Here is a 230686-nt window from a genome sequence, read left to right as displayed (position 1 = left end):
ACGCTGAACCGTATGCCGAAGAACTTCTTCCAAGAAACAGAACAAGTTGCTTTAGCTCCAGGTAACCTCGTACCAGGTATCGAGCCATCTGAAGACCGTCTATTACAAGGTCGTATCTTCTCTTACTCAGATACTCAAATGTACCGTTTAGGTGCGAACCACCAGCAAATTCCTGTAAACCGTCCAGTTGTGAATGTAAACAACAACAACCAAGATGGCTACATGAATGTTGGCGGTACTTCATCTAACGTGAACTATGAACCAAGTCGTATTGAACCAAAACCAGCAACTGCGAAAGCACGTGCAGTTCAAACGCCTTTAACTGGTACTGTTCAACAAGTGGGTACCAAAGAGCAAAACTTCAAGCAAGCGGGTGAGCTTTACCGTTCATACACTGCGAAAGAAAAAGACGATTTAATCATGAACTTGGCTGCTGATCTTGGCAATGTTAAGGATTCAGAAACTAAGCACATCATGTTGTCTTACTTCTACAAAGCTGATGCTGACTACGGTACACGTATGACTAAAGCGGTTAACGGTAACCTTGCAACTGTTAAAGCAAAAGCAGCTCAGTTAAAAGACTAAGTTGTCAAAATTGAAAGATGCATTTCGATGCATCAATCAGATCGGTGACTAGGGTAAAGACGAAAGTCACCACCGAAAAGTCCTGTAAAACTCAAACCCTTTCCTGCAACCCTAGGGGAGTTTTACAGGCACTCTTTTTTGCTTCACATTTCATTTTTCTACGTTTTTAGAAACGTGAACACATTCGATTTTTGTTGGAGTTCATCATGGGCATTATGCAACGTACACTTTTAGCCAGTCTTCTCGCGTTTGGTTCCGCATTCGCAAACGTGGCAATCGCGGAAGAAATCTCCCCCGCTAAAACTGCTGCTAATGATCAGATGAACTCACAACAAGAATTGATTGATCTGTTTTTTGCCGCGGCCAAAACGGGCAACCAAGAGGTTATTAATGAGTTTTTAAAACATGGATTTCCAGTAGACGTGCGTAATGCCTCAGGCTTTACCCCGTTGATGATGGCGACTTATTATGGGCATCAAGACATTGTAACGACAATGCTAAAACATGGTGCCGACCGCTGTGCGCGTGACAATAAAGGCAATACAGCATTAATGGGTGCTTTGTTTAAAATGGAATTTTCCATTGCAAAACAATTACGTCAGGTCGATTGTGATGCAAATGCCAAGCAGACAGGTCAAAAAACCACAGCTGAATTTGCCAAAGTTATTGGGCAAGAAAAACAGTTGCAAAAAATCATTCAAGCACAAGAAAAATCAGCAGTCCTTGCTCAGAAATAAGCAGGTCTGTAACTGAGCTATTTCATTGGCTGTGTATAAAACTAGCAATATCGCATTTGAAAGTGTGCTTTAATGCAAGAAGTACAGCGAATTTAAATCCGATATGGCTCCAATCATACAATCCTTGCTTGATACAGATTTATATAAATTCACCATGTTACAGGTGGTGTTACATAAATTTCCTCAGACGCACAGCGTTTATCATTTCCGTTGCCGTAATTTGCAAGACACGGTTTATCCGCTCGTAGACATTTTAGATGACCTCAATGAACAGCTGGACCATCTGTGTACGCTTCAGTTTAAAGAAGATGAGTTGCTGTATTTACGCAGCCTACGTTTTCTAAAAAGTGACTTTGTAGATTATCTCGAGTTATTTCAGCTTAAACGCCGTTTTATTAAGGCTGGGATTGATAGCGAAGGCCGTTTGGACATTTGGGTAGAAGGCCCTATGGTTCAGGCTATGATGTTTGAGATTTTTGTACTCGCATTGGTCAATGAATTGTATTTCCGTCGCATTCGTTCTGACGAAGTATTACTCGAAGGGCAGCGCCGTTTAGACGCAAAAGTTGAGCTTCTGAAGCATTATACTGAAGTACAAGGTTCAGATGAGCCACCATTCTTGGTGTCTGATTTTGGTACGCGTCGCCGTTATAGCTTTGCATGGCAAAAGCATGTCATTCAAGCGTTTAATCAAGCGGCTCCTGAAATTTTCCGTGGTACAAGTAATGTGCTGATTGCCAAAGAATTGGGGCTCACTCCGATTGGCACCATGGCACATGAGTTTTTACAAGCTTTCCAAGCTTTAGATGTTCGTCTGCGTAATTTCCAAAAGTCTGCACTTGAAACTTGGGTACAAGAATACCGAGGTGATTTGGGCATTGCTTTGACCGATGTGGTGGGTATGGACGCATTTCTAAAAGACTTCGATCTATACTTTGCCAAATTGTTTGATGGTTTACGCCATGACAGTGGTGACCCCTATGAATGGGGTGATAAAGCCTATGCACACTATAAAAAGTTGAAAATTGACAGCAAAACTAAAATGCTGACATTTAGTGATGGCTTAGATTTAGAAAAAGCGTGGAGCTTACACAATTACTTTAAAGACCGCTTTCAAGTGAGCTTTGGGATTGGCACCAATTTAACCAATGATATGGGGCAAACGCCGTTAAATATTGTGTTGAAATTGGTGGAGTGTAATGGTCAATCAGTCGCAAAAATTTCAGACAGTCCGGGTAAAACCATGACGGATAACGACACCTTCTTGGCATATTTACGTCAGGTGTTTGAAATCCCTGAAAGTGCTTAAGCACAATGTAAAAACCGTCTTGCAACCCAAGACGGTTTTTTTTGGATGTGAATTTTTACCAAGGGTTTATCTAAAATTTTGCTAAGGGTCTTTTAAAAACAGCATATTTTTGAAAATAAGCTGTGCTAAGATCAGTTAAATTTGACCCATAATAGCTACGAAAAAATGAGCACTTTGGATTTTGGCCTGCTGATAGAAGCAGAAGATTTGGTCCCACATTTGGGCAATGACAAACTCAGAATTGTCGATTTGAGCCGAACATCGGTGTATGAGCAACTGCATATTCCTCATGCCATTCACCTGAAACCGAAACTTTTAGTGCGCCAAGAAGAACAAGCCATGGGGCTATTGCCTGAAGCAGAAGGTTTGCAAGCGCTGATTGAGTTCTTAAATATTTCCCCAGAGCATCATGTTGTGGCATACGATGATGAAGGTGGCGCATGGGCAGGACGGTTGATTTGGAACTTACACTGTATTGGGTTTGAAAATACCAGCCTTTTGAACGGTGGCATCCATGCATGGTTGGGTGCAGGCTTACCAACGAGCGCAGAAGTACCACAATTTGAGCCCGTTGAGCAATTTGTGACGATTCAGTCAAATGCCCAAAAAGATGTACAAATTGATTATGCAGAATTAAAACAAAGTGTTGAAAATCAATCAATTCAAGTTTGGGACTGCCGTACAGAAGATGAATATACCGGACTGCGCTTAGCGGCTAGACGTGGCGGGCATATTCCAAGCGCACGCCATTTCGAGTGGAGTACTGCCCTTAACCGTGAAAATCATTTAAAATTGCATCCTTTATCGCGCACCCAGCAGCGTTTAGAACAACTCGGTTTTCAATTAAATGAACCAGTGGTGGTGTATTGCCAGTCACATCATCGCTCAGGATTGGCCTATATTTTAGGGCGGTTATTGGGTTGGAATATTCGAGCGTATGACGGGGCGTGGAGTGAGTGGGGCAACCGCCTCGATAGTCCAATCGCTACAGGGGAGTTGCCATCTTGAGCATTACATCGCGTTTAAAACAACAAATTTTCATTCAAGCTCAGCGTGTGGTGCCACAACATCGTTTGTCACGTGTGGTGGGTAAAGTTGCAGCCAGCGAAAATCCAATCATTAAAAATGCGGTGATTACAGCGTTCAAGGCACAATATGGCATTGATATGTCGATTGCAGAGCAAAGCAATGCTTTGAAATTTAAATCATTTAATGAATTTTTTACCCGTTCTTTAAAAGATGGTGTACGTGCAATTGATCAGGATGCAAGCAGTATTGTTTCACCTGCGGATGGTGCGATTTCACAATTGGGTAAAATTGAAAATGGTGATATTTTTCAAGCCAAAGGCCAAAAATTTACCGTTGAAAATTTGATTGCCGATCCACAATTGGCAGAGCCATTTAAAAATGGTCAATTTGCTACAGTCTACCTGTCACCGAAAGATTATCACCGTGTGCACATGCCATTTGCCGGTACATTAACTGAAACATTGTATGTGCCAGGTGAATTATTTTCTGTGAACCAAACCACAGCAGAGAATATTCCTGGTTTGTTTGCACGTAATGAACGTATGGTGTGTTTGTTTGATACGGAATTAGGCCGTATGGCAGTGGTGCTGGTAGGTGCGATGATTGTGGCGGGGATCGAAACCGTTGCGACTGGTAAAGTAAAACCAACGGGCCGTATTGAATTAAACCAGCACGATTTAAAACTTGAAAAAGGAGCTGAGCTCGGGCGTTTCTATTTGGGCTCAACTGCGGTGGTTTTATTTGAACAAGATAAAATGGCATGGGATGCCGCATTTTCCGCAAATTCAGCAGTGGTCATGGGTGAAGCTTTAGGGCATACCATTTAAGGAATTCTCTCTCCTTTTAGGAAAAGCTTTTGAGCTAAGCTGATTTATTCAAAAAAGAATCTCTTCTAACTTCCCTTTATTAAAGGGAGGAATAAAAAAAGCACCTTAAGGTGCTTTTTTTATTGAATTCAAATTAGCGTTTTACCACAATTGAATCGATGCCACTGTGTTGTAAGGTTTGCTGTGCAATGACGGCTGCATCTTGTGAGTCATAAGGTCCAGAGACTACGCGGTACCAAACTTTCCCATTTTCTGTAGTCTGTACAACATCGGCAGATAAACCATTCAGAATAATTTCTGCACGACGTGCATCGGCTTGATCTGGGTCATCATAACTACGCACTTGTAGAATGTAATTTGGTGCCGCTGCTGCTGGACTTTCTACAAGGCCAGGTTCTGGGTTGGCTTGTTCCGCTTTTTGCTCAGGTGCTTCTACAATCACCACAGTGCCTTGATTCTTGCTTTCAGGAATCGCTTGCTCAGGAATAGGAGTAACTTGTTGCTGAGGTAATAGGTCGTAAAAACGATAGTCTTTGTTGGTTTCTTCTTGGGTTTGTTCTGCAGTGGTTTGCGCACGTGGTTTAACCGGTTGCCAAGGTTTCCAAAGCATCAATGCAACCACAAAGCTTAACACGATCAAAATCGCCACTAAGGTTCCCAGCCATGCTGGAATCAGTGGTTTTTTAGGTTTATTCGGTCGCTCTGATACACCACGTTGCGTTTTTCCAAACACGAGGAAACCTCATTCATTTTAATTGTGACGAAGCACTTTGGGAGAGTCCCAAAATATTGTTCTTGATTATTATATATTACATTACTGTCATCTGTATTTTGTTTAATTTTCACAAATTAAGCAAATGACAAATTTAAAAATATAAGGCTTATGGTAAAAAAGCCAGACGCATGATGCATCTGGCTTTTTAGGTTTGGTCAGCTCAGAAAATGTAAGACTGATCTGCCAATGGTAAATTAACCGAGTTTTGCTTACATGCTTTCTGGTGCAGATACACCTAGTAACTCAAGACCATTGCGAAGGACTTGACGTACATTCACAGACAGTAATAAACGTGCTTGGGTCAATTCAGCATCATCACCAAGGACTTTATTTTCGTTGTACCAACCGTGGAATAAAGCAGCCAATTCTTTTAAGTAGTTACCAATTTGATGTGGTTCGTATGCATTGGCAGCACGAACTAAAATCTCTGGATAAGCTGCAAGTTTTGCAAGAATTTCAGTTTCAGTTTCTAATTCAAGTTTGCTTGCTAAACCACGTGCAACGCTTGCATCGAAGTTCACTTGCATAGATTGAGCTTTTTCTAACATACGGCAGATACGTGCGTGTGCATATTGAATGTAATACACAGCATTGTCTTTGCTTTGCGAAACCGCTAAATCTAAGTCGAAGTCAATGTGTTGCTCAGACTTACGCATTACGTAGTAGAAACGTGCAGCGTCATTACCAACTTCCTTACGAAGGTCACGTAACGTCACGAATTGGCCTGAACGAGATGACATTTGTACCATCTCGCCACCACGCCATAAGCTGACGAACTGAACAAGAAGCACGGTTAACTTTTTAGAGTCATAGCCCATTGCATCAATGGCCGCTTTCACACGTGCGATATAACCGTGGTGATCTGAACCCCAAATATCGATGATGTCTGTATAGCCACGTTGTAATTTGTTTAAGTGATAGGCGATATCTGATGCGAAATAAGTCGTTTGACCATTGCGGCGTTTCACTACGCGGTCTTTTTCATCACCAAATGCGGTTGATTTGAACCAAATGTTACCTTCTTTTTCGTAAAGGAAACCACGTTGGTCCAGCACTTGAAGTGCTTCGGTAATTTTATCTGTCAGTGTTTCTTCGCTAAACCATTGGTTAAAGTGAACACCAAACTCGCCAAGGTCATCTTTAATATCGTCAAGAATCGCTTTTAAGGCCGCTTGAAGGAATACACGGTAACCTTCGCCAAGCAAAGTTTGCGAATTAAAAATTAAGCCATCAATGTGTTTTTCTTTGTCGCCTGAAAGTACAACTTTATTGCCATCAGCATCAAGTTCGGCAGCGAATTGAACATCTTCAGGCACGTCTTTGTAGACATCTGCGACTGGGCGTACATAAGCTTCGCCGTCTTGATCAATAATGCTTTGAGCGATTTCTTTAACGTAATCACCTTGATATGCATTTTTAGGGAATACCAAAGTTTGACCTGTAAGCTCTAAGTAGCGCAGGTAAGTAGAGGTTGCCAGGATGTCCATTTGACGGCCAGCATCATTCACATAGTATTCACGGTCAACGGTTGCGCCTGTTGCTTCAAGAAGATTTGCAACGGTCATACCATAAGCTGCACCACGACCATGACCCACGTGTAGGCTAGATGTTGGGTTAGCAGAAACAAATTCTACTTGAATTTTTTTTGCTACATTGGCTTGGGTACGGCCAAATTCATTTTGTTGTGCTTGAATTTGATCCAGTACGGCAAAACGCTGGTCTGCATTTAAGAAGAAGTTAATAAAACCAGGGCCTGCGATTTCTGCTTTGCTGATATCTGCAACTTCAGGCAGGGCGGCAAGAATTTTTTCGGCTAAATCACGTGGCTTCATACCAGCAGCTTTAGAAGCAATCATTGCGATGTTCGAAGCGAAGTCACCATGGCTTCGGTCTTTAGTACGCGTGAGATTGCCATTGTTATTAAAGTCAGTTGGGAGTACGCCTTCAGCTTGAAGGGCGTGTACTGCATGTTCGAGAGCTGCTTGGATTGCCGTATTCATATTCAGTCGAAAATTAAATGTCGCAGAAAAACAATAAATATAGCAAATTTCGCTGTCTTTAGGTGAACCCATTTGTAGTGAATAAATAATATTCGATGAAATAAGCTCAGGGTCATCGGCATGTGAAATGGTTGCACGTGCCTGAGGGCGCCGTGATATTTGCCAGTGATTAGCGTGTTTGAAAAGGCTGAGCTTGTGCTGTGCTCAGCCATGCTCGGGGCTTAAGATGTTTTACAATTCACTGGTTTTTCCAGTAATTCTGCATGTGTATTTTGGAAACTATATAGCTTTGAAGCATTAAAAATCTTAATCACTTTGGCCTGTTTGAGTGCTGTTTTAAAGCTCTCGAGCTGCTTGCTTTGATAGGTTTGGAAAGGGTTGCCGAAGTTTTTATTGTCGAGCAAAAATTGAATTTGCCCAGCACTGTCATCATAGGCTTTAAGAATGATTTGACCATTGGCATTGCTCAGGCTAAAGCTTGGGCGTTGAGTCTCAATTTTACAGTTGAGCGCCAAGGATAAGACGTGGTTATTTGTGGCTTTGTTTTGCAGTTCTGCCGTGCCCAATTGCGGGTTTTCTAAATATACCCATTCATTCTTAGGCATATTGGCCAGTAGGTGTTCGAGTTTTTCTTGCGATGCTTTGGCCAAGTCTAAAATGCTTTGTGCATCGAGTTCTGGACTTTTTTCTTGACCTAACATGCCCATGACGCTGTCGGTGACTTTAGTACTGGTTTTGGAAATCATTTGACAACCCGAAAGGGCAACAAGGCTCAAGCCAAAAATAAGGCAGATCGATTGTGTTTTTTTTATCATTTTTGATTATGGTGTTACGGTTTAAAATTGTTCGCTTAGCTTAGCGTGCTCCATTACTTTGTCAATCTATGCGCCGTCGGTTTTATGTGATGGATCGTACATTTGGCGTTGCATCTCTGATACATGGGGCCATCATGCGCAGGCATCATGATGGCCATTGTATGCTTAGAGCAGGTATTCCACCACTGCGCGGATAATCCCTAAAATCAAGCCAATAAATGCACCCACCACCACCCCATTGACACGAATCATGTGCAGGTCGCCACCGACTTCATTTTCAATTTTGTCGATCATTTCACGTGAATCCCACTCATGAATGCGGGCGCTAATAAACAGAATCACTTTTTCGCTGTATTGGTCGGAAAGGTCGACTGCAATGTCACTCATTTTGTCATTTAACAATTGGCGCACGGCAATATTAGAAATCATATTTTCTCCGACTTGCTGAATTGCCACACGTAAATTTTGTGCAATACCTGAATCTGTTTTTTGCAAATCAGCTTTAATTGCATCGCATAAAATCACCACAGCACCGCTCAAGAAGTTCAGCACTTGTGGACTGTCTAAAAGTGCATCTTTGGTTTGGTTGAGGCGTAGGCTCGCACTGCTCTGATTATTGGCTAAGGCCAGCATGAGGCTTTGGGCACTGTCTTCTATTTTTTGTCGCCATGGATGTTCTGGATCTGCCAGCATAGATTCGACTTTTTCGAGTAAGGAATCAATGGTACGTTGTTGCACATCAATACCAATCCAGCTGGCACCTTTGGCCAGTTTCCAAACGCCTAACTCTTTAAATAACTGACGACTTAAATCTCGTGCTTGTTCAGGGTGCTGTAGCATCCATTCATGGGCTAAATCTAAGCCTCGTTGTAATACATCTTGGTGAAAATCATTGTCTAAGACCGCGCGAAGCATTTCACTGGCTAAGTGGTTAATTTGGGTGTTTTTAACCCATTGCACACTGTTGTTTTGAATAAAACGGCCAATTTGATCTTGCCCAACAAAGTCAAAAAATTTAGGTACGGTTTGTTGAATGAGCTCGGTGACTTTTTGATTATTTTCAGGGTTGGCCAACCATTTGCCCATGGCTAAGGATAAATCTGTATTGGCGAGGCTACGTTGCACAATTTGCGGGGAGAGAAAATTTTCTTGTACAAAGCGTCCCATAGATTCTGCAATACGGGCTTTATTACGTGGAATAATTTCAGTGTGGTCGCGTAAAAATTTAGGAATGGGCATTTTGCCAAAAGGATTACGAAACAATACTGTAATGGCATACCAGTCTGCCAGACCACCCACCACGCCTGCTTCTGCCGAAAGCATTAAAATATGAATGAGCCAAACATATTCGGGCAGTAATTTGGCGCTAATCATTAAAGCCAACCAAATTAGCACGGCAACAACTAAGGCAATGCCCGCGAATCGTTTACTGCGTTGCAAATTGGGTGAGGCTTGAGTCGCTTCAGACATAGGGCGGTCTAGGCTCCGTAATTATTTTGGCTGGGGTGGTGTGGCTGCCGGTGGCACTAAAGGTTCACCTGTCGCACTTAAACCATATTTTGCACCCAACGATTGTAAGATTAAGCTGGCATCAAAGGCATCGTGTGGTGCCGCTTTATTATTTTTAAAGCATTCAATGGTGTAGCTCACTTGTACTGGGTCTAAGCTAACCACTTGAGGCATATCATAAAATGGGTCGGGCCAAAAAGCAGGATGGCGGCGGTAAAAACCCGATGGAGGGTACATTGGACTCGCGTACACCACTGCTTTTCGAGGAGGTTGTTGACTGCGGTTACTTGGGTCATCACTGACTTTAAATAATTGAAAGCCATTTTGTAAGGTGGCTTGAGCGGCTTTCACCAAGGTAATTTCTTCAGCTGTGCCATAGCTCATATTGGGTGTTGCTTGAAAGCTAATACGATAGGTCTGAGCATTCAGTGGCGTGGCACTAAACTGTCCCAATTCTGCAAAGCTTAAGGGTTTTGATGGGGTGGTTGCACAGCCTGATAGGCTCAAGGCTGTGGCCAGTGCAAGTGATAAATACCATGTTTTCATGTTGGGGAGCCTAAATGAAAAATAAAAAATGGCCTTCGAGGAGGACGGTTAAAAACTTGAATGAGGTTGGCTTAAAAACTCAATTTCGGTTGCCGTTGAAGGACGATTCAATACGCTATTCCGGTGTGGATAACGTCCAAAACGATCAATAATCACTTTATGCTGTTGGGCAAAATCTAAATTGATGGGATTGGCCAAGTGCTCAAATAACGCGAGGGACTGCACTTGAATCAATTTGGATTCGCTGTGCATATATGGCAAATACAAAAATGCGCGTTGTTCAGCGGGTAACTGTTGGTCTAAGCCCTGTTGCACGGCTTCTTGTGCCAAACTCAAGGCCATTGCATCGTGTGCAAAAGCTTGTGCAGACTGACGATATAAATTACGAGAAAATTGATCTAAGACGATAATCTCAGCCAAACGGCCAGAGGCATGCTGGCGCCATGTCCAAAGTTCGGACTGCGTGGCTTGAAGATGAACATTTTTAAAGTTTTTTTCAATAAGGGCATCAAACTCATCGCTTTTTGCAAACCAATGCGGTTGGGTCTCTGCACTAAACCAAAAATCTAAAATATCTTGATAATTCATCAGTTTTAATCAGCTTTCGTATTTGTTTGTTAATAAAATCACAAATCTCAAATGTCTTATAGTGCAACTTTGTGATAAAAAAACAATCAAAAATAAAGTCTAGCTTTGCCTCAAAAGCCAGCAGACTGTAACGTGCCACCTAAAAATCAAGTTATACTGCGCTAAATAAATGATTTTCTTTTAGTCGTTCTTCCCTTTAAGCGAGATTGCAATGAGTCAGCCCGAATCGACCTCTCAAAATATTTTACCAAATTGGGTGGATTCTACGCATATACACGGCATGTTACGTGGCATTGAACGTGAAAGTTTACGTATGCAGAGCAATGGTTTTTTATCTCAAGCAGATCATCCCAAAGCACTGGGTTCGGCATTAACACATCCGCATATTACGACCGATTACTCCGAAGCATTGATGGAGTTTATTACACCACCCTTAAGTAGCATTGGTGAAACACTCAATTATTTAAAAGATATTCATGCCGTTGTGCATCAACAATTAGAACATGATGAAAGACTATGGCCTTTATCGATGCCGTGTATGCTTGATGATGCGGAAGAAAGTATTCGTCTTGCACAGTATGGCACCTCAAATGTGGGCCGTTTTAAAACCTTATATCGTTATGGTTTAGGCGTGCGTTACGGTCGCCGTATGCAGACCATTTCAGGGGTTCATTATAATTTATCTTTCCCTGATCATTTGTTTGAAGCCTTACAGGCAAATGAAACAGACGACGCTCTAAAAGCATTGAGCTTGCAAGATTATCGTAGTCATCGTTACTTTGGTTTGATTCGTAACTTTATCCGTTTAACACCTTTGGTGATGTTTTTGGTCGGTGCCAGCCCATCTGTATGCCAATGCTTTATGACAGGGCGAGAGCATCACTTATTGCCATTGTTAAAAGGTACGCTATTTTTACCGTATGCCACGGCTTTACGTATGGGGCGTTTCGGCTATCAAAATTCAGCACAAAAACAATTGGGCATTCACTATAACAATTTGACTGGCTATTTGGATGGTCTGCAAAAAGCAGTCAAAACGCCGTATGCACCATTTACCCGTTTGGGCTTAGATGATGAAGCGGGCACGCCAATTCAAATTAATGACCACGTGCTACAAATTGAAAATGAATACTACAGCTTAGTGCGCCCAAAACAGGTGCCAAAAGCAGGTGAAACACCATCGGAAGCATTACTCAACCGTGGTGTAGGCTATGTGGAATTACGCGCAGTGGACGTTAACCCCTATAGCCCAATTGGCATTGATGAAAATACAGCGGGCTTCTTGGAAATCTTGGCATTACATTGCTTATTAAGCGATAGCCCAGATTTGCTTGATGCAGAGCAAGAAGTAATAGAACAAAACCAAGCAGAAGTGGTTAACCGCGGCCGTGCACCCAATGCAACGATTTTGGAGCAAGGGCAGGCTTATCCAATTGAAGATTGGTGTCGTCGTTATTTAAACGAAATGCAATCCATCGCTGCTTTAATGGACCAAAGTTACAGTACACCACTGTATAGCCAAGCTTTGAAGGTTATGCTGTCACGGGTAGACGAAGTCGATGAAACTTTGTCTGCAAAAATGATTGAAGATACAATTGAGCAAGGTGGTACATGGGGCTTTGGTAGCTTTATGGCACAACAGCATGCGAGTATGTATGAGCAACATCAGTTGAGTCCTGAGCGTAAGGCTTATTTTGCAGAAGTGGCAACACAGTCCTTACAAACACTCGCAGTATTAGAGCAAGAAACAGCACCTAATTTCGAACAGTATCTTGCGAATTTTAGATAAATAAAATAGAGGGAACCCCATGCAGTGGAGTTATCGCCTGATCAGTGGCTTATTATTTGTAGCCAGTGTGATTGGCATGAGTTTTGCGCTGTATCTGGAACATGTGCAAGGGCTTGAACCTTGTCCATTATGTGTATTTCAACGGATTGGCCTAATTGGTCTTGGGCTGATTTCGTTGTTGGCATGTTTACATAATCCTGCCTCAAATGTTATGAAACGCATCTATGCCTTCTTGGCTAGCGTATCTATTTTGTGGTCTGTGGGTGTGGCAGCACGGCATGTCTGGCTACAAAATTTACCGCCAGATAAGGTGCCAAGTTGTGGGCCTGGATTGGATTATTGGGTTGAAACCCTGCCTTTAAAATCTGTATTCCAGCAGGTATTAACGGGTTCTGGCGAATGTGCCAAAGTGGATTGGACCTTCTTAGGACAGTCTTTACCTGTTTGGTCTGGGGTGTTTTTTGCAGTGCTGGCCGTGGTGGGCCTTTGGCAATTATGTCGTAGGTATCCTGCTTAACATAACCAAATTTGCATGACGCTGAGCATGCACATCGACATGAAAAAGCCAGCATCAAGCTGGCTTTTTTGTGGCAAAAATATCTTATTTATTTAAGTGAGCGCGATGCCTTCCATGCTCGCCAAGTCCATCATATATTCATGAATTTGATCATAAGCTTGATCTTCTACACTTGGGTAGAACCAGCGAGCGACTTGTTCTGCAACATGCGAGTGATATTGAATTTCAAAGTGATTTAGACCATAGAAAATGGCTTTATGTGCATCTGGTACTTTTAGTTGATAGCGACTATTGGGGTGTTCGCCCAAGGCACTTTTTACACTGACCAAATAATCACCAATGACTTTTAAGGTCCGATTTTTACGGTGCTCAAACTCAATGGTTCCGGCCACAAGATAGGTATTAATATGTGAAGGAATCGGTGCAGGTTTACGATTGTCGTCCATCATCCCAATACGTACATCATTGTGTTCCCAATCATCATCACGGACGCTTCCATAGCGTAAATCTAGAATTCCATTACTCCGAATATTCACCACATGGCCGACAATTTTTCCAAGAGGTAAATGCCCAAGCTTATCTTGCATTGCAAAGCCAAAACGTTCTAATACTGCACCGTGGTGTGGAGAGCCCAGACAGACCAAGTTTTCAACGCGGTGAATCCAGTGGTGCATATTTTGTTTGCCATAAAAGAGGGCACTACGAGACACCAATCCGCCCATACTGTGGCCAATCAAATCAATGCTGGTAATATTTGGATTACGTTGTAACAGATCTTCTAAGGTATTGGATAGACTGCGCCCATTGGCAGAAATGCGACGGCCTGTATTGTAGTTCAGGTACAACATGGTGTTGTGATCACGTTGCGCCAAGAGTTTTTCGCCGATGCCACCAAATTTATGATTTGACCAAGACAAATGGTGCATACATAGGCCATGTACAAATAAGGTCACACGGCCACTGAGTTCGCCTTTTTGTAAGCTACCATAATGGTCATACACAGCCATAGGCAGTGCCATAGGGTTTTGATATTTGAGTAAATAATCACCCAGTACGCCATTTAACGCACCGACCAAAATATGCAGACTCGGGGTTAATGGTTTGTCGTGTAGCTTTGGAAATCGCTCGATGACACCACGTAAAATAGGTGCTAATAAATAGTTTCCGTAGTTAAAAAAGCTTTCATAAGTGAATTGATACAGCTTTTTGACATAGGGAATTTTATGGATGCTTTTTGACTTTTGCTCGCTCATCCCAAAAATACTGATTAAAAGCTCACGTTGAATATTTTGGATGAGGTCATGCACGACATCACTAAAACGCATCGTTACCAGCTGTGCCAAGCCTTCGAGGACATCGGCTTGGCTCGGTGGTGTGCGGTCCCATTTACAATAGGTTTCGTGTAGTGGTGTTAAACTCGGCATCTGCGTCATATCCTGTGTCGTTTTATGCGCCGTATATTCGGGCTTTCTTTTATCTAAGCTTCACGGTATAAGTCTTATTGTTTAAGGCTAGTGCCTTATTATGAATAATATTTAAAATACCGATGATCGTGTTTCGGCAGCGGATTTATTGTCTAACAAAATGCAGAAACTCACTTTTTGAAATGAGACCTACATCTCATTTATAAACTTTATTTTGATTAATTTGTATATAATTTTGTGAACAAGCGATGAACATCATTTATTTACACGGCTTTCAAAGCAGTTCAAATTCAATTAAAGGTCAACAATTAAAGCAGTACTGCGCACAATATCGCCCGAACGATGTAGTGCATTTGCCTGATTTAAATATGCATCCGCAGCATGCTTTAGATCTACTGTCTACACAGATTAGGAATTTGTCGGATGTAGTCTTGGTGGGAAGCAGTATGGGGGGCTTTTATGCGACGCAATTGGTCGCGAAGCATGGTATTCCTGCTGTACTGATTAATCCAGCAATGCGACCATGGCATTTGTTTAGAACTTTATTTGCAACAACCGCATTGCCTTATGCCGTTACGGCAGATTGGTCCTTGGATGAAGCACAGCTTGATCACTTAGAACACATTTCTGTACCATTTGTGCAAGATGCGAGCAAAATTTTAGTGCTATTACAGCAAGGCGATGAAGTTTTGGATTATCGTGAAGCACAGCGTTATTATAGTGAAGCCTCGCAAGGTGCAATGCTGATGATCGATTGTCATGGCAGTCATGCTATGGACGATTTCGCAGACAAAATACCGGCAGTGCTACAGTTTTTATCGGACAGCATAAAATAAGGAAACCTTACAACGTGTCTCAATATACGGCCCAATCTCTTGAAGTTTTATCTGGTTTAGATCCGGTGCGCCGTCGCCCGGGCATGTATACCGACACAAGTCGTCCAAACCATTTGGCGCAAGAAGTGATTGATAATGCTGTCGATGAAGCACTTGCAGGTCATGCCAATAAAATTACCGTGATTGTTTATAAAGATGGCTCTTTGTCTGTAGAGGACAATGGCCGCGGTATGCCAGTTGATATTCATCCAGAATATGGCCAATCTGGTATTGAGATTATTTTAACCAAACTCCATGCCGGCGGTAAGTTCAGCACAGACAACTATCAATTTTCTGGTGGTTTGCATGGTGTAGGTATTTCGGTGGTGAATGCGCTTTCAACCCGTGTTGAAGTGGAAGTACAGCGCCAAGGCAACCTCTATAAAATGGCCTTTGAGCAAGGCGAAGCGGTTGCACCTTTAGAAGTTTTGGAAGGTAAATGTGCCAAACGTGCAACAGGCACACGGGTACATTTCTGGCCTGAAGCTAAGTATTTTGATTCACCAAAATTTGCTTTAAAAGCCCTAAAACATAATTTAAAAGCCAAAGCGGTGTTAGCTGCGGGCTTAGAAATTAATTATGTTGACCAAATTAACGATGAAAAAATCACTTGGCAGTTTGAAAATGGTCTTGTTGACTATTTGATGGATGAACTGCAAGACCGTGAGATTATTCCAGCGCCAGCTTTTGTCGCAACAGGTGATGCCGAACGTGCCAGTGCCGAATTTGCCATTTGTTGGAATGTTGAAGGTGGCGAGTCGATTCAAGAATCGTATGTGAACTTGATTCCAACGGCGCAGGGCGGTACGCATGTGAACGGTTTGCGTTCAGGTGTAGCAGATGCAATGCGCGAGTTCTGTGAACTACGCAATTTATTGCCTCGTAATCTGAAATTATCTGCGGAAGATGTTTGGGACGGCGTGAACTATATTTTGTCGCTGAAATTCCAAGAACCGCAGTTTTCTGGGCAAACCAAAGAGCGTCTGTCGAGCCGTGAAGCATCTGGCATTGTGCAGAATATTGCCAAAGATGCATTTGCATTGTGGCTGAATCAAAATTCAGAGATTGCAATGCAGTTGGCTGAAATGGCGATTTCGAAAGCAGGCCGTCGTTTAAAAGCTGCCAAAAAAGTTGAGCGTAAAAAGATTGTGGCTGGCCCAACCTTGCCGGGTAAATTGTCTGACTGTGTCGGGCATACGCTCGAAGAATCTGAACTGTTTATTGTGGAAGGTGACTCTGCGGGCGGTTCTGCTAAGCAAGCGCGGGATAAAAACTTCCAAGCGATTATGCCGATTCGCGGGAAAATTTTAAATACGTGGGAAGTTTCTTCAGATGAAGTGCTGGCTTCTCAAGAAGTGCATAACATTGCGATTGCGATTGGTGTAGACCCGGGCTCAGATGATTTGTCTGAACTGCGCTATGGCAAAATTTGCATTTTGGCCGATGCCGATTCCGATGGCTTACACATTGCGACCCTACTGTGTGCTTTATTCGTGAAGCATTTTCCAACCTTGGTGGAAGAAGGGCATTTATTTGTTGCCATGCCTCCTTTGTATCGTATTGATGATAACAAAGACGTGCACTATGCCTTGGATGATGCAGAGTTAGATGGCATTTTGAAAAAATGCAAAACTAAAAATCCGCAAATCACTCGCTTTAAAGGCTTAGGTGAAATGAACGCGAGTCAATTACGTGAAACGACACTTGATCCAAATACCCGTCGTTTGGTGCAATTAGATTTAGATGATAGCCAGTTTACGGCAGGTCTTTTGGATAAGCTTCTTGCGAAAAAACGTGCGTCTGATCGTAAAGATTGGTTAGAGCAAAAAGGCAATTTAGCTGAGTTGACCGTATAATTTAATTTTGTATTTGGCGCAAGTACTGGCTGAGTGCGACTTGAGCCAACTATGTAAAAAAGCCCGCAGATGCGGGCTTTTTTATGTCTAAGCAGTACATAAAATGCGCTGTAGTTGTGCAGCTTTAAAAATGTGATTGTGCACTTTGAGCCATCTTGGAATTTTTTAGTTGTCATGTTGGATACAAGTTTGTATGCAAAAAAATGAGATATTGAGGAAGATGAAACTATCAAAACATAAATTGAATGAGTTTTAATAAATTGAAAAATAATAATAAATTGAATAGTGGCTTTAATGTTTTATACATGATTTTGCCGATTGGCATAGAACTTGAATAACAGCACTTAGCAATAACACATGCGCAGAGCGCGAAAATTATTTGGAGAGTGCGTAGATGTTGGAACAAAAATTATTTTCAAAATCATTATTGGCACTTGCCATGTTGGGCACATTAACTTTAACAGGTTGCTCAAAACCAGCAGAAGAAAAAACACAAGTTGCCAACTCAGAACCGAAAGCAGCAGCAAGTAGTGGCGATACCATTAAGGTCGGAATTTTACATTCACTGTCTGGCACGATGGCGATTTCAGAAACGTCGTTAAAAGACACTGCGCTGATGGCCATTAATGAAATTAATGCCAATGGCGGTGTGATGGGCAAAAAACTTGAGCCTGTGGTGGTTGACCCTGCCTCGAACTGGCCTTTATTTGCAGAAAAAGCTCGCCAGTTAATTACGCAAGATAAAGTTGCAGTAATTTTTGGCTGTTGGACGTCCGTTTCGCGTAAATCTGTATTGCCTGTGGTGGAAGAGCTTAATGGCTTATTGTTTTATCCGGTCCAATATGAAGGCCAAGAGCAATCAAAAAATATTTTCTATACAGGTGCTGCGCCAAATCAACAAGCCATTCCGGCTGTGGAATACTTGATGAGCGAAGAGGGCGGTAAAGCGGAACGTTTTGTTTTACTTGGAACAGACTATGTTTACCCGCGCACCACCAATAAAATTTTGCGTGCATTTTTAAAGTCTAAAGGTGTAGCCGATGCAGACATTATGGAAGAGTACACGCCATTTGGTCATAGCAACTACCAAACTATTGTAGGCAACGTGAAGAAGTTTGCAGCGGGCAAAAAAACGGCTGTGATTTCGACCATCAATGGCGACTCTAATGTGCCGTTTTACCGTGAGCTAGGTAACCAAGGTATTAAAGCTTCGGATATTCCAGTCATGGCGTTCTCTGTGGGAGAAGAAGAGTTACGTGGCATAGACACTAAGCCTTTGGTTGGGCATTTAGCCGCGTGGAACTATTTCATGTCGGTAAAAAATCCGAAGAACTCGGAATTCATTGGCAAGATGAAGCAGTATGCGGTGGAATATAAACTGCCAAATGCTGAAAAAATAGTCACCAACGATCCAATGGAAGCGACTTATGTTGGCATCAATATGTGGAAGCAAGCCGTAGAAAAAGCAGGCACGACCGATGTAGATAAAGTCCGTGAAGCAATGGCGGGTCAAAGCTTTGATGCACCATCGGGCTATAAGCTCGAAATGGATGCCAAAAATCATCACTTACATAAGCCTGTCATGATTGGCCAAATCCGTGCAGACGGACAATTTGATGTGGTCTACAAAACAGCAAAAACAATTCCTGCGGAGCCATGGAGCCCGTACATTCCAAAATAAAAGCACAACTTGCCTGCCATGCCAGTGGCGGGCTTTTCTAAAATTCTAAAGTTCACATCATGCATTTGACCTGCATGCGATCTATAAAAAAGGGGGGACGTTGATGTTCACTCGCCTACATTTTTTCGCTCTGTTTTTAATCATGAGCCAGTGCTTGTGGCTCAATCTAGCCTATGCCGAATCTTCCGCATCAACCACACGTGCATCGGCGCAGACCCTTGCTCAGGGTGATGCCATTCAACAATTTGTCAGTGCTGACTTTGCCACACGACGTGCATTGTTAAATCGCTGGCCTGCCAGTATTGAATTGCTAGATCAATTGGCAACCTATGTTGAAAATGATCAGCTATATCGAGATGGCGCAGGACAGACCTATATTTTAGAAGAGCAAGATCAACTGCGCCGTTATGCAGATCAAACGCTTGTGAGCACATGGCCCGCAGATATCTCACAAGTCACTTTGGTCAATACTTTAAGAAAAGCATTAAGTTTTGCGCAAGCACAAAAAAAATTAAGCTCTACCGATGCTACTCAGCGTTTAGAAGCGATTGATATTTTAGAAAATAACTTATCTGAATTAGATGTAAAGCAAATTAATCAGCTGTATTTGGCCGAAAAAAATAACAGTGTGAAAGCACGCCTTGCACAGTTAAAGGCGCGTTTGGATTACCAAAGTCCAGATGTGTTGACGAAAATCCAAGCCGCTAAAGTATTACAAGATTCAAATCGTCCAGATGTATTGGCAATGGTGACAACCGAGCTTGAACAACCCGATTTACATGCAGAATTAAAAGCAACGTTAACGAGCGCCCAAAGCAAGATTAAAACCCGAATTCAGGCCAGTGAATGGACGGGGCATGTGTTTTCAGGATTGAGTACTGCCAGCATTTTATTATTGGCAGCTTTAGGTCTCGCCATTACTTATGGTTTATTGGGTGTCATTAATATGGCCCATGGTGAGCTGATTATGATTGGCGCGTATACCACTTATGTGGTGCAAAGCCTGTTTAAAACCTATTTAGGAAGCTGGATTGATTGGTACTTAATTGCGGCCATTCCAGCGGCCTTTATGGTGAGTGCACTGATAGGCATGCTCATTGAGCGTACGGTGATTCGTCCGCTTTACGGTCGTCAGTTAGAAACCTTATTGGCGACTTTTGGGGTCAGTCTGATTTTAATGCAACTGGTGCGTATGATTTTTGGCGCACAAAACGTCGAAGTCTCCAATATTTCATGGCTGTCTGGTGGCATTGCGATGACGCCAAGCTTGATCTTACCCTATAACCGTATTGCCATTATTGCCTTCACGATCGTTATTCTTTTAGTGCTGGTTTATGTGCTGAATAAAACCCGTTTTGGTCTCTTTGTTCGTGCCGTGACGCAAAACCGTCAAATGGCACGTGCAGTGGGTATTCGTTCAAGCCGTATCGACATGATGGCCTTTGGCTTAGGTTCTGGTTTAGCAGGGCTTGCAGGCTGTGCCTTGGCCCAAGTCGGCAATGTCGGGCCTGACCTCGGGCAAAACTACATTATCGATGCCTTCTTGGTGGTGGTTGTTGGCGGGGTGGGTCAAGTGTGGGGTGCAGTATTGGCCGCGCTTGGTTTAGGAGTGAGTGGCACTGTGCTGGAAATTGGCATGGGTGCAGTACTCGCAAAAATTTTACTGTTGGTGCTTGTGATTTTGTTTATTCAAAAACGTCCACAAGGTTTATTTGCCATCAAAGGACGATTTGTGGAGTAAGCCGATGAAAATCACATCTTTAGTTTCAGATAAACCCACCAGTGCAATCGCGATTAGTGTGTGCTTTGCCATATTACTGATCTTGCCATGGTTACATCTGCTTCCTGCAGATTCAGCGCTGTATTTATCCTCTTATTGGGTCACGTTGATTGGCAAAATTATGTGCTTAGCACTGGTGGCTTTGGCATTGGATTTGGTCTGGGGCTATGCGGGTATTTTAAGTCTGGGTCATGGTCTGTACTTTGCGCTTGGTGGATATGCCTTTGGTATGTACCTCATGCGGGAATCCGCAGGCGATGGCTTACCCGACTTTATGCGCTTTTTAAGCTGGACCGAGTTGCCATGGTATTGGATAGGTACCCAGCATTTATGGTGGGCTTTACTTTTGGTGGTACTGGTTCCTGGACTGGTGGCTTTTATTTTTGGATTCTTTGCTTTCCGTTCAAAAATTAAAGGCGTGTACTTCTCAATTATTACTCAAGCCATGACCTTTGCGGCAGCGCTGTTGTTTTTCCGTAATGAAACAGGCTTTGGGGGCAATAATGGTTTTACAGGCTTTAAAACTCTTTTAGGGATGGACATTAGCTCGGCAGCTATGCGGGCCAGTCTCTGCTTTATCACAGCCTTGGTGTTGTTGCTGTGTTTTGTTGGTTTACGTCATTTAATGAATCAACCCTACGGACGTGTCTTGGGTGCAATCCGAGACAGCGAAAACCGCTTGCAATATTTAGGCTATCGCACCCTTTGGTACAAGCTTTCCGCATGGGTGCTTTCTGCAGTTATCGCTGGGATTGCGGGTGCTTTGTATGTGCCACAGGCTGGCATTATTAACCCCAGTGAAATGAACCCTGTGAACTCGATTGAAATGGCCGTATGGGTGGCAGCCGGTGGTCGGGGTACGCTGATTGGTCCGATTTTAGGCGCGGGCTTAATCAATGGTCTCAAGACCTATTTTACCGTAGCCTATCCAGAAGCATGGCTCTTGGTGCTCGGTGCATTATTTATTGTGGTCACGATATTTCTACCCAAAGGGGTCATTGGGCTGTTTGATCGTTTTAAAAAGGAGCGTGGTGAATGAGTGATGTAATGCAACCACATGGGGGGCACGCCTCGGAGGGTTATGGTCGCCCCAAAGCCGAAGGTGCAGATTTCAGTCATGGTATTGCGCTGTACTTAGAAAATGTCAGTGTTTGGTTTGATGCCTTCCGCGCTTTAAATGATTTGTCTTTGTATATTCAAGAAGGCGAACTCCGTTGCATTATTGGGCCAAATGGTGCAGGTAAAACGACACTGATGGATGTGATCACAGGCAAAACGCGTCCAACCGAAGGCACAGCGCACTTTGGGCAAACCTATGATTTAGCCAAAATGAGTACAGAAGAAATTGCAGAAGCAGGGATTGGGCGTAAGTTTCAAAAGCCAACCGTATTTGAAAATTTCACCGTCATGGAAAACTTACTGTTGGCTGCCCCCAAAGATAAACGTGTGAAAAAGAGTTTCTTTAGCAAACTTGCGCCTGATGCACAGCTGGCTTTGGAGGAATCTTTGGCACAAATTCGCTTACAAGAATTTGTAAACAAACCTGCAGGTTTGTTGTCACATGGTCAAAAGCAATGGCTGGAGATTGGCATGTTATTGATGCAACGCCCCAAACTGATTTTGCTGGATGAGCCTGTAGCAGGCATGACCGATGCGGAAACAGAGCGTACAGCTGAACTTTGCTTAGAGCTGAAGAAGAACCATACCTTGATCGTGGTTGAACATGACATGAGCTTTATTGACACCATCAGTGAAAAAGTCACCGTGTTGGCACAGGGCGCTATTTTGGCAGAAGGTACATTGGCAGAGGTTCAAGCCAATGAAGATGTAATAGAAAAATATTTAGGACGTTAAGGAGACCGAGATGCTAGAAGTCAAAGACGTCAATCAATTTTATGGTGGCAGTCATATATTACGTGATGTGTCCTTTACTGCGCCTATCGGTGAATGCTCTGTGGTGCTTGGGCGCAATGGTGTGGGTAAAACTACACTACTCAAATGTTTAATGGGGATTCTTCCAATTAAGTCAGGTCAGATCTTATTAGATGGCAAAGACATTTCCAAATTAAGCCCCGAACAGCGGGTGAGAGCAGGCTTGGCCTATGTCCCGCAAGGGCGAGACATTTTCTCGACGCTCACAGTCGAAGAAAACATCTTGATTGGCATGGCCAAGTTTAAGGGGGCAAAAACCCGTAAAGTTCCTGAGCATTTGTATGAAATATTTCCCATCTTAGACGAAATGAAGTACCGTCGAGGTGGTGATTTATCAGGTGGACAGCAACAACAATTGGCGATTGCGCGTGCTTTGGCATCTGAACCAAGAGTACTGATTTTAGATGAACCTACTGAAGGCATTCAGCCCTCGATTATTAAAGATATTGGCCGTGTGATTCGTAAACTGGCCGATGGCGGAGAGATGTCCATTGTTTTAGTTGAGCAATTTTATGACTTTGCTGAAGAGCTTGCCGATGGTTATACCGTTATGGCACGTGGGCAGGTGGTGGCACAAGGCGTGGGGAGTGAAATGTCTGAAAAAGGCATTCGTGATTTGGTGGCAATTTAATGTTTTAAAGAGCCTTCTCCTTTGGGGGGAGGCGATGAGTTTGAGCTCTATTTTATGGACTTGGTTGTTCGCTACTCAAAAGCTAAGCAAATCATTCTTGATATTTTAGAAACTCACTATTCACTAGAAAAATACTTTTAATCAATGATTTTAAAAAAATAAATTGGCTTAGATACAAAAATTGTGAACATTTTTTTTCCAGAAAAGTTAAGCTCAGAGAAATACATAACAAGAAGATAACGAGATGCAAGCAATTTTACTTTTGGTCCATCCGAATGATTTAGAGCGCTTAATACTACAAGCGACTACGCCCCAAGATGTTTTAGATTCTGATTTAATCAAGCAATATGTTTGGTTGGGGAGTGCGTGGGATAGCTTAAACAAAATCTTGAATGCTGAAAATGCACCAAATCAATCATTAGCGTATGTGATTGAGGCGGAGCATCCTTTGTCGGAACGTAATATTGGTCGAGCAGTCCATTACAACACGGTGGTACGCGTTGCAGAAATTCATCAGGTATTGCAAACGATTCATGTCGATGCTGTAAAAACACATTATCAGTATCTGGTGACGCAAACCACGCAACAAGCCATTGATCAAGAATTAAACTTAGCTGAATTAAAATTGATTTATTTACAACTGCAAGATTTTTACCGTGAAGCAACACGACAAAATTTGGCCATAATGAGTGTGATTGTTGATGCGATTCATCCACAAAAGCTCATTTAGTCGCGTTCAGCACGCAACTTTTGTTCAGTGGCATTCTAAACTTTGAGTCGTGGTGTTAAATGTTAAGTTGCATTAAAACTAAGTCGCGCCATTGGCCAAACTTTTGTCCGACCTGAGGCATGTAGCCAGTTTGTACAAAGCCCAGCTGTTGGTGTAAAGCAATGGACGCTAGATTGTCATGATCAATACCTGCAACCATGACATGGACTTGATGTGCTTTTGCATGTGCAATTAAGTGTTGCATGAGACGTTTACCCAAGCCTTGGCGGGCATACTGCGGATGAATATAAACGGAGTGTTCTACAGTGTGTCGGTAACCAGCAAAATTACGGAACATCGCATAATCAGCATAGCCTGCGATCTGTTGAGTTTCACTATGTTCAATCACAACAAAGGGATCTTGTTTTTCTTCAAAAGTGAGTAGCTTTTTTTTGAAATCTTCAACGCTATAGATTTGATCATTCCACGTGGCACAGCCAGTTGTCACTTCATGATTATAAATAGCCACGATTTCAGCTAAGTCAGTCTCTTGAACTGCACGTATAATAAAAGCCATAATCTATACAGATGATAAAGATAACGATATTGAATGCTTCAAACATAAAAAAAGCAAGGCATATTGCCTTGCTTTTCAATCGTGCATTTCAACTACATTAGAAGTGGTATTTTACCAAAGCACTCACGTTATTTTCGTTGTTGTCTTTCACAGCGTATTTGTTATTCCATACAGAGTGCTCGATACCAAGGTATAAGCGTGTATCTGGAGAAATGTGTTTACCAGCATTCCATTTCCACTGTGTAGTCCAGTTTAATTCGCTTGCATGGCCATTTTTCTCAGCAGTTGACCAATCTAGGAAACCATCAACAAGGAAATCTTCAGAGCCTAATTTGAACGGTACGCCGTAAACAAGCGTTAATTGGTAGTCATCAGGTGTGTTGCCATCGTTGTTTGCACGATACAAGTTCACTTGAGCATATTGGAAATAAGGAATCGCTAAATCGACACCTACACCATATAAGTAGTTGTTAAAATCGCTACCAGGGTAGTTTGCGCTGTTACCTTCCCAAGTACCTGCAAGTAAAACATCTTTAACTGGACCAAGTTCCAATTTTTGACCTGTAACAGCACCAAGGCTTAAACGTGGAGATGCTTCGAAGTAAGTTGCATTACCTGAGTCATTGTGTGTGCGATCAGCAAAAGCAAAAAAGTCACCGTACTTTAACTTTGCAGTATATTCAAAGGTAGCAGTAGATTGCTTGTTGTTGTCACCTGCACCTGGAAATGCATAGTCTTCACCGTATAAGCCAGTGATGCTGAAGTCTTGCCAGATTGGTGCAGCCTGCGCGAAAGCAGCAGCTGAAGCCAAAGTACATGCAGTAACGATTTGTGTAAGTTTCATTTAAAAGTCTCCCCCAAGAAGCAATGAAAGCATACAGATTCTTAAGCAAAAATAAAGCCAAAAATGATCAGACGATCGAATTTAAATTCTATTTGTGGTGTTATTTCACACAATGTTGATATTTATCAAATAATAAAAAACATCATAGTTCAGATAAAAAAATATGTCAGCTGAAGGCCGAGTTGGCGATTATGGCGTTCAATACAGTGCGGAATAGACAGGAATGAAGCAATTTGTAGTAAAAAGTCTTACATTATGTAAGGAATTTTAAAAAATATAAAAATAGCACTTGCAAAAAATCAATTTAGGCACGATATTCGAAGTATAAGAGCACAGTTCTGCAGACATTCAAAGTGTTCATTATTCAATGTGGAGGAATACGTTCCAAACGAAGTTGAAAAATGAATTTGCTGTTTTAAAACAGCATGTTAAAGCGTGCCGAAATAAATAAGTTTTGCACAATTTTAGAATACTGAAAGACCGAGAAAGTCGAGGATGATATTATGAATATTGAAATCCGTACTGATAAAAACATTCAAAATAGCGATCGTTTAATTACATATATACGTGCAGAACTCAATCAAGAATTTCAACGTCATAGTGAACGAATTACGCATTTTTCGGTGCATTTAAGTGATGAAAATGGGGATAAAGGTGGCGACGACGACATCAAGTGTATGATCGAAGCGCGCCCAGCAGGTTTGAAGCCTGTCGTCGTACATCATCGAGCGCATAATGTAGATACTGCAGTTCATGGCGCCATTGATCGACTAAAACGCAGTTTAGAACATCTGTTTGAGAAAAAAGAAAATCCGCGTAGTACACAGCCAGAATTGGCGGATGCAGATGAAGCTGGTGAAGAAGCATTTGATTAAAATGACTTTATGATTAAAAAAGCCCTTCGGGGCTTTTTTTGTGCATATCAAGTTATGCAAATTAACGACAGTGAATAATTTAAATTTGTTTTACATTTAGCTCAAACAAGAGAGCGTTTATTCGGCATAATAGACAAAAATGAATTGAAGTGAGCTTTCTAAATGTTAAATGCCCAACAGCAAGTTTTTGTACAAGCTTTAGAGGAATTAGATCTTGAGCAAGTAAAGCGACTTTTAGCGGAAGGTCTCAATCCAAACTTTATTGACCTTGAAAAAGGCCCTGCAATTTCAGTGTGGTCAGATGGCCTATTTAAATGGTGGGAAACTGTATCTGAAGCGTATGAAGCAGGTCAGCCTTTAGCAGAAGAAGAAAAACAGCAGTTGTTGGCAGTTCATCTTGATATTTTGGAAGCGTTGATTCAAGCGAAGGCAAATGTACACCTTTGGGATGCAGAAGAAATTTATGGCCCGTTATGGGATGCTGCAAGTGCAGCCTGCACACCTGCGGTGCAACGTTTATTGGATGAAAAAGTCGATCCAAATACTAAAGACAGTGACGATTTAACAATTCTGTCTTCAATTAGTGAATTATTTTTTGATTGTGATTTCGATGAAATCAATTGGGATGAAGCATTGGCAGAAGAAAAGCAAACTTTAGAATTATTGCGTAAGCATGGCGCAAAAATGACGAAGGAATTGGCTTAATCTATACCTAATCGGGATAAAGAGACTAGATATGAAAATAATCAAAACATTATCGTTTTTAGCCGTGGCTGTGGGCTGTACTAGCCATGCAATGGCTGCTGATTTTTCCTTTGACCGCCCTGGTGCGGGCTTTGGTACGGGGATTACACCGGTTGGAAAACTCGCGTGGGAGCAAGGTTTACCTTCGGCAAGCTATAGTGAAGCGCGTGTTGATGGCCAAAAAGTGAAAACCACAACTTTAAATGCCGACATGTTGTTCCGTACTGGTTTAGCTGAAGACTTAGAATTACAGTTAGGTTGGCAGGGGCCAGCTTGGTCTCAAACCAAAGCTGCTGGTCGTCGTATTGAAGAACATGGCTTAGGTGATGTCAGCATTGGCTTGAAAAAAGCCATTGATCTGAATGATGACAAACTCAGTATGGCAGTTTTGGCTGAAGCGATTTTAGCTACAGGCAATGATGAGTTTTCGAATGGTGATGATATTTATAGTCTGAGCTCAGCTGTAGCTTATGATTATAATGATCTGATCAGCACTTCTTTAACCATGCGCTATGAAGTTCAAAATAGCGATTGGGCTGTTTCTGCTGTGCCAACAATTGAATATAAAATTGCAGGCACTTTATCGGGCTTTTCTGAATTTGTCTTCCGTAAAGCAGAAAGTGAAGAGAAAGAATATGCCTTGGGTACAGGTTTAATTTATGCAGTCAATGATCGCCTTCAACTCGATGCCAGTGTTGGTGTGGATTTGAATGGTGCTTACAAAGGTTATCAGTCTGGCTTAGGCGTTTCGTACTTATTTTAAGAGCGTTAACCTAATATCAAAATCTTATAATCAGCAGAGTCCAGTTGCATGAAAATTTTGGCTTATGGGTGCGTAGCCATCGCATTAAGTTTAACTTCAGTGACAGGATCAGCAGCGCCAGCGTTGCTGTCTGCTGAACAAGCCTTTCCGATACAAATCAGTTCTACCCAAGACAACGAAGCCGAAATTCGTTGGACCATTCCAGAACATTATTATCTTTATCAGCACAAAATAGAGGTGAAACACGGCCAACAGGCTGTGCCTTTAACATTGCCTCCAGCTCAACAGTTGCATGATGACAACTATGGCAATGTGCAAGTCTATTTTGAGCAGTTACAACTGCATGTACCGACACAAGCTTCTACCGAATATCAAGTGACTTGGCAAGGCTGTGCCCAAGATCGAGTGTGCTATCCACCGCAAAGTATTGACTTTCGTACCGATGAATCAGGGTTGGTTAGTGTTCAAAATCAAAGTGTAGCGCCTAAGCGGATTTTAGATTTAGCTCCGAGTAATGCTTCTATAGCAGAACAGAATCTGGCCACAAACTCGACAGAAGGAGCGCTGGATTCATCATCTACATCCTCCGCTATGCAACTTTCAAACCGTGCTCAAGATCAGCAATGGTCTGATATCTTGGCACAAAGTTCGTGGGGCTATGGCTTAGTGCTGTTTTTTGGCCTCGGATGCCTGTTGGCTTTTACGCCTTGTTCATTGCCTATGCTCCCTATTTTGACCTCATTAATTGTTCGTGATAGCAAGGGTTTAAAGGCTTGGATGATTGCACTGACTTTTGTTTGCAGTATGGCGATGGTCTATGCGGGCTTAGGTTTGATCGCTTCATCAGCTGGATTAAGCTTTCAACGCTGGTTGCAACAGCCTTCGACCTTAATAGCCTTTAGTTTGTTGTTTGTACTGTTTGCGCTCAACCTTTTTGGTTTGTTTGAATTAAAGCTACCCCAAGGCTTAATGAACCGTTTGGATCGTGTGCAATCCATGCAACGTGGTGGTAGTTTGCTGGGCGCTGGTGTGATGGGAATGATTTCCGCGCTATTGGTTGGTCCATGTATGACTGCTCCATTGGCAGGGGCATTGCTGTTTATTTCTCAAACCCAAAGTCAGTGGCAGGGTGCATTGCTCCTGTTTGCGCTTGGTTTTGGGATGGGAACGCCTTTACTCCTTGCGAGTGTACTGGGTTCGCGTATTTTGCCTCAGGCGGGTTTATGGATGAACCAAGTCAAGGTGCTCTTTGCTTTTCTCATGTTGGGTCTGGCCTTGTATTTTGTGCGTCCATTAATGGGCGATGCATGGATGCAATGGCTTTCTTTGGCATTGGGGCTCAGCTTTGTGGCCTATGTGCTATGGCATATTTTTAAGCGCAACAGTCAATTGAAATGGCTCTATATTGTGGTGTTGTGTCTCGCAGTACCCTATTTATTGTATAGCCAATATCAACAAAGCCAGCGCTTTTTAGTGGCAAGCTCGAACCAAGACTTGCAATGGCATCGTGCTCAAACCAGTACTGAATTTGAGCAACTGTTAAAGCAGATTCCAGCAGGCCAAAAAGCAGTGATTGATGTTTATGCCGATTGGTGTGTGGCTTGTCAGCCAATTGAGCATCGGATTTTAAAATCAGAGACTGTTCAGCAGGCATTGGCGCCCTATTATCTGATTAAACTGGATTTGAGCCATTATGATGCAGGCCATCAGGCGCTGTTAAATGAATGGGATATTTTGGGCCCACCGACCTATTTATTTTTAGATCATACACATCAGGAACTACGAGGCCTACGTTTGACAGGCGCATTTACTGAGGCTGAATTATTGCGTCAGCTCAAGGATTTTGAGGGTGTAGGCAAAAAATAGGGAGAGTCAGCATGCACTTATATATCGGCAATAAAAACCTATCGAGCTGGTCAATGCGGGTATGGTTGGTCTGTACTGCTTTTGATTTGCCTTTTGAAGAAGTACTGGTACGCTTTTCGACGCCAGATCAAGCGGAAAACACATTTGCGCAGACCATGCAAAGCCTCCATTCGAATGGAAAGGTGCCTGCTTTGGTGCATGATGATCATGTCATTTGGGATTCGCTGGCCATTTGTGAATATTTGGCAGAACTATTTCCAGCTAAACATCTTTGGCCTGAAGATCGTATGTTGAGAGCACGTGCGCGTTGCATCAGTGCAGAAATGCACAGCGGTTTTACATCCTTACGCAACCATTGTCCCATGAATATCACTGCAAATTTGGCTCAACAAGGCCAAGTTTTATGGTCATCCTATTCTGATTTACGTCAAGATGTAGCGCGCATTGAGCAGATATGGGCTGAACGTCCACAGCCAGAGGGCTTTTTATGTGGTCATTTTTCAATTGCTGATGCCTTTTATGCACCTGTGGTGAGTCGTTTAATCAGCTATCAATTCGCTGTTCATCCGAGCTCACAGCAGTATATGCATACAATGCTGGCTCATCCTGCAGTGCGCTTATGGATACAGGGGGCTAGGGCGGAAATTGTCGCTTAAAGTGGTGCTGTGGCGGTGTCGGGTTGTGCTTTGAGCGTAAACGTTTTTACTCGGTTACGACCACTGGCTTTGGCTTCATACAGTGCCTTATCGGCTTGACTCAATAACTGTTGTGGGCGCAGTTCTGCATGTGAAATTGCAATGCCAAAGCTGGCGGTCACATGAATCTTTTCACCATCATCGCTGTAAATCTCAAGTGCTTGTATTGCGCTACGACAACGTTCGGCGGCTTGCGTGGCTTGTTCGAGATTAGATTTATGTAAAATTAAAATGAATTCTTCTCCACCAAAACGTCCGACCACATCACTATCACGTAAATGCATATTGAGCACTTCAGCGACACGAACTAAGGTTTCATCACCTTTGTGATGGCCATAATCATCATTAATAAACTTAAAGTGATCGAGGTCTAAAAGTACCAAAGCATAGTTTTGTTCATGCTCTTGCACAATTTGATCGAGACACTGATTGATTTGGCGTCGATTAAATAGATTGGTGAGTGGATCGATTTGGCTCAGCTTTTTAATCAGACGTTCGCGGTAGCGCCACTGACTCAATAAAATCTCAAATAAAACCAAGCATGTAATAAGAATGGGGGCAATGAAAAAGGCCATCGAAATGAGCCAAAAGTCATTGTTAAAATAATAACTTGTGATGTGAAAAACCGGCGAGTAGGGGATATAGCCCCATTGGCTTAAGAACATACATCCCGTTAAATACGCCGTTGCAGGAAGAAACGCACTATATACAATGGCGCGTGGAAACAGAACTAAACCAACAGTCACCAAGCTCACATAGGCTGTCATCGTTGCAGGGCTGAGTACACCTACTACATAGCCATCACGGCATAATGAAACCACAAACAGACCGACTGAAATATAAGGCAGAACGACTTGGGTCCATCGCCGATCTTTCCATGCATAACAGGGATAGATGAGTAACAACATTAGAACTAAAAAAACAACATTAAGGCCCAGTTGAAATTTTAATAAAGGTAAGTCGACCCATTGCCAAAGATTGGGCATGAGTAGGACAGAGACTTTCCAAATGATCCAAGTCACATGAACAGCAGCACCTAAAATCAGCATTAAAATACATTTTTTTAATATATTCCAATTCATGATTGCTTCATTTTCAATCAAGAATTTGGTGATTCTATGCTTGTCTAATACCTCTTGCGGAGGCGAATTTTTATTCATTATTTACAACAGGCCTGTATTCGGTCTATTAAAATTTTTCTTTGAGTTTATGTAGATAGATATACATATTATTAACATAACACATAACTCGTCGAACATCTAATAACCAATTTTTAACCTTTAGTCGAAAGTGAGTGTAAAATTTAGCCGAAATATTTGTTCTATTTTTAAGACATAGTGTCTTAAATTAAAGGATTATTCTATAAACGTTTATGAATTAAACTTGTTTTAATTTAGAACATAATCGTTATAGGTAGCCACGTGAAAGTTTTACATATCGATTCAAGTATTATGGGTGATGCTTCAGTTTCTCGTCAGTTAAGCCAAGCGATCGTAGCGCAGTTAACTCAGAAATATCCGACTGCTCAAGTACAACATTTAGATTTGGCTACGACACCAATTCCACATTTAAGTGCTGATATTTTAATGGGGCAAAATGAAGAACAAAGCGCATTAGGTGAACAACTCGTACAACAATATTTGGATGCAGATATCGTGGTGGTTGGTGCGGCAATGTATAACTTTGGCGTATCGTCGACGTTAAAAGCATGGATTGACCGTATTAGTGTTGCAGGCCGAACATTTAAATACACAGAAAATGGTCCTGTTGGTTTGGCAGGGGATAAAAAAGTGTATATCGCGAGTAGCCGTGGTGGCATCTATGGTGAAAACAGCCCAGTGGACTTCCAAGAAAGTTTGCTTAAAACGGTCTTCACTTTTACAGGTGTTTCTGATGTTGAAGTGATTCGTGCAGAAGGTGTTAATATGGGTGCAGAGCCGAAAGAACAGGCGATGACCAATGCTTTTGAAGCGATTCGTAGCATTTCATAATGTATTGAGGCTGTAAGCTGGACAGATTTCTCTCCCTCGTATTTTATTCTGTTCAGTCTTTGTATTTAAGGTCAGCTGGTGCTGACCTTTTTTATTTTTTAATGCTGTCTGAAGACTATATGTCGCATGTTTTGATGGGGATGCGATCAATCATGCATTGCCGAATTATAGCGATTTTAGTCTTGATCTAAGCGGTGTGCAAAGTCAGATAAATCGCTGATGGCACGGCGTGCTTCGTCAAACCAGGCACTAAACATTTGAAAGTTATGCCACATGCCCGTGTAAATTTTAAATTCAACATCCACTTTGGCTTGCTCGGCTTTTTCTTTAAAGCGCTGTGCATCATCCAGCAAAATTTCTTTCGAACCCACTTGTATATGCACAGGGGGCAGGCCTTTTAAGTCAGCAAAGAAAGGGGAAATGCTCGGATCAGAGCGGTCCATCCCTGTCGGAACGTAATATTCAATACCTGCTTCTAAGGCTTCAATAGACAACAGCGCATCATGCTTACGGTTATAACGTAAAGATTCACTGCTGAGCGTAAGATCTAAAAATGGTGACAGCAAAATGAGACCACTGGCTTGTGGTAGCTGCTCTTGGCGTATTCTCAGGGCCAATGCTAAGGCTAAATTGGCGCCACAAGAGTCACCAGACAAAATAATATCTTTGGCTAAAACGCCTTGATCAAGTAATTGACAATAAACATCAAATACGGCATCTAGCGCTTCTGGATGTGGGTGCTCAGGTGCCAGTGGGTAATCCACATGTAACACTTGCATTTGCGTACGTGCTGCAACCTGAGTTAAAAAGGCCCGATGCGTATTCATCGAGCCTAAAAAAAATGCACCACCGTGGATATGAAAAATTAATTGTGTGGAATGTGCTTGGGGTTTGAGTTCTTCAGCACGTAAGCCAGCCAAACGAATTGGACGAACCTTTACGCTTTTATTTTGTGGAATGAGTTTGGTTAATTGTTCTAATGAAAAACGTAAGCTTGAGGCAGGTAAATTGAAGCGACTCGGTGCGCGCAATACTGTTTTCAGAAAGCGCTCCGTGAAGATTTGTTTGGTGATGGGCGAGATTGTCATATTCTTCCTGTATTCTTATCATTTTCTTACTGATGAGGTTATTTACCTCTTTTATTTACAAGGTTACACTAAATAGCTGCAATCAATAGTTGAATATTTGTTGCGGCGCAAAATACTATGTGTAAGCGTCTAAAATCAAATCAGGGAAATCAAAAAAATGAAAAAAATTGCACTTGCATTAGGATTGCTAGGTTTAACCGCTTTGGCTAATGCGGCAGACCCTTTAAATGGTACAACTTGGAAAACCATTGATGACAAAACAAACCAACCTAAAGCGTTGGTGAAGTTTACAGAGCAAAAAAATGGAACATTAACTGCCAGTATCCAAGCGATTTTGACACCAGGTGAAGAAAACGCATGTACTAAATGCGAAGGTCCATATCATAACAAGTCACTTAAAGGCTTGCGTATTGTGAGTGGATTAAAAAATAATGGTGATAACAGCTATGAAAGTGGTTCAATTTTAGATCCGCAATCAGGCAAAACCTATAAATTAAAAGGCCAGTTAGCTGATGGTGGTAAAAAACTAGAGCTTCGTGGCTTTATTGGCGTAGCAGCCTTAGGTCGTAACCAAACGTGGATACGTGCACACTAAGTGTAATCACATATTTAAAGATAAAAAAGCCTGACAATTGTCGGGCTTTTTTAATCTCACAAACTATATACAACGTTGTTTATTTTAAAGCGCGATAGGTAGCTTCATCAAATCCCACAATTAAGCCTTGTTCTGTTTCGAGCACAGGGCGTTTAATCATACTGCTATGTGTGGTCAAAGTAGCAACTAAATTCTCTTGGCTAGCCAAAGCATGTTGCTGTTCTTCTTCAGTTAGCTTTTTCCAAGTTGTGCCTTTTTTATTTAAAATGATGTCGCTACCTTTGGCATCTAACCATGCACTTACATGTGTAGCATCAATGCCTTGCTTTTTATAATCATGAAACTCATAGGCAAGGCCTAATTCATTCAGTAGATCAAAGGCTTTTTTCATGGTGCTACAGTTTTTAATGCCGTAAATTTTAAGCATAGCAAAGGATCCTAAACGAGTTCAAAAATGAGATGGGTAGGGCTAGCTTAACCAATTCTATCTCAAAGAACTATGCTGTCATGAAACTGACTTGCAATCGTCACGTTGCTGACATCTCTAATGATTAAAGTAAGTAAAAAGACAGATAAAAAAAAGAGAGTACTAGAATAAAAAAGTAAAAATAATGTGTGAAATTACAGAATATAAATAGAGTGAAAATAAGAAGAAAAAACAAACGATTTAAAAAGAGAAAACCCGCATTTAATCATCCTGATCATGCGGGTCTCATTTCAACGTCCATTGTCACATCCTTGAAAATAAGTAAAATAAATTACTTATTTTATTTTCTTCCTACGGCGTCCTATCCTTTTGTGTCATCCTGACATGTCCCTGTGCCGTGCGGTAATAATGCGCTGATTCGAGATTGAGATAAATCTGAAAATACGACATGCATTGTGAGAAATTGACACTAATTGAGTGAACGGTTGTTCACTCAAACTTTGTTAATTTTAGCTTAAAGCTGGTAGTCAATAATGACTGGGGCATGGTCACTGAACCATGTTTCTTTATAGACCCATGCATTAATAGTGCGCTCTTTCCAGTCAGGAGAACATGCTTGGTAATCAATCCGCCAACCGACATTCTTGGCACGAGCTTGCCCTCGGTTTGACCACCATGAATACAGCTCGGCTTCTTTGCGGACTTCACGGAAGGTATCGACATAACCTAAGTCATCATAAATATGGTCTAGCCAAGCGCGTTCATGTGGCAAGCAACCAGAAGCTTTTTGGTTGCCCGACCAGTTTTTAATATCAATGCGCTTATGTACGATATTGTAGTCACCGCACACAATCACAGATTTATTTTCATCACGCCATTGTTTCAAGATTTGTTTATATTCATTTAAGAATAAATCTTTACGCGCTTGGGCTTCATCACCGGAAGAACCTGAAGGCAAGTATAAAGAACAGATGTGTGCCGATTGTGCTAAGCCTAAATCAAATTCAGCAGAAATAAAGCGACCTTGTGAATCTGCAAGTTCAAAGCCGAGTCCATTGGTCACGGATACAAATGGATAGCGACTATAAATCGCCGTACCTGCATAGCCTGGGCGCTCGGCTGGGAATAAGTGGGTAAACCAGCCTTCGGGTTTAAATTTATCTGTCCATTGTTCATGCGTAATTCGAGATTCTTGCATACAGATGACATCCGCATCGGATGTTGCCATCCAATCAAAAATCCCTTTTTTCTCTGCCGAACGTAAGCCGTTTACGTTAATTGAAACGACACGCAGAATTTTTTGATCACTTGGATAGCTACACTTTGGTATCATGCTCAGGTTTAACCTCAAACTTAAAAAAATGGAGCACCCTATGACAGCGCAAGCGGCATTTAATCCACAAGCTTTTATCGAACTCGCATTATCACGTGGTGTGCTTAAATTTGGTGAGTTTACTTTAAAATCGGGTCGTGTGAGTCCTTATTTTTTTAATGCAGGTTTGTTGAATGATGGTGAGGCTTTAACAGGCTTGGCTTCAGGCTATGCAGCTAAATTAACCGAATGCGAAAATGTTGAAGTGATTTTTGGCCCAGCATACAAAGGTATTCCATTTGTTGCAGCAACGGCTGTGGCATTGTCTCAAAACCATGGCGTGAGCGTACCTTGGGGTTTTAACCGTAAAGAAGCAAAAGACCATGGTGAAGGTGGTGTATTGGTAGGCGCTTCGGTTGCAGGTAAAAAAGTCTGGATCATTGATGATGTGATCACCGCAGGTACGGCCATTCGTGAAGTGGTAACCATCCTTAAAAATGCTGGCGCGCAAATTGCGGGCGTATTGGTTGCATTAGATCGTCAAGAAAAAGGCCAAGGTGAATTGTCTGCAATTCAAGAAGTCCAAAAAGAACTAGAAATCCCAGTGCATGCTTTAATTACCATGAAAGACTTAATGGATTATTTAGATGCGAAAGGTGAAACGGACGCTTTAGCGAAAATGGAAGATTACCGTGTGAAATACGGCATCTAATCCGACGGAATCAACACGATTAAAAGGAAGCTTTGGCTTCCTTTTTTTATGCTTGTGAAAAAGAGTCAGGGCTAAGATATGGTCTTTAATACGATTAAAAGTTGATCCATAAAAGATTTTAAAATTTATTAATTATAATTAAATATATGAAAATAAATTAAAAATATAAACTTTAGTATTAAATGGGTGATTGTTTTTAACGTTTGGCTTTAAGCTCGGGGCACTTTAAAAACATAAGGAAGTTTGGGGAAAATGAATGTGAAGAAGATGCTGGTCCTAACGTCAGCGATATGCACAATGACTTTAACAGGATGTCAGTCGATGCCTGAAAATGTACAAGCCTTTAACAACACCTTAAATCAAGGCATTAAAAGTTTAAATGAGGCTCTCGCAAGTACGCAACAAACGACGAGTACTACAGCAACGCAATCATCTAAACGTGCTAAATCAGGTTATTTAACTGGTGCGCAGTGCCAAAACTCTTTGGGGAAAACCAAGGCACAAATTGAAAGTATGAGTAATGAAACCTTAACCAACCAACGTGCTTATGCACTGAGTAGTATGGGGGCGACTTATAATTTTTATCTGAGTGATGTATCAAAGCGTAGCGTAGATTTGGCGGGTAAACCGAAGGACTATCCTTCAATTTGTTCTTTAACTTTGGAAAGTAACAAAGCGAGTGCGAAAGTTCTGCACTGGAATATTATTTAGCGTAAAACTGACGGTTGAGCGCGAGCTAGTGTGTAGCTAAGGGCAATTGAGCCTATGCGCAACGCAGGGTTTGACCAAGAGAGAAATAGATTGCCATAAAAAAAGCACCAATCGGTGCTTTTTTTAACGCAGTTCTAAATTAAAGAACAACGATGTTTGTAGCGTTTAAGCCTTTTTGGCCTTCAACAACAACAAAAGAAACTTTTTGACCTTCAGTCAAAGTTTTGAAGCCAGAACCTGTGATTTCACGGAAGTGAGCAAACACGTCAGGGCCACCGTCTTGTTGAATAAAACCAAAACCTTTAGTTTCATTGAACCATTTTACTGTGCCAGTCACTGCATTAGACATAAGAAAACCTATTACAAAATTTTTAATAATGTTAGCCATGAAGCATGGCTTGAAAAGGGGTAACTTGAATAATCACGCCTTTACATCATATTATACCCGATATTCTTTGTGTCTTGCATATAATTGGCAATACGCCAACGGCATACAAGTTAAAAAACCAGTTCAAATCAAAGGCGGTCATAAAAGGATTGGAAATAAAAATCTGAAAAATCGAAAGTTTATCAATTAAACTGGCGGCACTTTAAAGATGTTTACCTAAGCAACACTTTTTTCTCGTTACCAACATCCTACACTAATTCTATGACAGAGTTTGCTTGAGTTGACCAATTTGGCATAAATTTATTCGATTAGTTCAAAAAATAACTCAAATTTCCCAATTAAACTGCTCCCAAAAGATAAATTCAGATCTTTATCCGCGAATGTACTGTTTAAATATAAAGCCTGTAATGAAACTTTTTAAGTCTTAATGATTCGGCTGCGGTGTTTCACCAACGTCCACTGCATCATGAAAAATGATGAATACACAAAGTAAAAGAAAGCAAGAAGGTCTTGGGCTTTAGCGAAATTGAAACTAAAGAAACGATTATTCTCCGTTATACTCGTTGCCAGATTATTTTTAAAAGAGCAGACAGCATGCGCGTACTTGTGGTGATGGATCCCATCGAAAGTGTAAACCTGAAAAAAGATACTTCTATGGCCATGCTTTGGGCGGCGGCACGTCGTGGACATGAATTGGGTTATGCTTTACAGCAAGATTTATATATTGATCAAGGCAAAGCATTTGGTCTGATTGCCCCATTAAAAGTATTTGAAGATTATGAGCACTATTACGAATTAGGTGCACGACAAAAAGAATCTATTGCGGCTTATGACGTCGTTTTAATGCGTAAAGATCCGCCTTTTGATATGAACTTTGTTTATACCACGTATATTTTAGAACAGGCAGAACGTGAAGGTGCGTGGATTATTAACAAACCACAAAGCCTGCGTGACTGTAATGAAAAGTTATTTGCAACGCAGTTTCCTGAGTTACAAGTGCCAACGCTCGTGACATCGCAACAAAGTTTAATCCGTGAATTTATTGCACAGCATCAAGATGTGATTGTAAAACCACTAGATGGCATGGGTGGGATGGGGATTTTCCGTTTAACTGCTGATGGTGCAAATATTGGTTCAACTCTAGAAATGCTGACGCAAATGGGTCAACAACCGATTATGGCGCAGCGTTATATTCCAGAAATCGTGGATGGTGATAAACGTATTTTGATGGTCAATGGTGAGCCAGTACCGTATTGCTTAGCGCGTATTCCTCAAAATGGTGAAACCCGTGGTAATTTGGCCGCTGGTGGCCGTGGTGAAGCACGTCCATTAACTGAACATGACAAAGCGATTGCAGCTAAAGTTGGGCCTTTCTTACGTGAAAAAGGTTTGGTCTTTGTGGGGCTGGATGTGATTGGTGAATACGTGACGGAAATTAACGTGACAAGTCCAACATGCGTACGTGAAATTGATGCGCAGTTTGGTACGTCTATTGCGGATGATCTATTTGATGTGCTTGAAGCAGGTTTAAAACAAAAAGTTTAAGGCATGGGCTCAAAGAATGGCGCTGTAATGACAGCGCCTTTGGGGTTAGAGTGTGATTTAAAGTAGAACAAAGGTTAAAATTAGTGTGATGAATTTATTTAAATCGTTTAAGCAGGGGAGGGGTAGGTTGTAAATATGCGCTTCTATTTGCATAAAAAATGTAAAAGTTTGCCAAAAACGCATGATTAATAATAAAACTAGTTTAAACTCGAATTTCTGTAGAAAAAAACAATGAGTGGCGGCCGTGAAAAAAACTAAATCATCTTTCACCGCAATGCGTTTGTGATTACAATTGTCAACCTATAAACACCTTTTAATCTCTATTATTTAAATTGAAGAATTAACGTGACCGACGCACCGCAAAAACAGCTTAAACATGTCATGATGATGGCCGCAGGTACTGGTGGGCACGTTTTTCCTGCCTTGGCTGTTGCCAAAGAATTACAACAAAAAGGCATACAAGTGTCATGGTTAGCCACCCCGACAGGTATGGAAAACCGTCTGTTAAAAAATCATAATATTCCAATTTATCAAATTGACATTCAGGGTGTACGTGGTAATGGCCTCGTGCGTAAAGTTTTAGCACCGTTTAAAATTTTAAAAGCCACGTTGAGTGCCATGAAATACATGAAGCAATTAAAGGTCGATGCTGTTGCAGGCTTTGGTGGCTATGTTGCGGGGCCTGGTGGCTTAGCAGCACGTATTTTGGGTATTCCTGTCATTATTCATGAGCAAAATGCGATTGCGGGTTTTACCAATACGCAATTGTCGCGTGTGGCCGCAACTGTGTGTCAGGCATTTCCAAATACCTTTCCAGAAAGCACCAAAATTGTGACGACAGGTAATCCTGTACGTAAAGAAATTACCGAAATATTGAATCCATCGTGGCGCTACCAAGAGCGTGAAAAAGCGGGTCAAGCGTTACGGATCTTAATTGTGGGTGGTTCATTGGGTGCAAAAGCACTCAATGAATGTGTGCCTTTGGCTTTACAGAAGTTGAATGTGCCTTTACAGGTCTTTCATCAATGTGGGCAAAATCATGCGGAAGCAACACAAGCGTTGTATGCCAACGCACCTGAAACGCTTCAAGTGGAAGTGTCACCTTTTATTGAAGATATGGCTAAAGCCTATTCTGAAGCCGATTTAATTATTTGCCGTGCGGGTGCTTTAACAGTCACTGAAATTGCCACCGCCGGTTTAGCAGCGGTATTTGTTCCACTTCCTTCGGCCGTGGATGATCACCAGACTGCAAATGCCAAATTCCTAGCGAACATTAATGCTGCGAAAATATGCCCGCAAGCAGACATGACGCCAGAAAGTTTAGCGACACTGCTCCAACCGCTGATGAACCGCCAATTATTGAAAGAAATGGCAGTGAAAGCACGTCAGCAGGCACAGCCAGATGCAGCACAGCATGTGGTTCGTTTAATTCAAGAATTGTAATACGAGTAAAATATGTCTCCATCTACTCCTGCTGAGCAAGCGAAAAAGTTAATTAAAGTTCCTGAGATGCGCCGTATCAAACACATCCATTTTGTGGGTATTGGTGGTGCAGGGATGTGTGGTATTGCAGAAGTATTAAAGAACCAAGGTTACAAAGTATCTGGTTCTGATATTAAGGCATCAAAAACCACTGCGCAGTTAGAAGAAAATGGCATTCAAGTGTATATCGGCCATACTGCTGACAATATTCAAGGTGCCAACGTTATTGTGGTATCCACAGCGATTGATCAAGAAAATCCTGAAATTAAAGCTGCGATAGAAACCCGTACACCTGTTGTACGCCGTGCAGAAATGTTGGGTGAGTTGATGCGTTATCGTCATGGTATTGCGGTTGCGGGTACACATGGTAAAACCACAACAACAAGCCTTGTAACATGTATGTTGGCAGAAGAAAATCTTGATCCAACCTATGTGATTGGTGGTTTGCTCAACCGTACAGGTGTGAACGCAGCTTTAGGTGCAAGTCGTTATATCGTGGCAGAAGCTGATGAATCAGACGCATCATTTTTGCATTTACAACCAATGGCAACCATTGTTACGAATATTGATGCCGATCATATGGATACCTATGGCGGTAGCTTTGATGTACTGAAAGATACTTTCGTACAATTTTTACAAAAACTCCCGTTCTATGGTTTAGCCGTAGTGTGTGGTGATGATGCCAATATTCGTGAAATCATGCCACGTATTGGTCGCCCATTGGTGACTTATGGCTTTAATGAAGACAATGACATTCGCGCGGTAGATGTTGTGCAAGAAGGCATGCAATCTCACTTTACTGTATTACGTAAAGACCGTGAGCCACTACGTTTAACCATTAATTTACCTGGCTTACACAATATCTTAAATGCCTTGGCAGCCATTGGCATTGCAACAGACGAAGGTGTGTCTGATGCTGCAATTGCACGTGCTTTAGAAAGTTTTAGTGGTGTTGGTCGTCGTTTCCAAGTTCAAGGTCAATTTGAGCTAGAAAATGGTGATGTGAAATTGGTTGATGACTATGGTCACCATCCAAAAGAAGTAGAAGCAACCATTAAGGCGGCTCGTGCAAGTCATCCAGACCGTCGTTTGGTGATGATGTTCCAGCCACACCGTTTTAGTCGTACCCGTGATTGCTTTGATGATTTTGTTGATGTGTTGTCTCAAGTGGATCAACTCTTGCTACTAGAGGTTTATCCAGCGGGCGAAAAACCAATTGTGGGTGCAGACAGTCGCGCATTAGCACGCAGTATTCGTCTACGTGGTGAAGTCGAGCCAATTTTACTGGATCCAGTAGAAGGCAATATCCAAAGTGTGATGAAAAAAGTCCTACAAGCAAATGACTTGTTATTAACACAAGGTGCGGGTAATGTTGGAGCTATCTCAATCGATTTGGCTCAAAATAATTTGTATTTAAAATAATCACTTTGTAGTGATTAGATTTGATCGGCCAGTTATAAAAGTTTAAGGATATAAACGTGTCAAATGCTTCAAAGTTCGGCAAAGTTGCCGTGTTGCTTGGTGGAAAGTCTGCTGAGCGTGAGGTTTCTCTAGATAGCGGTACAGCGGTACTTGAGGCATTATGCCGTTCAGGCGTAAATGCTGAAGCATTTGACCCGCAACAACGTAGTATTACTGAGCTCAAAAGCTTTGATCGTGCATTTATTGTTTTGCATGGTCGTGGTGGTGAGGACGGTCAAATCCAAGGTGCGTTGGAGTGGTTGAATATCCCTTATACAGGTACAGGTGTTCAGGGTTCTGCAATTGGTATGGACAAAGTAAAAACCAAACAGGTTTGGCAAGGTTCAGAACTACCAACAGCGCCGTACCGTATTGTGAGCAAAGATTCGGATTTAAATGAGATTGTAGACAGCATTGGTCTGCCGTTTATTATTAAGCCAGTACATGAAGGCTCAAGTATTGGTATGAGCAAAGTCGAAAAAATCGAAGACTTTGCTGAAGCAATTGCAAAAGCAACCGTACATGATGCTGTGGTAATGGCTGAAAAATGGATTACAGGTCGTGAGTTTACCATTGTGATTTTAAATGGTCAGGCTTTACCAGTTATTCGTTTGCAGCCTCCTGAAGACGTTGCATTCTATGATTACGAAGCAAAATACAATCGTAATGATGTGCAATATGGTATTCCGTGTGGTTTGACTGCAGATGAAGAAAAAAGTTTACAGGCTTTATGCTTGCGTGCTTTCCAAGCGGTAGGTGCAAGTGGCTGGGGTCGCATTGATGCTATGCAAGATGAAGCAGGTAATTTCTGGTTGCTCGAAGTCAATACAGTACCAGGCATGACCAGTCATTCATTGGTTCCTAAAGCAGCACAAGCGATCGGCATTGATTTTGATGCACTGTGTGTGGCAATTTTAGAGCAAACCTTAACTGGTACGGCTCACTAAATTATGGCTCAACTTCCTGCATCCATGCGCCGTAAAAAAGCGGCGGTGACCTCGATTCATGACAAGCCACCGACGCGCAAGGAAAAACTTGCCAATGCGGGTGGTTGGTTGTTGCTATGCGTGGCAATCGTGGTCTTGGCACTTGGGATGTTGGGCTTATATCGTGTGATGACGGATGCAAAAGTAGCTGAACTGGATGTCGTTGGTGCCCGTTCAGATGCTGAGCGTCAGCAGGTGATGCAATACGTATCACCCACAGTCACCGAAAATTATTTTACGTCGGATTTGGAAACAATCAGAGATCGCGCCTTAGAAGTTTCTTGGGTCGATCGTGTTGTAGTGTCACGTGCTTGGCCGAATGCGATTCGAGTACGTGTCATGCCACGACATGCAATTGCACGTTGGGGTACAGGTCGCTTATTGAGTGATAGCGGAGATGTGTTTGTAGAAGTTGCGCCAATTAAAAATCAAAATTTGCCACTACTACACGGACCTGTCAGTCATTCAAAAATGATGATGCGTCGCTACAACGAAATTAACCAATTATTCCTGCCAGTCGGCATTCGTTTAAAAGAACTATATTTAACGGAGCGCATGACTTGGTTTATGCAGTTTGATTCAGGTTTACGAATTATCGTCGATCAGGATCAAACCATGAGTAAGCTGCAACGCTTGAGTCATTTGGCTCATACTGACTTAAAGCCAGTTTGGTCGAATATCTCAGCAATTGACTTGCGCTATCGTAATGGACTTGCAATTCAATGGAAGAATGCAACTGCGCCTAAGATAGTAAATGGTCACTTTCTTGTAACCAGTAGTGACTTAAGCATTGCAGATGGAAGAATAGCAACGCCATAATGAGGCGCTTTGCAAATAGAGGCTTCGTGCCATAAATTAAACCAATACGTGAATGGTAGTAGTAAATAATGAGTGAAGCTGTTCCCTCGGTTGTTGCGATTGACATTGGGACACACAAAGTTTCAGTTTTGATTGGTAAGGTACATGCGCCAGACAATATCCAAGTGATCGGGATGGCGACCGCACGTAACCGAGGCATGAATAAGGGAAAAATTGTCAGTCTCGATAAAGTCATCACCGCAATTAAAAATGCTGTGCAGGAAGCAGAGGATATGGCGGAGTGCCGTGTGCATTCAGCCTGGATTTCTATTCCTAGTGCAGAGATGAAAAGTTTTTATGCTTCAGGTCGTACGCCTGTAGAAAATAGTGAACATACGATTACAACAAGTGAAGTGGTGCGTGCGTTAGAACTCGCCAAAGCCAGCCACCAAACTTCAGATCACTATTTGGTGAGTGCTGTACCTTTAGGATTTGAGCTAGACGACGAGTCAGAATGGGTGCTCAATCCTATTCGTATGTCTGCGCACAGTATGACTGGCCATTATCATTTAATGATGCTGCCGATTAGCACCATGCAGAATTTAGACCGCGCATTAAAAGGTGCCAATATTGGCGTCGAGAAGATGGTGGTCTCTGCTTTAGCAACGGCAGAAGCAAGCTTACTGAAAGATGAGCGTGAATATGGTGTGTGCCTACTCGACATTGGGGCAGGTACAACCAATATTGCGGTTTATCTTGATGGTCGTTTGGCCATGACGCATACCTTGCAACGCGGTGGTGAGCATGTCACGCGTGATATTGCTGCAGTATTACAAACCACGACAGAAGAAGCAGAGCGCATTAAATTGCTCTATGGCTGTGTGGATCTGAAAGTGGTGAAGCCAGAACACATGATTCAGTTCCAAGGGATTGATGGTCCACAAACCATTAGTCGTATTGAGTTAACTGAAATTATTATTGCGCGTTATGACGAAATTTTGGGTCAAGTGCGTCAAGTATTAGAAGGAAATGGTGCCTTACAAGGGTTGTATCATGGTGTTGTATTAACGGGTGATGCAAGTCAAATTGAGGGTATGATTAGTTTCTCTCGTAAAACTTTAGGTGTTTCGGCTCATTTGGGTAATCCGCCTACGCAAGTCAACGCGGATGAACAAAATCAAGCGGCATTGCGTCGTTCACAATATGCCACAGCATCAGGTTTGTTGATGTTTAGCCAAAGTGAAACGCAGGACACGATTGTAGAGCCAGATGATTCAGAAAAACTCACTGTGATGAAGCGTTTCAAACGTGCATGGTCTGGTTTCAATGAAACACTGAAATCAATTTTTTAGTTGAAAAACTTGGGAATATTGTTAAGAAGTTGTACGGATGATCGCTTGTACTTGACAAGCCGAGACAGGGACAGCATTCTTAAAAACAATTTTTATTAAGATCAAGGCAGTATACGGGCTGAAGTGACTGCCATTATAGATTAGGAATTTTATAGGTCATGGCCTCATTTGAATTTTTTGAAGATGATCAAAGCGATAGCAATGGTCAAGCCCGTTTCACTGTATTTGGTGTAGGCGGTGCTGGTGGTAATGCAGTGCAGCACATGCTTGAATCTGATATTCAAGGTGTGAAATTTGTTTGTGCAAATACAGACAAACAAGCATTAGATCGTATGAACGCTCAGTTTAAAATCCAATTGGGTGAGCAAGGTACGCGTGGTTTAGGTGCAGGTGCAAATCCTCAAGTGGGTCAGGCTGCAGCAGAAGAAAGCCGTGAGTTGATTCGTCAGCATTTAGAAGGCACCGATATGGTGTTTGTCACTGCGGGTATGGGTGGCGGTACAGGTACAGGCGCTGCGCCAGTAGTTGCAGAAATTGCCAAAGAAATGGGTATTTTGACTGTAGGTGTAGTAACTACGCCATTTAATTTTGAAGGCAAGCGCCGTCAGCAGTCTGCAGAAAAAGGCATTGAAGCTTTAGAAGCACATGTAGATTCATTAATTATCATTCCGAACCAACGTTTGTTAAAAGTATTCCGTGATATCTCAATGAAAGATGCTTATAAAAAAGCAGATGATGTATTGTTAAACGCGGTGCGCAGTATCTTTGATTTAGTGGTACGTCCGGGCCATATTAACCTTGACTTCGCCGATTTGAAAACTGCGATGAGCACACGTGGTTATGCGATGATGGGTGCAGGTTCTGGTCGTGGCGAAAACCGTGCACGCCAAGCTGCTGAGCAAGCAATTCGTAGTCCATTACTGGATAACGTGACGATCATGAACGCCAAAGGTATCTTGATTAACGTCACTGGTGGTGATGACGTTACTTTCGGTGAAATTGAAGAAATTACCGATGTCGTAAACCAAATTGTTGACCTTGATGAAGGTCAAGTATTCTACGGTACAGTATTTGATCCTGATGCACGTGACGAAATCAGCGTAACAGTGATTGCGACTGGTTTAACACGTAATTCAGCAGATTCTGCCGAACCAACGAAACGTCCAACGACTGTGCAAGCAACACGTCCTGCAACTGCGACTCAAGCTGCTGTAGATGAAGACGATGTTCCTGCAATTCAGCGCCAGCAAGCCGAAGTGGCAAGCCCTGCGCCAGCAGTCTCTAGTCCGCGTCCAACGCCAATGAGCATCCAAGATTATTTGAAAAATCAGCAACGTAAATAATTTATAGTGTTTTGATTTTTAACAAATAAACAAGAAAGGGCAACAGTAATGTTGCCTTTTTTATTTTTTATCAATGGCTAAATATGCTAACGTATAGCGGTTTTGTGTACTGATGAATAAGAGCATGTTGAAACAGCGAACCCTGCAGCGTGTAGTAAAGGCAAGTGGAATCGGTCTGCATAGCGGGCAAAAAGTGATGATTAATTTCGTGCCTCATCATGCAGATGGTGGCATCGTATTTCGTCGTATTGATTTAAATCCACCTGTTGATATTCCTGCAGATGCGATGCTGATTCAAGAAGCATTTATGTGCTCAAACTTAGTTCAAGGTGAGGCCAAAGTCGGCACAGTTGAACATATCATGAGTGCGATTGCGGGTTTAGGGATTGATAACTTGCTCATTGAAGTCTCTGCTTCCGAAGTCCCAATTATGGATGGTAGTGCAGGTCCTTTTATTTATTTATTAATGCAAGGTGGCCTTGCAGAATTAGACGCACCTAAAAAGTTCATCAAAATTCTTAAACCTGTAGAAGCGTTTATTGATGATAAAAAAGCAGTCTTTAGTCCGCATGATGGCTTTCAGTTGAACTTTGAGATCGACTTTGATCACCCAGCCTTTAAAAAAGAGTTCCAAACAGCATCCATTGATTTTTCAACAGAAACATTTGTTTATGAGGTTAGTGAAGCCCGTACTTTTGGTTTTATGAAGGATTTGGATTATCTCAAAGCCAATAATTTGGCCTTGGGTGCAAGTTTAGAAAATGCAATTGGGGTGGACGAAACTGGCGTAGTTAACGAAGAAGGTTTACGTTTTTCGGATGAATTTGTACGTCATAAAATTTTAGATGCAGTCGGTGATTTATATTTATTAGGTCATCAAATTATTGGTAAATATGATGCATTTAAATCGGGTCATGCGTTGAATAATCAGTTGTTGCGCAATGTTCAAAATGATCCAAGCAGCTATGAAATTGTAACATTTAATGACATAGAAGATTGCCCAATTCAATATGTGACTGTGACTTAAGTCATTGTCTTTAGGTTATTACGTTATAATATAACAACCAATAGTGTGATGTGTATCGCATAATTAAAAATCTTTGAATGGTACGTGAGCATGGCGGTTACTTTTTATTGCTTGCCAAACGTATCATGGCTTGGCTAAGCTTAGGGTCGCTCACAAAGTCGGCAGCATGGCGAAGTAATTCCTGTGTTTCTGGGTTAAGGGATCTGGAAATTTTTTCAGGGACATGCGGTGTTTGAGAAGGAACTCTTAAACGAACTTGTATCTTGCTTAAATCTTTAAATTCCGCTATTTGTGAAAGCTGACTGATGTATTGGTGCTGAAGATAAGCCAATTTACTAATCAAGGCTTGGTTTTCACCAGTCACAGTAAGCACCCCATTTTGATAACAAACCACTTGCCATTGCTCTGGTTGGGGCAAGACAGGTTGGATGATTTTAGTAAGTTTCTGCCAAGCAGCAACTTGCGTTGAGAGAAACGATAAGTTTCCTGTTTTTATGTGTTTTCTTGTTTGTTGAAAGACGTTGACAGGTTCAGACATACATATTTCCTTCATGGTTATGTCTTAATCTTATGCGCTCCTTTCGGTAGATATCAAGGAAGAGATCACCAAGGAACTCAGTTAAGAACAGTTAAAGAGGTTTTTTATGCATTTTCGACGTATTTTATTGGCTTTTTCTCTGGCAACTTCTGCAGCTTCAGTAGCATTTGCAGATTTGGTTCAGTTAAACGATTCATCCACTGACAGTCTTGAGCAACTCACACGTACTTTGTCTCAAGGTGCATATTCTGATTCGAGCGATATTGACCTACCAGCAGAAACGAAATTAAACGTTCAATTGCGTGAAAAAAGCATCGAATTAAATAACGATACAATTGCAAAGAAATATGGCAATAGCAGTGTCAATAAATCTTCTTACAATTCTATGAGTGCCGGTGGTGCATATTCATGGTTAGTGTCGCATCCATTACCTGATATGAAGCGTGTAAGCTCAGATTTTGGCGGTCGTACTATGGGTGGTCGCGCTGAAAACCATTCTGGTTTAGATTTATCTGCACCAAGTGGTACGCCAATTTATGCTACAGGCCCAGGTATTGTGACCAAATCGGGCTGGGGCACAGGCTATGGTCAATATGTTGAAATTAACCACGGCAATGGCTATTTAACCCGTTATGCGCATGCATCTCGTTTAGTTGCGCGTGTAGGTGATCGTGTACAAGCGGGTGAATTAATCGCCAATGTGGGTTGTACAGGACGTTGTACTGGCCCTCACTTGCACTATGAAGTTGTTAAAGATGGTCAGCGTAAGAACCCATCTACATATTTAGCGATGTTGCCATAATTTAGGTCATACACCGTACCAAATAGAAAAACCTCTTTCATAGATACCACTGTTGTCATTTGAATAAGATATTCAAAGTGTCACGGTGGTATTTGTTTTTATAGCTGATTAAAGATCACACTATCACTAAAAACAAATAGAAACTGTATGTAAAATGCGCGCAATTGGCTTTTTATTGTGCTTTTATGTAATAAAACGTCAGTCATTATTTATTTTATAAATAGTGGTCGAAAAGCGTATTCAGCTGCGACCATAACTGCCACCGACCTAAATATGATACATATAAGAACATTACATTAGGCTTATAGAATAGGTGAATTATGGCGTTTTACGGCGATACTGATGCGCAAGAAACCCAGGAATGGCAAGAAGCATTTGACTCAGTTTTACAGCATATGGGCACAGAGCGCGCGGCATTTTTGCTCGAAAAACTGTATCAGCAAGCAATCGCTAAACACGTTCCTATTCAGCGCCTAAATACTCCTTATTTAAATACGATTTCTGTGAAAGAAGAGCCAGCGATGCCAGGCGATCAGGATATGGAGCGCCGTATCCGCGCTTTAATCCGCTGGAATGCATTGGCAATGGTACTTCGCGCGAATAAAACGGGCGATGATTTAGGTGGTCACTTGGCCAGCTTTGCATCTTCTGCAACCTTATATGATGTGGGTTTTAACCACTTCTTCCGTGCCAACAGCGATAGCTTTGGCGGCGACATGATTTATTACCAAGGTCACTGTGCACCAGGTATTTATGCGCGTTCTTTCCTTGAAGGTCGTTTGACTGAAGAACATTTGAATAATTTCCGTCGTGAAGTCGATGGCATTGGCTTACCGTCTTACCCGCATCCATACTTAATGCCTGACTATTGGCAGTTCCCTACCGTATCGATGGGCTTGGGCCCGATCATGTCGATTTATCAAGCGCACATTCAAAAGTACTTGATGAACCGTGGTTTGATTAAAGAAGAAAACCGTAAAGTTTGGGCTTACCTTGGTGATGGCGAGATGGATGAGCCTGAAAGCACGGGTGCTATTTCGCTTGCGGGTCGTGAAAAGCTAGACAACCTGATTTGGGTAGTGAACTGTAACTTACAGCGTCTAGATGGCCCTGTACGTGGTAACGGTAAAATCATTCAAGAGCTTGAGTCTCTATTCCGTGGTGCGGGCTGGCGTGTAATTAAAGTTGTATGGGGTCGTCATTGGGATCCACTGCTTGCAAAAGATGATAGCGGTGCTTTAAAAGCGGTAATGGAAGAAGCGGTTGATGGTGATTATCAACGCTACCAAGTGAAGGGTGGTGCTTATACTCGCGCACATTTCTTTGGTAAATATCCTGAAGCTGAAGAGCTGGTGAAGGGCTTGAGCGATGAAGACATCGATAACCTGAACCGTGGCGGTCATGATCCATACAAAGTATATGCAGCCTATGCAGAAGCAATGAAAGCCAATGGTCAGCCAACGGTTATTCTTGCGAAGACAGTAAAAGGCTACGGCTTGTCTGAAGAAATTGAGGCGGTGAATAAAACGCACCAAATCAAGAAAATGCAGTTGGAATCTTTAAAATACGTTCGTAACCGTTTTAACCTGCCATTTACCGATGAGCAGTTGGACGAAGTGCCGTTCTATCGCCCAAGTGAAAATTCACCTGAATTGAAATATATGAAAGCGCGCCGTGAAGCTTTAGGTGGTTACCTGCCAGCACGTCGTAAAGAAAGTGAACAGCTGGCGATTCCAGAGCTTTCTGTATTTGATGCAGTGTTAAAAGGCTCTGCAGGCAAAGAACAATCGACAACCATGTTAATGGTGCGTTTGATCTCATCGCTATTAAAAGAAAAAGCCATTAAAGACCGTGTCGTTCCGATTGTTCCAGACGAAGCACGTACTTTTGGTTTAGAAGGTATGTTCCGTCAGTTAGGTATTTATGCCGCGCACGGTCAAAAATATACCCCAGAAGACCAAGAACAGTTGATGCATTACCGTGAAGCAAAAGACGGTCACATGCTTCAGGAAGGGATTAACGAAGCAGGTGCAATGAGTGCATGGGCGGCCTTGGCAACCAGTTATTCAACCAATAACTTGCCAATGATTCCAATGTACATGTACTACTCGATGTTCGGCTTCCAGCGAATTGGCGATATTGCATGGGCTGCAGGCGATGCGCAGGCGCAAGGTTTCTTGTTGGGTGCAACAGCGGGCCGTACGACCTTGAATGGTGAAGGTTTACAGCACCAAGATGGTCACTCGCATATTTTAGCCAATACGATTCCAAACTGTATTTCATACGATCCATGTTTCGGTTATGAATTGGCTGTAATTGTGCATGACGGTTTAAAACGCATGTATGTGAATCAAGAGCGTGTGTTCTATTACTTAACGGTGATGAACGAAAACTACGAGCATCCTGCGATTCCTGCAAATGCGGAAGAAGGCATTAAACGCGGTTTGTATTTACTTGAAGATGATGAAAAAGCGACGGTTCAGTTGATGGGCTCTGGTGTGATTCTTCGTGAAGTGATTAAAGCTGCGCAAATTCTACGTGATGAATACCAAATTCATTCAAATGTATGGAGTGCAACGAGCTTTAACGAGCTTGCGCGTGACGGTATGGCGGTTGAAGAATACAACCGCTTGCACCCAATGGCAGAAGCGAAAGAATCTTGGGTGTCTCAACAATTGCGTGGCACCAAAGGTATTGTGGTGTCTGCAACAGATCACATGCGTGCTTACAGCGAACAGATTCGTGCTTACCTGCCGGACAACCGCCCATTTGTAGCGCTGGGTACAGACGGTTATGGCCGTTCGGACACACGTGCAAAATTACGTAGCTACTTTGGCGTAGATGCTGCCCACATTGTGGTTGCAACATTGAAGAAATTGGCTGATGAAGGCGAAGTGGATGCACGCTTGGTGAAAGATGCAATTTCGAGTTTTGAGTTGGATACAGACCGTCCAGTTGCATGGGCGCCGCAAGCGACTCCAGAACTTCATGCTGTTGCTGACTACAAAGAGGAGAACTAAGTATGAAAATTACCACTCCTGATATTGGTGTAGATAAAGCGACAGTTGCTGAAATCTTGGTAAAAGTTGGCGATACCATCAGTGTTGACGAAAGCATTGTGCTTTTGGAATCTGATAAAGCATCAGTTGAAGTGCCTAGCACTTCAGCGGGTGTTGTAAAAAGCATTTTAGTGAATCAAGGCGACCAAGTTGCTGAAGGTGCTGTGCTGATTGAATTAGAAGCTGAAGGTCAAACTGCAGCGCCAGCTGTAGAAGCGCCTCAGGCTGCAGCTGCACCCGCTGCTGAAGTAAAAGCTGAGTCTGTAGCTCCAGTTGCAGCGCCTGCTGCTGCATCACAAACTGTTGATGTACAGGTGCCAGACATTGGCGTTGAAAAAGCCATTGTGGGTGAAATATTGGTTGCTGTAGGCGACACGATTGAAGTTGATCAAAGCATTGTGGTGGTTGAATCAGACAAGGCGACGGTAGAAGTGCCAAGCACAGCTGCAGGCGTGGTTGAGTCAATCAGCATTCAAGTGGGCGACAGCGTGAAAGAAGGCGTGGTGATTCTGCAAGTGAAGTCTGCTTCATCTGTAGCGCCAGCGGCTCAAGCTGCACCGCAACCTGCTGCTACTCCTGCACCTGTTGCAGAGGTTTCAGAAGTTGTGTCTCAAACTGTATCAGCTCCAGCAGGTGACGTAGACGTTGCAGTGCCTGACTTGGGTGTAGATAAAGCGGCAGTTGCTGAAATCTTGGTTGCTGTTGGTGACAAAGTTGAAAAAGACCAAAGCATTATTGTGGTTGAATCGGATAAAGCGACTGTAGAAGTGCCAAGCACGACTGCAGGTGTGATTAAAGCAATTCATGTCGCGCTGGGCCAAAACGTTTCTGAAGGTGTTGCTTTAGTGACAATTGAGGCTGAAGGTCAGGCGGCGCCTGCACCTGTAGTCAAAGTATCTGCTGCTCCACCAGCGCCTGCTAAAACGGAAGCACCTAAAGCGGTTGCACCTGTGGCTCAAGCACCTGTCGCTCAAGGATCAGACAAGCTGACCAAAGAGCAAAATGCTGCCAATGCCAAAGTATATGCAGGCCCAGCTGTTCGTAAACTTGCGCGTGAATTGGGTGTGGTACTTGCAGAAGTCAAAGCATCGGGTCCACATGAACGTTTAATGAAAGAAGACTTGTTTGCTTATGTGAAAACACGTTTAACTGCGCCACAAGCTGCACCAGTGGCAGCAGTCGCTCAGGTATCGGGCTTGCCAAAACTGCCAAGTTTTGATGCCTTTGGTGGGGTGGAAGAGAAAGTATTGACACGGTTACAACAAGTGTCGATTCCACAGTTGTCGTTAAACAACTACATTCCACAAGTGACGCAGTTCGACTTGGCGGATATTACAGAGCTAGAAGCTTGGCGTAATGATCTTAAAGGCAACTTTAAGAAAGACGGCATCAGCCTGACCATTATGGCATTCATTATTAAAGCGGTTGCACACCTGCTCAAAGAAGAGCGTGAGTTTGCAGGCCACTTGGCGGATGACGGTAAATCAGTATTGTTGCGTAATGAAATTCACATGGGTATTGCAGTTGCAACACCGGATGGTTTAACTGTGCCAGTACTGCGTAACCCTGATCAAAAATCGATTAAGCAAATTGCGGTTGAATTGGGTGAGTTGGGTCAAAAAGCGCGTGATAAGAAACTTTCTCCGAAAGACCTTCAAGGTGCAAACTTCACAATTTCGAGCCTAGGCGCAATTGGTGGTACTGCGTTTACACCACTGGTGAACTGGCCTCAAGTGGCAATCTTGGGTATTTCACCTGCAACGATGCAGCCAGTTTGGAATGGTCAAGGTTTTGATCCGAAGTTAATGCTCCCGCTTTCATTGTCATACGACCACCGTGTGATTAATGGTGCAGATGCGGCACGCTTTACCAATAAACTCACCAAGTTGCTTAAAGACATTCGCACCTTGTTAATTTAAAGCATGAATTAAGTCCTTCTACATCGCACTTCTTCGTTGGAAGTAGGGACTGCGAGGGATTGAAAAAGATGAACACACCTTGCTACGGCAGGGTGTTTTTACATAGGTAAATTTAATCGGCAGAAGATTGAAAATTTTCTTTCTACAGCTTAAAATGGACACACTTCATTGGGGAGTAGCCGCTGTTCAGCTTGAACAGGTGATGGTCAACATATTTGCTCTAAAACGGGCATGGTCATCATAGCAAAGAACCAAATGAGCTCCTTGTGGCTTTTCTTTTGTTGGCAAGACCTTTGATTTATCACTCTGCACATTTGGCTAGCAGGAGGGATAGGTCATTGGTATATGTTATTGCTAGCCAGAGAAATGCATCATGTTATCAGCTTTCTTTATTTCCCTCGCTGTCGTTGCTCTGTCTGAGATGGGCGACAAAACACAGCTTCTTGCCTTATTGCTGGCTGCAAAATTCCGAAAACCTATTCCTATTCTGGCTGCCATTTTTTTAGCGACTGTGGTCAACCATGGTGTGTCTGCCATTTTAGGTCAATGGATTACCACCGTATTGAGCCCTACAGTCCTACTTTGGATTGTATCTTTAGGCTTTATTGCCATGGCTGCTTGGATGTTGATTCCAGATGAGTTGGATGATGAGTCTGAAAGCATTAACAAATGGCAAAAATATGGAGTCTTTGGTGCGACCTTTGTCTTGTTCTTCTTGGCAGAAATTGGCGACAAAACCCAAATTGCCACTGTAGCTTTAGCTGCACGTTTTGACAGTATTGGTTGGGTGACTTTGGGTACGACTCTGGGCATTATGTTGGTGAATGCACCTGCCGTATTTATAGGGAATAAACTGGCAGAAAAACTCCCAATCTCTTTAATTCATAAAATTGGTGCGTTGGTGTTCTTGGTGATTGGTGTGGCTGCTTTGGCACAACATTATTTATTTTAAACATAATATATAAAAATAATATTCAATTAAATCCTGAGTTAAAAGCTCAGGATTTTTTGCTTATAAATGTGAACCAATTCACTGATATTTCAGACAATATAGTCTATTTTGCTTGTTGTAACTTTAACTAAATCTCTATATCGTAGACACATATATAAATTCAATTTTTAAAAGAAAATTTTGGGGAATTGGTATGGCTTTTGAACGTACTACATCGCAGGTCTTATTTGATAATGGCATTCATAAATGCATCAGCTTTACCAGTTTGGTTAAAGGTGAAGGTGTACAGGCCAACCAATTCCTGATCATTGATAATGGCCGTGCTGCAGTACTTGATCCAGGGGGTGACTTGACCTATGTCCCCCTGACTATGGAATTAAATAAGTACACACGCTTGACCAATTTGGATTTGGTGATGGCATCGCATCAAGATCCAGACATTATTACCTCAATGCCACGTTGGTTGGTGTATACCGATGCCAAAATTGTGGCATCAAAGCTATGGGCACGTTTCTTACCACACTTAAACTCTTCTTTTATGAGCGATCGTATGAAGGGCAACTGGTTAGATCGTCTAATTGAATTACCAGACCATGGTCAGGTGATTAGCTTGGGCGAAAGTAAGATTATTGCGGTGCCTGCACATTTCCTACATTCGGTGGGTAATTTCCAGTTTTACGATCCAATTGCCAAAATTCTATTTTCTGGCGATATGGGTGCATCGATGGTGGATGATGCATCAAAACCATTAGAAAACTTTGCTGCGCATATTCCAAAAATGAAAGGCTTCCATCAACGCTATATGTGTTCAAACAAAGTGATTCGTTTGTGGGTGCAAATGGTGCGTACTATGGACGTAGAAATGATCGTGCCACAGCATGGCACTCCATTTGTAGGCAAAACACAAATCAATCAATTCTTGGATTGGATTGAAACGCTGGAATGCGGTATCGATTTAATGGATGAAACCGTCTTTACTTGCCCAGAATAATGAACGCGGTATTCAAAGAAAAATATTGAGTTGAAAATCAGCATTTTTTAAAATTTTTCGTCCAAAAATGAATGTTTTAGATGACGAGAATAGTAAAAAATGTTGTCTCAAGTTCCAACACAGGATGCGTGTTTAAGCTGTGGCGCTTGTTGCGCCTTTTTTAGGGTATCGTTTTATTGGGCAGAGGGTTTGAACTTACCTGAGCACTATACAGAGCCAGTGACGGCCGTATATTCATGTATGGTCGGAACCAATCAAAGTTCACCGCGTTGTATTGCCCTAGAAGGTGAAATTGGTCGGCAGGTCAGTTGTGGGGTGTATAACCAGCGTAGTGAATCTTGTAAGGATGTACAGGTTGCAGATGCGCAATGTAATAAAGCACGTCGGGCTTACAATTTAATTCCTTTGGTTGCCCTGGAACCAGCACTTACTGAGCATTTTGATCAAGTGAGTTAAATTAGTGACTACAAGAGTGAAGCAAGGGCTTCACTTTTGTAACATAAAAAATTGAGTGTTTAAAAAGCAAGTGCCTTGAAATAAAGCAAGATAAAATCAATGCTTGAGAGAATAATAAAAAAATTAATGGTCACTTTTGACAAAAAAAATCTGCATTGCTTGAAATAGGCATGAATAAAAAGCAAATTTTTGTTTATAATAGCGCACGGAAATTACCAGTGAGACTGTTATGTTGACCATCGTTCAAGACGCTTTGACTTTTGATGATGTCTTATTACTCCCTGCCTACTCGACTGTCCTCCCAAAAGATGTCTCATTAAAGACACGATTCACTCGCGGCATTAATTTAAACATTCCTCTTGTTTCAGCAGCTATGGATACTGTGACTGAGTCACGTATGGCAATTGCAATGGCGCAAAACGGTGGTATTGGTATTTTGCACAAAAACATGGATATTGCTGCCCAAGCTGCAGAAGTACGCCGTGTGAAAAAATTCGAAGCGGGTATGGTGAAGGATCCTATCACTGTAACGCCAGAAACATCTGTTCGTGACCTTATCTCAATTACACAAGCCAACAACATCAGCGGTGTACCTGTTGTAAAAGATGGCAAAGTTGTAGGTATTGTGACTGGTCGTGATACACGTTTTGTGACGAACTTAGAACAGCCTGTAAGCAACATCATGACCGGTCAAGACCGTTTAGTGACTGTGCGTGAAGGCGAATCTAAAGAAAATATTCAAGCATTGCTTCAAAAACACCGTATTGAAAAAGTATTGGTTGTTGGCGAATACAATGAGCTTAAAGGCCTAATTACGGTAACTGACTTCCGTAAAGCTGAAAGCTATCCAAATAGCTGTAAAGATGACCTCGGTCGTCTGCGTGTCGGCGCTGCAGTTGGTACTGGCGCTGAAACACCAAGCCGTGTTGAAGCATTGGTAGAAGCAGGTGTTGATGCCATTGTTGTTGATACAGCGCATGGTCATTCTGCAGGTGTAATCGAACGCGTACGTTGGGTGAAAACAAACTACCCACAAGTACAAGTCATTGGCGGTAACATTGCAACTGGCGATGCTGCATTGGCTTTACTTGATGCTGGTGCAGATGCGGTTAAAGTTGGTATTGGCCCTGGTTCAATTTGTACAACACGTATTGTGGCTGGTATTGGTATGCCACAAATTTCGGCAATCGACTCTGTTGCAAATGCACTAAAAGATCAAATTCCATTGATCGCGGATGGCGGTATTCGCTTCTCTGGCGACATGGCGAAAGCGATTGGCGCGGGCGCAAGCACGATTATGGTGGGTTCTTTACTTGCAGGTACTGAAGAAGCACCAGGTGAAGTTGAATTCTTCCAAGGTCGTTACTACAAAGCTTACCGTGGCATGGGTTCATTGGGCGCAATGGCAGGCTCTACAGGTTCTGCTGACCGTTACTTCCAAGACGCTAAAGCAGGCGCAGAGAAGTTAGTACCAGAAGGTATTGAAGGTCGCGTACCATACAAAGGCCCTATGGGTAATATTGTGCATCAAATGATGGGTGGTTTACGTTCATCTATGGGTTATACAGGCTCTGCGGTGATTGAAGATCTTCGTCAAAATGCGAAGTTTGTAAAAATTACTTCAGCAGGCATGTCTGAATCTCATGTGCATGATGTAACGATTACGAAAGAAGCGCCGAACTACCGTGTAGGCTAATATTTTAGTCTGAGCAGTAGCGTAAAAAAGCCGTCATTCAACTGACGGTTTTTTTTGTTTTGGTGTAAAGTATTTCGTAATGAAAAGGATGATGCAAATCACCCATTAAGAAGTGAGACATACATGAGCTATTTTGGTACCGATGGTATTCGTGGTAAATTTGGTGTGATGCCAATTACCCCTGAATTTGCATTAAAATTAGGTTTTGCCACTGGTAAAGTCATCAAACGCCATAGTAAAAAAGCCAAACCAGTTGTTGTAATGGGTAAAGACCCGCGACTTTCAGGCTATATTCTAGAGTCTGCTTTACAGTCAGGTTTAAATGCAGCAGGTGTATATGTCCATTTACTGGGTCCATTGCCTACACCTGCAATTGCACATTTGACTCGTGCATTGCATGCAAACTTAGGTATTGTGATTTCAGCTTCACATAACCCGTACTTTGATAATGGAATTAAATTTTTTTCTAGCGAAGGTAAAAAATTACCAGATGCATTACAGGAAGAAATTAATCAAGAATTAGAAAAAGAATTGATTATTGATGATATTGCAAACTTAGGTAAGAGTGTTCGTGTAGACGATGCTCAGGGTCGCTATATTGAATTTTGTAAGTCTTCCTTTCCTTACCATTATGATTTGAATGATCTTACAATCGTTGTGGACTGTGCCAATGGTGCGGCTTATAACGTTGGTCCTGCGGTGTATCGTGAATTGGGTGCCAAAGTCATTGCTATACATAATGAGCCGAATGGTTTAAATATTAATGAAGGCTGTGGCTCTACGCATCCTGAAAGCTTACAACAAGCAGTGGTTCAGTATAAAGCTGATGTAGGTATCGCTTTTGATGGCGATGCAGACCGTGTAATTATGGTAGATCAACATGGTCAGCAAATTACAGGCGATCATATTCTGTATATTCTTGCGACCAAAGCGAAGCATAAACCGGCAGGTATAGTCGGTACTTTAATGTCCAATATGGCGCTTGAACTGGCACTTGAAAAAGCGGGTGTAGAACTACTACGTGCTAAAGTAGGCGATCGCTATGTATTACAAGGTTTAGAAGAAAAAGGTTGGGCGATTGGTGGCGAGCCATCGGGCCATATTTTAACCTTAGACAAGAGCACCACAGGCGATGCCATTATTGCTTCACTGCAAGTTTTAACAGTCATGGTTGAGCAACAAAAAGCTTTAGATGAATTGGTTGCAGATTTTAAACTCCTGCCGAATGTGTTGGTCAATGTGCGTTTAGAGGCTATGTTTGATCCATACTCAGTCCCTGCTTTAGTCACTGAATTTGAAAAAGCAGAAGCGCAATTGAAAGGCCGTGGTCGTTTATTAATTCGTAAATCAGGTACAGAACCTGTGATCCGTGTGATGGTTGAAGGAGATGACTTGGCAGAAGTTACAGCTTTGGCCAATCATTTGGCGGATGCTGTTCGTGCCAATGCTGTCTAATTGGGAGTTGTACTGTGAGTGATGTGATTAAAGACTTAAGTGAGCTTCGTCTGAGTTATCAAAAGGCAGAGTTGCATGAGGATCAGGTAAATGCAGATCCACATGAGCAGTTTTTGGCTTGGTTTAATCACGCATTAGAGGCTCAATTACCTGAGCCTTATGCAATGTCTTTGGCAACCTCTAATGCGCAAGGTCGTCCACATGTACGTACGGTCTTGCTACGTGGCGCAACCTTGTTGGGTTATGATTTTTATACCAACTATGACAGCCAAAAAGGCAATGATCTTGCTGAGAACCCGTATGCGGAATTGCTGTTTTATTGGCAAGAGCAAGAGCGTCAAATTCGTGTGAGCGGACGCGTGATTAAAATTGATGAAGCTGAGTCCATAGACTATTACCATAAGCGTCCACGTGACAGTCAAATTGCTGCGCATATTAGTACACCACAAAGTGGTGTGATTGAAAGTCGTGAAGAACTGCAAGATCGCTTTCAGCGCTTACATGATCAGGTTGAAAGTCAAACGGTACTCAATAAGCCAGAATTTTGGGGAGGCTACCGTTTACAGCCAGACCATTATGAGTTTTGGCAAGGGCGACCAAACCGTTTGCATGATCGCTTGAGCTATGAAAAAGTAGATGGTGTTTGGACACTGCAAAGACTGATGCCTTAATGCCTAAGATGTTAATTAAACATAGACCCTTATTGTCACGCCCTGAATCTTTTCAGGGCGTTGCGCCCTTTATTGCCGAAATTTTGGCACGTCGTGGTGTTAGGTCGGAACAAGAATTAGATTTAAAGCTTAAATTTTTACTCGCCCCTGAAATGAAAGGGCTCGAGCAAGCTATTCAGCGCATTGATCAGGCCATAGACCAGCAGCAGAAGATTGTGATTGTTGGGGATTATGATGCGGATGGTGCGACAAGTACGGCACTGATGGTCTTAGTACTTCGTCAAATGGGTGCACAGGTTGAGTATTTAGTCCCAGACCGTTTTAAATATGGTTATGGCCTAACGCCTGCGATTGCTGATTTGGCATTTTGTACTTATACCCCAGATTTACTCATTACGGTCGACAATGGTATTTCCAGTCATACTGGTGTAGCGCAAGCACAGGCGCATGGCATGCAGGTGATTATCACAGATCACCATTTAACCACTAAGCCAACGCCTCATGCAGAAGCAGTAGTCAATCCGAATCAGCTAGGTTGCCCATTTCTAAGTAAAGCCTTAGCAGGTGTTGGGGTGGCTTTTTATGTATTGGCCAATTTGGCGACCCACCGTAAAAAGCTCGGAAAATCCACTGCAGCTGTGGTGCAGTATTTGGATTTGGTCGCTTTAGGCACTTATGCCGATGTCGCAAGCCTCGATTATAATAATCGAATTTTAATTGATGCGGGCTTAAAGCGCATCCAGCAAGGGCAGTGTCGCCCAGGTATTACTGCGTTATTAGATATTGCTGGGCGTGATCCAGCAAGCCTTAAAGCGCAGGATCTAGGTTTTGTGCTTGGGCCACGGATTAATGCGGCTGGCCGTATGGAAACGATGGACATCGGCATTGAATGTCTATTGGCGCAAGATTTGAATCAGGCCTATGCTTTGGCGCAGCAACTGAATCAATTGAATGTTGAGCGCCGTCAAGTTGAAGGTAAAATTAAGCAAGAAGCTCTGGCTGAGCTAGAGACGATTCAACTCGATATACAAGACTTGCCTTCAGCGCTTATTATGTATGAACCCCATTGGCACCAAGGTGTGATTGGGATTGTCGCAGGACGTTTAAAAGAGCAGTTCCATCGACCGAGTATTGTCTTTGCTTCGGATGAAGATGGCTTGCATATTAAGGGCTCAGCGCGTTCAATTGAGGGCATTCATATCCGAGATTGTATAGAGCAAATTGCCGAGCAATATCCGCATTTGATCAGTCATTTTGGTGGACATGCTGCTGCTGCAGGCTTAAGTATTTTAAAAGAGCATTTTGAAGAATTTAAGCAATTTTTTGAGGCCTTGATGGCCACACAAGATGAACAGCTATTTCAAGCAGTTTTGTGGACTGATGGTGAGCTTCCTGATTATGCTTTTCATCTTGAAACGGTCGATCTTTTACAAAACTTAAGCCCTTGGGGGCAAAAATTTCCTGCACCCATTTTTGATGGGATGTTTAAGGTGGTTGACTATCGCTGGCTGAAAGACACCCATTTAAAACTACGTTTGGCGCTGGCTTCAGGGCAAGTGGTTGATGCGATTGCTTTTAATGCTGCGGATAAATATCAGTTTGATCCTATGCAATCCGAGCTTCGTATAGTGTATGAGCTGGATAAAAACACTTTTAATGGCGTGACTAATTTACAGCTCAGAGTTCTGCATTTGGAGCAGTAATGGGGTAGGGCTAAATCACTGTACATTTAATTAAGTACAAAAAAACCGCTCTTAAGAGCGGTTTTTTTTGTGGAGAATCTAATTTGAATTAGAAGCGGTATTTTGCTGCTACGCCAAATGAGTTGTAATCATTTTTACCAGCTTCACCAAATCCAACACGGCCTTCTAGGCTGACTTGTTGATTGATGAATTTACGTGCATTAATGCCTACTTCGCTTTGATCAGTAAGATCATTGTTGTAGTAATCAGCACCTACACTGAATGTTTTGTCGATGAAGTAATCTGCTTTCACATTAAATTCATCTAGGTCACCAAATGACGCGCCAGCTTCTAAGTTGATGTCTTTACCATTGCTTAGTGTTGTTACGTATTTGGCACGAATTGTTGGATCTGCACCGCTGTCATTGTCGTTATCATAACCTTTCACACCCGCAGCAACTAAGAAACCAGGTGCTGGAAGGTAACCCACTTCAGCTGCATAATAAGTGGTGTCAAAGTCACGTTTGCCAAGTGGTGTTTTAACTTCTAAATTATTACGGCTGATGTCACCGCTTAAGTAAAAGTCAGAGTTTGGCACGAAGTATTCAATGCCAGCGCCGTAAGTGTTGTCGTCTACATCACCACGATCTGCAAATGTTGCATGTGCATTAACATTGCTTGCGCGGTCAAGGAACGCAGCTTCTGCAAGTGGTGCGTTACGTGTTTGAACAGGCTTAAAGTAATATTTACCATTTACACCGAATTCGCTACCTGAACTACCATTGTCTGGATCAATATAGGCTGCTGACGCGCCAACTTCTGCTTGGTATGCATGAGCAGTACCTGTAATTGCAACAACTGAAAGTAGTGCTGAAGCAAGTGCTAATTTTTTCATGGATCATACCCCTCTGAAATTTGCCTTAATAAATACATTTTTTGTTACAAGTTTCAGTCTAGAGAAATTTTCAGCCCCGTCAAATTTTAGAAAGTTACAGAAATGTTTCCACGGTAATTTTATGTAAAATATGTTCACTATCTTTTTGAATATTAATGTAAAAAATATAATGTTTAGTTTTATTAAAATTAAGGATTTTTTGTGAATTTCATTGTTTTTGTTTGTTTTTTAATCTTTATTGTTGGGGGTATTAGATGTGTTTAAGAAAAAAGACGCGTCTAAAAACGCGTCTTTTTTATACAATCTTATTGCAAATTTAGAAGATTAGAAGCGTAAAGTTGCATTGATGTTGTAGGTGTTTAGATCATCACCAAAACCAACTGCGCCGCCCACAGCAAAGTTTGGATTGATGAAGTATTTGCTACGAATCAGGAAGGTATCTTCATCAGCAGTATTGTTGCCGTAGTCGATAGATTCATAACCCACACCTAGGCTTAGAGCAGGGTTAATGTAGTAATCAGCACCTAAACGAACTTCGTCAATATCCCCAAACTCAGCGCCAGCTTCTAGATTAATCGATTGGCCATTGCTTACTGGTGCTACATATTTTGCTTGGATGGCAAAACGAGTGTCATCAGAATTTGGAAGGTCGGTATTGTAGCCATCAATCCCTGCAGCCAAAAGCAAGTTTGAAATTGGCATATAACCAGCAAGCGCGCGGTAAGTGAAAATATCATAGTCTTTTTTCGGTGGCTTAACTGATTCTTGACCATAACCGAGTTCAGCATTGACATAAAATTGATCGACAAAGTACTCAATACCAGCTGTGAAAAGGTTGGTTTCATCTTTAGGTGTTTGGCCTAATATTGTATTGAGTTTGGTGAAGTCGTAAGCATAGCCTAAATAAACATTGCTGTTATGGCCTAAGAACGCTGCTTCATTTAAAGGGCCTTTCGCGTTGACATTGTCGAAGTAGAAAGTGCCTTTTAGTTCAAATAAGCCAGAAGTATCTACAGCATTGCTATCATAATCACGGAATGTATAGCCCCCTTCAACTTGGCCATTATAAGCAAAGCTTGTACTTGCTAAACCCATTAAACCCAATGCGATGAATAATTTATTCATTATTTATTATCCTAGTTTTGTATGTAAAAAAAGTGCAGCAAATGCTTCAAAAGCGTGCGTATTGTTTATAAAGTAAGCACCAAAGTCAATCGATGATTCGCATGTTGGGGCTGAAATTGCATAAACGGTCTGTGCTATAATTGCGGGCTATTTAAGCCAAAATTTTGATTTGAGAGAATTCACGTGGAAATTAATCCTTATCTACTCCAGCTAAAAGACTTGAACGAACGTGGTCAAACGCTACGGGGGTATCTTTGACTACGATCTAAAGAAAGAGCGTTTAGAAGAAGTTCTCCGTGAATTAGAAGACCCAGCGATTTGGAATGACCAAAGTCGCGCACAAGCAATGGCCAAAGAAAAAGGCGAGCTTGAAAATGTCATTAATGTGCTTGAAGGTTTGTCTGAGCAATTAGATGACGCACAAGCCATGCTGGATTTGGCTGTTGAAGCTGAAGATGAAAGCTTATTGGTGGATGTACAAGCAGAATTAACCACTGCTGAAGAAGAGCTTGCAAAATTAGAATTCCGTCGTATGTTCAGTAATCCAATGGACCCGAACCCTTGTTATGTCGAAATTCAAGCAGGTTCTGGTGGTACGGAGGCACAAGACTGGGCGTCTATGCTACTACGTATGTACTTACGTTGGATCGAACGTCATGGCTTTAAAGCAGAAGTGATGGAAGAGTCTGATGGTGATGTGGCAGGGATTAAATCTGCAACGATCCGTGTAGAAGGTGAGTATGCATACGGTTGGTTACGTACTGAATCTGGTGTACACCGTCTCGTTCGTAAGTCACCATTTGACTCAGGTAACCGTCGTCATACTTCATTCTCTGCAGTTTTCGTTTCGCCTGAAGTGGATGACAATATCGAAATTGATATTAACCCTGCGGATGTTCGTACAGATACTTACCGTGCATCAGGCGCGGGCGGTCAGCACATTAACAAAACTGACTCTGCGGTACGTTTGACGCATGCGCCAACAGGTATTGTGGTGGCATGTCAGAACCAGCGTTCACAGCACGCCAACCGTGACCATGCTTGGAAACAATTACGTGCAAAACTCTATGAATTAGAGATGAAAAAACGTAACGATGCAGCACAAGCTTTAGAAGACACCAAGTCTGATATTGGCTGGGGCAGTCAAATCCGTTCTTACGTTTTAGATGACTCGCGTATTAAAGATTTGCGTACCAGTGTAGAAAGCTCAAATACAGGTGCGGTATTGGATGGCGATTTAGATAAGTTTATTGAAGCTAGCTTGAAGCAAGGGCTTTAATTTAAATCTTATTTAAAAACAAAGCGTTTTCAGTTTGTTTACAATATATTTAAAAAAATCGATATTAAAATCGAAAAAATACGATATATTGGTTGTAGAAGCTGAATAACGCTTTGCGCTGCTTTTATTATGAATTCATTCAACCGGTCTGAATCATGGATATCGATTTAATTTTTAAAGCGCTGGCAAACCCAACCCGAAGGCAGATTCTGGAATGGTTAAAATCTCCAGAGCAGTTTTTGTCTGAAGAACAATGTGGCGGTTTTAACCGTGGGGTGTGTGCAGGCAATATTGAAAAACTCGGTAATGTTTCGCAGTCGACTATGTCTAATCATTTGTCGGTACTGCAACAGGCTGGTTTAATCAAAGCAGAAAAATACGGGCAATGGTCGTATTTTTCACGCAATGAAGCTCTTATTCAGCAATATATTGATTACTTACAAAACTCACTTTGATCTCAAAAAAACGATTTCAATATCCGTGGGTGAAGAGGCGACAATGGCTGAATTTAACACTCCTTTAATTCTTGGCGATTTATATCTTAAAAACCGTGTGGTGATGGCGCCTTTGACCCGAAGTCGTGCAACGGCTGACCGTGTGCCAACCGATATGATGGCGCAGTACTATGCGCAACGTGCAAGTGCGGGTTTAATTATTTCCGAAGCGACAGTAATTTCAGAAGAAGCCAATGGTTATTTAAATACCCCAGGGCTATTTAATGATGCACAAGTACAAGGCTGGAAGAAAGTGACTCAGGCCGTGCATGACCAAGGTGGCTTAATCGTGGCCCAGCTTTGGCATGTGGGGCGTGTATCGCATCCTGACTTACTCAATGGCGAAACGCCTGTAGCGCCAAGTGCTGTACAGCAAGCAGGTCATGTCAGTCTACTGCGTCCAAAACGTGAATATGTATTACCACGTGCCTTAGAAATTGCCGAAATTCAAGCGATTGTTGAACAGTTTAAACAAGCGGCCATACGTGCAAAAGAGGCGGGTTTTGACGGTGTAGAACTACATGGTGCTAACGGTTATTTAATTGATCAGTTCTTGCAAACAAAAACCAATCTTCGTACTGATGAATATGGTGGTCCTGTCGAAAACCGTGCACGTTTGTTGCTAGAGATTGTTGATGTACTGATTGAAGTTTGGGGTTCAGGCCGTGTAGGTGTGCATTTGGCACCACGTGGTGACGAGCATGATATGGGTGATGATGATCCACGTGAAACCTTTGGTTATGCATTGGAACAGTTAGGTCAGCGCAAGATCGCGTTTTTCTTTACTCGTGAATATTTGGCAAATGACAGTATAAGTGAATATTTAAAACAGCGTTCAGGCGGTGTGCCATACATTGCGAATATGAAATTAAGTCGTGATGATGCGATTGATTTACTTGAAAAATCGAAAGCAGATGCGGTGTCTTTTGGTAAAGCCTATATTGCCAATCCTGATTTGTTTGAACGTTTAGTTCAAAATGCACCTTTAAATGAACTGGTTTTTGACAATATGATTGGTTCGCAAACAGCAGAAGGCTATATTGATTATCCAAGTTTGCAGGATAAATTTGGTGCAGGTCAGGCACACAACTAAATCCGTGAGCTGTTATCGAATCAAATAGATTTGAGTCGCATCGATTAACAAGTTGATGCGGCTCTGTTATATTCTGCGTGACTATCCGCATCAGAGCATTCTATTTGGCTACTCCTTTTTGGTATAACGCAGCGCTTTCCATCATTAAGCCTTTGTATCGTTCACGTATTAAAAAGCGTGCCGACAATGATGCGCAGTATCAGCAAGAATGCCTTGAGCGTTTTGGCCCATTTCAGCCAGTCAAAAATCTGCATGCGATTTGGTTTCATGTGGTGTCGGTAGGTGAAACCAACGCTGCACAACCTTTAATAGAACATTATCTTAAACAAGGACATCCTGTTTTAGTCACCAATACGACAAAAACAGGGCAGGCCCGTGCCAAATCTTTATTTTTAAAAGCGCCATACGAAGCGCTATTTCAAGCGGTTTATTTACCTGCCGACCAAAAGTATTTGGTTAAACATTTTATTGAAAAATATCAGCCTAAACTGTTGGCTTTAGTTGAAACTGAGCTGTGGCCGAATTTGATCGACCAAGCCAAACAGCTACAAGTGCCATGTTTATTGATTAATGCACGTTTATCCGAAAAGTCGGCGAAGGGCTACGCTAAAGTACCGAGTTTAACTCGTCCTATGCTACAGGGACTGGATCAGTTGTTAGCGCAGGATCAGGCGGCGCTAGAACGCTTTATAGCCTTGGGTGCGAAAGCTGAATGCAGTCAGGTGGTAGGAAGCATTAAATTTGATATTCATGCACCACAGCATGCTGTTGAGCAGGCAACACAGTTAAAAGCCGATTGGTCTTTGGTGGGCCGAAAAATTGTGACCATTGCTAGCACACATGCGCCTGAGGAACAGACCCTTTTAACCGCATTAAAACCGTATTTGCAGCGTCATCCCGAACTGCTTTGTATTGTGGTGCCACGTCATCCCGAACGCTTTGATGAGGTTTTTGCAGTCGCACAGACTTTAGAATTGCGCACGCAGCGCCGAAGTCTAGGGCAGGCTATTCTGTCTGACACGCAAGTGTATTTGGCCGATAGTATGGGCGAGCTTTGGCAATGGTTGGCTTTAAGTCAAGCCTGCTTTGTGGGTGGATCGCTGAATGAACCTGGGGGTGGGCATAATATTTTAGAGCCGATTGCGCTGAAGGTGCCGACGGTTTTAGGTAAAAACTATTTTAATTTTCAAACCATTGTAGATGAGTTTGTTGTGGTGAATGCTGTATTGGTTGCGCAGGATGCTGATCAAGCTATTCAACAGTTAATTGAACTGCTTGAAAATGAACAACAGGCGCAGGCTTTAAATACAGCAGCACAGCGGATTATGCAGAAGAATACAGGGTCTTTAGCAAAGCATATTGCGGTGATTGATCAGTATCTTTAAGTATCTGTAGCAGAATCACTACCAGATTTGATGGTGATATTGGAACATGCGATTCGTAGGCGTGTTCTACTTTTAAGGATTAAAAGTAGCAAAAATCCTGTGTATGCCGAAGATACATCCTGTATCTCGGCATACCGGCGACATCCATGTCGCCGTCCTCGATGGCAAATATTTGCATTGCCTTTTTTTGTCTTGAACATGCTTTTTTATCTTAGGCTTATATGAATCTCGTCCTTCTCGATCCACGTCAAACCGCATCTGAAATTTGGAGTATTACTGCCAAACGTCAGTTAGAACACTTACGCACGCATGTAGATGTGCAGGTGGGCGATACCTTAAAAGTAGGGGTTCGTGAAGGTAAACGCTATTTAACCCAAATAGTGAATGTGTCTGAACAGCAGATTCAGCTTAAAGCCTTACACGAAGAAGCTGTACCTGCCAAATTGCCCGTGACTTTGATTGTGGCATTGCCACGGCCTAAAGTACTGCGTCGCTTAATTATGGACAGTGTTACGCTGGGGGTAGAAAAAATTATTTTGCTACACAGTTACCGTGTAGATAAAAGCTATTGGCAAACGCCATTTTTACAGCAGTTAAGTCATTATGTTGATTTAGGCTTGGAGCAAGCTGGCGATACGATTGCCCCGCAAATTGAGCTGCACAAGCGCTTTAAGCCTTTTGTGGAAGATGTACTTCCTACGCTGATTACAGCAGATCGGCCTGCATTTGTTGCTCATCCTTATGTCACAGAAGCGATGCCTGTGGCGATTGATCATCCTTGTACAGTTATTATTGGGCCAGAGGGTGGATTTATCCCTTATGAGGTTGATTTGCTCATAAAAAACGGTTGCCAAGCAGTGAGCTTAGGCAACCGTATTATTCGTACAGAAACGGTTATTCCCTATGTGTTCGGGCGTTTATTTAGTCTCTGATACCGCTTCAGATTCGCCACGGAAAACTTTCACTTCCTGTACAGGGTAAGGAATTGAAATGCCGTGTTGTGTGAAGGCTTCAATCACTTGTTCTTGAACTTCGCTGACAGATGCAGCCGTTGTGGTTTCAGTTGTATCTACCCACCAACGCACATTCAAATTCACCGAAAAGTCAGCCAATGCATTTACATTCACCGCAAAACCAGGTTGGCTTAAAATTGCGGTGTTTTTGTCTAGAATACCTAAAATGACTTTTTTGGCTTTTTGAATATCGTCTTCATAGCCAATGCCCACCACAAACTCACAACGACGACGTTGATAAGCTGTGTTAACGGTTACTGCACTGGTATATACCGTCGCGTTTGGAATCACAATACGACGACCATCTGGTGAGCGTAGGAAGGTTGCACGAATTTGAATATCTTCAACCGTCCCTTCCATGCCAGACACAATAATGTCATCGCCAATTTTGAACGGTTCGCCCAGTAAAATTAAAATACCAGACAGTAAGTTTTGGAAAATATCTTTGAATGCAAAACCGATGGCTACAGAACCAATACCCAGAGCACTCATCAGCTGACCTGGTGTAAAGCCTGGAATGGCAATGACCATGGCAATTAAAAAGCCAATAAAGATAATGGCCGAAGTGCCTACACGGTTCAGTACCAAAACTAAGTTTTGTTTTGTATAAGAACGTTCAGAGAGGGCTTTACGGACAAATAACTTGAACAGTTTTGAGAGTAAATAAAAGATTGTAAATACAAACAATGCAATACAAATATATGGGACACGTTCCCAGAAACCATCGACAAACTTATCGATGGTGCTATAGGCATCATTGTATTTTGCAGTGTGTTGCAACACGGTTTGCGCCGTCTTTTCTGTTGCTTCTTGTAGAAGCTGTGTTGTGTCTTGAGCAACATTACCCAAGCCATTTGTTTGTTCGGCCACGAATATTCCGATTGATAAAAGTTTTCTGTATTTTGCCTTAAATTGAGCAAGAACTTAACTGAAAAATGCAAGGTATTCTGTGTTGTTTTGCTCAAGGTTTGTAGTTGACTTAAAAATATGCAGTGCCTTTTTGAATCACTTCTTGTGGTGTTTCAATTTGACCAGAGCCCATCATAAATGACACCAGACTGCCCGTTGCCAAGATACTTAGCACCGTCAAAATAATCATCAGCCATGCCAGAATTTTTTCCCAGACTGCACTTGGACGCGGCCAGCCATATTGGTTCGGGTGGGTATTACCTGCAGCAAATAAAAGATAAAGAATAAAAAGAACATTTAGCACAGGTATAAAGAACAAGAGCATCCACCAACCTGATTTATTTAGATCATGTAAGCGGCGACTAATCAGCACCATACTAAAATACAGGTAGACCAACAGTAGCAGGGTATAACTCAGCCCTGTGGCACTGGCGAATGTTTGAAGCAGTTGGCTGTCTACATTCAAGCTGGTCAGGTTAATCACACCAGTAAATAAGGTGAGGCCAAAACCAACGAAGAACATCACAATATGAAAGAAGGTATACCAACCAATAAAACTCAGACGTCCAAAGCGACCATTAAATGACAGTGGATTGTCTGGTGTAGGCGGAGGATTACGTGAGAAAAATGGTGAAGATTCTTGTGGATTCATGGGCTGTGCCAGTCGTTAGCAATATAAATGAAATTCAGAATTAAGACATGAATATACTGTGAAGATACGAACTCATTCACTAAAAAAAACATGCAATTTCAGCCGTATTATAAAAGTAATTTGACTGCTGAGATATGAAAATCAGATCAAAAATTGTTGAATTTAGCAGCCTGCTTATGGTTTAAATGAAAGTATCAGGCTGCGACCAAAGCATGATTGATCAGTACAAAAAATAAGCGCAATACTGCATAAAGAACCATGAATAACAGCAAAAAAATGGCAGCACATCTCGTGATGAGATGCATAAGAGCAAGGAAGTAAAATATGAAAGAAAGATATCCTGTACCTGAAAGTTTTAAAAAAACCGCTCGTGTCACCGAGGCTGAGTACTTTAAGCGCTATCAACAATCTATTGAACAACCTGAGGTTTTTTGGGCAGAACAAGCGCAGCGTTTAGACTGGATAAAACCCTTTAGCCAAGTAAAAAATACCAGCTTTGCGCAAGATGATTTTAAAATCGAATGGTTTGCCGATGGTCAATTAAATGTTAGTGCCAATTGCTTGGATCGGCATTTAAAAGAGCATCCGCATAAGCCTGCAATTATTTGGGAAGGTGATCATCCTTCACGGCATAAAATTATTTCTTTTGAAGAATTACATGATGAAACTTGCCGTTTTGCCAATGTGCTAAAAAAACATGGTGTGGGTAAAGGCGATCGCGTGGTGTTATATATGCCAATGGTGCCAGAAGCAGCCATTGCGATGCTAGCATGTACTCGTATCGGTGCAGTGCACTGTGTGGTATTTGGTGGCTTTTCTCCTGATTCGTTGGCCAGCCGTATTGAAGACAGTCAAGCCAAAATGGTCATTACTGCTGACTGTGGTATGCGTGGCGGGAAACCCATTCCTTTAAAAGAAAATGTGGATGAGGCTTTGCGCATTGATGGGACGTCCTCGGTTGAACACGTAATGGTGGTGCACCGTACAGGTAATCCGATTGACATGAAGCCTGAGCGTGATTTGTGGTATCACATGGAAATTATGTCGGTGAATGACATTTGCCCACCAGAGCCAATGAATGCAGAAGATCCGCTCTTTATTTTATATACCTCGGGCTCTACAGGAAAACCCAAAGGGGTGTTGCATACCACAGGTGGCTATTTAACTTATGTAAACACCACTTTCCGTGAAGTCTTTGACCTTAAACAAGACGATGTATTTTGGTGTACGGCTGATGTGGGCTGGATCACAGGGCATTCCTATGTGTTGTATGGTCCATTATCGAATGGTACAACCACAGTCATGTTTGAGGGTGTACCTCAGTACCCAACATGGGCGCGTACAGGGCATTTAATTGATAAGCACAATGTCACGATTTTATATACAGCGCCTACGGCCATTCGTGCCATGATGCGTGAAGGCGATGCTTTTGTACGCGAAAGTGACCGCAGTAGCTTACGTTTACTGGGTTCAGTAGGGGAGCCAATTAACCCTGAAGCTTGGAATTGGTACTACACAGTAGTGGGTGAAAGCCGATGTCCAATTGTGGACACATGGTGGCAAACCGAAACAGGTGGTTTCATGATTACACCTTTGCCGGGTGCAACCGACTTGAAACCCGGCTCAGCAACACGGCCATTCTTTGGTGTACAACCTGCCATTGTGGATGCGGAAGGCAAAGAGCTAGAAGGTGCAGTTGAAGGCAATTTAGTGATTAAGGATTCATGGCCAGGGCAAATGCGCACCATTTGGGGTGATCCTGCACGCTTTATTGAGGCTTATTTCTCGACCTATCCGGGCACCTATTTTACGGGCGATGGTGCACGCCGAGATGAAGATGGATATTACTGGATTACAGGGCGGGTGGATGATGTACTCAATGTCTCAGGGCATCGATTGGGTACAGCAGAAATAGAAAGTGCTTTGGTAGCACATGAATTGGTTGCGGAATCAGCTGTAGTGGGCATGCCTCATGACATTAAAGGACAGGGGATTTGTGCCTTTGTGACCTTACAGGCAGATGCGACTGAGTCAGAGCAGCTACGTAAAGAATTGGTGGCTTGGGTGCGTAAAATATTGGGCCCTGTCGCGACACCTGATGCTTTATATTGGGCACCAGCTTTGCCTAAAACCCGTTCGGGAAAAATTATGCGCCGTATCCTTAGAAAAATTGCAGCCAATGAATTAGATAGCTTAGGCGATACTTCGACGCTGGCAGATCCTGCCGTGGTGGATCAGCTAATTGCTGAGGTTCAATCTAAAGGCTAGGCGATAACAGCGAAATTCTGCTTTTAGCTTTAATTCTGACTCAGTCATGGCAACGAACACTGAATTGGGGAGATTAGAAAAATGCTGCCGTCATGGCAGCATTTTTAATTTTAGAATAAGTACAGCAGGCATTGATATAAATCAGGCCTAAGTGCTCTGTTAAGCTTGGATAGAACGAGAACATTAGATTTGAATAATATGAATGCTTCAACGCCTTTGTCGCGAGACCCTCTACAGATTGCACAACAACTTGCTGATGAGTTTGCAAAAACAGCGGCGGCACGTGATAAGCAGGGCGGAAACCCAAAGCATGAGCGTGATTTAATCCGTCAAAGTGGTTTGTTATCGCTGTCGATTCCACGTGAATATGGTGGCCAAGATGCTGGCTGGCAACAGATTTTTAAAACCATACAAACCATTGCTCGTGTTGATAGTTCTTTGGCACATGTGTATGGCTTTCATCACTTATTGATTGCCACGGTGCAGCTCTTTGCCCAGCCTGAGCAATATGGCGCATGGTTTAAACAAACGGCAGCGAAAAATTTGTTTTGGGGCAATACTTTAAACCCTTTAGACCGTCGCACAACCGCGGTAAAAACTGCGCCAGAAGAATACGTCTTTCAGGGCGATAAAAGCTTTTGTTCAGGCTCTATCGATTCCGACATTTTACTCTGCTCGGGTTATAACGATGCAGGCAAATTATTAATTGGAGTAATTCCAACAGCACGTGAAGGCGTGAGCTTTTTAGGTGATTGGAACAATATGGGACAGCGCCAAACGGATAGTGGCACCAGTCATTTTGAACAAGTGAAAATTCATGAAAGTGAGTTGTTGTTAAATCCAGGGCCACTCAGTACGCCGTATTCCAGCCTACGTCCACTGATTGCACAGCTGATTTTTGTGCATTTATTTTTGGGCGTGGCAGAAGGTGCATATCAAACAGCAATAGAGACCGTGCAAACGCAAAAGGCATGGTCAAAATCTTTAGCTGAAAATGCGGTGAATGATCCCTATACCCAAAAACACTTTGCAGATTTTTATGTACAGCTCGAAAGCGTACGTTTGCTGGCGCACAAAGCGATTGATCAATTGCAAGCGGCTTGGGATGTAGGTGCAAACTTAACAGCAGCACAGCGTGGTGAAGTGTCTGTTGCTATTGCCACGGCAAAAATTGCAGCCACCAATGCATCATTAAATATTACCCAGAATATTTTCCAAGTGATGGGTGCACGTGCCACCACAGCCAAGCTGAATTTAGACCGTTTTTGGCGTAATGTGCGTACACAAACCTTGCATGATCCCATTGATTATAAATATCAGGAAATTGGTGAGTGGGTACTGACAGGCAAAGTACCCGATCCAAGCTTTTATTCTTAAACGTTGCTATGCAAAAAAGGGCTTCATTGAAGCCCTTTTTTAATTTTGCATTGTAAAAAATGAAGCGATACGTAGGTTTTATCGACGGTGGATATTTTCTAAGGTATCCACCAACGTACGCGTGGTTTGATCAATTTCGTAGTTCACAGCATCGCCAGCTTTGACATTTTTCCATGTGGTGAGGCGTAGTGTTTCAGGAATCAAGTCAATGGATATTTCTGAGGCATCACGGTCTACACGGTTGACGGTGAGGCTACAACCATTGAGGCCAATAAAGCCTTTTAAAAAAAAGTATTTGATATTGCCCTGTGGAATTTCAATATCAATATGCACGGTATCACCTGTACGACTCAGCTGCTTGACAGTAGCCATGCCTTCAATATGTCCATACAGATTATGGCCACCATTTTCAGCCCCCACTTTGGCAGAGCGTTCAATATTGACTTCATCGCCAGTTTTGAGACTTCCTAAAGTCGTTAAGCTAAGCGTTAAATTTGAAACATCAAAATGCACTTGATTGGCAGCTAAATCGATCTGCGTTGCAGTCAGGCATGTCCCATTGAGCGCAACACTGGCACCGATAAAAACATCATGGAAAAAATTGTGATCATTGGAAACGACCAATGTAATAAAGCCATCCCCCTGGCGGATGTCTAGAATTTTTTCTAAGCCTTGAACAATGCCTGTGTACATCTGCAGATTTCCTTTGAGCTGAATGTGTAGCGTTTTAAGTGTAAATGGATTTTGTGGCTTTGGTGTTGAAAATTGTGCGGAAATTTTACGGTTTTAAAGTAGGCCAGCACAGTAGGGCGGTATACACTTCGAAAGTCAACTATTTTGGGAGTTGAGGATGAACAAGCTATTTCAGATGTTGTTTTTGAGTTGTACTGCGATGCTCATTTATGGCTGTGCCAGTACTCAGCCTCAAGTGATGCAAGAAAGCCAAGCCTGTATGAACTACCGTGGTATGATGACTGCACCAATGGCACCAGATGCAATGCAAGGCTTAAAACAGGCCTGTGACGATTCAAAACACAGTGCAAATAAATAAAAGTGCGCAATAAAAAATCCTCCAAGCCGAGCCTTGGAGGAACAAATCACAATTGCCAAAATTATAGTCGTTATTAGGGTGTGTTGAGTTTGCTAAGCGACTGAGACCGCCTTTGCTGGAATTTGCTGCTGTGCTTCCAACTCGCGCACCAATGGCAATACTTTTTCACCGAAGTATTCGACTTCTTCAATAAAGTGTAAAAAGCCCGATAAGATTAAATCTACGCCTACACTTTTAAGTTCCACAATACGTTCGGCAATTTGTTGTGGAGTACCGATTAAATTGGTACGGAAACCATCGTTGTACTGAACTAAATCTTCAAAAGTTGATTTTGCCCAGTTGCCTTCGCCTTCTTGCGTGGCTGCACCTGCCTCACGGGTGGCATCACCAAAGGCATTTACTGCTTCTACATTGGCTTTATCAATGATTTCTTGCAAGACAGCTTTTGCTTCTTCTTCGGTATCGCGGGCAATAATAAAAGCATTGACCCCAACTTTGACTTGATGGTTGTTGGCTTTGGCTTTTTCACGGATATCATCAATTTGTTTTTTCAGCTCTTCAGGGGTGTTGCCATTGGTAAAGTACCAATCTGATACCCGTGAAGCCATATCGCGGGCTGCACGTGAACTACCACCTTGGAAAATTTCAATATGTGGTTTTTGTAGTGGTTTTGGGCTTAAGGTATAGTCTTTAAATTGATAGTACTTGCCATCAAAACTAAAGTTATTTTGTGTCCAAATGCCTTTTAAACTACGAATAAATTCTTCTGAGCGTGCATAGCGCTGATCGTGTTCAGGCCATTCTTCACCAATTGCATCAAACTCGCCACGGAACCAACCACTCACCACATTAATGGCAATACGGCCATTAGTGAGATGATCAATGGTTGCCAGCTGTTTCGCGGCCAGCGCGGGTTTCCATGGACCGGGTAAAATCGCTACAATCACTTTGAGGCGCTCGGTCTTTGCCAATATGCCATGACTAAAACTCACAGACTCATGCTGATTTTCTGCATTGTAGCCAGCTGTAAAGCGAATTTGCGTTAAAGCATAATCGAAGCCACTTTTTTCAGCGGCTTGCGCTAAGCGCACGTTGTAGTCATAGCTCCAATCGGTGCGTTGTTCAATTTGGCTCACCACTAAGCCACCGCTTACATTGGGAACCCAGTATGCAAATGTGATGTTCTGATTATTCTTTGACATGGCATATACCCTCGAATGAGCTCAAGATTAAGCGACGTGTGTCTTTGGTTTTTTATGATGTAAGCGCGCTTCAGCAGCATCTAAACTTGGAACAGCAGCTGAAGGCAGAACTTCGGCTTGTTCAATTTGTTTGTTAATACCTAAGTTCTGATTGGCTTGTTGAGATTTTTCTTTAACGGCTTCAGCACGAAGACCTTTGGCAGGTGCCCACTCAAGTACAGGTAAAGCACGTGCTACGGCTAAGGTAATACGCTCGCGCAGTAATTCGCTATGAATGGTGTATTCAGGTGTGAAGTCGCGATCTGTTGCATACACACCAATTGGCAGTGTTTGTGCTTGGAAGAAGCTAAACAATGGACGTAACTGGTGTTCGAGTACCAAAGCATGACGCTCTGAACCGCCAGATGCTGCCAGCAATACAGGTACATCGACCAATGCAGTTTGTTCTACAAAGTCAAAGAAGTGTTTGAATAATCCTGTAAATGAAGCGCGATAAACTGGTGTACCCACAATCAGCGCATCAGCAGCTTCTACGGCAGCCAAGTCATCTTGCACACGTTGGGGCAATTGATTACGGTAAATTGCGCCACCCAATAATTGGCCAATTTCACTAAATTTAATAAAGTGCACATTGATTGGTGTGGCATCTGCCAGTTCATCTAAAATCGCTTGAACCAAAGCTTCAGTTTTTGAAGGATTATTGAGACCACCTGATACAGCAACAATATTGAGTGGTTTTTGTAGATTTACATTTGACATTTTTTAACCTGAAAATGGGTTAGCTCGGAATAACAATCATTAAGGCCGATCAGGCTAATTTCTGTAAAATAAGGAAAAGACGAAAAGTTATCTGTTTTTGAGATATAAGTTTTTATGGTATTTATAGCCAGATAAATACCTATTAATTAGTTGAAATTTAAATTTATATTTTTAGCGACTAAGTATTTTCATGTGCTTGATAAAATTTATAAAAAAAAAGATTAGAAATGCAGATTTAGAGAAATTGGAGAAAAGTAGATAAATTCAGGTGAAAAAAAGCATATTCTTTTAAAAATAGTGAGTTCCTGCATATCCTAAATAGAGCTTGTGTGGTTAGAATAGGGCTATTGTGCACAAGATCTCTCACGCTGCTTATGAATATTTTAATCGTTGATGATCACCCATTGTTTCGTCATGCTTTAATTCAGGCTGTTCGTTATAGTCTACCGCAGGCTCAAATTCATGAGACTGCTGCAGTCAATGAATTTTATGAACGTTTAGAAAGTGGCGCAGAGCCAGATCTTGTTTTACTGGATTTAAATTTACCCGGTGCTTCAGGTTTTTCTGCTTTGGTGCATGTCCGTGCACAGTATCCAGCAATTCCAATTATCGTGGTCTCTGCACATGAAGAATCTTCGATTATTCATCGTGCGATTGCACATGGTGCAATGGGCTATATTCCAAAATCAGCGCATCCAAGCCATATTGGTGAAGCAATTCGTCAAGTTTTGGAAGGTGATATCTGGTTACCGCCAAACTTGCCAAGTAGTACTGCATTTGACCCGCGTGCGGCAGATGAAACCGCATTAGCAGAACGTATTCAATCCCTGACGCCTCAACAGTTCCGTGTACTGATGATGGTGGCAGAAGGTTTGCTCAACAAACAAATTGCCTATGAGCTCGATGTTTCAGAAGCGACCATTAAAGCGCATGTGACAGCGATTTTCCGTAAATTGGGGGTACAAAATCGTACTCAAGCGGTATTGGCTATTAATGCGTTAAATATTGAAGATAAAAAAATGTAAGGCTGTTTGATGGTGTGAAGCGTGCGCGTACTTTCGCACATGTAGCCAACAAGGCACTGATAAAAAAAGACCTCATCCGAGGTCTTTTTTTATCGCTTTAGTTTGCCATAGCGAGCTATAAATCAGGGCTCGCTTAAACCACATAATTTTGTTTTGGATTTAAGTCGGTACAAAACAGTGGATTTAAGGCACATTGCAGTTCTTCAATTTGTTCATCGGTCACATAGCCTTTACTTTTTAAGTAAGCCGCCACATGGTCATCGCGTAGGCTTAAGAAGGCTGCATCATATACCCCCAAGTCTACAAAGAGTGCGGCCGTTTCGAGGCTATTAAAACGATCAAGATAAACATCTTGGCCTTGCATGAGGAAAATATGGTCTTGTTTGGAATTAATATCGACATCTAAATAGCCCGCCAACTCAAAAGGCGAAGTCTTAATAAACAGTAAATCCGATAATTCATCAAACTGTGTGGTATCTATTTGGTTAAGGCCAGTTTTCACTTTGCCCAGCCATGCTTTAAACACCAATACGGCACCACCACGCAGTAACATACTCCAAATTTGATGATGTACTGCTGTAGGTAAATGTTTTGATTCGGCCTGTAAGCGTGCTAACAGCGCTTGTTCTTGCTCGGCCAAACGATCAAACAAACCTAAACCTTGTGGTTTATAGGCAGCCGGTGTAAATACATCAAAATTAAGTTCTTCAAATACTTGTAGTGCTAGGGGAACAGCACTTTGATACAGCACTTCAAGTGCTTGTACTTGTTCTGGTGCTAAGCTGCTGTGATCAAAAACTTCAGTCCAGCTAATTTCGGGGAGTAGTGCATTGGCACCGTATTGGCGATGAAATTGCTGGGTTTGGGCTAAACCTTGTGTTAGATCTTTGGACATGTCCATAGCGAAATTCCTCTGAATGGGATGAGCCTGATATTAAGCAGAACAGTGAGCAAAAAATGAGGCCGTTGTTTACTTGTGTTTTGAGCTTTTTATTGTTTAAAAAAAATACGACTAAAGTATTAAAAATAACAAAATGTACAAAAAATAATTGCTTAAACAATCACTTAAAAAATTGTAAGTAAGTGTACAACTGTTCACTTAAAATGAAGTTATATTTCGCCATAGGCAAATTGATTTTGATATTTTTGGTCAATTAATCTGTTTGTGTTTGCGTGTTTTTTGAGCTTTTATGCACATTTGTATAAAACTCCAGCCAATCGTCGAGATGATTACATCGTGATAATCAAAAAAGCCTATTTCAGAGGATTGAAATAGGCCTTGATGACGCGAAATTTTCAGCTTAATCAGCGCTGGAAATTTTTAAGCCAGACAGCCAAGAACGTAAAGATGCAGGTTTCAGCGGTTTTTTCAGCAATACAATATTGTGCTCTTTGAGGCGCTGCGGTAATTCTGGATCAGAGTCCGCCGTAATCAGCGCAGTCGGGACATTTTCTTGGCGGTTATTCAAGATAAAGTCGAGTCCGATCTTACCATTATTTAAATGCTGATCGACCAACCAAACTTGGATATTTTCTTGTTCAATCATGGCCAAAGCTTGCTCGGGTTCTGTGGCTTTAAAGACTTGATAACCCCATTTGGTCAGTAAGGTCGACATTCCTTCCAAAATGGTTTCATCGTTGTCTAAGCATAAAATTTTATAGGCTTTGGTACGTAGTGGTACTGCTTGTACAGGGGCAGCCACCACTTTAGGTGCTTCAACCAAAGGTACTTCAATCATAAAGCATGAGCCTTTGCCCAAATCTGAATACACATGCACAGGGTAGTCGAGTAAGCTGGTCATCCGTTGGACAATCGCCAAGCCCAGACCTAAGCCTTGCTCACCCCACGGTGAAGTATGTCCACAGCGCTCAAACTCTTGGAAGAGTTTGATGCGTTGTTCTTCTGCAATTCCTGGGCCGGTGTCCCACACCCCAATGCGAATATGCTGTGGTTGAGTGCTCGAACGTAATACGCCGACCACCACGCGCCCACGCGCGGTATAGCGCAGTGCATTACTCACAAAGTTTTGAATAATCCGTCGAATCCATTGTGGGTCTGTGTCAATCCAGAATTGAACATCATGCACTTTAAACTGAATGCCACGCTGCGCTGCGATCGATTTAAACTGTAATTCTAAATCGCTGAGTAAGTCATGCAACGGGTAAGCTTGACGCTTCGGCTGAATCGTACCGCCTTCTAGGCGTGCAATATCAAGTAAAGCCGACAGCATGCTTTCTGCACCGTGTAGGGCGCGATCAAGCTGTTGTAGGGTACGACGGTCTTCATCATTTTGCACACTTTGCTCTAAGGCTGTACTAAATAAGCGAGCTGCATGCATCGGTTGTAATAAGTCATGGCTGGCCGCTGCAATAAAGCGACTTTTCGACATATTGGCTTTATCGGCCACTTCACGTGCCAATTGTTGTTCAGATAGTGCATCCGCCAATTGTTGAGTACGATCTTGTACACGTGCTTCAAGTACAGCTTCGTTTTCACGGAATGCGGTAATATCAGCAAAAGTCGTCACAAAGCCACCACCTTCAATTGGATTACCGCGCATCTGAATGACACGACCATCTTTACGAATCCGTTCAAATTCATGCGAACTGCCGACTTGCATCCAATGAATTCGCTTACGGACGTGTTCTTCAATCGAACCAGGACCACATTCACCGCGCTCGGCGTTATAACGAATCAGGTCTGAAATTGGGCAACCAACATAGACAATATCTTTTGGATAATCAAAAAGCTTGAGATATTGGTTATTCCATGCCACCAAACACATATTTTCATCGACCACGCTCACCCCTTGGGTCATGTGGTCAATCATGGTCATGATGAGGTTTTGGTTAAAGCGCTGCCACTGTGAAGCTTGGTCTAAAATATTGGCCACCTGACCTAAAGCCAGACCGTTGTTGACCATCGCTGTGGTCAGCAAAGTACGGGCAGAGGCCGCGCCAATCGTACCCGCAAGATATTGCTCGGTAAAACGCCACCACATGCCATTGGCACTACTGTTTTCATTGAGGGTGACATTGTTTTGCGTACAGAATTGTTGGAAGGCACGTAGGGTAGGACCCTCACCAGTAATTCGTTTTGCGAGTGTCAATAGATCACCGACTTTTAAGCGTGCAACGTCGTGGTGTAAATAATTAATATCACTAGAAGCATTGTGCGACGGCAGTGGCTTGGTTTCGTAATAGAAAAAGCTTTCGGCCTGAATTTGCTCGGCAATGCTTGGACGGAAAATACGAGATACCCAAATATACAACAGGATGTTCAGACCTAAGGCCCAGACCACACCATGCGTAAGCGGATCAAAAGACTCAAAACCGAGTAAGGCTTCAGGACGTAACCAGTTAATGCCAAAGGGGCCATCTTGAATAATTTGTTGGCTTAACGCTTCAAAGGGTGCAGGCAAACTGCGTAAAACAGTTGGAAATAATAAGGTATAGGCCCACATGGCAAAGCCAGTGAGCAGACCTGCATACACGCCTTGTTTACTACCACCACGCCAATATAAGCCACCAATCAGTGCAGGTGCGAACTGCGCAACTGCACTAAAGGCCAAGAGACCAAATACAGACAGTTGATCAATATCATTGAAGAAATGGAAGAACAAAAAGCCCAACAGCATCACGGCTAAAATACATACGCGACGGGTAAATTTTAGTACCAGTGGCAAGCGTTTATCGTGACGAGCCAAAATGTTGGTGCGCCAAAGTGCAGGCATAATCAAGTCATTGCTGAGCATGATTGATAAAGCAACAGAGGACACCAATAGCATACCTGTTGAGGCAGAAAAGCCCCCTAAGAAGGCCAGTAGCGTTAACCAATCTTGACTATAGCTCAGTGGTAAAGACAGTACAGCAACATCTGGAATTGCTAAATACGCAGGGGCTGCATGTAAGGCCCAGCTGGCAATTGGAATAATAGCAATAGTAGTTAAAATCAGATACACGGCAAACCAACGGCGTGCCCCACGAATATGCTTTTCATCACGGAGTTCGACCACGGCCACATGAAACTGACGTGGTAAACAAATAATGGCCAAGGCTGCCAATAATGTTTGTACCCAGAAACTTTCAGGTACACCAAACATTTGGACTTCTTTAAACGTAATGCTGATGTCTTGACTAATTTGATGCAAATTTTCGGGTGCTTCAAACATAAAGAAGGCTGCTACAGCCAATAGTGCAAAAAGCTTCACAAATGACTCAAAGGCCACAGCCAGCATGAGGCCACCATGTTGCTCGGTGTTGGCAATTTGTCGTGTGCCAAAGATCATGGCTAAAATGGCCAAAATTCCTGTGAGGAACAGTACTCCATTGGTGGTTGAGGCAATGCCACCTGCAGTCGGTTCTAAAATGACAGCTGCACTGAGAGCAATTGCACGAAGTTGCAATGCCAAATAAGGAATAATCGCAATGACGGCTAAAATGGTGACTAAGGACGCCAAGGGGCCACTTTTACCATAACGCGCTGCCACAAAGTCGGCAATCGATGAAATTGCATGGTGTTGGCGTACACGTCCTAAACGGCGCCAAATGTCATAACCTACCGCAACAAACAGCAGTGGCCCTAAATAAATAGGCAAGAAAATAATGCCTTCACGCACCGCCGCACCCGTCGCACCATAAAAAGTCCATGACGAGCAATAAACGCCTAAGGTTAAGCTAAACAGCAACATACGCCCGCGTGTGCTGAGGCGACTGGCATGCTTTTCACCAAAAAAGGCGCAAATAAAAAGTAATGCGATATAAAGGGCGAGCACCCCAATAATGAGCCAACTGTTCATATTGTCTGCAGCAGATAAATCATGGCTTTATCATACCGCATCTGCCCAGCCCCCACCGAAAATGGTCAAAATTTAACGACCAAAGTCTAAATTACAGCAGCCCTAGAAGCTTGTTACTTTGTGCTGGTAATAATTCGAATTAAAAAAAGTTAACACCCAAGGTCGGGTGTCAGGAGTGTAATTATGGATGAAGTTCAGGTTGAACGCATTCTGCAAAATCCAAAATTTAAAGAGATGGTGCGCAGGAAAAGTAATCTTAGTTGGACACTAACGATCATCATGTTAGTGGTTTATGTCGGTTTCATGTTACTGGTTGGCTACAACAAAGAATTTCTAATGACATCTGTGAGTGGTGGTGTCACCACGATTGGCATGCCATTAGGACTGAGCATTATTGTGTTGTCTTTTGTTTTGTGTGGTGTGTATTCGTACATTGCCAACAACAAACTAGACCAATTAAACGAAGAAGCAATGCGAGAAGTTGAGGCGATTGCGAAGGAAAAAGGACCGCACTAAGATGAAATGGAATTCATTGAAAGCGCAGGCGTTGGCTGTTCCAGCCCTGCTCATGTCGAGTGTTGCCATGGCTGGCCCAGATTTGGGTGAAGCACAGCAACAAGCAACCAACTGGCATGCAATCATCATGTTTGCAATTTTTGTTGGTTTAACGCTCTTCATTACCAAATGGGCAGCCAAGCAAACCACCAATACTGCAGATTTCTATACAGCAGGTGGCGGGATCTCAGGTTTCCAAAATGGTTTAGCGATTGCGGGTGACTATATGTCAGCTGCGTCATTCTTGGGTATTTCGGCAATGGTGTTCAGCTCAGGCTTTGATGGCTTGCTGTACTCATTGGGCTTTATGGTGGGCTGGCCAATTGTATTGTTCTTGGTGGCTGAACGTTTACGTAACTTGGGTAAATTCAACTTATCAGACGTTGTGTCATTTCGCTTAGCTGAAAAACCAGTACGTACCTTGGCAGCAGTGAGTTCACTTGTTGTTGTTGCATTTTATTTAATTGCGCAAATGGTTGGTGCAGGTCAGTTAATCAAACTACTTTTTGGTTTGAACTACAACATTGCGGTGGTGATCGTTGGTCTTCTGATGATGGCTTATGTCATCTTCGGTGGTATGTTGGCAACAACATGGGTTCAAATTATTAAAGCCGTGATGTTATTGTCTGGTGCTACGTTCATGGCATTTATGGTTATGAAAGGCGTGGGCTTTAGCTTCTCTGAAATGTTCACTCAGTCGATCCAAGTATTTTCAAAAGTACATGAGGTTACGCTAGCTGAAGCGTCAAATATTATGGGCCCTGGTAAGTTAGCAGCCAATCCAATTGATGCGATTTCATTAGGCTTAGCACTCATGTTTGGTACAGCTGGTTTACCGCACATTCTTATGCGTTTCTTCACGGTAAAAGACGCGAAAGAAGCACGTAAATCTGTGGTTGTCGCAACAGGCTTTATTGGTTACTTCTACCTATTAACCTTCATCATTGGTTTTGGTGCGATTCTTTATGTATCAAACAACCCACAATTCATTGATGTTGCAAAAATGGCAGTTACTGGCAAGTTAGAACTTGTGGGTGGTAACAACATGGCAGCCGTACACCTTGCAGATGCAGTGGGTGGTGACTTGTTCATGGGCTTTATTTCAGCAGTTGCATTTGCCACAATTCTTGCAGTTGTTGCGGGCTTAACACTGTCAGGTGCGTCAGCAATTTCTCATGACTTGTATGCGAACGTATTCAAAAAAGGTCAAACAACGCCTGAATCTGAACTACGCATGTCTAAAATTGCCACTTTAGGTCTAGCAATTTTTGCCATGATTTTAGGTATTTTGTTCGAAAAACAAAACGTTGCATTCATGGTGGGTTTAGCATTCTCTGTTGCTGCCTGCGCAAACTTCCCAGTGCTTGTACTTTCAATGTTCTGGAAAGGTTTAACGACTCGTGGCGCAGTGATCGGCGGCTTGGTGGGTCTAATTACTGCTGTTGTATTGATTATTCTGTCTAAAGCAGTTTGGGTAGATACTTTGGCTATTTCAGAAACTGCGGTAAACCCATTCAATGGTCCAGCAATTTTTGCAATGCCTTTGGCGTTTATCTGCTGCTGGTTGTTCTCTGTAACGGATAACTCAGCACAAGCGCAAGCAGAACGTAAAGCATTTGATGCTCAGTATGTACGTTCACAAACAGGTATGGGTATCTCTGGTGCTTCAGATCACTAATCTGAACACCTTAAAAAAGCCCCTAGAGAGGGGCTTTTTTATTGCGAAAAGGAATGTCTATACGCTCAAGGTAATTTATATTTTGCAGGATTGATAATGATGTCTTTCCAAGCTTTTGTCACATTATCTTCGAGCGTACCTGTGCCTGCCTGCGCATAGTAAGTTGCATTATCTTTGTTTGTTAAGGCAGTCAATGTCAGGTAACGGGTGCTGTCATTTTTAAATTGAATTTTGAGTTTTCCAAGTGTAGGGTAAGTGTTTCCTGCTAATGTGCTCCAATCAGAATCTTGATCGAAGCTAACGGCATACAGTATCTGACCGTCTTTATCTGTGACTGTAAGTTCTCCAGAAGCTTTATTGATAAATGCTGAGCTGGTTTCGGTATTTTTCAGGATAAAGTTTTTGAAATAGAATTTATTTCCAGTTGCTTCAGAGCTAATGACTAAATCATTTGTACTATGTGTCTCAGTATTTGCACTGTCTTTAATATTCAGCGTGCCATTCGCAGTGAATACAGCATCATCAACATCAATTTTTAAGTTACCCAGTTTGGTATTCAAGCCAGTACTGCTTTCTGGATCTCCAGATTCACTAAAGGAGCCAGATAAGCCTTTAAAGGATGAGCCTGCATCATAGGGCACTGTACACTCTTTTGTTAAAGTAAAAGTGCTACCAGATATGACTGTTTTTTTATAACAGTCTAAATTATCTGCTTCATCATCAAGCATATATTCCTGTAGATAGAACAGTCGGTCAATTAAGCCATTATTGAGTGTTTCAGCTGTAATGGCATGAAGAAAAAATGCTGCAATCTCCTGTGCTTCAATTTTTTCTTTATCGCTGGTTGGGTCGCTCGGAGTAACAGGTATAGTAGGGAGTGAAGGATTGCTTGGAGCGGGCTGTTCTGAGTCTGTGCTGGAATTGTTGCCATCGTTGCTGGAGCTTCCGCATCCACTTAGAGAAAAGCTTGCGCCAATAAATGCTGCCAAAAGTAGTTTTTTATTCATAGCCGTACCCTGAATTATTTTTTATGAATATTAAGTTTTATTAAATAAATAGATAAAAAACAAATAAAGAGGATTAATAGGGTGAAAAAGGGCAAAATTTTCATGAGATATTGATAAATAAATATATTATCTGTAGATAACAAGTGTTCTCATTTTAGTTTGACATGCATTGAATTTTTTAGAAAAAAATAATCAATTTTCTTGTATTGCATATTGATGCTATGAATCAATTTATGAAATTTATCATGTAAATATTTATTGATAAAGATGAACATAATTCTTTTCATCCAAAGCAATATAATAAAGCTTCTTGAATTTTTTGGAGAAATGGTGCCTATTGGCAAACAGCAGTATCAATTTTTATATAAAGAATCAGCGATCCAGATGGTAGTGGATATTGATGCGATGAAAAACAAAAAGGATAAAGTGTTTATGCGGGCATTTATTGATTTTTGGAAAGGCTTTCGCTTGTTGCCTTCGGCTTGGTTGTTACTCACACAATTTGTGATTTTAATACTCACAGCTTTTGCCCGTGAAAGTTCATCATTTCGCGCTTTATTGTGGGTCATGGGCGTATTGGTGTTATTGATTATTGCCAAAGTCATTCGACAAACTCCAATGTTTACAATTTTAGGGCTGAGTTTTGTCGGATGTGCGGTGCTATTTTCAACCCTAATTATATTTGGGGTAAATGATCCAAATATTCAGATCATTGCTCATGCATTTGAAGCTTGTGCTTACTTGAGTGCGGCTTATGGTGTAGTACGTTATATGTTTTCGGACCGTTACTTAACCAAAGATGAATTATTTGCTGCGGGTACTGTTTTTACTTTAATTGCATGGGCTTTTGCTTTCTTATATAGCATTTGTCAGTTAATTTATCCCGATAGTTTTATGAACCCAACTAAGCCAGGCTTACAGTCTTGGCTTGATCTCTTATTCTTGAGTTTTAGCTTACAGTCAGCGACAGGTTTGTCTGATTTAATGCCGATGAGCGCGCCAGCACGTGTATTGGCGATGCTACAAATGTTTTGTGGAGTGATGTACTTGACTTTGGTGGTGTCACGCTTAATTGCTTTACATTACATTGCCTATTTACCCAATCAGAAAACAAATAAAAACGATGATGATGCAACATAAAAAAGGACGCTGAAAAGCGTCCTTTTTTGATTCAGATTCTAAAATGAATTAGAAACGGAATTTTGCATTTACGCCAACAGTTTGAGTATCTGTTTTCGCGTTGTTTGTAGCATTAACGTTTACATAGTCAACACCAACAGCAACAGCTGGAGTGATGAAGTAGTTAGCATTCACGCCCCAAGCTTCTTTGTTGTTCACAGCGCCGTTAGCTTGTGCATAAGAAGCACCTACGCTTAGAGCTGGGTTGATGTATAAATCAGTTTTTAAGCCGTAAGCATTTTTTTCAGCAAACAAAGCGTTAGTTTCGAAACCGATCGCCATGTTAGTGCCGTCAATCGCGCCAACGTATTTAGTACGTGCAGTGATTGCGTCTTGGTCTTTACCAATAGTTTGTTGTTCTTGAGCTGCTTGAGCTACGCCATTCGCAAGAATACCGAATGCATCGTAAGCAACTTGGTTAGGAGCGCTTGTATAACCTAAAGCAACTAAGAAGTTAGGCGCAACTACAGCACCAAGTTCTACAGAGAAACGGTCGCCGTGGTCGTCAGCTTTGTGATCTTTGTTGTCAATAATTGTGTTGCTGTAAGATGCGCTAGCATATACAGGAACATATTTAGTTGGAACGTAAGCTTCAGCTTTAGCACCAATTGTGTGAGTGTTTTGGTCAGCAATACCATTTACATCGTATTCGCCGTAGTTATACGCCAAAGATGCATTTGAAGCTTGGTTTAAGAATGCTGCTTCAGCCAATGGACCTTTAGAAGAGTCAACATTTTTGAAATAGTAAGTACCTTGTACAGCACCTGTGAAGTTTTTGCTATTTACAGTGTTGTCGATGTATTCTGATTGACCTTGTACTTCTACTTGGTACGCTTGTGCACCGGTCATGGCTAATAATAAAGCAGAGGCTAAACCGAGTTTTTTCATGAGAATTACCAGTTATGTTACTAATGGATTAAACATTGAGCATTGTATTGTAACAATTTATTAAGTCAATGATCTTAAAAGCAATTAAATTCATGAAAAGTATTTTGTTTGTTTTTTGATCAAAAAGAAGTTTTTCTATAAAATAATGTCAACCAATTAAAAAAATGATTCATAACAATGCACTCAGTGCGCTCTACAGCACATTGATAGAAAAAAAATGCCCAGAAATAAGTCATTTATTAATTGTAAAAAGCGATTAAAATCAAAATAAACTAAGTAAATTTCAATTGTTCAAAAAATAAACCAAATGAAAATAGTGCGTATAAATGAGTAAATAATGTGACTTGGTGTTGTTTAAAATAGTCAAAAAAAACGGAATGGTATAAAAAATAGACACTAGTTGGTGAATAATGTGATTTAATATGCATAATTGTTGCAATTTAGTGTTGTATTTCAATCCTTACTGAATTAATATACTTTACAAGTTCTACAATTATTATCATAATTGAAAGATCGAATACGACATTGTTTATTAAAATGTTGTGATTGGATTCTCCATAAATGATTTATTTTATATGCCCAGCTTTCCCCAAGGTTGGGCTTTTTTTTGTCTAATTTTTTAATTTTAGCTTACGACTCTGCTGTGCGAATAAATGATAAAAATGCCTGAAGAAGGCAAGGCATAAAAATATTCCTTTTATATTTTATGCATCAATATGGTGCGTTTATTGTATGTTAAAAACCAGCTAAACTTTTTAAATGGCAAAAAAAATCCCAGTTTTGAAACAAAACTGGGATTTTTACGCCAAAATTTGCGGGAAAACTAAAAAATCTGCTGAGGAATTAATTAGATTGCCCTAATGCGGTGCATTATGCACTAATTTGTAGCGTGTGTAAATATTTTCTATGCAATGTACATAAAAAACTCTATCTGAATTAAAAAAATCAGGAGTTTATTGCTCAATTGTGGCTTAATTTTTTGGAAACTATGTATTCGATTGCTATAATTGAGTAAAAATACAGCTGTATTTTTCGACACAGCCAGAGCGAAAGTAAATTTAAGGTATGGGTTATGCACGAATTGCGTTCTGAGCATTTAAGCAAACGTTTAAATTTAGCGATGCTCATTATCGTGGTTTCAGTGCTCATGTTGGCATTGCCACTCATTATCCAAAGTTATCAGCGCTATCAAAAAAATGCAGTCGCGCTTTCAGAAATGCAAAGTTTAAAAGCGGTGGCAGAACTCGCTAATTTGATTTCATCTGAGCGTGGCCCAGCCAACAGTGCAATGTCGAGTACAAAAGCAGAATTGCAGACACACCGTTTGGCTTTAAATACACGACGTGCAGAAGTCGATCAGGCTCTGCAACGGACATTAGTGACCTTGAAGCAGTCGCAGAATGAGATCGGAACACAAAAAATAGTGTCACAATTGGTGCCAGCATTGAAGCATGGTCGCGATGCTGTTGATGCTTATATTGATTTACCCATAGAGCAACGTTCATCGGTTCAATTGAACCATGCCATTCGTACCATGTTTAGTGTATGGGATGAAAGCTATGATATTTTGCAGTCACTGGTAGATCATTCCCACGGACAAGAAACAGCCAGCTCACATTACTATCCACTGATTTTATTGCTTGCCGATTTGCGTGATCAGGCAGGTCGATCGGCTTCAAATATTATTGCGGCTGTGGCATTTAATGAAAGTATTCCTGAAGATGATTTGGCCAGATCATTGCAGACACAACGCCAAAGTCGATATTTGTGGAAGTTGATTGATGTGATTCATCCCAATAACGTGCAGAGTGCTGAATTTACGCGTTTGCATCAGCAAGTCAAAACTCGGTTTTTAGACCAAGGTTTACCTTTGGTCGATGGCCTATTATTTAATAGCTTGCATCATGAGCCTTATACGCTAAGTAGTATTGAACTAACACAGAAAATTGTGGGCCACTTTCGTTCTGTGGTGGAATTACAAAACTACATTTTAGACAGCAGTGTATTACAGGCAGAAGCTGAGTTAAATGCAGCGCGAACTAAATTGTTATACACCTTAGTGTCGGTCTTTTTATGTTTGGCTGCGGTCATTGTTACCATGATTTATGCCAAAAAATGGGTCTTTGCGCCTTTGATACATGCTCGACAGCAACTTTTTGATTTGGCACAAGATCAAGCAGAGCGTGGTAGCGCTTCGGCATCACATTCCGTCAGTTTATTTGATGCCATTTTTCATTTAAAACAGAAATTACAAGAACGTGATGCTTTGGAGTTTCAACTTAAGCACCACGCGTATACAGACTCGTTAACGGGTGTATCAAACCGTTTTGCTTTAATGAAATATGTGGCTTTGATTGAACAAAGTCATCAGAACTTTTCAAATCATTGCATGATTTTGTTTGATGTTGATAAGTTTAAAGCGGTGAATGATCAACATGGCCATGTTGTGGGGGATCGGGTGATTGAAGCAGTCGCTTTGACGATGAAAGATCATATCCGTGCAACAGATATGTTGGTGCGTTACGGTGGTGATGAGTTTTTAATTTTATTGGAACATGTGGATTTGGCTCAGGCTTTGCAGATTGCTGAAAAAGTTCGTTTGGCTGTTTTGGACATTATGCTTCAAGTTGGAAATTCAGCTCAGCCACTGACGGTGTCGGTGAGTGCAGGTGTGGCTACAGGTGAGCAGACATGGGTAGATTTATTAGAAAAAGCGGATGAGGCTTTGTTTCGTGCCAAGGTGAAAGGTCGAAATGTTGTTTCGGATTAAATGTTGTGTTGCTCGGTTTTACTTTTGATTGAGTGTGTTGGTATTGCGCTAATTAAATTTTAGTGAAGATTCGTTTCAAGTATTAGTTCTAAGCATTCTCGATTTGCATTGGGGGATTGAGTTTCCAATGCGTAGGATATTCCTACTTTTGAAAGCACAAAAGTAGACAAAATGCTTGTGTTTGGTTGAGAGTGCATCCGTGCTGTCCAAATTGAGTTTTATAAAAAATAGAATGTCTGCACGTCCTTGTTTTACAATGTGATTGCTTTTCCATTTCGTAGAAAGTTCCTACTTTTGAAAGCACAAAATTAGGCAAAATGCTTTTTGTTTGGCAGAGGGTGTATTTGTACTGTCCCAGTTATATTTTTAGTGAAGGTTGTTTTCAATTTAAAAGCTGAATGAATGTCCTTAACTTGCATTGGTGTTGAACTTCCATTGCGTAGGATATTCCTACTTTTGAAAGCACAAAAGTAGGCAAAATGCTTTTGTTTGACTGAGGGCACGTCCGTGCTGCCCCAGTCAAACTGGCGACATCCATGTCGCTGTCATGTGATTGAATTTAGATTGATTTATAGATATAAAAGAGACAAATCCTTAATATTCCTAAAAAATGAATCAGGCTCAAGAACAACGTTTAGAAGAAATTTTTCGTAAAAATGATAATAAGGGGATCGCAATTGCGATTACGGGCTCATGGGGCATTGGAAAAACTTTCTTTTGGAAGGATTTTTTAGCAAGACAATTGTCACAAGAAAGAACTTTTAGAAATGAAAAGATTTTTAATCGTAAATATGCGTATGTTTCGCTATTTGGTTTGGAATCTTTGAGTGATTTAAAAACACAGATATATAGCAATATTGAAAATAATCATTCTTCAATGGAAGTTCCAAAATGGCTTAAAGGGTTGCCTGCAATTTTTAAAGATACGCGTATTAATCAATTAGGGATTAGTGCTCCAGCAAAGCTTATTGATACTTTAATGTTTAGCCAAGTTAAAGATGCGATTATTTGTTTTGATGACTTTGAACGTATGTCAAACAAGCTTGACATTAAGGATGTGATGGGCTTAGCGAATCAGCTTAAATTAGAAAAATATTGTCAGATAGTTTTGATTTTAGATGAAACAAAAACTGAAGATAAAAACAAAGAAAAATATGCTGAATATAAAGAAAAGTTAATTGATGAAACTATTAAAATAACATCTGTTGAGCCCTTAATTCGTGCTAATACAAAAGGAATAGATGAATCTCTGGTTGATTTGATGGTGAAGTTTGCAGAAGAGTTAGAGATTCATAATTTTAGATTTTTTCAAAAGGTCATAAAGCTGTATAGGATATTTGTAGAACAATTACCGGAAGAAATAGCAGAGTCAACAAAAGAAAATATCTTATTAAGAATCTTACAAGGCTATTTTATTGAGGATTTTGGAGTTGCTAGAGAAATTTCTTGGGCTGATTGTCGATATATTCATGAAGAAAGGAAGAAAGAATGGAGTGATGTAAAGTTAAAAAACTATGCAATGTTACGGCAGTCTTTTCCGAACCCATTTATTAGAATGGATGAGTGGGGTGGTAAATTAAAAAAATGGTTTGAACAATCGGATGATTGGGATTTAGATGGGATAAAGGCATTAGCTAATTCAGAGCAAATATCTGAGAAAAATAATGAAATAAAAGATAATTTTAATCAGCTTTTACATGATTTTTTGGGCTTACAAGCTCGTGAAAGTTTTCCACAAGATTTATATGAAATAACCCAGAAAGTTATTGGTCTTGAAAATCTTGGAATGATTAGTTTTGCAATTAAAGTTTTAGAGATATTTGGGCATATTGACAAGGTAAAGGATTTAGAGCGTTTGACATGTGGGTGGATACGTGAGCAGATACTTAAAAAGCGCAGATCATTTGTAGGAGTAAATCATTTAGGTGATATTAGACCTGCTTTTAACGATTGTATTGAGAAGTTGGAACTTAGTTCTGAAAACTTACCCGTATTGATAGATGCAGTGTTCAAAATATATATTAACGGTGCTTGGAGTAATGAAGATAAATTATCAGTAGAAAATGCCACCAAAAAAGAGTGGAAAGATTTACTATTTAGAAAAATTCCTCAAGATGAGCGATTCAGTACCATTAATATTAATAGTAGTTATGTTGTTAACAAAATACTTGAAAAACCGTTGATTTCAAATTTTGAAGTTACATTTAGGAAAATGGTTATCGAAATCTATGAAGAGAAAGGTAAAGAATCAGAATTTCATAAAAAGTATATGGATTATCTGATAATTCGGCTAGAGAACTAAATATCCCCTAACCCTGAGCCATATATGGCGCAAGAAAAAAGAAGGGTGACTCCATTAAATTAATATTGGAATACTCCCTCCTTTGGAAAAGGAGGGTTGGGGAGGATTAAACTATTTCAACATCGGCTTTAAGAATCTCGCTGTATGCGAAACCTTATTTTTAGCAACTTCTTCAGGCGTGCCTTCAGCCACAATCATACCGCCGCCTGAACCGCCCTCAGGGCCTAAGTCCACAATCCAGTCTGCGGTTTTAATCACATCCAAATTATGCTCAATCACCACAATGGTATTACCTTTATTGCGCAGTTCATGAAGAATGTCTAAGAGCTTGGCAATGTCGTGGAAATGCAAACCAGTCGTTGGCTCATCTAGCACGTATAGGGTTTTACCCGTATCACGTTTTGCCAATTCACGCGCCAGTTTTACACGTTGTGCTTCACCGCCTGACAGCGTGGTTGCAGACTGACCCAAACGGATGTAGCCCAAGCCAACCTGATGCAAAGTTTCTAAGCGACGGTGAATCACAGGAATGGCATCAAAGAAATGCATTGCATCTTCAACCGTCATATCCAACACGTCTGAAATGTTTTTACCTTTATAGCCGACTTCCAAAGTTTCACGGTTATAGCGTTTGCCGTGGCAGGCATCGCAAGGCACATACATATCAGGCAAGAAATGCATGGCAACTTTAATCATGCCGTCGCCTTCACAGGCTTCACAGCGACCACCTTTTACGTTAAACGAGAAACGACCTGCCGCATAACCACGTGCTTTGGCTTCTTGGGTTTGTGCGAACAATTCACGAATCGGCGTAAACAAACCTGTATAAGTTGCAGGGTTCGAACGTGGGGTACGGCCAATTGGGCTTTGGTCAATATCCACGACTTTATCAAGGAATTGTAAACCATCAATCGAATCGAATTTTTCAGCAGTTAAAGTCGTTGCACCATTCAACTGTGTTGCCGCCAGCGGTAAAAGGGTACGGTTAATCAGTGTCGATTTACCTGAACCAGATACCCCCGTCACACAAGTCATAATGCCTAAAGGAATGGTTAGATCGACATTTTTTAGATTATGACCCGCAGCGCCCATCAGCTTGATTTGTTCTTCAGGTTTTGGCGGTTGCACACGTGTTTTAGGCACTTCAATTTTCAGTTTGCCTGAAAGGTAATTGCCAGTCAGCGAATTTTCATTTTTTAGAATTTCATCGTATGTGCCTTCGGCAATCACATGACCGCCATGAATCCCTGCGCCTGGGCCAATATCAATAATATGATCGGCTGCACGAATAGCATCTTCATCATGTTCAACCACTAAAACCGTGTTGCCTAAGTCACGCAGGCGCACCAAAGTTTCGAGCAAACGGTCGTTATCGCGTTGATGTAAACCAATAGAAGGTTCATCCAGCACGTACATCACACCCATTAGGCCTGCACCAATTTGCGAAGCCAAACGAATACGCTGTGCCTCACCGCCAGAAAGGGTTTCTGCCGAGCGAGATAGGCTTAAATAATTCAAACCAACAGAGACAAGGAAGTGCAAACGCTCACGGATTTCTTTAAAAATCTTATCGGCGATTTCACCTTTTGCACCTTCCAAATTTAGGTCTTGATAATAGTTTTCCGCATCGCCAATCGACATTTTAGTGATTTCAGCAATGGTTTTGTCTTTCACGCGTACATGGCGGGAAATTTCATTTAGACGTGAACCACCACAAGCATCACAAGCGGCATTAGACAGATACTGTGCTAAATCTTCACGGACATAGTTACTTTCAGTTTCGCGGTAACGACGTTCCAGATGTGGCAAAATCCCTTCAAACGCTTGAACACGACTGTGCTTACGGCCACGTTCATCGATATAGCTCAGATCAACTTTTTCTTTGCCTGTGCCATACAAAAATTTCTTTTTGGTTTCCGCATCCAGTTCATTCCACGGCGTATCCAGTGAGAAGCCAAAATGGGCAGCCACTTTTTCAATCATGCTGTAGTAGTAAGGACGTTGACGATCCCAACCACGGATTGCCCCTTGGCTGATACTCACTTCATTATTGGGAATCAGTTTGTCAGCACTAAAATGACTACGAGTCCCTAAACCGTCACAAGTCGGGCATGCGCCAAATGGGTTGTTAAATGAAAACAGGCGTGGCTCTAACTCGGCAACAGCACGGTCACATTCAGGGCAAGAGTGTTTGGCTGAAAATACACGATCGTCTTGTTCGCCTTTCATCCAAGACAAAATGGCAATATCGCCACCTAGACGCAACGCAGTTTCAAAACTTTCGGCGATACGGTTGCCTAAGTCATCACGGACTTTAAAGCGGTCAACCACCACTTCAATGGTGTGTTTTTTCTTTTTATCCAGTTCTGGAATTGGGTCGAGGTCAACAATTTCGCCATCGACACGGGCACGGACAAAACCTTGGCTTTGTAGCTGTTCAAATAAATTCGAATATTCACCTTTACGCTCACGTACCACAGGAGCAAGTAGCATTAAAGCTGTGCCTTCTTCTAAGCCTTTAACGGCATCGACCATTTCTGAGATGGTTTGCGCCACCATCGGCAGGTCATGTTCAGGACAGTAGGGCGTGCCGACACGTGCATACAGTAAACGCAAATAGTCGTAAATTTCAGTAATTGTGCCCACTGTTGAGCGTGGATTATGGCTAGTAGATTTCTGCTCAATGGCAATCGCAGGGCTTAAGCCTTCAATTGAGTCGACTTCAGGTTTTTCCATTTGCGACAGGAATTGACGCGCATAAGCCGAAAGAGATTCCACATAACGGCGTTGACCTTCGGCATACAGGGTGTCAAAGGCAAGGGAAGATTTACCAGAACCCGAAAGCCCCGTAATCACCACGAATTTGTCGCGGGGAATATCAAGGTTCACATTTTTTAAATTATGGGTGCGTGCGCCTCGAATTCGGATATGGCTTTGGCTCATGAAATGATCCTAAAAAATTATTTTCAATACAGCTCTATATGATAGCGCATGAAAAATGTTCAAGTGTTATTCAGATGATTTTAAGGGTCAATTTATGTCGTCTTGCATGCAATTTTTCATATTTGGCCCAACTGTTGTATTGTAAAACGGCATAGGTGCTATGTAATGCTTCTATTGAATAAAAATAACGTGAATCAAGGAGTGTAAAGATGATACTCGGCCAATTGTGTATCGCATTAGTAGCAATCTTACATATTGGGTTTTTAGTACTCGAAATGTTCTTATGGGATAAACCCTTGGGCATGAAAGTTTTTGGCAATACGCCACAAAAAGCACAACTGACCAAAGTACTTGCGCAAAATCAGGGTCTGTATAATGGTTTCTTGGCTGCAGGCTTGATTTGGTCAATTTGTGCAACAGACGCTTTTGCCATTTCATTGGCCAATTTCTTTTTGGGCTGTGTCATTGTGGCAGGCGTTTATGGGGCAATAACTGTCAGTAAAAAGATTTTATATGTTCAAGCCTTACCTGCGCTCATTGCATTGTTGGTGGTGAATGTTATGGCTTAAAGTTTCTGCGCACTGAAACCTAAAAAGGATGCTCATGTCCGATTTAGGCTTCAAATGATTTTAACAATCAGCGCGTAGATTAACAGGCACGTGAGTACGGGCGTTCAAAGATCGATTCGATTTCTTCAAAGGCTTGAGTTCTCGGAAGTTCGTGATGTGTACGTGCATAAAAATTAATTTCGTTTTCTAAGGTATTTAAAAATTGATTGTAGTCGGTTGCAAAATGATGTAAGTCGAGTAAATCCATCCGTTGTGACAAATGACATTGATATTGCTGAATAAACTGCAACATCAGTTTTTGAATATGAACATTAGTAAAATAAATTAAATAGGTGGCGGCAGAACCACAATGGGTACAGCCTTTTTCTAAATACACTTCTTCACTGTTGAGCCAGCAACATTGCAATGTAAAAAATGCGCGGATGGCTTCTGTGCCTAAATTATTTTGGTGCATTTCTTTTGCCTCGCAAGGATAAATGAAAAAATAAATTATTGAATGATAATTATTATCATTTATTTTGCATGATTTGTGACATAAAGTCTAATGCTGATGCATTATTTTTTATGCTAGCTCAAATCAGGCAATATGTTTAAAACTGGGTAACAAGCGTAGACTACGCTTTTTTAATCTTGAACGATGGGATGGGCGATGCTGTCTTTATTTTTGAAATGTGTCATGGGGGCGGGCGTCGTGCTCCTGATTTCTATTCTTTCAAAAAGTAAGGCATTTTATATTGCAGGCTTAGTCCCACTTTTTCCTACTTTTGCTTTAATTGCACATGTGATTGTCGCGCAAGAGCGGGGCAGTGAGGCTTTAGCTCAAACCGCTTTATTTGGTTTGTGGGCATTGATTCCTTATTTTGTGTATTTGCTGGTGGTGTATGTGTTGGCAACGCGAATGTCCGTACTCTCATGTTTGAGTCTGGCGACGCTATGCTGGATCGTCGTGGCGGCGGGCCTGATTTATGGCTGGAATACTTATATGGCGAATGTGTAGCGGATTGCAAAGTTCGATTATATTGAAGGCAAATGTGAAGCCCACGTTGTGAGCTTCGTATAAGTATTATTCTGCGGTTAAGCCTGGCCATTTGGCTTGTTGGTAGGCACTGTCCCAAAACAGCCATTCTAACTCGGCACCGCGGGTATAGGCCTGATGCATTTTTTCTAAAGTATCGGCATCACAACGACTGGCTACACGGTCAATGGTTGCTAATACATTATTGACGGCTTGGTTAAATTCCTCGCCTGCATAGGTGTCGATCCATGCTTGATAAGGGTTATTCGGCACAGAATGATGCACAATGTTTTTGCCTACTTCAGCATAAATCCAAAAACATGGCAGTAAGGATGCCAATACCACGGGATAGCTTTCAGACCATGCAGTTGCCGTTAAAAATGAGCAATAATGGTGGCAAGCAAGGCTCAGTGGCGTATTGGTAAAGTCTTCGGCACTAATGTGAAAATTTTGAAAGAAGCTATTGTGCATATCACGTTCAAATACGATGGCCAATTTGGCAGCTTCGGAAAATTGAATAATATCTTCAGCATCAAAAGCTTTGGCAGCACAGACTGCTAAGGCACGTCCATAGTTCACTAAATAATGTGCATCTTGAATAATATAATGGCAAAAGGCCCCTTGCTCGAGGCGACCCTGTGCAAGTTCTTGGTTAAATGGGTGTGCCAATATTTTTTCATACAGATTGAGATTGCGTTGCCAAAGGGCTTCAGAAAAACGCATGAACATGTCCTATTTAAGCATCGTGTGCCAAGAGTAATCGATAAAGCGCAAAACACGGTTGTTGTTTTGAAAAATAAGCAGGGTGGTCAGTGGTTTTTAAACATAAAAAGGCCATAATAAGCACATTTTATGGTGTTCTTGATTAAAAGCTCACGCAATAGTCAGGTCAAATAAAAGTGAAACACAGCAAAGAACTTAGCGATAAGCAGTAAATAACGAAATCTAAGTTTTTGTTATGACTAACTTTTATGTATTCAAATACTTGTTTTAGGTCGATTGAATTATGTGGAAACATTTTGGTTTCTCTATTGTATTTACAATCGTGTGTTTAGCGATTTCTGCATATTGGGGGTTCAACCACGGACCCAATGCAGGCGTACAAGCCATGATTACTGCACTGACCATTACTGCGATTTTGGCAGTGATGGAAGTGTCTTTATCTTTTGATAATGCTGTCGTCAATGCATCCGTCCTACGAGGTTGGGATCATTTTTGGAAAATGATTTTCTTGACGGTGGGTATTGTGATTGCCGTATTTGGTATGCGTTTAGTGTTCCCAATTGTGATTGTGGCAGTGACCGCAGATATGGGCATGCTTGAAGTGGTGAATATGGCGTTAAATGATCCAACGCACTATTCTGAAAAGTTGATGGCACATCATGCTGAAATTGCAGCCTTTGGTGGCGCATTCTTGCTGTTGGTGTTTTTAAACTTCTTTTTGGATGAAGGCAAAGATACCCACTGGTTTAAGTGGATTGAACGTCGTTTAGCAAACTTGGCCAATGTTCCTGCAATGTCTGTGTTTATTGCATTGATTGCACTATTGATCATGGCAGCCAATGTGGATGAAAGCAAACGCTTAGTTGTGACGATGGCCGGTATTTGGGGCATCGTGATTTATATTGGCGTGCAAGTTTTAAGTCACTTATTGGGTGGCGAGCCAGAAGTAGATGAAAATGGCAATGCTATTGGTCATGACGCAAATGGTGCACCAACAGGTCTGATTAAAGCCGGCATTGGTGGCTTTATTTACCTTGAAGTTTTAGATGCATCATTTAGCTTTGACGGTGTGATTGGTGCATTTGCGATTACCTCAGATGTAGTCATCATTATGCTTGGTCTTGCCATTGGTGCGATGTTTGTACGTTCAATGACGATTTACTTGGTCGATAAAGGCACCTTGGATGCGTATATTTTCCTTGAACATGGTGCGCATTATGCGATTGGCGCTTTAGCATTCATTATGCTTGCCAGCGGTACAGGTGTACACATCCCAGAAGTGGTTACAGGCTTGATTGGTGTGGCATTTATTGTTTGGGCGGTCATCGCGTCAATTCAGTACAAAAAGCGTCAGGAACAACTCGGTTAAGTTTGATTTAAGAAAAACCAATACAATGAAAAGGGTGCAGTCATGCGCCCTTTTTTATTGCCCTTGAGTCATCAATACATCTGCATTGGTGGCAGGAATGATGTACGATAGTTGCACCAGTTTTTCTTTTAAATTTTCGCTTATTGATATGATGAATGCCTTAGAACGTCGCTCAACCTTTGCCCTAAGCAGTATTTTTGCATTGCGCATGTTGGGTTTGTTCATGATTATCCCCGTATTTTCAGTTGCGGGGCAGTCTTATCAATATGCAACGCCTGCGCTGATTGGTTTGGCGGTCGGGGTGTATGGTTTAACCCAAGCGATTTTACAAATTCCATTTAGCTTAATTGCAGACCGCTATAGCCGTAAGCCTTTGGTGGTGATTGGTCTATTGCTTTTTGCTTTAGGTGGTGCTGTAGCGGCCATGTCTGAAACCATTTACGGTGTCATTATTGGTCGTGCGATTGCTGGCGGTGGTGCTGTATCAGCAGTGGTGATGGCGCTTTTGGCGGATGTCACTCGAGAGGAACAACGCACCAAAGCAATGGCGGTCATGGGGATGAGCATTGGCTTATCCTTTGTGGTGGCATTTAGCCTAGGGCCGTGGCTCACCAGCTTGGTGGGAATTTCAGGTCTATTCTGGGTCACAACTGTGATGGGCTTGGCTGCCATTTCTATGCTTTTGCTGGTGCCGAAAGTAACGCGTCATCATCGAAATTTTCAGCAAGGTTATCTCACACAGCTCAAAGAAGTACTCAAAATGCCAGACCTCAACCGTCTGCATGTATCGGTATTTTCATTGCATTTATTGCTCACAGCGATGTTTATTTATGTGCCATCGCAGCTGATTGATTTTGCAAAAATCCCGTTATCGAGTCATGGTTTGGTGTACTTGCCATTACTGGTTATTAGCCTATTTTTTGCATTCCCAAGTATTATTTTGGCGGAAAAATATCGCAAAATGCGCGGTATTTTTCTTACCGCCATTGGTGGGATTATTTTAGGCTTATTGGTGCTGATCTTTGGTTTTGAATCCAAATACATCTTGCTTACAGGCTTAGGTTTATTCTTTATCGCCTTTAATGTCATGGAAGCATTGTTACCGTCTTGGCTATCTAAAGCTGCGCCTATTCAGTCTAAAGCGACAGCAATGGGCGTGAATGCCAGTAGTCAGTTTTTGGGTGCTTTCTTTGGAGGCATGCTGGGTGGGCAGTTACTTCAAATGCAAAATACTGCGATGGGCTGGGGCATTTTGTCTGGGATCGCTATTCTTTGGCTATTGATTAGCTTTGGTTTGGCACAGCCACGCTATTTATCTTCAATGGTTTTTCGTTTGCCTGAGGGCAAAGAAACAGATGAATGGACTTCTCAGCTTTTAGCAATTCGTGGTATTGAAGAGGTCGTGGTAATGGCCGACCAGCAAGTGGCGTATGTGAAAGTCGATAAGCAGCTCATAGATGAGTCAGCGCGACAACACTTAACGCAGTTGTTCGGGAAAGAGCTAGCCATTTAAGCATAACTCTTATAAAGTAAATAATAGAAACAAATAGGAAGAATACGTCTGATGCGTGGTGTAAATAAGGTCATTTTAGTTGGTACTTTAGGTCGTGATCCTGAAACCAAAACTTTTCCAAATGGCGGCTCTTTGACTCAGTTCTCAATTGCAACAAGCGACTCGTGGACTGATAAAAATACAGGTGAACGTAAAGAACAAACAGAATGGCACCGTATTGTATTGCACAATCGTTTAGGCGAAATTGCACAGCAATACCTACGCAAAGGTTCAAAAGTTTATATCGAAGGTTCACTACGTACGCGTCAGTGGACAGACCAAAATGGTCAAGAGCGCTACACGACTGAAATTCGTGGCGAACAAATGCAAATGCTAGACAATAACCGTCAGCAAGGCGAACAAGGCCAAGGTTTTGAACAGCCACGTTTTAACAACAATAATGGCGGTCAGCAAGGTAGTTACGGCCAGCAGGGCGGTTATGGTAATGCTAACCAAGGCGGTCAAGGTGGCTATGGTGGTGCTCAGCAAGGTGGTTTTAACAATAACCAATCAAATGGTTATGGTAATAACAATCCAGCTGCATTTGCGCCAAAACCACAAGCGGCACCTGCGGCTGCACCTGCAGATTTAGATGACGACCTTCCGTTTTAAGTCTGAAAAATCGTTATAAAAAACCGCCTGTAGTAGGCGGTTTTTTTATGTCATTGTACTCGACATTATTTTTTGGCAGAGACCTGCATGGTAATGACAGCACGGAATACAGGCTGTTGTGCTTCATCGGTAATTTCGACATTGACCAAATATTCACTGCTATTTGTCCAGACAAAATTTGCTTGTACTGGGGTTGCAGTGGCAGTTAAATCGGTTTTGGCTTTTTTCAGATATTCGACCGTCATGCCTTTTGGAATCCAGCGGTGTGTGCTGGGTACTGTCGCATCGGTCATGGTCCCACCAGCGAGTTCTGCCATATTGCACATGGCGATGGCATGGACTGTACCCAAATGATTGAGTACGGCACGATGCTTCTTCATTCGGATGATGCAAAGACTGGGCTGAAGCTGTTCAAACAGCGGTGAAATACTGCTGAAATAAGGTGCTTTCAAACACAGCATTTTAGAAAAAGTCCATTTCCCTGCGGGTTTATTTTCCAGTGTTTCCCATATTTTCAGTGCTTGGCTCATTCGGCTTGTCCTTCATTTGTTTTTCTTTACTTTAAAAACAGAATAATATTCTGTAAATGACTTGGATGACGCGCAAGCACTTTCAAATTGCCATAAACCGATTATGATGAGCTTGGGCTATAGATGGGTGCAACGATGTACGAACAAGACTTGCTGGAACGGGTTTACTCAGGAAAAAGAGCGTTACTTAAACGTCAAATTTTGGCGCAAGCCTTAGATTGTTTCTTAGAACAAGGCATTGAAACCACTACAATTGAACAGATTTGCGAACACTCTGGTGCCAGTGTGGGGGCGGTTTATCATCATTTTAAAAACAAAGAAGGGATTGTCCGTGCACTTTATCTTGCGGCTCTGCAAGATCAAAGTCAGCAACGTATGCATGCTTTACATGATGCGCAAGGGATACAACAAGGTATTGCGGTTTTAATACACAGCTATATTGCTTGGACTGTGCAGCATCCACAGTTCGCACGGTTTTTATATACAGCGCGTAGCAGTTTTAACACAGTAACCCAAACCGATATTGAGCAACAGAATCAGCAACGCAATCAGTATTTATTGCTTTGGATTGACCAGCAATTGGACCGTGTCGTGTTGGAGCATATTCCTTATGAATTGCTATTTTCTTTGGTGATTGGTGCAACGGAGAGCTACTGCCGCGCATGGCTTTCAGGTCGTGTGCAAAGCTCACCGCTACAGTATCAAGAGCAATTGGCGCGTTCGGCATGGGATTCGATCAGACAGTCTGATTTAGGCTGATATCGGAAAATGAGATAGTCTTGAAGGTCGTTAGAGAAACAATAAATCGAAATATTCGATTGTTTTTATAAAAAAGAACAGTTTTACCTATTTAGATGTTTTTCGTATTCTAGCTTCAACAGATAAGCACTCCCTGAAATGATTGAAGAGGAATACACAATGAGTTTGATTAATACAGAAGTAAAACCATTTAATGCAACAGCTTACCAAAATGGCCAATTTGTTGAAGTATCTGAGCAAGATATGAAAGGCAAATGGTCTGTGGTTTTCTTCTATCCTGCTGACTTTACATTTGTATGTCCAACAGAGTTAGGCGATCTTGCGGATCACTATGCTGAATTCCAAAGCATGGGTGTAGAAATCTACTCAGTATCAACAGATACACATTTCACGCACAAAGCTTGGCATGATTCTTCTGAAGAAATCAAAAAAATTCAATATCCAATGGTTGGCGATCCAACATGGACTTTGTCTAAAAACTTCGATGTACTGATTGAAGCTGATGGTCTTGCAGACCGTGGTACTTTTGTCATCGATCCAGACGGCAAAATCCAAATTGTAGAAATTAATGCGGGTGGTATTGGCCGTGATGCATCTGAATTACTTCGTAAAGTAAAAGCTGCTCAATATGTTCACGCTCACCCAGGTGAAGTTTGCCCAGCAAAATGGAAAGAAGGTGAAGCAACACTTGCTCCTTCAATTGACTTAGTAGGTAAAATCTAAGTTTAAAATATAAAAAAGCCGGCATTATTGCCGGTTTTTTTAGTTCTGATAAACACCATTTTAGTTGAGATAGCCTTGGCTTTGAGTGGCTTGACCACGCAAGCCGTCGACCAAGTGTTGAATCAGTTTTTCCATGACTAAACGTTGTCCTTTACGTGATGCATAGACCAGCTGTACCGTCCCAACATTTGAGCACCACTCTGGCAAAATATGGACCAAGCGTCCTTCAGCAATATCTTTTTCAACGGTCAGGTAGGGTAAGTCTGCAATGCCTAAACCATCCAAAACAGAATAATACACACCTGCCAAATCATTGCTTTTGACCCGTGGTTCTAATGGAATAACCAACTCTTCATCGTGTTGCTGATGGTGGAGTGTCCATTGGTAATGGTTTTTTTGTGTGCCCAATACAATACTTGGAAATTCACTGATTTCGGTCGCGAATTGCAAAGTACGTCCTTGCAATAAGGCCGGACTTGCCACAAGGCAGTGCGTGGTTTTAACAACGTCGCGGACCACAATGCTGGAATCTTCATTGGCTTGAAAATTGGTTCTGATGGCCAGATCAATATCATCATGTAAAACATCGACACGGCGACTGGTGAGTTCCATTTCGACTTGTACCATTGGGTACTGCAACAAAAAACTGTTCAGTAGGCTACGGATTTGATAGCGCATCATCACCGACGGACAGCTAATTTTAACTAAGCCCTGAGGTTCACTTTTTTGTTTCAGCAAGACATTGTTGGCGCAGTCGACCTGTTGGATTAGTTTAATGCATTCCTCATACAGTTCTTGGCCTAAAGGTGTGACTTTAAAATGACGGGTAGAACGCTGGATGAGGGTGACATTGTACTGGGCTTCTAAGTCTAAAATCCGACGGCTCAATTTGGATTTGGTAATGTTAGACGCTTCGCTGGCTGCACTGAATCCGCCGTGTTTGACGACAAGATAAAAATAATAGTAATCATCAAATGAATGCATCGTGGCTCCATGGGCAAATGAAATGCAAAATGCATCATGAAAATGAACACGCTTGAATCAAGCGCATGGATAAAATCATAGTATAAGTATTATAGATATAAAAAAAGCGGTCAAAAGACCGCTTTCTTGTCCGCAAAATAAATTATTTTGTGGTGTTTTTCACGTAGCTTTGGATCAAGTTTTTGTAGTCTGGAATGTGCGCCGCAAATAGTGCTCCTAAACCTTCTACGTCATTACGCCAGTCACGGTGTAATTCGCAAGCTGTACCAAACCACGTCATGAGCTGTGCGCCAGCTTGAGACATACGATCCCATGCAGAATCACGTGTCAAATGGTTGAATGTGCCAGAAGCATCGGTCACAACAAATACGTCAAAGTCTTCAGCAAGTGCAGAAAGTGTCGGGAAAGCAACACATACTTCTGTGACTACGCCAGCGATAATCAATTGTTTTTTGCCAGTTGCTTTTACTGCTTTAACGAAATCTTCGTTGTCCCATGCATTAATTTGGCCTGGGCGGGCAATATAAGGCGCATCTGGGAACATTTCTACTAGTTCAGGAACCAGCGGGCCGTTTGGACCGTCTTCAAAACTTGTTGTTAAAATTGTTGGCAGGTTGAAATATTTAGCAGCTGCTGCTAAAGCAAGAACGTTATTTTTGAATTTGTCTGGATCGATATCACGTACTAGAGAAAGTAGACCTGTTTGATGGTCAACTAAAAGAACCGCAGCGTTGTCTTTATCTAAACGAACGTAAGGTTTAGTCATTTTCTATGTCCTTTTTGGTGTTTTGCACAGTGTTGAGGGAATGCAAAGACGTGTGTGGGGATATATATTTCGGTTTTTATATTAGTTCTATTATTATGACAATGTAAGGGCGGTAGATAGGAAAAATAATCATATAAATAGGATTATTTGTAAAGTATGGTAAAAATTCACTAAATAATTCTAGATAATAAGATAAAGCTTATTAAATTATCTCATTTTTAAGATTATGAATATTGCTATGCATCTATAAAGCGGAGCAGCAAAAGAATAAGATAGCTCCCATGTTCATCCTATCGCATATATAGGAGTTAAAAGATGAAAAAAGTTGTAGGCGTTTATCGCAATCAAAACATGCATTGGGTGGGTGATGGTTTCCCAGTGAAAAACCTGTTTTCTTATGACCGTTTGGGACAGGCAATTAGTCCATTTTTACTGTTGGATTATGCTGCGCCGTATCGTTTTGATCCGACTACTGCTCAACATGGTGTAGGTTCGCATCCGCACCGTGGCTTTGAAACGGTCACTTTAGCCTATCAAGGTGAAGTAACACATAAAGATTCCAGCGGTGGTGGTGGCACAATTCAAGCGGGTGATGTGCAATGGATGACTGCAGCATCGGGTGTGGTGCATGAGGAGTTTCATTCTCCTGCATTTGCTGAGGCGGGTGGTTTATTTGAAATGGTACAACTTTGGATTAATTTACCGGCCAAAGACAAAATGACCGCGCCACGCTATCAAGGTTTAACCGCGGGCGAGATTCCACGTATTGAGATGGATGAGAGTGCAGGTCATATTCGGGTCATTGCGGGTGAATTTGGTGGTCATCATGGTCCTGCATTAACTTATAGTCCCGTCAATGTATGGGATGGTGAGCTCAAAGCAGAATATGAAACTTTTTTAACTGTTCCTGCTAGCCATAACACGATTTTGGTGGTGTTGAATGGTGAAGTATTGGTCAATGGTACACAAAAAGTGATGGACAGCTCGATTGTGATGTTTGCTAAAGATGGTGAAACAGCGATTCAGTTACAGGCCTATCAAGATACTAAATTTTTGCTTTTAACAGGTGAACCTTTAAATGAGCCTATCCAAGGTTATGGTCCATTTGTGATGAACAGCAAAGAAGAAATCGTGCAGGCATTTGACGATTTCAACCAAGGAAAATTTGGTGAAATTCCGGTTCAGGCCTAAGTTCTGGTGACGCGATTACACATAATACTCAAGCATAAAAAAAGCCCCTGAATGAATTCAGGGGCTTTATCGTTTGCGCTGTATTTTCTTTTTTTGTCGTCATCACACGTACTGTTAGAATGATAATATGTGACACAGTTATCATTTTTATATGCTTCGAATGATAGCGAGAACAGGTAGCGAAGTAAAACGAAATTTTAAGAAATGGTTAAACTATATTGTTTTTTTATAAGGTTTTTTATTTTAAATTGCATAAAATTAAGTGAATTCATGAACTTATTTGCTAGATTTTATAATGTTAAGAAATGTTAACGCGATGTTTGTTTACTTTGATCTGGCATCTGCTGAAAACAACAGAATTTGGCAGTTTTTAATAACTTGTTTTCTGCTGGCATGGGTCATAATTTTATAAAATTTCAAATATGGAATAGAAGATTGGATATCGCAGTCATCGGCAGCGGCATGGCTGGTCTTGCTGCCGCAAGAATTCTGAAAGATGCAGGACATAACATTACAATTTTTGAAGCACTTCCTGGGCGTGGTATGGATAGTCACAGTACTGAATTTGAAGGTGGCATTATTGATGCACCTTTAAGAGTTATGAATCCGCATCTATGGAAAAATACGCTCAGTCTGGCTGCTCATTTGGGTATTCCTACTTTTCCAGTGCGTACCTATATGGCATGCAGTTGGTTATTTGAAGACAAAACTGAAACATGGTTGACGACTTCGCGCACGCGTATTGGCAATATTCCAATCATTAATAACCGTAAAGGTATTCAGCAGTACGGTTGGCGTTTGGTCAAAGGTATGTTGCAACTGAAAACTGCGCTGAGCAAATTCTTTAAATCGAAGGATCAAGACATTACCTTGGCGGAATTTATTAACCGCAATGATATTGAAGAAGTGTTTTGGCATGGTGCGGTGATGCCTGTGCTGTATACCATTTGTACCTGCAATCCGAAGACCATTGGGGATTGGCCAGCCAAACCTTTATTGATTTTTTTACGCCAATTGACGGATGGTGATGCCTTACTGCGTATTCAGGGGGGCACTTCAGCTTTGGTAACTAAGCTAATCGAAAATATTGAAGTAGTGAGTGGTTCAGCTATTACCAAGGTACAAGAGCAGGGTGAAAAAGTTCTGGTCGAAAATACGCAAGCTCAGCAGATGTTGTTTGATCGTGTGGTGGTGGCAACGCCAACAACTAAAATTGAAGAGTTTTTAGAGCCAACTCAGTTTGCTGAAGATATTGCGTTGTTAAAACAATTTAAGTTTGAGCAAGGTGAATTGGTTATTCATACTGACAGTAGTGTGATGCCACCAAAGCGTAAAGATTGGTCTGTACTCAGTTATATGATGGACCGTAAATTTACCCGTCAGCAGTTTACGGTATGGTTGAATTCGATTGAACCGAGTTTGGTTGGTAAAACGCCAGTGTTCCAAACTTGGCGTCCAGTCACGGATATTGATCCTAAAAAAGTGATTTCAACCGTGACGCTGACACGTGCGGTTGTTGATTCAAAAACAGTCGCATTAAATAAGCAATTGCAACAACGTCACATGAGCGCAGCCCGTAAAGTATTTTTCTGTGGCTCATGGTCTTGTGATGGATTGCCAATTTTAGAATCTGCAGTAACCTCAGCTATGCATATTGCAGAAATTTTGGGTGCACCATTGCCGTTTGTAGGCTTAAAACCTAAAGTAGAGGTTGCACCGCAACTCGGCTATTAAATCTATGAAGTGGCTTCACAGCATTAAACAGTATATTCCACGCCATAAATATGCCATTGATGCAAAGTTTTTGGGTGATGATGCACTGTTGGCTTGGAGCAATTTAGGCTATTGGCAGGCCGTGGATGATCCTTATCCGCAGGCTTGCCAAGCACTCGCAGATCGTTTAGCACAGAGCTTAAAACTACAAGCCAATGATCAGGTCTTAGATTTGGGCTGCGGTCAGGGTGCGAGTATTTGGCATTGGCATACACAGTATCAGGTTGCATCCATCAAAGCTGTTGAACTACAAGAGGCTTGTGTTCAATGTATTCAAAACGTTTTAAATTCAAAACACATAGCCACCGCAAATATTGAAATATTTGCTGATTCTTTTTTGAATTTAAATTCAATCTTTCCAAAAAAATGTTTCGATGTTGTGATGTGCATTGATGCTGCGTATCACAGCAATTTAAATTCATTCTTGTTATCCACAACTTCCGTTTTAAATTCAAAAGGCCGTTTGGGCTTTCATTATTTAATTGTGGATGAGAAATTTTTGAATTTAAATGCGATGCAACAATTACGTTATCGTGCTTTGTTAAAGGCGGCCGATGTTGATATAAGAAAATTACCAACAGTAAATAGCTTGCAAGAAAGTTTGAAGCAATTTGAATTTAAAAATATTCAGATCGAAAATATCAGCATGCAGGTTTTTTCGGGCTTTGCACAGTATGCACATCACCTTTTAAATTCAAATATGACAGCACAAGGTTTAGCGCAGTTTAAAATTCAAATGACAGCAAAATTATGCCGTACTTTATTTGAAGAAGGCTTGGTTCACTATGTACAGGTTAGTGCGAGTAAAGACGTCTAAAAGACGCATAGTGCACATATTGAAGATGCTTGAATAGTTAGGTTTGCAGTATGTTTTGCGTGGGCAAGAAAGGTGTAAAAATACAAAGCCCAGAAACATCAAAGCCTCACTAAAAAGCGAGGCTAAGATAATGGTGCCGGCACACGGATTCGAACTGTGGACCTACTGATTACAAGTCAGTTGCTCTACCAACTGAGCTATGCCGGCATTATGGGTTGCATTCTACAGATTTTTTTTGAAGCTGCAAGCCAAAAAATAGCCAATCGAATTTTAATTTTAAATATTATGGCCATAACCCAATCAGATCGGGTTATGGCAAGGCATGAAGAGGGATTAGGGGCTATTTTTGTCTTAGGATTTTATCGAGGTCTTGGGCACATTCTTCCAGCGTAAAGGCCATATCTAACTGCATTTGAGGCTTAAGTTCGTTGGCCAGTTGCCTCCATTGTTCGATCAGTCTGAGGGCTTTTTGAATTTTATGTTTATTCACATCCTTGGCGATGGTCGGCACATAGCCTCCACGTTTGGCATTTTTCATTTGTTTGGCGTAGTTATTTGCACTGTTATTCATGCTAACTCCAAAAAATAGCAGGGTTTTGGGTACTTGCTTTATGCTGCAGTGTCTTTGTTTCAGCCTAGATAAAATGTTATGGGTTAATTAGCGCCTTGTTTTTTAGTGATGTTTTAAACATAACATAGCTTTTATTGCATGTGTATGAAGCTAAATATGTGCCAAGTTGAGTAATGAGCATTAAAACAGTATTGATAAGCTTGGGCTGGATGATTTGGGTGGTTGAGTGTATTGATTTTACTGGGGATAGCTTTGATTTTTATTGTTCGCTTATTATCAGGCATAAAAAAATCCCTAAATGAAACCATTTAGGGATTTTAAATTCTGGCGGTGAAAGAGGGATTCGAACCCTCGAAACGCTATAAACGTTTACACACTTTCCAGGCGTGCTCCTTCAGCCACTCGGACACTTCACCTTATTGCGCGGAGGATAATAGCGAAAAATAATGGGACTGCCAAGCTGAAACAATTGATTTAGAGAAAAACTTTTTCTATGGTGATATGATGCGCGAAAATACTGTCTAAACTGAAGACACATAATATGCAAAGTACTGCACAAAAAGCCGCATTGCCCGCTATTACCCTAGCAGCACTCGGCGTGGTGTTTGGTGATATTGGGACCAGTCCGCTGTATGCACTGCGTCAGTGTTTCCTTACTGCACATTTAGCCATTTCAGAAGCATCCGTGTTAGGTATTCTATCGCTGATTTTCTGGTGCATGATGCTCACCATCAGCTTTAAATACGTCATGATTATTATGCGCGCAGACAATAACGGCGAGGGGGGCATTATGTCTCTTTTGGCCTTAAATCTACGTACCACACTAATCAATGACAATAAAAAGATTTATCTCATTGCTCTAGGTTTTATTGGTGCTTCGCTATTTTTTGGCGACGGGATCATTACACCTGCAATTTCTGTGCTCTCTGCGATTGAAGGCCTCAGCATTGCAACGCCAATGTTCAATCAATGGTTAGTGCCATTGTCCATTGGTATTTTGACAGGGCTGTTTCTGGTTCAAAGACATGGCACAGGAACAATGGGGAAATTCTTTGGACCAATTACCTTGGCATGGTTTCTATCCATTGGGGTGTTTGGACTGTGGAGCGTGATTCAAACGCCACATGTGTTGTTAATGGCCAATCCTTATTGGGCACTCAGTTTCATATTTAATCAGCCTTATGTGGCTTTTTTGACTATGGGTGCTGTGATTTTAACCATCACTGGCGGTGAAGCTTTATATGCAGATATGGGGCATTTCGGGCGTTTACCGATTCGTTTAGCGTGGTTTATTGTGGTGTTACCTTGCTTGCTACTTAACTATGCAGGCCAAGGAGCGCTACTGTTACGTAATGCTGAAGCTTTGGCCAATCCATTTTATATGCTGATCCCTGAGTGGGCCCTGTATCCGATGATTGGCTTAGCCACGGCCGCTGCGGTCATTGCTTCGCAGGCTGTGATCACGGGTGTATTTTCAATGGTGAACCAAGCCATTCAATTACGCTATTTGCCCCGATTAACAGTACGTCATACCTCAGATGTGGAACGTGGCCAAATTTACTTGCCATTTATTAACTGGGCATTGTTTATTTCGGTTCTGATCCTGATTTTACTGTTTGAAAATAGTGCCAATTTAGCCAGCGCTTATGGTGTAGCCGTCACTATGACGATGCTCTGTGGCACGATTCTGATTTCAGTTTTGGCTTATGGCCTATGGCGTTGGCCCGTGTGGAAAGTGGCGCTATTTGCGGTGCCATTTTTGCTGATTGATTTGGTGTTTGTCGCGTCAACATCATTAAAAATTCTGTCGGGCGGTTGGGTGCCAATCATGATTGGTGCAGTGCTGTTTACTATTTTGATGACATGGAAAGATGGTCGCGAGTTAGTGTTAAATCGCTTAGCCAAAGATGCCTTGCCAATCGACTTATTTATTAAGAGTATTGGTTTTAGTGACGAAACCAAGTTTGTCCCTGGCGATGCTGTGTTTTTAACAGGAACGCCAAATATTGTGCCTCATGCAATGTTGCACAATATTAAGCATAACAAGGTTCTACATGAGCGTAATGTGATGGTGACTGTGGTCACTCGAGACATTCCTTATGTGACTGAAGCGGAGCGTTTTAAGGTAGAAAAACTGGATGATCGTTTCTATCGTATTTTTATGTACTATGGTTTTAAAGATCAACCTGATATTCCACAGGCCTTAGCACATGCATATACGCAATTAGGTTTTGATTTTGATCTGATGCAAATCAGCTTCTTCATTTCACGCGATCGTATTATTCATACCTTGGGTGAGGGAATGGCGCCGTGGCGAGAAAAACTGTTTATTTCAATGCAACGGAATACCAGTCCAGTCAGTGACTTCTATCAGATTCCAACCAATCGTGTGGTGGAGTTGGGCAGTCAAATTGAAATTTGATATGTAATCAGCAATAAAAAAACCAGAGCTTTGCTCTGGTTTTTTAATGCCACCTTTATTTTATTGGGCAAAGGCATCTTCATTAATCTGAGGTTGCTCAGGTGCTGCTTGCAACGCTTCGTCTGTTGCTGGAGCATTTGGGGTGGCTTGTACAGGCGTTTCTAGGTTCACTGGTGCATCAGCAGAGGATGAAAGTGTAGCCTGTGCTTCAGCGTTTGGGTCAGGAAGTTCCGCCTGAGCATTGGCTGGATTTAATGGTGCCTCTGCAGTGGGTTCGGCTTGGGTTGCGGGTGTGTTTTCAGTCACTGTGCTGTCAGCACCTTGCGCAGGTGCTGTCGTAATCGGTTGGATTTTGCCACTTGCAATTAATTCATTTAAGGAGCCAGGTTGGCCATTTACTGTGGTGGTAATTTTGGCTTTAGATAAGCTTTCCAAAGTTTCACCTGGCTGTACAGCAGGTTCGGCAAATACAGATGCACTAGCAAGACCAGCAATCAGGCCAAGGCCTAGAAGTTTAGAATACATAATGACTCCAATAATCGATTCTTCGAATTTTAAGTAGGCTTACCATGTCATAACCAAAGTTCTTTATTCAATGAAACATACTGAATCACGTCAAGACTTGTATGAAACTGATATAGAAGCGCGACAAACTGTTACATCATCTGGTGAATTGTTAGACAATGTTTGCATAAAACTTCATCAATGCTATTGCGATTACATATACAGGCGGACTTACCCTTGTTAAGCTCCAGAAAAATAATCTGTTTTTAAGTAATCGTTGTAGCAATGGCAAAAAAGAAAAGTAGTTCTGGTGGTGTTCTTTCCCAATTATTCAACCAAAATGGGGTGAAAGCGATTTTGGGTGTGGTTGCTGCAGGGAGTTTTGCCATTGCATTTGGACAAGAAAAAATTCAGCAGTTTGTGTCTAATACAGGCTCAGGTTCAAATAGCGCATGCCTAGATCAGTTTTACCGTGATGTGCCCCCTTATTTAATGAAAGACAGCTTGAATAAGCACAGTTATCCATTATGTTTTAATGGTTTGAACGTCATGTATTCAGGGGTGTCTAAAACGCCGTTGTGGGTGGCGGAAGCTTTAACATCTTCTCGTTTAAGTCAAAAAATTCCGCGTGAAGATAGCTTTCATGAAGAAGAGCGCGTAGATCGTGCACACCGCGCGACTTTATCGGATTACAAAGCATCGGGTTATGATCGTGGCCACATGGCACCCAATGCCGATATGCCAAACACAGAATCGCAGTTTGACAGTTTCTCTTTAGCCAACATGGTGCCTCAAGCGCCAAAGAATAACCAAAAGGTTTGGCGTGAATTAGAAGAAGCGACCCGCGCTATTGTGACAAAGCAAAAGCAAGATGTGTATGTCGTTACTGGGCCAGTATTTGCTGCGAAGAAACTAAAAACCATTGGTAATGGGGTGATTGTTCCAACGGCAACCTATAAGGCAATCTACTTACCTAAAACGGGTACGATCGGTGCTTACTATGCACCGAATGACAATTCGCTACAGGTGAAAGTTGTGAGTGTTTGCTATTTAGAAGAACAACTCGGCATTAATTTATTTCCGCAGTTGACTGAAGAGCAAAAGCGCAATACTTACAAACTGCCTTTGACCGCTGCTGGAGTAAAAGCCAACACCCAATTTGCTTATTCACATTGGGATGCAGAAAGCCAATGTGCAGAAGATGTTGCAACTGACAAGCTAAATGCGATGCAAAACCAGTTTAAGTCTGCTGGTGGTTCAAATGTATCTAATACAAATAGTAGTACGGACGCGAACAGCGGTACAGGGCAAAACAGCAGTACACAAGATGCGATCATTAGTCAGCTGATCGAAACATTATTGCAGTATATTTTGCAGTTGTTGAAATAATGTGCTTGCTTTAGGATAAATCAGGGCCATGTCGAAGGCATGGCAATATAACAACGATATGATCAATAAAAAGCGAGATAATCATGTTTAAGCCTTATGAAAATGGCACAGAATCACACGCAATTCATGATCTGACTTTAGAAAATGACCTTGATTGCGTCAATCTTTATGGCAACTTACAATTGACCAAAGATCAAGCAGGGTTAGCTGCGGCTAAAGCTTTGCAAGCAGTGTTAAACGATGTTGTAAAAGCCTTAGAAGCTGAGGTGAATTTACCCGAAAAAATTCAACGTGCAGAGGCGGGTGAAGTCGAAAATCCTTTTTTATAAACGCTGCTAAATTTACACAAAAATGCCCACACTATGACGGGCATTTTTATGGGTATAGTGGGCATTTAGTGTTGCTTAAGGTTCATCTTGTGCGATGCCTCGATAAATGACCGCACCAATGACAGCACCAACAATAGGCGCAATCCAGAACAGCCAAAGTTGGCTGAGTGCGGCGGTTTCTGCAAACAGTGCTACACCTGTACTTCGTGCTGGGTTTACCGATGTGTTGGTCACAGGAATACTAATGAGGTGAATAAGGGTGAGCGCTAAACCGATAGCAATGGGTGCAAAACCTGCAGGTGCGCGTTTGTCAGTTGCACCCATAATAATGATTAAGAACATTGCAGTGAGAACAACCTCAATGATCAGTGCAGACATCATCGAATATTTGTTGGGTGAAAGGTCGCCAAAACCATTACTAGCAAATCCACCTGTTCCTGCGAAGTTCGCTTGACCACTGAAAATGGCGTAAAGCACCCATGCAGCCAAGACTGCACCAATCACTTGTACAATGATATAAGGCACTAAGTCCTTGGTATTGAAGCGACCACCTGCTCATAAGCCAATACTCACGGCAGGGTTAAAATGTCCTCCAGAGATATGACCTAGTGCATAAGCCCCGGTTAAAACCGTTAAACCAAAAGCCAGAGAAACGCCTGCAAATCCAATACCGAGTTCAGGGTAGGTAGCGGCAAAAATTGCGCTCCCACAACCACCAAACACCAGCCAAAATGTACCGATTAATTCCGCAATATATTTATTCATGTTGTGCTCCAAAGATCCTTTTTTTGTTGTATGACGGCGTGGAGTTTTGCCTGAATTATATTTATCAAAATGTGATTCACTTCACAATAATCAAAAGATAAACGGAGCTTATGTTGTGATTATTGCACCTGTTGACGCCATTGTAGTGGGGTCACATGACGCCACTGTTTAAAGGCACGTTGGAAGGCACTTTGTTCGGAATAACCGAGTAATAGTGCAATTTCATGTAAGCCCAAATGTGGATCTCTTAAGTATTCTTCGGCCAACATACAGCGTACTTGTTGCATACGCTGTTGATAGGTGCTGCCTTGTTGTTGTAAATGGCGTTGTAGTTGGCGCACAGAAATATGCAATTGCTGGGCGATATCTTCAATCTGAAATTGATTTTTTTGTAAGCCTGTTAATATGGCTTGCTGTAAATATTTATCCGTTTGGGTGATATTGGGGAGCTTTTCCAGTAAGGCTTGCGCTTGTTGAATTAAGAGCTGTTGCAGGGTGTCATCACTGTGTGAAAACGGGCGAGACAACTCTTCGATGGGTAAAAGTACTTGTGAACTCGGTTGAGAAAAGCGGACCTTGCAACGGAAAAACTGTTCATATAAGGCCACATGCTTAGGTGCAGGTTGCCTAAAATGTACTTCATGAATGTGCAGATCTTCAAAATTAATAAAATGCTTTAAAAAACCAACCATTAATGCAATCGCGACTTCATCGGTGAGTTGGTTGGACATATTCGGTGGCAACTCTGACCAACAAATGGATAAATACGCGCCTAAGCCTTCGACTTTTAAGGGAGAGCCATCATAAACCAGACGGTGAAAATCATGATAACGATACAGCGCCTCGCCTAAATTGGCACAGGACATGGCGATATAGGCAATAATGCCCAAATGTTTGGGCTGTACGGCATTGGCAATTTCTAGCCCGAGTGCAGGGCGTTGTAATTGTTCATTGAGTAAGTTGAGTAAATCGCGCCAAACCGAATAGTCGAAACGTTCTAGGTTTTGAACTTGAGTCAAGGCGGAAGGAATCTCTAGCTGTTGTTGCTCATAAAACGTATAGAGCAAATGCCCGAGACCACCATACACAGTGCCAGTATAATCTTTAAGGTGCTGCATTTTTTATTCTTGGTTTTGTCGTAATTTGTCAATGATATTTAAAAACATGGTCAATATCTAGCCTTTTTGATTGCTTATAGTGAGATAAAAGATCGGAGGTTGCATATATGTTAAAAGGTTTTCTTGTGGGCCTCGTGGTTGCTAATGGTTTTGAGTGGGTTGCACATAAGTATCTTTTGCATGGCACTCACCGCACAGGCAAGCCACGCTGGAGCCCATCACCAAGCAATATGAAATCGCATTGGGAGCATCATCGTGAAGTACGAAAAACTGCTTTTGAAGATTATGGCTATGTCGAAGGTTTAAAAAATTGGCGTACAAAAAATGAAGTCATGTCTTTGGCAGTTGCTGTAGGTGTATTTGCACCTTTGTTTTATCCTGTATCTAAAGGAATGAGCCTTGCCGTGTTGTATGCTGCAGGTAATTATTACTATATCCATCGCCGTGCACACTTAGAGCCAGATTGGGCGATGAAAAAAATTCCGTGGCACTATGACCACCACATGAACTCAAATCAGGATGCCAATTGGTGTGTGACCAAACCTTGGTTTGATTATCTGTTGGGTACCAGAGTGATCTCATCACCAGATTTACAAGAGAAGAATCCTTTAGGTATTCCCTTGCCAGCGTTACTTTCAAAAGCTTTAAATCAAGCGGTCACACGTTTCTTTCCTGTTCAGCTCGCAGATAAAAAGGCGGTCGCTGTTGAAGAGCTACGCTCTTAGGCCGAAAAGACGACGAATGGTGTCTAAAAATATCGTTTTGTCGTGATTGGTCAATAAATTGCTTAAATATTGTCAATATTTCTAAGTTGAGTGTTTTTATAATCCTATTATCGAAAATGTACTGCATTTTAGATTGACGTATATTGAAATTCACTAACCAAGTGCTGTAGTTTTTCTTGGTTTATAGGAGCCGAAAAGGCTCCTTTTTTTTATTCTGATTTTAGTAATGCGAATGGATGTAATTCAGTCAAAATAAAACGTCCATTCCAATCATGAATTTGACTTGCATAATGAAAACAATAAGTTTGACCAGCCTGCAAAGTTTGCAACTGTGCAATATGCTTGAATGCAATCGGATCGCCATTAAATTCTAAAAATTTAGAATTCGGAGTTTTGAATTGAAATGCAGTTTCATATTGTTGCTTGCGCCCTATATTGAAGTGAATTTGTCTCACAAAAATGGCACAAGTATAATTTTTTAGTGGTGTATCTAAGGCTTTTTGATACTTTGACTCACGGTACAGGTCTAAGCCAAATAAATACATGTATATAAAACCACAGATCATCACTAGGATGATGATAGATTGTGTGTTTTGGCTCATTTTAAGCCCATAAGCAACGAGGCCAAATAAGATCAAGCTACCGAAGCTTGTAATAAATAATGCGGTGTCTAAGTACATTATGGACAAAAAAAAGAGCATCTATATAGATGCTCTTTTAATCATATTTGTTGCTATGCAGTCAATTAAAGACGCATTTCAATACCTTGTTCTGCAAGATATTTTTTCGCTTCAGGAATGGTATGCTGACCAAAGTGGAAAATAGAGGCTGCCAATACCGCATCTGCACCACCTTGAATAATGCCATCTGCTAAATGTTGTAAATTACCAACACCACCTGATGCAATGGTTGGAATCGTCACGCGGTCGTTGATTTGACGCATGAGGGCAAGGTCATAACCAGCTTTAGTGCCGTCGGCATCCATTGAAGTCACGAGTAATTCACCCGCGCCAAATTCTGCCATTTTAACTGCCCATTCAATGGCATCAATGCCTGTTTCTTTACGGCCACCGTGGGTAAAAATTTCCCATTTATTGTCGCCAGTTTTTTTGGCATCAATAGCAACCACAATGCACTGTGCGCCAAAGCGTTGAGAGGCTTCTTGTACAAATTCTGGGTTATAGATGGCTGCAGAGTTAATTGAAACTTTGTCAGCACCTGCATTGAGCAGTAAGCGGATATCTTCCACTTTACGTACACCGCCACCTACAGTCAGTGGTACAAATACAGACTCAGCCATGCGCTCTACGGTACGGTAAGTCGTGTCACGGCCATTTGAGGTGGCAGTAATGTCTAAAAAAGTAATTTCATCTGCGCCTTGTTCGTTATAACGGCGCGCTACTTCTACTGGATCGCCTGCATCACGAATATCAAGGAATTGAACACCTTTTACTACGCGACCATTGTCGACATCGAGGCAAGGAATAATACGTTTAGCAAGCATAATTTTTTCCAAAAATAACAGCCGATTATGAAACTTCGCGACTTAGATGCTACACCTTAATAGTCGGAGCGGTTATTCTATCAAACTTATGTAAGATTTTTTGCAGGTTTTGTATGTCGGTTTATACCACTTTGACTTTAAAGGAAGCTCAGGACTTCGCCACACCTTATGGTTTAAATGTTGTGGACCTGATTCCCATTCAAGGCGGAATTCAAAATACCAACTATTTTATTGTCTGTGAAAATGATCAGCAGTTTGTTTTAACCATTTTTGAAGAAATGGATGAGCAAGGTGCAGGGGAACTTGTACCTGTATTAGAGCATTTGGGACAAGCAGGCTTAGCTGTACCCGTGCCTCTGTCTTATGCGGGGAAAGCCATCCATACGCTAAAAGATAAGCCTGCGCAAATTGCACCGCGTATGCGTGGGGAACATCCCATGCCATCTGAACTTGAGCAGGTGAAACAGATTGCCGTAGCGCAAGCAAAAATGCATGTGGCTTTACAAGGTTTTCCATTAGAGCGCGCATTTTATCGTGACCATGCCTATTGGTTAGGGGTTTCACGTGAGCTTCGTCCAAGCTTAAACGATGCCGATACCATGCTACTCAATAACCTTTTAGGCTTATATGAAGTATTAACTGCAATGTATCCAGAGCGTCCAAAGGGCTTTATTCATTCCGATTTGTTCCGTGATAACACTTTATTTGAAGGCAATGAACTCAAAGGCATTTTGGACTTTTATGAGTTAAATCAAGACGAATTATTGTTTGATATTGCCATTACGCTCAATGACTTTTGTACAGAATACCCAAGTGTTGCGTTGAATGAAGAAAAGGCCATTGCATTTTTAAATGCTTATGAAACGGTGCGCCCTTTAACCTCGGATGAAAAATCTTGTTTGGAGCTGTACTTGGCCATGGCTGCAGGTCGTTTCTGGATGATGCGTTTGCAAGTGGCACAAAAAAATGCCGCTGAAGGCCGTACAGGGGATGATATTTTGCAGAAAAACCCAGCTGAAATGCGCAATATGTTAATTGAGCGTTTAAAGTTTGTAACGACCTAAAGATAGGCTGAAGGGAGTGGTCATGCGTGATCAAGGGCGTTTAGTAGAATGGTTGGATGAGCAAGGCTATGGCTTTATTCAACCCAGTGACAGCAGTAAAGAGCGGGTGTTTTTACATATAAAGGACTTTGCTCGCCCTGGCCCTCGACCTATTGTCGGCTGTGCTTTGGAGTATTTGGTTGTTTTGGATGAGCATGGGCGCTTTCGTGCCCAGCAAGTGACTTACCTTAAAGCCAGTCAAGTACAACAGTCCAAGCCAGCAGTCAAAGACAATGTGATACACATGCCCAAGAATATCTCTGCCATGCAAATACTGTGTGTGCTCTATATTTTGGCCATTGCAGCCTTAAGTATTGCAGGATTACTTAGTGGTATAGCGCTCTTGGCTTTAAGTTTGGTAAATGTAGCAACGTATTGGTTTTATGCGCAGGACAAAGAAGCAGCGCGTTTGGGCAACCGACGTGTGCCTGAACAAAGTTTACATCTATTGGCTTTTTTAGGTGGGTGGCCTGCTGCGTGGTTGGCACAGCAAAAACTGAGACATAAAACACAAAAACAACCCTTTCGCCGTATTTATTTTTGTACTATAGCTTTTAACATTCTTTTGATTTTATGGCTGATTTCACCATTTAATCCATTTTAAAACGAAGTATAAAGACAGAAGAGGGCGTGTATGGAATATTCAGTAGATCAAGATTCGAACCGTACTTTAACCATTGCCTTATATGTGTTGTATATCGTCGCAATTTTTACGGCGGGTATATTGGCATTGGTGGCATTGGTGATTAATTATATCAAGCGTGACAGTGTGCAAGGCTCGATTTTTGAAAGTCACTTTACTTGGCAAATCCGTACTTTTTGGTGGTACCTCATTTGGAACGTGATTGCTTTTGTACCTTTCTTGTTCCTATTTTTCACAGGAAATAACCCCGACTTATTTGCTGGAACCGCTTTAGGCGCTTCAGCATTTTGTATATTTGTGGTTGGGGCATCTTGGGTGTGGATTGTTTATCGTGCTGTGCGTGGCATTATTACAGTGAATGACAATAAGCCGATGTATCAATAAGTCGGGTGAACAATCACAGCGTGTATACAAGGTCTCATTGATATCGTGAGGCCTCTAAAAAGGCAGCTCAGGCTGTCTTTTTTTGTACTTATCATTTCAATCTGCGCTACTTTGAAGCCCGTGTCTGCTTCATTATGGTGAAGTTTACCGAATTGAATGTACCTTTTAATATTTTATACTATACATTTTTAATAAAATTAAATTACATTTTTAATAAATTAAACTTACATTTTTTATTAATATTATTTACTTTTTTAATATAAATAATTTACATTTTAATAAATTTAACTTTACATTTATGTACATTTAATTGGATTAATTTAAACCTTAAAAATAGTTTAAATTTTCAGTTCAAAAATGACTTAGGCATAGTAGCGTCCACGGCGTCTTCTCATGCCCAAAAGATGAATTGCCCGCACCAAAACAGCATAAGAAACTGAATAGCCAAAGCGTTGCTCAAAAAGTGGGATTAAATCACTGATGTTTTGAAATTTTACTTCTTTTACAAATACTTGAAATTCATTCCAGTCCTTAATATGGCTTGGTGCTCCACGTTTTTTTCCTATTTTTGGGCGCAGTTCGCCTGTTTCTTCTTCCAGTTTTATCCATGCATCTAGGGTCACTCGAGAGATGTTGAATTCTTTGCAAACCGCCACTTTATAGTCGGTTTTTTTGTACATCTGAATGGCGAGATTTCGCGTTTCAATGGAATACTTTGGCATTTACTGGCTCATTTTTTAAATATTTATAATTATATTATATGGCATAGTTGTTGCAAAAAAATAATTAACTTTAATAAAACGAATAATCAGGTGACATTATGGAAAAAGCGCAAGTTTCTTTCAAAAAAATGTCTTTATGGCAAGTGGTGATCATTGGTGTCGCATATATGACGCCAATGGTTGTATTTGACACTTTTGGCATTGTGTCTGGTATTACCGATGGTCGTGTACCACTGGCTTATATTTTGGCTTTATTTGCCATGCTCCTTACTGCATTTAGTTATGCGCGCTTTAGTAAACATTCGGATAAATCGGGTTCTGCTTATACCTACACGGCAGAATCCTGTGGGCCTCAAACTGGCTTTTTTGTTGGTTGGTGTTCTTTACTGGATTACATCATGTTGCCTTTGGTTAATGCGCTGTTGGCAGGTATTTATTTAGAAGCGGTCATTCCAAGCGTACCGTATTGGGCGTGGGTGATTTTATTTAGCAGCTTGGTCACTTTAATCAACTGCTTTCGTATCAATATATTGGCCAACTTAAGCATGATCTTTGTCTGTGCACCTGTATTGCTTATGGGCTTCTTTATTTATTTGGTCATTCAAGGGGTAGGGAGTGAGCAAGGTTATGCGCATGTCTTGACGCTCGCACCGCTATTCAATGGTGATACATCAATTTTGCCGCTTATCGCAGGGGCTTCAATCCTGTGCTTTAGCTTTTTAGGTTTTGATGCGGTGACCACCATGTCACATGAAACCAAAGATCCGAAACGTACTATTCCGCGTGCGGTTATCCTCACCACGCTTACGGGCGGTGTGATTTTTATTACGGCATCCTGGTTTGTGCAATTGTATTTTCCAACCAATGTCCGCTTTAACAACCCAGATGAAGCGCTGCCTGAGATCGTCCTGTACGTGGGCGGGGCGCTATTCCAATCGGTATTTTTATGCGCCCAAATTATGAATACATTTGCCTCAGGGCTTGCCACGCATGCCAGCGCATCACGCCTGATTCATATTATGGGACGAGACGGCATTTTTCATAAAGGCACATTTGGTCAAGTCCATAGCAAGTTGGGCACGCCACTATATGCAGTCTTGTTGATTGGTTTGATTTCCTTGGCAGCCATTCGTTTAGATTTAGCCACTGTGGTCAGCATGATTAGCTTTGGTGCCCTTATTGCCTTTACAGCCGTGAACTTCTCCGTGTTTATGAAGTTTTATGTGCGAGATGGTCAACGTCATGGTCTTAAAAATATCTTTCTCAACCTGATTTTACCGCTGCTTTCAGTGGCTACACTGATGTGCCTTTGGGTGAATTTAGAACACAACGCCTTGGTTTGCGGAGGCATTTGGTTGGCAGTAGGCGTTGTATTGTTCGCTTATAAAAAGTTAAGAAAACAAAATATTGTGATTGGTAGTGCGTATTAAGTGGCCGAAGCCTCTATAGCGATTAAACAGAATTGATAAATAGGAATGTAAATAAAATGAATACAAAGCCAAAATTTGTAGACGATGTTGAATATAAAAACAGTGTCAATGTGCAAAGCGGTAAGGAGTGGAATTGGGTCAATCCTGCACGTGGCAGTTTTGATTTTCCAGCCAATTATTATGAAAGCTCATTAGACGCATGGCAGGCTTTTGATGCACTTAATGCAGATATTGAGTGTGATGTGGTGGTGATTGGTGGTGGCTTATTGGGTGCGTCCACGGCACTGCATTTGGCAGAGCAAGGTGTAGATACAGTATTGGTCGAAAAAAACCGTATTGGTAGTGCTGCATCGGGGCGTAACGGCGGGCAATTAACCCCTGGGCTGGCGCGTTGGGAAGCAGGGGAAATGATTGAGCACTTTAGTTATGAAGAGGCTAAACGCTTATGGCACTTCACTTCGACGGAGGCGATGTCTTTAATTGACCAAATTGCGCAGAACTATGATTTAGAGCTACAGCGCAAACATCAGCACATTACCGCAGCTGTACACCCAGGGCATTTGGTGGGTTTAACTGAAGGTGCAGATGCGCGTAAATATTTGGGTGAAGACCATACTCAGATTATGGGCAAGCATGAGCTGTTTGAGCATGTGAAATCGGAAAATTATTATGGCGGTTTACTTGATACCCTCGGCGGGCATATTCATCCTCTGGCTTTAAACCGTGGCCTTGCTTATGGTTTTAGTCAACAAGGTGGCAAAATTTATGAGCAAACCGAAGTGTTATCGGTGGATGAGCGTGAAGATGGGATTTATGTGACGACCACTGGCGGTGTGATTAAAGCACGTAAGAGCGCCGTAATTGGGGTGCATCATGCTTCATTTAAGCTGCTGCAAAGCCATAATCAAACCACCATTCCATTTTATACCTACGTCTGTACTACCGCGCCTTTAGAGCTGGACTTGAGTGAAATCCTGCCGAGTGATGCGCCTGTGTACGATACACAGTTCCAAATTGATTATTATCGCGGGGTATCTAAAAACCGTTTGCTGTTTGGCGGCGAAGGGACGGGTTCTTGCTGGACGCCTGAAAAAACCCATGATTATTTATTGGGCCGAATCAAGCATGTGTTCCCGCAATTGACACAGGTTGAGCTGGATTTTGTTTGGAGTGGCACCACAGATTTAACTATGAATGGCGCAGCCGATAGCCGTAAGTCCGATGGGAAATATCCGATTTATGCCGTGCAAGGCTGGAGCGGTCATGGTGTGGCGCAAACCGTGCGTATAGGCAAAGCCATTGCCGATGATTTTTGTGGCAATGCCGATGACTTTAAAATGCTCACCAGTATTCAGCATCAGGACATTTTGTTTGGTCGCGCACTTGCACCGATGGTGATTCCAATGGCGAAAACCGCTTATGGGCTGGGGGCAATGGTCAATCCGGGCAAGATGGTGTCCTTCTAAATTTAAGTCTTTTTTATGAAGGATATCGCTTAAAAGCACCCTCATTATTGAGGGCGCTTTTGCGTGTTAAGGCATTTCTTCAGTAATTTTGTCTTTATTTTTCTTTAAAAATTTCGGGCGCCATTCACTCACAATGACGCCAATGACCACCAGCATGCCACCGATTAAAGCCAAGGGTGCTAAGCGCTCGCCTGCAATACGGCCAATCAGTGTAGCCCATACAGGTTCGCCTGCATAAATAATGGCGGCTTGAGATGGCTCAACCATACGCTGTGCCCAGTTCATCACCAATTGAATAACCGCGCTGGCTAAACCGAGTCCACACAGCACAGCGAGCAGGGGCCACTCAAACTGAGGAAGGCTGGTTTCACCATTCAGAGGCGCAATCATAAAACACAATAAAGAGGCAAAAGCCAGTTGTAATACCGTGACGCGTCGTAAATTCACAGTGTTGGCAAAATAGCTGATCAGAATAATTTCAAATGCGATAGCAATGGAGCCTAAAAGCGTGATGATTTGCCCGACATTGAGTCGAATCGCGCCAAAGCCATTACCTGTTAAAAACACCAAGCCAACAAATGCGCAGAGTACGCCTAACCATGTCATAAGGTGTGGACGATGCTTAAAGCAGAGCCACATCAAAATAGGCACCAGTGGTACATACAGTGCAGTCAAAAAAGCAGATTCACTGCTACTAATACTTTGTAAGCCAATGGTTTGTGTGCCATAGCCGATTGCAATCACCGCGCCAATACAAAAGCCCGCAAATACTTCATGGCGATTTAAGCCTTTGAGGTATTTCCATGACAAGATGCTGACTGCAAGTGTTGCCGCTGCAAAGCGTAGACCGACAAAAATGAGTGGGCTACTAAAATTAAGACCATATTGTACGGTGAGAAAACTCCCGCCCCAAATGATGGTAATGAGGATTAGGGAAATTTGAGGAAGTTTATTGGCAAAAGCCGAGGGGACTGAGAGCATGACACTTCATTGGCTGGAATCGGAAAAAACAAAAAGAGGTCCGTAGACCTCTTTTAAAACAAAATCATAGACTTAATTAAGCATCTAAAACTGCTTGAGCTTCACGCAGGTTGAGAGTGCCTTCATAAATTGCACGACCAGTAATCGCACCTAAAATGCCCGGTTGACCTTTTAAGCCGTGTACATCGTCAATATTGGTAACACCACCAGAAGCAATCACTGGTAAACCAGAATAGCTTGCGAGATTAACCGTTTGCTCGATGTTTACACCTTGCATCATGCCATCACGTGCAATGTCAGTATATACAATGCTAGATACGCCAGCATCCGCAAAGCGTTTTGCAAGTTCAGTCGCTTTCACGTCAGTCACATTTGCCCAACCATCTGTTGCTACCATGCCATTCATTGCATCAATACCCACAATGATGTGGCCTGCAAATTTTTGACATGCTTCTTCAACAAATTCAGGGTTTTGAACAGCTTTAGTCCCAATGATCACATACGATACGCCTGCATCTAGGTAGTGTTCAATGGTTTCGAGTGAGCGAATACCGCCACCAATTTGAATAGGTAAATTCGGTTGAGCTTTTGCAATCGCTTCAACCACAGGCTTATGAATTGGAGTACCTGCGAAAGCACCATTTAAGTCAACCAAATGCAAGCGACGCGCGCCTTCATTTACCCAATGCTGTGCAGTTGCCACTGGATCATCAGAAAATACGGTATCGTCTTCCATACGACCTTGTTTTAAACGGACACATTTGCCATCTTTCAGGTCAATTGCAGGGATGATCAGCATGCTTTCGCTCCTCGCCCAATCTTAAATTGAATACAATGTGCGCCATCTTAACAAAGTATTGGCAAAACGCTAAGCGTCTGATGCTGGATTTATTTTATTCGGTCGTATACGCAGTTTGAGCGAGGTATTGGGGATTTCCTTGGGTAATAGACCTAAACGCAGGAGCTCCTCAAAAACCAGAACAGGCGCGTAGGCATCAGCAGCAGCATAAGCGATTTGCTGGGGAAGTAATTGCTTTCTTGACCAGTTGGACGTACTGATGCTTTTACTTTTAGGGAAATTTACGCGGAACAGGAGCGCCATGGCATTTTTAAGTCCGACAGGATTTTCTAAACCAAAGGCCTTAAAACACTTTGATAACTCAATCACGCTATTGAGTTCTATCCCTTTTTTACGAAATAAATGAGCGTCATTTTTTAGACCAAAACCGACTTTGATTTGATCTCTGTTGGCAAAGATAGGGTTTAAAAACGCTAAAATTTCGGCATTTACCTGAAACAAATATGCGCGTTCCTGCGTGGCCAATTGAATCAAATGTGGGCCAGTTGCTACTTCACCTTTTTGAAAGGTGGGTTTCGATTCTGAGTCAAAGCCCAATAGCGCGGCCTGTGTGAGTTCAGTCTCAATGGCCTGACATTGTTCTTTATTTTGAATCACAACAATGTGTTCGGTGGCTAAGTTTTGAAACAGTGGAAAACCTTGAATTTCTTCTTTATTGGGTAGGGGCGGGTATTCTGATTGATCCATGGTGTGGACACGCAAGTAAGCAAGTATTTGAGCTTAATATTTTTTCAAAGATTAGGCAAAGTGCAGTCATTAGGAGTTGGATTGAATCCGTTCATCATGGAGATGAAATACCAAAAAACCTGCCGATAGAGCAGGTTTTTTGTGATTTTAAGTCAGAGGCTTAAAGTCGTGGGGGGAGAGATTTAGACAAAAGAAGGCAATTGGAATTGATCCAGTAAAGATGGAGCAGTTGTTAAAATCGTACCAGCATCATATAGGCCAGCGGTTACGCCTCCTGCAACAGCACCTACAGCATCAACAGCTAAATTCACCACTGGAATTGGATTGGTTAAATCGGTGATTGGTGCAATATCATCAAGCAGACTATCGACTGTACCTGAAACCTGTTGAACCAATTCACCAGTAGTGGCAATTGGATTGGTCAGTAAACTGCCAATAAATTGGCCAGCATCTATGCCGCCAATATATTGCCCAGTTTCACCTAATAAGCCTGTTAAGTTAGTACCTGTTTCGCTGACTGCACCGACCACATCACCCAATACTGGAATTTGTGAAGCAAGATCTACCAGTGGATTTAGATCGGCAACTAAATTTGCACCAGAGCCAGCAAGGTCTTGTACAACACCACCCAATGTTCCTGTTGGATTAGATGCAAGATCATTCAGAAGGTCGGTTGGGTTGATATCTGCCACATATTGGCCTGTTTCAGCCACAAAGCCCAAGAGGTTATCTACCGTACCACCAACAGCAGAAACAGCACCTCCTAATACTGGCACTTGACCAAGTACTTCTGTGAGTGGATCGGTTAAGCCAACCACATGGTCAGCTAAGCCTGCAACATCTGTAACTGCATTGCCTGCAATACTGGTCACACCATCAAGCAGGTCAATGACACCGCCTTCAAGGTTACCTGTTTTTAGCGTATGTGCAGTTTGGTGTAATTCATGGGTAACTGAATCTAAAATGTTGGTGGTTGTGTCTAAGACTTTATTGACCGTTGTACCTAATATTGGTACATGGCTTAAAGCGCTCGTGAGTGGAGAGAGAACTACGCCCACTGTATCAATGAGCGCGTCGGCTGTATGTACCACAGCATCTAAAATATAGCCCACAGCTTTGGTGAGACCCTGTAATCCCAGTGTTAAAACGCCACTGATTTTGCCCGAAAATAATTTAAACATTTTGGAATTCTCCGTTTTGCATTTCTTGTATTCGAAAGTATGTGAAGAGGTCTTACTATTTATGTTTAACAGACAAACATAGTGTGAACAAACTATAAAAAATGTAGATAATAGTGATATATGTCACTATTTATGGTTTTTGTGTTAAAAAACAACCAAATATTGTGACAAAAAAGAATTGTGAGAAAATGTAATTATTTTTGATAAAAAACAGAGTCTTAATCGTATCTACTTGATAAGTGTTGGCTATTTAGTGTGTAATTTAAAATGAATAATTAATTAATATATTAAGTGAATATTTGATTTTTTGTTTATCGCTCATGTGGATTTTTTTAATTATAAATATTTGAATTTATATGTTTAAAATAATATTGTCTTAAAACAAAGAACAAAAAAATATAAAAAAAGCCAACGTTTTGTTGGCTTTTTTTATTGGTAAATGGATTTAGATATTCCATTCCACAAAGTTCTTTAATAATTGTAAACCAGCAGTATGGCTCTTTTCTGGATGGAACTGCGTCGCAAACAAGTTTTCTTGATGGATTGCTGTACAGAATTCTAGGCCATAATCACAAGTTGCAGCTACGAGCGCCGTATCTTTCGGTTCAACATAGAAGCTATGTACGAAGTAGAAACGCGCATCTTGTTCAATGTTATTCCACATTGGATGGCTTGGATCTGCTTGATGAACTTGGTTCCAACCCATGTGCGGTACTTTTAAACCGTCTACATCTGGAAAACGTTTCACTACACCTTCAAAAATACCCAGTGCATCAGCACCGCCATTTTCTTCAGAGTGCTGCATTAAGGCTTGCATACCCACACAAATCGCCAATACAGGCTTGTTGAAGACGGCATTGCGTACCACTTCATCAATGCCAGCTTCGTGCATGCCTTGCATGCAATCGCGCATGGCACCGACACCAGGGAATACAATTTTATCTGCCTGAGCAATCAGCTTAGGGTCATTGGTCACATCAACTGTTGCGCCTACATGCTCTAGTGCTTTGGCTGCAGAGTGAAGATTTCCCATGCCATAGTCAAGAAGGGCAATACGGGTCATTACAAAGTACCTTTGGTTGAAGCAACAGTATTGGCAGCACGTGGATCAATTTCACATGCCATACGAAGCGCACGTGCAAAAGCTTTAAATGTACTTTCAATTTGGTGATGGCTGTTTTTGCCTTTCAGGTTATCAAGGTGAACAGTCATTAGTGAATGGTTCACAAAACCTTGGAAAAATTCAGAGAATAAATCCACATCAAAGCGACCAATCATGGCACGTGTAAATGGAATATCCATAAATAAACCTGGACGGCCAGACAAATCCACTACTGCACGGCTGAGTGATTCATCAAGTGGTGCATAAAAATGACCATAGCGTTTAAGGCCTTTTTTATCACCCAAAGCTTGTGCGAAAGCTTGACCTAAAGTAATACCGCAATCTTCTACAGTATGATGGTCATCAATTTCAAGGTCGCCATCACAATGAATATCAATGTCAAATAAGCCATGTCGCTTGATTTGATCGATCATATGATCTAAAAATGGAATACCAGTGTTGAGTGTGCCTTGACCTGTACCATCGAGGTTCAAACGAACTCGGATTTTAGTTTCGTTAGTGTTTCTTACCACTTCGCTGATACGATCTGTCATAGACACGTTCCTCAAAAACGTCAAAAATGATGTAAAATTTTCGCCTTAATGACGAAGTCAACGATATTAGATTGCTCAGGAGGGTTTATCAATGCCTATTACCGTACATGCCTATACTTCTTTGGAAAATGATGAAGTACGCAGCCAGCTTGAGCGACTGTATGACACCAGCCCAGAATTTAGTGACGGCGCGGATGCCATTGAGCAATTAGAGCAGAGTTTAACCCAGTATACCTTAATCTATACGGCGGAATTCAACACCAAACTGATTGGTGCAATTTGGTGTACGGGACAAGGGGAAAGTAAAACCCTTGAAAATATTGTAGTTCATCCAGCCAACCGGGGTCGCGGTGTGGCAGAAAGGCTGGTGAGTGAAGCATGCCGTATGGAAGAAGAAAAAGGTGTCAAAGTATTTGAACCTGGTTGTGGGGCGATTCATCGTTGCTTGGCGCATTTAGACAAGCTGTAAAGGCTTGAATCAATCATAGTCACATCTTAAGCAGTCTTCGGACTGCTTTTTTATGCCTTATAGATGTTGAGCTCTCTTTAAAAATAAGACCAATGGAGCATAAGCACTTTTGCAGAGTGCCAACTGCTTATGCTCCATTGCAAAGAAAGAGGGCTAAAAAACTGAGTTTTAAACAAAAAATAATCAATCGATATAAAATATTGCTGTAAAAGTAAACAAACACACAAAAAAGCCATGACGGTGCTTGACGGCATGCTGCTTAAATTGTTTAATACGCGACATCGGCGTGATAGCTCAGTAGGTAGAGCAACGGATTGAAAATCCGTGTGTCCCCAGTTCGATCCTGGGTCTCGCCACCATATTCAAAACTTATTTAAAGTTTCAATCCTTGATCCCATCAAGGATTTTTTTTGCCTAAAATTTATTCACTCAGAAAAAATAATCATAATTTTGATTGACTAATATGATCAGATACGGCTTAATACACCGCATCGGCGTGATAGCTCAGTAGGTAGAGCAACGGATTGAAAATCCGTGTGTCCCCAGTTCGATCCTGGGTCTCGCCACCATATTCAAAAAAGCCTCAAACATTGTTTGGGGCTTTTTTTTTGTCTATCATTTTGATTTCTTCTGCCATCCGACCTTCAAAGACGATATTTCATGTTGTTGATACGCGACGAAGACATTCGTGTTTGATGTATATTTTAAAATTTACGTTGTTAGGCTTTTCGCTATTCTGGAATATGTCACCATACTTTAGGCTGTCTAAAGATTGTGCATGATCAGTCACAGGTTAGGGCACCATCGGGCTAAATTTAAGCTATGCATCATCGAGGGATAAGTTGAGAGATAAAAGATGAATGATTTATTTTCCGAGAATAGTCAGCTGTATCGGCAGGCACGTCCCAGCTATTCTGCTGAAATTATTGAGCATATTATGCAGTATGTGCCTGAGCATGCTTTGGCATGGGATTGTGGTGCGGGTTCGGGGCAGTTTAGTCGTTACTTAGCGCCGTATTTTCAGCAGGTGTTAGCTACTGATTTGAGTGCAGCACAACTGGCACAGGCACCGCAATTGGCCAATGTGCGCTATTTGCAAGCCAGTGCCGAAGCATCTGGCCTCGCTGAGCAAAGCGTGGATTTGGTGACGGTTGCACAGGCGATTCACTGGTTTGATTTTGATACTTTTTATGCAGAAGTAAAACGCGTACTCAAACCAGAAGGCTGTTTAGCGGTCATAGGCTATGCGTTGATAGAGGCCTCAAATGAGCGGCTCAACCATCTGATTCAACAGCTTTATAACCGTACCCTGCATGGCTATTGGGATGCAGAACGGCGTTATATAGATGAATGCTATCAAAGTATTCCATTTCCTTTTGAGGATCAGCCTGTACCCACACTGCAACTCAATTACAGTTGGACAGGGCAACAATTGTTGGACTATTTCCAAACTTGGTCGGGTCTAAAGCATTATGTACAGTCAACAGGACTAAATCCTTTGCTAGAGATGGCTGATTTTTTTCAGCAAGCACCTGCACAGCACTATGAGGTTACGTTTCCTGTACTGCTACGGATTGGAAAATAAAACGATGTGCTTTTGATGAGCCCTTTAATTTAGGTGGACATCAATCAAAGGCTGCAATCGCATTTTGTAGCTGTCTGGGGATTCGCATAGAGACAACCCAATAGATAAAATAAAGTATTGAATTCAAGAATTTTCGCGTTTTGCTTAAGTCGGCTACATTGCTGTAACTGCAGCCGTTTATCTGAGTTTCACAGAAAATAAGATGATTTATTGTACAATTTTAAGATGGTTTGAAGAAATTCAACCTGGATACTGAATCCAATATTTGAGAATTGTCTTATGAATCTTCCAAAACACTATATTTTAATGACAGGTGCGGTACTGAGTTTATGTACGGCACATGCTTTTGCAGCACCACAAGCGAAAGATGAAGCCAGTGAAACTGTACGTTTGCCAGTATTAACAGTCATGGCTGACCGTGAGTTACGCAATGAAACCGTGGTTGAGCCTGCGCAAGAAGAACCTGCAAAACGTAAAGCACTACAGCAACAGGTGATGAAGTTGGAACGCAATGCGCAAAATTATGCGGCGGATCCAACAGTGATTCAAAACCTTGATGTGAAGGCACCAGAGCCAGCGCCTAATTTTTCGGGTGTTTCCCTTGTGATGCAGCAACATATTTTAAATATTGCAGAAGGCTTGAAATCATCAGACCCACGCAATGGCCTTTATATTATGCTTCAGCCTTTTGGCATTGACCGTAATGCCACCAATGTACAAATGGGCCGTGAGCAACTCAATTTAGGCATATTAGAGCGGACATTACCTTAAGTTTGCTTGCCAAAAATCTGTAGGCATCAGTCATCAGCTACAAGTGGTGTGCATAAGGTCGTACATCACTTTACTTTAAATGCAAATGGATTGATGACTACATTAGGTGAAATTATTGGGCGAAATTTTAAAATGAATTCAGTGCGTCCATGCTTAAGATGAGTAAGATGCCAATCCAGCATCCTCAATATTAAGTGCCAATAAGGTTTGAATTTAAAACTAAGCAGAGGTCGTTATTTTTAAATGAATTTAAAAGTAAGGTTGTTGATAAAACTTTGAATTTAAAATTAAACTGAAGCAAAACAAAGCGTACATATTTTAAATTCAAAGTGGCTGAGTTCAGCGTATTCGGAGCTTTTTATGTCACGTATTCCGCTTATTTTAAGCTTTGCTACAGTGCTGATTTTTGGTGGATTGTTTTATCAATATTATGCGCAAAAGCAGGACGAGCAAAATTTGCAAGCCTACCAAGCAGTGCTCTTAGATAAAACCGAACAGATTTTAACGGCAGCCCGACAGGTGGATACGCCCATTCAAGTCGATACTTCAGATGCGCGCCTTTCGGGTGATTATCAAATTATGGCGAGTTTTGTGCTGAATCAAATGATTGAGACAGCAGAGGCGCGAAACCGTTATATACGTGAGTTAAAAGCCTTAAATTGGGATCATTTTTTAGATATCGATCGCCTGAGCCGAGATAAAAAACAGCAGTATGTAGAAACAGAAAAAATGCTGCAACAAGTCCATGCCGTGGTTGATGCTTATGCTGAGCAAACCAAGGAAATGGAGCAACATCGTTTAGAGCAAGCCAAACAATTGGCCGTCAGCAGTCTTCATAGCCATCAACTGGCGCAAAGCTTAAGAGAAAGCCAAAAAAATGATGATGCATCTGCATTGTTTTCACTGGAACAGCAGAGCTTAGCCAAAGCAGACCAAATTTTTGCAGTGCTTAAAAATAACCGTTGGGAAAAGAAAAATAAACTGTTTATGTTTTATGAAGATGCGCCGTTAAAGCAATTTAATGCACTGTATAAAGAGATGTTGGCCTTGAATCAGCAAATGAAACAAGTGAGTCATGCCAATCGTGTAGAACTTGAAAATAGTCTATAAGCGGTAGGATCTTGGTGTACTGTCATTCAAATATTGCGATTACTACAGTCAGTCATTTTTCAATGATTGAACTCAAAAAAAAGGATGCTATGAGAGGCATCCTTTTTTGCTCTAGCTAAGCAATAAGCAACAATGACTTATTTTTTAAACCAAGAGAAGAAACCTTTTTTCTCTTCAGTTTGTGCTTTTGCTTTTTTCTCTGCGCATTTTTTTGCACATTCTTTTTTCGCTTCAGCTTTTACTGTTTCTGCTGGTTTTTCTACAGCAGTTTTGATTTCTGTTGCTTTAGCAACAGTGGCTTCTTTAGTTGCAACAGCAGCATTCACTTTTGCATCTTTGTTTGCAACTGCTTGAGCTACCACAGCTTCTTTTTGCGCTACTGCAGTTTCTTTTGTTGCTGTTGCTTTAGCTACGGCAGCTTCTTTTTTTACAACGGCATTATTAACAGTCGCTTCTTTAGTCGCTACAGCTTTAGCTACGGTTGCATCTTTGGCTGCTACAGTTGTTTTTACAGTTGCGTCTTTAGCTGCAACAACAGACTTAACAGTCGCATCTTTGGCTGCAACAGTATTGGTTTTTACAGCAGTCGCAGTTTTGATTGCATCTGCTTTAGCTGTAGCAAGAAAGCCTTGTTCAGCAGCCATAGCTGATGCAGATGTTGCGATAATTGCTGTAATAAGCGTAGTTTTAATAAAGTTCATGATCATTTCCCAACAAAAAAAGCCTTAAAGGAGCAAAGGCTGTGGAATCTTACGCTTTGTTGAAATGACTTGGGGTATAAGTTTTTATAAGTGTATGAAAAATATACTAAAATTACAAACGAATAACATTTGAAACACTGCATATTTATAGTGAGGTATTTTGGCGCGAATTATAAAATTGTTTTGGCTGATGTTGAATGTTATAGAGTAGAAAAATGATTGATCATAGCGTGTTGAATATGGGCAACGCTTAATTTTGAAATTTGTATAGAAACTAAACATTAAAAAATGTGCATGATCCGTGACATTCTGATGCAGAATGATTAAGCGGTATTTCGCTCCTTAAAATCAGCGCTTAGGATGAGTACTCCAATAATAAAACGAGTATGGATGACATGAGTATTGCAAAAGTTATAGAAGTGAACTCGAGTAGCACCAAAAGTTTTGAGGATGCGATTCAATCGGGAATTACCAAGGTCTCTGAAACGGTAAAAAATATTCAAGGTGCTTGGATTAATGAGCAAAAGGTTGTGGTGAAGGACAATAAAATTAGCGAGTATCGAGTCAATTTAAAGATTAGTTTTGTGGTGGATTAAAGACATAAAAGGCCCGCGTTAAGCGGGTTTTTTTGTACATGACTTAAAGTCAATGAAGATGAAAAGTAAGTTGATTAGTATTTTTGACCTTTATGAGTAGTCGATTTATTAATCTTTATTTGTGTTTTAAGTGTTATTTATCTTTTTGATTTGTAATGGTAAAGTATTTAAAATGGTTGACTATAATTTATATAAGAAACTGCTTCAATGAGTGAGATAGAAACAAACGGTTATTTAGTCTGTAGCAAATGCAATTCAACAAATAGGGTTGTTGAAATTGGTCGCCAAGGTATTTATAAGTGCGGAACTTGTGGGAATGACTTATTGGTTATTAATAAGGAAAAAAAGGGTTCGAAAATAATACCTCTTTTAGTCATTTCAATTTTTGTCGGAGTTGTAGGTGGGTTAGGTATTAATCAAATACATGAGAAACTCAAGCCTACTGAGATTATTTATTCAGAATTAAATACGAGTTGGTCAGATTGGCAAATTGAAGCTTTTGACAGAAATTGTAAAGCCAATTACTCACAATTAAAGCAAAACTGGTCTTCTGAAAAAATTGCTAAAATATGTACATGCCTTGTGACATATATTGTTGAAAGGACGGATTATCCTAAATCAGGAAGGTTACGTGACGCTATTGTGAATGAGAGCAATAAAGAATGTCGTTAAAAGAAAATCAACAGAATGAACATATATTAAGATTTTTAGATTTATTAGACATGTGCTATGACGGAAAATTAAAGATGTTTAGCGATGAATTTTCTAATGGTGATAATTCTTTTTATGAAAAATTAAAAAAAGAAGTGCAACGTGCAAAAGCTGGTGCAGTTTCATTAAACAAAGAGGATATCTTTAAAAAATATAACTTTTTTTTAGAGTATAAGCTTTGGGAAAAGAATAATACTAATAGGGAAATGAAAATTTTTGATTTAAAGGTAACTAAATTTATTAGGAATAGACATGAGTAAGTAAGAGATTTAAAAAAATCTCTTACTTTTATTACTTGGCTTTATTGAGAAATAGAAGGGATTAAATTGGATCTCTTAGCAAATTTATGAATATTGAATTTAATTTGCTTTATTGCAGCCTCTCCTCCTATTTGTAAAATATTGTGGCTGTAATCGTAACCATGAGATAGTTCATTATTTTGAAAAAAGCGCCCTAGAGGATCAATCATTAAGTAAGAGTGAGTCATTTCATCATTATTTTCTGAAAAAATAATTTTTTTAAACTTGCTGTGTCTATTTATAAACTCATAGAAGTCTTCATTGTTGATGGAGTTTTCTTTGGTTAATATTGGGAGCATTTTAAAAATTTTCCATTTAGTTGGGGAGGCGTTTTTGATAAATAAATTAAAGTCTTCTAGTTTATTTAATTCATTGATAACAGTGTTTATTTTAATTTCTATATTTGGGTTTATTACTCTTATTAGTTGGATGTTTTTTAGAATTTCATTAATATTCATTGGAGTATTTTTTACAACTCTACCTATTTCTTTATTGGTATTTGAATTGAGTGAGTCAATGCTAAATCCAATAGATGAAAATTCATTTCCAATCATTTCTATTAATTCACCATCTAATAAACTACCATTGGTAATAGCTGATAATTCAAAATGATATTTTTTTGCTTCTTTAATTATTTCTAGAATTTTTTTCTTATAAAGAAAAGTTTCTCCACCAACTAAGTTAAGACGTATTCCAGTAAAGTTGGTTCCTTTATTTTGATTTACAATCATTGGTAGTAGCGATATTTCTTTAACTAACTGTATGATTTTTTCATTATTATGAATAATTTCTCTATTCTCATTTTTTTGCCATTTTGCAAAACAATAAAAACATTTGTAGTTACAGGCTTCAGTAATGTGCCAATTAACAACTAAATTTGTCATTTTTCTCTCAGAATTAAGTGTGGTCAGGTGATTCCTTTAATTAATACTAATATTTAATCGGCGCATTTTTGGGGACAAACAAGGGACAAAAAACCCCGCACTAAGCGGGGTTTCTTTTATCTCAGTATTTAACTAAACATTAAACACGTTCGATAATTGTCGCGATACCTTGGCCAAGACCAATACACATCGTCGCAAGACCGATTTGTGTATCTTGTTGTTCCATAACGTTCAACAACGTTGTTGTGATACGCGCACCAGAACAACCCAATGGGTGACCCAATGCAATTGCGCCACCATTTAAGTTAATGATGTCTTGCTTTTCATATACACCCAAGCCTTTCATTACAGAAAGACCTTGAGCAGCAAACGCTTCATTCAACTCGATTGTTTGAATGTCCGCCATGCTTAAGCCAGCACGTTTCAGCGCTTTTTGCGTTGCAGGAACAGGGCCGTAACCCATGATTGCAGCATCACAACCTGCAACCGCCATAGAGCGAATTACAGCACGTGGCTTAAGACCTAAAGCTTGAGCACGTTCAGCAGACATCAATAACATTGCAGAAGCACCATCAGACAATGCTGAAGATGTTGCAGCAGTTACAGAACCGCCTTTCGGGTCAAATACAGGACGTAAAGCTTGGAACGCTTCAAGGTTGGCATCAGGACGAATCACTTCATCGATGTCGCAAAGCTGTTTGAAGCCATTTGCATCGTGACCTTCAACGCCCACGATTTCATTTTTGAAACGGCCTTCTTGTGTTGCAGCCCAAGCACGACGGTGTGATTCAACACCAAACGCATCTTGTTCTTCACGTGTAATGCCGTTCATACGACCTAACATTTCAGCCGTTAAGCCCATCATGTTAGATGCTTTTGCATAGTGCTTAGATGCTTCAGGGTTAATGTCGATACCGTGCATCATGCCCACGTGGCCCATGTGCTCAACACCACCAATGATGAATACATCACCTTGGCCAGTCATAATTTGAGCAGCAGCCGTGTGGATTGCTTGCATAGAAGAACCACAAAGACGGTTAACCGTTTGACCTGCAACAGTACGTGGTAAATCAGCCAATAACGCAATGTTACGACCAATGTTCATACCTTGTTCTAAAGTCTGGTTAACACAGCCCCAGATCACGTCTTCAACTTCGTTAGTATCAAACTGGTTACGAGCAACTAAAGCACGTACAAGTTCAGCAGATAAGCTGTCTGCACGTACATTACGGAACATACCGTTTTTGGTTTTACCCATTGCTGAACGTACACCATCAACGATGACAACGTCACGCGGATTTAAAGTAGCCATTCACGTTGCTCCTTAACCGTAGAATTTTTTGTTGTTAGCAGCCATGTCACGCAACATTTGTGGCGCTTCATAAGCCTTACCAAGGTGAGCATACTTGTCGCAAAGCGCAACATATTCAGCAACACCAGTTTGGTCGATGTAACGGCATGGACCACCACGGAATGGAGGGAAACCTACACCCATGATCATCGCCATATCCGCTTCAGCAGCAGTTGCTACGATGTTGTCTTCTAAGCAACGAACAGTTTCGTTACAGAAAGTCAGCATCATACGGTCAATGATTTCTTGAGCATCAAATTCGCGTTTCTCAGCAGTTGCAACAGATGCAACAAGCTCATAAGCCGTTGGATCAACCACTTTGGCTTTTTTGCCTTTACGGTCAAGCTCGTACTTGTAGAAACCAACGTCGTTCTTTTGACCCAAACGTTTTGCTTCGTACATGGTTTGAATTGAACCTTTGAAGTCTGGTTTCATACGGTCAGGGAAACCTTCAGCCATTACTTCTGCACCGTGAACGCCAGTGTCGATACCAACAACGTCCATCAAGTAAGCAGGGCCCATTGGCCAGCCGAATTTTTCCATCACTTTGTCGATTTGCTGGAAGTCAGCACCATCTTTAAGCAGAAGGTCGAACGCGCCGAAGTAAGGGAACAATACACGGTTTACAAGGAAGCCCGGGCAGTCGTTTACAACGATTGGAGTTTTACCCATTTTTTGCGCAAGAACTACAGTTGTCGCGATTGCCTCGCTTGATGTTTTCTCACCGCGGATCACTTCTACCAATGGCATCATGTGAACTGGGTTAAAGAAGTGCATACCAACGAAGTTTTCAGGACGCTGTAGGTTTTCAGCCAAGCGAGTGATAGAAATCGTAGATGTGTTAGAAGCAATGATCGTGTTTTCACGAACATTTTTCTCAGTTTCAGCAAGTACGATACCCTTAACTTTCGGGTTTTCCGTTACTGCTTCAATCACGATGTCCACTTCTTTGAATTCGTCATAGCTTAATGTAGGACGAATGCGAGCAAGTGTTTCACCCATTTGCGCAGGTTTCATTTTTTTGCGTTCAACTTGTTTTGTTAACAAGCCATTCGCTTCTTTCATACCTAAAGCAAGTTGTGGGTTACCAATGTCTTTCATGATGATTGGTGTGCCTTTGCTTGCCGCTTGGTAAGCAATACCACCACCCATGATACCCGCGCCAAGTACAGCTGCTTGGTTTACAGGGTGCGCACCTTTTTCATATTTTTTCGATGTTTTCTTCACAACTTGGTCGTTGATGAATAAACCAATCAACGCGCCAGCTTGTGGAGTAACAGCGGCTTTAGCAAAGCCTTGCGCTTCAATTTTTAGCGCTTCATTACGTGGAAGGCTTGCACCTGCTTGTAATGAGTCTAAAAGTAGTTTTGGCGCAGGGTATTGAGCAGGATTGGCTTTTGCAAGTACAGCACCTTTTGCTGTATTGAATGCCATCATTTGCTCAAGCATGTTGAGTTTAACTGGATCAAGTTTTTCTTGACGTTTTGCTTTCCAGTCTACACGGCCAGCAAGTGCTTGCTTCACAAGATCAATTGCAGCGTCTTGTAGTTTGTCTGCAGCCACAACCGCATCTACAGCACCGTCTTTAAGCGCAGCAGCAGGTTTTTTAGGTGCAGCCATCGCCATCCATTCAACCGCGTTGTCGATACCGATAACACGGCTTAAACGAACCGTACCACCAAAACCAGGGTAGATACCGAGTTTGATTTCTGGAAGGCCAACTTGTGCAGCTTCAGACATGACACGGTAGTCACACACGAGGCACATTTCAAAACCGCCACCTAAAGCCATGCCATTAATAGCAGCAACTTTAGGAACGTCTAAATCTTCAAATGCATTGAAAATGTCGTGAACAGGCAGTGCCCAGTCCACAATGGCTTGTTCGCCTTGAGCGAAGTTTGCACCAAACTCAGTGATGTCAGCACCAACAATAAATGTTGATTTGCCTGAAGTGACGATTAAACCTTTAACGTCTGCGTTTGCTTTAACAGCGTCAATCGCAGCTTTGAAATCTTCAATCGTTGCGCGGTTAAATTTGTTGACCGACTCACCTTGTAAGTCAAAGCGGAATTCTGCGATTCCGTCCGAAAGCATTTGGACGGTAATGGCATTGCCTGCGTGGATCATGCCTGATCTCCTTTATTTTGGAGGACTTCTAAGTTGATGTTGTGAAGCGTGAGCGCCATTCCTGCGCACATTTCTGCTTCGCCAATCTTACGATAACTATATCCAAAAAGAACATAACAAGTTGTATCAAGCCGTGACGCAAGGGTCATCAAATTTTTTAGTCTTTAAACTTGCATCCCGTGTGTTTAAGGCTTAATTCAGCAGGTCATGATGCGAAGAAACTTTTGTTTCGACTCATATTTTTAGTTTTATCACGCTTATGTATATGAGGAATTAGTCTAATTTTTCAAGAGAACAAACAGTGTCGGTCGAGTCAAAAAGGTCAATTGGCTCAATTTTTGTGATGCTGTCGACAGTGTGGCAAAGAGAATTACATCGCCAGCATAGGGTTTTAAGTTCAGGGCTACACTTAAGTTTCCCATCATTTTGATTTTTTCATTTTGTCTTTTGTATAGAATGCAATAAAGAAGAGGAAATTCAACGATGCAGACACAGACATTTCATTCAAAAGTCGATTGGTGGGTATGGGGCTTTGTTATTGCTATGAGCGGTTTGTTGCTACAGTTACTCCTCAATATGTTGGCCAAAGGCAGTCTGCAACAGAATTGGTTATTTGCTACAGTTTATGCGCTCACGATTGTGGTGTTATGGTGGCCTTTATGGAGTACACGTTATCAGCTCCAAGCCAAAGAATTGGTGGTGAAATGCATGTTTTTGACATGGCATATCCCTTTAGAAAGCATACAGCATGTCAAAGACACTGACTTTTCAACAGTTGCACCTGCATTGTCTTTTCAGCGCCTACGTATTGATTATGCTCAAGAGGGCAAGCAAAAATTTATTTTAATCTCGCCACGTAAAATCGCCTTATTTAAAGCCAGTTTGGGGGCTAAGCTTGAATAGATGCTTCTTTTGAGCTGCTTGAAGTATTTTGCTGTGTTGCAATACACAGCACGCCTTGGTGTGTATCTAGAGTTAAGTCCATGTGCTCGGGGTGATTTAAAAAATACACTGCCAAAATAGGCTCAAGCTCTGTACGCATTTTACGTCCTAAATGGCGTGCACCATAACGAATGTCATGCCCTTGATAAAAATGCGCTTTGGCTGCATCTGTTAAGTTCACACGACGTTTTTGATGTTGTAAGCGTAGATTTAATTTTTCCAGTTCAATATCGACCAGTTTGGGTAAAGCATCATCTTGTACAGGTAAATAGTGCAAGCTACGATCAATACGGTTTAAAAATTCTGGATCAAACTTACGTTGCATGACTTTTTCAATGATGGTTTGTGTCGGCACACGTTTGAGGCAAATGTCCTGCATTTTTTTAGGTAAAAAATTCAGCTTATCTAAATATTGCTGTGCGGCTTGAGCACCCACATTACTGGTCATAAAGATCATGCAGTTACGGAAATCAATGGTTTTTGTTCCAGCTGTTAGCGTTAAACGGCCTGTATCCAGTACGTTCATGAGCCCGCGGATCACTTCATTTGAGGCTTTTTCCAATTCATCAAACAGCATAATGCCTGGGCGGGTATGGCTGCCCGCAATTGCCGTTTCATCAAATAGGCTATGGCCTTCTTTAGAGCCGACATAACCCGGAGGCGCACCTGTCAGGGCGGCAGCGTAATGTTCTTGCGCTAAAGTGTTCATATCAATGCGGCAAAAGGCATCTGGGCGACCGTAAATGGCTTCGGCAATGAGACGAACGGTTTCGGTTTTACCCACACCAGTCGGGCCGAGCATTAAGGTGACTGCTAAAGGACGGTCTGGGCTGGAGAAATCCGCTTTAACCACATGCAGCATTTTTTCTATTTCATTTAATGCGGCATCCTGCCCAATAATGCGTTCGCGCAACTTTTGCATGACCACTTGAGGCTCAAAATGAAAACGTGGTTTGCCAATCAAGCGGTTTTTTTCTGAAGCGCTGTGTGTAGAGAGTGTGGGGTGCACAGCATGGAAAACATGATTGGCATTGCTCATTCTGAAGAATCCTTCGGTCAGTCATGCAAGGGAGCATAGCAAATTTCAGTTTTTGCACTGATAGTTTTTAGCAATCAGATGATTGTTGAAAACATAGAAATAACTGGCTTTTATTGTGTTTGTGTGTGAAATTTAGCCAAAGTTTAATAATTTAAAACAAATGGATACGGTATAGCGCCATGAAAAAAAACAATAATGTCTGCCATTCTTGCCTTTATGTTGGCTTCATGTGGCGGTAATGATCAAGACCAAGAGGCTGTGGTTCCTGATAATTTATATGCCGTAGACAGATTTACGGGCGCTGTTGATGCAGAATCAACATTCGTAACACCTTATGTAAATGGAAAAATATATAGTTTTGATGAAAATAAAAATTTATATATTAATTACAGTGATTTACCGATTTTTAAGACTGAAGTCTTAAGGCAAATCATTACACCGGATCATTTATTTTTAGAAAAATCTAAACATATAGAACGCTATAAATATTGGGTGGGCTCGAGCGCAAGTTTTAAGCATGATGAACTAAGCTATAGTTTGAGCAGCGACAGGCAAAACATTCCTTTCATTCTGTCTTGGAAATATAAAAAACTGGATGTGTCTGGACGTCCAATCACTGATGATTCCAACAACCCTATCCATCGTCTAGGCACTACTGCTCAAATTATGGCTATAATTTACGGTATTGGTTATGAGGCAACGGATACTTTCCCGCAAGGTTCGGTTTGTTGGCAAAAACAGTCGGCTTCAAGCAGCCACGAGTATATTGAATTTTATCCTGAACAGATTGCTCCCCATGTGGAGGATACACAGGACATCGTTCGGAGCGGTGTGTGGAATAATGTCACATGGATTGAGTTTCAACGCCAAGAGGGTGAGAGTGCATTGGCGAATATCAAACTTGAAATAGAGGGAGATATATATTGGGGTTTCTATCATTTTAAAAATGAAAGTTTGATACAAGTGTCAGATCAGCTTGCTTGTGATTTTATGAATGAAACGGCATTTACAGCATTTAGTGATTCGTTTTCAAAACATAAAAAAGTTAATGAAGCCTTAAATGGGAATGGCTCAAAATGAATGCCGTCACTGGAGATGGCTTAGCGATTTTATCTACAAGGAAGTCAAATGAACACTGCTTAGTCAGATGATATAACTGAGCCAGATATAGTCGAAGAAACTTCGAATTAAAAAATGGGTCGATCCGCTCAGTTGAAATTTGGAATTTGAGCTATATTTTAAGTGTGCAAATCCATTTTTAAACAGGATGCCTGTGAACGAAAACGCGCGTGAAAATATCGAAACGATTTTAGCCAATATGACCACTTTGCCCGGCGTGTATCGTATGTTGGGTAAAGATGGCGAGTTGCTGTATGTCGGTAAGGCTAAAAATCTAAAAAACCGCGTATCGAGCTACTTTGTCAAAACTATTGAGCACCCGAAAACACAGGCTTTGGTCGCACGGATTTATGATATTGAAACGCTGGTGGTTCGTTCGGAAACCGAGGCGTTATTACTCGAGCAAAATCTGATAAAGCTGCATCGTCCGCCGTATAACATTATGCTGCGTGATGATAAATCCTATGTGTATATTTTTATTTCCAGTGATAAGCCATACCCGCGTATTGCCTCAGGTCGTGGCAAAGGCAAACATCAAACAGGCAAGTTTTTTGGCCCTTATCCGAGTGCCTACAATGCCCGCGATACGCTGGTGGTATTGCAGAAACTATTTAATGTGCGCCAGTGTGAAAATAGCTATTTTTCACAGCGTAAGCGACCTTGTTTGCAATACCAAATTAAACGCTGTTCTGCGCCATGTGTAGGCCTAATTTCCCCTGAAGACTATAAAGAAGACGTCAATAACTCGATTCGTTTCTTGCAAGGTGACACCAAAGAACTGAATCAGGAGCTGATTCAAAAAATGGAAACAGCTGCTGAAGCGCTAGAGTTTGAAAAGGCAGTGTTCTACCGTGACCGTATGGCCTTGCTACGAGATGTGCAGTCGCAGCAAGCGATTTATAAAGTGAAGGGCGAAGCGGATATATTGGCGATTGCCTACCATGCTGGTGTCACTTGCGTGCAGATCATGCATGTGCGCAACGGTAAAATGCTGGGTGGTAAGAGCTATTTCCCCGACATGTTGGGCGATGATTTGGCACAAATGCTGTCTGATTTTATGGCTAACTTTTATTTCCAAGTGGCAAATGAAGTGCCGACTGAGCTGATTGTGAGTGTTGAACCTGCCAACCGTAAAGAGTTGGAAGAGGCACTACAACAGCAATTTGAGCAAAAAATTCATATTAAGCACAATGTACGTGAAACCCGAGCTGAATGGCTCGAACTGGCGCAAATGAATGTACAGCATGCGATTAAAGGCAAGCTGGCCAATCATTTTGAGCTCAATGAGCGTTTCCATCAGTTAGAACAGGTGGTAGGGCGTCCGATCGATCGCATCGAATGTTTTGATATTTCTCATACCATGGGGGAGGAGACCGTGGCCTCCTGTGTGGTCTTTGATTCAGGTGGCGCACGTAAGCGCGATTATCGTCAGTTTTCTATAAACGATATTACTGAAGGCGATGATTATGCGGCCATGCGTCAGGCGCTGACCAGACGCTACAAAAAAGCCATGCTTCCTGATCTGCTGCTGATTGATGGCGGCAAAGGGCAGCTACACATGGCGATGGAAGTCATGCAGGAGCTTGAGCTCGATGCTTTTATGGTGGGTGTCTCTAAAGGCGAAGGTCGTAAGCCCGGCTTAGAAACCCTGCATTTTACCGATGGCACCAAAATTCAATTGCCCGAAGACCATAAAGCGTTGCATTTAATTCAGCAGGTACGTGATGAGGCACATCGTTTTGCGATTACCAAGCATCGCGCCAAACGCGATAAAAAACGGAGTTCATCGGTACTTGAGGCAATTCCCGGCTTAGGACCAAAACGTCGCCGTGACTTGCTCACGCATTTTGGAGGCATTCAAGGCGTGTTAAAAGCCTCTGAAAATGATCTAAAACTGGTGCCTGGTTTGGGGGATGTGATGGCGCGAACAATTTATAAAATATTGCATGAGGCACTTTAGATTCTGCTGTTTGAATGGCTGAGGTAACAAATGAAATGACATAGTCTTGGCCAAAGTGCTCAATGACGCATGGGTCAATGATCATTCACATCAGTTCAAACTTGCATAACTATACAGACTAAGTGCTTTAGAAAGGATGCCCCATGTCGTTAACGCAAATGTACGCACAAATTGATCAATCTGAATGGGTTGATATACCAGAAGGATGGTTACAGGGACGGACCATTTATGGTGGATTGGTTGCAAGTATACTGATGCATAAAGCCATTGCGACCATTGCAGATGAAAGCAAAGGCTTATTGAGTGCCAGTGTTACTTTTGTGGGGCCAGTGCAATTGGCCAAAGTAAAGTTAAGCGCAGAAATCTTGCGACAAGGCAAGTCGGTGACCACCATTGAAGTGCGTCTATGGCAAGATGACGCCGTACAAACAATTTTGCTTGCGAGTTTTGGCGTGCTACGTGATTCAAGCATAGTCGTTCATCATGAAGAGCCTGCGCCAGAGTATCCTGCAGTGGAACAGCTTCAAATTGCACAGCATCATCCGCTGGCACCTGAATGCTTTAAACAAATGCAAATGATTTGGGCAGAAGGGCAATATCCATGTACTGCAAGTCCGAAGCCAGACTTTGGTGGCTGGTTTCGCTTTGATCCTGCATTGCATGAAAATCGAGCATTACAAACGGCGGATTTGATGGCTGCGTTTGATATGTGGCCACCTGGTGTGTTGCCAATGTTTAAGACTATGGCGCCAGCCAGCTCACTTACATGGCAATTGACCTGTGTGCATCCATTGCAGTCAAATCTGCATGATTGGTTGAAATATAAAGTCTTTACAGACTATGCTGCACATGGTTATGCCACAGAACAGGCGCAGCTTTGGGACAGTGCTGGCCGTCTGATTGCAATCTCGCGACAGGTGGTGACGGTCTTTGCCTAGTGACACTGTTGGGCATTTCGTATAAAGTGAACGCTATTAATAATGATGGATAAATCCTCAGAGAATTGTGCATTTACATCGTGCATGACGGGGGTAAACACTGGCGGTGTCTATGGCAGCAGGTCGAATCCTGAATATTCCAAATATTTTAACTTTAGCGCGAATTGGGCTAATTCCAGTCTTTCTTGCGGTAGCGTATTGGCCACCAGCAATGGGCGTAGAAGGCCATGATGCAAGTATGTCGCGTCATATTTTGTTGACGGGTATTTTTGTTGTCGCTGCAGTAACCGATTGGTTTGATGGTTATTTGGCGCGTACTTTGAATCAGACATCGGCATTTGGTCGCTTTCTAGATCCTGTTGCAGATAAGTTGATGGTGGCCGCCGCGCTAATTGTTTTAGTGCAATGGCAACCTACGATTTCCATGGCTTTTGCTGCAATTGTGATTATCTCACGCGAAATTACCGTGTCGGCTTTACGTGAGTGGATGGCCGAGTTAGGTGCACGTACCAGTGTGGCTGTATCTACGGTGGGTAAGTATAAAACTGCTTTTCAAATGATTGCGATTACCGTGTTTTTATTAAACTGGCAACCGCTTGAAATGTTGGGTTATGGCTTGTTATATATGGCTGTGATCTTAACTTTATGGTCGATGTTTATTTATTTGAAAGCTGCATGGCCGTATCTAAAGCAACCGTGATTGAACACAAGATTTAAAAATAAATAAAGCTCCTCAATGAGGGGCTTTTTTGTTTTAGGGCACTCTTGGTTGGATCGGGCATAGTGTAGATTATGCAAAAAGCAGATAAAAAAATTCCCAGACTTTGGGGGTAGACTGGGAATAAAAATCGGGGATATTTGTGGTTATAGAAAAAGAGTTTGTCTCTCTATCCTTAAGTGCCATTATAGGCACTCACCTGATAGGAATCATGTGGCTTCTTGTAGTGTAATGTTGAGTTTTATGTGGGTTGTGTATCTGCATGTTTACATTAAATTATTTTGATACAAAGCCGCGTGCTTGAAGTATTTCTGGTGTATGAATAATTGTTGTTCATTTTGTTTTTATTTCAGGCTTTATTTTAAGCGTTGGTAGATGAACGCTTTGCTCGCTCAGGTGTTGGTCCGTGGTAAAGCAATTTTATAAATAAAAAAAGGGGTCTTTGCGGACTCCTTTTTTGACATTTGAAACTACGCGCTTCGTTTGTCTTACGTAATTTTTAGAGCATTAAAAAAAGAATCCCCAAAATTGGAGATTCTTTTTGAATTAAAGCCTACGCGGACTTCGTCCTTGTCTTGCGTAAAAAAGAAAAGCAGTGCTTTAATTTTTCCACTCGAAGCATGGCTTCTCGTCTTGTGGCGTGGCGGAGCATTAAAAAAGGAGCCTTCGCGGACTCCTTTTTGACATTTGAAACTACGCGCTTCGCTTGTCTTGCAGAAAAATAAGGCAATGCCTTATTTTTCTTCAGGCTTCAGCCCTTCGGCTTTTTCAAGTGATTCATCATTGCTGAAGAATTTTTCGCGCTGTTCTTCAAGGAACTTTTTCGCATCTGGTTCAAACACATTTAAACGCTTTTCATTGATGAGCGTTGTTTGGTGTTTTAACCATTCGCCCCATGCCTGTTTAGACACGGTGTCAAAAAGTTCTTGGCCTTTTGCACCTGGGAAAGGTGCGAAGTCTAAGCCTTCCATTTCAGCCTGATATTTACGGCAAAAAATTTGTCGAGACATATCAATACTCCAAAGTTTATATAAGGCGATTAAGCGTAAAGTGCTTCTAAACGTGTGTAAGCACGTGCAATAGCCGCTTCAACTTGTGCAGGCGCCGTACCACCAATATGGTTACGCGCATTCACAGAAGCTTCAAGCGTTAATGCTTTTTCAAATACGTCTGCTTGAATCAAATCTGAGAACTGTTGTAATTGCTCAAGTGTTAATTCAGACAAGTCTTTGCTTTCTTGCACGCCAAGCGCAACCGCTTTACCCACAATTTCATGTGCGTCACGGAATGCTACGCCGTTTTTCACGAGGTAGTCTGCAAGATCTGTCGCTGTAGAGAAACCACGAAGGGCAGCTTCACGCATGATTTCAATGTTTGGAACCAATGCAGGAATCATGTCAGCAAATGCCATGAGTGAACCACGAACCGTATCGATTGCATCAAATAATGGTTCTTTGTCTTCTTGGTTGTCTTTGTTGTATGCCAATGGTTGGCCTTTCATCAGCGTTAATAAGCTCATGAGGTCGCCATATACACGGCCAGTTTTACCACGAATGAGTTCAGGTACATCCGGGTTTTTCTTCTGCGGCATGATTGATGAACCTGTGCAGAAGCGGTCTGGAATATTCACAAATTTAAATTGTGCAGATGTCCAAAGGATCATTTCTTCTGACATACGAGATAAATGCATCATGATGAGTGATGCAGTAGCATTAAATTCAATGCCAAAGTCACGGTCAGATACAGCATCGAGTGAGTTTTCAGCAACAGCTTCAAAGCCTAGAAGCTCAGCTGTATATGCACGGTCGATTGGGTAGGTTGTACCTGCAAGAGCCGCTGAGCCCAATGGCATACGGTTAGTACGTTTACGGCAGTCAATTAAGCGCTCAGAGTCACGTACTAACATTTCAAACCACGCCATTAAGTGGTGACCAAAAGTCACTGGCTGTGCAGTTTGTAAGTGTGTAAAGCCCGGCATAATCGTGTTGGTGTTTTTAGCGGCTAAGCCCAAAATACCTTTTTGCAATTTTTGCAATAATTCTAAAATAGCATCAATTTCATCACGCACATATAAGCGGATGTCTGTTGCCACTTGGTCGTTACGGCTACGACCCGTATGTAATTTTTTGCCTGTGATGCCAATACGCTGAGTCAAACGTGACTCAATGTTCATGTGCACATCTTCTAGGTCAATGCGCCACTCGAAGTTGCCAGCTTCAATATCTGCTTTAATTGCAGTTAAGCCCGTGATGATGTCATCACGTTCTTGTTCTGTTAAAACGCCAACTTTTGCAAGCATAGTTGCATGGGCAATAGAGCCTGCAATATCTTGTTTATAAAAGCGTTGGTCAAATTGAACAGATGCTGTAAATTCAGCTACAAAAGCATCGGTTGCTTCAGCGAAACGGCCGCCCCACATACCCGAAGTTTGGGCTTGTGACGGATTAGAGGAATTAGAAGATGTGGTCATGTCGGCTCAATAAGATAAAAAGCGGTAGAACTAAAAAGAGTATAGCAAATTCAACGCCCATTGCCGAAGCTGACCTGCAAACTTTTCGTGAGCGGTCAAGAACCACGACCTTAAGTTACTTCGCAACGCGTTTTGGTCGAGGGAAGTATTTACTGGAATTGTTGTGGGCGGGCAATATTTTGGCCTTGGTATTGGCCTTGGCACAGGCCAGAGCTTGGGAGAATTTGAGCTTTACCCATACCATGCAATATGTACTATTTATTAATTGGATTTTATTGGCTTTTGCTGCTTTAACAGAATATTTTGAGGCGAGGTTGTCGCCATTAAAACTACAATTTAAGTTGTTTTTGGGCTTTTTACTGCTACAAGTCTTGGTGTTGTTGACGACCTTGAGTATCAATAGCCTAATCTATTTTGGTGAAAACCTGAGTCTGGCTGGCTTGAGTGCAATGCATGTGTGGGATGGTGTGTTGATGCATTTAAGTTTTGGTGTGCTTTTAGGAACGATTTGTTTTCGTTATATTTATTTAAGAGAACTTTGGGCGCGTAAACAAAACAGTGAGTTGAATGCGCGAATTCAGGCGATGCAAGCGCGTATTCATCCACATTTTTTATTTAATAGTCTGAACAGCGTCATTAGCTTAATTGCGATTGATCCCGATAAAGCTGAACAAATGTTGTTGAATTTATCGCGCTTATTTCGGGCCAGTTTTCAAGAACTCAAATTGGTGAGCCTAAAAGACGAGGTAGAGTTGTGTCAGCGTTATTTGGCCATTGAACAAATTCGCTTAGGTGAGCGTTTGAGTGTGGAATGGAAACTGGTAAATCCAGAAATGTACGATCGCGTACAAATTCCACTGCTAACTTTACAACCTTTAGTGGAAAATAGTATTTTTCATGGAGTTGAAAAAATTCTAACAAAGAGTACGATAAGCATATTGATTGAAATTTCGCAAAATCAAGTCAATATCGTCATTACTAATCCTTTTGTTCAGGATAAAATAAAGTTACGCCAAGGACATGGTATTGCAGTTGAAAATGTACATCAGCGCTTAAAGGCCTATTATGGACCGCAAGTGACATTTCAAACGTATGCAGGAAAAGAAATGTTTACAACCGTTGTACAATATCAATATAAGTAAAAAACAGCACCGCGCACTTATAAAAATAAATAAAGTGAACTGTGTAAGGAGGAGAAATGGACATCCTGATATGTGATGATGAGTCTCTGGCAGTAGAGCGATTATCACGTTTGGTCACACAGATGGGACATCAAGTTGTGGCAACAGCATCGCATGGTCAACAGGCGATTGATTTGGCACAAAGCCTAGAACCCGATGTCATCTTATTAGATATTCAAATGCCTGAAATGGATGGTTTGGTTTGCGCACAACATTTACGTGAGCTGGATCCAATGCCAGCCATTGTATTTTGTACGGCCTATGATCACCATGCACTGGATGCATTTAAATCCAATGCCGAGGGATATTTGCTTAAACCCGTGATGCAACAGGAATTGCAACAAGTTTTAGATCATCTCGTTAAACTCACTCAAGCTCAAATGAGCGGTATAAAACAAAAAGAAAATATGGAAGAACTTAAAATCAGCCGTCATCAGATTGCGGCAAAGACTTATCGTGGTATGGAATTGGTGCCTGTAGAAAATATTTACTATTTTTTGGCGGATCAAAAATATGTCACGGTAAGACATAAAAATGGCAGTGTTTTGATTGATGAAACACTGAAGGATTTAGAACTCGAATTTGGGGACCAATTCATTAGAATCCATCGTAATGCTTTGGTGTCAGTGAGTTATTTAGATGGCTTAGAAGTGGTAAGTTCGGGGCAATATCAAGTACGTTGTCGTGAACTGGAAGAGCGCTTGGCCGTGAGTCGCCGACATTTACCCAGTTTAAGAGAGCGCATACAAAAACTATAATCTTTAATCGCGTATTTGTGCCTTAAAGATATTGCATTTCAATGTAAGACAGTTAAGTTTAGAATGTGTTCATATTGACTGTTATTTGAATGTTATGAAAACCCTGAAGATTGCAACACGACAAAGCCCGCTTGCACTTTGGCAAGCGGAGCACATTAAAGCTCGTCTCGAAGCCCTGCACCAAGGTTTGCAGGTGGAGTTGGTTACATTTGTAACTCAGGGTGACAAAATTTTAGACACACCCTTGGCTAAAATTGGTGGTAAAGGTTTATTTGTTAAAGAACTTGAAGCCGCTTTATTAGATGGTCGTGCAGATTTAGCCGTACACTCCATGAAGGATGTGCCAATGGCATTACCTGAGGGTTTAACGCTGGCAGTAATTTGTGAGCGTGAAGATCCGCTCGATGCTTTTGTCTCAAATACTTATGCAAGCTTTGCAGACTTGCCTCAGGGCGCTAAGGTGGGCACATCAAGCTTGCGCCGTAAATGTCAGATTTTAAAAAGCCGTCCAGACCTCGAAATTATTGATTTGCGTGGCAATGTGGGCACACGTTTATCTAAACTTGATGCAGGGCTATATGATGCGATTATTTTGGCCAGCGCAGGTTTAAAACGCCTTGGTTTGGCTGATCGCATTCGTCATAGCTTAGACGCTGACTTAAGTTTGCCTGCTGTGGGCCAAGGTGCATTGGGCCTAGAATGCCGTGAAGCAGACAGCACAGTATTGGATTATATCTTGCCTTTAATGCATGACGAAACCAATGCCTGCGTACGTGCGGAACGCGCTTTTAATGCGTATTTGGAAGGTGGTTGTCAGGTGCCAATCGCAGGTTATGCAACCTTGCAACAGGATGGATTGCACATTGAAGGGCGTGTCGGTAGTGTTGATGGCTTAACGCTACTACAAGCAACCCAACAAGGCGCAACGACAGATGCAGAAGCACTAGGTGTGGCCTTAGCCAAAGATTTGCTGGAGCAAGGTGCTGGCGATTTATTGAAAGCCTTGTACTAAGCACGTTTTATCCTTCACGCCATGTTGTTTATTAACACTCGACCAGCAGATCGCGCTCAGCAGCTGACGTCAGCATTACAAGCTGAGGGATTAACTGTATTAGAACTTCCTTTGCTAGCACTTGATGCGATGCCGTGGTCTGAATCACTTGCGACTTTATTTGCCCAAATAAACGAAGTGCAGGTGATTGTTGTGGTGAGTCCAGCAGCGGTGGAATTTGGCATGCAGGCCTTGGCTCAAGCTGGTGGCAAGCCTGAAGATTTACACAATATTCAGTGGATTGCGGTCGGGCAAGCAACAGCACAAGCACTATTGCAATATGGCTTCGAAAGCCAAGTGCCCGAAGTTGAAACCTCGGAAGGCATGCTACGTTTACCTGTGCTACAACGACTTGGTCGAACGGCGCGGATTGCGTTTTGGCGTGGAGAAGGTGGCCGTCAATTTATGATGGATACTTTAGCTACACAAGGAATTCAAGTTCTCAATTTTGTGTTGTATCGACGCTATTGCCCAACCTCTACAGAGCAAAGCTTGCAAGAAAATTTGGTGTTCATTCGTGAGGCTTCGCTTTGTATATTACTGGTGAGTAGTGAGGCCAGTTGGCGTAATTGGCTACGATTAGCACAGCACTATTCGCTTGGACAGATCTCAATATATTGTTTTGTTCTGGCTGAGCGAGTGACTCATCTGGTCGAGCAATCTTGTCATGAGCATCAATTGGGGTATCAGGTGATACAGCTCGAAGATTTAAAACAGGATACTATTTTAAAACAGCTTCATGCTGTGCAAGGGAATACATGAAGAAACTGTCTATCTTGTTGGTGGTTGTACTGGCATTATGGTTGCTGAAGTTAAGTTATGACGTTTACCTGTTGCAAGGGCAGCAGCAACAGGCGCAACAGCATCAAAGCCAATTAGAACAACGCAATGCCAGCTTAAATGATCAAATGGCGGCATTAAAACGACAAATAGGCGAGCCATTGACCACAAATGTTGCTCCAAGTGCACAAGTCGATCCGATTCCAGTTGAGCAGATGGCGCCAAGCAAGCTCATTGCAATGCAGTTGGATTACATTGAGTTTGCCTTACAGCAACAACAATATACTTTGGCTTTAGATAAGCTGATGAAATTGGATCAGAACTTAGAAAGCTATACTTTGGCACCTGCTTTGAAAGTCAGTTTGCATCAGGTGATTGAAAAAGATCGGGGCAATATTGTGCAATTTGTACATGCACGGAATGCACAAAACCAAAAGACGGTGAATCTGCTCCAGCAATTGGATGCGGAATTGGCTAAAGAAATCCAAAAACAACATATTGGTTTGCCAGAACAACAAGATCAGTCATTTTTAAAGCGTTGGATTCAAATTGAATCTGTCGATCGACCAAGTGCGGTTTTAATGCAACGTTCATTGGTTTTAAAAGAAGCCCAATTGCGCTTATTAAATGCACAGCAACTTTTACAGAAAGGGCAATATCAAGCCTTTCAAATTGAGTTGACATCGATTGAAAAGAGTTTAAAACAACTTCCAGATATCAACACCCAGCATTTTATTCAGCGTATACATCAACTAAAACAATCCCCTGTATTTACTGCACCTGTATTAAATACACGAACTTTAATCGGATAAGCCAATATGAAGCAGATCATTTTAGCCTATCTCTTTGTCGGCTTATTATGTACCGCATTATTTAGTTTGTTGAGCTATGGTTATGGTGCTGGCTATGTTTATTTATATTGGCGTGAATGGCAAATACAAACCAATCTGTGGGTTTTAATTTTCTGTTTAATTTTATTAAGCTTTATTGTTCAAATGCTTTGGTTAACCGTAAAACGTTATTTAAGCCGTGAGCAACGTAAAATTGAAACTGTTTTTAGTTTTAATCAATTGCATCCCTATGAGCAATTGGCAGTGGTTTGGTTATTAAATGCAGGTCCTGATCAGCAAAACTTTATTCAACAAGTGTTCAGTCAATCAGGTTTATTAAAAGGGATTATTAGTGCGCGTTTATATTGGATGCGTCAACAATATAACGAAGCCTTAATTGCTTTAAATGAAGCAAATCCGATGGCATTTGAGCTAGCTGAACAACAGCGTATTGAGATTTTTTTGTCAAAGCATGATGGTGAGCAAGCACTCACACATCTCGAATTTTTAAATCAACATGAATTATCCCCTTGGTTAAATAACGTTAAAGAAGCGTATGAGCAACGTTTAATTAGCTTGTGGGGGCAGTTTGCTGCGCAGTTTCCGTGGTTATATTTACATTCTACGCGCTACGGTCACTTAGATGAAACCGCAAAGCAGGTCTGGTTAAAGCAGTTGCTAAAGGCATTTGATCAAGCCTCTGTTGCTGATTTACAACGTTTGCAACAGCGCTATCTAGATTTAAGCGAACAAATTGAAGTGCGCCCTTATGATATTAAAGTGCTTTGGTTAAAAATTTTAGCCCGTTTGCCTGAACTGGGTATGCAGCATCAACAGCTTGCAGAACACTTGCTTGGAGAGCAATTTAATCAAGAGGTGTTCTATTTGTGGTTTGAGCAGCAGCTATTGTGTCAAAACCCAGACTATCAGCGAGCTGAGCAGCAAATTACACTTTGGGAAAGTCGTTATCCTGCCTTACCGGTATTAAGTTTTGCAAAATGGCATGTGTATATGGCCACAGGGTGTATTCAAGATGCTGAAGCACTGTTGCAGTTATATCCAGATGATGTGTTGATGAGTTATTTGCGAATTAAATCGTTGTTGCAAGGTCAAGAAGATTTAGTGCAACAGTTAAATCTTATTTTTGAAAATAATGCGAATTTTGTAAAAATTAAAATTTAAAGGAATTTATAAATGGATTTAATCAAGCATTATCCAATTATTCTCAAGCAAGCTGTTGCATGGGGGGATATGGATGCTTTTGGTCATGTAAATAATACGGTTTATTATCGTTATATGGAAAGCGCGCGAATTCTATATTTTGATGCTTTAGATATATTTTCGACCGATGTATTTACAGTTGTGGCTTCCAGTCAGTGTCAATATTTAAAACCTGTATTTTATCCCGATACATTAAGTGTGGCCACACGTATTGAAGAGCTCCGAAATAGTGCATTAAGAATGAGTTATGTTTTATGGAGTGAAAAGCAACAAGCAGTTATTGCTCAAGGAGAGGCAGTCATTGTTTGTGTAGATAAAATCAATATGAAGAAAACAGCAATTCCAGAGCGCGTACGTTTAAAAATGAAAGAAATAGAATTAAGTGTTTCTAATATCATTTAAATTCGAGGTATATATATTTTGTGAAGATTAGTGAAAACATGTTTTTTATTTTTATTTTTATTGAATATTAATTGTAATATAAATATGATTGGCGTGTTTTACAAAACAAAATAAAATGAAACTCGGAGTTAATGTAATGCCAGACATCAGTAATTTATCTGTAGAAGAATTAAAACGACTACAGGTTGAAGCGGAAGCTTTAATTGCCTCTAAAAAAGATCAAGCAGTTGAAGATGCCTATAATCAAATCCTAGAAATCGCAGAAAATGTAGGTTTAACGATTGAACAAATTTTAGAATTTGGTGCAAGCAAACGTAAAAAAACTGTGCGTAAATCAGTAGAGCCACGTTACCGTAGCAAAGCAAATCAAGAAGACACTTGGACAGGTCGTGGTAAACAACCTCGTTGGTTGGTTGCAGAACTTGAAAAAGGTGCGAAGTTAGAAGATTTTATTATCTAAGTTGACGCAAACTTCGAGGCAATTGGTCATGGCATCGTCATGATTGGACGCTAAGATAAAAAACCAAGCATTTTTGCTTGGTTTTTTTATCCCTATGAATTGGCGTTGTGGAAAAAGTGTGCATAATGTGTCTATAAAGAATGCGAGTTTCATGGAAGAAAAATGATAATTTCAGTTGGGGCAGGATGAGCAAGAAACCAAAGCAAATCAGATGGTTGATCTTTGCTGTCATTAGTTTTTTTATTTTTATCCTGTTGCAAGTACCAGCAGCATGGATTTTTTCAAAATTTTATAAAAATAATCAGACCCTTCATAACGTCAGTGGCAATATTTGGCGTGGGCAGGCAGATTGGAAAAAAGATCAGTTAACAGGGTCAGTCAGTTGGAAAACTCGGCCTTGGGATTTAATTTTACTGCGCTTGGGTGCAAATGTTGAAATTCATAGTGGCAATACCAAGCTTGATGCAGTGCTAGGCTATGGCTTAGGTAAAACGCTACATGTTCAAGATATGAATGGGCAGATTGCGCCAGAAACACTCAAAAGTTTAGCCGATTGGCAGTGGCCCGTGAATGCTATTCAATTAAAAGATGTTGCGGTTCGATACCATCCAAGCCAAGGTTTTACGCAGGCAGAAGGTCAATTGCAATGGGCGGGTGGTGAGTTAATTTATACCTATGCACAACGACAAGACCGAATGACGATTCCGTCTTTAATGGCTAAGCTCTCAGATGAACAAGGTAAGTTGCTCATCGATGTGCGTGATCAACGTGAACAAAAAATGATGAATTTGCAATTGGATGCCAGCCTAATGCTGGATGTGCAATTGACACAGCGCTTATTAATGAATGTTGCTTCTTATGATGGAAAAGCTGGCTTAGATACTTATGTAGTGAGCTCACGTCAGCCATTGATACGAGGTGGCATGTAATGAGTGCGTGGATGGATAAAATTAAACAACTGGATTTAAAGCAAGCAGATCGTATCGCACCTGTGGTACTGGCCATCGCGATTTTAATTTTATGTTGGAAGTTAGCAGCTTTACTTTGGTTGCTATTAGCGCCACCCCAAGTCATGCAAATCGAGCGGGTGGAATTGGGTTCACAGCAAGCTCAAGTACCCAATATCAGCTCATTCGCACTTTTTCAAGAAGCTGCCAATACATCTGCAGCGGATCAGCAGTTAAATATGAGTTTGCAAGGTGTAGTACAAGGTTATCCAAGCCAATTCTCTTCAGCCGTGATTAAGGTCAATGAAGTTGCCGATCGTTATCGCGTGGGTGAGATGATTTTAGGTTCCAACTATAGTTTGTCTGAAGTGTATTGGGATCGTGTGATTTTAAGAAACAACAGTGGCGCAGTGCGTGAACTCAAGTTTAAAGGTATGGAAAATGGTTTAGATCAACCGATTGTTCCAGAACTTAATCCCAATGCATCAAATAGCAATACAGGTGCATCTGCACCCGCCAATACACAAAATACACAGCCCAGTAGTGCCATAGGCCAAGCAGTACAACAGATACAAGAAAACCGTGATCAGTATTTACAAGATATGGGAATTGGGTCGTCGGCAAATGGCAGTGGTTATGAAGTTACAGCGCGTACACCCGTAGGGCTACGCAATAAACTTGGTTTGCAACCTGGCGACCGTATTATGTCGCTCAATGGTCAAACGGTTGGGCAAGGGCGAACAGAAGCACAATTATTAGAACAAGCTCGACGTGAGGGTCAGGTCAAGCTCGAAATAAAACGCGGTGATCAAGTGGTAACCGTACAACAGGATTTGAAGTGATGTGTGATCACTAAAGCAGGTTAGGAAACACGAGTAGTTATGGCTTTATTCAATAATAATCGTCCAATATTGGCCGCCTATGCTTTGGCGCCGCTGGTGGCTATGGTCAGCACTGCCAGCTATGCACAGACATGGAAAATTAATTTACGTGATGCAGACTTAACTGCATTTATTAACGAAGTTGCAGACATTACAGGTAAAAACTTTGCCGTAGACCCACGGGTTCGAGGCAATGTCACGGTCATTTCAAATAAGCCACTGAATAAAAGTGAGGTTTATGATCTCTTTTTAGGCGTATTGAATGTCAATGGTGTGGTTGCCATTCCGTCAGGCAATACCATTAAATTGGTGCCAGACAGTAATGTGAAAAGCTCAGGTGTTCCTTATGATGCACGCCATCGTGCGACGGGAGATCAAATCGTAACGCGTGTGATTTGGCTGGATAATACCAATGCCAATGATTTGATTCCTGCACTACGCCCACTCATGCCACAGTTTGCGCATTTGTCTGGAGTTGCAGGGACCAATGCTTTAATTATTTCAGATCGTGCAAGTAATATTTATCAGCTGGAAACGATTATTCGTAACCTTGATGGTACGGGTCAAAATGACATTGAAGCGGTGACCTTACAGTCGAGCCAAGCAGAAGAAATGATCGGCTTATTAGACTCTATGAGCTCTACAGGTGCAGCCAAAGATTTGAAAGGCGCACGTGTGCGTATTATTGCGGATAATCGAACCAATCGAATCGTGATTAAAGGTGATACGGCATCGCGTAAACGTATCCGCCAAATGATTGAAATGTTGGATGTGCCATCTGCAGATCGTTTGGGTGGCTTAAAAGTTTTCCGTTTAAAATATGCCAGCGCAAAAAACTTGGCAGAGATTTTACAAGGCTTAGTCACGGGGCAAGCAGTCTCATCGACAGATTCGTCTAAAGGATCATCTTCTTCAAATACCAATTCGACCATGAATAGTTTAATGAATAACAATTCAACGTCGAATAATGGCTCAAATAATAATACGGGTTCGAGTATTAATTTAAATTCGAATAACAGTAGCGCTAACCAAAATAATATCACTACGTTTAACGGTAATGGCATTAGTATTATTGCCGATGCAACTCAGAACGCATTGGTAGTGAAGGCTGATCCTCAGTTAATGCGTGAAATTGAATCTGCGATTCAGCAACTAGATACACGCCGTCAGCAAGTGTTGATTGAAGCGGCGATTATTGAAGTTGAAGGCAATGATGCAGATCAACTCGGCGTACAGTGGGCATTGGGGGATATTAGTAGCGGTATTGGTATTATTAACTTCGATAATATTGGCTCTAGCTTAGGTCAGATTGCAGCAGGTGCGGTAGCAAATGGTGCTTTGGGAGCGGCCAGTGCGGTGAGTGCAGGGACGTCCTTGGTCTTAGGTGATTATAAAGAAGGCAGTGATGGCTCACGTAAGCTTTATGGTGCAATGATCCAAGCCTTAAAAGAAAACACCAAATCCAATTTGTTATCTACACCTTCAATTGTGACGATGGACAATGAAGAAGCCTATATTGTGGTCGGTGAAAACGTACCTTTCGTCACAGGCTCAGTGTCTACCAGCTCAGCGGGTACAGCCAATCCCTATACAACAATCGAACGTAAAGATGTGGGTGTGACCTTAAAGGTGGTGCCACACATTGGCGAAGGTGGCTCTGTTCGTTTAGAGGTGGAGCAAGAAGTTTCAGATGTAAAAGCCAACAAAGGGCAAGCATCTGATTTGGTGACCAGTAAACGTGCTTTAAAGACCTCTATTTTGGCTGAGCATGGGCAAACAATTGTACTCGGTGGTCTAATTTCAGATAACACATCTTATCTACGGCAGGCAGTTCCTGGCTTGGGTGCAATTCCAGGCTTAGGTCGCTTATTTCGCTCCGATGGAAAGTCCAATAAAAAGCGTAATTTATTGGTCTTTATTCACCCGACCATTATTGGTAATAGCAACGAAAGTCGCCGTTTGACTCAGCAACGTTATAATCAATTGTATAGCTTACAGTTGGCTTTAGATGCTGATGGTGGCTTTGCAAAATTGCCTGAGCAGGTAGAGGATATCTATCAACAGCGTTTGCCAGTTTCAAAACTTGCATCTAATGTGACGGGTACCACCTATCAAGCTGTGCCTACTGCTCCTGTGGCACAAACGGTACCTGCGGCCAAAGTGGTAACGACACCTGTCGCCATAGAGCCAGCATTAAAGCGTCAGACAATTACAGTGCCAAACGGTGTACCAGCCAACAAAAACAACCAATAAACATGATGCTCACATGCTGAATCAAACTTTAACAGGGGTGTTAAAGCTTTCTTGATTCAGCATGCTATGATGCTAAAAAATCATGTAGAGAAGCAATTTCATGACTTGGAAAATAAAAGCCCTAGGTGGCGACTTGGCGGCGCAAGAGATCAATATTGAGCGTGACCTTTTGGTTGGACGCCATCAAGCAGCAGATATTGTGTTGGCACAAGCAGATATTTCACGTAAACATGCGGCTTTTTTGCTCAAAGAACAAGCGTTATGGGTGCAAGACTTAGGTTCTTCAAACGGGACTTTTGTCAATGATACTCGTCTGGCTACAGAAGAAGTTGAATTGCACGCAGGTGATGTGGTGCAGTTTGCCAGTGCGACTAAATTTACGGTTGTTGCTGTGGCAGCTTCTGTAGATGCACCAGTGACTCCACTACGTCAACCTGCTGAAGCTGTTGCGGTGTCTGAGTTAAGTATTCAGCCTGAGCCAACAGTTGCACCTGTAGTCGAAGAAGTGAAAACAGCTGCGCAGCAATTGAGTGATCAGGGCATGACACAGCTAGGTGAGCGCGATAGCAATGTACAGCTCAATCGTGATGGAATGCCTCAAAATGTTTCTGTACCTAAACCTGCACCAATTCCTGAAGGTGTAGATATTAGTGCAGTGACGCCTGAGCCTAAACCAATTCCTGTTGAGCAACCCATCACACGTGCCGAAGAAGAAAAGCTTGAGCAAAAAAATGCATCTTTGGGGCTAATGAGTCTGATTGTGTTAATTATTCTTGCGCTTGTTGCATGGTTTATTTTTAAATAAACCCGAAGTTGCGAACGCTAAAGGCATGCAATCGCATGCCTTTGTTGTATTGATATAAAAGATATAGACCATAATTGCATCTCAAGCAGATGAAATGTATGGTTTGAAATGAAAATGAAAAAATTGAGGGTGTTATGTTTGATGTGAAGTTGCAAGACCGTGAAGTCTTTCTATTTGACTTGGATGGAACCTTGGTCGATTCCGCAGCCGACTTATATCTGGCCATGAATATGAGTCTCAATGTATTGCAACTTCCAGCGGTGAGTGAAGAACAAGTGCGTGCTTGGATTGGAAAGGGTACTGCTCTTTTTTGTCGTAGTGTGTTGGAGCACTTAACCGTAACGGTGGATCCTGCACAGCACCAACAACTGTTGGCAACATTCTTAAAAATTTATAATGCTGATCCATGCGCAGAAACCCGTCCATTTGTTGGGGTGCTTCAGTTTTTGGATTGGGCAAAAGCACAAGGCAAAACTTTGGTCTGTGTGACCAATAAACCAGAGCAACCGGCACGAACGATTTTAGAAACTTTGGATATGTTGCATTATTTTGATGATGTGATTGGTGGCGATCGCTTTGAAGAACGTAAACCACATCCACGTCAGTTGAATCATTGTGTCGAACATTATCAGGTCAGTTCGGCACATGTATTGATGGTGGGAGACTCTTCAAATGATGTTGAAGCGTCACGCCGTGCGGGTATTGATTGTATTGTGGTCAGCTATGGCTATAATCATGGTGAAAATATAGCAGACTGTCAGCCACAGTTAATTGTGGATGATTTACGTGAACTGCTGGCTTAGCAAAGGGTACTAAGGAAAGAAAATGAATAGTTGTAAGGTTTTTCGATGGCGTCGCTCAGTTCAATTTTATTTACATACTGAGTAACCCTATTTAAAAGAGAAAAACCACATGACAACATCAGCACAATTTCAGCAACTCGCTCAACAAGGCTATAACCTTATCCCAGTGTATCGTCAGCGTTTAGCAGATACAGATACACCGCTGTCTATTTTTGCGCGTTTAAAACAGCACCAACAAGCCTATTTGTTTGAATCGGTTGAGGGGGGTGAAAACTGGGCACGTTATTCGATTATTGGTTTGGGCGAGTCCACTGTATTTTCATGCAATGAAGGTGTGCTTACTGTGAAAGCTGCCGATGGCAGTCTGAGTGAGCAAGCCTGCCTCGATCCATTTCAATATATCCGCGACTTTCAATCACAGTTTAAAGTTCCAACCCAACAGGACTTGCCGGGCTTACCAAGCTTTACAGGTGGTTTGGTGGGCTACTTTGGTTATGATGCGGTGCGTTATATCGAACCAAAGCTAAAAAATGTACCTGCGGACGATCCAGTTGGATTGCCAGATATTTGGATGATGCTGTCTAAAACCGTGATTGTGTTTGATAACTTAAAAGACACGCTGTTTTTAATTGTGCATGCGGATGCAAATGACGCCGATGCCTATAGTAAAGCACAAGCACAATTAGATGAACTGGAAGATATACTTGCGACGCCTGTCAGCTTAAAAGCCATCAAACACACTGCACCACACTTTGAGTCTTTAACAGGCCATGACAACTTTTTGGCGTCCATTGAAAAAGTAAAAGATTACATCCGAGCAGGGGATGTGATGCAGGTGGTGCCAGGTCATCGTATGGTGTCAGACTTTGATGGCGAACCATTACAAGTTTATCGCGCATTACGTCATCTTAATCCTTCGCCATATTTGTTCCTTGTACAAGGGCAGACCTTGGGCAATAACACCCCATTTCACATTGTAGGGTCTTCGCCGGAAATTTTGTCACGTTTAGAAAATGGTGTCGCTACTGTGCGTCCATTGGCGGGCACTCGTCCACGTGGCAAAACCAAAGAAGAAGACTTGGCTTTAGAAAAAGATCTGCTTTCAGATGAAAAAGAAATCGCTGAGCATTTAATGCTGATTGATTTAGGTCGAAATGATGTGGGTCGTGTTTCAAAAATTGGTAAAGTTCATGTGACTGATCAAATGGTGATCGAACGCTATTCGCATGTGATGCATATTGTGTCGAATGTGCAGGGTGAAGTACGTGACGATGTAGATGCTTTGGATGTTTTTAAAGCAACATTCCCTGCAGGAACACTTTCAGGCGCGCCAAAAATACGTGCGATGGAAATTATTGACGAAGTTGAGCCAGTAAAACGCGGAATTTTTGGTGGTGCTGTTGGTTATTTAGGCTGGCATGGTGAAATGGACATGTCGATTGCCATTCGTACCTGTGTAATTCGTGAAAATAAGGTCTATGTTCAGGCTGGAGCAGGGGTGGTTTATGACTCAAATCCTGAATCTGAATGGAATGAAACGCAAATAAAAGCTCGCGCAGTGATCAAATCGGTTGAATTATCATCAAATGGTTTGATTTTATGAGTTTTTCACGTTTTTTTTAGAAAAAACACTTGCAAGGATTTCAAGATTTGCTAAACTGCACACCGTTCCGATACGAAACGTACGAAACACTAAGAAGCGCCGGCATAGCTCAGTTGGTAGAGCAACTGACTTGTAATCAGTAGGTCCACAGTTCGAATCCGTGTGCCGGCACCATCTTAGAGATTTTGAGTATGGTTGAAGAACGACACTGAAGTAAGTGTAAAATGGTGAGGTTCCCGAGCGGTCAAAGGGGGCGGACTGTAACTCCGCTACGAAAGTTTCGAAGGTTCGAATCCTTCCCTCACCACCAATTTTAAGACTTCAATTAAGTGGAATGTACCAACATCGTGCGGGAGTAGCTCAGTTGGTAGAGCGGCAGCCTTCCAAGCTGCATGTCGCGAGTTCGACCCTCGTCTCCCGCTCCATTGAAGTACTAAATTTGCTCTTATAGCTCAGTGGTAGAGCACTCCCTTGGTAAGGGAGAGGTCTCGAGTTCAAATCTCGATAAGAGCTCCAGATTACAGTTTAGCAACTTTGTTGCACAAGATTTCAAAAGCAGGCTTATTAGTCTGCTTTTCAAGTATCAGGGTGTCTATTTTTTTAGGCAAGCAAGTCGATGCTGGGTTTTGCTCAGAATTGTGTTCGACGTAAACGAGGAATATAAACATGGCTAAGGCTAAGTTTGAACGTAATAAGCCACACGTTAACGTGGGCACAATTGGTCACGTTGACCATGGTAAAACAACTTTAACAGCTGCAATTGCAACTGTATGTGCGAAGAAATTCGGTGGCGAAGCGAAAGACTACGCTGCAATCGACTCTGCACCTGAAGAAAAAGCACGTGGTATTACAATTAATACTTCACACGTAGAATACGATTCTCCAACTCGTCACTACGCTCACGTAGACTGCCCGGGCCACGCCGATTATGTTAAAAACATGATTACTGGTGCTGCTCAAATGGACGGCGCAATCCTTGTATGTGCTGCGACTGATGGTCCAATGCCACAAACTCGTGAACACATCCTTCTTTCTCGCCAAGTAGGCGTTCCATACATCGTTGTATTCTTAAACAAATGCGACCTTGTAGACGACGAAGAGCTTCTTGAATTAGTAGAAATGGAAGTTCGTGAACTTCTTTCTACTTATGACTTCCCAGGCGATGACACTCCAGTTATCCGTGGTTCTGCTCTTCTTGCGCTTAATGGCGACGCTAGCCAATACGGCGAAGACGCTGTTGTAGCTCTTGTTGAAGCGCTTGACACGTACATCCCAGAACCAGAACGTGCTATCGATCTTCCATTCCTTATGCCAATCGAAGACGTATTCTCTATCTCAGGTCGTGGTACAGTAGTAACTGGCCGTGTTGAGACTGGTATCGTTAAAGTAGGCGAAGAAGTTGAAATCGTTGGTATCAAAGATACAGTTAAAACAACTGTAACTGGCGTAGAAATGTTCCGTAAACTTCTTGACGAAGGCCGTGCGGGCGAGAACTGTGGTGTTCTTCTACGTGGTACTAAACGTGAAGACGTTCAACGTGGTCAAGTACTTGCTAAACCAGGTGCGATCAAACCGCATACTAAATTCGACGCAGAAGTATACGTACTTTCTAAAGAAGAAGGTGGTCGTCATACTCCATTCCTTAACGGTTACCGTCCACAGTTCTACTTCCGTACTACGGACGTAACTGGTGCGATCGCGCTTAAAGAAGGCGTGGAAATGGTAATGCCTGGTGACAACGTTGAAATGTCAGTAGAGCTTATCCACCCAATCGCAATGGACCCAGGTCTACGTTTTGCGATCCGTGAAGGCGGTCGTACAGTTGGCGCTGGTGTAGTTTCTAAAGTAACTGCATAATACGCATAGATGTGATATACAAATCGAGGGTTTAGGCTCTCGATTTGTGCTAAAGGTCAGTAGTTCAATTGGTAGAGCGTCGGTCTCCAAAACCGAATGTTGGGGGTTCGAGTCCCTCCTGGCCTGCCAAATTTTTAAAAAAGAAGCTTGATGCTGGTGAAACTGGTCATATAATAAGTCGCGAATCCTACGACGAGTACAAAAATGTCGAATGATAAATCACGTGACGCGATAAGCGAAGCGGCAATTCCTCAAAGAAATAATCCTGTTGAAGTTGTGAAGTCTGGTTCTCCGATAGATGTGATTCTATGGGTTATCGCCTTGATTTTATTGGTTGGAGCAATGATGGTAAGTCAATATTTACCAGCATATTGGGCGCCAGCGAATGATGTTTGGGTGCGTGTTGGGGTAATTTTGGCTTGTATCGTTGTGGCTTTAGGTTTATTATACGCCACCCATCAAGGCAAAGGCTTTGTTCGCTTATTAAAAGATTCGCGAATTGAGTTACGTCGTGTGACTTGGCCGACAAAGCAAGAGACTGTGACCACATCTTGGCAAGTTCTTGCAGTTGTAGTGATAGCTTCTATTTTATTATGGTGCTTTGACTACATCTTAGGCTGGTTAATGAAGTTTATTATCGGGTAAGAGAGCTATGAAACGTTGGTACATTATTCATGCCTATTCAGGTTATGAAAAACAAGTGATGCGTTCACTTAATGATCGAATCCAGCGTAGCGCTGTTGCCGATAGCTTTGGTGAAGTTCTTGTCCCTACTGAAGAAGTAGTGGAAATGAAGGACGGTAAGAAACGCAAATCTGAGCGTAAATTCTTTCCTGGCTATGTATTAGTCGAAATGGAAATGAATGATGAAACTTGGCACATTGTTAAAGAATGTCCAAAAGTATTAGGTTTCATTGGTGGTACTGCTGAAAAGCCTGCCCCAATTACGCAAAGAGAAGCTGATGCTATTCTTGCGCGCGTGCACAACAAGGGTGAAGCACCTCGTCCTAAGACGATGTTTGAACCAGGTGAAGAGTTACTCGTTATTGATGGTCCATTCACAGACTTTAAAGGTGTGGTGGAAGAAGTTCTATACGAGAAATCACGCTTAACGCTAACGATTAATGTATTTAATCGACCAACACAAGTTGAGTTGGAATTTCGACAAGTCGAAAAAACAATTTAATCGGTTTTGGTTGAAACGGCTCGGTCTATTTAATATGGATCGGGCATTGTTGTTGTAACGGTATCGTTACTTGTAAATGATGGGGAGCCTTAATCGGCGCTAGTACCCAGAGGTAATTGAAATGGCTAAGAAGATTGACGGCTATATCAAGCTGCAAGTTCCAGCTGGTAAAGCAAATCCATCTCCACCGATTGGTCCTGCACTAGGTCAACGTGGTGTTAACATCATGGCATTCTGTAAAGAATTCAATGCTGCGACACAAAAAGTTGAAGCTGGTCTTCCAATTCCAGTAGTGATCACTGTGTACAACGACAAGTCGTTCACATTCATCATGAAAACTCCACCTGCTGCGATTCTTCTTAAGAAAGCTGCTGGTATCCAAAAGGGTTCAGGTGTACCTAACAAAACTAAAGTAGGTAAACTAACTCGCGCTCAACTAGAAGAAATTGCGACTACTAAAGAACCAGATCTTACTGGTGCTGATTTAGACGCTCGTGTACGTACCATTGCTGGTTCTGCGCGTTCTATGGGCTTGGAAGTGGAGCTATAAGACATGGCAAAGTTAACTAAACGTCAAAAAGCCATTGCTGCTGCTGTTGAAGCGCATAAAGTTTACACGCTAGAAGAAGCTGTTGCTGTATTGGCAGGTCTTCCTGCAGCTAAATTCAAAGAATCTTTGGATGTTGCTGTAAACCTAGGTGTTGATCCTCGTAAATCTGACCAAGTTGTTCGTGGCGCGACTACACTTCCTGCAGGTACTGGTAAAACTGTACGTGTAGCTGTGTTTGCTCAAGGCGCTGCTGCTGAAGCTGCTAAAGCTGAAGGCGCGGACGTAGTTGGTTTTGATGACCTTGCTGAAAGCATCCAAGCGGGTAACCTTGACTTCGACGTAGTAATTGCTGCTCCAGATGCAATGCGCGTTGTTGGTAAATTGGGTACAATCCTTGGTCCACGTGGCTTAATGCCAAACCCTAAAGTGGGTACTGTAACTCCTGACGTAGCGACTGCAGTTAAAAATGCAAAAGCTGGTCAAGCACGTTACCGCGTAGACAAAGCTGGTATTATCCACGCTGCGATCGGTCAAGTAGGTTTCACTGCTGAAGCTGTTCGTTCAAACGTTGAAGCGCTTATCGCTGACCTTAAGAAAGCAAAACCTGCTACTTCTAAAGGTGTTTACATCCAAAAGATCACTTTGAGCTCAACTATGGGTCCTGGTTTGATCGTTGATGTAGCAAACGTTTCTAAATAAGTTTCGACTTATTACAGAATTTTAAAGCCCTGAGTAAGTTTTAAAGCATTGCTTTAAAACTTACGCAAGAAACGCACTGTCGTATTTTGCAAACTTAGGCGAACTTTGAATTGATAAATGTAAATTTGTCAGCGTCAAAGACCTCGGGCGAGAGAAGTTTTATGCTTCTTTCTTAATCCTCCAGCCTGAGTAGACGCGGTGGTGTGATTTGTTCCTCCTCCGCGTGTAAATCCAAATTGGATTTACGAATTGGGAGTGCATCTGTATAGATGCATAAATCACCGTTAGGAGGTTTTACAATGGCTCTTCTTATCGAAGGCAAAAAACAGATCGTAGCTGAAGTAACTGAAGTTGCTTCTACTGCATTTGCTGCTGTTGTTGCTGACTACCAAGGTTTAACTGTTGAGCAATTAACTGCTCTACGTGTTGAAGCTCGTAAACTAGGTGTTGCTACTCGCGTAGTTCGTAACACTTTGGCTAAACGCGCTCTTCAAGATACTCAATTCAATATCTTGAACGACAACCTTGTTGGCCCAACAATCTTAGCTTTCTCAACTTCTGAAGACGACATGGGTGCTGCTGCTCGTTTGTTCGAAGAATTTGCTAAAACTAACAAAGCATTTGAACTTAAAGCTGCTGCATTTGATGGCAAAGTTTACGTTGGTGCTGAAGTTAGCGTTATCGCGAATCTTCCGAACCAAGAAAAAGCGCTTACTATGCTTGCAAACGTTCTTCAAGCTCCTATTTCGAAATTGGGTCGCCTTATTACTGCGCTCAAAGAGAAAAACGAGTCAGAAGCTGCATAAGCTTAAATCAATTTACACACCATTCAATACCCATTTGGAGTTACTCTCATGGCTTTAACAAACGAAGAAATCCTAAACGCAGTTGCTGAAAAAACTGTTCTTGAACTTGTTGAACTTATCTCTGCTTTCGAAGAGAAATTCAACGTTTCTGCTGCTGCTGTAGCTGTAGCTGCTGCTGGTCCTGCTGCTGCTGCTGCTGAAGAACAATCAGAATTCAACGTTGAGTTGACTTCTTTCGGTGCGAACAAAGTTGCTGTAATTAAAGCAGTTCGTGAAGCTACTGGCCTTGGCTTGAAAGAAGCTAAAGACATGGTTGAAGGCGCACCTGCAGTTCTTAAAGAAGGCGTTTCTAAAGAAGAAGGCGAAGAACTTAAGAAGAAACTTGAAGAAGCTGGTGCTACAGTTACACTTAAGTAATCTTAAGAGGAGTCGGTTTTTTTATAACCGGCTCCAGAAAATGGCTGGTGCCCCTTGGGTCATCAGCCTTTTTGCGTTACAATAATCGGCTCGATTTTTGTTTGCATGATATAAAATTCATACAAATTGAAAATAAACATAATGATCAAACGCTTACCAATATTTTTCAGTTCTAAAAAATATTGTTAAGCGTTTTAATACCACTATAAATTGCAGCATTTGTAAAAGTGGTGGCCATATCGGCCTGCGTAATTCTTTCTGAACCCGTTCTGCAGGCGGGTTCAGTTTACTTTCCGAGGACTCCAGATGGCATACTCATATACCGAAAAGAAACGGATCCGTAAGAATTTTGGTAAATTGCCCAAAGTGATGGATGTTCCGTACTTGCTCGCGATCCAAGTCGACTCGTACCGAACTTTCTTGCAAGACGGTAAAACTCCAAAAAACCGCGAAGATATCGGTCTCCAAGCCGCATTTCGTTCAGTTTTTCCTATTGAAAGTTATTCTGGCAATGCTGCTTTAGAATTCGTTGAGTATAGTCTTGGTAAACCAGAATTTGATGTGCGCGAATGTATTCTTCGTGGCTCAACTTTTGCGGCACCAATGCGTGTAAAAATTCGTTTGATCATCAAAGATCGTGAAACGAAATCAATCAAAGACGTACGTGAACAAGAAGTGTACATGGGTGAAATGCCACTCATGACCGACAACGGTACTTTTGTCATCAATGGTACTGAGCGTGTAATCGTATCTCAATTGCACCGTTCGCCAGGCGTGTTCTTTGACCACGATAAAGGCAAGACACACTCAAGCGGTAAAGTACTTTACTCAGCACGTATCATTCCTTACCGTGGGTCATGGTTGGATTTCGAATTTGATGCGAAAGACCTTGTTTATGTACGTATCGACCGTCGTCGTAAATTACTTGCGACTGTGGTTTTACGTGCGCTTGGTTATGGCAACGAACAAATTCTCGATATGTTCTACGAGAAAGTGCCTGTATACCTAGATATGGGTAGCTACCAAATCGATCTAGTGCCTGAACGCCTACGTGGTGAAATGGCGCAGTTTGATATTGCTGGTGCTGATGGCAAAGTAATTGTAGAACAAGGTAAACGTATTAACGCGCGCCACGTTCGTCAAATGGAAGCATCTGGCTTAGAAAAATTATCAGTGCCTGATGAATACCTATACGAGCGTATTATTGCTGAAGACGTTGCTTTACGTGACGGCGAAGTAATTGCTGCCAATACTGTATTGAGCCATGAAATCATGGTGAAATTGGCTGAAGGCGGTGTTAAACAGTTTAACGTATTGTTTACCAATGACATCGACCGCGGTTCATTCATTGCAGACACATTACGTGCAGATACAACAACTGGCCGTGAAGAAGCACTTGTAGAAATCTATAAAGTGATGCGTCCAGGCGAGCCACCAACAAAAGAAGCTGCAGAAAACTTGTTTAATAACTTGTTCTTCTCTTCTGAACGTTATGACTTGTCTCCTGTTGGTCGTATGAAGTTCAACCGTCGTTTAGGTCGTCCTTACGAAGTAGGTACAGACCAAAAATCACGTGCAGTTGAAGGTATTCTTTCGAATAGCGACATCACTGATGTATTAAAAACATTAGTTGAAATCCGTAACGGTAAAGGCGAAGTCGACGACATCGATCACTTGGGTAACCGTCGTGTTCGTTCTGTTGGTGAAATGACTGAAAACCAATTCCGTGTTGGTCTAGTTCGTGTTGAACGTGCTGTTAAAGAGCGTTTAAGCCAAGCTGAAACTGATAACTTGTCTCCGCAAGATTTAATCAATGCGAAGCCAGTGGCAGCTGCAATCAAAGAATTCTTTGGTTCAAGCCAATTGTCTCAATTCATGGATCAAAACAACCCGTTGTCTGAAATTACACACAAACGTCGTGTATCAGCATTGGGCCCAGGTGGTTTGACTCGTGAACGCGCAGGCTTCGAAGTGCGTGACGTACATCAAACTCACTACGGTCGTGTATGTCCAATTGAAACGCCTGAAGGTCCAAACATTGGTTTGATCAACTCGCTTTCTGTATATGCAAAATGTAACAACTTCGGTTTCTTGGAAACTCCATACCGTAAAGTTGTTGATGGTCGCGTAACAGATGACGTTGAATACTTATCTGCAATTGAAGAAGTAGGTACTGTCATTGCACAGGCCGATTCTCTAGTTGATGCAGATGGTAGCCTACTAGAAGAATTCGTATCTGTTCGTCACCAAGGTGACTTCGTACGTATGCCTCCAGAAAAAGTAACGCACATGGACGTATCTGCACAGCAGGTTGTATCTGTGGCAGCGTCACTTATTCCATTCCTTGAACACGATGACGCCAACCGTGCGTTGATGGGTTCAAACATGCAACGTCAGGCTGTTCCGACTTTGCGTGCCGATAAGCCACTTGTTGGTACCGGTATGGAAGCAAACGTAGCACATGACTCTGGTGTGTGTGTACTTGCTGGTCGTGGCGGTCGTATCGAATTTGTTGACGCATCACGTATCGTGATTCGTGTGAACGAAGAAGAGATGGTAGCGGGTGAGGCAGGTGTAGATATCTACAACTTGATCAAATACACACGTTCGAACCAAAACACATGTATTAACCAAAACGTTGTTGTACGTTTAGGTGACAAAGTTGCACGTGGCGACGTACTTGCTGATGGTCCATCTACAGATGGCGGTGAGCTTGCACTTGGTCAAAACATGCGTGTAGCGTTCATGACTTGGAACGGTTACAACTACGAAGACTCGATTCTTTTATCTGAGCGTGTACTTCAAGAAGATCGTTTAACTTCGATTCATATCCAAGAATTATCATGTGTAGCACGTGATACTAAACTTGGTGCTGAAGAAATCACTGCCGATATCCCGAACGTGGGTGAAGCTGCGCTTTCTAAACTTGATGAATCAGGTATCGTTTATATCGGTGCAGAAGTTACTGCTGGCGACATCCTTGTTGGTAAAGTAACGCCTAAAGGTGAAACGCAGTTAACACCAGAAGAAAAATTGCTTCGCGCAATCTTCGGTGAAAAAGCAGCTGACGTGAAAGATTCATCTTTACGTGTATCTTCAGGTGTTAAAGGTACAGTAATTGACGTTCAAGTGTTTACACGTGACGGTCTTGAAAAAGATGAACGTGCTCAAGCAATTGAAAAAGCACAGCTTGATGCATACCGTAAAGACTTGAAAGAAGAATTCAAAATCTTCGAAGAAGCAGCACGTGAACGTATTGTTCGCCTGTTGAAAGGTCAAGAATCTAATGGTGGCGGTACAACTAAACGTGGCGATAAATTAACAGAAGATTTATTGACTGGTTTAGAACTTCCAGACTTGTTGGAAATCCAGCCAGTTGACGAAGGTATTGCAGAACGTTTAACTCAAATTCAAGTGTTCTTAAAAGAGAAGGGCATTGAAATTGATGAGAAATTTGCTGAGAAAAAACGCAAACTTTCTACAGGTGATGAACTTACAACTGGCGTATTGAAAGTTGTTAAAGTTTACTTAGCTGTAAAACGTCGCATCCAACCGGGTGATAAAATGGCGGGTCGTCACGGTAACAAAGGTGTTGTATCTAACATCTTACCTGTAGAAGACATGCCTCACGATGCAAACGGTGTACCTGTTGATATCGTATTGAACCCGCTAGGCGTACCTTCACGTATGAACGTGGGTCAGATTCTAGAAACTCACTTGGGTATGGCTGCAAAAGGTCTTGGCGATCAAATCGACAAGATGATGCAAGAGCAACGTACTGTACTTGAGCTTCGTGCATTCTTAGACAAGATTTACAACAAAGTTGGTGGCGAACAAGAAGATCTTGATAGCTTAACTGATGAAGAAATCTTAGTACTTTCAGGTAACTTGCGTAAAGGTGTTCCTTTAGCGACTCCTGTATTTGATGGTGCTGAAGAAGGCCAAATCAAAGAATTGCTTGAACTTGCGAACATCTCACGTACTGGTCAAACAGTATTGTATGATGGCCGTACTGGTGAACGTTTCGACCGTCCTGTAACTGTAGGTTACATGTACATGCTGAAACTGAACCACTTGGTAGATGACAAGATGCATGCGCGTTCTACTGGTTCTTACTCTCTAGTAACGCAACAGCCATTGGGTGGTAAAGCTCAATTCGGTGGTCAGCGTTTCGGTGAGATGGAGGTCTGGGCACTAGAAGCTTACGGTGCAGCATACACGCTTCAAGAAATGCTAACTGTGAAGTCGGATGACGTTGAAGGTCGTACCCGTATCTACAAAAACATTGTAGATGGTAACCATTATATGGACCCAGGTATGCCTGAATCGTTCAACGTATTGACCAAAGAGATCCGTTCTTTAGGTATCAACATTGAACTGAAAAATGGTGACTAATTAGTTCCATTTAATCTCCCTTGCGAAGCAGTGCTTCTCACCTCTTTAATAAAGAGGGGCAAGGGGGATTTCTCAGTTAAAAAACAATATTTGTGACCCAGTCGTAGAGTGAAAATCTCCCCGACACACGGAGAAAAAAATTGAAAGACTTGCTCGATATCATGCGCAAAAAGACGGATTCAGACGGTCATGCTCCTGTAGAGTTTGATCGCATCCGTATTGGTCTTGCGTCACCAGAAATGATTAAGTCATGGTCTCACGGTGAAGTTAAAAAGCCAGAAACCATCAACTACCGTACGTTCAAACCAGAACGTGATGGTTTATTCTGTGCCAAAATCTTTGGTCCAGTAAAAGATTACGAATGCTTGTGTGGTAAATACAAGCGTATGAAATACAAAGGCGTCATTTGTGAAAAATGTGGCGTTGAAGTAACAACTGCGAAAGTTCGTCGTGAACGTATGGGTCACATTGAGCTTGCATCTCCAGTTGCGCATATTTGGTTCTTGAAATCACTTCCTAGCCGTATCGGTCTTCTTTTAGACATGACGCTACGTGATATCGAACGCGTATTGTATTTCGAATCTTACGTTGTAACAGATCCGGGTATGACTCCATTTGAGAAATACCAACTTCTTAACGATGAAGAATACTTCAATGCGTTAGAAGAACACGGTGACGAATTCACAGCGAAAATGGGTGCTGAAGCGGTTCAAGACTTGTTGAAAGACATCGATCTTGAAAACGAAATCTCACGCCTACGTGAAGAAATTCCAAATACAACTTCAGAAACTAAGCTTAAGAAAGCTTCTAAGCGTTTGAAGTTGATGGAAGCGTTCAAAGATTCGAACAACAAACCAGAATGGATGGTGTTGACTGTACTTCCAGTTCTTCCACCAGATCTTCGTCCGTTAGTACCACTTGAAGGTGGTCGTTTCGCGACTTCTGATTTGAACGATCTTTACCGTCGTGTGATCAACCGTAACAACCGTTTAAAACGTCTTCTTGACCTTGCAGCACCAGACATTATCGTACGTAACGAAAAACGTATGTTACAAGAGTCTGTGGATGCATTGTTAGATAACGGCCGTCGTGGTCGTGCGATTACTGGTTCGAACAAACGTCCTCTTAAATCTTTGGCAGATATGATCAAAGGTAAACAAGGTCGTTTCCGTCAAAACTTACTTGGTAAGCGTGTTGACTACTCTGGTCGTTCTGTAATTACCGTAGGTCCATCTTTACGTTTACACCAATGTGGTCTTCCGAAAAAAATGGCACTTGAATTATTCAAGCCATTCATTTTCGCTAAACTACAAGCATCTGGCCAAGCAACAACCATTAAAGCTGCGAAGAAAATGGTTGAGCGCGAAACTCCAGAAGTTTGGGACGTTCTTGCATCTGTAATTCGTCAACATCCAGTGATGTTGAACCGTGCGCCAACACTTCACCGTCTAGGTCTTCAAGCATTTGAACCTATTCTGATTGAAGGTAAAGCGATCCGTCTTCACCCGTTAGTTTGTGCGGCATTTAACGCCGACTTCGACGGTGACCAAATGGCGGTACACGTTCCATTAACACTTGAAGCTCAATTAGAAGCTCGTGCGTTAATGATGTCTACAAACAACATCTTGTCTCCAGCGAACGGTGAGCCAATCATCGTACCTTCTCAGGACGTTGTCTTGGGCTTGTATTACATCACGCGTGATGCAATCAATGCCAAAGGTGAAGGCATGGTGTTTGCGGATACTGACGAAGTAAACCGTGCACTTGCAACGGGTCAAGTTGATCTACATGCGCGTGTTAAAGCACGTGTGCATCAAACAGTAATTGATGAAAACGGTAACCGTGAGCATCAAACGATTGTTGTAGACACAACACCTGGTCGTTGTTTGCTTTGGGAAGTTGTACCTGAAGGTATGGATTTCCAACAAATCAACGTTGAGATGACGAAAAAGAACATCTCTAAGATTATTAACTCTTGCTACCGTAAATTAGGTTTGAAAGATACTGTTATCTTTGCTGACCAATTGATGTACTTGGGTTTCCGTCAAGCAACTCGTTCTGGCGTTTCGGTGGGTATGGAAGACATGCTTATTCCACCAAACAAAGAAGCGATTATTGCGAAATCAGAAGCTGAAGTTCGTGAAATCGAACAACAGTTTGAACAAGGTTTCGTAACTGCCGGCGAACGTTATAACAAAGTTGTCGATATTTGGGCGCGTACAAACGACCAAGTAGCGAAAGCGATGATGGACAACTTGTCTTACACAACTGTTAAAAACAAACAGGGTGAAGACGAGAAGCAAAAATCATTCAACTCGATCTATATGATGTCTGACTCAGGTGCCCGTGGTTCGGCAGCTCAGATTCGTCAGTTAGCGGGTATGCGTGGTTTGATGGCGAAACCAGATGGTTCGATCATTGAAACACCAATTAAAGCAAACTTCCGTGAAGGTTTGACCGTACTTCAGTACTTCATTTCAACACACGGTGCGCGTAAAGGTTTGGCCGATACAGCATTGAAGACTGCGAACTCTGGTTACTTAACTCGTCGTTTGGTAGACGTTGCACAAGACTTAGTCATTACTGAGCCTGATTGTGGTACGTTTGGCGGTCTAGTAATGACTCCATTCATTCAAGGTGGCGACGTTATCGAGAACTTAGGTACTCGAGTATTGGGTCGTGTACTTGCTGAAGATGCGAAGAAACCAGGTTCTGATGACGTGATTCTTCCACGTAATACGCTCATTGATGAAAAACTTGCAAACTACTTAGAAGAGCAAGGTGTCGATGAAGTTAAAGTACGTTCAGTTGTAAACTGTGAATCGACTTTCGGTGTGTGTGCGAAATGTTACGGTCGTGACTTGGCACGCGGTCACTTGGTAAACCCAGGTGAATCTGTGGGTGTAATGGCTGCTCAATCAATTGGTGAGCCAGGTACACAGTTAACAATGCGTACATTCCACGTGGGTGGTGCTGCAAGCCGAACTTCTGCTGCCAACAGCATCCAAGTACGTAACAAAGGTACAGTACGTTTCCACAATGTGAAAACAGTACAACACGCAAAAGGCCACTTGGTATCGACATCTCGTTCAGGTGAGATCGGTATTGCGGATGACATCGGTCGTGAACGCGAACGTTATAAAATCCCTTACGGTGCATCAATCATCATTAAAGATGGTGAGTCAGTTGAAGCAGGCGGTATCGTTGCAACTTGGGATCCGCATACACATCCACTTGTTACAGAATTCGCGGGTAAAGTACGTTTCAGCCAAATCGCTGATGGCGTAACTGTTACTTCGAAAACTGATGATGCAACAGGTATGACCACTATCGAAATCTTGCCAGTGACTTCACGTCCTGCGTCAGGTAAAGATATGCGTCCGGCAGTTGTATTGGATCAGGCAGATGGTTCTGAACAGTTCTACTTCTTGCCACAAAACACCATCCTAACTGTTCGCGATGGCGAAACAATTGGTGTGGGTGACGTTATTGGTCGTGTACCGCAAGAATCTTCACGTACTCGTGATATTACCGGTGGTTTGCCACGTGTAGCTGACTTGTTCGAAGCGCGTAAACCAAAAGAGCATGCAATTCTTGCTGAGATTTCAGGTGTTGTAAGCTTTGGTAAAGAAACTAAAGGTAAAAACCGTTTAGTAATTACTCCGGATGATGGTTCTGAGATCTACGAAGAGCTTATTCCGAAATGGCGTACCATTAACGTGTTCGAAGGCGAACATGTGAACCGTGGTGAAACGATTTCTGATGGTCCACAAAACCCGCATGACATTTTACGTCTGAAAGGCGAAGTGGCATTGACCAACTACATCGTGAACGAAGTTCAAGACGTATATCGTCTCCAAGGTGTAAAAATCAACGACAAGCATATTGAAGTTATCGTACGTCAAATGCTTCGTAAAGTTGATATCACTGACGGCGGTGATACAAGCTTCATTAAAGGCGAACAAGTGGATTACATCCGCGTGATGGGCGAGAACCAAGCTGTTCTTGCACAAAACAAATTCCCTGCGAAGTTTGAACGTCAATTAATGGGTATCACGAAAGCATCGCTTTCTACTGACTCGTTCATCTCTGCTGCATCGTTCCAGGAAACAACTCGTGTGTTAACTGAAGCTGCTGTAACAGGTAAAGAAGATGATTTACGTGGTCTGAAAGAAAACGTTGTTGTGGGTCGTCTGATCCCAGCGGGTACTGGTCTTGCTTACCATTTAGAACGTCGTCGTCAAGAAGCAGAAGCTGCAGAGCTTGAGCTTCACAATGACTTCTCTGATGTAGATCAAGCGTTAAGCCAAGCATTTAGTGATGAATTTAACGGTCTTTAATTAGTCCTTTAAATGAATAAAAAGCCACCTTCGGGTGGCTTTTTTATTGTGAAAAATAAAGCTTTATTCTGTCTATTAAATTACCTATATTAAAAATATAACGATGTCATTTATATTTTATTCATAACTTTAAACGATTAGGGATACATATGAAAATCAGTAAATCTTTATTTTCTCTCGCATTGTTATCTATGTCAGCATCTGTAATGGCTGCACCCATGCCACATAGTATTCAAATCCAAGATAAAGCGATTGTGCCTGTATTAAAGACCGAAGTGATTCGCCGTGTGGCAGGTGAGGCACCTGTTCGTCAAGTGAGTGCGACGGTGTTAGAGATGACCAATCATGGTAAAGACATCGTTGCACGTGAAATTGAGTTGCAAGATGGTCAAGAGACCTTTTCAGAGCAACAATTATCAGTACCTGTTGTACAAAAAGGCAGTGTGATTATTCCAACTTCGAAAATCGAATTGAGCACTACGGTTAAGCAAGATGGTGAAATCATTTCTAAGAGTAAAAAAATTGACGCAGAAGGTATGGAGTTTAAAAAAGATGCTACACCCGTGAAGCGCACTTTACAGCTCGATCAGCGTCAGGATCCTAAGAGTAGTGCCAAAATTTTACATGCAGTCCAAACCACAAATGGAACAGTCACGCGAGATATTACAGTACTAAGTGAAGGGGATGATGCTTTACCTTTGGAATGAACGGCTTATAGCATAGCTAACCCCAAAATGCTTTTGAAATATGGGCTTTTTTACAAATGACAGCAAATTCATGCTGAGACGTAACAATATAAATCGTATCTATCCATACAATAAACGTATCCTATCATTGAAATAAGTAGCGGGGACTTCAACATGAATATGAAAAAAACAGTAGCAGTACTTTCAATTGCAATCTTCTCAACTGCAATGTTAGCAGGTTGCGAAAGCATGAGTGCAAATGAACAGCGTATTGGTGCAGCTGCCTTAGGTGGTGCAATTGGTGGCGGTGTGGGTAACAACATCGGTGGTGGTACTGGCTCAGCAATTGGCGGTGGTGCAGGTGCAGCAGTTGGTAGTAAAGCACAAGGTGGCTCAAATCGTAATGCAACTTACAGTGGTGTAGGTGGTGCGATTGGCTCAGCTGTTGGTAAGAGCGTATTTGGTGGCAATGCTGGTGCGGCCATTGGTGGTGCGATTGGTGGCGGTGCAGGTGCTGCAATTGAACAAAATCGCTAATCGCGATTGCAAAAGCGCTTGAAGGTTCAAGCGCTTTTTTTTTTTATTTTCGTGCGTGAGGTTGTTTGCGACGGATATAAAGCGTCTTCTGAACTTCAGCAATACGTAGCCCAGCTTCATCAAAAATATTGAGACTATAGTTACGTAGCACAGGTGCGTAGTTTTCAGCCAATGATTTAATATGCTCAATTTCTTGAAAGTCTAAACGAATATCGGCATACACCGTACCGCGTCCAGGAGAAAGAAACTGAATGGTGGCGGCTTTGTCCCACACAATGTATTTAGAACCCAGATGATGCATTAAAATCAGCATGTAAAAGGGGTCAACCATCGAATATAAGCTACCGCCAAAGTGTACACCGACAACATTTTGATTTTTACGGGTGAGTGGCATTTTGACCCGAATGTGATAATTGGGCAGATCAATTTTATCAATTTCAATTCCAGCGCCTTTATAGGGTGCATAGTGATTGAGTAAGAATTTCGAGACAATGGGTATTGTCATAATTTTTTTGAATAGGCTCATAACGGTCAATTTCTTTTTATACTGTTGTCATCATACTAAAACAGATTATAAAAACAGGCATTGATTACATTGCCAGAACATCAAGATAAAACGCCAGTAACAGGATAAGTATCATGGAAGCACGTACACAGTGGGTAAACACCTCAGATCAGCAACGTCTTTATGTAAAAACATGGGGCAATCCAGAAAAACCTGCTTTGGTTCTGGTACATGGCTACCCAGATAATCAAGAAGTGTGGGAGCTGGTGATTCAGCAATTGCAACAAGATTTTTATATTGTAACCTATGATGTCCGAGGTGCTGGTCAATCCAGTATTCCAAAACGCATTCGAGATTACCGCCTAGAACAGCTGTCACGAGATTTAGAGAGTGTTGTTAATGCGATACTTCCAGACCGTGCGTTCCATCTAGCTGCTCATGATTGGGGATCGATTCAGTCTTGGGAATCTGCAACTGAAGCGAAATTCCGTGGCCGTTTGCTGTCGTATAGCACGATTTCAGGCCCATGCTTAGATCATGCTGCACTGTTGCTACGAGAGCAGTTTAAAGAGAATAAAGTTAATTTACTTAAATTGCTGAGCAAGTCTTGGTATATCGGAGTGTTTCAATTGCCATTTGTAGCGCCGAGCGCTTGGCATTTTTTCAATCCTGAGCGTTGGGGCAAAATCGTCGACGAGTTGGAACGGAAAAAGCAACTTCCGTTGAATCATAATATTCAGCAAGATGGTAAATACGGCATCAGTTTGTACCGTGCCAATTTTATTCCACGTTTAAGCCAACCTAGACAGCGCTATGCAGTTTGCCCAGTACAAGCAATTGTTTTAAAGCATGATAATTTTGTTAGTCCAGACTATATAGATGCATTACCCCAATGGGTGGAGGATTTATCGGTTATTGAAGTTGAAGCGAACCATTGGGCAATACTCAGTCAGCCAGAAAAAATCGCGAGCTATATCAAAGCGTTTGTGAATAAGCATCATACAGCTTAGTCAACCTATGCAATAGCATTCTAAAGAATGACCGACTGAAATAGATAAGAGGGTACAGAATAGCAAACAAACTCTGATAAAATATGTTCTTTTTTCAGACTCCCTTTTACTTATGTTGGCTATTCTTACCGCAATTGCAGTCATGTTTGGACTGTCATTGGCTCGTGTGCCTGTGGTTTTTGCACTGATTATCGGTGCTGTCACAGGTGGCTTGATGGCTGGATTGGGCATCCATGGCACGATTGAAGCATTTAACAATGGCTTGGGTAATGGTGCGCAAATTGCATTGGCTTACGGTGTTTTGGGTGCTTTTGCCTTAGCATTGGCGCGTTCAGGCTTACCAGATCTTTTGGCTTATAATTTAATTACTAAGCTCAAGGGCAGTAGCAATGCCAAAGCACAAAACCGAGTTAAATATACGATTTTTGCAACAGTTGCGATTGCTGCTGTGTGCTCGCAAAACGTGATTCCAGTACATATCGCGTTTATTCCAGTTTTGATTCCACCACTACTTAGCGTATTTAACCATTTAAAATTAGATCGCCGTCTTATCGCCTGCGTGCTGACTTTTGGTTTGGTTGGTACCTATATGTTGGTACCTTTTGGCTTTGGTGCGATCTTCCTGAATGATATTTTAGGTCAAAACATCAATACCTTCGGTAAGCCATACGGTTTTCAAATCAACTTTGCAGATATTCCTTCTGCAATGGCTATTCCCGTTTTTGGTATGTTTGTAGGCTTATTGATTGCGATTTTCTTCAGTTACCGCAAACCGCGTGAATATGCAGATGTCAGTGTTAATCAAACCCATCATACGATTGCTGGCACTGTAGATAGCGATGATGATGGCAAACCACAAGTTGCGAAATTCACCATTTATATGGCAGGTGTAGCTGTCGTTGCGACCCTAGCAGCACAGTTGTATTCAGACTCAATGATTCTTGCAGGTTTGGTTGGTGTCGGTATTTTGAGTTTTGCTGGCATTTTCAAATGGAAAGAAGCGGACGATGTGATTATTACGGGCATGCGTATGATGGCATTGGTTGGCTTTATTATGATTTCTGCGCAAGGTTTTGCATCGGTTATTGAAGCGACGAATCAGGTACCCGCTTTGGTCGAAGCATCAGTACAGTGGATTGGTAATAGCCAAGGTTTGGCTGCGTTTTGGATGCTTCTGATAGGCTTGCTCATTACACTGGGCATTGGTTCATCGTTTTCGACAGTGCCAATTTTAGCCATTATTTATGTGCCACTATGCTTACAGTTTGGTTTTAGTCCAGCTGCAACAATTGCACTGATTGGTACTGCAGCAGCGTTAGGTGATGCAGGTTCTCCAGCATCAGATTCTACTCTAGGTCCTACTTCTGGTTTAAACATGGATGGTCAACATGATCACATGAGAGACAGTGTAGTTCCGACATTTATTCATTACAACATTCCATTAATGATCTTTGGTTGGATCGCGGCAATGGTACTTTAATTGCAAACCAAGTCACATAATTAATCAATATTGGAATATTAATCTTGATTAAAAGAGTTGGAAATATAATGTAAAAAGTTAATCAGTTTGGTTGGATTTTTAAAACCAACCAAGCTGATTGGTTTAAAATAAATATACATAATAAACAATATATTAGATAATAACTTTTCAAAATATTAAATAATGTGGTTGCATAATATTAATACTCATGTTTATTATTTATTTATTCATTCTAGAAGGTTGTTTAATATGTTAAAACAAGCTGCTCTTATTGCATTATTGGGGATGTCTGCTTCAGCAATGGCTGGTCAATGGCAGGTAAAAGTTGGTGCTTCATCTTTGGCGCCATCAAGCGATACGACACTAGCTACTGGTGTTCTTGTTGAAGCCGCTCAAGAATATGGTTTCACGCCTTCTGTTGAATATTTCTTTAAAGATAATATTTCTGCGGAACTGCTTTTAGCAACGCCGTTTAACCATGATGTAATGGTCAATGGTGTGAATTCTGCAAAGTTAAAACACTTACCACCAACAATCACTGCTAAATATCATTTTAAAAATAATACACGTTTCACTCCTTATGTTGGTGTAGGTGGTACAGCATTTATTGCTTGGGATGAAAAAGGCGTAGCTAAAGATGTTAAAGAAGACTTTGGCGTTGCTGGCCAAATTGGCTTTAACTATCAACCAGCTGATGCAAAGAACTGGGGCGTATATGCTGACGTTCGTTATGCTAAATTGAGTCCTGAAGTGACTTTAGATGATGCAACTGCTTTGGCTGTTGGTAAAACTAAATTCGATTTAGATATTGATCCGGTTGTGTATACACTGGGTTATAGCTACAAATTCTAAGAACTGAATTTGCATTGAAAGTCTCGTCATTAGACGGGGCTTTTTATTTGCCTATATGTTGATCATGTGTAATTTGAGCAGATTTGTCCTGTTTAATTTCAGCTAAGTTGTTACAGTATAAGAAAAATGTACAGATTTATTTGGGGATGAGCATGAAGCTTGTGGTGCTTTTAAGTTGTATCGGTTTTGCTTTAGTTGCAGTCAATACTCAAGCGGCCAGTTTTAATTGTGCCCGAGCAAATACCACAACAGAACATGCGATCTGTAAGCATGGGGGATTAAATGATGCTGATGTTAAAATGGCGACGACATACAGCATTGTGAAGCGTTTAGTGCCTATGGGTACACGTGGCTTGATTCAAGATGAGCAATTCAAATGGTTGGCCTTACGTGACCAATGTTTAGATAATGTCAGTTGCTTAACGGACGTGTATAAAATGCGCCAGCAAAAATTAGATTTATATTTAGAACGCGTTTATAAAAAAGGTCCATTTTAATGCTGAAAAAATCAGCAGTAGAGGATTGAAAAAAAGCAAACTTACTCCATTCATATACACAGTTAATAAAAAAATTGTTCATGAATATGAGGAGTAAGCAATGAGCGAGCAGAATACCCAAAAACACAGTTTCCAAGCAGAAGTGGCCCAACTACTGCATCTCGTAACCCATTCGTTATACTCAAATCCAGAAATTTTCCTGCGCGAATTAATTTCAAATGCTTCTGATGCATGCGATAAATTACGTTTTGAAGGTATTAACCATCCTGAATATTACGAAAATGATCCAGATTTGCATGTTCGCGTTAGCTTAGATAAAGACAATAAAACCATCACTATTTCAGATAATGGTATTGGTCTTAGCCAGCAAGAAGCCATTGATAATTTAGGGACGATTGCTAAATCTGGCACCAAAGATTTTATGTCTAAACTCACAGGTGATCAAAAGTCAGATGCTCAATTGATTGGTCAATTTGGTGTGGGTTTTTACTCAGGCTTTATTGTTGCAGAAAAAATTACGGTGGAATCACGCCGTGCAGGTGAAGAGGCAACCGACGGTGTACGCTGGATTAGCGGTGGTACGGGTGATTTTGAGGTTGAACAGATTAGTAAGGCTTCACGTGGAACAGACATTATTTTGCACTTGCGTGACGATGCGTTGGAGTATTTAGAGTCTTATAAAGTAAAGCAAATTATTAATAAATATTCTGATCATATTAGCCTACCAATTGAAATGCAAAAAGAAGTTTGGCAGGAAGAAGAATCAGCAGAAGGTGAAGCGCCAGCTGGCGGTCAATATGTAAAAACGGATGAGTGGGAAGCGATTAACTCAGCCAGTGCATTATGGACGCGCAATAAAAATGAAATTACAGATGAACAATATACAGAATTTTATAAAAATCTAAGCCACGACTACGAAGCACCATTGGCTTGGGCACATAATCGCGTAGAAGGAAATACAGAATATACGCAGTTACTGTATATCCCAAGCAAAGCGGCCAGTAATATTTTTACCCGTGAAGCAAAAGCTGGCATTAAGCTGTATGTGAAGCGTGTATTTATTTTGGATGAAGCAGATAGCCTGATTCCAAACTATTTGCGTTTTGTGCAAGGTGTGGTGGACAGTGCAGATTTGCCTTTAAATGTCAGCCGTGAGCTTTTACAAGAAAGCCGTGATGTGAAGACCATCCGTGAAGGCAATACACGACGTATTTTGACCGTCTTAGATGGTCTAGCGAAATCTGAAGATGTCCAAGATCAAGAGAAATTCAAAACCTTCTATGCTGAGTTTGGCTCAGTACTCAAAGAAGGTTTAGGTGAAGACTTTGGTAATCGTGAGCGAATTTTAAAATTATTACGTTTTGCGACATCTACAAATGATGATGTGAGCACTGCATTAACTGACTATAAAGCGCGTATGAAGGCTGGTCAAAAGGCGATTTACTATGTCACTGCAGATAGCTTAACTGCGGCAAAGAACTCACCCCAACTGGAATTGTTCAAGAAAAAAGACATTGAAGTGTTGTTGATGTCTGAGCGTGTTGATGAATGGGCGATGGAATTCGTGACAGAATTTGATGGTCTACCAATGCAAAATATTGCGAAGGGTGCAGTTGATCTAGGCGATTTACAAGATGCCGAAGAGAAAAAAGCTTTAGAACAGGCAGCTGAACAATTTAAGCCAGTGATTGAAAAACTATCTGGTTCATTAAAGGACAAAACCAAAGAAGTACGAGTGACAACACGGTTGGTTGATTCTCCGGCATGTTTAGTGACAGGTGATGGTGAGCTCTCACCGCAGTTGATTCGTATGTTGAAGCAAGCAGGTCAGGCAGTGCCAGAGAGTAAACCAATTTTAGAAATTAACCCTGAGCATCCGTTGGTGAAAAAGTTAGAGACATCAAATCAATTTGATGACTTGGCCAATGTGATTTTTGATCAGGCCGTGATTGCTGAAGGTGGTTTACCTGAAAACCCAGCGGAATACATTAAACGTATTAATAGTCTGTTATTGAAGTAATTAAGTATCACACTCAAAATATTTAGCCTCCTTTGGGAGGCTAAATATTTAGCATGATTCATTTAAAAAACTAGATTTAAAACAGCGCCTCTAAACGAACCAATGCCCCTAGAAAGTGGCTACGATCAGCACGATGATCATTCAGATAATTTAAATCACCTTGCACAAAAAACCATTCGCGTAATACAGGTTGGCGCCATGATACAAATGGGCCATAGCTATTTAGGCGTAAGTCACTGTCATTATAATAACCCCCGGTATAAAGCCCGTAGCTAAAGCTATTGCCTTTAAAAAACTGGTGTTGACGAAAACTAAAATTGTCCCAGCTTAAGTCGTCATCTTGTGCATCAGCATACGTGAGGTTGAATTGATTGGATAAAATAGGATGATGAGGCTTACTTTGGGTAAACTCTAAATTGGTACGCAGGTAGTTTTTACTATCAATACCATAACGGTAAATTTGCTCTGCACGAAAGCTAAAATCATTGTCTAATTGCCAATCTTTAGATGCCTTCAAGCGGGCATAAATATCACTTCCAGAACGTATCCCGATGTCAAAGTCGGTTGTAAAAGGGACGTGTTTAGAAAACTCTGACCAGCGTATGGCAATAGAGCCATTATCTTGACGGGTTTTTTTGTTGTCGATATTTTTATTATTTTGGCTGGCTGGGTTTTCATTGGTAATTGCCACATTATTTGCCAATTCATTGTCCAGACTATCATCACCAAAAACCACACTCACTTTTTGCTCTAGGGTGGGGAGCTTAATTTTCCCTCGAATTCGAGGACTTAGCTCATAACCATCATGTTTATTCCATGTGCTGTCTAAGATGACCCGTAGTGTTGCAGACGCTGGGTGGTTAGGGTTGGTATCGCCAAACCAATTATCAATTTTATGTGCTGTACGATCGGCCCATTCGCGAATGTTTTTTTGTTGTCGATCGGGCCATGTCGAATTTTCAGTTTCTGAAGTGGTGGGTACTGTACTCTCTTCAGATTGCTCAGGGAATACTGTTGGTGTTGCATCAATCAAGCGTGGTATTTGATATAACAATCCCTGTTCTGTGCTATCAGTCTCTGTCATTTCAGTGGGCGGATTTGCTGTATCGGCTGCAAAGCTGGACATACAGCTTAAACTCGCACTAAAAATAAATAGGCTATAAGCAAAAGGTTTTTTTATTGTTCGCATTCGACTTTATCCCTTGTACTTAATGATCATCTTTTTAGTGTGGTGAAAAAGCTGACTTAAAACAAGGCAATATACAAAAAGACAGCAATTATTCCAGCTCAGTTTGTTTGAGGGTTTGATACAGGGTCAAAACATCAATCGGTTGGGGCATCTCCAAAATAATATTGTGAATGCGTTGCCATGTGATGTCTTGTTGGCGATTGAGCAACAAGTAAGGGTAGGCAGATTCTGAATGATCAAAGGCCATTCGATTTTCGCCATGAATCACTCGGGTCTTATTCCGTTCTAAGAGCAATAAAATGGGGGTTTGACGTGTTGCAGCTGCTTCTTCAAATAGAATGAATTTTGGGGTATGCACCAAATGCGCTGGAATATAAGGATAGTAATGATCCATTGACCACAGTAAATGAGCGCGTTCCTGATAAGCACGAAATAGCAAATCGGCATCTGTAAAGTCCATGCCTAAGCTATTGAGGCTTAATTCTTTAATGGCTGCGATATGCAAATTAGCATGGCGACAATATTGATTTAATAGGCGCATGGCAGCGCTATGATTATGTGCACCAAATAGCAAAATATATTTAATAAATTTATTATCACTATCGATTTGTTCAGCCAAGGTTGCTGGCATGTTTTGCCATGTCTCAATGGCATTGGCATGCATGATCAGCGTGGCATGCTGATCAAGCTCAGGCATGCTTTCAATGTTTAAGTGTAATAAAACATCTTCAGTGGCTGTTTTGGGTGGTATGACCTGTACTGCTGCTTTGAGTTTAAATAAAGCGATTTGCTCTGGTGCGTTAAATTCCTGACTCGGTATAGTCTCCACCTCTGGCATCGGTGTGAGTTCTTCGATCAGTGCTGGTTTAAATTCGATGATAGGGTCGGGGATTAATGGCGTGTTCACACCAAATTCTGTTTGTGTAGGTACATCAGCATATAAGCTAATCTCTTCTGCTTCTGCTTCTGCTTCTGCTTCTGCTTCTGCTTCTGCTTCTGCTTCTGCTTCTGCTTCTGCTTCTGCTTCTGCTTCTGCTTCTGCTTCTGCTGTATTGGAGTCACTATTTACACTGATGGAATGATTGTCCGAGGGATCTGTCTCAGTGATAATGACTTCATCAAAACAATAAGGTGAAGTGTTTTCTGTAACAATCTCATGAGAAACAACACTATCCAATGGCAGTATTTGCTGCGCATGTAATAATGCTTCATCGGTCAATAGACCATGTTCGGTATGCTGGGTCTGCATTACTGCAAAACTCTGTTCTAGCGTTCCCCACGGGCTTTGCCATGGCTGCGTCAGCTGGGGGGTGTAAACAATCACTTTCCAGCTTGCATTGCTATGATGTAAAAGACCCCAGCCTAGCTGATGTTGTGAGCCAAATTGCTCTAATAGGGTATCTTCTTGTTCAAAATAGCCGACAAAACTCAGTGCATAAGCACTTTGTTGAGCAAACTCAATGGCAGAAGCCTTAGGCTCTGAGCGGCGTTTAAATTCAGCTTGTTGCTTATGAAAAATAGGTTCATCACATAGCTTGAAAATTTGCTTAATTCTATTCTTTGATTTGGCAATTTCAAAAAAATTAAGGCTACGATTCTCTAAATGATTGAGTAAATCATGGAGTTCTTTAAGGAGCTGTGCTTTTTCTAATACATTCATACCTTCGATGCCCTTAAAAATATTTTTGTGTTTTTTCTAAATAAGCGCTCAGTACAATATTGGTGGCAAGTTCCACTAATTTATATTCTGACGAATTGGGTTCTGGGTATTTTTCTGCCATTTCCATTAAATGATCAATTTTAATAGCAAAGGGAGAAATTTTACCTTGTATCAATGCTTGTAGTTCTTGCATAACGCCGCCTGATGGACAAGACATTTATAAAAAAGAAGTTTTGATTATAGAGTGAGGTAAATGGAAACAGGAACAACAATCCGCATTTCTTTGCATGAATTTTTAAAAATATTGATCATTTTTTAATAAAAAAGTGAAATTTTAGTCATTTAGGGTAAAAAATTGTCATCATGATGCGAATGCTATGATGACAAATATGGTCATATTGAAATGTAGTTTTGCATGGAAAAAATACAAATAAAAATTTTGGATTGATGCTTACATAAAATAAAAGCAATTAAAAAACCAAGCTCCATAAAGGATGCTTGGTTTTTTAATGGAAAAATCTAGTTAAATAGATTAAGCCGCTTTTTGTGTCTCTGTTGTATCAGTAGCAGGTGCTTGAACTTCTGTTGCAGTTTCAGTTTGTACTGATTTTTTAACAGGGAAGTCAGGTACGTATACGATTTGAGCAGATACAGCAGAAGAAAGAGCTAAAACAGAAACAGCCAAAATAGATTGAAGTGCGTTCATCACAATATCCTAACAATCAAATACTCAACGATGTTGAGTAAGGAGAAAAGGTAAATCTTAAAAACATAAAAATAATAGCAAAAGTGGTATATTAAAAAATGATCGTTTCGGCAATACAAGATAAACGGCAATATAAATATACAATATAAAACATGGTGTTAGAGTTGTTGCTCTATAGTTTTTACTTCTGATTTTAGGAATAAACACAAGAACTAAAGGCTTAATTTATTGATGAAAAATACATCATTTACAGTTAAAAGCTTCATCTTATAGAGAGGGGGTTTTACTGAATTTGCTCATGCATGATGTAGCGAAACAACAGTTTCGTTGAATGTTTATATTGAGCTATTTTCAGTTGCAGAATAGGTGGGTGATTATTTGGTGCTGGTGTTAAATATGCTCATTGAAACAGGTTTAAGCTGGTGGTCTGCCATCACGCGGTCTCTTATCTAACCATTGGCGACAAATGCAGAATTTGAGGAGCTAAAAGCAAAAAAAATTCCCTACGGATAGAGAATTTTTTTTGAAATTTGAGTTCACATGAAAATGAACTTAGTTTTCAGGAGTTTCGCACTGGTCGTCATTGCATTGATTTGCATTTTTTGTTTCAGGTGGAGCAGTAGCTTTATCTAACACTTGTAAAAAGACTTCTTTCGGTTGTGCACCTGCTAAAGCAATTCTTTCATCAAATACAAAGAATGGTACACCCGTAACTTTGAGTTGCTCACGTGCAACCTCTTCATCAAATTTCACAAAGTCAGCAAATTCATCTGAATCGAGCAAATCATCAACTTCAACAGGGTTTAAGCCAATACGTGCAGCCACATCTTCAAGGGTTTCACGTTCGCCAATGGCTAGGCCTTGAGTCATATAGCTATAAAATAAAGCTTCTTTAGCTTCATTACCCAGCCCTTTGCTTTGTGCTAAATGAATCAGGCGATGGGCATTAAATGTATTGCCAGAATTGGCATTTTTCCAATTAAATTCAATGCCTTCTTCTTTAGCCATGCTGGCAATATTGCGTTGCATGTCTTCAACTTCAGCGACTGTGCGACCATATTTTTGTGCAAGGCGTTCTGAATTGGAAACTGTTTGGCGTGTTGGTGCTTCTGGGTCAAGTTGGAAGCTGTGCCAATGAATTTCTAAGTCGACACCTGCTTCTTCAGCCGCACTCTCTAAACGTTTTTTTCCAATATAGCAAAATGGACAAACCACATCTGACCAAATATCAACGCGCATAATTTTTCTCAACCAATCGTTTTTATAAATTATTGGGGCGAGCTTGAGAATTTAAAGCGCATTTGAGATGTAGCAAATAAAAAAATACATCGCATCTTTGGATGTTTTTAAAAATAAGAAATGTCCACTTAATTTATAGAGAAACTTAATTAAAAAATCAGAACAAAAAGAAAAAATATAACACTTGGTCTGAATATTCTAGATAAATGGTTAATTATTATGCTAAAAATTAAATCCTAATTAAAATGAAAAGAACCTCATCCGCTAGGGGTAATTTTTCTTTTTAGCTTTGCTAATTAATTTTTTTTTGTCATGTTGTGCCGTATTTTTAAGCACTGAATAGATAAAACTTAGCGCCCTTAATTATCAAGCTTTGGGCGCTAATTTGACGATATGAGGGAATCGCTATGATTAAACGATCTATTTTTATTGGTTTGGTTGTCGGTTTATCTTTTGAATCCATGGCGGCATATTCATTACCTACAATGATGTCATTGGATAATGATGCTTTAAGTATGGTGATTGGGCAGGGGGTGAGCAATATGTCGGCTGAAGATCCTTATGGTCTGAACTTAGATGTTATTCGCCATCAGATTCAGCAATTCTTTGCTCCAGCATCTGCTCAAACGGCTACAGAGGCCACGACCTTTGGTAAGTTGTTTCAGGTCAATGAAAAAGGGGAGCTTAGGTAATCAGCTTGCCAGTGAAATTAAATTCTATTGATACTTCTGTTTTTTTGAGTGCCAATGCCATAAAAAAAGCACCCTGAATAGGGTGCTTTTTTACATGCTAGAGATGCTTAAGCTGATTTAGCTTCTGTTGCATCTACCAACATACGGCCTTGCTCTTCAAAGTTAGAGTGCCAAGAAAGCGCTTCACGAAGAAGATGAGGTGTTTGACCGCCTTTTGCACATGCACGTGCAAAGTAATCATTCAATGCATCGCGGTACATTGGGTGTACACAGTTATCAATAATTGCACGAGCACGTTCACGAGGTGCTAAACCACGTAAGTCTGCTAGGCCTTGCTCGGTTACCAATACATCTACGTCATGACCTGTATGGTCTACGTGAGATGCCATTGGTACTACTGATGAAATGTCGCCACCTTTCGCAATTGATTTTGTTACGAAAATAGCAATGTGAGCATTACGCGCAAAGTCACCTGAACCACCAATACCGTTCATCATTTTGCTACCACATACGTGAGTTGAGTTTACGTTGCCGTAAATGTCGAACTCAAGCGCAGTGTTAATGCCGATGATGCCTAAACGACGTACAAGTTCAGGATGGTTGGAAATTTCTTGTGGACGAAGTACTAATTTGTCTTTGTACGCTTCAAGATTGTTAAATACTTTTTCGCCGTATTTTGCAGAAAGTGTAATTGATGAACCTGAAGCAAATTTCATTTTGCCAGCATCGATAAGTTCAAATGTACAGTCTTGAAGAACTTCAGAGTACATGATGAGGTCTTCGAAGTTTGAATCTTTAAGACCAGTCAATACTGCATTGGCAATTGAACCAATACCAGCTTGAAGCGGGCCTAAGTTTTTCGGTAGGCGTTCAGCAGCAACTTCTTTTTCAAAGAATGCGATGAGGTGATTGGCAATACCTTGAGTCTCATCATCTGGTGCAGTCACTGTTGATGGAGAATCATGTAATTCGTTGTTAAATACGATACCTACGATTTTTGAAGGATCAATATTAATTGCATGTGTACCAATACGCTCTTCAACATGAGTCAATGGAATTGCTTGACGTGTTGGGCGGTAAGTAGGGATGTAGATGTCGTGTAAACCTTCAAAAGCAGGGCTTAAGTTGGTGTTGATTTCGACAATTACTTTTTCAGCAAAAATCGCAAAGCTTGCAGAGTTACCTACAGACGTTGTTGGAATGATGCCACCGTCTTCAGTGATTGCAACAGCTTCAATAATAGCAACATCAGGCTTTTTTAATTGAAGGTTACGCATTTGTTCAACAGTTTCAGACAAGTGCTGATCGATGAACATCACTTCGCCTTTGTTGATTGCTTTACGTAAAGTGTTGTCTACTTGGAACGGTAAACGACGAGCAAGTACGCCTGCTTCTGTTAATTTTTTATCTAAGTCATTGCCTAGAGATGCACCCGTGATTAAAGTAATTTTTAACGGGTTCGCATGCGCTTGTTCAACCAAGGCCAAAGGCACTGCTTTTGCTTCACCAGCACGGGTAAAGCCACTCATACCTACAGTCATGCCATCTTTAATAAATTCAGCAGCTTTTGCCGCGCTGATGACTTTATCGTGAAGTGACGCTAAACGGATGCGATCTAAAGACATCTTTTACTCTCATTAAAATCTCAAAACTGATACGGATTGTACCGATCAAAAAAGCCATTTTGCATACCTGTTAGGCTAAGGTCTAATTTTTTGAAAAAATGCGGGTATAAGAATTATTTATGGTTTTTATCTTTATGATTTTTAAAACTAAAAAAATAGTTGTTTAAGTAGTATACAAAACTGTTTGTTGTATTTTTGAACGCTTGTTAAAAGCGTTCAGTAAAACTTTGTTTAATTTTTTCCAATGGACTGATGTTTAAAACTTCATCATTTTCTAGCTTTTTGAGCGGTAAGGAAATGATCGCTTCTAGTCCGCCTTCGGGCCGATTATGAATTGAAAGTTGTCCAGAGTGAATATCGACAATTCGTTTTACAATGGCCAAACCTAATCCACTACCTTGTATTGTGCGGGCATCATTACCGCGGACAAAGGGTTGCATGAGGTCTTCAATTTGATCATCTGGAATCCCTTCGCCATGATCAGCCACACTGATCAGGATATGGTCACCTTCATATCTGGTTGCAAGTTCAATTGGTTCTGCACCATAACGCTTGGAGTTGTTGATTAAATTACCAATGAGGCGTTTGAGTGAAAGGCTACGGGCTTGAATAACGGGAAGGTCTTGTGCATCGAAACGAATATCGAGTGGCTTAAACTGGATGACGAGCTCTTGTAGCAACATATTAATATCGGTGTCTTGAGGTTCTTCATCAGAACCATCACGCATATAAGAAATGAACTGATTTAAAATGGCATCCATATCTTCGACATCATAAATCAAGCCCTCTTTTAAAAAATCATCATCTGGCATCATTTCTGCACTGAGTCGAATGCGCGTGAGCGGTGTACGCAGGTCGTGTGAAATCCCTGCCAGCATAATGCGACGGTCACGTTCTGTTTGGTCTAAGGTATAGATCATGTGGTTGAATGCTTGGTTCACTTCACGGATTTCTTGTGGTCCATGATTGGTTTCTAAATAGGGCGCACTCCCTGTTTTACTATAACTATTGGCTGCGTGTTGTAAGCGTGCAAGTGGACGGTTGAGCTGACGCACCAAGGTTAGAATAATAACTGCAGCAATAAGCGGAATACCGAGTAGCCAGCCTAAAATAAGCTCAGGGCTATAGTTGGCGTAGGTTTTGAGTGGCTCACGCACCCAATTTCCATTCATTTCTGGGGTTTGAATCCATATACGTGGGTCTGGTTTAAATTGAAAATAAACCGTGGCATTGTCAATGCGCATTTCCTTTGCCAATTTTTGTTCAATTTGATTGGTAAAGAATTCAGCGATGACTTTATCTTTAACGTTTGGAAATTCTTTTTTATCGGTAATGTATTCGATCCCGACTCGATTTTTTAGCCAATTATCCACATCAACTTCGGCATTGTTGTGAAAAATACGTAATTCTGGATTGTTGATAATTTCTAGCTCAACAGCCAAATAGCGTGCATGTTGTTGAATTTCTGGTAAATATAAGGTGCGCCAAAAGAACCACAGCGACATAAATAAACTGAAAAATACGATAAATAAGACTAAAACCGTGGTGCGCATAGCTGCAGACCGGGGTTTGATTTTATCTAGGAAGCGTTCCCAAGGTGTCCGTTTTTTTTCGGAGTAGGTAACGTAGTCGGTAAACTCCTGTGGGTCGATGGGTTCGAGTTTCACGCAGAAATCCTTTAAGCAAATTTTTTGAAATGCAGTTTTTGTTCTTTGTGATGGAATCTTACTGCTGGAACGTTCTTTGGAAGGAGTTCGTTATGTTACTTTTCAAAAAAGTAACCAAAATTTTTGCCATTCGCTGAACTCGCGCACTTTAGTTTTATAAATTCAATTTCAAGCGGCTCAAACAGCAGCGAATGGCATTTCCGGACATGAGAGCCAGTGATTTGACTCTTATGCCAATTTTTTATTCCGCGCCATCTGGAACGAAAACATAACCTACGCCCCAAACCGTTTGGATATAGCGTGCACGGGCTGGGTTTTCTTCCACTAAACGGCGCAGGCGCGATACCTGAACATCAATCGAGCGTTCCATTGCGCCCCATTCACGACCACGTGCTAAATTCATTAATTTGTCACGGGTCAGCGGTTCACGTGGATGCTGTACCAAAGCTTTTAATACAGCAAATTCGCCAGTGGTGAGCGTTACAACTTGTCCTTCACGGGTGAGGGTGCGTGTTGAAAGATCGAGTGACCATGGGCCAAATGAAACTACTTCCATTTGCTGGCTTGGTGCACCAGGTACTTCGCGTACTTGGCGACGTAATACAGCACGAATACGGGCTAAAAGCTCATTTGGATTAAATGGTTTTGGCAAATAGTCATCTGCACCAGCTTCTAATCCAGCAATACGATCTGAGTCACTACCACGTGCAGTCAGCATAATAATGGGCGTATCGATGCTAGATTGACGTAAACGACGGCAAATACTTAAACCATCTTCTACAGGTAGCATGAAGTCCAGCACAATGAGGGAGAACAGTTCGCGCTGAAGGAGTCGATCCATTTGAGTTGCGTCGTGTGCAGTTTTTACAACAAAGCCTTTATCTTCCAAAAAGCGCTGTAAAAGCGTACGTAAACGCACATCATCATCGACAACGAGGATGCGTTCAACGCGGTCAGTTTCGGTTTGTACGGCATCTGTTTTTTCAGCAGGTACAACTAAACTCATGATGTGCTCCTTTATTCTTTATTGTCATCGTAAACAAAAGTAGGTATGCCTTGAGTATACGATTCATTCATATCTATTTACTATGTTCTAAAGCAACAAATATTGCAGTTAAAATCAAGACATAGATACTAAATATATACAGGGATTGGCGAAAAGTATGTTGAGCCGATCTTTGTTAAAACAATGTTTATAGAGGACTTTAAGCACATTTTATGAATTTGCAGTGAATCGGTTGCAAAATCGCTGTGTAAATTATTAAAAACAATTGTGGATTTTATGCACTTGGTCTTTATAATCATGGCTTTTAGTACTTATCCTTGTGGAATCATACACGATGACTGACTTAGTTCAGCAGTTGGCAAAAGAACTTGCCGTACGTCCAAATCAAGTTGAAGCTGCCATCAAGCTTATCGACGAAGGTGCCAGTGTTCCATTTATTGCACGTTACCGTAAAGAAGTAACGCAGGGCTTAGACGATACGCAGTTACGCCAGCTCGATACGCGTCTCGCGTACTTGCGTGATTTATATGAGCGCCGTGAAAAAGTCATTGAATCACTGAAAGAACAAGACAAATTATCAGAAGACTTATTGGCACGCGTTATTGCAGCCGAAACCAAAAATGCATTAGAAGAAATTTATGCGCCGTACCGCCCTAAACGTACGAGTAAATCTTTTAAAGCCAAAGAAGCTGGTTTAGGTCCAATTGCAGAGAAAATTTTTACAGATGCAATTGATCCAGTAGAGGCGCTTAATGGATTTAGTCATGCAGACTACCCAGATACTGAAAGTCAATTAGATGCAATTCAGCATATTTTAATTGATGAGTGGGCACAAAATATTGCTTTAACCACTACGCTAAAAGATATATTTGCAAAAACTGCAGTATTGAAAAGCCTTGTGGCGAGTGATGAGAAAAAAGAAGTGGGCAAAAAGTTCCGCGACTATTTTGATTTTTCAGAGAATCTGAACAAAGTTCCATCACACCGCTTACTGGCAATGCTTCGTGGCCGTCAAGAAAATGTCTTGGGCTTAAAGGTAGATGGTGAAGATACAGCACCATTAGCACGCATCGAAACTGAATATGATTTAGAGACGATCCAGCCACAAAGCCGTCAGGATTATTTAAAGCAAACAGCAAAATTGTTTTGGTTAGGTAAGGTCCGTCCTGCGATTGAACATTCATTGTTGACTGAAAAACGTTTAGCTGCTGAAGCTGAAGCAATGAACGTATTCGCTGAAAACCTACGCCATTTACTGTTGTCTGCTCCTGCAGGCGCGCGTACAACACTGGGTGTGGACCCTGGCATCCGTACAGGCGTTAAATTGGCAGTAGTGAATGCATCTGGCGATGTACTTGCACATAGCACAATTTACCCATTTGCACCTAAAGACGATAAAGCGGGCTCAATTGCTGAACTTGCACGTTTATGCCGTGAGTTTAATGTTGATCTGATTGCGATTGGTAACGGTACTGCAAGCCGTGAAACAGAAGCAGTTGTGGCAGAGATGATGGCAGCCAACAGCGATCTGAAATTGACACGTGTATCAGTTTCAGAAGCAGGCGCATCGGTGTATTCAGCATCTGAATTGGCATCTGCTGAATTACCAGAATTAGACGTATCTATTCGTGGTGCGGTTTCAATCGCACGTCGTTTACAAGACCCGCTTGCTGAGCTAGTGAAAATTGATCCAAAATCTATTGGTGTAGGTCAATATCAACATGATGTAAACCAAACTGGTTTGGCAAAAACACTTGAAGCTGTGGTTGAAGACTGTGTGAACTCTGTTGGTGTGGATGTAAACACGGCCTCTGTTGCAATTTTGGGTTATATCGCTGGTTTGAATAAATCGATTGCACAGCAAATTGTAGATTTCCGTAAAGAAAACGGCCGTTTTGATAACCGTCAAAACTTGAAGAAAGTACCACGTTTAGGCGAGCGTACTTTTGAACAAGCAGCAGGTTTCTTACGTATTCAAGATGGTACAGAACCATTAGATGCGTCGGCAGTTCATCCAGAATCTTATGCATTGGTTGCTAAAATTGTAGGTGCGAAAGCAACGACAGTAAAAGATATCATTGGCAATACTGAAATTATTCGCCAAGTGAATGCTGAAGAATTTGCAGATGACACATTCGGTTTACCAACGATTAAAGATGTGTTGGCTGAATTGGAAAAACCAGGCCGTGACCCGCGTCCTGAGTTCCGTACAGCGCAATTCCGTGACGACATTACTGAAGTTGCTCAACTAACTGAAGGCTTACAGCTTGAAGGTGTGGTGACCAATGTAACGAACTTTGGTGCATTTGTTGATGTGGGCGTACATCAGGATGGTTTGGTACATATTTCTGAATTAGCCAATAGTTTCGTGTCAGATCCACATAAAGTGGTGAAACCAGGTCAAATTGTACAAGTACGTGTACTTAATGTAGATGTTGAACGTAACCGTGTGAATTTATCGATGCGTCCAGAAGGTTCAGAAGCGCCTGCGAAAGCACCGCGCCAACCACGCCGTGATAATGATCAGCCACGTGGTGAACGCAAGCCTCAAGGCAAACGTCCGCAGAATGCACGTCCACAAGGCGATCGCCCACAAGCGAAGAAACCACACACTCAAAAACCACAAGAGCAAAAAATTGGTGGTTTAGGCGCATTGTTATTACAAGCAGGTGTGAAAGGTTCTAAGTAATCTTTTCACCGCAATAAAAAAACCTCCCAGTTGGGAGGTTTTTTTATCGTAAAAATTAGCCATTGATGATGGGCACAATCCAACCACATACAATCAGCATGATGCCTAAATGTCCGAGTTTTCGGGTGATGCTCACCAGCTTAGTCGGTGGTTGTTCCAGCTGCTTCGCATATTCTTCCATGCTGATCCCTTTCTTGGATTTGCTGGTATATAAGAACACGGCCAAATCAATACAAATTAAAATGGTCCCAATATCTGAAACGAGTTCCATTAAATCAAAGTCTTGTGTATATAGCGACATCGCAACGCCGTACACAAGATAAATGCCAAAGGCTAAACACAGATATTGCAGGACCCATAAAAACTTCTGCATAATTTTCAACATATCAATAGATCAGGGGGATTATACAAATAATTTGTAGAATGCCCAAAACTACAGGTCTTGTAAGACATCGGCAAAATTTTGGCTCTCAATTAGGGCTAAAAACTCATCGCCTAAACGCTGACTTTCAGCTACAGATTGTTTCCACATTTTAATCCGCTGCTCGGGGTCTAAACCTTTTAAAACAAAGTCTTTACGATCGGGCAGGCGACCCAAGGGCAATGAATCTAGATAGCTTTGTGAAGGCGAAATCAACAGCGTGCGTGCCTGATTGACGGGATTGGCTTGGCGTGATTTAAACATTTTATCAAACCAGCCAGGAATAATACTGTCACTGAAATGAGGGTAGAGCACAATACCTTGGCTTTCAAATGCCAAGTCAAGATGATAGTCAATCAGGCCACCATCTCGATAGGCACCTAAGGGCGCATCTTGAATATTTTTAACCGCAGGTGTGACTCCGGGAATAGAACCAGAAGCCATGAGCCAATCCGCCACATTATGTGCATTGAAGTTGAGATAATGGGTTTTAAAGGCGTCATCTGGCATTTTAAATTGAGGAAACTGAGAAGGCTGACAAATCACACGTTGCATAAATTTGCTTAAATGATCGCGTGAAATAGCATTCGCACCCACAATACCGGCCAAGCTACCATACAGTGCAAGACGCTGATCACTTTGAAATAAATGAGAGGCTTTGGCTGCAATAATGGTGAGATGATAGTCGGGATGCTGAACCAGTTTTTCAGTTTGCTGACCAATGATGCCATGAAGCATATCTCTAGAAATTTTTTCAATTTCTGCAATGCGCATTTTTTTATGAAAAGGCAAATGAATATAAAGTTCGGCCAATTGTTCAGGCCCAGCAATTTCACCCTGAGCCAAAATTCCAGCAAAGCGCCATGCCCCTACTGATGAACCAATTAAAAAGCGACGCTGTTTGGCACGTGGTAGAAAATCACCAAAAATGGCTTGGTCGAGACCCATTAAGCCAATGCCTTTCGGTCCCCCTGCAGCCCCAGGAATCATATCGATTTGGGCCGCATTTAATCCGTCTTTTTCAATTAACTGACGTGCAATACGCCCAGCCCGAAGCGAAAGTGCGGGCGCAGACTTTTTTAATATTTGGATCATAAATAGGCTATGAATATGAAAAATGGCAGTTCGAGCATAACAAAACAGCCAGTAAATTGCTTGTGTTGATCAAGGGTGTCTTTAACTTAAAATAAAAAATCGCAAGGGATTAAGTTGCGATTTTTTATGGTAAATAAACTGTTTAAGTGTTTAGAACATGCGAGCTTGTAGGCCTATAGAGGCAAGGCCATAGCGTTTTTCTAAGCGAGAAGCGGTTACCCCGTTGTAAACGAAAGGGATATAACCGACAAAGTTGTTTTGGTAGATTTCACCTTGAACAAAGCCGGTGATTGTTGGTGAAAAATCGTAGCTAAATTTCATGCCAAGCGTGTGGTTGTCTTTGATTGCGCTATTACCAAACTGATTGACGCGATCGTCGATATTCTTACGCCATAAGCGTTGATAGTGATACGCAACTTGGCTTTCAAATTGTTGATAGCGCCAGTTCCACGATGCGCCTAAATTAGTGAAATAGCTGTCGTAATTTAAGTCTTTATCAATCTCAAGGCCGAACTCATTGGCATTACCACTTATCGCTAGATCATTCAGAGTAATTGAACCACTTTTACACGGCTGGGCTAAGTTGCCTGCATATTGATTACTACTATTGATGTTTACATTCATCAAGCAACCTTGTTGCATGGCTTGAATTTGGAGCTGACTCACTTCCACTTTACTGTAGCCCACACTAACAAAAGCATTCAGCTGATTCATTGGGTCGAGCTTACGTGAGAAAATACCATCAAGTTGCAGTTGAAGATCTTGTGGGTCTTCAACTTTTACATTTTGGAATGTACGTTGATTAACTTTTGTTGGGGTGGATTTGGTTAAGGTGTTTGCAGTATTTCCCCAAAGACTTGCACGGAAGGTGAGTGCATCATTCTTATTTAAATTTAATGCTGGGGTATAGCGCGCTGCAATTAAACCACTGTCAATTTTATTGGTGTCTTGGCTGTAGTCAATTTCTCGATGCCAATAGGTACCTTCAACTGACCATTGTGGGTTAATCTGGTAGCTTGCCCCAAGATGAAAACCTTGGTAATCACCCGCAGATTTGTCCGTAATACCTTCGCTTTGTCGCATGTCTAGAAAATCGATGGTGTCATTAACAGCATCAATAGCAAAGGTCATTTGCAATGCTGCATTATGTTTTGCATTAAAGTCTTTTGCAGTTAAGAAAGGGTCATTGGGTGCTGCGATTAGTTGTGTGCTAATCACCAAGCAAGTGCAGGAAATAAGAAGTTTAAAATGCATAATTCTGGGTCACTCTAAAACGTAAGCAATGAAAAAAGCCAGTTCGAAAACTGGCTTTTTAGTTTTTGAATTAATTTAGTTTGAAATATGCAGTTATCGAAGGTGCGCTAAAGTTTTCGCCATTAAAGTTGGCTTGGCTTGTTGGCAGATTTAAATCAGCATCTATTACATAAGAGATTGGTAGGACGTATGCTGTTGCGTTAATTGCATCACCTGTAGCCAATTCTGAATAATACTGATTGTAGTAGCCTTTCAATGTAGCATTGCTGTCAATTAGAGCTTGTAGTGAAATAGCACCATTGCTTGAGCTTACTTTAATATCTTGATCAATCGTGAAAGTTGCATTTTTCAAGCTATTAATGGTCGACGAAATTGTGATTTTCGCACCAGCTGGAATGATGGCTTTTTCTAGGTTGCCCGTATTATCAAAAGTTGCTTGAATACTATTTACGGTGACATTTAAATCTTTTTGAGCAGTACCACGAATTCCATGTAATGCAAAAGCAAGCTTAATCGTGTCTTTTAATGATGTTGTTGCATTTTTCATTTTAAATGAAACATTTAAGTTGCTTGTTAATTGACTTAGGCCAATTGCTAATGGTGCTGTTGCTGAACCTTTAATCTGAGTTAAATCGTAGTTTGCAAGTTTGAAGTCACTATAAACTGGAGTAAGTAACTCTGCTTGCAGTTGATCTTGAATGCCACCTTCATTATTTTGTAGTTTTTGTTGTAAGGCTTCAGCGGTTAAATTGCCACCTGTAGTAACAACCGTATTTAATGCATCTGCAACAGTGCTTACACTATGGCTTATTTGATCTAAAACGCTGTTATCAATCACAATAGTATTGTCATTGATGGCTGTTGTTGCATCTGCTTTAACAGTAGCTAATAGGTTCTGCAGTGCTGTGGTATCTAATTTGGTTGTTCCGTCAGTAAATAGTTTTCCAGCTGATAATTGTTTTACCAATGCACCAAATGCAAGTTCAGTTGCTTTGCTTGCATCTAGAGCCACAGAACCATCTGATTTACTAATGCTTTGTAAGCTATCTTCAATTTGGTTAGCAAGTTGCTGAATAACGAAAATCGTTGCCATATCTTTAGCACTTGCATCTTTAACAGGATCAAAGCCTGCAAGGTTAAAATTAGATGCTTTAAGCTTAGCAAGTGTTTCAGCAGAAAGGCCTAAATTAGTTAACAATGATTCAATGCCTGCTGAGCCAGCATACACTTGTAAGGTGGTTAATGGGCTTACAACAACTGCTGCGCTATTGAAGTTTTGCAGATCAGTTTTTTGAATTTTTAGTGTACCAGTGAAGCTTAATCCAGTGGCAATATCAGTACCGCCAGTCACAGTCATGGCTGAACTTTGGCATTTTTCAGTGGTTTTAAATGTAAATTCACCTTTATCTCCTGTTTTTTCAACAAGAGGGAGGCCATTGCTATCCAGACAGTCAGTTAAAGTGACTGTTGCATTTTTTAAATAGAAATCGACAGCTTGACCAGAAACTGTTTTAGATGCGAAAGGAGGTGTTGTGCTGCCTTCATCACTTCCACCCCCACCGCCACATGCAGTTAATAGTGAAGTTAAAGCAATTGATAAGACAGACAGTTTTAATGTTTTATGCTTCATTATTTTGAATCTCGAAGTGAAGGGTTACGTGATGTAACTTATATCAAATAAAAAAACAAAAAATATACAAAAAGTAATAATCATGAGAAAGATAAAATAATATTGAGTTATGATTAATATGTTTTTTTATGGATAAATATCTAAATATTTTGTTTTAAATATTAACAGGTATTATTTTGATTGGATTTCGTATTTTAAAATTAAGATAAAAATACCGTGAAAATAGATATAAAAAATATTTAAATTACAAATACATATATTTATAAGGCTTTAATTGAATTCTGCGATGTATGTCACAAAAAACCAGTATGTTCAGCACATGATTTGCTGAACATACTGGTTTTAAATTATTTAAAAATTCGCCAAAGAGATAATAAGCTTGCCAGTGCAATAAGAAGAACAGAGATATACCACGGAGAAATAACGGCAATCGCTAAGAAGATGGCAATGAAGCTACCGAAGATCCAACTACGCTTTTGTTGCTGTTCGAGCTGTAAACGTATGGTTTGAATCTCATGTAATTGTTTGGCATTCCAAGCGGATTGGTTTTTGAGACCATTTAAGCTATCAATGAGTAAGGTAGGTAAATCTTGTGCCCCTAGAAGTAAGTCGGGAATTTTTTGTCCTAACTCTTTCAAGTTTTTTTGTGGATTCATTTGGGTTTTAATCCAATCCGTTAGAATTGGTTTTGCAAGGCTCCAAATATCCAGTTCTGGATATAAATCTGTGCCTAAACCTTCCACATGGACTAAGGTTTTAAGCAACAGCATTAATTGAGGTGGAATTTCCAAATGGAAGCGACGAGCCACATCCATCACTTCAATCAAGATGCCCGCAAAATCCAGTTCATGCATTGGTTTAGAGACCATTGGGCCAACAGTACGACGCATTTCTCGTGCTAAAGCATCTTGGTCTGTGCCTGGTGGAATCCAGCCTGCTTGATGTACCACTTGAATCAGTTGCATAAAGTCACTATTCATGACGGCCAGTAGCATGCGTGCTACGGTCATTTGGTCATGTTTAGATAACTCACCCATAATGGCGCAGTCCAGCGCAATAAAACGTGGATTTGCAGGATTAATCGTTTCAACAAAGACATTGCCTGGATGCATGTCTGCATGGAAAAAATTATCCCGAAAGACTTGGGTAAAGAAAATGGTCAGACCTTTTTCTGCCAAATCTTTACGGTCCATGCCCAGACGTTCAAAGGTTGCAATATCTGAAATTGGTACACCTGTAATGCGCTCTTCCACCATGACGTCTTTGCTGTCCATATAGACTTCAGGCACATACATCATGCTTGAGCCTGTAAAGTAATGGCGCATACGACGGGTGTTGTCAGCCTCTAAAGTGAGGTCTAATTCTTTTAAAATAATTTGTCGATAGTCTTGAATAATTTCAGACAAGTGCAGTGCACGGGCAGCTTCTAAGCGTTTTTCTAAAAAATGACCGAGCCATTCTAAAATTTCAAAGTCTTGTAAAATTTGATTGCGAATATCTGGGCGTGTGACTTTGACCACGACTTCACGACCATCATGTAGTGCAGCTGTATGCACTTGGGCAATGGATGCTGCAGCCAAAGGTTGTTCATCAAAACGTGCAAATAAGGTATTTACATCAGCTTTAAGTGATTGCTGAATACGCATTTTCGCAACATTGTTGTCAAAGGGTTTGACACGGTCTTGCAGTAAAACCAGTTGTTGCAATACTTCGGGTGGAATGAGATCACGACGGGTAGAGAGCAGCTGGCCAAGCTTAATGGCCAAAGGACCCATTTCCTCTAAAGCCATTTTGAGCTTCAGCGGATTTTTGCGTTCGCGACTCGACCACGCCGCAGGATGCATACGAATCAACCCTAACACATGGCGTGCTTTTTCAGGCAACTCTTCCGCAGGGAATAACGTGTCGAGTCTATAGTGCGCGGCAATGCGCCAAAGGTCGATTAAACGTCTCAAATGCGGAATCATATAAGTTTTACCTAGGGTTGAGTGGGGGTGTGTAATGCATCAATTTGATTTTGGAGTTGCTGAATCTTAGCTTCGGCACGATCCAAATTTTGATTTAAAATGCGTGTATCTTGGTTTAAATCGTCCATTTGCCAACGTGGTGCAAGTGCATGTAGGTCTTCTTTGAGGAAGTCTTCAGCAAAAAACAGTTGGCTTTGTAAGGATTGTTTTAAGTGTTTTGGTGCCAATTGAATTTTAGCAATTTCATGTGCTAAGGCAGGACCAATCAATGGCGAAAGGTGGGCTGCTAAATCTGGCTCTGCTTGGCGAATGATGCGCTGAATTTCTTGTAAAAGACGATAATCACCTTGTACAGGAATCGTGCCTACATCTTCAGCAAGCAACAGTTTAAGCGCAGCAACTGCATTTTCAACATGCAAGGTTGCTGTTGCTTCGATCACAGTATTCTGTGGATCAAAAGGGCGCTGCTCAAAGATGGATGGCGCGTTGTTGTGTCCTGTTGCGGTGGCTTCGAGACGAACTTTTCCGTCATCAAAAAAAACATCGACAGAAAGTTTAGGTGAGTCCATCACGACGCGGAGCATTTTTCCTTGCAAGGCGTTGAACTGGATGCGCGTAATGGCATCCAGATCAATAACATGATGAATCAATCTTTCCACTACGCCGAGTGCGAGAATTGACCACATAATGGAACCTTAAAAAACCGAATTAAAGTTTAAAGCCACGATGTACTGCAACAATACCGCCTGTGAGGTTATGGTAATCACAGTTTTGGAAGCCTGCATTTTCCATCATACCTTTGAGAGTACGTTGGTCTGGATGCATACGAATTGATTCTGCTAAATATTTATAGCTTTCTGAGTCATTCGCAATGATTTTACCCATAATCGGAAGTGCCGTGAATGAGTAAAGATCGTAGAGCTTAGAGAAAGGTTCAAACACAGGTTTAGAAAACTCGAGCACTAATAAACGGCCACCTGGCTTTAACACACGGTACATTGCGGCTAAAGCGGCATCTTTATCAGTCACGTTGCGTAGACCAAATGAAATGGTGAGTAAATCAAAGCTATTATCTGCAAAAGGCTCTAAAGTTTCCGCATTGGCCAAGACAAAATCAACGTTCGTGCAACCTGCATCAATTAAACGATCACGGCCAACGTTTAACATTGATTCGTTAATGTCTGAAAGAACGACATGACCTGTAGGGCCGACTTCACGACTGAAAACTTTGGCTAAGTCACCTGTACCACCCGCAATATCAAGCACGTGTTGACCACGGCGTACGCCAGACATGTTAATTGCAAAACGTTTCCAAAGACGGTGAATACCAAAAGACATCAGGTCATTCATAATGTCGTACTTGGCAGCAACAGAATGGAAAACTTCAGCCACTTTTTGTGCCTTATCTTCACTGTTGACAGTTTGATAACCGAAGTGCGTTGTTGCGCCAACATTACCTGTATTGGCGCCACGAGGTAGATTGTATTTTGGAATGGTGCCTGTTACTGGTGTATCGGTAAGGCGTTGTTCTAGAGACTGTTGTTGGCCTTGTGGCGCACCTTGAGGCAGAGATTCGGTTAAGAATGGGCTGACTTTGTCTGTATTTTGTGCTGCAGTTTCAGGTTGAGCAGGCTTTTGATTTTCATTAGACATTAAGTCACTCCTAACTTCAAAATAGGGTTAATTCATCATTGCATGCATGATGACAGATTCTCGTGCGTTGTACAGCAATCATCAAGCAATTGTTATGAATAATATACAGAATTATCTTGATTTCATGCGATGCTTACTTTGACATTGCCCCAAAATTATTGAAAGGGGTTGGGGTCACCAGCATGCACTTTCGCAACGATTTGGCGTTCAGTTGCGGTAAATTCTTTCACAAATTTTTCTGCAGATTTTAAGGGCTTCATTGCCGAAAAACCATCTTGCATAAAGTCATACATGACTTCAAAACGATATTTAGTGGCCGCACCTTTACACATTTTAAATGCCGTGTAGACCACGAAGGAACGCATATATTTGTCTAGGCTTTTGCCAAGCTCATCGAGTAAGGCTAATTGTTTTAGGCGGTCATCACTTTGATTGAGCTTGAGATAAGCTTGACGCATCATTTCATCGGTCAAGGGTTCGTTTGGATGGTAGTCTTGTAGTAGTTGCATGGCGACTTGTTCGTCCAGCTGTACGGCTAAAATAGCTAAAGCGACGCCTGATGTACCAGTTTTAATTGCGTTATCTGGAATGAGTTTTTCTGCTTTGTGTGCATATTTGGTCAAGCGTGCAATTTGCTCTGCAAGGGCATCAAAGTCTGGGCCACCATATAAACGATTTAAAAAATATTCGGCCATGAGTACATTTTGTTTTTCCGCAAATTGTTGTGCATGGGTGCGCTGCATACGTGTTTTTTGCCAAAGCTGTACGTCGGCCAAGCGTTGTTGGATCTCAGGGTTTTTATGATAGTTCAGTTGGATATAAAGTTCTAAAAGATCGTCTAAAACAGCCAGCTTGGACATTGTGTGTCTCAATTATTTTCAAGTTCACCACATAGTAGCTGCACTTGAGATGAGCTGCTATGACAAATTGCAGGAAAAATGTAGAGCGTGCAGCCAGTTGGTTGCAAAATGCTTCAAAACTGCTGGCTAAAAGCGCTTTTCGGTACTTCTATAAAATTAAAAACTAGGGCTATACTGGAAAAAATCATCATAAAGTATCGAATAGAAAATGACGACAAAACAAAACCAATTTCAGTTGATGGATGAAGAACAATTATCGTTGGCACTGATTGAAGCTCAATATGCCCTGAAAGACAGCCGTGCTAAAACCAATGCTAAAAGTCAGTTGATTCTCGTGAGTGGCATTGAGTTGGCAGGGAAAGGTGAGGCGGTTAAACAGCTCAGAGAATGGTTAGATCCAAGATTTTTACAGGTGAAAGCTGATCCACCGAGAACGTTTAATCATAAAGAAACCTTTTGGCAGTCTTATGCACGCTCAATTCCAGCTGAAGGACAAATGATGGTGATGTTTGGCAATTGGTATAGTGATTTGCTGACCACGGCCATGCATGTATCACAGCCGATGGATGACACCATGTTTGATGAATATGTCGAAAACATGCGCAATTTTGAACAAGACTTAAAAAATAATAATGTCGATGTGATTAAAGTCTGGTTTGATCTGTCTTGGAAATCTTTGCAAAAGCGTTTAGATACGATGGACCCGAGTGAAGTGCATTGGCATAAATTACACGGACTAGATTGGCGAAATAAAAAACAATATGACAATCTGCAAAAGCTACGCCAGAGGTTTACCCAAGATTGGTTTTTGATTGATTGTGAAGATGAAAAAGAACGTGATCAGCAATTTGCACAATATATTTTACGAGCGATACAACATTGCCCAGAACACTTAAAGCAGGGCAAAGGTCGCTGGAAACAAGCGACGATTCCAGAAGCTTTATTAAAGCCTGCAACAGATGTTATGGAGAAAGATGTATATAAACAAGAACTGAAACAGCTCAGCAAAAAGGTGTCGAAAGCACTGCGTTTTGATAGCCGAAATGTGGTGATTGCCTTTGAAGGTATGGATGCTGCCGGCAAGGGTGGTGCAATTAAACGAATTGTAAAAAAATTAGATCCACGAGAATACGAAATTTATACCATTGGCGCGCCTGAAAAATATGAATTGCGCCGACCTTATCAATGGCGCTTTTGGAGCAAAATTCAGCCGAGTGAAAAGATCACCATTTTTGACCGCACTTGGTATGGGCGTGTATTGGTAGAGCGGATTGAAGGCTTTGCGAGCCCGATCGAGTGGCAACGTGCTTATGATGAAATTAATCGTTTTGAGCGAGATCTGGTGAACAGCAATACCGTTGTGGTGAAGTGTTGGCTGGCGATCAGTAAAGATGAGCAAGCGGCACGCTTTAAAGCGCGTGAAGAAACACCCCATAAACGCTTTAAAATTACACCAGAAGATTGGCGTAATCGGGAACATTGGGATGATTATTTAAATGCGGCTGCTGACATGTTTGAGCGCACGAATACGGAGTATGCGCCATGGCATGTGATTGCAACGGATGATAAAAATACTGCACGCTTAGACGTGCTACGTGCGATCTTAAAGCAATTGAAGGTTGAGTAAGTCTTGTGCTGTACCGCGATGAAATAGACTAAAAACAGTACTTAAATTGGAATGAAATAACATCTAATAATAAGGGCTAACCGAGAGCTTAGCCCTTATTTTTTTGTCAGCACTGCGCTATGTGTGTAGCGCAAGTGCTCAATCAATTTCGACCTGCTCATTTATGCGATAGCATGTATTTGAAGAGCGGACGAATTAGATGGTTGTACTACCTTGCTGTGCAATTTGTTTTTGTTGAATGCTTTTGGCTAAGTTGTAGCAATCTTCTACATGGGCATCTGCCACTTTTTTCATCACGATATAACCCAAAGTGGCTGCAATGGCTTGGCCACCGAGCGGAATGAATTTAGTTACTTGTTTGGTAATGTATTTGGCCGCAACATTATTGAGTGATTTTTTCATTGCTGTGCGGGCAACGACTAAACCAGAGAACTCTACACCACGTTTGCGTAGTTCGTTCCAATGGACTTGTTTGGTTTTTGGGTCAAACACGCTAATTTGCTCTGGCGCGAGCGCAAAGCGTGCATTTACCTCTGGAATGAGGAGCGACAAAATACCGACATCAATCACGACATCTAAAAAAGGCACGGGAATGACGGCAACCCCAGCAGAGAGGTAAGCACGTTTTTTTACCAGCTCTAGGCATTCTTGGCGGATGGCCTCCAAATCTAAGCTTGGATCAATGGAGTCTGGAACATTGTCTATTTTCATGGTGAAGATCCTTCTGCGCTCATCAAAGGTATTGATCGCTAATGTACTTTAAGATAAGCGTTTCAAATTGATTTTTATACTGAATATTGTTTTCAAATTCGCATAGACAGCCATAAAAGTATAGTAAATAATCTTTATCGTTTTGCAGCGTCCGTATTTTATTGAGTGGAGAGAACATGGCTATTCGCGTCATACAAAGTCAGCGTGTTGAAATCTTATTAGAAGCCATGATTCAAGCAGGCCATCAAGCTGAAACTTCGCCCTTGGCCGCACTCAAGACCCAACATTTTATTGTGCCTTCTATGGCAGTGCAAACGTGGCTCACGACAAAATTATCAGAACAACAAGGTATTAGCGCCAATACCATGTTTCATCAGCGGATCCGTGCCTTTCAATGGTTTGCTTATCAGGCAGTATTGGATGATAAAGAAAAAGTACGGAAAGCCAATATTCCACGCTTAATTATTAAATGGCGTACCTATCAAATTTTAAAACCCTTTATTCAGCAGGCAAACAATCCTTTGTCTGTAGATCACCCTTTACATAGCATTGTGCAACGTATGTATGACAGCGCGTCCAGACTGAGTGATAGCACGGAGCAACAGCTCAAAAAGCAAGGCATGTTGTATTGGGTTTCGGAGCAAGTCTCACGCTTATTTAGTAACTATATGGAATACCGTGGACATTGTTTAAAACAACATGCGCAGGGCGAGTCTTGTGACTGTGCACATAATTGGCTGAAAGATTGGGGCAACAATCAGCCACTGGATTTGGATAAGCAATTTTTTATGCCAAGGCCTTTGTTTCCTGGTTTGGACAGCAAAGAAGAGCAAGTACAACAGCAACAAATTTCAAGCTTTGCTTTGGCACAAGCCGAACAACTTGAGCAATGGCAACGCTGGTTGTGGCATAGCGAATTTCATGCTGACTTTGAGTTAATGCAAAGTATTGATCAAAACTTTTGGCAAGTGATGGATGATCCTGCACAGCGTGTCAAAGCCTTACAAGCGTTGCCTAAACAGGTGGTGCTATTTACAGTACTGGATTTGCCTCCGAGCCAGCTGAGTTTTTTACGTCGTTTAGGGCAGTATATGGATGTGTTGATTTTGCACTTCAATCCATCGCAAGAGTACTGGGCAGACACCGTAGATGCCAACTGGAAAAAGCAATATGACGTAAAACTCAAACAACGCTTTCAAGAAAAAAATCCTGAAGCAACCACTGCACAAATTGACGCATTTTTTGAAAAATACACGCTGGAATATGGACAACAAAAAGATTCCAGACATCCACTGTTGACTCGTTTTGGCAAGCAAGCCCGAGATCACTTTTCATTGCTGGTCAATTTGGCTGCAGGTGAGCAAGATGAAGAGTGGCATGACCTTTTTCCAATGGATTATGAAGCGCATTTACTGGGGAAATTACAGTCTGATATTTTAAATTTGGCTGAGCCAGAACCTGAATCATTTGAATTGTTAGAACAAGATGATTCGATTCAACTGCATGTTTGCCATTCATCTTTGCGTCAGTTGGAAGTGCTCAAAGATCAATTGGTGCATTGGCTATCACAGAGCACGCCAGAACAGCCTCGTCAGCCCAATGATATTTTGGTGTTAAGTCCGCAGCTCAAAGAGCTTGAACCGCTTATTCGCAGTGTATTTGCACCGCCACCACGAGAGCAGAGCTTTGAAAATACTGCACAGCAGACGCGTAAAGACAGTGTGTATTTGCCTGTTAAAATTGCAGGTGTACCACAGTTGGATACACAAAATGCATGGCGTGCTGTACTTGGACCAATTCAGTTAGGCCAAGGTCGCTTTAGCCTAGAAGATTTTGCAGATTGGCTGAATTTAGGTGCGGTGCAAACCCGTTATGCGCTGAGTACCGATCAAGCAGCACGTATGATTGAATTGCTCAGTGATGCCAAATTTAAGCGCGGCCTAGACGAAGAACATTTAAAGCGGAGTTTGGCTGCCAATGATCAGGACTATCGTTACAGTTTTAAATTTGCCTTAGACCGTTTGGTACTTGGCGTAGCGGTGCCTGAGCATGTCATGCTACAAGATACTTTAAGTTATGCCTATGTGCGTCCAGAAGATTTTGAGTTGGTCAATATCTTGATCACGATGTATCAAGATTTTGCCGAACGTCGCCATTGGCTGGTAGAGCATGAGATGGGCATTCAACGTAATGTTGAAGAGTGGTTACATTTATTGCTACGCGATTTAGATCAGTACCAAAAACATGGCGTCACAGCCTTAAAAGCAGTGCGCGATACACTGCGTAAATACATTACCTTAATTACACTGTCGTACTATACCGAAGATGGTGAGCTGGGCCCGCAAGAGCAACTGCTACTCAAAGACATGCAATTGCCTTTGCCTTACTTATTACAAGAAATTCAAAATACTATTGATAGCCAAATGGATCAGGCTGTGCCGACTGGTCAAATTACTTTTAGTCAAATGGGGCAAATTCGTCCCTTGCCTTATAAGCTGATTGTGATGCTGAACTTAGACAGCGGGAAGTTCCCAAGCCGTCAGGTGCGTTTGCCTTTTGACTTAATGGATGTGCTGAAATCGCACTTGGGTGACCGTTCACGTTTAGATGATGAACAAGGCGCATTTTTAGATGCATTGTTGTTGGCCAAAGATAATTTATGGCTGTTTTATAATGGCTTTGATGTCAATGATGGTGAAATACGCGAGCCATCGAGTGTGGTGCAAGAATTTATTCGTCATTTGGCTGTGATCGTTCAGGGAGGGCGTGCAGAGAGCACTTTGCCTCTGCTGACTACTTTGGATAGTGGCATTGAAGTGCCAGATAATTTAAAAAATCTGTATCGCATTCACAGTCTACAACCGTTTGAACTGCAGAATTTTATTCACACTCGCCAAGATCGGAAGATTCGCTATCAAGACCACTGGTTTCATGTGGCACAGCAACTACAACAGGCTCAGGGTGCGCGTACTGCATGGGCCAGCAAAGCCCTTAAGCCGACTGAAGTCGCTGATTTACAGTTAGATAGTAGCCAGTGGATCAAGCAAGTCACTTTTCCTGCCGAGCTGTATTTAAAAACCTTAGGCATTGTAAACCCTAAACCTGAGGACAGTTTGGCTACGGATGAGCCTTTACTTTTAGATGGTTTAGAAAAATATGCTGTACGCAATAGCTTATTGCAGTCGACGCAAATTGCGAGCGAAGACTTACTGTTAGATCAATTGCCTGTGGGCAAATTAAAAGAGGCGACTTGGAATAGTAGCCTACAACAGCATGAAGCTTTGCTGGAGCGAGTGAAAGCCGTGACCCAGAGCGATGATGCAACTTTAACGCCAGTGACTCAGCGCATGTTGAGCTTAGAAACCAATCTACAAATGCAAATTACTGTACCTGCCGAGCCTGTACAAACGTGGGTGAGCTTGACGGCATCGAGTGCCCGAGGGCGTCGCCGTGCACAAATTTGGTTGGAATATTTGCTTTGGTTGCATAGCTTGCCCGAGCAAGATACACAAAGCTATCAACGTATAGAAGTATGTGGCGACCTTACGGTGTGTTGTCAGGGGGTATCACCTGCGCAAGCGCGCGTGCACATTCAAGCGTGGCTCAAGGCTTGGCACTATGGACAACAACGGCCTTTGGTTTTGCCGGCCAATTTATTGCTAGCAAGTGAAAAAAGTGGTGCATTTACCTTAGAAAATAATGGTAAAGGCAATGAGCGCGGTGTGCGCTGGATTGAAAAAGAGGCAGGCATTTTAGTGCTTGAGCAAATCGAACAGTTAAAACAAAAATGGACGGCTGCAGGCGATTATAGTGCTTTTGATATTCGTTTCGATGAAGCCAATCAGGCACATCTGGATTGGGCCTTTATATTACGTGATCAGGACAGTAAACAGTTGCTGGAGCATTGCTGTGAATTATTTGCCTATGCACTGTATCAGCCGATTTTTCAGCATCAAACTGCGGAGTAAATGATGAATATTCAGGAAATTGAAAATCCAATCCGCAACATGCATTTTCAGGGCTTACATTGGATAGAAGCCTCGGCGGGTACGGGTAAAACTTTTACCTTATCGAGCCTGATGGTACGTATTTTGTTGGAAAAATATTTACCGCGACAAATTATTGCAACCACATTTACCCGAAAAGCGGCGGCAGAATTAAAAAGCCGTATTCGCCAGCGTTTATATCAAGTGTTGAGTCTGCTTGAAAGTTTAAGAAGCACACAAGTGGTGGTAATACAGGCCAAAGCTGAAGCTGAAAAAGATGAACTGGTGAAAGTGATTTTAGAACGTCATGCACATCAGATAGGCTATGCCTGTGATCGCTTGCAATTGGTGTTGGATCAGCTGGATGAACTATTTGTGGGGACTTTGGACAGCTTTAGCCAAAACCTACTTCGTGAATTCGCCTTTGAAAGTGGCAAAATTGAACGTGCTGAAATTACCAATGATGACAGCGTGTATATTCAACAATTGGTGCATGACACCTTGCGTGAATGGATTCAGCAACAACCACAATATCTCATTAATTATCTTCTTATACAAAATAAACTGAGTTCTATTGATAGCTATATGGATGTGGTAGGAAAATCACTGAATTTTGCTTATGTTGAGTTGGAAAAACCGCAAGAAATTTTTTCTGAAGAAAAATTTGAGGATAAAATTCAACAACTTAAATATTTTAATCATACTGAAATGTCTGAGTATTATGGAAAAGAAGGACAATTTTCAGATCAGATTAATAACCGTATTTTTGTCAAAGGCAGTTTTCCTAAGATTTTTTTGGAGGATATTCCTAATTTACTTCTGAATATTACGAAATTAGGGCCAGCATGGTTTTTTTCTGAAGAAGCAGATAGTTGTTTAGTTTGTATTGAGAAAATGTTTTTCGGTAGTGATGGTAAAAGGGAATTTAGAGTTTTTAAGAAAGAAACAGCTAAGCAGGAAGGATGCCCTCAATGGATTCAAGATAATTTCTATCAGCATCCGCTAATACAAGCATTAAATGATTTAATTGAATTTAGAAAGTCTTTAAATGATGTACTGAAAGTACATATTTGTATTGAAGTAAAAAAGCACTTGCCTCAATTATTACAGAGCAAAGGTGAAACCACGTTTGCACAGCAAATTCGAACCCTATCGGAAGCGCTTCAAGGCGAGCAAGGGGAAAAGTTTGCGGCCTTTGTGCATGCTCGCTATCCGCTTATTTTGGTCGATGAATTTCAAGACACCAACCTAGATCAAGACAGCATGCTGGCACAGATTTGGCGTCATCCTGCGCGTTTACAGCAGGGCTGTATGATTATGGTGGGTGACCGTAAACAGGCCATTTATGGCTTCCGTGGTGGCGATATGCTGACCTTTTTAAAGGCACGCAATGATGTGTATCGTAAGCAAGGCCAGTTTTACCAATTAACCAAAAACTTCCGTTCGATTGCCCCATTGGTCGATGTGGTGGATGCTTTATTTCAACGGCAAATGGATTTTGGGGAAGATGTGCATTATGTGCCGATTAGTGCAGGTGCATCGCATCCAGATTTATATGATGCAGGGCAAATCAATCCTGCGCCCTTACGTTGGGTGCAATTAGAGCGACCAGCCGATGAAGCCTCACAAGTGGCGTGGCAAATTCAGCATTTACTCAATCAAGCCAAGCAAGGTGAGTTGTATTTTCAGTCACTCAAGGATGGAGAAACAATTCGTGAGGCATTGGCAGTAGAAGACATCGCCATTCTTTCGGCAGGCCATTCTGCATTAAATGCGGTACAAAAATCACTTTTGGCTTTGGGGATTAAAGTCAATCGTTCAGCCAAACGGAGTGTATTTAGTAGTGAGATTGCCCAAGATGTGGCTGCACTGTTAAATGCAATTTTAACGCCGTATCAAGAAGCCAAAGTGAAACGTGCGCTATTGGGACGTCTGATGGGGTTGCAGTTGGTCGATTTGTGGCGTGATGACATGCAAATGTTAGATTTAAGCCACTATATTGCCCAATTTGACCACATTCGAGAGCTTTGGTTACATCAGGGCTTCTTGCCAGCTTGGCACTATTGTCTCAACTATTTCAAAATTTGGGAGCGTATTGTCGCGCTACAGAGTTTGAATAATGAGCGCGATGTGGTGAATTTACGTCATTTGACAGAATTACTCAGTGCGCAAAGCGAACACTTGCAAGGTGCACAGCATTTACATCACTGGTATCTCAAGCAATTGCAGTCGCCACAGCAACGCGACTGGGAGCTAGAGCGGCCTTTAAGTAATGCTGAAGGGGTGCAACTGATGACCATCCATCAGTCGAAGGGTTTAGAGTTTAAAGTCGTTTTTTTACTCAATGCTGATGGTGGACCTAAAATTGATAATACGTTGATTTTTTCTTATGAAGATGAAAGAAATATAGATACAAATTCTATAGATCGGCGCCGTGTAATTGATATTGGGTCAAAGTTACAACCGTATAAATTTGAACAAAATGATGCCCGCCGTATCGCAGAGCAACATCGCTTTTGGTACGTGGCATTAACCCGCGCCAGTTATCGCATTTATGCCATGTTTAGAACCCAAGATCATAAGTCTGTTTACAGCTTGCCGTTTTGGCGTGGTGTTGCGCCCAATCATTTTGAGCATGCAGGTTGCATGCAGCAGGAATTGCTTGAACAATGTCCAGATGTTATTTCGGTTACACATGAGCAGACTGCGCAAGTTTTAGAGGCTTTGCCGTTGCCTGAGGCACGGTTTTACCCGCGGAGCAATACCAGTTTTACCGGTTTATCACAGCATTTATCCTACCGCCAAAGCACCCAAGATCAGCTGGCAAATCAAGTTGAGATGCAAGACAGTGCTGAAGATGAACAAGACCAAGAAAGTGAAATCCAGTACAGCGCTTTGGGAGTTTCATGGATTAAGCAAAACTTTCCAAAAGGAACGGTGGCGGGAACATTCTTACACAGTGTGTATGAGCAAATTGATTTTCAAGATTCCGCTGCATGGCCATTGGAAATCTTAAGACGTTTTAAAAATGATGGCCCACAGCTACTGGATGAGCTACGTGAAAAATTGCAAGACAGTTTTGATGTGTGGAAAGTGTTTGCACAGGCATGGAAATCTGCGTATATAACGCTGACCGCGCCTTTGGATCATGCGGTACGTCAGGCTTTTGGTGAATTTATCCATACGCAGGAACAGCATAAATTGGTGCGTAGTGTGTATTTGGCATTTAACCATGACATTTTGCAGCAGATGCTGGCCCATACCGATGTCCCTACAGTATGTAGCAGGCTGTTTCAAAGTCAGCATAGCTATGATGCTTCACAGTTTTTAAAGCTGCTACAACCCTTGGTGGAACATATTCAGCAAGCAGATCCGAGTGCAATGCGGGATGGATTTATTCAGCAAGCGCAACAGTTGGGGAGTAGCCCTGCCTTAGATCAACCAAAGTCGACAAGCTTTTACCAAAACATTGGTTTTGGGGTGTTGGTTGAAGGGATGCAAAATGAAATCTTATATGCGCTAATGACACAGTGGACGCACGAGGTCGTAAATACGCCATTGCATGCGGATTTTAGTTTGAGTCAGTTGTCTACAGACAGTCATCTCCCAGAGTTCCCATTTCAACTTTCACTGTCAGATCGACCCGTGCAAATTAAAAAAATTCAACAACTCTTCACGCAAGCTGGAATTGCGATTGAAGCACTAAATGAAGCCAATTCTGCACGTTATTTAATTGGTGCCATTGACTTGGTGTATTTCGATGGACAGCGTTATCACATTGCCGACTACAAGAGTAACTTTTTGGGTAAGGCACAGCAGGAATATACGCTGAGTGAAATCCGCCGAAACATGAGTAGTTCGAGTTATTGGTTACAAGCCGCCATTTATTTATTGGCCTTACATCGTTATTTGAAGGTGCAATTGCAGGATTATGATATCGCGCAGCATTTGGGTGGGGCGAGTTATTTGTACTTACGTGGCATGAATGGTGATGCTAATTATGGCGTGTGTCATTGGCAACCCACAGCGGATTTTATACAAAAAATGGATGAAATATTGGGCAATTTTAATGTTGATAAACTGCGCGATATTGCCTAATTCGTCACAAAAAATAGCAAATAAACAATAAATTATCCTGTGGATAAATTTGAGGATAACTGTGTGGAAAATGATCAAAAAGACTTGCCAATGCAGGCTTGGGCAAAATATGTGTCTTTACAACATAGCTCTGCATTAATGCGAGAAAAAGCTACTGTTTTTATACAGCAAATTTTTCAGGCCTTGGCCCAAGGTGATAGCTGTCTGCCATGTACAGAAAGTGAGTTGCAATTGCTGGCTGGCTTATATGCCACAAGTGAAGATGCAGCTAATCAACAGATTGCACCATTTGTATATGATCAGCAGCAGATTTATCTATATCGCTATTGGTCATTAGAATTTCAATTGGCCCAGTATGTTGCAACATTGAAACAACAACAGTTACCCGCTTTGACTTTAAGCCCACAGCAAGAGGCTTTATTAGAAGACACGCAACAAAAGCAAGCGATGCGTATGGTGGCTTCACAAGCACTGAGTATTATCACAGGCGGGCCTGGTACAGGTAAAACTTATACTTTGGCACGTATTATTGCGGTCTTAAATCAAAGCCTGCCCAATATTCGTATTGCTATGGCAGCACCCACCGGTAAAGCGGCGCAGCGGATGAAAGAAGCTTTACAAAATTCATTTTCAGATCCGAAACTGGCCGATTTAATCAGTGATGATTTAAAGCGTTTAACGCCTATTACGTTGCATCGCCTGTTAGGGCTAGGTGAAACACAGCGCCCGCGTTTTCATGCAAAGCGTCCATTACCCTTTGATGTAATTGTGGTTGATGAAGCTTCGATGTTAGATCTCAATTTAGCCAAAATGCTGTTGGCCGCAGTTGCACCACAGACCCGCCTGATTTTATTGGGCGATGCCGACCAATTGGCCTCTGTGGATGTGGGATCCGTTTTAGCGGATCTACAGCAAGTGCCTGCATTGGCTGAAAATCACGTGCATTTGGTGACTAGTCGCCGTTTTGATGGTGAGCAATTGATTGGTCGAATGGCGCAATTTATACAACAGAATCGTGTAATTGATGGCGTGTTACAACAATTCGAGCAAGCGCTTGTACCTGCGGGTGAGTTGGGGGAAATCGCATTAACGGACAGCATGCACAATCAGATTCAGTTGCAGTATCTGCCCGAGCAAGAGAGTGATATTACGCTGGCGATGTGGTCACGTTATTATGATCAGCTAATGTTTGGTTTTTCTGGTTATTGCCAAGCTTTAGTTTCCCTTTTGCAACAGACCCCAAAAATAAAAGATGTCGCCGAAATTGAACAGGTGATTGCACGTTTTGACGATTATCGCGTGTTGTCGGCTATTCGGCATGGCAATCTGGGTTTGAATGTGCTGAATGAGCAGATCGAGCAACGCGTGCTTGAAGCTACACAGCAAGCGAAGCAAGGCGAGTGGTATGTTGGTCGCCCAGTCATGATGACCTATAACGACTATCAGCTCGGGCTGTCGAATGGTGATATTGGCATCTGCTTTCAACAGCAACAACAAGGTCAAATACAGTTTGCAGTGTACTTTCCGAGTTTACAGAAATGGGTCGCTGCTGCTCGCTTACCTAAAAGCATACAGACGGCCTATGCGCTCACCATTCATAAATCACAAGGTTCTGAATTTACCCATACCGTGGTGGTGTTAGATGCCAATGCACAGCAATTATTAAGTAAAGAACTCATCTATACGGCCATCACACGTGCGAAAAAAGTCGTCAGTATATTGGCTGCACGTTCGTCATTGGCGAATGCAATGAGCGTTCGAACGTTGCGCCGTAGTGGGTTAAGTGCCAAGGTTGCTACTACGCTGAGTTAAATTTAAGGTACTGATGTGCTTTGTTTTGTACGAAATTTCTTACAACAATTCGAGAAATTGACGCATAGAGCTTTGTATAAGTTTCTGAGAAGATGGCTTCACACAATAAAGTGCTCAACATGGAATGTTGGGTAAAATCGCACAAATAGAATAAAAAAGTCGTGAAGACAGCGAACTTACAATGAAGTAAGTAAAGAGGAAACTTACAGCCGCTAAGCCTTGCAGTTTTGGGAGAGACTGCAGGGCTTTTTTATGCGTGAAATATTTGGTGAATAGTTTGTTGTTTGTGTGTTAAATGTACGAAATAGCTTACAGATAAATTAGGAAAATGCGACTTTTTTCACAGCTTGAATCTGTCAAAATCTACCGCATAAGGAAGTACAACTTAAAACATGGAATGTTTGAGAAACAAGACGCGAGAACGCGCCATAAAACAATAAATAATAAAATAATAATGAAAACAGAAGAAACTACAGCGCAAAAAAGCCCGGGTTCTGCCCGGGCTTTTTTTTATCTTTTTGGGGCGAACTGTTTGCAAAAATGACACTCAGTACAGGAGCTAAAATATTTTTGTAAGTTTAGTTATCTGCTGTGCAAAAAAGCGTTCAAATAAGCCAGATTTATTTTGTTTAAAATATAGGCAAACAAAGTTTGCATGAATAATAGTGCAAAGCAGATGAACTTTTTTGCAATCGGGGGCATTTTCCCTTAATATATTGGACTTGCTGTAGTGATGCACGGCAGTCAAATTGGTTTTGAAGAATCAGTTTGATTTGTATCAAAAGTAACTTATTAAGCATCTCGGAGAAATCGAATGGCTTTAACAAACGCAGATCGCGCAGAGATCGTTGCAAAATTCGCTCGCGCTGAAAACGACACTGGTTCACCAGAAGTTCAAGTAGCTCTTTTAACTGCTCAAATCAATGATTTGCAAGGTCACTTCAAAGAACACAAACACGACCATCATAGCCGTCGCGGTCTTATCCGTATGGTTAACCAACGTCGTAAGCTTCTTGACTACCTTAAAGGTAAAGACGCTACTCGTTACAGCGCTTTGATTGCTGCTTTAGGTTTACGTCGTTAATTCGATTAAACTTTGATTTTCGGACTATTGCATGTCGAATGCCGTAATACTGAAATCTAAAGTCTATCCAACCTTGGTTGGATAATGGGGAAGGGGCGATGATTCGCTCCTTCTTTGTGTCTTAAATGTGTATTTAATGTCTCTAGTGAGGTCGGCTTCTAAGCTTTGTCATTTATGTTGCGGGCTAGTGTTTAGCTGAGTGAATGCCAAACCTTAGGGGTCTCCACTAGAATAATTGTTCACAAGAACTAGGAAAAAATAAAACATGTCGATGTTTAATATTATTCGTAAAGAATTCCAATTTGGTCAGCACAATGTAGTGCTTGAAACAGGCCGTGTTGCACGTCAAGCCAATACTGTTGTGATTACAATGGGTGGCGTACAAGTCCTTGTTGCTGTAGTTGCTCAACCAAAAGCAAAAGCAGGTCAAGACTTCTTCCCATTGACTGTTAACTACCAAGAAAAACAATATGCAGCTGGTCGTATCCCTGGTGGTTATGGCAAGCGTGAAGGCCGCGCGTCTGAAGCTGAAACTCTAATTTCACGTCTAATCGACCGTCCAATTCGTCCGTTGTTCCCAGAAGGTTACTTCAACGAAATCCAAGTAACAGCAACTGTTATTTCTTCTGACAAAACTATGGATGCTGACATTGCTGCAATGTTGGGTACATCTGCTGCGCTTTCTATCGCAGGTACGCCGTTCCGTGGTCCAATTGGTGGTGCGCGTGTTGGTTTAATCAACGGCGAATACATTCTTAACCCGAACCACGAACAGTTAAAAGAATCTGATCTTGACCTTGTTGTTGCAGGTACAGAATCTGCAGTGCTTATGGTTGAATCTGAAGCGAAAGAACTTTCAGAAGACCAAATGCTTGGCGCTGTATTGTTCGGTCATGACGAAATGCAAATCGCGATCCAAGCGATCAAAGAATTTGCTGCAGCTGCTGGTGCAGTTGAATCAACATGGGTTGCTCCAGTTAAAAACGAAGAACTTCTTGGCAAACTGAAAGACGCATTCGAAGCGAAAATTTCTGATGCTTATACTATTGCTGTTAAGCATGAACGTTATGCAGCGCTTGATGCATTGTCTGAAGAAGCATTGGCTCAATTCGTTCCTGAAAATGACGAAACTGGCATTGCTGACGAAGTTAACGAATTATTCGAAGACCTTAAATATCGTACAGTACGTGACAACATCTTGTCTGGTAAGCCACGTATTGATGGTCGTGATACAAAAACTGTTCGTGCAATCGACGTACAAGTTGGCGTATTAGACCGTGCTCACGGTTCTGCATTGTTCACACGTGGTGAAACTCAGGCGTTGGTAACAACAACTTTGGGTAATACACGTGATGCGTTAATGGTTGATACCCTTGCAGGTACGAAAACTGATAACTTCATGTTGCACTACAACTTCCCTGCATACTCTGTAGGTGAAACGGGTCGTGAATCAGGTCCTAAACGTCGTGAAATCGGTCACGGTCGTCTAGCACGTCGTGGTGTTCAAGCCGTTCTTCCTGCAGCTGACCGCTTCCCGTATGTAATCCGTATCGTATCTGACATCACTGAATCTAACGGTTCATCTTCAATGGCTTCTGTATGTGGTGCTTCTCTATCACTTATGGATGCAGGTGTTCCACTTAAAGCGCCAGTTGCAGGTATCGCAATGGGTCTAGTGAAAGAAGGCGAGCGTTTCGCAGTTCTTTCTGACATCTTGGGAGACGAAGACCACCTTGGCGACATGGACTTTAAAGTAGCAGGTTCTGCAAACGGTATTACTGCGCTTCAAATGGACATCAAGATCGAAGGTATTACTGAAGAGATCATGGAAACTGCATTGAACCAAGCTTATGCTGGCCGTATGCACATCCTGAACGAAATGAACCAAGTAATTTCACGCGCTCGTCCTGAAATTTCTATGCACGCGCCTACATTCCAAGTGATCAACATCAACCCGGACAAAATCCGTGATGTGATTGGTAAAGGTGGCGCAACAATCCGTGCAATTACTGAAGAAACTAAAGCTGCAATCGATATCGAAGATAACGGTACAGTTCGCGTATTTGGTGAAACTAAAGCGGCTGCTTCTGCTGCTGTTGCGAAAATCCAAGCGCTTACTGCTGAAATCGAACCAGGTACAATCTACACTGGTAAAGTAATCCGTATCGTTGAATTCGGTGCGTTCGTCAACATTTTTCCAGGTACTGACGGCTTGCTTCACATCTCTCAAATTTCTAACGAGCGTATTGCAAACGTTGCAGACGTATTGAAAGAAGGTCAAGAGATTAAAGTTCAAGTTGCTGATGTCGACAACCGTGGTCGTATCAAGTTAACAATGAAAGACATCGAACAAGCTTAATCTTGTGATGTTCTAAACAAAAAAGCCCTCAATTGAGGGCTTTTTTTATGGCATGATGCGTCATAAAGAAAAGCCATAATAATTTGAGACATGCAAAGCTATTATTTTTATCAGCACCCCACAGGGCAACATATCTTTGTCCAAAAGTCAGCGCTAGAGCATCAAGATGCTGAATTTATTTGGCTCGATTTTACCCGTGAGGATTTAGTGAATCGGGCAGAGCATTGGCAACAAGAGCTCTATCAACTTACTCAGCTGTGGGTGAATGAATACCATTTGCGTGATATTTTAAATTTAGAGCATCCTTGCGCCTTTGATGCCCTCGACGATTATGACTTACTGATTTTCCGTAAACTGATTACACCAGATGATCAGATTAAATTGGATACACCTAGCAAGGAAAAGCACGATCGCCTGTTTGGCTTAGCCACAACACCGATTAGCTTTTTAATGACGCCACAGATCTTGGTGACGGTACGTGAACAGGGCAATAAAGAAATTGAAAGCTACGTACAACGTATTGAAACGGTGTTGATGCGACCGATCGAAGAACATCAAAAACCGCGAAAACTCCCGATTACACCGCTTGATTTAGCCCTACGTTTGCTCAATACCATGGTAGATGGATATTTAGATTTACGGGTGCCATTAACGCGTCGTGTCGAATTTTGGCAACAAGAGCTGTTGCAAGGTCATCGACGCTTTACTAAGTGGCATCAGCTTTTGCAGGAAAATATGGCCTTTCAACAAATTGAAAACCTGTGTGAAGAGCAGATCGAAGTCTTGCAAGAATTGCGTGATGAAATTGTTGATAATTACTCACATCTCAAAGGTAAGAAGCGCAGTGAAAAGCAAGACATTATGTTGCTACGCGTGGATGATTTAAGTAGCCACGTGGAGCGAATTCAAAAGCATACAACTCGATTACGCTCTGCAGTTCAAGCGGCCATTGATTTACATTTTTCAGCCATTGCCAATCAAACCAATGAAAACATGCGTATTTTGGCCATCATTACCGCCATATTTGCACCACTCACTTTATTGACAGGGGTGTATGGAATGAACTTTGAGTTTATTCCTGGCTTAAAATCTCCGACAGGATTTTGGATCATGTTGGCTATTATGCTGATGACGACCTTGATTCTTATTTATTATTTTTACCGTCGCCATTTGGTTGGCCGTGGAGAAAAAAGTGTAATAGATATGTTGGCACAACAACAAACCGACCAGCACGTAAATTTACTGTGGTTTATGGATTATGAGCCAATTAAGCAAACGGTCAGTGGAACCAAAAAGACTTTAAAGGAAATTGAAAAACTGGCGGTGAAAAAATAAAGTTGCTTTCAGTTTATACGCTGGGTGAAAGCTAAGGTTTCACCCAAGGTTGTGTTGATTATTCTGCGCGAATCCACGTGGTGCTTCGGCCGAGTGCAGAGACACCAATATAGCCACGCATTGTGAGCCGCTTGCCAGTCGGATTGAGTTTAGCTTTGCCTTTGTAGACATTCCCAGACAGTGGATCGAGCACAGTCCCGCCCACAAATTCATTTTCATGTTGTGGGTTTTGTTTAAATCCTTTTAATATTTCAAGTCCCACCAATTTGGTATTTTTAAGTGGGCCTTTACACTTTTCACAAGTTTCAACGAGAGCTTTATAGGGCAGTGGTCGAATGGCAGTAATTTTACCTGTATAGCTTCCATCGCTATTTTTAGTGATGGTGACATCTGCACGCGAGTAGCCCGTTTGTTCATCAATGGTTTTCCAAACCCCAACCATATCATTGGCATACAGAGTGCTACAAAAACCGAGTAGTGCGATAGATAGAACACGTTTCAATATCATAATTTTCCCTATTCATCTTTGTTGTTATGGCATTTCCATTGCAGGTGTGCTCCTGCATAACTTATTTTTAATTCACTATTAAATCGCTGACACGAAGTAAGCTAGGTGTTTTTACGGGTGTTACTGTATGACACACTATATCGTCACTCGCCAAAACTAGGGTGAAGTCGGATGCTGCGGCACAGCATCTTTCAGTAAGCGATACATTTCGTCTTTCAGTTTAAGTTTTTTCCGCTTGAGTGCTTCGATATCTTCATGCAAATGGTTGAGTGGATCTAATTCCAATTGGGTAATAGATTGATCGAGCTCGCAATGTTGTTCAAACATTTGGGCGAAATGTGGGTTTTCCTCCCGAAGTTGTTGGATACGCTCTCGATATTCTGGGAACATATTTTTTACTTTTTTATTACAGTCTTTGATTTTCATGGTGATGCATGGTTCTCTTGGCTGATTAAAGTACAGGCTATGCTTCGGATTGTGCTAGCCGCATCATTTCACTCTTAATGTGAGTGCAAATGCTGTTGTTTGACTTGTTTGCGTAGCTGTTGTACTTCATCAATCAAGTCAAGCATCATGGCTACAGCGGTAAAACTGGCGTTAAAGTCACGCTGTAAACGGTAAGCACGACGCGCACGCGAAATATCATCTCCAAAAAATTGATGAATGCGTTCATCTGGTCGATTGCTCAAAATATCGTATTCTAAAAGTTGTAATACCCACTCTGGGCTTTGGCCACAAGCAGCTGCAAAATGGTTTAAGTCGAAGCTACGTTGATCATCGACAATTTCAATATGCGAACTGTCATTGCAGGTCACTTCGCGGTAATGAATCGTGGTCATAGAGATTTCTCCTTAACACTAACGAGGATTAAATTGATGAAATGCTTCAGCAAAATCTTGGTAGGCACGTAATTGTTGGTCGGTTTGCGCAACGGGCAACACGATATTTAAGATTAAATATAAATGCCCTGCGGGTTGGGATGGAATACCTTGATCTTTCAGTCGCAGTTGTTGGCCTGTTTTGGCATTTTTTGGCAAGTTGACATCTACATGACGTCCATTGGGAAGATTAACCCGAATATTTTGTCCTAAGGCTGCTTCCCAAGGACTGATGTCTACATGACAGTAAACATGAGCGCCATCAACATGATAACTATGCGTAGCTGGGTAGTGAACTTCGATATATAAATCGCCATTTTCACCGCCATTTATGCCTTGCTGGCCTTGCCCATTCAGGCGAATTTGTTGACCATCTTTAAGCCCAGCTGGAATTTTAACTTCAAGCGTTTTACGCTGAACTTCCGGCTCACCATAAGCGTTATAGCTTGGAATTTGTAAACTGAATTTTTGGGTACTGCCATCATAGGCAACCTGAAGTTCTAGATCGATCCGTGCATGTTGATCTTCACCTTTATAACGCATTGCACCATCATGTTGATGATTTCGCCCACCGCCAAAGCCTGAACCAAAGCGACCGAATAAATCCTCAAAACCGCTAAAATCAGATTGCTGCTGTGAGCTACGATAATGATGAAAAGCAGAGTCAGTAAAGTCACTGCCTTGCGTCTGGTTGGCGTTGCTATGGGTAAAGTTTGGGTGATCTAACTGGAAGTCATATTCTTGTTTTTTTTCTGCATCGCTGAGCGTGTCATAAGCAATATTAACTTCTTGCATGCGTGCTTCAGCATCATCCTCTTTGCTGACATCGGGATGGTATTTCCGAGCTAATTTACGATAGGCTTTTTTGATCTGCTCCGCAGAAGCCTCTCGTGTTACACCCAGAATTTCATAATAATTTTTGGGGACTTTTGTCGTCATACTTGTTGTTTATAAATTGATTGTATTTTAATCAATAGTATGACGTTCATATTTCTGAAACAGTGTTTATTTGCAGCAGATTGTTTCAAATTATGACAATAAAAAAGCCTCTAAAATGAGGCTTTGATTCAAGTATGCAGAGGCTTAGTATTTAATCCATGTCACACTACGACCAATAACAGATACACCGACATAACCACGAATGGTGAGGCGTTTGCCTGAGGCATTTAAGCGTGCTTTACCTTTATAAATTTTACCGCCAATGGGGTCTAAGACTTTCCCTTGTACATAAGCGAGAGGATTGTCTGGATCGTTTTTAAACCCCCAAATGAAAGGTAAGCCTAAAAATGGTTTGTCCTTTAATTGACCTGGACAATTACTACAGATCACCATTTTGTCGGTGCCTGGGATATTACGAGTTTCTACAATAATACCTTCATAGGTCCCATCAGGCTTTTTCTTAATTTCAACATCAGCACGTGAGTATCCAGTCCGATCATCAATGGTTTTCCATTTACCGACCAATGGATCTTCACTGGCATAGCCGAGGCTACTGATGACAGAAAAAATGAGCGCAGTGAATATACTTTTATATGCAACCATAGATATCCCTAATCTAAGTTTTATGTATTTTTTAGAGTAGTTATTCTAATAATTTAATTTATAAAAAACAAATAGATGTATTGTTATCTGTGTCACATTATATGGGCTAAATGCTGGCTCTATCTAAAATTGTGGGGAATAAAATGGTGAAAAAAAGCCCCTTTTAACAGGGGCTTTGGTTTAGTTTTTAACCCAAGTGATATTTCGGCCTACAGCTGCACCTTCCATGCTACTGCGAATGATCAGATGTTTACCGTTACTCATTAAACGTGCACGAGCTTGGTAACGTTGGCCAGATTTGGGATCAAGGAGATGACCACCATTAAACTCAAGGGCATTGTGTGGGTCTGTAGTTAGTCCCGTGAGTGTTGTTAAACCCACCAAAGGTTGATTTTTTTCTGGGCCTGTACATTTGATGCAGGTCGTCATGCTTTCTGCACCAGGCACACTACGCACATTAATAATTTTGGCGCTGTACTCATTGTTTTTGTTTTTTTGAATAATCACATCTGAGAGCGAATAACCCGTGCGGTCATCGATGGTTTTCCATGTCCCCACCAAAGGGTCGCTTGTGGCTGCCCATGCAGGTACGCTTGCCACAAAGCTAAATGCTAGAATGAGTGCAGTGAAGGGGTGCTTTTTCATAATTGGACAATCCACACTAGGAAGGAGAAAATCTGCCTAAGCAGATAGGCATAAAAAAAGTATGGATTTAATATAGCTTAAATAAGCAAAGAAATACTAGGTAAATCAGGTGATTAAAAAATATAAAATTCACATAAATTATTAAATATATTGCACTCTGAATATGAAAGTGAAAACTCAATCACATTGAGCTGGTTGAACTATCATTATGGCGTGCATGACGAGAGATAGTTGCGGGGAAGGGAGGCATTATTTGTCAGTTGATTAGACAAATAATGCCAGTATTCAGTGTGAAAGTTATGCCTTAGTCGATACGGATCCAAGATACTGTACGGCCCAATAAGGTGGTACCCAAATAGCCACGAAGTGTCAGTACATTGCCTCGTGCATTGAGTTGACCTTTGCCTTGATAGACATTACCTGTTAATGGATCAATGACTTTACCATTAACGTATTCATTTTTATTTTCATCATCTTGATGGAAGCCTGAGAAAATAGGCAGACCAATTAAAGGTGCGTTTTTTAATTTGCCTTCACATTTGTCGCAATGGTCGATCGCAGTACGGTTGGGAATTGCATGGACTTTCACAATTTTACCTGTGTAGCTACCATCTTTGAGTTTACTAATGAGAACTTCTGCACGTGCATAGCCAGTTTTATCGTCTATTGTTTTCCAGCGTCCTGCTAGATCGGCAGCCTGCACTTGAAAAAAGCAGGTTATTGAGAGAGCGAAAGCTCCCAAAATAATTTTCTTATTCATCTATATTATCCATTATTTATTAGCGTCATTTTAATTATTCAAAGAAGGTTGAAATTATATTTTTGCCTTCAGTGTGCGCAAAGTGTACAAGAACAAATGTAAATAACAAGAGCAGTTTATCGGCTTTTTTTTGAGTGATTTCTAAGCTTTAAGTGTTATAAAAATTGCAATATTTTAGTGCATGGCATGAGGCTGTTGTTGTATTTAAAGTATAGGCTTTGGCATAAAAAAAGCGCCCTTAAGGGCGCTTTTAGATCAGACAGAATTTAGCTGAGATGTTCGCCAAATAGTCCCAGTGCTTCTTCGGCAGAAAATTGGTAGTGGCTGTTACAGAACTGGCAATCCATTTGAATTGGATTTTGGTGTTCTAAGGTTTCACGTACGGCATCTACGCCAATTTGTTTGAGTGCATCTGAACAGCGTTCTTTAGAGCATGTGCAACCAAATTTAAGCAGTTCAACTTCAGGTAAACGTACTTCTTCTTCGTTATATAAACGATATAAGATTTCAGTGCTTTCTAAGTTGGTGAGCTCATCTGCATTTAGTGTTTCAGTCAGCATAGTTAGACGAGGCCACAAATCTTCATCAACACGTTTTTGCTCTTCTTCACTATTACGTGGCAAGAGCTGAATGAGTAGGCCACCTGAGCGTTGTTCATTGCTTGCCAATACAATACGTGTTGGGATTTGTGCAGACAAATCGTAGTACTGCATCAAACAACCTGCAAGGTTTGGCTTGTCGAGGGGAACAATCCCTTGGTAACGTTCGCCAAATTCAGGCTCAATGTTAATGAATAACACGGGATTAACCAACGTCTGGAGCACTACGCTACTGTCGGTAGCTTGTGTGAAGTGTGGGTCTTCTTCATAGTCGGCCAAGGCGCGAACTTCACCTAAATGGTTGCATTCTGCCATGCCCCATTTAAATGTCCCTGCAGCTTGAATTTGTAAGCTAATACGGCCTTTAATTTTTAAAGTGCTGGCCAATAGCGCCGTTGCACTGAGCATTTCACCCAATAAAATTTTAATTGCAGGCGCATAGTCACGTTGTGCAAGAATGGTTTGTAGGGCATCTTCAAGATGAACGACTTCACCACGCACAGGGCTGTCTTCAATAAAAAAGCGTTGACGTAAATCAGGCATAAAATTCTCCATAACCCTGTTTTAATGGTGTCAATATTGTAAAACACAAGTCATTTCAGATCATCCTTTTCATCACGGGCTACATCAATTCGATTACGTTGCAAGCCACGCTGTAAATCAACCCCTGCGGGTGGTTGGCGCATTTGAGCATCGCTGGCAAATAAATGTTCTAGTTCAGCAAGGGCATTACGGTGTGTTTCATAGATTTTTTGTTCATCGGTATAGATGTGTTGCTGTTGCTCTAACAGCTTTTCATCATAATCACGGAACAGCTCAATACTTTTATAGGCATCGTCTTCATTAATACCAGCATCGCGGAGCATGTGATAAGCCATTCCTAGCGATGATAAATAGGTTTCACGCCAGATATGCTCTACACCTAAATCACGCAATAAGTGCACATGGTGTCGATCACGGGCGCGGACTAACATTTTTAGGTTGGGATAATTTAAGCGAATATGACGCGCAACATTCATGGAGTCTTCAATGTCGTCAATGGCCAGCACAAATACCCGTGCATGCTCAATGCCTGCAGCCCGTAAAATTTCCGGTTGGGCAGCATCGCCATAGTAGAGCTGGCCACCATAATTACGTACAAAATCGACTTTGTCTAAATTGCTATCAATGGCAGTAAAAGACAAATGTTGAATGTGTGCAATACGCGCAATAATTTGGCCAAAACGGCCAAAGCCCGCAATAATCACGGGATGGTGCTGGTCTGGAATATCATCATATTCAGGCACGACTTTGCTGTGGCTAAAGCGAGGTAGGATGACCGAGTTCATCAGCCAGTAGGCAATCGGCGTGAGAACCATCGAGAGTGTCACCATCAAGACCACAGGTTCTACAATGGCTTGGCTCACCACTTGTTCACTGCGGGCTACACTCAATACCACAAAGGCAAATTCACCCCCTTGAGCAAGGCAAGTGGCGAGCATTAAGCTGTTTTGCCATGAGTTTTTTAAATAACGTGCAACGCCTGTGAGGGTGATGATTTTGACTAACATCAGGCAGAGTGCGCCACCAATAATAAGCCATGGTGCATCGACAAACAGCG

204 protein-coding genes, 9 tRNA genes, 1 pseudogene and 1 riboswitch (2 of these 215 cut by a window edge) are annotated in these 230686 nt (G+C 41.6%); of the genes and pseudogenes, 133 read left to right on the top strand and 81 right to left on the bottom strand.

All coding sequences use genetic code 11. The features are described from left to right. The 5 genes from C9E88_RS15705 to asd form a co-directional block, all read left to right on the top strand. Positions 1 to 585, top strand: partial view of a catalase gene (locus tag C9E88_RS15705; protein WP_106984154.1) — the 3' portion only. 933 nt of this gene lie to the left of the window's left edge; only the last 585 of its 1518 coding nucleotides appear in the window; its start codon lies off the left edge, out of view; it ends in the stop codon at positions 583 to 585. A 206-nt stretch (positions 586 to 791) separates the two neighbouring features. Beyond that, positions 792 to 1322, top strand: coding sequence for an ankyrin repeat domain-containing protein (locus C9E88_RS15700; protein WP_106984155.1), 531 nt, complete (start codon positions 792 to 794; stop codon positions 1320 to 1322). 103 nt (positions 1323 to 1425) lie between these two features. Further along, positions 1426 to 2631, top strand: coding sequence for a nicotinate phosphoribosyltransferase (gene pncB / locus C9E88_RS15695; protein WP_106984156.1), 1206 nt, complete (start codon positions 1426 to 1428; stop codon positions 2629 to 2631). 165 nt (positions 2632 to 2796) lie between these two features. Continuing rightward, positions 2797 to 3639: a sulfurtransferase gene (locus C9E88_RS15690; protein WP_106984157.1), complete on the top strand. Its 843-nt coding sequence runs from the start codon at positions 2797 to 2799 to the stop codon at positions 3637 to 3639. After that, entirely contained in the window at positions 3636 to 4487 is an 852-nt protein-coding gene (gene asd, locus C9E88_RS15685; RefSeq protein ID WP_106984158.1) for an archaetidylserine decarboxylase, read from the top strand. The genes C9E88_RS15690 and asd overlap by 4 nt, the downstream gene beginning before the upstream one ends. Positions 4488 to 4620: 133 nt before the next feature. Here the strand turns inward: asd and C9E88_RS15680 are convergent, their stop codons facing one another. The 6 genes from C9E88_RS15680 to C9E88_RS15655 all read right to left on the bottom strand — a co-directional run bounded on the left by C9E88_RS15680 (position 4621) and on the right by C9E88_RS15655 (position 10720). Further along, positions 4621 to 5220: an SPOR domain-containing protein gene (locus C9E88_RS15680; RefSeq protein ID WP_106984159.1), complete on the bottom strand. Its 600-nt coding sequence runs from the start codon at positions 5218 to 5220 to the stop codon at positions 4621 to 4623. 251 nt (positions 5221 to 5471) lie between these two features. Further along, positions 5472 to 7262, bottom strand: coding sequence for an arginine--tRNA ligase (gene argS / locus C9E88_RS15675; protein ID WP_106984296.1), 1791 nt, complete (start codon positions 7260 to 7262; stop codon positions 5472 to 5474). 221 nt (positions 7263 to 7483) lie between these two features. After that, entirely contained in the window at positions 7484 to 8077 is a 594-nt protein-coding gene (locus C9E88_RS15670) for a hypothetical protein (protein ID WP_106984160.1), read from the bottom strand. Between the two features lie 165 nt (positions 8078 to 8242). Further along, positions 8243 to 9547, bottom strand: coding sequence for a DUF445 domain-containing protein (locus C9E88_RS15665; RefSeq protein ID WP_106984161.1), 1305 nt, complete (start codon positions 9545 to 9547; stop codon positions 8243 to 8245). 21 nt (positions 9548 to 9568) lie between these two features. Continuing rightward, positions 9569 to 10132, bottom strand: coding sequence for a CC0125/CC1285 family lipoprotein (locus C9E88_RS15660; RefSeq protein ID WP_106984162.1), 564 nt, complete (start codon positions 10130 to 10132; stop codon positions 9569 to 9571). Positions 10133 to 10180: 48 nt separating this feature from the next. Next, on the bottom strand, positions 10181 to 10720 hold the full coding sequence (locus C9E88_RS15655; protein ID WP_106984163.1) for a DUF924 family protein: 540 nt from the start codon (positions 10718 to 10720) through the stop codon (positions 10181 to 10183). 211 nt (positions 10721 to 10931) lie between these two features. Here C9E88_RS15655 and gshA point away from each other — a divergent pair, with 211 nt between their 5' ends. Further along, positions 10932 to 12509 (top strand): glutamate--cysteine ligase, encoded by a 1578-nt coding sequence (gshA, locus tag C9E88_RS15650; RefSeq protein WP_106984164.1) that lies wholly within the window; start codon positions 10932 to 10934, stop codon positions 12507 to 12509. A gap of 19 nt (positions 12510 to 12528) precedes the next feature. Further along, on the top strand, positions 12529 to 13026 hold the full coding sequence (locus C9E88_RS15645; protein ID WP_106984165.1) for a disulfide bond formation protein B: 498 nt from the start codon (positions 12529 to 12531) through the stop codon (positions 13024 to 13026). 92 nt (positions 13027 to 13118) lie between these two features. On the opposite strand, the gene C9E88_RS15640 is transcribed toward C9E88_RS15645, so the two are convergent. After that, complete coding sequence (locus C9E88_RS15640) at positions 13119 to 14450, bottom strand: PGAP1-like alpha/beta domain-containing protein (protein WP_106984166.1); 1332 nt, start codon at positions 14448 to 14450, stop codon at positions 13119 to 13121. A 248-nt stretch (positions 14451 to 14698) separates the two neighbouring features. On the opposite strand from C9E88_RS15640, the gene C9E88_RS15635 reads away from it, so the two are divergent. The 8 genes from C9E88_RS15635 to C9E88_RS15600 all read left to right on the top strand — a co-directional run bounded on the left by C9E88_RS15635 (position 14699) and on the right by C9E88_RS15600 (position 23935). Beyond that, the gene (locus tag C9E88_RS15635) at positions 14699 to 15286 is read left to right on the top strand and encodes a YqiA/YcfP family alpha/beta fold hydrolase (protein ID WP_106984167.1); all 588 of its coding nucleotides are present in this window, start codon (positions 14699 to 14701) and stop codon (positions 15284 to 15286) included. 14 nt (positions 15287 to 15300) lie between these two features. Further along, the gene (gene parE, locus C9E88_RS15630) at positions 15301 to 17181 is read left to right on the top strand and encodes a DNA topoisomerase IV subunit B (protein ID WP_106984168.1); all 1881 of its coding nucleotides are present in this window, start codon (positions 15301 to 15303) and stop codon (positions 17179 to 17181) included. Positions 17182 to 17575: 394 nt separating this feature from the next. Continuing rightward, complete coding sequence (urtA, locus tag C9E88_RS15625; RefSeq protein ID WP_106984169.1) at positions 17576 to 18862, top strand: urea ABC transporter substrate-binding protein; 1287 nt, start codon at positions 17576 to 17578, stop codon at positions 18860 to 18862. Between the two features lie 103 nt (positions 18863 to 18965). Further along, a complete protein-coding gene (gene urtB, locus C9E88_RS15620; RefSeq protein WP_106984170.1) occupies positions 18966 to 20603 on the top strand; it encodes an urea ABC transporter permease subunit UrtB in 1638 nt (545 codons plus the stop codon). A gap of 4 nt (positions 20604 to 20607) precedes the next feature. Further along, positions 20608 to 21681 (top strand): urea ABC transporter permease subunit UrtC, encoded by a 1074-nt coding sequence (urtC, locus tag C9E88_RS15615; protein ID WP_106984171.1) that lies wholly within the window; start codon positions 20608 to 20610, stop codon positions 21679 to 21681. Beyond that, positions 21678 to 22496, top strand: a complete 819-nt coding sequence (gene urtD / locus C9E88_RS15610) for an urea ABC transporter ATP-binding protein UrtD (protein WP_106984172.1) — start codon at positions 21678 to 21680, stop codon at positions 22494 to 22496. The genes urtC and urtD overlap by 4 nt, the downstream gene beginning before the upstream one ends. 10 nt (positions 22497 to 22506) lie before the next feature. Beyond that, a complete protein-coding gene (urtE, locus tag C9E88_RS15605; protein WP_106984173.1) occupies positions 22507 to 23205 on the top strand; it encodes an urea ABC transporter ATP-binding subunit UrtE in 699 nt (232 codons plus the stop codon). Positions 23206 to 23449: 244 nt separating this feature from the next. After that, positions 23450 to 23935, top strand: coding sequence for a DUF1877 family protein (locus tag C9E88_RS15600; protein WP_106984174.1), 486 nt, complete (start codon positions 23450 to 23452; stop codon positions 23933 to 23935). A 55-nt stretch (positions 23936 to 23990) separates the two neighbouring features. Here the strand turns inward: C9E88_RS15600 and C9E88_RS15595 are convergent, their stop codons facing one another. Continuing rightward, positions 23991 to 24491 (bottom strand): GNAT family N-acetyltransferase, encoded by a 501-nt coding sequence (locus C9E88_RS15595; protein WP_106984175.1) that lies wholly within the window; start codon positions 24489 to 24491, stop codon positions 23991 to 23993. Between the two features lie 97 nt (positions 24492 to 24588). Beyond that, positions 24589 to 25335, bottom strand: a complete 747-nt coding sequence (locus C9E88_RS15590) for an outer membrane protein OmpK (RefSeq protein WP_106984176.1) — start codon at positions 25333 to 25335, stop codon at positions 24589 to 24591. Between the two features lie 503 nt (positions 25336 to 25838). Between C9E88_RS15590 and C9E88_RS15585 the strand changes: the two genes are divergently transcribed. The 5 genes from C9E88_RS15585 to C9E88_RS15565 all read left to right on the top strand — a co-directional run bounded on the left by C9E88_RS15585 (position 25839) and on the right by C9E88_RS15565 (position 30239). Then, positions 25839 to 26210, top strand: a complete 372-nt coding sequence (locus C9E88_RS15585) for an HPF/RaiA family ribosome-associated protein (protein ID WP_106984177.1) — start codon at positions 25839 to 25841, stop codon at positions 26208 to 26210. 162 nt (positions 26211 to 26372) lie between these two features. Beyond that, complete coding sequence (locus C9E88_RS15580; protein WP_106984178.1) at positions 26373 to 26915, top strand: ankyrin repeat domain-containing protein; 543 nt, start codon at positions 26373 to 26375, stop codon at positions 26913 to 26915. A 91-nt stretch (positions 26916 to 27006) separates the two neighbouring features. Beyond that, the gene (locus C9E88_RS15575; protein WP_227865962.1) at positions 27007 to 27717 is read left to right on the top strand and encodes a transporter; all 711 of its coding nucleotides are present in this window, start codon (positions 27007 to 27009) and stop codon (positions 27715 to 27717) included. Between the two features lie 48 nt (positions 27718 to 27765). Beyond that, positions 27766 to 29583, top strand: coding sequence for a protein-disulfide reductase DsbD (gene dsbD, locus C9E88_RS15570; RefSeq protein WP_106984180.1), 1818 nt, complete (start codon positions 27766 to 27768; stop codon positions 29581 to 29583). An 11-nt stretch (positions 29584 to 29594) separates the two neighbouring features. Further along, a complete protein-coding gene (locus C9E88_RS15565) occupies positions 29595 to 30239 on the top strand; it encodes a glutathione S-transferase family protein (protein ID WP_106984181.1) in 645 nt (214 codons plus the stop codon). Here C9E88_RS15565 and C9E88_RS15560 read toward each other — a convergent pair. Further along, entirely contained in the window at positions 30236 to 31438 is a 1203-nt protein-coding gene (locus C9E88_RS15560; protein WP_106984182.1) for a GGDEF domain-containing protein, read from the bottom strand. The genes C9E88_RS15565 and C9E88_RS15560 overlap by 4 nt on opposite strands. Before the next feature lie 261 nt (positions 31439 to 31699). Between C9E88_RS15560 and C9E88_RS15555 the strand changes: the two genes are divergently transcribed. After that, a complete protein-coding gene (locus tag C9E88_RS15555; RefSeq protein WP_106984183.1) occupies positions 31700 to 32269 on the top strand; it encodes an FMN-dependent NADH-azoreductase in 570 nt (189 codons plus the stop codon). A gap of 176 nt (positions 32270 to 32445) precedes the next feature. Here C9E88_RS15555 and C9E88_RS15550 read toward each other — a convergent pair whose 3' ends face one another. Beyond that, entirely contained in the window at positions 32446 to 33357 is a 912-nt protein-coding gene (locus tag C9E88_RS15550; protein WP_106984184.1) for an alpha/beta hydrolase, read from the bottom strand. 157 nt (positions 33358 to 33514) lie between these two features. Here C9E88_RS15550 and C9E88_RS15545 point away from each other — a divergent pair, with 157 nt between their 5' ends. Further along, on the top strand, positions 33515 to 33952 hold the full coding sequence (locus C9E88_RS15545) for a DUF2147 domain-containing protein (RefSeq protein WP_106984185.1): 438 nt from the start codon (positions 33515 to 33517) through the stop codon (positions 33950 to 33952). Between the two features lie 79 nt (positions 33953 to 34031). On the opposite strand, the gene C9E88_RS15540 is transcribed toward C9E88_RS15545, so the two are convergent. Together C9E88_RS15540 and C9E88_RS15535 are read right to left on the bottom strand one after the other, a co-directional pair. Next, complete coding sequence (locus C9E88_RS15540; protein WP_106984186.1) at positions 34032 to 34379, bottom strand: Spx/MgsR family RNA polymerase-binding regulatory protein; 348 nt, start codon at positions 34377 to 34379, stop codon at positions 34032 to 34034. A 514-nt stretch (positions 34380 to 34893) separates the two neighbouring features. Then, complete coding sequence (locus C9E88_RS15535; protein WP_106984187.1) at positions 34894 to 35712, bottom strand: exodeoxyribonuclease III; 819 nt, start codon at positions 35710 to 35712, stop codon at positions 34894 to 34896. A 40-nt stretch (positions 35713 to 35752) separates the two neighbouring features. Between C9E88_RS15535 and pyrE the strand changes: the two genes are divergently transcribed. Together pyrE and C9E88_RS15525 are read left to right on the top strand one after the other, a co-directional pair. Further along, a complete protein-coding gene (gene pyrE / locus C9E88_RS15530) occupies positions 35753 to 36403 on the top strand; it encodes an orotate phosphoribosyltransferase (RefSeq protein ID WP_106984188.1) in 651 nt (216 codons plus the stop codon). Between the two features lie 297 nt (positions 36404 to 36700). Next, a complete protein-coding gene (locus C9E88_RS15525; RefSeq protein WP_130125645.1) occupies positions 36701 to 37114 on the top strand; it encodes a hypothetical protein in 414 nt (137 codons plus the stop codon). 139 nt (positions 37115 to 37253) lie between these two features. Here the strand turns inward: C9E88_RS15525 and C9E88_RS15520 are convergent, their stop codons facing one another. Further along, positions 37254 to 37463 (bottom strand): cold-shock protein, encoded by a 210-nt coding sequence (locus C9E88_RS15520; protein ID WP_106984297.1) that lies wholly within the window; start codon positions 37461 to 37463, stop codon positions 37254 to 37256. A gap of 633 nt (positions 37464 to 38096) precedes the next feature. Between C9E88_RS15520 and gshB the strand changes: the two genes are divergently transcribed. From gshB to lpxC, 8 genes are all read left to right on the top strand, one after another. Beyond that, positions 38097 to 39047 carry a glutathione synthase gene (gene gshB / locus C9E88_RS15515; protein WP_106984298.1) on the top strand — a complete coding sequence of 317 codons (951 nt, stop codon included), beginning with the start codon at positions 38097 to 38099 and terminating at the stop codon, positions 39045 to 39047. Positions 39048 to 39428: 381 nt separating this feature from the next. After that, the gene (murG, locus tag C9E88_RS15510; protein ID WP_218646766.1) at positions 39429 to 40490 is read left to right on the top strand and encodes an undecaprenyldiphospho-muramoylpentapeptide beta-N-acetylglucosaminyltransferase; all 1062 of its coding nucleotides are present in this window, start codon (positions 39429 to 39431) and stop codon (positions 40488 to 40490) included. 12 nt (positions 40491 to 40502) lie between these two features. Further along, complete coding sequence (murC, locus tag C9E88_RS15505) at positions 40503 to 41951, top strand: UDP-N-acetylmuramate--L-alanine ligase (protein WP_106984192.1); 1449 nt, start codon at positions 40503 to 40505, stop codon at positions 41949 to 41951. A gap of 56 nt (positions 41952 to 42007) precedes the next feature. Continuing rightward, on the top strand, positions 42008 to 42937 hold the full coding sequence (locus C9E88_RS15500; RefSeq protein WP_106984193.1) for a D-alanine--D-alanine ligase: 930 nt from the start codon (positions 42008 to 42010) through the stop codon (positions 42935 to 42937). Positions 42938 to 42940: 3 nt separating this feature from the next. Further along, positions 42941 to 43795, top strand: a complete 855-nt coding sequence (locus tag C9E88_RS15495) for a cell division protein FtsQ/DivIB (RefSeq protein ID WP_106984194.1) — start codon at positions 42941 to 42943, stop codon at positions 43793 to 43795. Between the two features lie 68 nt (positions 43796 to 43863). Beyond that, positions 43864 to 45126, top strand: coding sequence for a cell division protein FtsA (gene ftsA / locus C9E88_RS15490; RefSeq protein WP_106984195.1), 1263 nt, complete (start codon positions 43864 to 43866; stop codon positions 45124 to 45126). A 158-nt stretch (positions 45127 to 45284) separates the two neighbouring features. Continuing rightward, entirely contained in the window at positions 45285 to 46469 is a 1185-nt protein-coding gene (gene ftsZ / locus C9E88_RS15485; protein WP_106984196.1) for a cell division protein FtsZ, read from the top strand. A 124-nt stretch (positions 46470 to 46593) separates the two neighbouring features. Then, entirely contained in the window at positions 46594 to 47496 is a 903-nt protein-coding gene (gene lpxC, locus C9E88_RS15480; RefSeq protein WP_106984197.1) for a UDP-3-O-acyl-N-acetylglucosamine deacetylase, read from the top strand. 97 nt (positions 47497 to 47593) lie between these two features. Here the strand turns inward: lpxC and C9E88_RS15475 are convergent, their stop codons facing one another. Next, the gene (locus tag C9E88_RS15475; protein ID WP_106984299.1) at positions 47594 to 48034 is read right to left on the bottom strand and encodes a DciA family protein; all 441 of its coding nucleotides are present in this window, start codon (positions 48032 to 48034) and stop codon (positions 47594 to 47596) included. A 106-nt stretch (positions 48035 to 48140) separates the two neighbouring features. On the opposite strand from C9E88_RS15475, the gene C9E88_RS15470 reads away from it, so the two are divergent. The 10 genes from C9E88_RS15470 (at position 48141) to recJ (ending at position 61738) form a co-directional block, all read left to right on the top strand. Continuing rightward, entirely contained in the window at positions 48141 to 48836 is a 696-nt protein-coding gene (locus C9E88_RS15470; RefSeq protein ID WP_106984198.1) for a M23 family metallopeptidase, read from the top strand. A 320-nt stretch (positions 48837 to 49156) separates the two neighbouring features. Next, positions 49157 to 51856 carry a pyruvate dehydrogenase (acetyl-transferring), homodimeric type gene (aceE, locus tag C9E88_RS15465; protein WP_106984199.1) on the top strand — a complete coding sequence of 900 codons (2700 nt, stop codon included), beginning with the start codon at positions 49157 to 49159 and terminating at the stop codon, positions 51854 to 51856. A 2-nt stretch (positions 51857 to 51858) separates the two neighbouring features. Next, entirely contained in the window at positions 51859 to 53814 is a 1956-nt protein-coding gene (locus C9E88_RS15460; RefSeq protein ID WP_106984200.1) for a 2-oxo acid dehydrogenase subunit E2, read from the top strand. Positions 53815 to 53972: 158 nt separating this feature from the next. Then, positions 53973 to 54113: riboswitch (yybP-ykoY riboswitch) on the top strand. 74 nt (positions 54114 to 54187) lie between these two features. Then, positions 54188 to 54766 carry a TMEM165/GDT1 family protein gene (locus C9E88_RS15455; protein WP_106984201.1) on the top strand — a complete coding sequence of 193 codons (579 nt, stop codon included), beginning with the start codon at positions 54188 to 54190 and terminating at the stop codon, positions 54764 to 54766. A 193-nt stretch (positions 54767 to 54959) separates the two neighbouring features. Beyond that, a complete protein-coding gene (locus C9E88_RS15450; RefSeq protein ID WP_106984202.1) occupies positions 54960 to 55757 on the top strand; it encodes an oxygen-binding di-iron domain-containing protein in 798 nt (265 codons plus the stop codon). A gap of 99 nt (positions 55758 to 55856) precedes the next feature. Next, positions 55857 to 56213 (top strand): YkgJ family cysteine cluster protein, encoded by a 357-nt coding sequence (locus C9E88_RS15445; RefSeq protein ID WP_106984203.1) that lies wholly within the window; start codon positions 55857 to 55859, stop codon positions 56211 to 56213. Between the two features lie 229 nt (positions 56214 to 56442). After that, the gene (guaB, locus tag C9E88_RS15440) at positions 56443 to 57909 is read left to right on the top strand and encodes an IMP dehydrogenase (RefSeq protein WP_106984204.1); all 1467 of its coding nucleotides are present in this window, start codon (positions 56443 to 56445) and stop codon (positions 57907 to 57909) included. A gap of 123 nt (positions 57910 to 58032) precedes the next feature. Beyond that, positions 58033 to 59364, top strand: coding sequence for a phosphoglucosamine mutase (gene glmM, locus C9E88_RS15435; RefSeq protein ID WP_106984205.1), 1332 nt, complete (start codon positions 58033 to 58035; stop codon positions 59362 to 59364). A gap of 14 nt (positions 59365 to 59378) precedes the next feature. After that, positions 59379 to 60035 (top strand): pyridoxamine 5'-phosphate oxidase, encoded by a 657-nt coding sequence (gene pdxH / locus C9E88_RS15430; RefSeq protein WP_106984206.1) that lies wholly within the window; start codon positions 59379 to 59381, stop codon positions 60033 to 60035. After that, a complete protein-coding gene (recJ, locus tag C9E88_RS15425) occupies positions 60035 to 61738 on the top strand; it encodes a single-stranded-DNA-specific exonuclease RecJ (RefSeq protein ID WP_106984207.1) in 1704 nt (567 codons plus the stop codon). Before pdxH ends, recJ begins: the two co-directional genes overlap by 1 nt. 88 nt (positions 61739 to 61826) lie before the next feature. On the opposite strand, the gene C9E88_RS15420 is transcribed toward recJ, so the two are convergent. Together C9E88_RS15420 and C9E88_RS15415 are read right to left on the bottom strand one after the other, a co-directional pair. Next, a complete protein-coding gene (locus tag C9E88_RS15420; protein ID WP_106984208.1) occupies positions 61827 to 62612 on the bottom strand; it encodes a putative porin in 786 nt (261 codons plus the stop codon). Between the two features lie 324 nt (positions 62613 to 62936). Continuing rightward, positions 62937 to 63737: a putative porin gene (locus tag C9E88_RS15415; protein ID WP_106984209.1), complete on the bottom strand. Its 801-nt coding sequence runs from the start codon at positions 63735 to 63737 to the stop codon at positions 62937 to 62939. Positions 63738 to 63920: 183 nt separating this feature from the next. Here C9E88_RS15415 and prfB point away from each other — a divergent pair. The 5 genes from prfB to C9E88_RS15390 all read left to right on the top strand — a co-directional run bounded on the left by prfB (position 63921) and on the right by C9E88_RS15390 (position 68920). Further along, a protein-coding gene (prfB, locus tag C9E88_RS15410; RefSeq protein WP_106984210.1) for a peptide chain release factor 2 occupies positions 63921 to 65016 on the top strand; the annotation gives its coding sequence in 2 pieces (ribosomal slippage) (positions 63921 to 63992 and positions 63994 to 65016; 1095 coding nt in all). Between the two features lie 155 nt (positions 65017 to 65171). Continuing rightward, positions 65172 to 65471, top strand: coding sequence for an ArsR/SmtB family transcription factor (locus C9E88_RS15405; protein WP_106984211.1), 300 nt, complete (start codon positions 65172 to 65174; stop codon positions 65469 to 65471). A gap of 43 nt (positions 65472 to 65514) precedes the next feature. Beyond that, positions 65515 to 66603, top strand: coding sequence for an alkene reductase (locus C9E88_RS15400; RefSeq protein ID WP_106984212.1), 1089 nt, complete (start codon positions 65515 to 65517; stop codon positions 66601 to 66603). Between the two features lie 104 nt (positions 66604 to 66707). Then, the gene (locus tag C9E88_RS15395; protein ID WP_106984213.1) at positions 66708 to 67988 is read left to right on the top strand and encodes a 3-deoxy-D-manno-octulosonic acid transferase; all 1281 of its coding nucleotides are present in this window, start codon (positions 66708 to 66710) and stop codon (positions 67986 to 67988) included. Between the two features lie 221 nt (positions 67989 to 68209). Further along, positions 68210 to 68920, top strand: a complete 711-nt coding sequence (locus tag C9E88_RS15390; RefSeq protein ID WP_106984214.1) for a 16S rRNA (uracil(1498)-N(3))-methyltransferase — start codon at positions 68210 to 68212, stop codon at positions 68918 to 68920. Here C9E88_RS15390 and C9E88_RS15385 read toward each other — a convergent pair. Both C9E88_RS15385 and C9E88_RS15380 read right to left on the bottom strand, forming a co-directional pair. Next, positions 68906 to 69871 carry a mechanosensitive ion channel family protein gene (locus tag C9E88_RS15385; RefSeq protein WP_106984215.1) on the bottom strand — a complete coding sequence of 322 codons (966 nt, stop codon included), beginning with the start codon at positions 69869 to 69871 and terminating at the stop codon, positions 68906 to 68908. The genes C9E88_RS15390 and C9E88_RS15385 overlap by 15 nt on opposite strands. Positions 69872 to 69980: 109 nt before the next feature. Beyond that, positions 69981 to 70562, bottom strand: a complete 582-nt coding sequence (locus tag C9E88_RS15380; protein ID WP_106984216.1) for a DUF805 domain-containing protein — start codon at positions 70560 to 70562, stop codon at positions 69981 to 69983. A 324-nt stretch (positions 70563 to 70886) separates the two neighbouring features. Between C9E88_RS15380 and acs the strand changes: the two genes are divergently transcribed. Beyond that, positions 70887 to 72830: an acetate--CoA ligase gene (acs, locus tag C9E88_RS15375; protein ID WP_106984217.1), complete on the top strand. Its 1944-nt coding sequence runs from the start codon at positions 70887 to 70889 to the stop codon at positions 72828 to 72830. Positions 72831 to 73028: 198 nt separating this feature from the next. Further along, positions 73029 to 74207, top strand: a complete 1179-nt coding sequence (locus C9E88_RS15370; protein WP_106984218.1) for an acyl-CoA dehydrogenase family protein — start codon at positions 73029 to 73031, stop codon at positions 74205 to 74207. Between the two features lie 78 nt (positions 74208 to 74285). Here the strand turns inward: C9E88_RS15370 and C9E88_RS15365 are convergent, their stop codons facing one another. Then, positions 74286 to 74900, bottom strand: coding sequence for a riboflavin synthase subunit alpha (locus tag C9E88_RS15365; protein WP_106984219.1), 615 nt, complete (start codon positions 74898 to 74900; stop codon positions 74286 to 74288). Between the two features lie 157 nt (positions 74901 to 75057). Here C9E88_RS15365 and C9E88_RS15360 point away from each other — a divergent pair, with 157 nt between their 5' ends. Continuing rightward, on the top strand, positions 75058 to 75258 hold the full coding sequence (locus C9E88_RS15360; RefSeq protein ID WP_106984220.1) for a hypothetical protein: 201 nt from the start codon (positions 75058 to 75060) through the stop codon (positions 75256 to 75258). A 92-nt stretch (positions 75259 to 75350) separates the two neighbouring features. On the opposite strand, the gene sfnG is transcribed toward C9E88_RS15360, so the two are convergent. Then, positions 75351 to 76460, bottom strand: a complete 1110-nt coding sequence (gene sfnG, locus C9E88_RS15355) for a dimethylsulfone monooxygenase SfnG (RefSeq protein ID WP_106984221.1) — start codon at positions 76458 to 76460, stop codon at positions 75351 to 75353. A 27-nt stretch (positions 76461 to 76487) separates the two neighbouring features. Further along, the gene (msuE, locus tag C9E88_RS15350; RefSeq protein ID WP_106984222.1) at positions 76488 to 77219 is read right to left on the bottom strand and encodes an FMN reductase; all 732 of its coding nucleotides are present in this window, start codon (positions 77217 to 77219) and stop codon (positions 76488 to 76490) included. A gap of 374 nt (positions 77220 to 77593) precedes the next feature. Between msuE and C9E88_RS15345 the strand changes: the two genes are divergently transcribed. Beyond that, positions 77594 to 78244 carry a response regulator gene (locus C9E88_RS15345; protein WP_106984223.1) on the top strand — a complete coding sequence of 217 codons (651 nt, stop codon included), beginning with the start codon at positions 77594 to 77596 and terminating at the stop codon, positions 78242 to 78244. A 133-nt stretch (positions 78245 to 78377) separates the two neighbouring features. Here C9E88_RS15345 and C9E88_RS15340 read toward each other — a convergent pair whose 3' ends face one another. Both C9E88_RS15340 and C9E88_RS15335 read right to left on the bottom strand, forming a co-directional pair. Beyond that, positions 78378 to 79145: a hypothetical protein gene (locus C9E88_RS15340; protein WP_106984224.1), complete on the bottom strand. Its 768-nt coding sequence runs from the start codon at positions 79143 to 79145 to the stop codon at positions 78378 to 78380. 400 nt (positions 79146 to 79545) lie between these two features. Continuing rightward, positions 79546 to 83043: a PAS domain-containing hybrid sensor histidine kinase/response regulator gene (locus C9E88_RS15335; protein ID WP_106984225.1), complete on the bottom strand. Its 3498-nt coding sequence runs from the start codon at positions 83041 to 83043 to the stop codon at positions 79546 to 79548. A 183-nt stretch (positions 83044 to 83226) separates the two neighbouring features. Between C9E88_RS15335 and C9E88_RS15330 the strand changes: the two genes are divergently transcribed. Continuing rightward, positions 83227 to 83559 (top strand): DUF485 domain-containing protein, encoded by a 333-nt coding sequence (locus C9E88_RS15330; RefSeq protein WP_106984226.1) that lies wholly within the window; start codon positions 83227 to 83229, stop codon positions 83557 to 83559. Position 83560: 1 nt separating this feature from the next. Next, positions 83561 to 85276 carry a cation acetate symporter gene (locus C9E88_RS15325; protein ID WP_106984227.1) on the top strand — a complete coding sequence of 572 codons (1716 nt, stop codon included), beginning with the start codon at positions 83561 to 83563 and terminating at the stop codon, positions 85274 to 85276. 65 nt (positions 85277 to 85341) lie between these two features. Here C9E88_RS15325 and C9E88_RS15320 read toward each other — a convergent pair whose 3' ends face one another. Further along, entirely contained in the window at positions 85342 to 86283 is a 942-nt protein-coding gene (locus C9E88_RS15320) for a hypothetical protein (protein ID WP_106984228.1), read from the bottom strand. 432 nt (positions 86284 to 86715) lie between these two features. Here C9E88_RS15320 and C9E88_RS15315 point away from each other — a divergent pair, with 432 nt between their 5' ends. Beyond that, on the top strand, positions 86716 to 87423 hold the full coding sequence (locus tag C9E88_RS15315) for an ion channel (RefSeq protein WP_106984300.1): 708 nt from the start codon (positions 86716 to 86718) through the stop codon (positions 87421 to 87423). A gap of 48 nt (positions 87424 to 87471) precedes the next feature. Here the strand turns inward: C9E88_RS15315 and omp33-36 are convergent, their stop codons facing one another. After that, positions 87472 to 88350, bottom strand: coding sequence for a porin Omp33-36 (gene omp33-36, locus C9E88_RS15310; RefSeq protein ID WP_106984229.1), 879 nt, complete (start codon positions 88348 to 88350; stop codon positions 87472 to 87474). 1072 nt (positions 88351 to 89422) lie between these two features. Between omp33-36 and C9E88_RS15305 the strand changes: the two genes are divergently transcribed. Continuing rightward, positions 89423 to 91120 carry a GGDEF domain-containing protein gene (locus C9E88_RS15305; RefSeq protein ID WP_227865822.1) on the top strand — a complete coding sequence of 566 codons (1698 nt, stop codon included), beginning with the start codon at positions 89423 to 89425 and terminating at the stop codon, positions 91118 to 91120. Between the two features lie 610 nt (positions 91121 to 91730). Further along, positions 91731 to 93422 (top strand): P-loop NTPase fold protein, encoded by a 1692-nt coding sequence (locus C9E88_RS15300; protein WP_106984230.1) that lies wholly within the window; start codon positions 91731 to 91733, stop codon positions 93420 to 93422. A 111-nt stretch (positions 93423 to 93533) separates the two neighbouring features. On the opposite strand, the gene uvrA is transcribed toward C9E88_RS15300, so the two are convergent. Further along, positions 93534 to 96365 carry an excinuclease ABC subunit UvrA gene (gene uvrA, locus C9E88_RS15295; RefSeq protein WP_106984231.1) on the bottom strand — a complete coding sequence of 944 codons (2832 nt, stop codon included), beginning with the start codon at positions 96363 to 96365 and terminating at the stop codon, positions 93534 to 93536. Positions 96366 to 96574: 209 nt separating this feature from the next. On the opposite strand from uvrA, the gene C9E88_RS15290 reads away from it, so the two are divergent. Then, positions 96575 to 96934, top strand: a complete 360-nt coding sequence (locus C9E88_RS15290) for a DUF1304 domain-containing protein (RefSeq protein WP_218646761.1) — start codon at positions 96575 to 96577, stop codon at positions 96932 to 96934. Between the two features lie 79 nt (positions 96935 to 97013). On the opposite strand, the gene C9E88_RS15285 is transcribed toward C9E88_RS15290, so the two are convergent. Then, the gene (locus C9E88_RS15285) at positions 97014 to 97388 is read right to left on the bottom strand and encodes a hypothetical protein (RefSeq protein WP_106984232.1); all 375 of its coding nucleotides are present in this window, start codon (positions 97386 to 97388) and stop codon (positions 97014 to 97016) included. Between the two features lie 195 nt (positions 97389 to 97583). Here C9E88_RS15285 and C9E88_RS15280 point away from each other — a divergent pair, with 195 nt between their 5' ends. Continuing rightward, positions 97584 to 97931: a GlpM family protein gene (locus C9E88_RS15280; RefSeq protein ID WP_106984233.1), complete on the top strand. Its 348-nt coding sequence runs from the start codon at positions 97584 to 97586 to the stop codon at positions 97929 to 97931. A 66-nt stretch (positions 97932 to 97997) separates the two neighbouring features. On the opposite strand, the gene tenA is transcribed toward C9E88_RS15280, so the two are convergent. Then, the gene (tenA, locus tag C9E88_RS15275; protein WP_106984234.1) at positions 97998 to 98672 is read right to left on the bottom strand and encodes a thiaminase II; all 675 of its coding nucleotides are present in this window, start codon (positions 98670 to 98672) and stop codon (positions 97998 to 98000) included. 283 nt (positions 98673 to 98955) lie between these two features. On the opposite strand from tenA, the gene C9E88_RS15270 reads away from it, so the two are divergent. The 3 genes from C9E88_RS15270 to ssb all read left to right on the top strand — a co-directional run bounded on the left by C9E88_RS15270 (position 98956) and on the right by ssb (position 102205). Further along, positions 98956 to 100041: a DUF475 domain-containing protein gene (locus C9E88_RS15270; protein ID WP_106984235.1), complete on the top strand. Its 1086-nt coding sequence runs from the start codon at positions 98956 to 98958 to the stop codon at positions 100039 to 100041. A gap of 148 nt (positions 100042 to 100189) precedes the next feature. Continuing rightward, positions 100190 to 101554 carry an MFS transporter gene (locus tag C9E88_RS15265; protein ID WP_106984303.1) on the top strand — a complete coding sequence of 455 codons (1365 nt, stop codon included), beginning with the start codon at positions 100190 to 100192 and terminating at the stop codon, positions 101552 to 101554. 51 nt (positions 101555 to 101605) lie between these two features. Next, positions 101606 to 102205 (top strand): single-stranded DNA-binding protein, encoded by a 600-nt coding sequence (gene ssb, locus C9E88_RS15260; protein ID WP_106984236.1) that lies wholly within the window; start codon positions 101606 to 101608, stop codon positions 102203 to 102205. 65 nt (positions 102206 to 102270) lie between these two features. On the opposite strand, the gene C9E88_RS15255 is transcribed toward ssb, so the two are convergent. Beyond that, positions 102271 to 102735 carry a hotdog fold domain-containing protein gene (locus tag C9E88_RS15255; RefSeq protein ID WP_106984237.1) on the bottom strand — a complete coding sequence of 155 codons (465 nt, stop codon included), beginning with the start codon at positions 102733 to 102735 and terminating at the stop codon, positions 102271 to 102273. Positions 102736 to 102870: 135 nt separating this feature from the next. On the opposite strand from C9E88_RS15255, the gene C9E88_RS15250 reads away from it, so the two are divergent. After that, positions 102871 to 103494: a TetR/AcrR family transcriptional regulator gene (locus C9E88_RS15250; RefSeq protein WP_106984304.1), complete on the top strand. Its 624-nt coding sequence runs from the start codon at positions 102871 to 102873 to the stop codon at positions 103492 to 103494. A gap of 159 nt (positions 103495 to 103653) precedes the next feature. Next, positions 103654 to 104217, top strand: a complete 564-nt coding sequence (gene ahpC, locus C9E88_RS15245; protein WP_106984238.1) for an alkyl hydroperoxide reductase subunit C — start codon at positions 103654 to 103656, stop codon at positions 104215 to 104217. 60 nt (positions 104218 to 104277) lie between these two features. Here the strand turns inward: ahpC and C9E88_RS15240 are convergent, their stop codons facing one another. Both C9E88_RS15240 and ycaC read right to left on the bottom strand, forming a co-directional pair. Continuing rightward, a complete protein-coding gene (locus C9E88_RS15240) occupies positions 104278 to 105201 on the bottom strand; it encodes a LysR substrate-binding domain-containing protein (RefSeq protein ID WP_106984239.1) in 924 nt (307 codons plus the stop codon). Positions 105202 to 105343: 142 nt separating this feature from the next. After that, positions 105344 to 105967, bottom strand: a complete 624-nt coding sequence (ycaC, locus tag C9E88_RS15235) for an isochorismate family cysteine hydrolase YcaC (RefSeq protein ID WP_106984240.1) — start codon at positions 105965 to 105967, stop codon at positions 105344 to 105346. 315 nt (positions 105968 to 106282) lie between these two features. Between ycaC and C9E88_RS15230 the strand changes: the two genes are divergently transcribed. The 3 genes from C9E88_RS15230 (at position 106283) to C9E88_RS15220 (ending at position 109748) form a co-directional block, all read left to right on the top strand. Continuing rightward, a complete protein-coding gene (locus C9E88_RS15230) occupies positions 106283 to 107158 on the top strand; it encodes a pirin family protein (RefSeq protein WP_106984241.1) in 876 nt (291 codons plus the stop codon). Positions 107159 to 107593: 435 nt separating this feature from the next. Next, the gene (locus C9E88_RS15225; protein WP_194229665.1) at positions 107594 to 108892 is read left to right on the top strand and encodes an FAD-dependent oxidoreductase; all 1299 of its coding nucleotides are present in this window, start codon (positions 107594 to 107596) and stop codon (positions 108890 to 108892) included. Positions 108893 to 108896: 4 nt separating this feature from the next. Beyond that, complete coding sequence (locus tag C9E88_RS15220) at positions 108897 to 109748, top strand: SAM-dependent methyltransferase (protein ID WP_106984243.1); 852 nt, start codon at positions 108897 to 108899, stop codon at positions 109746 to 109748. A gap of 131 nt (positions 109749 to 109879) precedes the next feature. Here the strand turns inward: C9E88_RS15220 and C9E88_RS15215 are convergent. The 3 genes from C9E88_RS15215 to C9E88_RS15205 form a co-directional block, all read right to left on the bottom strand. Further along, a tRNA-Thr gene (locus C9E88_RS15215) sits at positions 109880 to 109955 on the bottom strand. 133 nt (positions 109956 to 110088) lie between these two features. Beyond that, complete coding sequence (locus tag C9E88_RS15210; RefSeq protein WP_106984244.1) at positions 110089 to 110319, bottom strand: hypothetical protein; 231 nt, start codon at positions 110317 to 110319, stop codon at positions 110089 to 110091. A 325-nt stretch (positions 110320 to 110644) separates the two neighbouring features. Beyond that, a tRNA-Ser gene (locus tag C9E88_RS15205) sits at positions 110645 to 110735 on the bottom strand. Positions 110736 to 110860: 125 nt separating this feature from the next. Between C9E88_RS15205 and C9E88_RS15200 the strand changes: the two genes are divergently transcribed. Then, entirely contained in the window at positions 110861 to 112741 is a 1881-nt protein-coding gene (locus tag C9E88_RS15200; protein ID WP_106984245.1) for a potassium transporter Kup, read from the top strand. 60 nt (positions 112742 to 112801) lie between these two features. Here the strand turns inward: C9E88_RS15200 and C9E88_RS15195 are convergent, their stop codons facing one another. Beyond that, positions 112802 to 113266, bottom strand: a complete 465-nt coding sequence (locus C9E88_RS15195) for a hypothetical protein (protein ID WP_106984246.1) — start codon at positions 113264 to 113266, stop codon at positions 112802 to 112804. A 264-nt stretch (positions 113267 to 113530) separates the two neighbouring features. Between C9E88_RS15195 and C9E88_RS15190 the strand changes: the two genes are divergently transcribed. Together C9E88_RS15190 and C9E88_RS15185 are read left to right on the top strand one after the other, a co-directional pair. Then, entirely contained in the window at positions 113531 to 114634 is a 1104-nt protein-coding gene (locus C9E88_RS15190; protein WP_106984247.1) for a DNA/RNA non-specific endonuclease, read from the top strand. 83 nt (positions 114635 to 114717) lie between these two features. Beyond that, positions 114718 to 114963: a hypothetical protein gene (locus C9E88_RS15185; RefSeq protein WP_106984248.1), complete on the top strand. Its 246-nt coding sequence runs from the start codon at positions 114718 to 114720 to the stop codon at positions 114961 to 114963. A 75-nt stretch (positions 114964 to 115038) separates the two neighbouring features. Here the strand turns inward: C9E88_RS15185 and aqpZ are convergent. Continuing rightward, positions 115039 to 115728, bottom strand: a pseudogene (gene aqpZ / locus C9E88_RS15180) (aquaporin Z). A 119-nt stretch (positions 115729 to 115847) separates the two neighbouring features. Next, a complete protein-coding gene (locus C9E88_RS15175; RefSeq protein WP_106984249.1) occupies positions 115848 to 116846 on the bottom strand; it encodes an AraC family transcriptional regulator in 999 nt (332 codons plus the stop codon). A 107-nt stretch (positions 116847 to 116953) separates the two neighbouring features. On the opposite strand from C9E88_RS15175, the gene C9E88_RS15170 reads away from it, so the two are divergent. After that, a complete protein-coding gene (locus C9E88_RS15170) occupies positions 116954 to 117571 on the top strand; it encodes a sterol desaturase family protein (RefSeq protein ID WP_106984250.1) in 618 nt (205 codons plus the stop codon). Positions 117572 to 117780: 209 nt separating this feature from the next. Here C9E88_RS15170 and C9E88_RS15165 read toward each other — a convergent pair whose 3' ends face one another. Both C9E88_RS15165 and hisF read right to left on the bottom strand, forming a co-directional pair. After that, positions 117781 to 118173 (bottom strand): hypothetical protein, encoded by a 393-nt coding sequence (locus C9E88_RS15165; RefSeq protein ID WP_137287907.1) that lies wholly within the window; start codon positions 118171 to 118173, stop codon positions 117781 to 117783. Positions 118174 to 118316: 143 nt separating this feature from the next. Then, positions 118317 to 119075: an imidazole glycerol phosphate synthase subunit HisF gene (gene hisF, locus C9E88_RS15160; protein WP_106984252.1), complete on the bottom strand. Its 759-nt coding sequence runs from the start codon at positions 119073 to 119075 to the stop codon at positions 118317 to 118319. A gap of 113 nt (positions 119076 to 119188) precedes the next feature. Here hisF and C9E88_RS15155 point away from each other — a divergent pair, with 113 nt between their 5' ends. Genes C9E88_RS15155 through C9E88_RS15145 form a run of 3 tightly spaced genes read left to right on the top strand, consistent with a single transcriptional unit; the run spans position 119189 to position 121205 of the window. After that, complete coding sequence (locus tag C9E88_RS15155) at positions 119189 to 120139, top strand: homoserine kinase (protein ID WP_106984253.1); 951 nt, start codon at positions 119189 to 119191, stop codon at positions 120137 to 120139. A 22-nt stretch (positions 120140 to 120161) separates the two neighbouring features. After that, entirely contained in the window at positions 120162 to 120782 is a 621-nt protein-coding gene (locus C9E88_RS15150; protein WP_106984254.1) for a DUF1294 domain-containing protein, read from the top strand. 30 nt (positions 120783 to 120812) lie between these two features. Next, entirely contained in the window at positions 120813 to 121205 is a 393-nt protein-coding gene (locus C9E88_RS15145; RefSeq protein WP_106984255.1) for a DUF4870 family protein, read from the top strand. 362 nt (positions 121206 to 121567) lie between these two features. Here C9E88_RS15145 and C9E88_RS15140 read toward each other — a convergent pair whose 3' ends face one another. Then, positions 121568 to 121927 carry a helix-turn-helix domain-containing protein gene (locus tag C9E88_RS15140; protein WP_106984256.1) on the bottom strand — a complete coding sequence of 120 codons (360 nt, stop codon included), beginning with the start codon at positions 121925 to 121927 and terminating at the stop codon, positions 121568 to 121570. Positions 121928 to 122025: 98 nt separating this feature from the next. Here C9E88_RS15140 and C9E88_RS15135 point away from each other — a divergent pair, with 98 nt between their 5' ends. After that, on the top strand, positions 122026 to 123357 hold the full coding sequence (locus tag C9E88_RS15135; RefSeq protein WP_106984257.1) for an APC family permease: 1332 nt from the start codon (positions 122026 to 122028) through the stop codon (positions 123355 to 123357). Positions 123358 to 123413: 56 nt separating this feature from the next. Further along, a complete protein-coding gene (locus tag C9E88_RS15130; protein ID WP_106984258.1) occupies positions 123414 to 124823 on the top strand; it encodes an NAD(P)/FAD-dependent oxidoreductase in 1410 nt (469 codons plus the stop codon). Between the two features lie 66 nt (positions 124824 to 124889). Here C9E88_RS15130 and C9E88_RS15125 read toward each other — a convergent pair whose 3' ends face one another. The 6 genes from C9E88_RS15125 to hisB form a co-directional block, all read right to left on the bottom strand. Next, complete coding sequence (locus C9E88_RS15125) at positions 124890 to 125804, bottom strand: DMT family transporter (RefSeq protein ID WP_106984259.1); 915 nt, start codon at positions 125802 to 125804, stop codon at positions 124890 to 124892. A gap of 76 nt (positions 125805 to 125880) precedes the next feature. Next, entirely contained in the window at positions 125881 to 126603 is a 723-nt protein-coding gene (hisA, locus tag C9E88_RS15120) for a 1-(5-phosphoribosyl)-5-[(5-phosphoribosylamino)methylideneamino]imidazole-4-carboxamide isomerase (protein ID WP_106984260.1), read from the bottom strand. Between the two features lie 69 nt (positions 126604 to 126672). Next, a complete protein-coding gene (locus C9E88_RS15115) occupies positions 126673 to 127350 on the bottom strand; it encodes a 3'-5' exonuclease (protein ID WP_106984261.1) in 678 nt (225 codons plus the stop codon). A 182-nt stretch (positions 127351 to 127532) separates the two neighbouring features. Continuing rightward, positions 127533 to 128531 carry a hypothetical protein gene (locus C9E88_RS15110; protein WP_106984262.1) on the bottom strand — a complete coding sequence of 333 codons (999 nt, stop codon included), beginning with the start codon at positions 128529 to 128531 and terminating at the stop codon, positions 127533 to 127535. Between the two features lie 445 nt (positions 128532 to 128976). Further along, positions 128977 to 129594 (bottom strand): imidazole glycerol phosphate synthase subunit HisH, encoded by a 618-nt coding sequence (gene hisH / locus C9E88_RS15105; RefSeq protein ID WP_106984263.1) that lies wholly within the window; start codon positions 129592 to 129594, stop codon positions 128977 to 128979. Then, the gene (gene hisB, locus C9E88_RS15100; protein WP_106984264.1) at positions 129594 to 130187 is read right to left on the bottom strand and encodes an imidazoleglycerol-phosphate dehydratase HisB; all 594 of its coding nucleotides are present in this window, start codon (positions 130185 to 130187) and stop codon (positions 129594 to 129596) included. The genes hisH and hisB overlap by 1 nt, the downstream gene beginning before the upstream one ends. 91 nt (positions 130188 to 130278) lie before the next feature. On the opposite strand from hisB, the gene C9E88_RS15095 reads away from it, so the two are divergent. From C9E88_RS15095 to C9E88_RS15070, 6 genes are all read left to right on the top strand, one after another. Beyond that, on the top strand, positions 130279 to 130656 hold the full coding sequence (locus tag C9E88_RS15095) for a GNAT family N-acetyltransferase (protein ID WP_106984265.1): 378 nt from the start codon (positions 130279 to 130281) through the stop codon (positions 130654 to 130656). A gap of 283 nt (positions 130657 to 130939) precedes the next feature. Continuing rightward, positions 130940 to 131015, top strand: a tRNA-Phe gene (locus C9E88_RS15090). Between the two features lie 134 nt (positions 131016 to 131149). Further along, positions 131150 to 131225 (top strand) — tRNA-Phe (locus C9E88_RS15085). A gap of 287 nt (positions 131226 to 131512) precedes the next feature. Further along, positions 131513 to 132241: a class I SAM-dependent methyltransferase gene (locus C9E88_RS15080; protein WP_106984266.1), complete on the top strand. Its 729-nt coding sequence runs from the start codon at positions 131513 to 131515 to the stop codon at positions 132239 to 132241. Between the two features lie 279 nt (positions 132242 to 132520). After that, positions 132521 to 133012, top strand: a complete 492-nt coding sequence (locus tag C9E88_RS15075; protein WP_171406351.1) for a hypothetical protein — start codon at positions 132521 to 132523, stop codon at positions 133010 to 133012. Between the two features lie 360 nt (positions 133013 to 133372). Further along, positions 133373 to 134122, top strand: a complete 750-nt coding sequence (locus C9E88_RS15070) for a hypothetical protein (RefSeq protein ID WP_106984267.1) — start codon at positions 133373 to 133375, stop codon at positions 134120 to 134122. Between the two features lie 137 nt (positions 134123 to 134259). Here C9E88_RS15070 and C9E88_RS15065 read toward each other — a convergent pair whose 3' ends face one another. Beyond that, complete coding sequence (locus C9E88_RS15065; protein ID WP_106984306.1) at positions 134260 to 134823, bottom strand: hypothetical protein; 564 nt, start codon at positions 134821 to 134823, stop codon at positions 134260 to 134262. A gap of 395 nt (positions 134824 to 135218) precedes the next feature. Here C9E88_RS15065 and C9E88_RS15060 point away from each other — a divergent pair, with 395 nt between their 5' ends. The 3 genes from C9E88_RS15060 (at position 135219) to C9E88_RS15050 (ending at position 136390) form a co-directional block, all read left to right on the top strand. Then, entirely contained in the window at positions 135219 to 135419 is a 201-nt protein-coding gene (locus tag C9E88_RS15060; protein WP_106984307.1) for a dodecin family protein, read from the top strand. Between the two features lie 207 nt (positions 135420 to 135626). Further along, positions 135627 to 136091, top strand: a complete 465-nt coding sequence (locus C9E88_RS15055) for a hypothetical protein (RefSeq protein WP_106984268.1) — start codon at positions 135627 to 135629, stop codon at positions 136089 to 136091. Continuing rightward, the gene (locus C9E88_RS15050; RefSeq protein WP_106984269.1) at positions 136082 to 136390 is read left to right on the top strand and encodes a hypothetical protein; all 309 of its coding nucleotides are present in this window, start codon (positions 136082 to 136084) and stop codon (positions 136388 to 136390) included. Before C9E88_RS15055 ends, C9E88_RS15050 begins: the two co-directional genes overlap by 10 nt. Positions 136391 to 136431: 41 nt before the next feature. Here the strand turns inward: C9E88_RS15050 and C9E88_RS15045 are convergent, their stop codons facing one another. The 3 genes from C9E88_RS15045 to fadB all read right to left on the bottom strand — a co-directional run bounded on the left by C9E88_RS15045 (position 136432) and on the right by fadB (position 140791). Further along, complete coding sequence (locus tag C9E88_RS15045) at positions 136432 to 137313, bottom strand: viperin family antiviral radical SAM protein (protein ID WP_106984270.1); 882 nt, start codon at positions 137311 to 137313, stop codon at positions 136432 to 136434. A gap of 139 nt (positions 137314 to 137452) precedes the next feature. Next, the gene (gene fadA / locus C9E88_RS15040; protein WP_106984271.1) at positions 137453 to 138625 is read right to left on the bottom strand and encodes an acetyl-CoA C-acyltransferase FadA; all 1173 of its coding nucleotides are present in this window, start codon (positions 138623 to 138625) and stop codon (positions 137453 to 137455) included. A gap of 12 nt (positions 138626 to 138637) precedes the next feature. Beyond that, positions 138638 to 140791, bottom strand: a complete 2154-nt coding sequence (gene fadB, locus C9E88_RS15035) for a fatty acid oxidation complex subunit alpha FadB (protein WP_106984272.1) — start codon at positions 140789 to 140791, stop codon at positions 138638 to 138640. 483 nt (positions 140792 to 141274) lie between these two features. On the opposite strand from fadB, the gene C9E88_RS15030 reads away from it, so the two are divergent. Continuing rightward, positions 141275 to 141694, top strand: a complete 420-nt coding sequence (locus tag C9E88_RS15030; RefSeq protein WP_106984273.1) for a PH domain-containing protein — start codon at positions 141275 to 141277, stop codon at positions 141692 to 141694. Here the strand turns inward: C9E88_RS15030 and C9E88_RS15025 are convergent. Continuing rightward, a complete protein-coding gene (locus tag C9E88_RS15025) occupies positions 141681 to 142772 on the bottom strand; it encodes an AAA family ATPase (RefSeq protein WP_106984274.1) in 1092 nt (363 codons plus the stop codon). The genes C9E88_RS15030 and C9E88_RS15025 overlap by 14 nt on opposite strands. Positions 142773 to 142967: 195 nt before the next feature. Here C9E88_RS15025 and C9E88_RS15020 point away from each other — a divergent pair, with 195 nt between their 5' ends. The 4 genes from C9E88_RS15020 (at position 142968) to pgsA (ending at position 147489) form a co-directional block, all read left to right on the top strand. Continuing rightward, a complete protein-coding gene (locus tag C9E88_RS15020; protein ID WP_106984275.1) occupies positions 142968 to 143852 on the top strand; it encodes a hypothetical protein in 885 nt (294 codons plus the stop codon). A 193-nt stretch (positions 143853 to 144045) separates the two neighbouring features. Beyond that, positions 144046 to 145851 (top strand): excinuclease ABC subunit UvrC, encoded by a 1806-nt coding sequence (gene uvrC, locus C9E88_RS15015; protein ID WP_106984308.1) that lies wholly within the window; start codon positions 144046 to 144048, stop codon positions 145849 to 145851. 143 nt (positions 145852 to 145994) lie between these two features. After that, the gene (locus C9E88_RS15010) at positions 145995 to 146789 is read left to right on the top strand and encodes a thioesterase family protein (RefSeq protein WP_106984276.1); all 795 of its coding nucleotides are present in this window, start codon (positions 145995 to 145997) and stop codon (positions 146787 to 146789) included. Positions 146790 to 146901: 112 nt separating this feature from the next. Next, positions 146902 to 147489 carry a CDP-diacylglycerol--glycerol-3-phosphate 3-phosphatidyltransferase gene (gene pgsA, locus C9E88_RS15005; protein WP_106984277.1) on the top strand — a complete coding sequence of 196 codons (588 nt, stop codon included), beginning with the start codon at positions 146902 to 146904 and terminating at the stop codon, positions 147487 to 147489. A gap of 752 nt (positions 147490 to 148241) precedes the next feature. Here pgsA and C9E88_RS15000 read toward each other — a convergent pair. Continuing rightward, a complete protein-coding gene (locus C9E88_RS15000) occupies positions 148242 to 148517 on the bottom strand; it encodes an oxidative damage protection protein (RefSeq protein ID WP_106984278.1) in 276 nt (91 codons plus the stop codon). Positions 148518 to 148546: 29 nt separating this feature from the next. Next, a complete protein-coding gene (gene argH, locus C9E88_RS14995; RefSeq protein WP_106984279.1) occupies positions 148547 to 149977 on the bottom strand; it encodes an argininosuccinate lyase in 1431 nt (476 codons plus the stop codon). Here argH and C9E88_RS14990 point away from each other — a divergent pair. The 30 genes from C9E88_RS14990 to C9E88_RS14845 all read left to right on the top strand — a co-directional run bounded on the left by C9E88_RS14990 (position 149968) and on the right by C9E88_RS14845 (position 179425). Next, complete coding sequence (locus C9E88_RS14990; RefSeq protein WP_106984280.1) at positions 149968 to 151119, top strand: sensor histidine kinase; 1152 nt, start codon at positions 149968 to 149970, stop codon at positions 151117 to 151119. The two genes, argH and C9E88_RS14990, sit on opposite strands and share 10 nt — an antisense overlap. 56 nt (positions 151120 to 151175) lie before the next feature. Next, positions 151176 to 151916 carry a LytR/AlgR family response regulator transcription factor gene (locus tag C9E88_RS14985; RefSeq protein WP_106984281.1) on the top strand — a complete coding sequence of 247 codons (741 nt, stop codon included), beginning with the start codon at positions 151176 to 151178 and terminating at the stop codon, positions 151914 to 151916. 94 nt (positions 151917 to 152010) lie between these two features. Further along, positions 152011 to 152928 carry a hydroxymethylbilane synthase gene (hemC, locus tag C9E88_RS14980; RefSeq protein WP_106984282.1) on the top strand — a complete coding sequence of 306 codons (918 nt, stop codon included), beginning with the start codon at positions 152011 to 152013 and terminating at the stop codon, positions 152926 to 152928. 21 nt (positions 152929 to 152949) lie between these two features. Beyond that, on the top strand, positions 152950 to 153729 hold the full coding sequence (locus C9E88_RS14975; RefSeq protein WP_106984283.1) for a uroporphyrinogen-III synthase: 780 nt from the start codon (positions 152950 to 152952) through the stop codon (positions 153727 to 153729). Further along, complete coding sequence (locus tag C9E88_RS14970) at positions 153726 to 154559, top strand: hypothetical protein (RefSeq protein WP_106984284.1); 834 nt, start codon at positions 153726 to 153728, stop codon at positions 154557 to 154559. The genes C9E88_RS14975 and C9E88_RS14970 overlap by 4 nt, the downstream gene beginning before the upstream one ends. 6 nt (positions 154560 to 154565) lie before the next feature. Continuing rightward, positions 154566 to 155759 (top strand): hypothetical protein, encoded by a 1194-nt coding sequence (locus C9E88_RS14965; RefSeq protein WP_106984285.1) that lies wholly within the window; start codon positions 154566 to 154568, stop codon positions 155757 to 155759. Positions 155760 to 155771: 12 nt separating this feature from the next. Further along, the gene (locus C9E88_RS14960; RefSeq protein WP_106984286.1) at positions 155772 to 156200 is read left to right on the top strand and encodes an acyl-CoA thioesterase; all 429 of its coding nucleotides are present in this window, start codon (positions 155772 to 155774) and stop codon (positions 156198 to 156200) included. Between the two features lie 136 nt (positions 156201 to 156336). Next, a complete protein-coding gene (locus C9E88_RS14955) occupies positions 156337 to 156660 on the top strand; it encodes an H-NS histone family protein (protein WP_106984309.1) in 324 nt (107 codons plus the stop codon). 185 nt (positions 156661 to 156845) lie between these two features. Beyond that, positions 156846 to 157589 carry a type II secretion system protein N gene (gene gspN / locus C9E88_RS14950; protein WP_106984287.1) on the top strand — a complete coding sequence of 248 codons (744 nt, stop codon included), beginning with the start codon at positions 156846 to 156848 and terminating at the stop codon, positions 157587 to 157589. After that, entirely contained in the window at positions 157589 to 158449 is an 861-nt protein-coding gene (locus C9E88_RS14945; RefSeq protein ID WP_106984288.1) for a type II secretion system protein N, read from the top strand. Before gspN ends, C9E88_RS14945 begins: the two co-directional genes overlap by 1 nt. A 39-nt stretch (positions 158450 to 158488) precedes the next feature. Continuing rightward, positions 158489 to 160741, top strand: coding sequence for a type II secretion system secretin GspD (gene gspD, locus C9E88_RS14940; RefSeq protein ID WP_106984289.1), 2253 nt, complete (start codon positions 158489 to 158491; stop codon positions 160739 to 160741). Positions 160742 to 160841: 100 nt separating this feature from the next. Continuing rightward, positions 160842 to 161546: an FHA domain-containing protein gene (locus C9E88_RS14935; RefSeq protein WP_106984290.1), complete on the top strand. Its 705-nt coding sequence runs from the start codon at positions 160842 to 160844 to the stop codon at positions 161544 to 161546. A 134-nt stretch (positions 161547 to 161680) separates the two neighbouring features. Further along, on the top strand, positions 161681 to 162349 hold the full coding sequence (locus tag C9E88_RS14930; protein ID WP_106984291.1) for a phosphoglycolate phosphatase: 669 nt from the start codon (positions 161681 to 161683) through the stop codon (positions 162347 to 162349). 109 nt (positions 162350 to 162458) lie between these two features. Further along, complete coding sequence (gene trpE, locus C9E88_RS14925) at positions 162459 to 163952, top strand: anthranilate synthase component I (RefSeq protein WP_106984292.1); 1494 nt, start codon at positions 162459 to 162461, stop codon at positions 163950 to 163952. A gap of 98 nt (positions 163953 to 164050) precedes the next feature. Beyond that, positions 164051 to 164126: transfer RNA gene (locus C9E88_RS14920), tRNA-Thr, on the top strand. 52 nt (positions 164127 to 164178) lie between these two features. After that, positions 164179 to 164262, top strand: a tRNA-Tyr gene (locus C9E88_RS14915). Between the two features lie 39 nt (positions 164263 to 164301). Beyond that, positions 164302 to 164377, top strand: a tRNA-Gly gene (locus C9E88_RS14910). 16 nt (positions 164378 to 164393) lie between these two features. After that, a tRNA-Thr gene (locus tag C9E88_RS14905) sits at positions 164394 to 164468 on the top strand. A 150-nt stretch (positions 164469 to 164618) separates the two neighbouring features. Continuing rightward, positions 164619 to 165809: an elongation factor Tu gene (tuf, locus tag C9E88_RS14900; RefSeq protein ID WP_137287908.1), complete on the top strand. Its 1191-nt coding sequence runs from the start codon at positions 164619 to 164621 to the stop codon at positions 165807 to 165809. 53 nt (positions 165810 to 165862) lie between these two features. Beyond that, positions 165863 to 165938: transfer RNA gene (locus C9E88_RS14895), tRNA-Trp, on the top strand. A 75-nt stretch (positions 165939 to 166013) separates the two neighbouring features. After that, entirely contained in the window at positions 166014 to 166454 is a 441-nt protein-coding gene (secE, locus tag C9E88_RS14890) for a preprotein translocase subunit SecE (RefSeq protein ID WP_106985573.1), read from the top strand. Positions 166455 to 166461: 7 nt separating this feature from the next. Further along, a complete protein-coding gene (nusG, locus tag C9E88_RS14885; RefSeq protein WP_106985572.1) occupies positions 166462 to 166995 on the top strand; it encodes a transcription termination/antitermination protein NusG in 534 nt (177 codons plus the stop codon). Positions 166996 to 167116: 121 nt separating this feature from the next. Beyond that, positions 167117 to 167545 (top strand): 50S ribosomal protein L11, encoded by a 429-nt coding sequence (gene rplK, locus C9E88_RS14880; protein ID WP_106985571.1) that lies wholly within the window; start codon positions 167117 to 167119, stop codon positions 167543 to 167545. Between the two features lie 3 nt (positions 167546 to 167548). Next, positions 167549 to 168244, top strand: coding sequence for a 50S ribosomal protein L1 (rplA, locus tag C9E88_RS14875; RefSeq protein WP_106985570.1), 696 nt, complete (start codon positions 167549 to 167551; stop codon positions 168242 to 168244). Between the two features lie 299 nt (positions 168245 to 168543). Then, positions 168544 to 169050 carry a 50S ribosomal protein L10 gene (gene rplJ, locus C9E88_RS14870; protein WP_106985569.1) on the top strand — a complete coding sequence of 169 codons (507 nt, stop codon included), beginning with the start codon at positions 168544 to 168546 and terminating at the stop codon, positions 169048 to 169050. Between the two features lie 48 nt (positions 169051 to 169098). Further along, positions 169099 to 169467, top strand: a complete 369-nt coding sequence (rplL, locus tag C9E88_RS14865) for a 50S ribosomal protein L7/L12 (RefSeq protein ID WP_106985568.1) — start codon at positions 169099 to 169101, stop codon at positions 169465 to 169467. 306 nt (positions 169468 to 169773) lie between these two features. Continuing rightward, a complete protein-coding gene (gene rpoB, locus C9E88_RS14860) occupies positions 169774 to 173862 on the top strand; it encodes a DNA-directed RNA polymerase subunit beta (RefSeq protein ID WP_106985567.1) in 4089 nt (1362 codons plus the stop codon). 140 nt (positions 173863 to 174002) lie between these two features. Then, positions 174003 to 178202, top strand: coding sequence for a DNA-directed RNA polymerase subunit beta' (gene rpoC, locus C9E88_RS14855; RefSeq protein WP_106985566.1), 4200 nt, complete (start codon positions 174003 to 174005; stop codon positions 178200 to 178202). Between the two features lie 149 nt (positions 178203 to 178351). Further along, positions 178352 to 178909, top strand: coding sequence for a hypothetical protein (locus tag C9E88_RS14850; RefSeq protein ID WP_106985565.1), 558 nt, complete (start codon positions 178352 to 178354; stop codon positions 178907 to 178909). A gap of 159 nt (positions 178910 to 179068) precedes the next feature. Beyond that, a complete protein-coding gene (locus tag C9E88_RS14845) occupies positions 179069 to 179425 on the top strand; it encodes a DNA transfer protein p32 (protein ID WP_106985577.1) in 357 nt (118 codons plus the stop codon). Positions 179426 to 179468: 43 nt separating this feature from the next. Here C9E88_RS14845 and C9E88_RS14840 read toward each other — a convergent pair whose 3' ends face one another. Beyond that, positions 179469 to 179951 carry a DUF4442 domain-containing protein gene (locus C9E88_RS14840; RefSeq protein WP_106985564.1) on the bottom strand — a complete coding sequence of 161 codons (483 nt, stop codon included), beginning with the start codon at positions 179949 to 179951 and terminating at the stop codon, positions 179469 to 179471. Between the two features lie 113 nt (positions 179952 to 180064). On the opposite strand from C9E88_RS14840, the gene C9E88_RS14835 reads away from it, so the two are divergent. From C9E88_RS14835 to htpG, 5 genes are all read left to right on the top strand, one after another. Further along, the gene (locus tag C9E88_RS14835; RefSeq protein ID WP_106985563.1) at positions 180065 to 180940 is read left to right on the top strand and encodes an alpha/beta fold hydrolase; all 876 of its coding nucleotides are present in this window, start codon (positions 180065 to 180067) and stop codon (positions 180938 to 180940) included. Positions 180941 to 181052: 112 nt separating this feature from the next. After that, entirely contained in the window at positions 181053 to 182420 is a 1368-nt protein-coding gene (locus C9E88_RS14830; protein WP_106985562.1) for a Na+/H+ antiporter family protein, read from the top strand. Positions 182421 to 182669: 249 nt separating this feature from the next. Then, a complete protein-coding gene (locus C9E88_RS14825; protein ID WP_106985561.1) occupies positions 182670 to 183272 on the top strand; it encodes an OmpW/AlkL family protein in 603 nt (200 codons plus the stop codon). A gap of 152 nt (positions 183273 to 183424) precedes the next feature. Then, positions 183425 to 183769, top strand: a complete 345-nt coding sequence (locus C9E88_RS14820; protein ID WP_106985560.1) for a lysozyme inhibitor LprI family protein — start codon at positions 183425 to 183427, stop codon at positions 183767 to 183769. Positions 183770 to 183869: 100 nt separating this feature from the next. Continuing rightward, positions 183870 to 185789 (top strand): molecular chaperone HtpG, encoded by a 1920-nt coding sequence (gene htpG / locus C9E88_RS14815; RefSeq protein ID WP_106985559.1) that lies wholly within the window; start codon positions 183870 to 183872, stop codon positions 185787 to 185789. A 76-nt stretch (positions 185790 to 185865) separates the two neighbouring features. Here the strand turns inward: htpG and C9E88_RS14810 are convergent, their stop codons facing one another. The 5 genes from C9E88_RS14810 to C9E88_RS14790 all read right to left on the bottom strand — a co-directional run bounded on the left by C9E88_RS14810 (position 185866) and on the right by C9E88_RS14790 (position 190583). Further along, a complete protein-coding gene (locus C9E88_RS14810) occupies positions 185866 to 186978 on the bottom strand; it encodes a hypothetical protein (protein WP_106985558.1) in 1113 nt (370 codons plus the stop codon). Positions 186979 to 187066: 88 nt separating this feature from the next. Further along, the gene (locus C9E88_RS17565; protein ID WP_162368818.1) at positions 187067 to 188638 is read right to left on the bottom strand and encodes a hypothetical protein; all 1572 of its coding nucleotides are present in this window, start codon (positions 188636 to 188638) and stop codon (positions 187067 to 187069) included. Positions 188639 to 188651: 13 nt separating this feature from the next. Further along, a complete protein-coding gene (locus C9E88_RS14795; protein ID WP_106985554.1) occupies positions 188652 to 188831 on the bottom strand; it encodes a hypothetical protein in 180 nt (59 codons plus the stop codon). A gap of 339 nt (positions 188832 to 189170) precedes the next feature. Continuing rightward, on the bottom strand, positions 189171 to 189344 hold the full coding sequence (locus C9E88_RS17635) for a hypothetical protein (RefSeq protein ID WP_167514215.1): 174 nt from the start codon (positions 189342 to 189344) through the stop codon (positions 189171 to 189173). Between the two features lie 552 nt (positions 189345 to 189896). After that, positions 189897 to 190583 (bottom strand): DsbA family oxidoreductase, encoded by a 687-nt coding sequence (locus tag C9E88_RS14790; RefSeq protein ID WP_106985553.1) that lies wholly within the window; start codon positions 190581 to 190583, stop codon positions 189897 to 189899. A 407-nt stretch (positions 190584 to 190990) separates the two neighbouring features. Here C9E88_RS14790 and C9E88_RS14785 point away from each other — a divergent pair, with 407 nt between their 5' ends. After that, a complete protein-coding gene (locus C9E88_RS14785; RefSeq protein ID WP_106985552.1) occupies positions 190991 to 191275 on the top strand; it encodes a hypothetical protein in 285 nt (94 codons plus the stop codon). Between the two features lie 107 nt (positions 191276 to 191382). On the opposite strand, the gene C9E88_RS14780 is transcribed toward C9E88_RS14785, so the two are convergent. The 3 genes from C9E88_RS14780 to ompR form a co-directional block, all read right to left on the bottom strand. Then, on the bottom strand, positions 191383 to 192900 hold the full coding sequence (locus tag C9E88_RS14780; RefSeq protein ID WP_106985551.1) for an acetyl-CoA hydrolase/transferase family protein: 1518 nt from the start codon (positions 192898 to 192900) through the stop codon (positions 191383 to 191385). Positions 192901 to 193106: 206 nt separating this feature from the next. After that, a complete protein-coding gene (locus C9E88_RS14775) occupies positions 193107 to 194567 on the bottom strand; it encodes an ATP-binding protein (RefSeq protein WP_106985550.1) in 1461 nt (486 codons plus the stop codon). Between the two features lie 241 nt (positions 194568 to 194808). Further along, positions 194809 to 195573, bottom strand: coding sequence for an osmolarity response regulator transcription factor OmpR (gene ompR / locus C9E88_RS14770; RefSeq protein WP_106985549.1), 765 nt, complete (start codon positions 195571 to 195573; stop codon positions 194809 to 194811). Between the two features lie 334 nt (positions 195574 to 195907). Between ompR and C9E88_RS14765 the strand changes: the two genes are divergently transcribed. Then, the gene (locus tag C9E88_RS14765; RefSeq protein ID WP_106985548.1) at positions 195908 to 198262 is read left to right on the top strand and encodes a Tex family protein; all 2355 of its coding nucleotides are present in this window, start codon (positions 195908 to 195910) and stop codon (positions 198260 to 198262) included. 55 nt (positions 198263 to 198317) lie between these two features. Here the strand turns inward: C9E88_RS14765 and C9E88_RS14760 are convergent, their stop codons facing one another. From C9E88_RS14760 to C9E88_RS14725, 8 genes are all read right to left on the bottom strand, one after another. Then, positions 198318 to 198635, bottom strand: a complete 318-nt coding sequence (locus tag C9E88_RS14760; protein ID WP_106985576.1) for a hypothetical protein — start codon at positions 198633 to 198635, stop codon at positions 198318 to 198320. Positions 198636 to 198695: 60 nt separating this feature from the next. Continuing rightward, positions 198696 to 199778 (bottom strand): patatin-like phospholipase domain-containing protein, encoded by a 1083-nt coding sequence (locus C9E88_RS14755; RefSeq protein ID WP_106985547.1) that lies wholly within the window; start codon positions 199776 to 199778, stop codon positions 198696 to 198698. Between the two features lie 150 nt (positions 199779 to 199928). Further along, the gene (locus C9E88_RS14750; RefSeq protein ID WP_106985546.1) at positions 199929 to 201032 is read right to left on the bottom strand and encodes a hypothetical protein; all 1104 of its coding nucleotides are present in this window, start codon (positions 201030 to 201032) and stop codon (positions 199929 to 199931) included. A gap of 70 nt (positions 201033 to 201102) precedes the next feature. Then, positions 201103 to 202662 carry a hypothetical protein gene (locus C9E88_RS14745; protein WP_227865818.1) on the bottom strand — a complete coding sequence of 520 codons (1560 nt, stop codon included), beginning with the start codon at positions 202660 to 202662 and terminating at the stop codon, positions 201103 to 201105. Between the two features lie 347 nt (positions 202663 to 203009). Beyond that, complete coding sequence (locus C9E88_RS14740) at positions 203010 to 204629, bottom strand: ABC1 kinase family protein (protein WP_106985544.1); 1620 nt, start codon at positions 204627 to 204629, stop codon at positions 203010 to 203012. 11 nt (positions 204630 to 204640) lie between these two features. Continuing rightward, positions 204641 to 205315: a ubiquinone biosynthesis accessory factor UbiJ gene (locus tag C9E88_RS14735; RefSeq protein ID WP_106985543.1), complete on the bottom strand. Its 675-nt coding sequence runs from the start codon at positions 205313 to 205315 to the stop codon at positions 204641 to 204643. A 22-nt stretch (positions 205316 to 205337) separates the two neighbouring features. Next, positions 205338 to 206282 carry a bifunctional demethylmenaquinone methyltransferase/2-methoxy-6-polyprenyl-1,4-benzoquinol methylase UbiE gene (ubiE, locus tag C9E88_RS14730; RefSeq protein WP_106985542.1) on the bottom strand — a complete coding sequence of 315 codons (945 nt, stop codon included), beginning with the start codon at positions 206280 to 206282 and terminating at the stop codon, positions 205338 to 205340. Between the two features lie 155 nt (positions 206283 to 206437). Then, a complete protein-coding gene (locus C9E88_RS14725) occupies positions 206438 to 207142 on the bottom strand; it encodes a DUF8198 family protein (protein WP_106985541.1) in 705 nt (234 codons plus the stop codon). 208 nt (positions 207143 to 207350) lie between these two features. Between C9E88_RS14725 and pap the strand changes: the two genes are divergently transcribed. Further along, complete coding sequence (gene pap / locus C9E88_RS14720; protein WP_106985540.1) at positions 207351 to 208769, top strand: polyphosphate:AMP phosphotransferase; 1419 nt, start codon at positions 207351 to 207353, stop codon at positions 208767 to 208769. Between the two features lie 195 nt (positions 208770 to 208964). Here pap and C9E88_RS14715 read toward each other — a convergent pair whose 3' ends face one another. Beyond that, positions 208965 to 209480, bottom strand: coding sequence for a hypothetical protein (locus C9E88_RS14715; RefSeq protein ID WP_106985539.1), 516 nt, complete (start codon positions 209478 to 209480; stop codon positions 208965 to 208967). A 176-nt stretch (positions 209481 to 209656) separates the two neighbouring features. Between C9E88_RS14715 and C9E88_RS14710 the strand changes: the two genes are divergently transcribed. From C9E88_RS14710 to C9E88_RS14685, 6 genes are all read left to right on the top strand, one after another. Then, positions 209657 to 213448 (top strand): exodeoxyribonuclease V subunit gamma, encoded by a 3792-nt coding sequence (locus tag C9E88_RS14710; protein ID WP_106985538.1) that lies wholly within the window; start codon positions 209657 to 209659, stop codon positions 213446 to 213448. A gap of 3 nt (positions 213449 to 213451) precedes the next feature. Further along, on the top strand, positions 213452 to 217564 hold the full coding sequence (locus C9E88_RS14705; protein WP_106985575.1) for a UvrD-helicase domain-containing protein: 4113 nt from the start codon (positions 213452 to 213454) through the stop codon (positions 217562 to 217564). A 63-nt stretch (positions 217565 to 217627) separates the two neighbouring features. Next, complete coding sequence (gene recD / locus C9E88_RS14700; RefSeq protein WP_425267146.1) at positions 217628 to 219376, top strand: exodeoxyribonuclease V subunit alpha; 1749 nt, start codon at positions 217628 to 217630, stop codon at positions 219374 to 219376. Positions 219377 to 220190: 814 nt separating this feature from the next. Then, positions 220191 to 220460 carry a 30S ribosomal protein S15 gene (gene rpsO, locus C9E88_RS14695; protein WP_005007057.1) on the top strand — a complete coding sequence of 90 codons (270 nt, stop codon included), beginning with the start codon at positions 220191 to 220193 and terminating at the stop codon, positions 220458 to 220460. Positions 220461 to 220731: 271 nt separating this feature from the next. After that, positions 220732 to 222819, top strand: a complete 2088-nt coding sequence (gene pnp, locus C9E88_RS14690) for a polyribonucleotide nucleotidyltransferase (protein ID WP_171501795.1) — start codon at positions 220732 to 220734, stop codon at positions 222817 to 222819. 90 nt (positions 222820 to 222909) lie between these two features. Next, positions 222910 to 224154, top strand: coding sequence for a magnesium transporter CorA family protein (locus tag C9E88_RS14685; RefSeq protein ID WP_106985535.1), 1245 nt, complete (start codon positions 222910 to 222912; stop codon positions 224152 to 224154). A gap of 58 nt (positions 224155 to 224212) precedes the next feature. Here the strand turns inward: C9E88_RS14685 and C9E88_RS14680 are convergent, their stop codons facing one another. The 9 genes from C9E88_RS14680 to C9E88_RS14640 form a co-directional block, all read right to left on the bottom strand. Continuing rightward, positions 224213 to 224662 carry a DUF2147 domain-containing protein gene (locus C9E88_RS14680; RefSeq protein ID WP_106985534.1) on the bottom strand — a complete coding sequence of 150 codons (450 nt, stop codon included), beginning with the start codon at positions 224660 to 224662 and terminating at the stop codon, positions 224213 to 224215. A 156-nt stretch (positions 224663 to 224818) separates the two neighbouring features. Beyond that, complete coding sequence (locus C9E88_RS14675) at positions 224819 to 225088, bottom strand: HP1242/YdcH family protein (protein ID WP_106985533.1); 270 nt, start codon at positions 225086 to 225088, stop codon at positions 224819 to 224821. A 74-nt stretch (positions 225089 to 225162) separates the two neighbouring features. Then, a complete protein-coding gene (locus C9E88_RS14670) occupies positions 225163 to 225501 on the bottom strand; it encodes a chaperone modulator CbpM (RefSeq protein WP_106985532.1) in 339 nt (112 codons plus the stop codon). Positions 225502 to 225519: 18 nt separating this feature from the next. Next, positions 225520 to 226479, bottom strand: coding sequence for a DnaJ C-terminal domain-containing protein (locus C9E88_RS14665; RefSeq protein WP_106985531.1), 960 nt, complete (start codon positions 226477 to 226479; stop codon positions 225520 to 225522). Positions 226480 to 226623: 144 nt separating this feature from the next. After that, positions 226624 to 227082 carry a DUF2147 domain-containing protein gene (locus C9E88_RS14660; RefSeq protein ID WP_106985530.1) on the bottom strand — a complete coding sequence of 153 codons (459 nt, stop codon included), beginning with the start codon at positions 227080 to 227082 and terminating at the stop codon, positions 226624 to 226626. Positions 227083 to 227262: 180 nt separating this feature from the next. Further along, positions 227263 to 227727 carry a DUF2147 domain-containing protein gene (locus tag C9E88_RS14655; RefSeq protein WP_106985529.1) on the bottom strand — a complete coding sequence of 155 codons (465 nt, stop codon included), beginning with the start codon at positions 227725 to 227727 and terminating at the stop codon, positions 227263 to 227265. A gap of 304 nt (positions 227728 to 228031) precedes the next feature. Further along, positions 228032 to 228487 carry a DUF2147 domain-containing protein gene (locus tag C9E88_RS14650; protein WP_106985528.1) on the bottom strand — a complete coding sequence of 152 codons (456 nt, stop codon included), beginning with the start codon at positions 228485 to 228487 and terminating at the stop codon, positions 228032 to 228034. Positions 228488 to 228753: 266 nt separating this feature from the next. After that, a complete protein-coding gene (gene hslO / locus C9E88_RS14645; protein WP_106985527.1) occupies positions 228754 to 229629 on the bottom strand; it encodes an Hsp33 family molecular chaperone HslO in 876 nt (291 codons plus the stop codon). Between the two features lie 50 nt (positions 229630 to 229679). Continuing rightward, positions 229680 to 230686: the 3' portion of a monovalent cation:proton antiporter-2 (CPA2) family protein gene (locus C9E88_RS14640; RefSeq protein ID WP_106985526.1), read on the bottom strand. Its footprint extends 847 nt past the window's final position; 1007 of the gene's 1854 nt are visible here — the last part of the coding sequence; its start codon lies off the right edge, out of view — the gene reads right to left on this strand; it ends in the stop codon at positions 229680 to 229682.

Source organism: Acinetobacter cumulans, from assembly GCF_003024525.3.
GTDB lineage: Bacteria > Pseudomonadota > Gammaproteobacteria > Pseudomonadales > Moraxellaceae > Acinetobacter > Acinetobacter cumulans.
The sequence above is the reverse complement of the archived record's forward strand: the minus strand, read 5'-3'. Positions and strand labels throughout refer to the sequence as shown.

Bases quoted from the DNA above. Each gene is read 5' to 3' on its own strand.
- C9E88_RS14945 (WP_106984288.1), top strand. From the start codon at position 157,589: ATGAGTGCGTGGATGGATAAAATTAAACAACTGGATTTAAAGCAAGCA.
- argH (WP_106984279.1), bottom strand. From the start codon at position 149,977: ATGACCACATCTTCTAATTCCTCTAATCCGTCACAAGCCCAAACTTCG.
- C9E88_RS15325 (WP_106984227.1), top strand. From the start codon at position 83,561: ATGAAATGGAATTCATTGAAAGCGCAGGCGTTGGCTGTTCCAGCCCTG.
- C9E88_RS15195 (WP_106984246.1), bottom strand. From the start codon at position 113,266: ATGTATTCTAAACTTCTAGGCCTTGGCCTGATTGCTGGTCTTGCTAGT.
- pyrE (WP_106984188.1), top strand. From the start codon at position 35,753: ATGACAGCGCAAGCGGCATTTAATCCACAAGCTTTTATCGAACTCGCA.
- C9E88_RS15600 (WP_106984174.1), top strand. From the start codon at position 23,450: ATGCAAGCAATTTTACTTTTGGTCCATCCGAATGATTTAGAGCGCTTA.
- hemC (WP_106984282.1), top strand. From the start codon at position 152,011: ATGAAAACCCTGAAGATTGCAACACGACAAAGCCCGCTTGCACTTTGG.
- urtD (WP_106984172.1), top strand. From the start codon at position 21,678: ATGAGTGATGTAATGCAACCACATGGGGGGCACGCCTCGGAGGGTTAT.
- C9E88_RS14830 (WP_106985562.1), top strand. From the start codon at position 181,053: ATGTTGGCTATTCTTACCGCAATTGCAGTCATGTTTGGACTGTCATTG.
- ubiE (WP_106985542.1), bottom strand. From the start codon at position 206,282: ATGTCTAATGAAAATCAAAAGCCTGCTCAACCTGAAACTGCAGCACAA.
- C9E88_RS15285 (WP_106984232.1), bottom strand. From the start codon at position 97,388: ATGCACCAAAATAATTTAGGCACAGAAGCCATCCGCGCATTTTTTACA.
- C9E88_RS15525 (WP_130125645.1), top strand. From the start codon at position 36,701: ATGACTTTAACAGGATGTCAGTCGATGCCTGAAAATGTACAAGCCTTT.
- C9E88_RS14835 (WP_106985563.1), top strand. From the start codon at position 180,065: ATGGAAGCACGTACACAGTGGGTAAACACCTCAGATCAGCAACGTCTT.
- C9E88_RS17565 (WP_162368818.1), bottom strand. From the start codon at position 188,638: ATGAATGTATTAGAAAAAGCACAGCTCCTTAAAGAACTCCATGATTTA.
- murC (WP_106984192.1), top strand. From the start codon at position 40,503: ATGTCTCCATCTACTCCTGCTGAGCAAGCGAAAAAGTTAATTAAAGTT.
- C9E88_RS14705 (WP_106985575.1), top strand. From the start codon at position 213,452: ATGAATATTCAGGAAATTGAAAATCCAATCCGCAACATGCATTTTCAG.
- C9E88_RS15190 (WP_106984247.1), top strand. From the start codon at position 113,531: ATGGCAAAAAAGAAAAGTAGTTCTGGTGGTGTTCTTTCCCAATTATTC.
- C9E88_RS15690 (WP_106984157.1), top strand. From the start codon at position 2,797: ATGAGCACTTTGGATTTTGGCCTGCTGATAGAAGCAGAAGATTTGGTC.
- trpE (WP_106984292.1), top strand. From the start codon at position 162,459: ATGACAACATCAGCACAATTTCAGCAACTCGCTCAACAAGGCTATAAC.
- C9E88_RS15640 (WP_106984166.1), bottom strand. From the start codon at position 14,450: ATGCCGAGTTTAACACCACTACACGAAACCTATTGTAAATGGGACCGC.
- C9E88_RS15170 (WP_106984250.1), top strand. From the start codon at position 116,954: ATGTTAAAAGGTTTTCTTGTGGGCCTCGTGGTTGCTAATGGTTTTGAG.
- C9E88_RS14685 (WP_106985535.1), top strand. From the start codon at position 222,910: ATGCAAAGCTATTATTTTTATCAGCACCCCACAGGGCAACATATCTTT.
- C9E88_RS14740 (WP_106985544.1), bottom strand. From the start codon at position 204,629: ATGATTCCGCATTTGAGACGTTTAATCGACCTTTGGCGCATTGCCGCG.
- C9E88_RS15575 (WP_227865962.1), top strand. From the start codon at position 27,007: ATGGCTGCTGATTTTTCCTTTGACCGCCCTGGTGCGGGCTTTGGTACG.
- C9E88_RS15420 (WP_106984208.1), bottom strand. From the start codon at position 62,612: ATGAAAAAATTAGCACTTGCTTCAGCACTACTTTCAGTTGTTGCAATT.
- C9E88_RS14810 (WP_106985558.1), bottom strand. From the start codon at position 186,978: ATGCGAACAATAAAAAAACCTTTTGCTTATAGCCTATTTATTTTTAGT.
- gspD (WP_106984289.1), top strand. From the start codon at position 158,489: ATGGCTTTATTCAATAATAATCGTCCAATATTGGCCGCCTATGCTTTG.
- C9E88_RS15255 (WP_106984237.1), bottom strand. From the start codon at position 102,735: ATGAGCCAAGCACTGAAAATATGGGAAACACTGGAAAATAAACCCGCA.
- C9E88_RS15545 (WP_106984185.1), top strand. From the start codon at position 33,515: ATGAAAAAAATTGCACTTGCATTAGGATTGCTAGGTTTAACCGCTTTG.
- lpxC (WP_106984197.1), top strand. From the start codon at position 46,594: ATGTTGAAACAGCGAACCCTGCAGCGTGTAGTAAAGGCAAGTGGAATC.
- C9E88_RS15080 (WP_106984266.1), top strand. From the start codon at position 131,513: ATGAATGATTTATTTTCCGAGAATAGTCAGCTGTATCGGCAGGCACGT.
- glmM (WP_106984205.1), top strand. From the start codon at position 58,033: ATGAGCTATTTTGGTACCGATGGTATTCGTGGTAAATTTGGTGTGATG.
- C9E88_RS15585 (WP_106984177.1), top strand. From the start codon at position 25,839: ATGAATATTGAAATCCGTACTGATAAAAACATTCAAAATAGCGATCGT.
- msuE (WP_106984222.1), bottom strand. From the start codon at position 77,219: ATGTCAAATGTAAATCTACAAAAACCACTCAATATTGTTGCTGTATCA.
- C9E88_RS15645 (WP_106984165.1), top strand. From the start codon at position 12,529: ATGCAGTGGAGTTATCGCCTGATCAGTGGCTTATTATTTGTAGCCAGT.
- C9E88_RS15340 (WP_106984224.1), bottom strand. From the start codon at position 79,145: ATGGACATGTCCAAAGATCTAACACAAGGTTTAGCCCAAACCCAGCAA.
- C9E88_RS14675 (WP_106985533.1), bottom strand. From the start codon at position 225,088: ATGAAAATCAAAGACTGTAATAAAAAAGTAAAAAATATGTTCCCAGAA.
- C9E88_RS15270 (WP_106984235.1), top strand. From the start codon at position 98,956: ATGTGGAAACATTTTGGTTTCTCTATTGTATTTACAATCGTGTGTTTA.
- C9E88_RS14755 (WP_106985547.1), bottom strand. From the start codon at position 199,778: ATGATCCAAATATTAAAAAAGTCTGCGCCCGCACTTTCGCTTCGGGCT.
- C9E88_RS15345 (WP_106984223.1), top strand. From the start codon at position 77,594: ATGAATATTTTAATCGTTGATGATCACCCATTGTTTCGTCATGCTTTA.
- C9E88_RS15000 (WP_106984278.1), bottom strand. From the start codon at position 148,517: ATGTCTCGACAAATTTTTTGCCGTAAATATCAGGCTGAAATGGAAGGC.
- C9E88_RS14850 (WP_106985565.1), top strand. From the start codon at position 178,352: ATGAAAATCAGTAAATCTTTATTTTCTCTCGCATTGTTATCTATGTCA.
- C9E88_RS15590 (WP_106984176.1), bottom strand. From the start codon at position 25,335: ATGAAACTTACACAAATCGTTACTGCATGTACTTTGGCTTCAGCTGCT.
- C9E88_RS15010 (WP_106984276.1), top strand. From the start codon at position 145,995: ATGTCGTTAACGCAAATGTACGCACAAATTGATCAATCTGAATGGGTT.
- ssb (WP_106984236.1), top strand. From the start codon at position 101,606: ATGCGTGGTGTAAATAAGGTCATTTTAGTTGGTACTTTAGGTCGTGAT.
- C9E88_RS15250 (WP_106984304.1), top strand. From the start codon at position 102,871: ATGTACGAACAAGACTTGCTGGAACGGGTTTACTCAGGAAAAAGAGCG.
- C9E88_RS14655 (WP_106985529.1), bottom strand. From the start codon at position 227,727: ATGAAAAAGCACCCCTTCACTGCACTCATTCTAGCATTTAGCTTTGTG.
- C9E88_RS15050 (WP_106984269.1), top strand. From the start codon at position 136,082: ATGTCGTTAAAAGAAAATCAACAGAATGAACATATATTAAGATTTTTA.
- C9E88_RS14820 (WP_106985560.1), top strand. From the start codon at position 183,425: ATGAAGCTTGTGGTGCTTTTAAGTTGTATCGGTTTTGCTTTAGTTGCA.
- argS (WP_106984296.1), bottom strand. From the start codon at position 7,262: ATGAATACGGCAATCCAAGCAGCTCTCGAACATGCAGTACACGCCCTT.
- C9E88_RS15405 (WP_106984211.1), top strand. From the start codon at position 65,172: ATGGATATCGATTTAATTTTTAAAGCGCTGGCAAACCCAACCCGAAGG.
- C9E88_RS15450 (WP_106984202.1), top strand. From the start codon at position 54,960: ATGGCTTTTGAACGTACTACATCGCAGGTCTTATTTGATAATGGCATT.
- aceE (WP_106984199.1), top strand. From the start codon at position 49,157: ATGGCGTTTTACGGCGATACTGATGCGCAAGAAACCCAGGAATGGCAA.
- C9E88_RS15095 (WP_106984265.1), top strand. From the start codon at position 130,279: ATGCCTATTACCGTACATGCCTATACTTCTTTGGAAAATGATGAAGTA.
- C9E88_RS15110 (WP_106984262.1), bottom strand. From the start codon at position 128,531: ATGTTTAAATTATTTTCGGGCAAAATCAGTGGCGTTTTAACACTGGGA.
- guaB (WP_106984204.1), top strand. From the start codon at position 56,443: ATGTTGACCATCGTTCAAGACGCTTTGACTTTTGATGATGTCTTATTA.
- C9E88_RS15140 (WP_106984256.1), bottom strand. From the start codon at position 121,927: ATGCCAAAGTATTCCATTGAAACGCGAAATCTCGCCATTCAGATGTAC.
- C9E88_RS14960 (WP_106984286.1), top strand. From the start codon at position 155,772: ATGGATTTAATCAAGCATTATCCAATTATTCTCAAGCAAGCTGTTGCA.
- C9E88_RS15580 (WP_106984178.1), top strand. From the start codon at position 26,373: ATGTTAAATGCCCAACAGCAAGTTTTTGTACAAGCTTTAGAGGAATTA.
- hslO (WP_106985527.1), bottom strand. From the start codon at position 229,629: ATGCCTGATTTACGTCAACGCTTTTTTATTGAAGACAGCCCTGTGCGT.
- C9E88_RS14745 (WP_227865818.1), bottom strand. From the start codon at position 202,662: ATGAAGCATAAAACATTAAAACTGTCTGTCTTATCAATTGCTTTAACT.
- C9E88_RS15075 (WP_171406351.1), top strand. From the start codon at position 132,521: ATGAATCTTCCAAAACACTATATTTTAATGACAGGTGCGGTACTGAGT.
- ftsA (WP_106984195.1), top strand. From the start codon at position 43,864: ATGAGTGAAGCTGTTCCCTCGGTTGTTGCGATTGACATTGGGACACAC.
- C9E88_RS15495 (WP_106984194.1), top strand. From the start codon at position 42,941: ATGGCTCAACTTCCTGCATCCATGCGCCGTAAAAAAGCGGCGGTGACC.
- rpsO (WP_005007057.1), top strand. From the start codon at position 220,191: ATGGCTTTAACAAACGCAGATCGCGCAGAGATCGTTGCAAAATTCGCT.
- secE (WP_106985573.1), top strand. From the start codon at position 166,014: ATGTCGAATGATAAATCACGTGACGCGATAAGCGAAGCGGCAATTCCT.
- C9E88_RS15335 (WP_106984225.1), bottom strand. From the start codon at position 83,043: ATGAACAGTTGGCTCATTATTGGGGTGCTCGCCCTTTATATCGCATTA.
- C9E88_RS15150 (WP_106984254.1), top strand. From the start codon at position 120,162: ATGCGTGATCAAGGGCGTTTAGTAGAATGGTTGGATGAGCAAGGCTAT.
- C9E88_RS15520 (WP_106984297.1), bottom strand. From the start codon at position 37,463: ATGTCTAATGCAGTGACTGGCACAGTAAAATGGTTCAATGAAACTAAA.
- C9E88_RS17635 (WP_167514215.1), bottom strand. From the start codon at position 189,344: ATGAACGCACTTCAATCTATTTTGGCTGTTTCTGTTTTAGCTCTTTCT.
- C9E88_RS14825 (WP_106985561.1), top strand. From the start codon at position 182,670: ATGTTAAAACAAGCTGCTCTTATTGCATTATTGGGGATGTCTGCTTCA.
- rplA (WP_106985570.1), top strand. From the start codon at position 167,549: ATGGCAAAGTTAACTAAACGTCAAAAAGCCATTGCTGCTGCTGTTGAA.
- C9E88_RS14985 (WP_106984281.1), top strand. From the start codon at position 151,176: ATGGACATCCTGATATGTGATGATGAGTCTCTGGCAGTAGAGCGATTA.
- C9E88_RS15330 (WP_106984226.1), top strand. From the start codon at position 83,227: ATGGATGAAGTTCAGGTTGAACGCATTCTGCAAAATCCAAAATTTAAA.
- ompR (WP_106985549.1), bottom strand. From the start codon at position 195,573: ATGAGTTTAGTTGTACCTGCTGAAAAAACAGATGCCGTACAAACCGAA.
- rplK (WP_106985571.1), top strand. From the start codon at position 167,117: ATGGCTAAGAAGATTGACGGCTATATCAAGCTGCAAGTTCCAGCTGGT.
- C9E88_RS14710 (WP_106985538.1), top strand. From the start codon at position 209,657: ATGGCTATTCGCGTCATACAAAGTCAGCGTGTTGAAATCTTATTAGAA.
- C9E88_RS15400 (WP_106984212.1), top strand. From the start codon at position 65,515: ATGGCTGAATTTAACACTCCTTTAATTCTTGGCGATTTATATCTTAAA.
- C9E88_RS14665 (WP_106985531.1), bottom strand. From the start codon at position 226,479: ATGACGACAAAAGTCCCCAAAAATTATTATGAAATTCTGGGTGTAACA.
- C9E88_RS15060 (WP_106984307.1), top strand. From the start codon at position 135,219: ATGAGTATTGCAAAAGTTATAGAAGTGAACTCGAGTAGCACCAAAAGT.
- C9E88_RS15550 (WP_106984184.1), bottom strand. From the start codon at position 33,357: ATGACAATCTCGCCCATCACCAAACAAATCTTCACGGAGCGCTTTCTG.
- uvrA (WP_106984231.1), bottom strand. From the start codon at position 96,365: ATGAGCCAAAGCCATATCCGAATTCGAGGCGCACGCACCCATAATTTA.
- C9E88_RS14990 (WP_106984280.1), top strand. From the start codon at position 149,968: ATGTGGTCATGTCGGCTCAATAAGATAAAAAGCGGTAGAACTAAAAAG.
- C9E88_RS15210 (WP_106984244.1), bottom strand. From the start codon at position 110,319: ATGAATAACAGTGCAAATAACTACGCCAAACAAATGAAAAATGCCAAA.
- gshA (WP_106984164.1), top strand. From the start codon at position 10,932: ATGAGTCAGCCCGAATCGACCTCTCAAAATATTTTACCAAATTGGGTG.
- C9E88_RS14935 (WP_106984290.1), top strand. From the start codon at position 160,842: ATGACTTGGAAAATAAAAGCCCTAGGTGGCGACTTGGCGGCGCAAGAG.
- hisH (WP_106984263.1), bottom strand. From the start codon at position 129,594: ATGACCCGTATTGCCCTTCTTGACTATGGCATGGGAAATCTTCACTCT.
- C9E88_RS14965 (WP_106984285.1), top strand. From the start codon at position 154,566: ATGAAGCAGATCATTTTAGCCTATCTCTTTGTCGGCTTATTATGTACC.
- C9E88_RS15560 (WP_106984182.1), bottom strand. From the start codon at position 31,438: ATGAATAAAAATTCGCCTCCGCAAGAGGTATTAGACAAGCATAGAATC.
- tuf (WP_137287908.1), top strand. From the start codon at position 164,619: ATGGCTAAGGCTAAGTTTGAACGTAATAAGCCACACGTTAACGTGGGC.
- C9E88_RS15165 (WP_137287907.1), bottom strand. From the start codon at position 118,173: ATGAGCCAAAACACACAATCTATCATCATCCTAGTGATGATCTGTGGT.
- C9E88_RS15540 (WP_106984186.1), bottom strand. From the start codon at position 34,379: ATGCTTAAAATTTACGGCATTAAAAACTGTAGCACCATGAAAAAAGCC.
- C9E88_RS14785 (WP_106985552.1), top strand. From the start codon at position 190,991: ATGATTAAACGATCTATTTTTATTGGTTTGGTTGTCGGTTTATCTTTT.
- C9E88_RS15240 (WP_106984239.1), bottom strand. From the start codon at position 105,201: ATGCATTCATTTGATGATTACTATTATTTTTATCTTGTCGTCAAACAC.
- C9E88_RS15665 (WP_106984161.1), bottom strand. From the start codon at position 9,547: ATGTCTGAAGCGACTCAAGCCTCACCCAATTTGCAACGCAGTAAACGA.
- hisB (WP_106984264.1), bottom strand. From the start codon at position 130,187: ATGACAGATCGTATCAGCGAAGTGGTAAGAAACACTAACGAAACTAAA.
- C9E88_RS15045 (WP_106984270.1), bottom strand. From the start codon at position 137,313: ATGACAAATTTAGTTGTTAATTGGCACATTACTGAAGCCTGTAACTAC.
- C9E88_RS14975 (WP_106984283.1), top strand. From the start codon at position 152,950: ATGTTGTTTATTAACACTCGACCAGCAGATCGCGCTCAGCAGCTGACG.
- ftsZ (WP_106984196.1), top strand. From the start codon at position 45,285: ATGGCCTCATTTGAATTTTTTGAAGATGATCAAAGCGATAGCAATGGT.
- sfnG (WP_106984221.1), bottom strand. From the start codon at position 76,460: ATGTCAAAGAATAATCAGAACATCACATTTGCATACTGGGTTCCCAAT.
- C9E88_RS15390 (WP_106984214.1), top strand. From the start codon at position 68,210: ATGAATCTCGTCCTTCTCGATCCACGTCAAACCGCATCTGAAATTTGG.
- hisF (WP_106984252.1), bottom strand. From the start codon at position 119,075: ATGCTTGCTAAACGTATTATTCCTTGCCTCGATGTCGACAATGGTCGC.
- dsbD (WP_106984180.1), top strand. From the start codon at position 27,766: ATGAAAATTTTGGCTTATGGGTGCGTAGCCATCGCATTAAGTTTAACT.
- murG (WP_218646766.1), top strand. From the start codon at position 39,429: ATGATGATGGCCGCAGGTACTGGTGGGCACGTTTTTCCTGCCTTGGCT.
- C9E88_RS14795 (WP_106985554.1), bottom strand. From the start codon at position 188,831: ATGCAAGAACTACAAGCATTGATACAAGGTAAAATTTCTCCCTTTGCT.
- C9E88_RS15660 (WP_106984162.1), bottom strand. From the start codon at position 10,132: ATGAAAACATGGTATTTATCACTTGCACTGGCCACAGCCTTGAGCCTA.
- omp33-36 (WP_106984229.1), bottom strand. From the start codon at position 88,350: ATGAAAAAACTCGGTTTAGCCTCTGCTTTATTATTAGCCATGACCGGT.
- C9E88_RS15670 (WP_106984160.1), bottom strand. From the start codon at position 8,077: ATGATAAAAAAAACACAATCGATCTGCCTTATTTTTGGCTTGAGCCTT.
- C9E88_RS14840 (WP_106985564.1), bottom strand. From the start codon at position 179,951: ATGAGCCTATTCAAAAAAATTATGACAATACCCATTGTCTCGAAATTC.
- C9E88_RS14930 (WP_106984291.1), top strand. From the start codon at position 161,681: ATGTTTGATGTGAAGTTGCAAGACCGTGAAGTCTTTCTATTTGACTTG.
- C9E88_RS15595 (WP_106984175.1), bottom strand. From the start codon at position 24,491: ATGGCTTTTATTATACGTGCAGTTCAAGAGACTGACTTAGCTGAAATC.
- C9E88_RS15230 (WP_106984241.1), top strand. From the start codon at position 106,283: ATGAAAAAAGTTGTAGGCGTTTATCGCAATCAAAACATGCATTGGGTG.
- pnp (WP_171501795.1), top strand. From the start codon at position 220,732: ATGTTTAATATTATTCGTAAAGAATTCCAATTTGGTCAGCACAATGTA.
- C9E88_RS15155 (WP_106984253.1), top strand. From the start codon at position 119,189: ATGTCGGTTTATACCACTTTGACTTTAAAGGAAGCTCAGGACTTCGCC.
- C9E88_RS15415 (WP_106984209.1), bottom strand. From the start codon at position 63,737: ATGAATAAATTATTCATCGCATTGGGTTTAATGGGTTTAGCAAGTACA.
- pgsA (WP_106984277.1), top strand. From the start codon at position 146,902: ATGGCAGCAGGTCGAATCCTGAATATTCCAAATATTTTAACTTTAGCG.
- fadB (WP_106984272.1), bottom strand. From the start codon at position 140,791: ATGATCCACGCAGGCAATGCCATTACCGTCCAAATGCTTTCGGACGGA.
- hisA (WP_106984260.1), bottom strand. From the start codon at position 126,603: ATGCTGATCATCCCTGCAATTGACCTGAAAGATGGCAAATGTGTCCGT.
- C9E88_RS14670 (WP_106985532.1), bottom strand. From the start codon at position 225,501: ATGACCACGATTCATTACCGCGAAGTGACCTGCAATGACAGTTCGCAT.
- rplJ (WP_106985569.1), top strand. From the start codon at position 168,544: ATGGCTCTTCTTATCGAAGGCAAAAAACAGATCGTAGCTGAAGTAACT.
- urtE (WP_106984173.1), top strand. From the start codon at position 22,507: ATGCTAGAAGTCAAAGACGTCAATCAATTTTATGGTGGCAGTCATATA.
- C9E88_RS14650 (WP_106985528.1), bottom strand. From the start codon at position 228,487: ATGAATAAGAAAATTATTTTGGGAGCTTTCGCTCTCTCAATAACCTGC.
- C9E88_RS15635 (WP_106984167.1), top strand. From the start codon at position 14,699: ATGAACATCATTTATTTACACGGCTTTCAAAGCAGTTCAAATTCAATT.
- C9E88_RS15320 (WP_106984228.1), bottom strand. From the start codon at position 86,283: ATGAATAAAAAACTACTTTTGGCAGCATTTATTGGCGCAAGCTTTTCT.
- C9E88_RS15535 (WP_106984187.1), bottom strand. From the start codon at position 35,712: ATGATACCAAAGTGTAGCTATCCAAGTGATCAAAAAATTCTGCGTGTC.
- C9E88_RS15700 (WP_106984155.1), top strand. From the start codon at position 792: ATGGGCATTATGCAACGTACACTTTTAGCCAGTCTTCTCGCGTTTGGT.
- C9E88_RS15565 (WP_106984181.1), top strand. From the start codon at position 29,595: ATGCACTTATATATCGGCAATAAAAACCTATCGAGCTGGTCAATGCGG.
- C9E88_RS15370 (WP_106984218.1), top strand. From the start codon at position 73,029: ATGAATGCTTCAACGCCTTTGTCGCGAGACCCTCTACAGATTGCACAA.
- C9E88_RS15130 (WP_106984258.1), top strand. From the start codon at position 123,414: ATGAATACAAAGCCAAAATTTGTAGACGATGTTGAATATAAAAACAGT.
- C9E88_RS15055 (WP_106984268.1), top strand. From the start codon at position 135,627: ATGAGTGAGATAGAAACAAACGGTTATTTAGTCTGTAGCAAATGCAAT.
- C9E88_RS15380 (WP_106984216.1), bottom strand. From the start codon at position 70,562: ATGAATCCACAAGAATCTTCACCATTTTTCTCACGTAATCCTCCGCCT.
- C9E88_RS14970 (WP_106984284.1), top strand. From the start codon at position 153,726: ATGAAGAAACTGTCTATCTTGTTGGTGGTTGTACTGGCATTATGGTTG.
- C9E88_RS14765 (WP_106985548.1), top strand. From the start codon at position 195,908: ATGACTGACTTAGTTCAGCAGTTGGCAAAAGAACTTGCCGTACGTCCA.
- urtC (WP_106984171.1), top strand. From the start codon at position 20,608: ATGAAAATCACATCTTTAGTTTCAGATAAACCCACCAGTGCAATCGCG.
- C9E88_RS15030 (WP_106984273.1), top strand. From the start codon at position 141,275: ATGCAGACACAGACATTTCATTCAAAAGTCGATTGGTGGGTATGGGGC.
- C9E88_RS14735 (WP_106985543.1), bottom strand. From the start codon at position 205,315: ATGTGGTCAATTCTCGCACTCGGCGTAGTGGAAAGATTGATTCATCAT.
- C9E88_RS15125 (WP_106984259.1), bottom strand. From the start codon at position 125,804: ATGCTCTCAGTCCCCTCGGCTTTTGCCAATAAACTTCCTCAAATTTCC.
- C9E88_RS15305 (WP_227865822.1), top strand. From the start codon at position 89,423: ATGCACGAATTGCGTTCTGAGCATTTAAGCAAACGTTTAAATTTAGCG.
- urtA (WP_106984169.1), top strand. From the start codon at position 17,576: ATGTTGGAACAAAAATTATTTTCAAAATCATTATTGGCACTTGCCATG.
- C9E88_RS15200 (WP_106984245.1), top strand. From the start codon at position 110,861: ATGCAAAGTACTGCACAAAAAGCCGCATTGCCCGCTATTACCCTAGCA.
- ahpC (WP_106984238.1), top strand. From the start codon at position 103,654: ATGAGTTTGATTAATACAGAAGTAAAACCATTTAATGCAACAGCTTAC.
- C9E88_RS14660 (WP_106985530.1), bottom strand. From the start codon at position 227,082: ATGGTTGCATATAAAAGTATATTCACTGCGCTCATTTTTTCTGTCATC.
- pncB (WP_106984156.1), top strand. From the start codon at position 1,426: ATGGCTCCAATCATACAATCCTTGCTTGATACAGATTTATATAAATTC.
- nusG (WP_106985572.1), top strand. From the start codon at position 166,462: ATGAAACGTTGGTACATTATTCATGCCTATTCAGGTTATGAAAAACAA.
- C9E88_RS14680 (WP_106985534.1), bottom strand. From the start codon at position 224,662: ATGATATTGAAACGTGTTCTATCTATCGCACTACTCGGTTTTTGTAGC.
- C9E88_RS14955 (WP_106984309.1), top strand. From the start codon at position 156,337: ATGCCAGACATCAGTAATTTATCTGTAGAAGAATTAAAACGACTACAG.
- tenA (WP_106984234.1), bottom strand. From the start codon at position 98,672: ATGCGTTTTTCTGAAGCCCTTTGGCAACGCAATCTCAATCTGTATGAA.
- rplL (WP_106985568.1), top strand. From the start codon at position 169,099: ATGGCTTTAACAAACGAAGAAATCCTAAACGCAGTTGCTGAAAAAACT.
- C9E88_RS14725 (WP_106985541.1), bottom strand. From the start codon at position 207,142: ATGTCCAAGCTGGCTGTTTTAGACGATCTTTTAGAACTTTATATCCAA.
- C9E88_RS15655 (WP_106984163.1), bottom strand. From the start codon at position 10,720: ATGAATTATCAAGATATTTTAGATTTTTGGTTTAGTGCAGAGACCCAA.
- C9E88_RS14780 (WP_106985551.1), bottom strand. From the start codon at position 192,900: ATGTCTTTAGATCGCATCCGTTTAGCGTCACTTCACGATAAAGTCATC.
- C9E88_RS15360 (WP_106984220.1), top strand. From the start codon at position 75,058: ATGAACAAGCTATTTCAGATGTTGTTTTTGAGTTGTACTGCGATGCTC.
- htpG (WP_106985559.1), top strand. From the start codon at position 183,870: ATGAGCGAGCAGAATACCCAAAAACACAGTTTCCAAGCAGAAGTGGCC.
- C9E88_RS15365 (WP_106984219.1), bottom strand. From the start codon at position 74,900: ATGTACACAGGCATTGTTCAAGGCTTAGAAAAAATTCTAGACATCCGC.
- C9E88_RS15455 (WP_106984201.1), top strand. From the start codon at position 54,188: ATGTTATCAGCTTTCTTTATTTCCCTCGCTGTCGTTGCTCTGTCTGAG.
- C9E88_RS15300 (WP_106984230.1), top strand. From the start codon at position 91,731: ATGAATCAGGCTCAAGAACAACGTTTAGAAGAAATTTTTCGTAAAAAT.
- C9E88_RS15070 (WP_106984267.1), top strand. From the start codon at position 133,373: ATGTCACGTATTCCGCTTATTTTAAGCTTTGCTACAGTGCTGATTTTT.
- C9E88_RS15445 (WP_106984203.1), top strand. From the start codon at position 55,857: ATGTTGTCTCAAGTTCCAACACAGGATGCGTGTTTAAGCTGTGGCGCT.
- pap (WP_106985540.1), top strand. From the start codon at position 207,351: ATGACGACAAAACAAAACCAATTTCAGTTGATGGATGAAGAACAATTA.
- recJ (WP_106984207.1), top strand. From the start codon at position 60,035: ATGCCTAAGATGTTAATTAAACATAGACCCTTATTGTCACGCCCTGAA.
- C9E88_RS15290 (WP_218646761.1), top strand. From the start codon at position 96,575: ATGATACTCGGCCAATTGTGTATCGCATTAGTAGCAATCTTACATATT.
- C9E88_RS14750 (WP_106985546.1), bottom strand. From the start codon at position 201,032: ATGCATTTTAAACTTCTTATTTCCTGCACTTGCTTGGTGATTAGCACA.
- C9E88_RS15460 (WP_106984200.1), top strand. From the start codon at position 51,859: ATGAAAATTACCACTCCTGATATTGGTGTAGATAAAGCGACAGTTGCT.
- C9E88_RS15280 (WP_106984233.1), top strand. From the start codon at position 97,584: ATGCTGTCTTTATTTTTGAAATGTGTCATGGGGGCGGGCGTCGTGCTC.
- C9E88_RS15065 (WP_106984306.1), bottom strand. From the start codon at position 134,823: ATGAACTTTATTAAAACTACGCTTATTACAGCAATTATCGCAACATCT.
- C9E88_RS14790 (WP_106985553.1), bottom strand. From the start codon at position 190,583: ATGCGCGTTGATATTTGGTCAGATGTGGTTTGTCCATTTTGCTATATT.
- C9E88_RS15475 (WP_106984299.1), bottom strand. From the start codon at position 48,034: ATGTCTGAACCTGTCAACGTCTTTCAACAAACAAGAAAACACATAAAA.
- C9E88_RS14760 (WP_106985576.1), bottom strand. From the start codon at position 198,635: ATGCAGAAGTTTTTATGGGTCCTGCAATATCTGTGTTTAGCCTTTGGC.
- C9E88_RS14715 (WP_106985539.1), bottom strand. From the start codon at position 209,480: ATGAAAATAGACAATGTTCCAGACTCCATTGATCCAAGCTTAGATTTG.
- rpoB (WP_106985567.1), top strand. From the start codon at position 169,774: ATGGCATACTCATATACCGAAAAGAAACGGATCCGTAAGAATTTTGGT.
- ycaC (WP_106984240.1), bottom strand. From the start codon at position 105,967: ATGACTAAACCTTACGTTCGTTTAGATAAAGACAACGCTGCGGTTCTT.
- C9E88_RS15315 (WP_106984300.1), top strand. From the start codon at position 86,716: ATGCGGGCATTTATTGATTTTTGGAAAGGCTTTCGCTTGTTGCCTTCG.
- C9E88_RS15025 (WP_106984274.1), bottom strand. From the start codon at position 142,772: ATGAGCAATGCCAATCATGTTTTCCATGCTGTGCACCCCACACTCTCT.
- acs (WP_106984217.1), top strand. From the start codon at position 70,887: ATGAAAGAAAGATATCCTGTACCTGAAAGTTTTAAAAAAACCGCTCGT.
- C9E88_RS15145 (WP_106984255.1), top strand. From the start codon at position 120,813: ATGGAATATTCAGTAGATCAAGATTCGAACCGTACTTTAACCATTGCC.
- C9E88_RS15115 (WP_106984261.1), bottom strand. From the start codon at position 127,350: ATGGATCAATCAGAATACCCGCCCCTACCCAATAAAGAAGAAATTCAA.
- fadA (WP_106984271.1), bottom strand. From the start codon at position 138,625: ATGGCTACTTTAAATCCGCGTGACGTTGTCATCGTTGATGGTGTACGT.
- gspN (WP_106984287.1), top strand. From the start codon at position 156,846: ATGAGCAAGAAACCAAAGCAAATCAGATGGTTGATCTTTGCTGTCATT.
- C9E88_RS15135 (WP_106984257.1), top strand. From the start codon at position 122,026: ATGGAAAAAGCGCAAGTTTCTTTCAAAAAAATGTCTTTATGGCAAGTG.
- C9E88_RS15265 (WP_106984303.1), top strand. From the start codon at position 100,190: ATGATGAATGCCTTAGAACGTCGCTCAACCTTTGCCCTAAGCAGTATT.
- C9E88_RS14845 (WP_106985577.1), top strand. From the start codon at position 179,069: ATGAAAAAAACAGTAGCAGTACTTTCAATTGCAATCTTCTCAACTGCA.
- C9E88_RS15185 (WP_106984248.1), top strand. From the start codon at position 114,718: ATGTTTAAGCCTTATGAAAATGGCACAGAATCACACGCAATTCATGAT.
- C9E88_RS15020 (WP_106984275.1), top strand. From the start codon at position 142,968: ATGTCTGCCATTCTTGCCTTTATGTTGGCTTCATGTGGCGGTAATGAT.
- C9E88_RS15175 (WP_106984249.1), bottom strand. From the start codon at position 116,846: ATGCAGCACCTTAAAGATTATACTGGCACTGTGTATGGTGGTCTCGGG.
- C9E88_RS15220 (WP_106984243.1), top strand. From the start codon at position 108,897: ATGAAGTGGCTTCACAGCATTAAACAGTATATTCCACGCCATAAATAT.
- urtB (WP_106984170.1), top strand. From the start codon at position 18,966: ATGTTCACTCGCCTACATTTTTTCGCTCTGTTTTTAATCATGAGCCAG.
- gshB (WP_106984298.1), top strand. From the start codon at position 38,097: ATGCGCGTACTTGTGGTGATGGATCCCATCGAAAGTGTAAACCTGAAA.
- C9E88_RS15470 (WP_106984198.1), top strand. From the start codon at position 48,141: ATGCATTTTCGACGTATTTTATTGGCTTTTTCTCTGGCAACTTCTGCA.